Below are 230,686 nucleotides of genomic sequence, written 5' to 3'. Positions count from 1 at the left end.
GCCGAATATCAAAGGCGTGCAGGAGATCTCGCAGAAGCAGTGACCGAGGAGATGGGGGCTCCGCCGGCGTTGGCCGCCGGCCCCCAAGTGCAGCTCGGCCTGGGTCACCTGGTGACCGCCATCGACGTGCTGAAGAACTTTGCGTTCGAGGAACAGCACGGCGCAACCCTGGTGGTCAAGGAGCCGATCGGCGTGTGCGGGCTGATCACCCCGTGGAATTGGCCGCTCAACCAGATCGCGGTGAAGGTCTATCCGGCGCTGGCGACCGGCTGCACAATGATCTTGAAACCGTCTGAAGTGGCGCCCTACTCGGCCTACATTTTCACCGAGATCCTCGATGCCGCGGGCGTGCCGGCCGGGGTGTACAACCTGGTCAACGGTGACGGCGCAGGGGTGGGGGTGGCGCTGTCCAGCCATCCCGGCATCGACATGGTGTCGTTTACCGGTTCGACGCGCGCCGGCACCGACGTGGCGGCGAAGGCCGCGCCGACGGTGAAGCGGGTCACCCAGGAGCTCGGCGGCAAGAGCCCCAACATCGTCCTCGACGACGCGGAATTCGCCAGCAGCGTCCGCGCCGGGGTGGTCAACATGATGCTCAACACCGGCCAGAGCTGCAACGCGCCGTCGCGCATGCTGGTGCCGAAATCCCGCATGGCCGAAGCCGTCGCGGTTGCGCGGGAAACCGCCGAACAGGTGAAGGTCGGTGACCCCGACGACAGCCGCGCCATCGGACCGCTTGCCTCGCGGGCGCAATTCGAGAAAGTGCAGCGCTTGATTCAGACGGGCATCGACGAAGGCGCCACACTGGTCACCGGCGGCCCCGGCCGGCCCGACGGGCTGACCACCGGTTACTACGCCAAGCCCACCGTCTTCGCCGACGTCACCAACGACATGACGATTGCGCGCGAGGAGATCTTCGGGCCGGTGCTGTGCATACTCGGTTACGACAACGTCGAGCAAGCCGTCGAGATCGCCAACGACACCGACTACGGCCTGGCCGGCTATGTGTCGGGAGCCGACCTCGACAAGGCGCGGGCGGTTGCCGGCCGAATTCGCGCCGGCTGGGTAACGATCAACCACGCCTTCGACATGAACGCGCCGTTCGGCGGTTACAAGTGCAGCGGCAACGGCCGCGAGTGGAGCGAGTTCGGCTTCCACGAGTATCTGGAGACCAAGAGCGTGCTCGGATATGCGCCGGACAAGGCTGCCGGGTAGGTCTGTCTCGGAGCTGCCCCGTCGTGTCTTCCACTCATGCTGGGCGGCCACGGCTAAGCTTGCCGTGATTCAACCGGGAGGTGCATCGACGTATCGGCAGCAACCACACCGCCGTCCGGCCGGCCAGCCGGGCCGCGCGGCGAGCGAACCCTGAACCGGCCAGGCGTTATCCTGCGCCGGTTCACTACGTTCGACGGTCCCGATGGGTTGCTCCGGTCCCACAGCTGGCACGTCGCCGACCCGGCCCGGGCATTCCTGCCCTGGACGGGCTTCGCGCCCTCGCGGTCACGTTGGTGCTCGCCGAGCATGGCGGTATTCCCGGCCTCGGCGGAGGCTTCATCGGTGTCGACATCTTCTTTGTCCTCAGCGGATTTCTGATCACGTCGCTGCTGATCGACGAGCTGGCACGTACCGGTCGGATCGAGTTGTCCGGTTTCTGGATTCGCCGTGCCCGGCGGCTGCTGCCCGCACTGGTGCTGATGGTGCTGACGGTGGCCGTCGCACGCGACCTGTTTCCCCGGGAGGCCGTCGGCGAACTACGCGACGACGCCATCGCCGCATTCGTCTGGATGGCGAACTGGAGATTCGTGGCGCAAAAGACGGACTATTTCACCCTGGGCGCCACCCCGTCGCCGCTGCAGCACACCTGGTCGCTGGGAGTCGAGGAACAGTACTACTTCGTCTGGCCGCTGGTGTTGATTGCGGTCGCCGTATTACTGGCGATGTGGGCCAGGCGTTACCGGTTGTGGGCCACGCTCAGCGGCGTTCGCTTGATCGTGTTCGTGCTCGCCGCACTGGGCGCGGTCGGCTCGGCGGCCGCGGCGATCACCTTCTCGTCGGACGCCGCACACGACCGGGTCTACTTCGGCACCGATACCCGCGCCCAGGCACTGCTGGCCGGGGCTGCGGTGTCGGTTTTGCTGGTGCGCGACTGGCCGGCGCTGACCCGTGGCCGGTCTGCTATCCGGACCCGCTGGGCCAGATGGATCGCCCAGGTTCTGCCAGTCGTCGCGCTGGCGGCCTTGGTACTGGCGGCGCACTACGCAACCGGCAGCGCACGCGAATTCCGCACCGGGTTGCTGACCGCGGTGGCGGCGGCCGCTGTCGCTGTGATCGCGCCGGTGGCGCTCGACCAGCGGATAGCGGTAGCCCGGGTGCTGGCGTGGCGCCCGCTGGTGTGGCTGGGCGTCATTTCCTACGGCATCTACCTATGGCATTGGCCAATCTTTTTGGTGCTCAACGGGGAACACACCGGCTGGTCCGGATGGCGGTTGTTCGCCGTCCGGTTCCTCGTCACAGTTATCCTGGCCGCCGCGTCATGGTGGTTGGTCGAACAGCCAATTCGACGGTGGCGCCCGGTGCGCCTACGGTTGTTGCCGCTGGCCGGCGCCACCGTTGGTACCGCTGTCGCGACGACGGTGCTGATTGTTCCGGTCGGAACAACCCCTCATGCGGGGGTTGAGAGCAGCCTCCCACCGGGCGTGTCCGAGGTGGCCGCTGTTTCGCCGTCCCCGCCGGTCGCGGCGGCGCCCGTTCGCCCCGTGGGTAAGCGAAATCCCAACCGGCCGTTTACCGTATCGGTTTTCGGCGACTCGATCGCGTGGACACTGATGCACTACCTTCCGCCGACACCGGGTTTCCACTTCGTCGACCACACCATCATTGGATGTAGCCTGGTGCGTGGCGGGCCGTATCGATATCTCGGCCAGACTCTCGACCAAAAACCGGAATGCGAAACGTGGCCCAGCAGATGGTCCGCACAGGTCGCGGCCGACCAGCCCGATGTCGCGCTGCTGATCATCGGGCGCTGGGAAACGGTCGACCGAGTCAACGAAGGACGGTGGACTCATATCGGCGATCCAGCATTCGACGCATACCTTGCCGGCGAGCTGCAACGAGCGCTGGATATCCTCGGCGCCACCGGGATTCGGGTCGCGATAGCCACCGTGCCCTATAGCCATCGCGGTGAAAAGCCAGATGGAACCCTGTACCCGGAAGACCAGCCCGAGCGGGTGGACCAATGGAACACGTTATTGCGTCGCACAATTGGACAGCGCCCGAACGTGTCGATCCTAGACCTGAATAGGAAGTTGTGTCCCGACGGGGTTTACACGGCTAAGGTCGACGGTATCCAAGTGCGCAGCGACGGGGTGCACCTCACCCCGGAGGGCGTGCAGTGGCTGACGCCGTGGCTTGAAGAATCACTGCGATAACAGGTCACTCGGCAAGAGTCAGACACGACAGCTGATTTCCATGCTGTCGGCTTCCCGGGCGCGGAAGTTGACGCTGACATATCCATTGTCAGTGTTCCGCACATAATCGAGGTAAGGTTGCGTGTCAGCCATTTCGGTATTGTCCGCGACGATCAGTGCACCGGGCGACAGCTGCGATTCGAGCAGCTTGATGACCGGCAGGTACAGCTCCTTCCACCCGTCGAGCAACAGGAAATCGACTGGGCCGTCGACGCTCGTCAAGGTCGACAATGCATCGCCTTCGAGCACGGTGATCAAATCGTCCAACCCGATGTCGGCGAACGTCTTCTTCGCGGCGGCGATCTTGGTGGTGCTGAGTTCGGTGGTGATGACATGGCCGCCGCCGTTGTCACGCACCGCCGACGCCAGGTGGATGGCCGAAATCCCGAAGGACATGCCGAATTCGACAATCGTCGTCGGTCGAGCCGCTCTGACCAGCATGTACAGCAGGCGACCCGCGTCGGGCGTGACCGGGATGTACAAGTCGCTCATCGCGTCGGCGCGTTCCTGCGCGCTCGCCGACGACAGCCGCTGCAGCTCATCACGTCGATCCCGCAGCTGGGCCATCTGCTCTCGGCTCTCGGCGTACATGCGCGCAAGTGCGGTCGCGACTTTGGGGTCCTGCAGTGTGTTGGCCATGACGTCGAGGGTAGGCGTGATCACGCGCGAGCGGGGCCGTCCCGTCGGTCCGCGAACGTGCGGCCGGTGTCAGGCCTGAACGATGATCGGGTCGCCGATGTGCACGGCGTCGAAATACCAGGCGGCGTTGTCCGGGCTGAGGTTGATGCAACCGTGGCTGACGTTGGCATACCCCTGCGAGTCGACCGACCATGGCGCCGAGTGCACGTAGACACCGCTCCAGGTCACCCGCACCGCGTACTGTCCTTGGATCAGGTAGCCCTCGGGCGAACTGAGCGGGATGCCGATGGTGCGGGAATCGAACGTGACCGTCCGCTCTTTCGACAGGGCCGTGAATGAGCCGATCGGTGTCGGACGACTCGGCTTGCCCATCGACGCCGGCATCGTGCGGACCACCTCGTCGTTGATGCTGACGGTGAACGTATGCGCGGAAATGCTGGCAACCGCGCGCACGACGTCACCGGTTTCGAAGCCGGTCGTCAAGCCATGCACCTGCACTTTGACCGTGCTGTGGGGCGGCCAGTAGTGGTCGGGCGTCCACTGCACCGTGTTGTCGTCGACCCAGCTGAATCGCCCGGTCGCCTGGCTCGGGGAAGTGATCTTGATGGTCCGCTCGGCGGAGGCGCGGTCGAGGACGGGCTTGCTGAAGGTGACGATGATCGGATGCGCGACGCCCACCAGCTGACCGTTGGCCGGCTGGATCGACGCGATGCCGGGAGCGGCTTGCGGCGGGGCGCTTGCTGCCAAGCTAGGGTTCGCCGAGACCGCTATGGCCGCTAGCACCGCCCCTGCCACGACGAATGCTTGCCCAAGCGCTCTTCGCATCCTGTCCACCCCTTCGAGCTGGTGCGCTGAATCGCACCACGTTGCTTTCCTTAATACCTACCCTATTTAGCGGTCAGCAAACATCGTTTGGCGCGGAAACAGTCCGGCTTCAACGCGAGGTGGGCGATGAACCGGGTGCTCAGCAAAATCTAAGGCGCCAATACCGTTGGTTCGCGACGGCCTACGGACGGTCTAGGTTGTCGTCTTCGTCGCTGCTGGCGCGCAGTATTTCCTCGGGGCCGGTGGAAGAAGTTGATGCGGGGCCAACCGCGGTCTAGACGCGGTGGTGGTATCCAACCAGGGCCTCTATCGCCTAAAGCGTATTTCGCGCCCACGGGCTTGCGCGCTACGGCCTGACCGTTGGCTTCGGTACCACGCGCGACCGGCAACACTTATCCCCGCGTGAGAGGGTGACCCCGCCACGCCAGGAGGGTTACGCTCCCCGGGGTGGCAGAAATGCTGCGGGTACCCGAAGCGCTACGGGCAGTGGCGTCCCGCTGCGGCGCGCTGGCAAGTGAGGTAGACGCCGGTGAGGCTCCGGTGTCGAGGCCGTCGAGCCAGCCCAGCGCGGCGGCGTGCAGCGCCGGGCACGCCGGTGTGGCGGCTGTCCAGGCGGCGTCGACGGCGCGGATGCAGGCCACCAGCACCGAGCTATCCACGGCCAAGACCGCCTACGACGACAACGAAGATCAGTCAGCCGTCAAGCTGCGCGCTATAGGCGGCCAGGTGGTGTAGATGGCGGGACTAGGAGCACTCCCGGGCCTGTCGGAGCTGCTGTCGTGGGGCACCGATCACCTGACCGAGAGTGCCGACTACTGGGAGAGCTTCGCTGACCGGCTGGAATCGGGATTCGCTGAGGCGCACAACCTGATCCGCACCTCCGGGTGGGAGGGGCAAGCCTACGATAAGTCCGAGAGCCGGGCCGCCGCCGATGAGTATAAAGCCAGCGGCGTCGCCCACCGCTACCGCACAGCCGCGAAGATCGCCCGCGAAGGCGCGTCCAACGAGTCCGCCGCCCAAAGCGCGCTGCGCTACGCGGTCGAGGACGCCTGGGACGCCGGGTTCAACGTCTACGACGACGGCACCGTCCAAGACGCCGGGAGCGCCGCCACCGCCGCAGAGCAGGCCGCCCGGCACGCGCAGGCCGAGGTGCTCGCGGGCAACATCCGCCAGCGGGCGCTGCAACTGTTAAATCTCGATCAGCAGATCGGGTCCAGCATCACCACCGCCCTGGGCGACCTCACCGGCTTCAGCTTCGACGAGGCACCCGTGCCCACCAGCCCCGACGACACCATCGGGGACGGTAACAACAAACGACACGTCAGCCTTGTCGACCACGCGTGGAAGACCGGACCGGACCAGCCGCCGGCACCACCCCCAGGCCCCAGTGCTGCCGACATTCGCCAGGTGCTCGACAAACTGCCTGTAGGCAATAGCCCCGAAGTAAGGGAGGTCCGCTCGCAGCAGGATCTCGACAACCTGTGGAACTGGATGAAACAGAACGGGGTAGACAACCCAAACCGATATGGTGACCCCGGGAAAGGTGAGTGGAAGGACTTGCCTAATGGTGCGGGCGTCGGTCGGCGTCAGGCTGCCGGTTCAACCAACCAGCCTGCCCTTGATGTTCGCCTGCCAGGCAAGGATGGCTACGTGAAGGTGCACATCAACCCTGAACGAGGAGGCGTGCCAGAGATCCCACCCCCAGCTAGGGCCGCACCAGCTGAACCACCGCCGGCCCGGGCGCCGGGCGAGCCGCCACCTGCTGGCCGGCCGCAACCCGCACTCCCAGCCGCCGCGCCACCGGCTGAGCGAGCACCCGTCGAGCGAGCGCCCGTCGAGCCGCCAGCCCCACCGCCCCCCGCCCCGAGAACAGGCGGCTTCGGCGGAGGAAGCATAGGCGGCGGTGGAGGAGGGCCGTTACCCGGACAACATGGCAGTATCTGGGAACCGACTGAATAGGCTTGGGGGAGGTGAAACAATGACTCAACCCGATCAGGTGCGCGGCGCCGAAAACCAGAGCGCACAAGAGCGGCTCCGCAAGGAGTTGCTTATCAGCGGACTCTACGACTGGGTGCCGCTGGTACAGGTCGAATCAGTGATCACGCGCGCTGATTTGGCAGAAACGCTTCCTGCCCAACAAGATTTGGCTTTGCAAACTATTCGATCACTTGTCGAAGACGGGCTCATGGAAATCGGGGATCTGCCCAACCCGGGTGAAAAGTTTCGGGGATGGGATCTCTCGATCGACGCAGCCATGGCTCGCGTGTACGACCGCTTTGTCCAGCATTACGACGATCCAACACTATGGGAATTCACCATCTGGCTTGGTCTCACCGAGACCGGGACACGACTTGCTAGGAAGTTGGAGGATAAAACCGCTACCGCAGAATGAACTTCTGTCCTTCTCCGATCTTTCGCATAACACTAAATTTAGATTCGACGCGGAACTTCGCTATGTCAGCATGAACGATGATTGGTTGGCGACGGCCTACGGACGGTTTAGGCTGTCGTCTTCGTCGCTGCTGGCGCGCAGCATTCCCTCGGGGTGGTGGAAGAAGTTGATGCGGGGCCGGCCGCGGTCTAGATGCGGTGGCGGTATCACCGCCGCCGATGAGGATAACGCCAGCGGCGTCGCCCAACGCTACGGTGTAGCCGCGAAGATCGCCCGCGACGGCGCGTCAAACGAGTCCGCCGCGCAAAGCGCGCTGCGCTATGCGGTGGAGGATGCCAGGAGGCGTGCCGGAGGTCCCACCCCAGCTAGGGCCGCACCACCTGAACCACCGCCGGCCCGGCCGCCGGCCGAACCGCCACCTGCTGGCCAGCCGCGACCCGCGCCCCCAGCCGCCGCGCCGCCCCCGAGCGAGCCCCCGTCGAGCGAGCACCCGTCGAAGCGCCACCCCCACCGCCCCCGGCGCCTAGAACAGGCGGCTTTGGTGGCGGAAGCATGGGCGGCGGTGGAGGAGGGCCATTACCCGGACAACATGGCAGTATCTGGGAGCCGGCGGAGTAAGACGCTTTGGAGTGCGTGAAACAATGACTCAACCCGATCGGATGCGCGGCGCCGAAAACCAGCGCGCACAAGAGCGGCTCTGCAGGGAATTGCTCATCAGCGGACTCTACGATCAGGTGCCGTTGGCCCAGGTCGAGTCGGTGATCACCCGAGACGACCTTGCTCAAACCGTTGCAGCACAACAAGAACTGGCGCTGTCCGCCATACGGTCGCTCGTCGACGCCGGCCTCATGGAGTTTGACGGATGGGAAGACCTTCCGCTGGACGCGGCAATGTCACGGGTATACGACCTGTTCGTTAACCACTACGACGATCCCGGAACGTGGGCATTCTCCGTCTGGCTCAAACTCACCGAAGCCGGCGCGCAGTATGCCAGAGAACTCAAGTCCAAGACTGCTCCTTAAAAGCTGGCAAAAACCGACCTGCACGGGTGGGGCGGAAGGTCAGAGCATGTCGGCCACCAGTGCCCGCGGCAAACAACTGCGCGAATTGATCGCACATGCCAATTGCCCGGAGTAGTGAAGCCGGTTACTCGTTACGCGAACACATGCCCATCGAGTTTCGATCTCCGTAACTCGCTAAAGCTAAAGCCGGCCCTGCGTCTGTTAAACAAGAACCATGAGTAATCGGTACACCCGTCCTCTGCCCGAATCGGCGGCGCTCATCCTCATCGACGTCCAACGCGACTTCTATGCCGACGACGCTCCGCTGCCCGTGGCCGGAACGCACGACGCCATCCCGCAGATAGCAAAGCTAGCAACCGCATTCCGTCACAAAGGCTTACCGATCGTCCACGTGGTAAGGCTCTACCGCCCGGATGGTTCCAATGTGGATCTGGTGCGCCGGCACTCGATCGAGCAGGGCGCACGGATCGCCGTGCCGGGCAGCGCAGGTTCGCAGATAGCGCCCGAGCTGTTGCCGAATCCCGTTGAGCTGGATCACGAATTGCTGCTCGAGGGTGGCTTCCAGCAGATCGGGCCAACCGAGCATGTGATGTACAAGCCGCGGTGGGGCGCCTTCTACCAGACCAGGCTCGAGGAACACCTTGGTGACGCCGGCTGCTACACGCTCGTCTTCGCCGGCTGCAACTTTCCCAATTGCCCGCGCACGTCGATCTACGAGGCGTCCGAACGCGACTTCCGGATTGTGCTTGTCTCCGACGCCATTTCAGGCTTGTACGACCGTGGCGCAGAAGAGTGCCGCGGCATCGGCGTCGACGTCAAAGACCTCGCCGCGACCCTGGACTGGCTGGACCCGTAGCGATCAGTCAGGCTTCTTCACTCGGGCGGCGATCGACTCCGGCATCGGTTCGTAGCGCACGAACGACCGGGTGAACGACGCCGCGCCGTGTGACAGCGACCGCAAGTCGATGGCGTAGCGCGTCAATTCGACTTGCGGCACCTCCGCTTTTACCACCGTGCGCTCGTCGCCGGCCGTGTCGGTGCCCAGCACCCGGCCGCGTCGCCCGGAGAGGTCGCTCATCACCGCGCCGACAAGGTCGTCGGGCACCAGTACCGAAACTTCGTCGATCGGCTCCAGCAAGATCACCTTGGTCGCTGCGGCGGCATCCTTCAGGGCCAGCGCACCGGCCATCTGGAAAGCGAAGTCCGACGAGTCGACACTGTGGGCCTTGCCGTCGAACAAGGTGACCCGGATGTCGACCACCGGATAGCCGGCATGAACACCCTTTTCCATCTGGGCCCGCACGCCCTTCTCCACGCTGGGGATGAACTGCCGAGGCACCGCGCCGCCGACCACCTTGTCGTGGAACTCGAATCCCGAGCCCTCCGGTAGCGGCTCGACCTCGATGTCGCAGACGGCGTACTGCCCGTGTCCACCGGACTGCTTCACGTGGCGGCCATGGCCTTTCGCCTTGCCCGCGAAAGTTTCCCGCAGCGGCACACGCAACTCCACGGTATCCACCGTTACGCCGTAGCGGTTGGCCAGCGCATCGAGGACGACGCTGGCATGGGCCTCACCCATGCACCAGAGCACGATCTGGTGAGTTTCTTGGTTCTGTTCGATGCGCAAAGTCGGATCTTCGGCAGCCAATCGGCCCAACCCGACCGACAGCTTGTCCTCGTCGGTCTTGGCGTGCGCCTGGACCGCGATCGGCAACAGCGACTCGGGTAACGTCCAGGGTTTGAGCACCAGCGGCTCCGACTTATCGGAGAGGGTGTCGCCGGTTTCGGCCTTGCTGAGCCGACCGATCGCACAGATGTCGCCCGCCAGCACGACGGGAGCGGGACGCTGCTGTTTACCCAGCGGGAAGGACAGCGTCCCGATGCGTTCGTCCTCGTCGTGGTCGACGTGGCCGTTGTTTGCGCCGAAGAACGAGCTGAAATGGCCGGACACATGGACGGTCGCGTCGGGCTTGATCGTCCCCGAGAACACTCGCACCAGGCTGAGCCGGCCGACATAGGGGTCGGACGTCGTCTTGATCACCTCGGCGAGCAACGGTGCGTTGGGGTCACAGGTAACGCTATTGCGGGGTGCGCCCTGCGGAGTGAAAACTTCCGGCAGCGAATGTTCCAACGGGGACGGAAACGCCCGGGTGATGATCTCCAGCAACTCCATGGTGCCGACGCCGGTGGTGCTGCACACCGGAATCACCGGGAAGAACGAAGCGCGGGCCACCGCCTTTTCGAGGTCGTCGATGAGCACCGACTCGTCGATTTTCTCGCCGCCGAGGTACCGGTCCATCAGTGACTCGTCCTCGGATTCCTCGATGATTCCCTCGATCAGCACGCCGCGTTGCGCTTCGAGCTGGTCGGCGTACGACGAGTCGGGCGGGCGCGTGGTGCGTTTGCCGCCGCTGTACTCGTACTGCGTTTGTGACAGCAGCCCGATCAGCCCCTTGCCGGCGGGAACATACAGCGGTAAAACCTTGTCGCCGAACGCATTCTGGGCAGCAGCCAAAGCATTCTGATAGTTGGCCCGGGCATGGTCGAGCTTGGTAATTACCACCGCCCGCGGCATCCCGACCTGCTTGCACTCCTGCCAGAGCAACTTGGTGGGCTCGTCGACACCCTCGTTGGCTGCGATCACAAACAACGCGCAGTCGGCGGCTCGCAGCCCGGCGCGCAACTCGCCGACGAAGTCGGCGTAGCCGGGCGTATCGATCAGGTTGACCTTGACGCCGTCGTGCGACAGCGACGCTAAGGCAAGCCCGACCGACCGCTGCTGGCGGATCTCGGCATCGTCATAGTCGCAGACTGTGGTGCCGTCGACGACCGATCCGGGTCGAGACAACACGCCCGCGGCCACGAGCAGCGCCTCGACCAGTGTGGTTTTGCCGCCGCCCGACGGGCCCACCAGCACCACGTTGCGAACGGCGGCCGGACTGTCTACAGCGGGGGCGGCTCCGGCGCCCTGGGCGGTTGCCTTGTCTGCCATGACGCTCTTCTCCTTATCCTCCGGGCCGCTTCATCCGCCCACACATCAAGGTGGCGATACCACCCCGTTGCGGGGGTGTGGCCCAGATCACGGACCTACTAGCCACCTTCCCCTTAACGCCCACCCAGCACAAGACCACGACGGGATCGACTGGCTAACGAAACGCCCCGGGAAGCGACGTGTTGAGAAGCAGAAATGCCGGTGGGACAATCAGACCCATGAACTCCGGCCCGCCGGTCCCACGAGCTGGGCAAAGAACGGGCGCATGGTGATCGCGTTAGACGTCCTCGCCGTGGCGGGTGTTCTTGGGGCGTTGTGGCTGGCGACAAGTGTGCGCGTCATCAAGCAATTCGAACGAGGCGTCGTCTTCCGGTTCGGGCGGGTGCAGCCTCGGGTGCGCGAGCCCGGGCTGACCTGGCTGGTGCCCGTGGCGGATCGCCTGCAAAAAGTGAACATGCAGATCATCACGATGCCGGTGCCCGCCCAGGACGGCATTACTCGCGACAACGTCACCGTCCGGGTGGATGCGGTTATCTACTTCAAGGTGTCCGATCCGGTGCGGGCAGCCGTCGATGTCCAGGACTACATGTCAGCGATCGGGCAGGTCGCCCAGACGTCGCTGCGCTCGATCATCGGCAAGAGCAACCTCGATGACCTGCTGTGCAACCGTGAGGGTCTCAATCAGGGCTTGGAGCTGATGATCGACAGCCCGGCGCTGGGCTGGGGGATCCATATCGACCGGGTCGAGATCAAAGATGTGGTGCTGCCGGACTCGATGAAGAGGTCGATGTCACGGCAGGCTGAGGCCGAACGCGAGCGCCGGGCCCGGGTGATCACCGCCGACGGCGAGCTGCAGGCGTCGCGAAAACTGGCCCAAGCCGCCCAAGTGATGGCCGAGCACCCGGCCGCGTTGGAGCTGCGGCTGCTGGAAACGGTGGTCGAAGTGGCCGCTGAGAAGAACTCCACGTTGGTGCTGCCGTTTCCGGTGGAGCTGCTCCGGTTCCTGGAACGACTGACGCCGGAGCGAGCGCTTACCGACCAGGACAGCGCCGCCGCGCCCGCCGAGCCGGCGTCCAACGGTGTGAATGCGCGAGGCCGCAATGCTTAACGCCGGTTGCGTCGGGCCAGGATTTCTGCGGTCTCGCGGTCGGCCGGCAGAAACGGTCAATATTTACCGCTAAGAGCCGACCAGACCCGCGGTCAGGCGTGCCAGCTGGCCCAACGCTGCACCGCGATGGCAATCACCGGACCATTCAACGAAACCGACTGATACTGAGGGTATTTCGCGTGCAACAACTGGTATCCGATGTCCAGCGTATCCCCGTCGTCATGAATCGACGCCGTACCGTCGGCGCGGACCCACCACAGCCGTGTCCAGTCGTCGTGGTAATCGTCGACGAGCAGGCTCACGTGCGGATTGCTCTCGATGTTGGCCAACCGCTGCAGGCGTCGCGTGGTCTTTCGTTTGGCGTCGACGGCGGTGTAGACGACGTCATCGCGAAGTGCGAACACCACCGGCACCACATGCGGCATGCCGCCGGGCGTCACTGTCGCCAGCCGTGCGACCGATGCTTGCGCGAACCGGTCCCTGGGGTCGAATTCGACCACCGCGCCAGCTTAGGTTGACGGCATGTCAGCCGAGACTCAGATCACCAACCTGTTGTACCGCTATGCCGAGTGCATGGACCGCGGAGACCTCGAGGGAGCGGCGGCTCTGTTCGAGCACGCCCGGTTGCGGGTCGGCAGCGGCGACAAAGGCACGGTTGACGCGGGCGCCATGCTGAGGTTCTGGAAGGCCGCGGTGGTGCTTTACCCGGACGGAACGCCGCGCACCAAGCATGTCATCACCAATCCGATCGTCGACGTCGACGAGCGGTCTGGCACGGCAACCTGTCGCAGCTATTACACGGTGTTGCAGCAGACCGAGGCTTTGCCGCTGCAGGTGATCATCGCCGGTCGCTACCATGACCGGTTCGAACGCGTCGACGGCCAATGGAGGTTCGAGTTCCGTGACTACACCCTCATCGATATGGCGAGGGACCTGAGCCACCACCTGCGCGCGCCGATCGTGCCGGGTCGGTGAAAGCGCCGACAGTTTGCCGAACCCGCGGCGCGGCTACTTTCTTCGTCGTGCTCAAACCGCACGCTACCGCGGGATGCGCACCTGGCCGGCGGGATGCACACTACGGTGAGGACGCCGAGAGGATACTGTTAGGCACAACGGCTGCGACAATCCTTCGGTCTTACGCCTATCGGGAGGTGACGGGATGAGCGGATCGCACCGCCGCATATCACGGTGGTCGTCGTGCCTACTGAGTCTGACGGCTGCGGCCGGTTTCGTCTTTGCCGCGGCACCGGCCCACGCGTCGCCGTCCGTGAACCGGTTCAGCGAAGCGCCGGCACCGCTCGACCCGCTGTCGGTTGTTGCTCAGGTAGGCCCGGAAATCGTCGACATCGACACCAAGATGGGCTACCAGAGCGCCGTGGGCGCCGGGACCGGCATCGTCATCGATCCCGGTGGCGTGGTGCTGACCAACAACCACGTCATCGCCGGCGCGACCGACATCAGCGCGAGGGACATCGGCAACGGTCAGACCTACCCCGTCGAGGTGATCGGCTACGACCGCAGCCATGACGTCGCCGTGCTGCAGCTCGCCGGCGCAAGCGGGCTGCCCACCGCCAATATCGGTGACTCGTCCAGCGTCGCGGTAGGCGATCCGGTCGTCGCGCTGGGTAACGCCGGTGGTGTCGGCGGGGCGCCCAGCGCGGTGCCCGGCCGCGTCATCGCGCTGAACCAAACCGTATCGGCCGCAGACGCCCTGACCGGAAGTTCGGAGACCCTGCACGGTTTGATCCAGGTCAATGCGGCAATACGCCCCGGTGACTCGGGTGGCCCGACGGTCAACAGCGCCAACCAGGTGATCGGCATGAACACCGCCGCCTCCGACAATTACAAGCTCGGGCGCGGCGAAGGGTTCGCGATACCGATCAACCAAGCCATGGCGATCGCCGGGCAGATCCGGGCTGGTGCGGCGTCGTCGACCGTGCACATCGGTCCCACCGGCTTCCTCGGTATCGGAGTTTCCGATGCCAGCAACGGCGCCGGCGCTTTGGTGCAGCGGGTGATTCCTGATGCTCCCGCGGCGGCCGCTGGTGTAACCCCGGGCGCTCGGATCGTGTCGGTCGATAACCAGCCCGTCAACTCGGCCACCGCGCTGACGAACATCCTCGATCAGCGGCACCCCGGCGACACCGTCGTGTTGGGCCTGCTAAACGGCGCGGGCACAGTCCGAAATGTGAATGTGACCCTGGCGCCCGGCCCTCCCGGCTGATTGTCGCCGCGGGATATTCGACGGCAACGCTCAATCCTTCTGCGCCGCAGAAGGTTAGTGAGCTTGTATTTCGGATATCGGTAGACTGGTGAACTTGACCCGAGACCTCGAAAACACCGTTGAGCACGATCCTGCCGAGGGCAGCCACGTAGAAGCGGGGGTTGTCGAGCATCCCACCGCCGACGACTTCGCCGACGCTCATACGCTGCCCGCCGACCGAACCTGGTACAAGCACGCCGTCTTCTATGAAGTGCTGGTGCGGGCGTTCTACGACGCCAACGCGGACGGTTGCGGCGATCTGCGGGGGTTGATCGAGCGCCTCGACTACCTGCAGTGGCTGGGCATCGACTGTATCTGGCTGCCCCCGTTCTACGATTCACCACTGCGCGACGGCGGCTACGACATCCGCGACTTCTACAAGGTGCTGCCCGAATTCGGCACGGTCGACGACTTCGTCGCGTTGCTCGATGCCGCTCACCGCCGCGGCATCCGGGTCATCACCGATCTGGTGATGAACCACACCTCCGATTCGCACCCCTGGTTCCAGGAATCCCGCCGCGACCCCGACGGCCCATACGGCGACTACTACGTCTGGAGCGATACCAGCGACAAGTACGCCGAGGCCCGGGTGATCTTCGTCGACACCGAGGAGTCCAACTGGACGTTCGATCCGGTTCGGCGCCAGTTCTACTGGCACCGCTTCTTTTCACACCAACCGGACTTGAACTATGACAACCCGGCGGTGCAGGAGGCGATGCTCGACGTCATCCGCTTCTGGCTCGGCCTCGGAATCGACGGATTCCGCTTGGACGCCGTTCCGTACCTTTTCGAGCGGGAAGGCACCAACTGCGAGAACCTGCCTGAAACCCACGCGTTCTTAAAACGTGTCCGCAGGATCGTTGACGACGAATTCCCGGGCCGGGTGCTGCTAGCCGAAGCCAACCAATGGCCGACCGATGTGGTCGAGTATTTCGGTGATCCCGACACCGGCGGCGATGAATGCCACATGGCGTTTCACTTTCCGCTCATGCCACGAATCTTCATGGCGGTCCGCCGCGAGTCACGCTTTCCGATCTCGGAGATCCTGGCGCAGACGCCACCCATTCCGAAGCTGGCGCAATGGGGCATCTTTCTGCGCAACCACGACGAGTTGACGCTGGAGATGGTCACCGACGAAGAGCGTGACTACATGTACTCCGAGTACGCCAAAGACCCGCGCATGAAAGCCAACGTCGGTATCCGCCGCCGGCTGGCGTCGTTGCTGGAGAAGGACCGTAACCAGATCGAGTTGTTCACCGCGCTGCTGCTGTCGCTGCCGGGCTCACCCGTCCTTTACTACGGTGACGAGATCGGCATGGGTGATGTCATCTGGCTCGGTGATCGCGATGGCGTGCGCACTCCGATGCAGTGGACACCCGACCGCAACGCCGGCTTCTCCACCGCCAACCCGGGCCGGTTGTATTTGCCGCCCATCCAAGACCCGGTGTACGGCTATCAGGCCGTCAATGTCGAAGCGCAACGCGACACCTCGTCGTCCCTGCTGAACTGGACCCGCACCATGCTGGCGGTCCGACGCCGGCACGAAGCGTTCGCCATCGGCTCGTTCCGCGAACTCGGTGGGTCAAACCCGTCCGTGCTGGCGTATGTCCGGGAAGCCGACGGTGACGTCGTGCTGTGCGTCAACAACCTGTCCCGTTTCCCGCAACCCATCGAGTTGAACCTCCAGCACTGGAACGGCTACACGCCGATCGAGTTGAGCGGACGGGTGGAGTTCCCGCGTATCGGTCAACTGCCGTACTTGCTGACACTGCCGGGACACGGGTTCTACTGGTTCCAGCTGAGCCCATCAGAGGAGACCCAATGAATTCGCCAGCCAATCTGCCGTGGTCAGAGTGGCTTCCGCAGCAACGTTGGTACGCCGGGCGTAACCGCGAGTTGGCATCGGCAAGGGCGGACGCCTCGGTCGCCCTGCGCGAGGACCTTGACCTGGTGTTGGTCGATGTCGCATACACCGACGGGTCCTCGGAACGCTATCAGGTGCTGGTCAGTTGGGACACGGCGCCGCTGTCGGAGTACACCACCGTGGCCACCATCGGCGCGGCAGGCGATCGCACCGGCTATGACGCCCTCTATGACCCGGGGGCAACCCAATTTCTGCTCTCGCTCATCGACTCGTCGGCGGAGCGTGACTTTGCCACCGGTCGATTGGCCTTCACCCGGGAACCGGATGTGTCGCTGCCGGTGCAGGCGTTTCCGCGGGTATCGGAGGCCGAGCAAAGCAACAGCAGCGTGATTTTCGAGGAAGCAGCCATCCTCAAGGTGTTCCGCAGGGTCATCAGTGGCGTCAACCCCGACATTGAGCTGAACCGGGTGCTCGGCCGCGCCGGAAATCCCCATGTCGCCCGCCTCTTGGGCGCCTACGAACTCGCATCGGCCGACGGTGCCCCGTTTCCGCTGGGCATGGTGACCGAGTATGCGGCCAACGCGGCCGAAGGCTGGGCGATGGCCAGCGCGAGCGTGCGCGACCTGTTCGCCGAGGGCGACCTTTACGCCCACGAAGTCGGCGGCGACTTCGCCGCCGAGTCGTACCGCCTCGGAGAAGCCGTGGCGTCGGTGCATGCCACGCTCGCCGCGGAGCTAGGCACATCGGAGGCCACATTTCCGGTCGACACCATGTTGGCCCGGCTGTCCTCGACGGTGGCGGTTGTGCCGGAACTGCAGGAGTACGCCGAGACGATCGAACAGCGCTTCCAAAAACTCGCCCAGGAGACGATCACGGTGCAGCGGGTGCATGGCGACCTGCACCTGGGGCAGGTTTTGCGCACCCCGGACACCTGGCTGTTGATCGACTTCGAGGGCGAGCCGGGCCAGCCGCTCGCGGAGCGGCGGGCTCCGGACTCGCCGTTGCGCGACGTGGCCGGCGTCCTGCGGTCCTACGAATACGCTGCTTATGGACCTCTGGTGGATCTGGCGCCGGACAAACAGCTCGCGGCTCGCGCGCGCGAATGGGTTGAGCGCAACCACACCGCTTTTTGCGACGGTTACACTGCGGCCGCGGGTGTCGACCCGCGCGATGCGGCGCTGGTGCTCACGGCCTACGAGCTGGACAAGGCGGTATACGAGGCTGGCTACGAGTCGCGGCACCGCCCGGGATGGCTGCCGATTCCGTTGCGTGCGATCGCCCGGCTCACGGCGTCCTGACCGGGCCGAGACTGACATCGGCAGCAGCGCGACGGCGCGCTGCTGCCGATGTCCGGGTGTCTCAGGCGGCGTTGGGTGCGGCCGCCAGCGCCCGCTGGATGTCGGGCTTCATGGCCACCAGCTGGTCGTTCCAGTACGGCCAGGAATGCGTGCCGTTGGCCGGGAAATTGAAGACGCCGTTTCTGCCGCCAGCGGCGATGTAGTTGTCCCTGAAGGCTTCGTTCGTGCGCAACGTGAAGCTTTCCAGGAACTTGGCCGGCATATTGTCGCCACCAAGGTCGGTGGGGGTGCCGTTACCGCAGTAGACCCAGATGCGGGTGTTGTTTTGGACCAGCCGCGGGATCTGCAGCATCGGGTCGTTGCGTTTCCACGCCGGGTCGCTGGTCGGACCCCACATGTTGGTGGCGTTGAATCCGCCGGCGTCGTTCATCGCCAGGCCAATCAAGGTCGGCCACCAGCCCTCCGACGGGTTGAGGAAGCCCGACAGGGACGCCGCGTAGGGGAATTGCTGCGGATGGTAGTCGGCGAGGATCAGGGCCGAACCACCCGACATCGACAGGCCCACCACCGCGTTGCCGGTCGGGGAAACACCTTTCTTGGCCTGCAGCCAGGTCGGCATTTCCTGCGTCAGGAACGTCTCCCACTTGTAGGTTTGGCAGCCGGCTGCACCGCAGGCGGGCTGATACCAGTCGGTGTAGAAGCTGGACTGCCCACCCACGGGCATGATCACCGACAACCCCGACTTGTAATACTCCTCGAACGCCGGTGTGTTGATGTCCCAACCGTTGTAGTCGTCCTGCGCGCGCAGCCCGTCGAGCAGATAGACCGCGTGCGGTCCACCGCCCTGGAATTGGACCTTGATGTCACGGCCCATCGACGGCGAGGGCACCTGCAGATACTCGACCGGCAGACCCGGTTTGGAGAATGCCGCCGCGGTCGCTGACCCGCCCACTGCGCCGATCACACCGGGCAATAGGGCAGCCCCTATGGCCGCAATCGTCAGCCGGCGCGACAGACTCACGGCTGCACCACGCAACTGTTCAACGAACTTCATAGCTCCTACCCATCCCAACTTTCATCTGCCGCTAGATGCGGTCGAGTGGCTGTTCCTCGGCAGTGAAACACAGCGGGATGCGGTCTGACATTTGTCGCCGCCGTGGTGGGACGTCGCGGTTGGCTAACGATTATGACTCGGAGCGGACTCGGGCTAGCGAACCAGGCGCGGCAATAGTGCTGAGGCCGTGGCGATGCCGACTGCGGCCGCGACAGCCAATACGGCGATGTCCGCCAGCTTGAACCCGGGACCGATGAGCAGTGCCCGCAGGGCGTCGACCTCATAACTGACCGGGTTGACCGTGCTGAGCAAGCGCAGCCATCTGGGCATCACATCGACCGGGTAAAGCGCGTTCGACGCGAAGAACAGCGGCATGGTGATGGCCTGACCAATGCCCATCAGGCGGTCGCGGTTACGCACCAGGCCAGCCAAAGTCATTGACAGGCAGGCGAAAAACGCCGCACCAAGCACGACGACCGCCATCGCTGCCACCACACGCAGTGGATTAGCGGTCAAACCCACGCCCATCAGATACGCCAAGCCGAGCACTCCGACCACCTGCGCAACCGAGCGCACTCCCGCGGCAAACGACTTACCGGCTACGAGCGCCGACGCCGGCGCCGGCGTCACCAACAATTTGGCGAGCACGCCGGAGTCGCGATCCCAGATGATCTGTATTCCATAGAAAATTGCGATAAACAACGCCGACTGGGCGATGATGCCCGGAGCTAAGAACGCCAGGTAGGACACCGATCCGGTATCGATGACGTGCAATTTGCTAAACGTCGTACCGAAGATCAGTAGCCACAGGGCCGGCTGCACCATCCGCATAACCAGCTCGGTGCGATCGTGCTGCAGTTTCTGAAGTTCGACGATCGCGAAAGCGCTGACACGCGACCACATCCCGCGCAGCCGCTGACAACCACGAGGTGCGCGGACCAACCGATCGCCCGCGGTGCAATCAACCGACACGGCCGGCTACCTTTCTGATGGAGCGGATTTCACGCAGACCCTGTGACGAGGTGTCGCCGTCCAGGCTGGATCCGGCGTAGTGGCGGAACACGTCTTCGAGCGTGGCATCGGCTGACACGCTCGATTTCAACTCGGTCGGCGTCCCGAGTGCGCGCAGCCTCCCCCGGTGCATCAGCGCGACCCGGTCGCACAGCGAGTCGGCCTCCTCCATGTAATGGGTGGTGAGCAGCACGGTCATGCCGTACTCGTCCTGCATGTTTCGCACCTGCGCCCACACGCTGTCACGAGCGATCGGATCCAGTCCGACGGTGGGTTCGTCAAGCATCAGCAACGAGGGCCGGTTGACCAGCGCCTGCGCAAGTTCCAGTCGCCGCACCATGCCACCGGAGTAGGTGGCCGCCAGTCGGTGCGAGACGTCGAGCAACTGCATCGCGGCGAGCGCCTCATCGACGCGTGCGGGGCGTTGGGCGCGCGGCACACCGTACAGCCGCGCGAACCATTCCACGTTCTGCCGGCCTGTCAGCGTCGGCTCAATCGAAAGTTCTTGCGGCACATAGCCGATGTTGCAGCGAATGTCGACAATGTCGGTGCGGGCGTCGAAGCCCAAGATGCGTAGCTCGCCCTGCTGTACCGGGGCCAAGGTGGTAAGCACACGCACCAGCGTTGTCTTTCCGGCACCGTTGGGGCCCAGCAGACCCATGGTCTCGCCGGACCGCAGCTGCAGGGTGAAGTCGTCGACGGCGGTGAACTGCCCGTAGCGGTACGTGAGGTTGCGGCAATCGACGGCGAGCATCGGCGATCCGCTCATGTTGATCTCTCCCGCATCATCTGGGTCATATTCTCGAGAACCTCCAATCCCTCTGTGAGCGCAGCGATCTGGCTCTGGTCAAGCTCGCCGAGCACCTCGGAGAGCACCGCCCGGCGCGCGGCGCGCGACGCATCGACCATCTGCTGCGCCGACTCCGTGAGCCACAACCTGCCGACGCGGCGGTCGGCGGCGTCGACCGTGCGGACCAACAAGCGTTGGGCGACCAGCTTGGACACCAGGGTGGACGCGGTGTTGGCCACCAGCCCGAGCTCTGCGGCGGCGAGGCTGACCGAAATCCCGGGGCGCTGTCCGACCAGCCACAACAACTCCGCCTGCGATTCGGTCAACCGCGCGGACGTGAACCCGTGGCCGGCGGATCGTCGAAGTTGGCGGCGAAACCGCCCGATCACGCGGCATAACTCGGCGTCCAGGTCGGTGCGTGACTTCACTGCAGCCATAATAGCTCTGTTTAGGAGCTATCTATCAGAGGCGGTGGAGCGCCACGCCGGTGAGGACGCCGTCGTCGACCGTGGCGGTCATGTAGCTGCAGTACGGTTGGCGGCGCCGATCGGTGGGCGAGCCCGGATTCAGCAGCCGCAGGCCGGTTCCGGTCGTGGTATTCCATGGGATGTGGCTGTGCCCGAACACGACGACGTCGGTATCGGGGTAGCGACGCGACATTCGCGCCTCGCGACCCTGGGCGCTGCCGGTCTCATGCACGACCGTGAAACGCACACCGCCGAGGATGACGTCTGCTCGCTGCGGCAGCCGCGAGCGCAACACGGCCCCGTCGTTGTTTCCCCAACACGCCACCAGCCGGCGCGCCCGGGCTTCGACTTGGTCGAGGAGTTGCAAGGCTGTCCAGTCCCCGGCGTGCAGCACGACATCGGCCGCCGCGACCTCGTCCCACACCTGTGCGGGCAGGTCACGAGCTCGTTGCGGGATGTGGGTGTCGGCAAGCAGTAAAAGCCTCACCTCCTCATCGTGCGCTGCCCGCGGTTGCTGCGGGGTTGGGCACCGGTTTCGCCGGTATCGAGAAGCCTCACGTCTTCGGATTTCGACGTCTGACCCGCTCTTATGGCCCGTCTTTGAGGCCATGGTTGCGTCCGTCCAATGCCCGGGGATGGCGCTCGCCGTGCCTCGGACCACCCCAACACCGACCGGTGCGAAACAGCGGAAAGATCAGCGGTGGCACGATGCTTACGGCATTGTCGCCGGGCCTAGCAGAGGAGAACACCGTATGCGCACTTTCGAGTCAGTCGCCGAACTTGCCGCGGCCAAGGGCCAGACCATCGGCCAGAGCAGCTGGGTGACCATTACTCAGCAAGAGGTCAACCTGTTCGCCGACGCGACCGGCGACCATCAGTGGATCCATGTAGACCCGGAACGCGCGGCCACCGGGCCGTTCGGCACCACCATCGCGCACGGGTTCATGACGTTGTCGCTTCTTCCGCGCCTGCTGCATGAGATCTACGAGGTCAAGGGCATCAAGCTCGCCATCAACTACGGCCTGAACAAGGTGCGCTTCCCCGCACCGGTGCCGGTGGGCTCGAAGATACGGGCGCAAAGCTCGCTGGTCGACGTCGCCGACGTCGGTGACGGCGCAGTGCAGGCGACGCTGTCGACAACCATCGAGATCGAGGGGGCGGCCAAGCCGGCCTGCGTGGCGGAAAGCATCGTGCGCTACGTTTCCTGAGTGCTGAGAACCCGGCGCCGGCGCGTTCGAGCGTCGAGCCGGTCGGGATGGGAAAGCTGTTGCCGCAGCTGCGTATTCGAGCAGGGCGCGGCGGGCCACCGAGACGTTGCCAGGCATCGCCGACGGAGGCACCGAGTTGCCCGAAGCGGCTCGACTTCGGCGACCATGAATTGTTCGAGCCGCACACGTTAGCCTTGCCGATGTGACGATCGAGACCCGTCCGGCCCGCAAAGCCGATGTCCGCGAGTTGTCGCGCGTATTGGGACGGGCCTTCTACGACGACCCGGTTACCATCTGGATGCTGCCCGACGACAACGCGCGCTGCGCGCGATTGCCCGGGCTGTTTGCCACGCTGACCCGCCACCACCATCTCGCGGGCGGCGGCGTCGAGGTGGCATGCGATGGCCCGGGCATCGGGGCTGCGGCACTGTGGGATCCGCCGGACCGGTGGAAGCAGTCGGCGCGCGAGCAGCTGGCGATGCTGCCCGCGCTGATCCGCACATTCGGCTTGCGGCTATCGGGTGCGCGGGACGCGATGGAACTGATTCAGCGTCACCACCCTGAGGAACCGCACTGGTACCTGGCCATCATCGGAAGCGACACGGCCGTGCGTGGCCGCGGATTCGGGCAGGCCCTGATGCGTTCACGGCTCGACCGTTGCGATGCCGAGCATTCCCCGGCCTATCTCGAGTCGAGCAAACCCGACAACGTGCCTTATTACGAGCGTTTCGGCTTCACGGTCACCGGCGAGATCGTGATACCCGACGGCGGGCCGACGCTTTGGCCGATGTGGCGGGCGCCGAGATAACCGCTGCAATACAGCTAGAGCGAGGCCCTAACCGCGCTACCGTTGCCCCGTGCGATTCCACCGGAAGACCGCCTTTATCACCGGCGGCGCGACGGGGCTGGGCCGAGCGTTCGCCCGCGCGCTAACCGGTGAAGGAGCGAGCGTGGCAATCGCCGATATCGACCGCGCCGCCGCAGATCGCGCCGCCGCCGAACTGACCGCCGAAGGCGCCCGTGCGGTCGCCGTGACGTGTGACGTCGCCAACGAACAGCACGTCGACACGGCTGTCGGTCTGGCGATCGAACAGCTGGGCGGCATCGACATCCTGATCAACAACGCCGGCCGTCACCTGACCAAGTACAACCAGCCGTTTAGCGTGCTTTCCCGCGACGACATCCGTGAGCTGTTCGAGGTGAACGTGATCGGTGTCATCAATTGCACTCTGGCATGCCGAGATTCGATGCGGGAGCGTGGCGGCGGCGTCGTGCTGAACATCTCGTCGATGGCCGGCTTCATGAATGTCAGCCCGTATGGCGTGTCCAAGCTGGCGGTGCGGGGCTTGACCGTCGCCTTTGCTTCCGAGCTGTCGCCTGACCGGATTCGCGTCAACGCGATCGCGCCGGGCCTGACCAACACCGAGAGTGCACTGGCCGAGCTGCCCCACGGGTTGGTCGACGACATCGTTCGCGAGCGTCAGCTCGTGCACCGGCTCGGCACCACGGACGACGTCGTGTCGGCCATGCTGTATTTGTGCTCAGACGATTCCTCCTTCATCACCGGTGAGACGCTGAAGGTCAGTGGCGGTTACCCGCTGAACTTCTAATCCTCCGCCGCAGGCGTGGAGCGAGGCCGGCCGGATCGGGTGATCTGGTCGGCGGCGCCGTGCGACGAGCGGGTGGTGTCGCGAAGCGTCGCCCGAAATTGCATCACTCGATACGGCCAGCCGTGCGCCGTGTTCCACTGCGAGACCGCAAGACCCACGCCGCCGGGCAGGTCGACTCGCGACCCGGGAAGAACGTATCCGCCGTACAGTTGCGCGACCCGGTTGCTGGCGTGGTCCTCGGCCTCCCACGCCGAGCCGACGACCGGCCGCTGGAGCGACACGTCGTGCACCGCGGTGGGGCAGTCGAGCACCCGGTAGCCGAGCGCGTAGTGCGACGAGAGGAATCCGCCGAGGATCCATTTCCCGTCGGGGAGCCGGCGCAAGGACAGTTCACCCCAGGTTTCGCCGTGGGGTGTGATCGGGGTCGGATCTCGACCCCATGACCAGCGACCGTTGGCCACACCCCACCCCGAATACCGGCGCGCATCTGCGATACCGCTCGGGCGGACGCGCCGCACGATGATGCCTTTGTCGCGCTGAAAGCCGGTGGACACGACATATACCCAGCCGTCGTCGGGGTCGTAGTCCCACGACCAGCACTGTGCGTAACCGCGGTGCAGCCGTCCGGGGAATTTCGCGCGATCACCCAAGTGCCGCCACGAGATTCCGCTGTCGTCAGAGCGCCAGATCTCGGTCCAGACGACGTTGCCAAAACCGCGGTTGACCATCGCGTGCAGATAGAGAGACTCGCCCACCCGCAGCAGATCGGAGGGAATCACCGTGCTGATGCCGCGGCGGTTCACACCGATGTCGCAGTGCTCGTAGTGCCACAGTTGGCGCGCGTAGTCGGGATCGTAGCCGCCGGCGCGGTGGTAGCTGATTGGGTGGGTGGCGTCGCCGGTGCCAATCAGGATCACCGGTGAACGCCAGTCGCCGTCACCAACCTTGTCGCCGGAGAAGGTGTCTCCGAACACCGACACCACCATGCCGTTGGACGCGCGCACGGACGCGCCGAGATCGGTGCACGTCACACCCCACCGGTCGGTGATGCCGGGGCCGGTGAGATCGGCCAGCTTGCCGGTTGCGCGCATCCGCTAGCGCGACCACAAGGTAGCCGGACGCTGCCTGCGCTCGCCGTCGACGATGACGTCCACCCGCTCGTCGAAGAAGGCGATCCGGTCGCGCACCGGCTCGGCGTCACGCAGGGGGTGGTGGTAGGTCCAGGCCAGATCGGCCGGGCCGCCGGGCACCGAGTAGTACGACGCGCGGCCCTTGTACGCGCAGTAGGTTACGGTGCCGCTGGGCTCGAGCTCGACTGTCACATCGTCGGGGGGCAGATAGAACCGCACCGGCAGCAGCGTCTCGAACAACAACAACGGCCGTGAGGATTCGGCTAGCAGACGGCCCTCCAGTTCCAGCCGGACGTGGCGGGTGCTCGCCAAGATGTCGATCCGTTTGAACGGGTCGTGCGGGTGGGCCACGATCGGCTCGTCTTCTTCGCGCCACTCGAACGCGCCGAAGTCAAGCACCGCGTAGTGGGCCAGATCCGGATCGTGCGGACGGAACGCCGCGGCCGCGCACCGCGTCTCACCGACCACCACGTCGAACACCTCGCCCGGGCAGCTGTGCGCGGCGAACGGGACGGTGGGATCCAGCACCGGCGGGTCTGCCGGATCCGCCGGGGCTTGGGCATGCTCCAGCCGCGCCGAGAGATCCGAGACCGGCACCGCGTAGGTCGGCACCACCCGTCGCGGCTCCCACACCAGCAGCCCACGGCGGGTGTCGGCGACCAGTTCGCCACCGAGGCGAACACGCAGCCGCTTTTCGGTGGGTTCGTAGCGCAGTGACGCGAGCACGCCGCCGAGCAGGTCCCTCATCTTGGTGCCCATCGCTTCATCATCACCTCGGCGATGGACGGCGGCCACCTCACGGGCTGCTGCGCCAACCGGCCACCCCGATTGCGATCATGCGCAACTGCTTGACCGCGATCCGCTTGATCTCCTCGAGGGCTTCGGCGCTTTGTGCGTCTTCGACGGCCTCCGCGATGACGATCATCGAGTTGACGAACAGCGTGGCCAGCACGTTGAGATCCTCGGTGCTCCAGGCGTTCAAGCCGGGAAAGCGGGCGAGGTCGGTCGCGAGTTCCGAAGTAATGAGCCGGATTTCGGTGCGGATGGCATAGCGCAGGACGGTCATTCCGCTGGAGCGCTCGCGCCCGATGAAGCGCCAGTGCTCGCGTCGCTCGGTGACGCTGGCGAGGAGAATCTCCACCGACGACTCGATGACCCGGTTGGGGTCCAGCCTGCCGGCGCGCGCACCGCGCAGCATGTCGCGCAGGGTACGAAACGACTCGTCGATCAAGACCAGCCCGAGCGCCTCCATCGACTCGAAGTGCCGGTAAAACGCCGCGGGCACGATGCCGGCCTCGCGGGCCACCTCGCGCAAGCTCAAGCTGCCGAAGCTGCGATCGCCAAGCAGCTTGAGCGCCGCGGCGACGATGGCGCGGCGCGTCGCCTCCTTGCGTTCTTCCCGGGAGGCGCGTTCGCGGCTGCGGGCCTGGCCGGGCCGGTGCGGCCGCGTATCAGGCGTACGGCTGTTCACCGTGTGAAACCTAACACAGAGCCGGGTAAATGCTTGACGAAGTCCGCTAGGTCCGTCATACGGTGTACAGATGTTCACTCAAAAACTCGCTCGGAACGTGCAGCAGCGGCTGGCCGGTTCGGGCCTGGTTGACCTGCTCACCGGCCCGCACGGCATCGACCGCTACACGGAGCTGGTGGCACCGGCATGGACGCCGGGCGAGGCGCGCGCCAAGGTCGTCGATGTTCGGCGGAGCACACCGCGCAGCGTCACCCTGACACTGGCTCCCAACGCCGCCTTCACTGCCGAGCTCAAGGCCGGCCAGTCGGTAAACCTCACCGTTGAGATCAACGGCCGCCGCCACACGCGCTGCTATTCGCCGGCCAACGCCGAGGGCGCCCGCCGTCTCGAGCTGACCATCGGGCGCCACGACGGCGGGCTGGTGTCGACCCACCTGTACGAGCGGGCCCGCCCGGGAATGGTGGTCGGTCTCGCCGGCGCCGGCGGCGAGTTTGTGCTGCCGAACCCGCGGCCGCGCCGGATTCTGTTCGTGTCCGGTGGCAGCGGCATCACGCCGGTGATGGCGATGCTGCGCACGCTGCTTGCCGAGGCCCACGACGGCGAGATCGCGTTCGTGCACTACGCGCGCAACCCGGCCGAGGCGTGCTACCGCGACGAGCTCGCCATGATGACCGGGGTGCGCGTGCTGCACGGCTACACCCGATCCGGTGCTGGCCAGCTGCACGGTCGCTTCGGTCCCGAGCACCTGGCCGCCGCCATGTCAACACCGGACGCGGTGTTCGTCTGCGGGCCGCCGGCGTTGGTGGACGCGGTCCGCGGGCTTTGCCCGAGCGCACACACCGAAAACTTCGTGGCGCCGGCATTCGAGCCATCGTCGCCCGCATCGGGTGGACGAATCACCTTCGCCGACAGCGGCATTGACATCATCGGCGATGGACGCCCGATACTCGAGCAGGCCGAAGCTGCTGGACTGTCGCCGGAAAGCGGCTGCCGGATGGGCATCTGCCGTACCTGCACCCGTCGTAAAACCGCCGGAGTGGTGCGCAACCTGACCACCGGCGCGGTGTCGTCCGCCCCCGACGAGGACGTGCAGATCTGTGTGTCCGTCCCCCTCGGCGACGTCGAACTGGTTCTGTAAGCCCGAAGGAGATTCTCAATGAAGTTGTCAAGCCGCCGCGGCGGTAGGTGCGGGCTGGTATGCCGTGCCGTCGCGGAGCATGGCCCATACCACGTTGAGGCGGCGGCGCGCCAAAGCGAGGACGGCTTGGGTGTGGGTTTTGCCTTCGGATCTTTTGCGGTCGTAGTAGGTGCGCGAGGCGGCGTCGGTGCGGATGGCGATTTGGGCGGACAGGTAGCAGGCGCGCAGCAGGCGGCGGTGGTAGCGGCGGGGGCGTTTGAGGTTGCCGCTGATGCGCCCGGAGTCGCGGGGTACCGGGGCCAGTCCGGACACGCCGGCGAGGCGGTCGACGGAGTCGAAGCCGCATATGTCGCCGCCGGTGGCGGCGAGGAACTCGGCGCCGAGCACGACACCGAAGCCGGGCATGCTCAAGATGATTTCAGCGTGGCGGTGGCGGCGAAATCGCTCCTCGATCATCGTCTCGGTGTCGTCGATTTCGATGTCGAGGGCCATCACCTCCTTAGCCAGGCGAGCCACCACGGTGGCAGCCAGGTGTTGTCCGGGCACGATGGTGTGCTGGGCGTTAGCGGCCGCAAGGGCTTTGGACGCGACAGCATCGGCATTGCGGGCCTTACGTTTTCGCAACCAGGCGGCCAGCTCAGCAGCACCGGCGCGGCGCAGCCCGTCAGGCGTTTGATAGCCGGTAAGCAAAATCAACGCGGCCTTGCTGGTGCTGTAGTCAAAGGCGCGTTCCAGGGCGGGGAAGTATTCCAGCAGCTGGGCCCGCAGCCGGTTGATCGCCCGGGTGCGATCGGCCACCAAATCAGCGCGCCGGCTGGTGAGGATGCGCAGTTCCACCGCGATCTCGTCGCCGGGTCGCAACGGCTGCAGGTCGCGGCGCATCCGGGCCTGATCGGCAATGATCGCGGCGTCTTTGGCGTCGGTCTTGCCATCGCCGCGGTAGCCGCCCGAGGCGTGATAGACGGTGCGCCCGGGGATATACAGCAGCCGCTGCCCGGCCCCGACCAGCAGAGCAATCAACACCGCAGCGCCACCACCGTTGAGATCGATCGCCCAGGTGATCTCAGCGCCATCAACCACAGTGCTGACCGTGCTGATCAACTCCAGCAGCGCAGTTTCGTCGTTAGCGACCCGCTGCGCCAGCAGCCGCTGCCCTTCGGCGTCGATGACCACACAGTAGTGATCAGATTTACCGGCGTCGACACCAGCCCACAACTGCTGCCCCACAACCACCTCCGTAATCGCCGTAACAATCGACCCAGCAGACGACCACGCCGACGTGTCCTTACACAGCGATCGAATCGCATCTCTCAATTAGCGGTCGAGTCGTCGCGGGACGCCGGGCGGCCAATCTCCTTCGGCCATCACCGACGGCAAACCCATGAAAGCCATACCCGACGCCCCTGGGCAGTTCGAAGCCTACGGCCAACGGCAACGACCACCCTGCAAGAAAGGTAAGGAAGTCATGTCACAGCCCGCGATTACCCTCACCCCCGACCAGGTCGAGGCGTTGGGTCGCGAACTCGACGCCATCAAGCAACGCGTTATGGCCGACCTCGGTGAACGCGACGCCGCCTACATCCGCCGGGTCATCAAGACCCAACGGGTACTCGAAATAGCCGGCCGTGTCCTGCTGTTCGCCGGGATTGTGCCACCGGCCTGGCTGGCGGGCACCGCGATGCTCGCGGTGTCGAAAATCCTGGACAACATGGAAATCGGGCACAACGTCATGCACGGCCAGTACGACTGGATGCGTGACCCGTCGCTTTGCGGTCGTAGCTTCGAGTGGGACACCGCGTGCCCGGCAGATCAATGGCGGCACTCACATAACTACCTGCACCACACCCACACCAACATCGTCGGCATGGACCGTGACATCGGCTACGGCATCCTGCGAATGAGCGAACGTCAGCGCTGGCATCCCTACTACCTGGGTAACCCCATCTACGCATTCTTGCTGATGGTGCTGTTCCAGTATGGCGTTGCGCTTCATGAACTGGAAACCGAACGCATCCGTGCCGGCGAGATCTCCCTGGCCGACAAGCGCCAAACATTGGAAGCGATCTGGCGCAAGACGCGCCGCCAGCTTTTGCGAGACTACGTCGCTTTCCCGCTGTTGGCCGGACCGTTCGCGCCGCTGGTCTTCGCCGGCAACATGTCGGCCAACCTGATCCGCAACGTCTGGTCGTACATCATCATCTTCTGCGGTCACTTCCCCGACGGGACGCAGGAATTCACCATCGAAGAGACTCAGGACGAGTCCCGCGGCATGTGGTATTTGCGACAGATCCTCGGTTCGGCAAACTTGACCGGCGGTAGGCTCTTTCATCTGTTCTCGGGCAACCTGTCGCACCAGATCGAGCACCATCTCTTTCCGGACATGCCGGCGCGCCGTTACGCAGAGATCGCACCCGAGATACGCCAGATCTGCGCGCGGTGCGGTATCCCGTACAACAGCGGGCCGGTGCTGCGCCAGTTCGCCACCGTGGTGCGCAAGATCGTCAGGCTGGCTCTTCCGCCGAAGAGCGCCCGACCGTGGGCCGTCCGCCACGAGCAGCGGACCGCCGCCTAGCACCGGGGCCCGGATCGAGCTGCCACGACGAATAGGCAAGTGCGGTCAGGGCTTCCGCGGTCCGGTCGCAGAACTTCTCCGCCTCGCGCAGCCCGACCGTCAATGCCCGGATGGCGGTGGACGCCACCAAAAAGGTCGAACACCGCGTCAGCGCGCTGCTGTAGCCCGTCGGCGGCCAACAGCTCGACGAGCTGGGCGCGCACATCCTCTTCGCTGCGCGACACCAGGCGCTCGTAGAGCGTTTCGTCGCGGTGATAGGCCACCAGCAGGCCCGGGATGGCCGCACGGGTGACCGGATCGGCCAACTGGGCCAGGAATGCCTCAACCCATGCCCGCAAGTCGGCGTAGAGATTGCCGGTCGCGGCGGGCAGCGGCGCGGGCTGTGTGTGACCGAACGCGGCGTCCTCGATCAGCGCTTCTCGGCGAGGCCAACGGCGGTAGATCGTCGGCGCTCCGACCCCGGCGCGCCGGGCCACCGCGGCGATCGTCGTTCGCTGATAGCCGACCTCGACCAGGAGTTCTCGGGTGGCGGCCAGCACGTCGCGATCCTTCTGTGGGTCGCGGGGGCGACCGGGGGGACGCGGTCTCAGGTTCCACACCGCAAACCTATCCTAGTTTTATTACGTGGCATGCTATAACGTAATGGCATGTTGACGTCCCATGACGAGCTGCTGTGCCACCAGCTGTCGACCACCTTCGACCACGTCTCGCAGAGCGACCTGCGCTGGACCGAGCGCATCGTGATGTATGGGTTCGACAAATCCGGCGATATCAATGTGATGACGGGCCTGGCCCGCTACCCCAACCGCAACGTCACTGATGCCTACGCGATGGTGACTCGATGCGACGGCCAGGCCACCGTGGTGCGGATGTCGACCGAACTGCGGCCCGACACCGCGGCATTGGGCGCCTACACGGTGGGGCCGTTCACCTACTCGATAGAAGAGCCGCTGCGGTGTGTGCGAGCGGTGTTGGGGCCCAACGACCGTGGGCTGAGCCTGGATTTACGGCTGCGCGGCCGCTTCCCCGTCTACGAGCAGACGCCGGCGTTTCACCGCAGCCGGGGCCGGGTCATCGAAGATGCGCGCCGCTTCTATCAGAGCGGCGAATTGGAAGGCTGGATCGAAGTCGGCGGCGAGCGCATCGATATCGACCCGCGGCGCTGGTGGTTCGGTCGCGACCACTCCTGGGGTGTGCGCCACGGGCCGGGTGGCGGCAGCCTGCCCGAAGGAGCCGAATTGCAGCCCGCCGAGATGCCCGACGGCGTGCTGTATTACATGGGCATTTTCCAATTCGACGATGAGCTGGTCCATTTCGCGCAGCGCGAAACCAGTACCGGCGAACGGTGGCAATTCGAGGGTGAGCTGCTCTATCCAATCGACAGCGGTCGCGAACCCGGCAAGATCATCGACGTCGAGCATGATCTGAAATTCCGCGACGAGCTGCGCGTCATCCGCTCGGGCACCTTCACTATCCACCGGGGCGACCGGACTACCAGCACCATCGATGTCACTCCGCTGTGTGACTTTTGGCCGGGGCTGGCCGGTTACCTGGAAGTCAATGGTTACGCCTCCGGCTACTGGCGGGGACCCGACTTCATCGACGGCTACACCGTCGACACCCGTGATCTCGAGGTGATCCGACCGGTGAGCATGCTCAGCGAAACACTGTGTGAAGTCCGCATGGACGGCAAAGTCGGGCATGGCCTGGTCGAAATGGTGTTCATGGGCGCCTACCCACGCTACGGGTACACGGGCTGGTAATCGTGGCGCGTTTGACCGCCGAAGAACTACCGGCGGCGCTCGAACCCGTTGTCCGAAAGATGATTCCCGGCGCCGACTCGGCACATATCGTCAATTGGCGACGAGCCGGGGGCGGCTATTCCACCGAGACATATCTGTTCGACCTCGTCGAGTTGAGCGGATCGTCGAGTCTTGGCTTGGTATTTCGTCGCCCGCCCGAGGACGCGGTCCTGCCCGACTACGACCTGCGCCGACAGTTTTTGACCATGCAGCGATTGGCCGCCTCACCGGTCCCAGTGCCGACCGTCCGCTGGATCGACGCCGACGGGACCGCGCTGGGCACACCGTATTTCGTGATGGACCGCATCGACGACGTCGTCACCGTCAGCGACGTTCCGCCCTATCAGCAAGCGGGCATCTTCGCCGACGCTGACGAAGCGGGCCGCGCCGCGCTGTGGAACGGGTGCCTGGACATCATCACCAAGGTCCATGCCGTCGACCCGGACCGGTATCGGCTCGGCTTTTTAGGTCTGTCCCGGTTCGGCAGCACACCGCCGCAGCAGCTGGCCAATTTCCTTCGCTATGCGCTGAAGTGGGCCAGTGGGGATGCGCCGCTGCATCCGGTGTTCACCCGGGCACTCGATTGGCTCGACGCGCATCTGTACACCCCGGAGCGGGTCACGTTGTGCTGGGGCGACAGCCGGATGTCCAATGTGCTCTACCGCCGCGACTACACACCGGTCGCCGCGCTCGACTGGGAGATGGCCTATCTGGGTGATCCCGCCGGCGACGTCGCGTGGATGCTCATGACCGATTGGATCTCCAGCCCATTCGAAGGACATGCGCCGGCTTCTGGTACGCCGAGCCGCGAGGAAACCCTCGAGCGCTACCGGCGGCTTACCGGCCACCGGCTGACCAACATGCGGTTCGCCGACGTGACATCGGCGCTGCTGCTGGCCGTGGCGATGATCCGGCTGAACGTCAAGCTTGCGATGGAGGGTGTGGACCTGGCCGAAATCTGCGCGCAGCGTGTCGAGTTCGTGCTCGGCGGGGACTGAATTCGGCTATCGTGTCGCCTCATGGTCAGCTTGCCGGCTTTGGACGGTGTCGAGCACAGGTTCATCAACGTCACTGACGATGTGACGATCCACGTCGCCGATGCCGGTCCCGCCAACGGGCCGGCAGTGATGCTGGTGCACGGCTTCCCGCAGAACTGGTGGCAATGGCACCGCTTGATCGAGCCGTTGGCCGCCGAGGGCTACCGGGTGTTGTGTCCCGACCTGCGCGGCGCGGGATGGAGTTCGGCGCCGCGTTCTCGTTATCTCAAAAACGACATGGCCAACGACCTAGCAGGCGTGATAGACAGGCTCGGCGTAGGGCCCGTGAAGCTGGTCGCCCACGACTGGGGCGGTCCGGTCGCCTTCATCATGATGCTGCGCCATCCGGCGAAAGTCTCCGGATTCTTCGGCCTGAATACCGTCGGGCCGTGGGCAACTCGCGACCTTACGATGATCCGGCACTTATGGCGGTTCTGGTACCAGATTCCCATTGCGCTTCCGGTCATCGGTCCTCGGGTGATCGCGGATCCCAAATCGCGTTATTCCCGCATGCTGGTGTCGTGGGTGGGTGCTGGATTCACATTGCCCGATGACGAGCTCGAGATGTACCGGGAATGCATGCGCCAGCCCGGACACGCGGTGGCAGGGTCGCGGTGGTATCGCACTTTTCAGACCACCGAGGTGGTGCGCTGGTTACGCGGCGAATTCGACGACGCCCGAGTCGATGTGCCGGTTCGATGGCTGCACGGCACCGGCGACCCCGTGATCACGCCGGATCTGCTGCGCGGATACGCCGAGCGGATACCTGATTTCGAACTGGAGTTGGTCGACGGCGTCGGCCATTGGATCGTGGAACAACGCCCCGAATTGGTGCTCGACCGCCTGCACAAGTTCCTCAAAGCTTAACTGCCGCTTTGATGTCCTGGGCCCAGCAATGCGACGGACGCAGCCACTGCGGGTTCGACGATCTGGCGGATGTCGTGACCGTCTTCGACCGCGAGCGCGGTGAGTTCCCGCAGGCCGCCCAGCAAGATCACCGCCAACGGCGGCGTCACCGGCGGCAGGCCGGCCCGGCGAAACCCCGGACTGCCGCTGAGGTCAACTAGCAGGTTGGTCAACAGCTCTATGCCACGTCGCTGCACCGGACGTGCCGCCGCACCCAGTGATGGAAGCTCGCGAATCCAACTCAACGCGATGGCCGGCCGAGATTCAATGCTGCCGACATAGGCGTCGACCGCCTGACGAATCTGGTGATGCCAGTCCGCCTCGGGATCGACCGCGGCCCTGATCTCCGCACTGAGCCGCTCGCTGTCGGCGCGCAGCAACTCCAGGAAGCACTGCTCTTTGCTGACGAACTGGTCATAGAACGTGCGTTTCGACGTGCGCGCATGCCGGACGATGTCTGCCACGGTGGTCGCACGGTATCCCCGCTCGCGGATCGAGGCGGCAAGACCGTCGAGCAGCCGGCGCCGAAACGGGTCGACGTCGATCGGAGCGGTGTCGGCGGCCACGGCTGTCACGCTTGCGCCCCTTTCTGGAACCCGCCCTTGCCACAGATTGGTACCAACGAGTACCGTACCCGATGAAGCGGTGGTACATCGTAGTACCACACGGACGTTGGGAGCACACCGCCATGAGCGACGCAGGCACTGTTGGCACCCATGCGGTAGCAGCACCGCCGGCGGTCAATCTGCCCCCTACCGTCGGAATCCCGAAGGCGGTGTTGGGCCTTGCATTCTCGGCCTCGCGCCGATGGACCATGCAGCAACTGGCGCCGCGATACGGCGATGTATTCACCCTCAACCTGCCGATCTGGGGGCGAACCGTGGTGGTTGCTGACCCGCAGCTGGCCAAGCAGGTGTTCACCACCAGCCCCGAGCAGCTCGGCAATATCCAGCCCAACCTGAGCCGGCTGCTTGGCTCGGGGTCGGTGTTCGCGCTCGACGGCGACGACCACCGACGGCGACGACGTCTGCTGGCTCCCCCGTTTCATGGCAAGAGCGTCAAGAATTTCGAGAGCATCATCGAAGAAGAGACGCTGCGCGAAACCGAGGGCTGGCCTGAATGCCGGGAATTCCCAACGCTGCCCTCGATGATGCGCATCACGCTCAACGCCATCCTGCGAGCGGTATTTGGCGCGGGAGGCACTGAATTCGACGAGCTGCGGCGGTTGATCCCGCCGTGGGTCACGCTGGGCTCTCGACTGGCAGCATTGCCGAAACCGGCTCGGACGTATGGTCGCTACAGTCCCTGGGGGCGGCTGGCCGACCGGCGGCGGAAATACGACCTCGTCATCGACAAACTGATCGAGGCTGAGCGCGCCGACCCGAACTTCGAGGACCGCACCGACATCCTCGCGCTGATGCTTCGCAGCACCTACGAAGACGGTTCGGCTATGTCTCGCAAGGACATTGGCGACGAGCTGTTGACGCTGTTGGCCGCCGGGCACGAAACCACTGCTGCCACGCTGGGCTGGGCATTCGAGCGGTTGAGCCGACATCCCGACGTGCTCGCTCAGCTGGCGGAGGAAGCCGACACCGACAACAACGAGCTGCGCCAGGCGGTGATCCTCGAGGTGCAGCGCAATAGGACCGTCATCGATTTTGCCGGGCGCCGCGTGTACGTACCGGCGTACCAGCTGGGCGAGTGGGTGATTCCCCAGGGTTATTCGATCGTTGTCGCCATCTCGCAGATACACGACGACCCCGACGTGTTCGCCGATCCGGAGCGCTTCGATCCCGCGCGTTACCTCGGCACCAAGCCGCCCACCTTCGCCTGGATCCCGTTCGGCGGCGGCACCCGACGCTGTGTCGGCGCGGCATTCGCCAACATGGAGATGGATGTCGTGCTGCGAACAGTGCTGCGCCACTTCGTGATTGAAACCGCTGACACTCCGGGTGAGAAATGGCACGGGCGCGGCGTCGCCTTTACCCCCAAGCGGGGCGGCCGTATCGTCGTGCATCGCCGCTAGGCCAGGTGGCAGCTGGTTAGGATGGCCGGTTATGAGTGCCGCCGGTGACGCCGCCCACCTCGTCGACACGATGAACGACGCGATGGCCACCACCATCCCGACCGCCCACCAGATGGGTGTGCGAGTCGTCGAGGCGCGCCGCGGGCACGCCGCCGCCACCGTGCCCGCCGAGGGCAACGGCAACCACTTTGGCGTGGTCTATGCCGGTGTGCAGTTCACCGTCGCCGAAATCCTGGGCGGCGTCATCGCGCTGAGCACCTTCGACAGCGCCAAGTACTTTCCGTTGGTCAAGAGCGTCGACATCGAGTTCGTCGGGATGGCGCGCTCGCGGTTGCGCGCCGAAGCCAGCCTCAGCGAGGACACCATCGCCCACGTGGAGGCAGAAGCCGCCGAACGCGGAAAGGCGGACTTCACGCTGCAGGCGGTGGTGACCGACGTCGACGGCAAAACCGTTGCCGCCACGAGAGGTCTGTACCAGCTACGCGCGCACGCCTGGTAGCCGTTGGCGCTCGGCGCCGGCGCGACGCAATTGGGCGCGTCACATCCGGCCGCCAATGGCGGCAGAGGGCAAACAGGCCTACCCGGATGGTTGCGCTTGTCGCGTTCCTGCAGCGCGCGGCATCAACAGTGTGAGGACAACGGCGACAACGAGCAGCGCAGGCACATCGCCGACAAGGTGGCCCCGTTCAGCGGAATCGCCGATCGCCTGCGCCGCCATGATCCCTGCGTGGACGACGCTTGAGACCACGGTGAACCAGATCAGGCTGCGGTGGGCGAAGGGATTGCGAGCCGCGAACAGCAGGAATATACCGAGTGTGGCGTAGATGCCGAGAATCATTGCCAGGTAATGGGATGACCCATGACCCCATCTCCAGCCTGACGGCCATAGCAGCGTCTGAGGGTAGATCCCGAAGATGAAAATTAGGCCGATCACGACGAGCGCGATACGCAGCGGGACCAACGACCGCGTGTTGTTTGTGGCATCCGACATCATGCGTCACTCCCTGACCGAAGCTTAGCGAGGTCGACTGATATCCGGGCCATTTCACGGGAACGTTCCCAAGCCGAGAACTGTGGGTGCCGCTGCTTTCGAACTGTGCGTGGTGTTGCATATCGATTCCTCATGCGGCGGCCTGAGCCGATGGGGCATGCTCGGTGAACTCGGCTGCCGATCGGTGTGCCCGCGCGGGCAGCAGCACTGCGACCACGATCGCCGCGGCCAAAGCGATGGCCGCGCAGGCCAGCGAACCGACCTGCATGCCGTCGAGGAAGGCGTGGTTGACGGCGCCGCGGACGTCGGCAACCCGCCCGGCGGGCAGTTGGCCAATGACCTTGTACGCGGCGGCCATCGAGTGCTGCATCGTGGACCGGACGTTCCCGGGTAGCGCCGCCAGCGCCGACGCGGAGCCGATGCGGCTTGAGTACACGGAGGCGAACACGCTTCCGACGATCGCGACGCCGAGGGTTCCGCCCAGTTCGCGCGTGGTGTCGTTGACGGCCGAGCCCACGCCGGCCTTGTCCGCGGACAGCGAGCCCATGATCGCCTCGGTGGCCGGCGCGGTGGTCAGGCCGAGTCCGCCGCCCAGTAGCAGCATCTGCGCGGCGATCTCGACGTAGCGTGTGGCCGCATCCGCGGTGGACGCCCATGTCAGCCCTGCCGCGAAGACGGCCAGGCCCGCGGCAACCACCGCTGTGGTGCCGATGCGCTCCACCATCCGCGGGCCGGCCACGCTGGCGACCGCGATCGAAATGGCGACCGGCAACAAGCGCACACCGGTTTCAAACGCGCTGTAGCCCTTGATGAATTGGAAGTACTGGGTGATGACGAAGATGAAGCCGAACAGGGTCAGGAATCCCGCCGTCACCGCGAGGCTCCCTCCGGAGAATCGCCGGTTCGCAAACACCGACACCTCCAGCATCGGGTGCGAGCTGCGGCGTTGCCACAAGGCGAAAGCGGCGAGGACAACCGTGGCGATACCGAAGCCCATCGCGGTGCGCGGGCTGGTCCAGCTCCAGTTGGGCGCCTCGATGACGGTGTAGACCAGCGCGGTCACGCCGACGGCGGACAAAACCAACCCGGGCATGTCGACCTTCGGGGCGGCCGGATCGCGTGAAGTCGGAACAACCAGGATGCCCCCGAGAATGGCCGCCGCCGCGACCGGCACGTTCACCAGAAATATTGAGCCCCACCAGAAGTGCTCGAGCAGCCAGCCACCGGTCATCGGCCCGGCGGCGACACCGACGCCGACCATCGCCGCCCACACGCCGATCGCTTTGGCCCGCGGTAGGGGGTCGGTGAAGATGTTCGTGATGAGACCCAGCGTGGTCGGGAAGATCACCGCGGCGCCCACCCCCATCGCGGCGCGCGCCGCGATCAGCGCATCCGCCGAAGTCACCTGCGCGGCCACGGCAGACGTCATCGCGAACACCGCAAGGCCGCCGGTGAGCCAGCCCCGCCGGCCGTAGCGGTCGCTGAGGCTGCCCGCTGAGAGCAGCAGGCCGGCCATGACGAGGGTGTAGGCGTCGACGATCCATTGCAGCTGCGCGGTGTCTGCGTTCAGGTCCCGCGAGAGCGTGGGCAAGGCGACGTTGACGATCGTGGCGTCGACGCTGATGACGAAGACACTCAGGCAGATGACGGCAAGTGCGGCGATGGCATGGCCGCTGAACACGGGTTCACGGAGTTGAGTACGCATGGAAGGACGGTAAATCGATAAGACAAGAAATTCAAGCTATAAGTTGAATATTGTGTTCGAGTGGTAGAGTAGCTGGTGTGGCGGGAAAGAAGAGCTACAACCAGAACTGCCCTATCGCACGTGGCCTGGACATCCTGGGCGAGCGGTGGACGCTGCTGATCCTGCGCGAACTCCTCGGCGGGGCGCGGCGCTACGCCGATCTTCGGGCGGCGCTGCCCGGGATCGCCACCAATCTGCTCGCCGACCGGCTCCGGGAACTGGAGGACGCCGGCCTGATCGCGCGCGCCGAGCTTCCGCCGCCGATCGCCCGCACCGTGTACACCCTCAGCGAGCTGGGCTGGCGCAAGGTGCCGCCGGTAATCCAAGCCATCGCCATCTTCGGGCTGGAGTTGCTTGAACCCGCCGACAGCGCGCTGACGCCGCTGAACGGCTTTCTCGCCGGAATCCTGCTGGGCGCCGACCCTGCACGCATCGCAAACCTATCCGCCTCTTACCGTGTCGAAATCGACGGACGCCGTTTCGATTTCGGGGTATCACGCGGAAGCCTCACCGCTGCGTCAGGCCCACCGGCGGTCACCGTGACGGCAAGCCCGGCAGAGCTGATCACTGCCCGCCTCGGGAGCACATCGGCTGAGCGCAAGGCGGCACTGCGGCGGTGGAAGTTCGACGGCCAGACCGACGCTGTCAAGGCGATGCGCAGCGCGTTCCAACTGACCGGAGATCCCGGGTTGTCGCTCGGTTGACCGCGCCCCGGTTCAGCGCTTACTGCTCGACTTCGGCGCGGCGCGGCAGTTTCCAGTCGGGCCGCACATAGTGGCAGGTGTACCCATTCGGATAGCGCTGCAAGTAGTCCTGATGCTCGGGCTCGGCTTCCCAGAACTCGCGGGCCGGGCTGACCTCGGTCACGACCTTGCCCGGCCACAGGCCGGTTGCGTCGACGTCGGCGATGGTGTCCAGCGCGATCTGCTTCTGCTCGTCGTCGAGGTAAAAGATCGCGGAGCGATAGCTGGTGCCGACGTCGTTGCCCTGCCGGTTCTTGGTCGTCGGGTCGTGAATCTGGAAGAAGAACTCCAGCAGCGTGCGGTAATCGGTGCGTGCCGGGTCGTAGACGATCTCGATCGCCTCGGCGTGGCCGGGATGATTGCGGTAGGTGGGGTGATCGTTCTCGCCGCCGGTGTAGCCGACACGGGTGGAGATCACCCCGGGCTGGTTGCGGAACAGGTCCTGCATACCCCAAAAGCAGCCGCCCGCCAGAATCGCCTTCTTGGTCGTCATGGTTCACCCTCCTTCCTCCGAGCATAGGAAGTGCTCGACAAATCCAGGTAGAACGTGTTCTAGTTTTGACGTGACGACTCCGCCGTTCAGTCGCGCCGAGCTCGTCCGGGCATTCGACGCCTACGAGCAGACGGTGGCCCGCGCCGCCGAAACCCGCGACTGGGAAGCGTGGGTGCAGCAGTACACACCCGACGTCGAGTACGTCGAGCACGCCGCCGGCACCATGCGGGGCCGCGACGAGGTGCTGGCGTGGATCAGCGCGACGATGTCGACGTTCCCGGGCAGCCACATGGTCGCGTTTCCGTCGCTGTGGTCGGTCATCGACGAGCCGACCGGGAGGATCATCTGCGAGCTGGACAACCCGATGGTCGACCCCGGCGACGGCACCGTCATCAGCGCGACCAATATCTCGATCCTTACCTACGCCGGCGACGGCCTGTGGCGTCGTCAAGAAGACATCTACAACCCGCTGCGCTTTATGCGCGCGGCGATGAAGTGGTGCAAGAAGGCGCAAGAGCTCGGAACGCTCGACGAGGACGCCGCACGCTGGATGCAACAGCACGGAGGGCAGGAATGAGCGCACGACCCAAGCTGGTCATCGGCGCCAATGGATTTTTGGGCTCGCATGTCACCCGCCAGCTTGTCGCCGACGGTGCCGACGTCCGGGTGATGGTACGGCCCACAGCCAATACCCGCAGCATCGACGACCTGACGGTCACCCGCTTCGAGGGCGATATCTTCGACAACCCCACGCTGCGTGCGGCCATAAACGGCTGTGACGACGTGTACTACTGCGTCGTCGACACCCGCGCCTGGCTGCGTGATCCCGCGCCGCTGTTTCACACCAACGTGGAAGGCTTGCGTAACGTCCTCGACGTCGCCAAAGACGCGGACCTGCACAGGTTCGTCTTCACCAGCACCTACGCCACCGTGGGCCGGCGTCGCGGCCATGTGGCCACCGAAGCCGATCAGATCCGCCGCCGCGGTCTTACCGCGTATGTCCGATCACGGCTCCAGGCCGAGGATTTGGTGCTGCGCTACGCCTCTGAGCACGCGCTGCCCGCGGTCGCGATGTGCGTGTCGACGACCTACGGCAGCGGTGATTGGGGGCGCACCCCACATGGCGCATTCATCGCCGGTGCGGTGTTCGGCAAGCTGCCCTTCCTCATGGACGGCATCGAGCTGGAAGTGGTCGGCGTCGACGATGCTGCCCGGGCCTTGATATTGGCCGCTGCTCGCGGGCGCAACGGCGAACGATACCTCGTGTCGGACCGGATGATGCCGCTAAAGGACGTCGTGCGGATCGCGGCCGACGAAGCCGGCGTGCCAGCGCCGCGACGGTCGATTCCGGTGCCGGCGCTCTACGCGTTGGGGGCGCTGGGCAGCCTGAAGGCTCGGTTCACCGGAAAAGATGCGGAACTGAGCCTGCAGTCGGTGCGGATGATGCGCGCCGAAGCACCGGTCGACCACAGCAAGGCGGTCCGCGAATTAGGTTGGCAGCCAAGGCCGGTCGAGGAGTCCATCCGCGAAGCCGCCCGGTTCTGGATGGCGCTGCGCGACGCCAAAGGAAAGAGCACAACGGCCACGTGACCGAGAAGGTACGCGTCGATCTGAGCGGCGCACCACAGACCATGCTGGCGACGCTGTATGCCAAAGCGCTGGACGCCGACTTCGCAGAACCGATGCTGGGCGACCGGTACGCCAAGGAGATCGTCGATCGCATCGACTACGACTGGACCAAAACGACGATCAACGCGCGTCGCGCCTACTCGGTGACCACACGGACAGCGCACTTCGACCAGTGGGCCGCCAGTTTCCTTGCCGCGCACCCGGAATCGGTTGTGTTGCATTTGGGATGCGGTCTGGACAGCCGGTTTCTCCGGCTTCAGCCCGGCCCCGGGGTCGAGTGGTACGACGTCGACTATCCCGAGGTGGCGGCGCTACGCGACCAGCTGTACCCGAGCCGGGAGCACTATCACGTCGTGGCTGCCTCGGTCACTGACTCGGCCTGGCTGGCCGACATCCCCACCGGCCGGACCACGCTGATGATCGCCGAGGGATTGACCATGTATCTCACCGAGCAGGACGGCATCGCCCTGCTGCGGCGGTTGGTCGAGCGGTTCGGTTCGGGCGAGCTGCAATTCGACGCATTCAACTGGCTCGGGATCCGCGCGCAGTGGCTCAACACCGTGGTCCGACGGTCGGGATCCACGCTGAGCTGGGCGGTCAACGGCCCCGACGACATCGCCGCGGCGGTACCCGGGCTGCGCCTGGTGGCCTGGGAGCGGTGGTTCGAGTCGGCCACGTTCGCGCAGCTCCCCCGCTCGTCGCGGACGGTCGGCAAGGTGATGTCGCTGGTCCCGGCGGTGGCCAACATGTCGCAATACCATCGCTGGGCATTCTGACCGGGCGGGAATCTTCGCCGTAGCCTGGTGTTGCATCTGCTATCCACACCTGAGGAGATGTCACCATGAACCACCGCCCTGTCCTGGAACCGACCGCCGGGCACCCCATCACGATCGAGCCGACCGCAGGGCGGGTTCGAGTTCGCGTCAACGGGCAAATCGTTGCGGACACGCGCGCCGCGCTGAGCCTACGCGAAGCCACTATCCCTGTGGTGCAATACATTCCGTTCGACGACGTCGTACAAGACGTGTTGACGCCCAGCGACACCAGCACCTATTGCCCATTCAAGGGTGAAGCCAGCTACTTTCATGTGACCACAGCGGCCGGCGACACCGTCGAAGACGTGATCTGGACCTACCGGGAGCCCTACCCCGCAGTGGCGGCGATCGCCGGTCACGTCGCGTTCTACCCCGACAAGGCCGAGATCAGCGTCGACCCCGACTAGGTGTTAGCCGCCACCCGGGTATCGGAGTACTCGCGCAGCGACACGATCTGACCGTCGCGGGTATCGAAAATAAAGACGTACGGGCTGTCGTAGCGCTGTCCCGCGGCGGTGACACCATCGCCCTGCGCCTCGATCACCACACTGTCACCGTCGGTGATGTAGCGGACCAGATCCAGGGTCAGCTCGACGTCCTGCTTGCGCCGCTCGATTTGCCGGCGCAACGCCGCCTTGTCGGCCGGTGCCCGGGTAGCGACGTTCCAGTAGGTGAAGTCATTGCTGAGCAGCGCGAAACACTCGTCGATGTCTCCGCCCTGCAAGCACTGCAAAAACATCCACGCCAGTTCAGCTTGGGGATTGTCGAACGGCGTGATCACACCGCCATCCTGTCTCGCCCTACACCGGCGGTCAATTACAGGTAAACCGGTGCGACCCTATGATCTGTGGGGTTCGGCAGTCACGGCGTTGGAGTACCAGATGCAGGTGAAGCGGGCTCGTCGTACCGTGACGTTCCCGGGCGTGGTCAGCCCAGAAATCACCCTGGCTCCGCTGCGACGCGGCCCCCGCGACCCGTGCTTTCAAGTCAGTGGGGGCGCGATCTGGCGGGCCAGCTTGTTGCCCACCGGGCCGGTGACGGCGCGGATTAGCCGCGCAGCACCAGATGCCGTTGAGGGCCTGGCCTGGGGCAGCGGTGCCGAGGAGTTCCTCGATGCACTGCCGGCGATGCTGGGAGCCGACGACGACGCCTCGGATTTCTCGCCACACGATGCCACCGTCGCCGCCGCACATCGACGGCTGCCGCACCTGCGGCTGGGCCGCACCGGGCGGGTGCTGGAAGCGCTGATTCCGGCGATTCTCGAACAGCGGGTTCCGGGCACCGACGCTTTCCGATCCTGGCGGTTACTGGTCACCAAATTCGGCACACCGGCGCCCGGTCCAGCGCCGGCCGTGATGCGGGTCCCGCCGTCGGCCGAGGCATGGCAAGCCATCCCGCCGTGGGAATTCCATCGCGCCAATGTCGACCCGCGGCGCGCCCGCACCGTCGTCACTTGCGCACAGCGGGCGTCATCGCTGGAACGCCTGGTGGTATGGCCAGCCGAGCGGGCGCGGGAGGCGCTGACGTCTCTGCCCGGCGTGGGCGCGTGGACCGCGGCCGAGACCGCACAACGAGCATTCGGTGACGCCGACGCGTTATCTGTGGGCGACTATCACATCCCCAAGATGATCGGGTGGACGCTGCTGGGCAGGCCGGTCGTCGACGCGGTCATGGTTGAGTTGTTGGAGCCGATGCGGCCGCACCGCCATCGGGTGGTTCGGCTGCTCGAAGCCAGCGGAGTGGCGTACGAACTGCGCCGCGGACCCCGGCTGCCGGTGCAAGACATCCGCGGCATTTGAGGCTGCGGGTATAGCGGCGCAGGTCATTGGGTACTCGTGATCGGACCGTGTGCCGATCACGTGAGGAGAGTTATCGCGATGACGCAGTTCACAATTCCAGGTTTGACCGACAAGCAGGCGACGCGGCTAGTGGAGTTGCTGCAAAAGCAGCTGAGCACCTACAACGATCTGCACCTGACACTGAAGCACATCCACTGGAATGTAGTCGGGCCCAATTTCATTGGTGTGCACGAAATGATCGACCCACAAGTTGAAGCGGTGCGTGGTTACGCCGACGTGCTGGCCGAGCGCATTGCCGCGCTCGGCGCCTCTCCGCAGGGCACCCCGGGCGCGATCGTCAAGGACCGCACGTGGGACGACTATTCGGTGGGCCGCGACACCGTGCAAGCACATCTGGCGGCGCTGGACCTGGTCTACACCGGCGTCATCGAAGACGTCCGGAAGGGCATCGACGAGACCGAGGAGCTTGACCGGGTCACCCAGGACATCTTGATCGACCAGGCCGCCGAGCTTGAGAAGTTCCAGTGGTTCGTGCGCGCTCACTTGGAGAACGCGGGCGGGAAGCTCGCCCACGAAGGCTCCTCGACCGAACGCGACGCCGCGAGCACGGCGCGGCGACAGGGTTCGGCATCGGCCTAGCCATGACTTGTTCGCTGGTGCCCGGGGCGAAAGTGTGATCTGTGGCACAATTTAGGCGTGCCGCGAACCGGGAGCCGGGGACCGGGCCGCCCCCCGGCAGCGAAGGCTGCCGAAACGCGAAAACGCATCTTGCGTGCTGCTCGTGAAGTATTCAGCGAACGCGGTTACGAAGCGGCGACGTTTCAGGCGATCGCGGCCCGAGCCGACCTGACGCGGCCCGCAATCAACCACTATTTCTCCAACAAGCGTGTGCTGTATCTGGAGGTGCTGGAGCAGACACGTGACCTCCTCGCCGCCGGCATCAGACGCGCACAGCGCGAGCCCACGTTGTTGAGACGGCTGTCGGCGTTCATCGCGGCCACGACCGACGCCGATGCGCAGAACCGGCCCGCTGCGGCGTTCCTGATCACCTCGGCGCTGGAGTCGCAGCGGCATCCGGAGCTGGGCGCGGCCGAGAATGACTTGTTGCGCGTTACCCGCGCATTCCTTGAGGATGTGCTCGATGATGCGATCCGCCGCGGCGAGTTGACCACCGAAGCCGACAGCGCGTCGCTGACCGAGATGCTGGTGGCGATGCTCTGCGGGGTGATGTTCTATGCCGGCTTCGTCGGCGGACGACAGGAGCTCGACGCGATCACCCGCGCGCTCGAGCAGCTGATGGATGGCAGGCTCTGGCAGGTGGGGAGCTAGGCGCGGACAGCCGCTGGAGCCGCACGTGGGCGCAGTGAAAGTGAAATAGCGCACACAAGCACATAGTTTACCTAACTTATTCGGTAGCATGACCGGTGGCATGACTGACCTGGATGAGGTGCGCTCGGTTCGGGCCGACGGCGACAGCTGGAGCATCACCGAAAGTGTCGGCGCCACCGCGCTCAGTGTCGCCGCCGCGCGCGCCGTCGAGACCGCTGCTGCCCAACCGCTGATCCGCGACGAGTTCGCTTCCGTGCTGGTCGCCTCGGCCGGGGCGGCGTGGGCCCGGCTGGCCAGCCCCGATCTGGAGTGGATCAGCGACGACGAGCACGGCCGCCGAGCCCATCGGGTGACCTGCGACTACCAGGCCGTGCGCACCCACTTTTTCGACGAGTACTTTCGCGCGGCGATGGCAAGCGGGATTCGTCAGGCGGTGATCCTGGCGGCTGGGCTGGACTCGCGGGCTTATCGCCTGGACTGGCCGGCCGGCACCACCGTCTACGAGATCGACCAGCCCAAGGTGCTCGAGTACAAGAGCCGCACACTGGAAGCGCACCACGCCGTCCCCAAGGCGACCCGGCGAGCGGTCGCGGTGGATCTGCGTGACGACTGGCCCGCGGCGCTGATCGCCGCCGGTTTCCACCCCACCGAGCCCACGGCGTGGCTGGCCGAAGGCCTGCTGCCCTACCTGCCTTCGGACGCGCAGGACCGGCTGTTCGAGAACGTCACCGACCTCAGCGCGCTCGCCAGTCAAATCGCCGTTGAAGCGTTCTCCCTGACCGCGCCCACCAGTGAGCGACGCCGCGCGGCGCGGCGCGCGCGCTGGGCCCGGCTGCGGGAACGGCTGGGCCTAGACATCAACTTCGAAACGCTGGGCTACAACGACAGCCGCCGCGCCGATGCCGTGCAATGGTTGACCGAGCACGGCTGGCAGGTTCACGCGGTCAGCAACGCCGACGAAATGGCCCGTCTGGGCCGGCCGATACCAGACGACCTGGTCGAGGAAACCGTGACCAGCACACTGCTGCGCGCGCGCCGCGTCGCCGCCGAATGACCGGTCAGATCCGTTCGCGAAGGGGGCACGATGAGCACCATGCGCACCGACGATGACACCTGGGACATCACCACCAGCGTGGGCTCCACCGCGGTGATGGTGGCTGCCGCCCGCGCCACCGAAACCGACCGCCGGGATGCGCTGATCAACGATCCCTACGCCAGGCTGCTGGTCACCAATGCCGGCACCGGCATCTGGGAAGCCATGCTCGACGAGTCGGTGGTCGCCAAGCTGGAGGCCGCGGACCCGGAGGTCGCCGCGATCGTCCACCACATGCGTAGCTACCAGGCGGTGCGCACCCACTTCTTCGACGCCTACTTCGCCGAGGCCGTCGGCTCAGGCATCCGGCAAGTGGTGATTTTGGCTTCGGGCCTGGATTCGCGCGCTTACCGATTGGACTGGCCGGCCGGCACCGTCGTCTACGAGATCGACCAGCCCAAGGTGCTGGCCTACAAGTCCGCGACGCTGGCAGAACATGGTGTGATGCCGTCGGCCGACCGTCGCGAGGTGCCCATCGACCTGCGGCAGGACTGGCCGGCCGCGCTGTGCGGGGCGGGTTTCGACCCCGCGGCACCGACCGCCTGGCTGGCCGAAGGCCTGCTGATGTACTTGCCGGGCACCGCGCAGGACCGAATCTTCGAGCAAATCACCGCGCTGAGTGCGCCGGGGAGCCGGGTCGCGGTCGAAACCGCGGCACACCACGCCGATCAGCGACGCGAAGAGATGCGAAAGCGGTTCGAGCGGGTAGCCGACGAGCTTGGCTTCCAGCAAAGGGTCAACGTGCAAGATCTGGTCTACCACGACGAGGACCGCGCCGTCGTGGTGGATTGGCTCAACGGGCACGGCTGGCGGGCCAGCGCACACCACTCACATGACGAGATGCGCCGGTTGGGCCGCTGGGTCGACGGTGTGCCGATGAGTGACGACAAGGATGCGTTCGCCGATTTCGTGACGGCCGAGCGCGCCTAGCCGGGCAGCGGCCTGGTCGAGCGTGTCTGTTACCCAACCCAGTGGTTGATTAGGATTGGGTTTCCGCCGGTCAGGAAGGAGACCGCATGACCACCCACGCCGCCGCTGACAGCACCGCCGCTGACGCCGCAGCGCCGGTCGCCTCAGAGATTCAAAAGACGGTCGACGGCTTGCGAACAACCTTCGCGAGTGGGCGAACTCGCAGTCTGCAGTGGCGGCGCACCCAGTTGCGCGCCCTCGAGAAGATGATGGCCGAGAACGAGGCGAAGATCGCCGAGGCGCTGCGGGCCGATTTGTGCCGCAAACCGTTCGAGGCCTGGCTGGCCGACACCGCGACGACTGCCGCCGAGGCCCGCTACGCGGCCAAGCACGTCAAGAAGTGGATGCGCCGCAAATACCACCTGCTCGAGCCGGTGCAGTTACCGGGTCGCGGCTGGGTGGAATACGAGCCCTACGGCACGGTGCTGATCATCGGCGCCTGGAACTACCCGTTCTACCTGACCCTCGGCCCGGCGGTGGGCGCAATCGCCGCGGGGAACGCGGTGGCGCTCAAGCCTTCCGAGGTCGCGGCGGCGTCGTCGCGGCTGATGGCCGAGCTAGTGCCGCAATACCTCGACCCCGACGCGATCGCGGTGATCGAAGGCGACGCGGCGGTCAGCCAGCAACTGCTCGCGCAAGGATTCGACCGGGTGCTGTTCACCGGCGGCACCGAGACCGGCCGCAAGGTGTATGAAGCGGCGGCGCCACATCTGACGCCGGTGACGCTGGAGCTGGGCGGCAAGAGCCCGGTGATCGTCGCCGCCGACGCCGACGTGGACGTCGCGGCCAAGCGGATCGCCTGGATCAAACTGCTCAACGCCGGCCAGACCTGCGTTGCACCCGACTATGTGTTGGCCGACGCGAAAATTCGCGACGAACTCGTCACCAAGATCGGTGAAGCCGTCACCGCGTTCACGGCCGACGAGCCGACCGGAATGCGCATCGTCAACCAACGCCAATTCGACCGGCTGACCGGTTATCTGTCCAACACCAGGGGCACGGTGGCGATGGGAGGCACATTCGACGCTGCGGATCTACGTATCCAGCCGACGGTGGTGGTCGACCCAGACCCGGACGAACCGCTGATGACCAACGAGATTTTCGGCCCGATCCTGCCGGTAATCACCGTCGAATCCCTCGATGACGCAATACGTTTCGTCAACTCGCGGCCGAAACCGCTGTCGGCATATCTGTTCACCAAGACCCGTGCCGTGCGCGAACGGGTTATCAAGGAGGTGCCCGCGGGCGGCATGCTGGTCAACCATCTGGCGTTTCAGGTGTCGACGGCGAAGCTGCCGTTCGGTGGCGTCGGTGCGTCGGGAATGGGCGCATACCACGGCCGCTGGGGCTTCGAGGAATTCAGCCACCGCAAGTCGGTGCTCACCAAGCCCACCCGACCCGACTTATCGAGCTTCATCTACCCGCCGTATACAGAGAAGGCGTGGAAGTTGGCGCGCAGGCTGTTTTAACGGCGCGCAATCACTCTGAGAAAGGAAGCTCATGCCGGGAGTGCAGGATCGTGTCATCGTCGTTACCGGAGCCGGCGGGGGCCTGGGCCGCGAATACGCCCTGACCCTTGCGCGAGAAGGTGCCAGCGTGGTCGTTAACGACCTGGGCGGGGCGCGCGACGGCACGGGAGCCGGACATTCGATGGCCGACCAGGTCGTGGCAGAAATCAAAGACGCCGGCGGACGTGCGGTCGCCAACTACGACAGCGTCGCCGAGCCGGATGGTGCGGCCAACATCATCAAGACCGCGCTCGACGAGTTCGGCGCTGTGCACGGTGTGGTGAGCAATGCCGGGATTCTGCGGGACGGCACCTTCCACAAGATGTCGTTCGAGAACTGGGACGCCGTGCTCAAGGTGCACTTATACGGTGGCTACAACGTTCTGCGCGCAGCCTGGCCGCACTTCCGCGAGCAAGGTTACGGCCGGGTGGTCGTTGCCACCTCGACCAGCGGACTGTTCGGCAACTTCGGGCAGACCAACTACGGCGCGGCCAAGCTCGGCCTGGTGGGCCTGATCAACACGCTTGCGCTCGAAGGCGCCAAGTACAACATCCACGCCAACGCGATCGCGCCGATCGCGGCCACCAGGATGACCCAGGACATCCTGCCGCCCGAGGTGTTGGAAAAGCTCAAGCCGGAGTTCGTGGCGCCGGTGGTGGCCTATCTGTGCACCGAGGAGTCCAGCGATAACGGATCGGTATTCATTGTCGGCGGCGGCAAGGTGCAGCGGGTCGCGTTGTTCGAAAACGAGGGCGTCAACTTCGACACTTCGCCGTCGGTCGACGAGGTCGCCGCGAAGTGGGCGCAGATCACCGACCTTTCCGGTGCGAAGCAGGCCAGTTTCTCGGTGCGGTAATTCGTGAAAGCCTGTGTAGTTCAAGAACTTTCAGGCCCGTCGGGTATGGTGTACACCGACGTCGACGACGTGCAGGGCGGCGACGACGTGGTGGTCATCGACGTGCGCGCCGCGGGGGTGTGCTTCCCGGACCTGCTGCTGAGCAAAGGCGAGTATCAGCTCAAGCTGCCGCCGCCGTTCATCCCCGGCATGGAAACGGCCGGTGTGGTCCGCTGGGCGCCAGCGGACTCGGGTTTCCAGCCCGGCGACCGGGTGTCGGCGTTCGGGGTGCTCGGCGGCTACGCCGAACAAGTGGCGGCGCCGGTGGCCAACGTCATGCCTAGTCCGGTGCAACTCGACGACGCGCAAGCGGTGTCGCTGCTGGTGAATTACAACACCATGTATTTCGCGCTGGCCCGTCGCGCCGCGATGCGTCCGGGTGACACAGTGCTGGTGCTGGGCTCCGCCGGGGGCGTAGGCACCGCGGCGATCCAGGTGGCCAAGGCGATGGGTGCCGGCCAGGTGGTCGCGATGGTCCACCGCAGCCACGCGATGGAATTCGTCGAATCGCTGGGCGCTGACGTGGTGCTGCCGCTGACCGACGGCTGGGCTCAGCGGGTGCGCGACGTCACCGACGGACACGGCGTGGACATCGTCGTCGACCCCATCGGCGGCCCGGCCTTCGACGACGCCATCCGGGTGCTGGCCGTCGACGGCAAGCTGCTGGTGATTGGGTTCGCTGCGGGCGGAGGCATTCCCACCGTCAAGGTGAACCGGCTGCTGCTGCGCAACGTCAGCGTGGTCGGCGTGGCGTGGGGTGAATATCTCAACAAGGTGCCCGGTTCGGCGCAGTTATTCGCGTGGGGACTCAACCAATTGGTCTCCCTGGGATTGAAACCGCCATCACCGCAACGATATCCGCTGTCACAAGGGCGCGCAGCCCTGCAAAGCCTGGCCGACGGCGGTGTGCTCGGCAAGGTGGTACTCGAGCCGTAATGACCGTCGGCGCCGCGATCCCGGACCGCCGGGCATCCGATGTGCGATTTCTTGCCCTGCGCGGTCCCGGCGCGCCCGTCAGGTCAAAGATGACTCGGGTGTTTCCCACCGCACGCCGTCGAATCGTCCGAAATCGCTGTCGTAACTGACTGTTCGTGCGCGATGCTCAACCGCCAGAGCGGCCAGGTGGGCGTCGTTGACAAGATTTGCTCCCGCCCCGACCTGCGACAGCAGCCCGGCCAGCACGTCGCTGCTCAGCGGCGACGGAAACAATCCATGCCGAGTCGTCAACCGCACAAATGCGAGCAGCGGCACTCGGGCCAGGCCGACGGTGTCGCCGCCGCAGCGCACCGTCGAGCCAGCGGCGAGAGGTCTCGTGGTCTGCGGCGGTGTTGACCGCGTAGAGCAGGACTCTGACCTCGCGCACCGCTCACAGGTGGTCTCGGCACGCCTCGGCACGATCGGTCTCCGCCAAACCGGTGCAGCCGACTTCAGGCCAGCAGCTCGAAGCGGAGCCGGTCAACATCGGCTTCGGTGATGGCCGCATCGCGCAGGTAGGCGTCCAGCGAGCCGTAGGTCTCATCGATGGTCTGCCGGGCGGCGGCCAGGTATTCGGGGCGCACACCGAGGACCTCGTCGGAAAGCCGCGCCTCGGTGAACGTCACCACCTCCGGGGTCAGTTGGGTTTCCGACCGCTGCCGGATCATCTCCATGATCTGGGCTCGAAGTTGTGGCGCGGCGTCGTTGCTGCGCAAGTAATCGGCGAGGATCGCCTCGCGGTCCAGTCCGATCGCTTCGAGCACCACCGCGATGATGAAGCCGGTGCGGTCCTTGCCCGCAAAGCAATGCGCTAACACCGAGCGTCCGGCTGCAAGCAGCGAAACAACCTGTCGCACAGCGCGTTGTGCCCCGGCGTAGGTGGGAAAGCGACGGTACTCGTCGACCATGTAGCGGGCAGCGGCGTCGGCGACCGACTCGGTGCTGGGCTTGTCGGTCATCAGCCGCTGGAACGCATGCTCGTGCGGGGGTTCGCCGTCAGACTCGACTTGGTCGGCGGCAAGGTCGGGGATGGGCAGCAGATGGATGTCGACGCCGTCGGGCACACGCCCGGGCCCGCGGCGCTCGACCTCGCGGCGAGAGCGCAAGTCGGCGACATCGGTGACGCCGAGCCGGCGCAGCGCTGCGCGGCCGTCGTCGTCGAGTCGGCTCAGCTCACCGGAGCGGAACAGCCGGCCGGGCCGCACACCGGCCGAGAGCGCGACATCGCGAAAGTTGACCGCGCCGGGCAGTTCCTGGATCTCGGTGGTCACTTGGTAACCGCCGCGGCGAAAACGCTTTTCTCACGGTTGATTTCGGCGCGGGCAATCGACCGCAAGTGGACCTCGTCCGGTCCATCGAAGATCCGCATGGCCCGATGCCAGCCATAGAGCCGGGCCAGCGGAGTGTCGTCGCAAACTCCTGCCGCGCCGTGCACCTGGATGGCGCGGTCGATCACATCACAGGCCACCTGCGGGGCCACCGCCTTGATCTGTGAGACCAGCAGGTGCGCTGCCTTGTTGCCATGCTGGTCGATGGTCCACGCCGCTTTCTCGCAGAGCAGCCGAGCCTGATCGATCTCATTGCGGGACTTGGCAATTGACTGCTGCACCACTCCATGTTCGGCCAGCGACTTGCCGAACGCCACCCGGCTGCGGGCCCGGTCGACCATCAGGGCCAGCGCGCGTTCGGCCGCGCCCAGGGCACGCATGCAGTGGTGGATGCGGCCCGGCCCCAGCCGGGCCTGGGCGATCGCGAAACCCGCACCCTCCTCGCCGAGCAGATTCGCTGCCGGCACCCGCACGTTGTCGTAGATCACCTCGCAGTGGCCGTGCTGGTCCTGCCAGCCGAACACCGGTGTGGAGCGCACCACCGTGACCCCGGGAGTGTCCATCGGCACCAGGATCATCGACTGCTGCCGGTGGGCCGCGGCGTCGGGGTTGGTGCGGCCCATCACGATGAGGATCTTGCAGCGCGGGTCGGCCGCTCCCGACGTCCACCATTTGCGGCCGTTGATGACGTAGTGGTCGCCGTCCCGCGCGATCGTGGTTTCGATGTTGCGGGCGTCGCTGCTGGCCACCGCAGGCTCGGTCATCGAGAACGCGCTGCGGATCTCGCCGTCGAGCAGCGGCTGCAGCCATTGCCGGCGCTGCTCCTCGGTGGCGAACAGGTGCAAAATCTCCATGTTGCCGGTATCCGGTGCCGCGCAGTTAAGCGCCTCGGGGGCGATCTCCACGCTCCAGCCGGTCAGCTCGGCCAGCGGCGCGTAGTCGACGTTGCTGAGCCCGGATTCGGCGGGCAGGAACAGGTTCCACAGCCCGCGCTCCTTGGCCTTGCGCTTGAGGTCCTCGACGATCGGCGGCACTGTGTGGTCGTGTGGGCCGGCGTCGCGGCGGTAGCGGTCGTATTCGGCCTCGGCGGGAAAGACATACTCGGTCATGAAGTCGGACAGCCGCTTGTGGTAGTCACTGGCCTTGGCCGACATCGCAAAATCCATGCCCGCCACGATAGGCGACCTGCTTGCGCCACGAGCGGACGCATCGATGGGCTGCATCGGCCCGGGGAGGAGCCGGGCCATCGGGTTAGGGTAGCGGAGCATCCAACGGCGCAGGAAAGTAGATGTACGTGCGATGACAGATACGCAGACGACGGTCGGAGTGGTCGCCGAGTCGGCTGAGGACGAGCGGCGGGTAGCACTGGTTCCCAAGGCGGTGGCACCGCTGGCGAAGAGCGGGATCGCGGTAATCGTCGAATCCGGTGCCGGGCAGCGGGCGCTGCTGCCCGACGAGCTGTACACCGGCGCCGGTGCCAGCATCGGCGACGCGTGGACCGCCGATGTCGTGGTCAAGGTGGCGCCGCCGACTCCTGACGAGGTCGCCCGGCTGCACCGCGGGCAGACGCTGATCGGCTTTCTTGCACCGCGCAGCCCCGACAGCCAGGTCGAGGCGCTGCGGGCCGCGGGTGTTCAGGCCTTCGCGTTGGAGGCCATCCCGCGGATTTCGCGGGCACAGTCGATGGACGCGCTGTCCTCACAGGCCAACGTCGCCGGATACAAGGCGGTCCTGGTGGCCGCATCCGAGTCGACCCGGTTTTTTCCCATGCTGACCACGGCGGCGGGCACGGTGAAACCGGCCACGGTGTTGGTGCTCGGCGTCGGGGTGGCGGGCCTGCAGGCGCTGGCGACGGCGAAACGACTGGGCGCGCGCACCACCGGGTACGACGTCCGGCCCGAAGTTGCCGACCAGGTGCGCTCGGTGGGTGCGCAGTGGCTCGACCTCGGGATCGATGCTGCCGGGGAGGGCGGCTATGCGCGCGAACTCACCGACGAGGAACGCGCGCAACAGCAGAAAGCGCTGGAGCAGGCGATCAGTGGGTTCGACGTGGTGATCACCACCGCTTTGGTGCCGGGTCGGCCGGCCCCGCGGCTGGTGACCGCGGCCGCGGTCGAGGGCATGAAGCCCGGCAGCGTCGTGGTGGATTTGGCCGGTGATGCGGGCGGAAACTGTGAATTGACCGAGCCCGGCCGCACCGTCGTCAAGCACGACGTCACCATCACCGCACCGCTGAACCTGCCCGCGACCATGCCCGAACACGCCAGTGAGCTCTACAGCAAAAACATCACCGCGCTGCTGGATCTGTTGATCAAAGACGGGAAGCTGGCGCCCGATTTCGACGACGAGGTCGTCGCGGCGGCATGCGTGACCCGGGGAGAGGACAGCTAGATGTATGACGAACTTCTGGCCAACGTGGCGATCCTGGTCCTAGCCGGGTTCGTCGGCTTCGCGGTGATTTCCAAGGTGCCCAATACGCTGCACACGCCACTGATGTCTGGGACCAACGCCATCCACGGCATCGTCGTCCTGGGAGCTCTGGTGCTGCTGGGGCGTATCGAGCACCCGTCGATCGCGTTGCAGATCATCCTGTTCGTGGCGCTGGTGTTCGGCACGCTCAACGTCATCGGCGGTTTCATCGTCACCGACCGGATGCTGGGCATGTTCAAAAGCAAAAAGGCTGCGCCCGTCAAGGCAGAAACGGATGGGCAAGGTCAATGAGCTACCTGGTCACGATCCTCTACATCATCTCGTTCGCACTGTTCATCTACGGGCTGATGGGTCTGACCGGGCCCAAGACCGCGGTGCGCGGCAATCTGATTGCCGCGGTGGGCATGGCCATCGCTGTCGGGGCCACGCTGATCCTGATCCGGCATACTCAGCAGTGGCCCCTGATCATCGCCGGGCTGGTGCTGGGTGTCGTGCTCGGGGTTCCCCCGGCCCGGTTGACCAAGATGACCGCGATGCCGCAGCTGGTGGCATTCTTCAACGGCGTCGGTGGCGGCACCGTCGCGTTGATCTCGCTGTCGGAATTCATTGAGACCGAGGGCTTTTCCGCGTTCCGCTACGGTGAAGCGCCGACGGTGCACATCGTGGTCGCCTCGCTGTTCGCCGCGATCATCGGGTCGATTTCGTTCTGGGGTTCGATCATCGCGTTCGGCAAGCTCCAGGAGATCATCCCTGGTCGGCCGATCGGCATCGGCACGGCGCAACAGCCGCTGAACGTGCTGCTTCTGGTGGCGGCCGTGGTCTGCGCGGTGGTCATCGGTCTTGGCGCCCGGCCGGGCAGCGGCGGGGTGCCGCTGTGGTGGATGGTCGGCCTGCTGGCCGCCGCGGGCGTGCTGGGTCTCATGGTGGTGCTGCCGATCGGCGGCGCCGACATGCCCGTGGTCATCTCGATGCTCAACGCGATGACCGGCCTGTCCGCCGCCGCCGCCGGTTTGGCGCTGAACAACACCGCGATGATCGTTGCCGGCATGATCGTCGGCGCGTCCGGTTCGATCCTGACCAACCTGATGGCCAAGGCGATGAACCGCTCGATCCCGGCGATCGTGGCGGGTGGGTTTGGTGGAGGTGGCGTGGCTGTCGGCGGCGCCGCCGGCGGCGACAAGCACGTCAAGTCCACGTCGGCCGCCGATGCCGCCATCCAGATGGCCTACGCAAACCAGGTGATCGTGGTGCCCGGCTACGGGATGGCCGTCGCGCAGGCGCAGCACGCGGTCAAGGACATGGCCACCTTGCTGGAGTCCCGTGGTGTCCCGGTGAAATATGCGATCCACCCGGTCGCCGGGCGAATGCCCGGGCACATGAACGTGCTGCTGGCCGAAGCCGAAGTCGACTACGACGCGATGAAGGACATGGACGACATCAACGACGAGTTCGCCCGCACCGATGTCACGCTGGTGATCGGCGCCAACGACGTCACCAACCCGGCCGCGCGCAACGAGCCGAACTCGCCCATCTACGGCATGCCGATTCTCAATGTGGACAAGTCGAAATCGGTGATCGTGCTCAAGCGGTCGATGAATTCCGGCTTCGCGGGCATCGACAACCCGCTGTTCTACGCCGACGGCACCACCATGCTGTTCGGCGACGCGAAGAAGTCGGTGACCGAGGTGACCGAGGAACTCAAGGCCCTGTGACGAGCAGACGCAGAATCGCACGTTCGGGCCCCGAACAGTGCGATTCTGCGTCTGCTCGCGGGCTCAGACCGGCGGGTACGCCGGCGGCGGGTAGCCCTGGCCGTCGGTGACCCCCCGGAAACCCCAGGTGAAGTAGTTGAAGAAGAATTCCAGCTCGTCGGAAAAGTCGTAGCTCGGATCCGGATCCATCCGGTCAGTCTAATCCCCTTCGTCAACCGCTTGAATAGACTGTCCAACTAGTTGATCGACACCGAAAGAGTAACCATGCCATCCGACATCCCTACGCCCAATGGGCTCTCCCGCCGCGAAGAGTTGCTGGCCGTTGCGACCAAGCTGTTCGCCGCGCGCGGTTACCACGGCACCCGGATGGACGACGTCGCCGATGTGGTCGGCTTGAACAAGGCGACGGTGTATCACTATTACGCCAGCAAGTCACTGATCCTGTTCGACATCTACCGCAGGGCCGCCGAGGGCACACTGGCCGCCGTCCACGATGATCCCTCTTTGACCGCCCGCGAGGCGCTCTACCAGTACACGGTCCGGCTGCTTACCGGGATCGCGAGCAATCCCGAACAGGCCGCGGTCTACTTCCAGGAACAGCCCTACATCACCGAGTGGTTCACCGAAGAACAGGTCGCCGAGATCCGCGAAAAGGAAGCTCAGGTCTATCACCACGTCCACGGCCTCATCGACCGCGGTATCGCCAGCGGCGAGTTCTTCGACTGTGACTCGCACGTGCTGGCGCTCGGCTATATCGGAATGACGCTTGGTGCCTACCGCTGGCTGCGCCCGAGCGGACGGCGCACCGCCAAGGAGATCGCCGCCGAATTCAGCACCGCGCTACTGCGGGGCCTCATCCGCGACGAGGCGGTCCGCGCGCAGTGGTCACTCGGCGACGACGTGAAAACGACCGATACCCGTGAGGTTTCGCTGCGTGTTCACAACACTGACGCGCCACCGTGTTGACCGGCGCTGTGCTCACCGACGGCACTGCGGCTTCAAATGCTTGTCGAGAAAGTCCAGTTGGTCGGCGACAACGCGGTCGAAGGCCTCGCCGACGTAGATATCGAAGTGGCCCTCCGGGTAGACCTTGATCTCGCCCCGAGGCGCCTTGGCGGCGTGTCGCACCGTGGTGTCGGCGGGTGCGACGGAGTCGGGTTCGCACACGCAGAACAAGATCGGGCAGGCGACCTTGCCGGCGGCGCGGCCCGGCCGGTAGGCGAGGACCTTGACGCCGAAGCGGGCGGCAACCTCGTTGCGGACCTGCACCCCTTCGGGCACCAGCCGCATGAAGCCCGGGTACGCGTCGGGTGCGGTCATCAGCGCGACCTCGCCCGGGTAGCCGACCACCGGCACCATCACTGGTGGCCTGCCGAGCCGGGCGCCCACGAGATCGCGCACCGCCAGCGCGGTAATGCGTGCGATGAGCAACGGGTTCACCGCACGCGCCGAGGCGATGCCGTCGGTGAAGGGACACTGCGCGACGACGGCCGCGATGCCCGGCAGCCTTGCCGCCGTCGCGATCACGTGCCCGCCGCTAAAAGACGTGCCCCACAAGCCAATTCGGTGACTGTCGAGGTCTGGCAAAGTGCGGGCGTAGGCCACGGCCGCGGCCCAGTCCTGCAATTGCATGCCGATGTCGAGCAGCTGCCGCGGCTCGCCCTCGCTGTCACCGAAGTTGCGGTAGTCGAACACCAGGCAGGCATAGCCGGCGGCGCTGAACCGCTCCGCGTAGGCGTCGAGCCGCATCCTGCGCACACCGCCTAGCCCGTGCGCCATCACCAGCAGCGGCGCGTCGCCGGTTGCTTGCGGTCGGTACAGCCACGCGCTGATCCGCTCACGGCCGGAGTGGAACACTACGTCGTCACGTCGCGCCATGATTCGCATCATTGCGCACCGTGTGATACTTCGACGCCATGACCGCAAGCGTGCTGCAGCAGCTGGTGGGGGTGGTGGGTCGACAGCATGTCAGCGCCGATCCCGACGTACTTGCCACCCGCAGCGTCGACTACACCGGCCGCTACCGCGGCCACGCCAGTGTGCTGGTGCGTCCCGGGTCCATCGACGAGGTGGCCGAGGTGCTGCGGGTGTGCCGCGGCGCCGCGGTCCACGTCACCGTCCAAGGCGGACGCACATCGCTGGTGGCCGGCACGGTTCCCGAGCACGACGACGTGCTGCTGTCCACTGAGCGGCTGGACACCGTCGGTGACGTCGACACCGTCGAGCGCCGCTTGCACGTCGGCGCGGGGGCGACGCTAGCGGCCGTGCAGCGGGCCGCCGGGGCGGCGGGACTGCTGTTCGGCGTCGACTTGGCCGCCCGCGACACCGCGACCGTCGGCGGCATGGCGTCGACGAATGCCGGCGGGCTGCGGACGGTGCGCTACGGCAACATGGGCGAGCAGGTGCTTGGTTTGGACGTTGCGCTGCCCGACGGCTCGGTGCTGCGCCGACGCAGCCGGGTGCGGGCCGACAACACCGGCTACAACCTGCCGGCGCTGTTCGTCGGGGCGGAGGGCACCCTCGGCGTCATCGCCGAACTTGATCTGCGGTTGCACCCCGTCCCGTCGCACCGGGTGACCGCGGTGTGTGGGTTCGCCGACCTGGGAGCGTTGGTCGGGGCCGCCCGGGTGTTTCGCGATCTGGACGGCATCGCGGCCCTGGAACTGATCGACGGCAGGGCCGGCCGCCTGATGGCCGAGCATTTGGGCGTAGCGGCGCCGGTCCGCGCCGAGTGGCTGCTGTTGGTGGAGCTGGCCGGCGATCACGACCAGACCGAACGGCTCGCCGGCGCGCTCAACGGGCTGCAAACATGCGGCGAACCGGCGGTCGGTGCGGATCCTGCTGCGCAGCAGCGGCTGTGGCGGACGCGGGAATCGGTGTCCGACGTGCTCGGCGTGTACGGACCGCCGCTGAAATTCGACGTTTCGCTGCCATTGTCGGCGATCAGCCGGTTCGCCCGCCAGGCGGCCGAACTCGTGCACCGACACGCTCCCGAAGCGCTACCGGTGTTGTTCGGTCACGTCGGCGAGGGCAACCTGCATTTCAACGTGTTGCGCTGCGCGCTGGAGCAGGAACGCCGGCTGTACGCGGCGATGATGGAATTGATCGCCGGCTGTGGTGGCAACGTCAGCTCCGAACACGGCGTCGGTAGCCGCAAGCGCGCGTATGTCACCATGTCACGCGAACCCGCCGATGTCGCGGCGATGCGCACGGTCAAGCACGCATTCGACCCGACCGGCTACCTCAACGCAGCGGTGCTGTTCGACTAGTCCGCGGCTTTGATGCCTACCGCGTGACGCAGCTGCGCCAAGAATTGGTCGGCATCGTCGCTTCTCACCATGTAGTGCGAGATCGCAATGCGAATCGCGGCCGCGGCCTTCACCGCGCCGCCGGGTCCGGGAAGCAGGCGTTGCAGTCCTTCCCGCATCTCGGGAATGACACGTGAGAACTGCGCGATGACATGCTCGGGCTCGATGTCGACCATGCGCACGCCGGAGTAGGAGTATTGGTAGTCGACGATGAAACGCAGCGCGGCGTCGAGCTTGTCGGCACCCTTGAGGCCGGCAGTCGCCCTGGCTAAACCGCTTTCGAACGTTTGCCGTTCGTAGCGTGAAAACGCATCCAGCAACTCCTCTTTGGAGGCAAACCACCGATACAGCGTCGGGCGTGACACGTGCGCTTGAGCGGCGACGTCGGAGAGGCTGAGTTTGCGTTTGCCGTTGCGGCTGATCACCTCGGCAGTGGCCGCAAGGATCCGCTGCCGGGTCGACGTGTCGGCCTCGGTGGTTGACGGGTGGTTCACAGTCGAAACTTTACAAACTGTAGGGGAAGTGTCACGCTGTTTTGGTGCCACTGTCTTGGTCCTTGGCGGGGGCCGTCTCGCCCGCAGATGACATATCCGATCACCAAATCCTAGCCGCTCGCCGTGGCTGAAGGAGGGCCCGCCGGGTGGAGCCAGTCCCAGCGCGCCGTCCTGGTGACCGCGGCATGGTCACCGGTGGGACGGGCAACCGCGGCGCGGTTGGCCCGCTGCGGCGATCTGGTGCTGATGGGCACCCGCCGGCCCGAGCTCTGTGAGCGGCTGGCCAGTCGTCTTCGAGCCCGGGGTGCGACGGCGTTCGCCGGCTACCTCGACCTCGCCGACACTTCGTCGATCGATCGGTTCGTCGAGTCCGCCCGCTATCTCATCGGTGGCGTGGACGTGCTGATCACCGATGCTGGCCTGTCAGCCGTCGACACGCACGTTTTTGGTGCGCAACACCTTGCCGCACAGGTGATTCCACCGATGGTCCGGCGTGGACACGGCGATGTGGTCCTACTCAGCCCGGAGCTTGTCGCCGGCGCAACACCACCGAGCATGGCGGTGTCGGCGACAGGCCGACGGGCGCTCGACTCCTGGGTCTCGGGCCTGGACGCCGAATTCGTCGGGAGCGGTGTGCGGGCGTCGATTGTCCGCTCGGCGCGGCCGGGCAGCGGGGTGGCACCGGGCGATGTGGCATGCATCATCGCGACGATGCTGGCGCCGGGCGAACCCAGCTACCTGCGGTTGGTCGAGGTCATCGCACATCGTGTCGCCTCGGCACCCGTGAAGGAGCGCAAGATTCGATGACCGCCGCCGGCCTGACCCGGGAATACAGCGCATCGGAGATCTCGACCCGCGGGAATCAGCCGTTCGCGGTTCGCGACGAGACCTTCGCCCGACTTCGGGCAACCGATGGCCTGATTGCCTGGGCAATCAACTGGCCAGGACCCAGCTGCGAAACCTCCTCCGCGAGTTGCTGTCTCGGCTAGGCAAGGTCGAATTTGGCGAACCGGAGTTCCTCCACAGCAGTTTCATCCACGGCATCAAGCGGGTCCGGGCGTTCGTCAGGTAGTGGTCAGCTCGAGCGCCGGCGCACCAGCACCGACTGCTGAATGGCGCCTATCGCCGCGCGTTCGTCGAACAGGGTGCCTACCGTAATGCCGATTCCGTCGGGGCCGTAGCTGGTTTCGGCGCGGATGCCGATCCACTCACCCGCGGGGATGCGGTGCACGTGGACCACGAGGTCGTTGTTAAGGAAGGTCCACTTGGTGATGTCAAGTTTGGAGCCGAGGCCGTTGGCGCAGTCGGCGACAGCGAAAAGCCGCTGCAGTGGCGTCATAGTCTCGCCCGTGACGAGGTCCACGGTCGGCCTGATCCACGATTCGCCGGGTCCCTCGTTGAGCGGCGCGGTGAGCCATCGCCAGTCGAGGCTGTGCACGTAGTTGCGGTCGAAGTCCCTTTCCAGGTTGCGGCTGGCGGCGCGGCTGAGCGGACCGATCGGCGGCGCCGACGCCCGCACCACGTCAGTGGTGTCGAGCTGCTGGAGTCGCCACCCGCTGGCGCGGGCGACGGGCCGGGGCTGCCCGTCCGGTCCGGGCCCCAGCATCTCGGCATTCACCAATTCGATCTGTTTGCCGGGTCTTTCGATGCGTGAGCGCACCCAGAACTCGCCCTCGGCCGGAACCGGTCCCAACAGGTCCACCACGACCCTGCTCAGCCGGGTGTCGTCGCGGCGAACACAACCCTCGAGCGACCGCACCAGCAGCGCCGACACCGGCGCCGCGTGCTGGATCGCCGCCGACCAGGTGCTGCGCACCAGATCGGTCGCCGTGAACTTCTCGCCCAGCGGATCGGCCGCGTCGATCAGCTCGTAATACGAATCAGTCATGCTTCGCCTTTCGCCGTCACGGCAGGCCGGCGCCGGGGATGTCGACGGTGACGGTGTCCAGCTGGGACAGACGGGTTCCTTTGAGCCGCTTGGGATACGCGTCGGGGCTCGACAACAAAAACAAGGTGCGACGGCCAAGTCCACCGAGGGTACACGCGATGGCCGCGCGTTCGCCGACGTCGATGCGGTCGGTCACCGCCCCGCCCGCGACGATCCGGTCGAACCGGTGTGCCAATGTCATCGCCGTCCACACACCACCGTCGGAGTCCAGGGCGATACCGTCGGGCGGACCGTCCAAACCCTCGGCGAACACCCGCCGATCGGCGAGGGCACCGTCGTCGGTGATGGTGAAGGTGGTCAGCCGCCGCCCCGTCGACTCCGCGACGATCAGGCTCCGACCGTCCGGCGTGATCACCATCCCGTTGGGGAACTCGAGATCCTCGGCGACGATGGCCACCGAGTTGTCGGGATCGAGGCACACGATGACGCCACCTTCGAAGGCCTGCGATCCGATGTAGGCGCGCCCGGCCGCGTCGACGACCATGTCCCCAAGGTCGGCGGGTACCGCCTCGGCGAGGTCGGCGATCGTCGTCACGGTGTCGCCGTCGTAGCGCAACACGACCCGGTCGTCGGTCGAGGTGATCAGTAGCGAGCCGTCAGGGCGGAATCCCAACCCTGACGGCCTGTGACCCGGCAGCGGCAAGGTCGTCATCGCGCCGCCCAGCGTGACGGTGTGCACCGCTTCGCCAAGCATGTCGGAAAACCACAGCAGCCCCTCAAACCACCGCGGCCCCTCCCCGAAACAGAAGCCGGCGGCCAACGGGGTCACCTGGTCAACGGGCAACGACATCGGCGGCATCCAACTCTCGTGCGACGGCGGTGTGGTAGGCGTCGATGTGGGCGGGGTTGACGATCCGGAAGAAGGTGTCGGGCAGCGGCGCGTGTTTGTAGGCCTCGATCGTCGTGCGGGTGAACAGCGTGACGTCATGGCCGGGTGTGGTGAAGTGATATTGAATCGTCATCCGCCCGTCCAGGCCGCCGTTACCGTCGCGGTCATGACCCAGACGGCCGACCGAATTGAAGACAAAAAGCTTGGGCTGCACGGCAATTGCCAGCTGCCAGGTGAAGATGCGGTTGGCGTCCGGGCCCGTCTCCGCCCAGGTGTCGCCGACCTGCAGCGGCAGCGTGCGGCGCAGGTTGGTGATGTGCGCGCTGCCGGGATAGGTCTTAGTCCAGTTCGCCGGGTTGGTGACGAAGCGGTAGACGGTCTCCGGGGAATGATGGAAGGCCGTCTGGGAGCTCGTGGTCACCATGCCCACCTGGTTGCCTCCCACGCGACGACGCCGGTCAGAGGTTTACAGAATAGCGTACAAGTGTCATGCCGCTTCCGGGGGTAACCTGCCCAGCGTGTACTTCTCGATCACCCACCCGATGCACAGTCACCCCTACCACCCGCAACTGGCATGCGGCGACGGTATTTCCGCGGTTGCGTCGGCGGCGGAAGCGGCTGGGTTCCACGGCTTCGGGTTTACCGATCACCCGGCTCCGACGCAGCGCTGGCTCGACGCCGGCGGTCACGACGCGCTGGACCCGTTCGTTGCGATGGGCTTCGCCGCGGCCCGAACCACGACGTTGCGGCTGATCCCGAACATCGTGGTGCTGCCGTACCGAAACCCGTTCCTGGTGGCCAAGTCCGGGGCGACGCTCGATCTGCTGTCCGGTGGCCGGTTCACACTGGCAGTGGGGGTGGGCTATCTGAAACGGGAGTTCGCCGCCCTCGGCGTCGACTACGACAAACGGGCCGAGCTCTTCGATGAGGCGCTCGAGGTGATCCGTGCGGTGTGGACCACCGACGAGATGTCCTTCGACGGTCGGCACTTCACCGCCCGGGGCATCACCGCGCATCCGCGCCCGGTGAGCCAGCCGCATCCACCGATCTGGATCGGCGGCAACACCGGGGCTGCGCGGCAACGCGTGGTCGAGCACGGTGACGGCTGGTGTCCGTTTCCCGCCCCTGCGACGCTGGCCCAGACCGCCCGCACGGCGACCATCGACTCGATCGAGCGCCTGGCCGCCGGTGTCGAGGATTTGCGTCGCCGCTTGGAAGCGGCCGGCCGGGATTGGACGGCGATCGACGTGGTATTCACCAACATCGACGGCGGCAGCCCGGCAGGCGACGACTTCAATGCCGACGCCTACCTGACCGGCTTGGACAAGCTGGCCGCGCTGGGCGTCACCTGGGTGCAGGTCGGCCTGCCGGGCGACAGCCTGGCGCACGTGCTGGAAACCATCGACCGGTTCCGGGCCCTGGTGATCGACGCGGCCCAGCCGTAAGCCTTTACAACTCTCGACGACAATGTCACGCTCGGCGTGTGACCACGGAATCTGAACAAACACATTGGTCGGTTACCGGCCTGCTGGACTTGTTCGACGTAGCGGCCGGCGAGGCCCACCGCTACACCGGCGACACCGGGATCGCCGGGGCGGACGAGCGGCAGGTGGTGGAGGGCACCCAGGTGCTGGCACAGGCGATCGTGGCGGTGGCCAAACGGTTTCCGGACAAGTCGGTGCGCTCGGCGCACGCGGTGTTCGCCCGGGCCGTCATGGTTGGCCCGCCCGTCGAATTCGACATCGATGTCGTGCACGAGGGCCGATCCACCGCCACGGCCGTCGTCACCGCGCTGCAGAACGGCCGGCGGTGCGTCACGGTGACCGCGCTGGCCGACGTCCCGTCGCCCGACGTCATCCGCCACCAGCTACCCCGTCCCGACGTGGTCCCGCCCGCTGCAGCGAACCCGTCGCCGATGCCGATGGCCGGGCGCGAAGTGCGACTGGTCGACGTCGTCGACGTCAACAGCCCCGACGAGGTGGGGCCGCCGGAGCTGTACGCCTGGGTGCACTACGACCCGATCCCGACCCGGGACGATTTGGCCAAAGCGTTGGTTGCCTATTTCACCGGCCACCTCGGGATCTCGACCACGATGCGCGCTCATGAAGGCATCGGCACCAGCCAGGCGCATCTGACGGTGTCCACCGCGCCGATGACGATCACGGTCAGCTTTCACGAGCCGCTGTCTTGGACCGGCTGGTTGCTGTACACCCACGAGAGCACTCAGGTCGGCGCGGGCATGTCATATGTGCGCGGCACCGTGCACACCGAAGAAGGTGAGCTGATCGCGTCGTTCGCCCAGGAAGCGCTGATCCGGCCGCTGCGGCAGACCGACACCGCGATCAAGGCCCAGGCGCGGCTATAACGGCGGATAAAGCGACAACCACGGAGAAATCCGCCGGCGCTCGCCGCGCTATGACGGCAGCTCCGCGGCGACGTCGGCCCGCGCTGGGTCGAAGCTGAGATAACCCTTGATCGGCAAGCTCTCCGGAGGCGGATCCGGGTAGCTCCACGCCACGTCCTGCACGATCGTGTCGCCGATGACGGCCGCCCAGTACGTCGCGAAACCCTTGTAGTTGCAATAGCTCGACGTATCCGTCGGCCGCAACAGATCCGTGCGCACCAGCGCGGGGTCGACGTAGAGCCGCGGTTCGAGCGCGGTCTCGAAGACGATGACGGTGTCGTCGGTGTCGACCAGCGTCGTGCCGGCGACGTCGACGCGCAGGCGTCGGCGGGTCGGTCGGCAATCGACGCGGTGGTAGGGGTTGGGCGGGTAGTGGACGAGCTTGCGCCCCTCTTCCAGCCAGGTGTCGACCGCATCCCACGGCACATGAACGAAGCCAGGCGCTTCCGGCACCGGCTCACTGGGTAGCTCGCCAACCGCGTCGGCGGGAAACGCATAGCTGAGCGGCGCATTCCGCCGATGCACCAGCACAGCCCGCTCGGTGTCGATGACGATCCGGTCACCGCGAAAACCCTGAACTCGCCGGTGATGTGGTTCGACGTACACCACGTGCTCGGGCAGCGGCGGCGACGACCACCCGGCGGGGTTGCTGCTCAGCGGGCCTCGCCCAGCGACCAGGCTCATCGTTCCTCCACGATTGAAGCTTACAAACCGTGGCGGCCCTGTAAACCACGTCAAGCCGACGGTTCGTGGCATGGTAGGGCCATGCCCGGACCACTGGAAGGCGTCAACATCGTGGAGCTGGGGGTGTGGGTGGCCGGCCCGGCCGCCGGCGGCATCCTCGCCGATTGGGGCGCAGACGTCGTGAAAATTGAACCGCCGACGGGCGACCCGGGGCGCGCGTTCGGCCGGATGCTGGGGCTCGATTTCGACACCAATCCGCCGTTCGAGATGGACAATCGCTCCAAGCGCAGCATCGTCCTCGACCTCACCACCGACGACGATCGCCGAACCGCATTCGAATTGCTCAGCGGGGCGGACGTTTTCGTGACGAACGTCCGCCCCGCCGCATTGCAGCGGCTCGGGTTGGACTACGAATCGGTGGCCGCGGCCTTCCCCCGGCTGGTTTACGGGCTGATCACCGGCTACGGCGACACCGGACCCGACGCCGACCGGGCCGCCTACGACATCGCCGCATTCTGGTCCCGGGCCGGGGTGGCCCATCTGCTCACCCGGCCCGGGGACACCCCGCCGTTTCAGCGCGGTGGCATGGGCGACCACATGGCCGGCATGACGCTGGCGGCCGCGATCTGCGCCGCGTTGCTTGCCCGCGGCCGAACCGGAGCCGGCCAGCTGGTAACCACGTCGCTGTATCGCCAAGGCGCCTACACGGTCAGCTTCGACATCAACACCTACCTGATGACCGGTCAGCCGATCGCCGTCGGGCACCGCGAATCGATGGCCAACCCGTGCATGAACAACTACACCGCCGGTGACGGGCGGCGGTTTTGGATCGTGGGCCTGCAGGGCGACCGGCATTGGCCGGCCCTTTGTCGCGTCGTGGGGCGCACCGACTGGCTGACCGATCCCCGCTTCGCCGACGGCCGGGCGCGCGCCGCCAACGCCGTCGAGCTGATCGCCCAGTTGGATGAGATCTTTGCCACCAAACCGCTTGACGAGTGGGCGCAGATCTTCACCGGCGAGCCGGAGTTCTTCTGGTCGCCGATCAACTCCGTCGAGGACGTCGTCGCCGACCCGCAGTTCCACGCTGCCGGCGGCCTGGTCGAGGTACCGGATCCGGGCGGCGCGGTCCCGATGGTCGCCACCCCGGCGGACTTCCGCGGCACCCCGTGGACGCCACGATCCACCGCGCCGCAGCTCGGTGAACATACCGGGGAAGTGCTCGCCGAGCTCGAAGCGCGCCGCCGTCGCGTATGACCATACTTTACAGATTCAGCTTGAACTGTCACGCTATGTGGGCCGGCTCACGTCTCGGCGTCGGTTGACGGAAAGCCGAAAGGATGCGATGACGACTTCCACCCTGGCGCTGGACCCGCATTCGGCGGAGCGCGTCAGCGATCCGTACGCTGCGGCGCTGAAGTATCGACTCGACGTTGTCGCGCACACGGTCGACGATGTCGTGCTCTCGGCTGGCGGATGGCTATACGACCGGGTGGCGGCCGGCTGGGAGGTGACCGTGCTGTTGCCGCAACACCGCGATATCCGGCCGTTGCAGATACTGGGCGTGCGGGCTGTCGAGCTGGAGTCCTGGTTGGCGGTGGTGCCGAGCACGGCATGGCCCAGCCAGGGATTGGCGGTTAGTGCCGATGTGTTCGCCGCCGATGCACGTGTCCGCGAGGTGGTGTTGGAAGCCCTGGACCGCCACTTCACCGAAGTCACACTGTGGGACGACAATTGGCCGTTGACCGTGGGGCGGCGGACGACCACGGTCCAGCATGTGCTGAGCGGGGCGGCGCGGGCGTTCAAGGCTCATGCGTTGGCAGCCGCCGGGATCTCCGGCCAGCCGGTCGGCCGCACAGAGACGTTGCTAAGCGACATGAAGCCGGGTTTGCCGGTGGAATCCGAGCTGGTCCCGCTGCACTGATGGCGGAGTTCTGCTACGACCCCTTCGACCCGATCGCGCTGCTGCCACGCTGATGTGGCGGTACTACCTGGGCCAAACACAGCCGTCGCCGGATTCGGTGCCTGCTCGATGCCGTCAATTCAGCGGTATGCCAGCGACTTTCATCAGCTGCCCCGAGGTCGACCCACTTCGCGACGAGGCGTTCGACTATCCGCTGCGGCGTCCGCTCGGCCCGCCTAGAAGGTGATCAGCTGCCGGACGGCGGTGCCGTCGGCGAGGCGGTCCATCGCGTCGTTGATCTCGTCGAGAGCGATCGTCGAGGAGACCAGCGACTCCACCGGCAGCCGGCCCGATCGCCAGAGCCGCACGAAACGGGGAATGTCGCGGCTGGGCACCGCGGAACCGAGGTAGCTGCCGATCAGCGTGCGGCCTTCTACGACAAGTCCTAACGGCGACAAGCTAATCCGAGCCTCCGGTGGCGTCAGCCCCACGGTGATTGTCCGCCCGCCCGCGGCGGTTAGCTCGATCGCCGTCTGCAACGCGGCGGCGTGGCCGGCAGCCTCGACCACCACGGCCGCCTTGACGCCGGCCTCAGTGGCCTGCTGCGGGGTGTAGGTCTCGTGGGCGCCGACGGCGCGGGCGGCAGCGAGCTTGTCCGGCAGTGGGTCGACCCCGACCACCCGAACGTCGTTGTGCGCCAGCGCGGTCAGCACGGCAGCCATACCCACGCCGCCGAGCCCGACGACGGCGACCGTCTGGTGCGGTCGCGGTCTACCGACGTTGAGGACAGCGCCGCCACCGGTCAGCACCGCGCAGCCGAGCAGTGCGGCAACGTTGGGCGGAACATCGGGGTCGACCGGCACCGCGCTGGCGCGGTTGACCACGGCCTGTGTTGCAAAGCCAGATACGCCGAGATGGTGGTACACCGGGCGACCTTCGCGGCTCAGCCGCATCGCGCCGCCGAGCAAGGTCCCGGCCGCGTTGGCGGCGCTGCCCGGTTCGCACGGGGTAAGGCCTTCGGTGGCGCAAGCCGGGCAGCGCCCGCAGCGCGGCAAGAACGCCATGACCACCCGCTGCCCCACCGCCACATCGCCAACCCCGTCGCCGACCTGTTCGACGACCCCGGCGGCCTCGTGACCGAGCAGCATGGGCACAGGTCGCACCCGAGTGCCGTCGACCACCGACAAGTCGGAGTGACACACCCCCGCGGCTTCGATGCGGACCCGTAACTCGCCCGCGGCTGGCGGCGCCAAATCCAACTCGGCCACATCGATGGGCTTCGATCGTGCGTAGGGGCGCGGCAGCCCGATGCGCTCCAGCACGGCGCCCCGAATTCGAAACATGTTGGAATACAACCATGACGTCGGTCCCGCCTACACCGGACAACCTCACCAGCCGCGACTTTCCGGTGCACTGGCCGGTGCTCACCCGATGGGCCGACAACGACATGTTCGGCCACCTCAACAACGCCGTCTACTACCAGCTGTTCGACACCGCGATCAACGGCTGGATCAACACGAACATCGAAGTGGATCCGGTCACCATGCCGGCACAGGGCATCGTCGCCGAGTCCGGCTGTCGCTACTTTTCCGAGCTGCACTTCCCGGAGCGGCTCGTCGTCGGGCTGGCGGTAACTCGGCTCGGGCGCACCAGTGTCACCTACCGGCTCGGCCTGTTTCGCGCTGCCGAGGAACTCACCGCCGACGAGCCGCAGACAGTCGCGGCGCTGGGGCACTGGGTGCACGTCTACGTCGATCGGGCCACCCGCAAACCGGTACCGATCCCCGACGCGATTCGAGCGCTGTTGTCGACGGCCTGTGTCAGTTAGTCGCCCAGTGCATCCACGTATGCTCAGCCAATGCCGTTCGTGAGCAAGACAGTCGAAGTTGCCGCCGACGCCGGCTCAATCATGGCCATCGTCGCCGACTTTGAGTCCTACCCACAGTGGAACGAGGAGATCAAAGGCCTCTGGGTGCTGGCCCGCTACGACGACGGGCGGCCCAGCCAGCTGCGCTTGGACATGGCTTGGCAGGGCATCGAAGGCACCTACATCCAGGCCGTCTACTACCCGGGCCCCACGCAGATTCAGACCGTCATGCAACAAGGCGACCATTTCACCAAGCACGAGCAGTTGTTCAGCGTGGTGGAGATGGGTCCGAAGTCGCTGCTGACCGTCGACATGGACGTCGAGACCGAGATGTCGGTGCCCAAGCCGATGGTGAAGAAAATGGTCAACGACGTGCTGGACTATCTGGCGGAAAACCTCAAACGCCGCGCCGAGCAGCTGGCCGCCAGTTCTTGACTACCTCCAGATTCCGGTGCGTTCGAGCTTCTGGATCAGTCGCTCTGCGCCGTCGGTGAACTGCCAGGTGGTGTGCTCGAGCACAGCGGCCTTGTCGCGACTACGCAGCGCGCTGATCAGCTGCCGGTGATTGGCTACCGCGGCAGCACCCCAGTCGGGGTCGGCGGCGTAGACCAATGCCGGCATGTAGCGCGCGGCATGCAGCAGAAAAAACGCCAGCTTGATCCGGCCGCTCGCTTGGTTGAAAACGCGGTGAAAGGCGAACTCCGCTGACGCGATCGCCTCGGTATCACCGGAGCCGACGGCGGCGGCCAGCTCCTCGTTGAGGTGTTCGAGTTCGTCGATTTCGGCGTCGGTGATCAGATCGGTGGCCGTGGCGGCGAGCTCCGTGGCGATCGTTGCTTGCAGCCAGAAAATGTCGTGGATGTCTTGACGGGTCAACGGCAACACGACGTGGCCACGGTGCGGTTCAAGCTGGACCATGCCCTCGCCGCGGAGCTTGAGCAGCGCTTCGCGCACCGGCGTGACGCTGACACCGAGCTGGGCGGCCGTTTCGTCGAGCCGGATGAACGTCCCCGGACGCAGCGTTCCGGACATGATCGCGGCACGTAGATGTCCCGCGACCTCGTCAGACAATTGCGCCCGGCGCACTGGTCGCCAGCTGCGCGGCTGGCGAACACGAGATGCGGCAACAGATGCGGAAAGTGGTGCGTTCACCTGCGTTTCCAGGGCTTGTCTTCGCGACGGTCAGGCCATAATGTGACCCACACAACACCATGTTTGATCAAATATCAACTTGCCGCCAGGGCGCGAACGACGACGAAGGGACACCACTACTTGACCGCGCTGATGACCGGCCAGACCGCCGCCTCCGCTGAGCAGCCTTACCTTTCCCGCCGCCAGAACTGGGTCAACCAACTCGAGCGCCATGCGCTGATGCAGCCGGATGCGCCGGCGCTGAGATTCTTGGGCAAGACGCTGACGTGGCTGGAGCTGCGGGGCCGAGTCGCGGCACTGGCCGGTGCCCTGAGCCGACGCGGGGTCGGGTTCGGCGACCGGGTGATGATCCTGATGCTCAACCGCACCGAGTTCATCGAGGCAGTCCTGGCCGCCAACATGATCGGTGCGATCGCGGTGCCGGTGAACTTTCGGCTCACGCCCGCCGAGCTCGCCTTCCTGGTGGCCGACTGTGAGCCGCGCGTCATGATCACGGAGCCCGTGCTGGCGACGGTGGCCAGCGCTGTCCGCGACAAGGAGCCCAGGCTGGGCATGATCGTCGTCGCCGGTGGTGCCACCGAAGACGGCCTGCTGGGCTACGAAGACCTGGTGAACGAGATGACCGGCGATCCACACCAACCCGTCGACATCCCCAACGACGCGCCGGCGTTGATCATGTACACCTCGGGAACGACCGGCCGACCCAAGGGCGCGGTGCTGACCCACACCAACCTGACCGGGCAGACGATGACCGCGCTCTACACCCACGGCGTCGACCTCAACAACGACGTCGGTTTCATCGGCGTGCCGCTGTTCCACATCGCCGGGCTCGGCAACATGCTGACGCCGATGTTGCTCGGGATCCCCACGGTGATCCATCCCCTCGGGGCGTTCGACCCCGGACAGCTGCTGGATGTGCTGGCGGCGGAAAAAGTCACCGGCATCTTCCTGGTGCCCGCACAGTGGCAGGCGGTGTGCGCCGAACAGCAGGCCAATCCGCGTGAGCTTCGGTTGCGGGTGATCTCCTGGGGAGCGGCACCGGCGTCGGACACGTTGTTGCGGCAGATGTCAGAAACCTTCCCCGGCGCCCAAATCCTCGCGGCATTCGGTCAGACCGAAATGTCGCCGGTCACCTGCATGCTGCTCGGTGAGGACGCCATCAGAAAACGTGGATCGGTCGGCAGGGTCATCCCGACGGTCGCCGCCCGGGTAGTTGACGACGACATGAACGACGTCCCGGTCGGTGAGGTCGGCGAAATCGTTTATCGCGCACCAACATTGATGAGCGGCTACTGGAACAATCCGGAAGCGACCGCGGAAGCGTTCGCGGGTGGCTGGTTTCATTCCGGTGACCTGGTGCGAATGGACGACGAGGGCTACGTCTGGGTCGTCGACCGTAAGAAGGACATGATCATCTCCGGCGGAGAAAACATCTACTGCGCAGAGGTGGAAAACGTCCTGGCCAGTCATCCCGCCATCGTCGAAGTTGCCGTTATCGGCCGAGCTGACGAGAGGTGGGGCGAAGTTCCCGTCGCGGTCGCAGCCGTCAATCGAGACGACCTGCGGCTCGAAGACATTGACGAATTCCTCGACGGTCGGCTGGCGCGCTACAAGCACCCGAAGGGTCTGGAAATCGTGGATGCACTGCCGCGTAACCCGGCCGGAAAGGTGCTCAAGACCGAATTGCGCAGACGGTACGGCGCCGCGACGAAGCCCGACCCGGACGCCGAAAAGAGCTGTCCTACAGCCAGAACAGGAAATTGACGATGATGGCAATTTCACTATGGCGGCGACGGAGGGTCAATTGTGCGGATTGCGGTGTACGCGCCGCGGGCCATCGGGTACAGTCCTGTGGTCTCTCTTACTACCTGTGAGTAGGGAGGCGGCGGTCACACACCGAGGGTCGGGGCAAGGAGGAGGCGTGCGACATCAACCGCCGCTACACCTGGGAGCTCGCGGTTTGATGGTGAGGGGGCAGCAGTGACGACGACGCAGCCGCGGCTCACCGACTATGTCCGCGATCAACTGGGTCCGCCGATCACCCTCGTCGGTGGCTTTTTCCGGATGTGTGTGCTGACCGGCAAGGCGTTATTTCGCGTCCCGTTCCAGTGGCGCGAGTTCATCCTGCAGTGCTGGTTCATCATGCGGGTCGGCATCTTGCCGACGATCGCGGTGTCGATCCCGCTCACCGTGCTCCTCACCTTCACGCTCAACGTTCTATTGGCTCAGGCCGGGGCCGCCGACATCTCCGGGGCCGGTGCGGCGATCGGTGCGGTCACCCAACTGGGTCCGCTCACCACGGTGTTGGTGGTGGCCGGTGCGGGTTCGACCGCGATCTGCGCTGACTTGGGCGCGCGGACCATCCGCGAAGAGATCGACGCGATGGAGGTGCTCGGCATCGACCCGATCCACCGACTGGTGGTGCCTCGCGTGCTGGCGGCCACCGTGGTCGCCACCCTGCTCAACGGCCTGGTGGTCATGGTGGGTCTGGTCGGCGGCTACATCTTTGGTGTCTACTTGCAGAACGTGTCGGGTGGCGCCTACCTCACCTCGCTGACTTTGATCACCGGCTTGCCAGAGGTGGTCATCGCGACCGTCAAGGCCGCCGTGTTCGGACTGATCGCCGGGCTGGTCGGCTGCTACCGGGGCCTGACCGTGCGGGGTGGCTCCAAGGGACTGGGCACCGCGGTCAACGAGACCGTGGTGCTGTGTGTGGTCGCACTGTATGCGGTCAACGTCATCCTGACCACCATCGGTGTCCGTTTCGGAACGGGGCGCTGACATGTCGACGATCCAGGTGCTGCGCGCGCGCTTCCCGCGAGCAACTGCCAACCTCAGCCGCTACGGCGGTGCCGCGGGTCGCGAACTGAGCCGGGTCGGACAGATGGCCTGGTTTGCGGTGGAAGGCGCGACGGGGTTTGCCTGGGCGCTGCGGCATTACCGCCGGGAGGTGCTGCGGCTGATCGCCGAGATCGGGATGGGCACCGGCGCGATGGCGGTCGTCGGCGGAACGGTCGCGATTGTTGCCTTCGTGACCCTGTCCGGTAGTTCGCTGGTCGCCATCCAAGGCTATGCGTCGCTCGGTTACATCGGTTTCGACGTGTTCACGGGTTTTTTCGCCGCGTTGATCAACGTGCGCATCGCCGCGCCGGTGGTGACCGGCGTAGCGCTCGCGGCCACTGTCGGCGCCGGCGCGACGGCCGAGTTGGGCGCGATGCGGATCAGTGAGGAGATTGACGCGCTGGAGGTGATGGGCATCAAGTCGATCGCGTATCTGGTGTCTACCCGCGCGTTGGCTGGCCTGATCGTGATCATTCCCCTGTATGCGGCGGCGATGCTGATGTCGTTCATCTCCCCGCAGCTCGTCACCACCGTGTTGTACGGCCAACCCTCGGGCACTTACGACCACTATTTCCGGTCATTCCTGCGTCCCGAGGACGTCCTGTGGTCGTTCGTGGAGGCAGTCATCATCGCCGGGCTGGTCATGCTCACCCACTGCTACTACGGCTACACGGCCAGCGGCGGCCCGGTCGGCGTGGGTGAGGCAGTCGGGCGGTCGATGCGGTTCTCGCTGGTCTCTGTCCAGGTCGTTGCCCTCTTTGCTGCGTTGGCGCTCTACGGCGTCAACCCGAACTTCAACCTGACGATGTAGCTGCCATGACGACACCGCGAGGCAAAATCAACCCGATGCGTACCCCGCCGTACAAGACGGCGGGGGTGGTGGCATTGGCACTCGGCGTGTTGATCACTGCACTGGTGTACTGGCAGTTTCGGGGCAATTTCACCCCAAAGACACCACTGACAATGCTGTCGGCGCGCGCCGGTCTGGTGATGGATCCCGGGGCGCCGGTCACTTATAACGGTGTCCAGATCGGGCGGGTGGGCAGCATTTCCGAAGTCAAGCATGACGGCAAGCCGGCAGCGAAGTTTATCCTCGACGTTAATCCCAAGTACATCAAGCTGATTCCGGCCAACGTGGACGCGAATATCAAAGCGACCACGGTGTTCGGCAATAAATATGTGGCACTGACGTCACCGAAAAACCCCAGCCCGCAACGGATCACGCCACATGATGTCATCGACGCGACGTCGGTGACGACGGAGATCAACACGTTGTTCCAGACGATTACGTCGATCGCCGAGAAAGTGGATCCGGTCAAGGTCAACCTGACACTGAGCGGAGCCGCGGAAGCGCTGAACGGGTTGGGCGAGAAGTTCGGCCAGTCCTTGGTCAAGGCGAACGCCGTCCTCGACGACGTGAACCCGCAGCAGCCGCAGGTCCGCCACGACATACAACAATTGGCCGCCCTCGGTGACGTGTACGCCAACGCGGCGCCGGATCTGTTCGACTTCCTTAACAATGCGGTGATCACGGCGCGCACGCTGCACCGTCAGGAAAAGGATCTGGATGCGGCGTTGCTGGCTGCGACCGGATTCGGCAACACCACGGAAGACGTCTTCCGCAGGGGCGGGCCGTACCTGGAGCGGGGAGCAGCCGACCTGGTTCCCACCGCCAAGCTACTCGACACCTACAGCCCGGAGCTGTACTGCACCATCCGCAACTACCACGATGTGGAACACAAGGTCTATTTAGGGACCGGCGGCCGTGGCGGCTACGCACTGCGAATGGAAACGGAAGCGCTGTCCGGGTTGGGATTCGTCCTGACTCCCGCGGGATTGACCGCCACCGTGCTAACCCAGGGATTAGCGGGGCTGGCCGGGCTGGTTGGTGGCGCGCCGAATCCCTATATCTACCCGGAGAATCTGCCGCGCGTGAATGCTCACGGCGGACCGGGTGGTGCGCCGGGCTGCTGGCAGACCATTACCCGTGATTTCTGGCCAGCGCCCATGTTGGTGATGGACACCGGCAACAGCGTTGCACCGTATAACCACATCGACACGGGCTCGCCATATGCCATCGAGTACGTCTGGGGCCGTCAAGTAGGAGACAACACGATCAACCCATGAAAATCACCGGTACCGCTGTCAGGCTCGGCATCATCGCGGTGGTGCTGCTGCTGTTCACCGCGCTGATCGTCGTGGTGTTCGGTCAGATGCGCTTCGACCGGACCTATAGCTATTCCGCGGAGTTCAGCAATGCCAGCGGGCTGCGCAACGGCCAATTCGTCCGGGCCTCCGGAGTGGAGGTCGGCAAGGTCAAAAACGTCCAGCTGATCAACGGTGGCCGGCGGGTACGGGTGGACTTCACGGTCGAGCGGGACTTGCCGCTGTACCAGTCAACGACAGCACAGATCCGCTATCAGGATCTGATCGGCAACCGCTATGTGGAGCTCAAGCGCGGTCAGGGCGAAGGGTCCGACCGGGTTCTGCCGCCGGGCGGATTTATCCCGCTGTCGCGCACCTCCCCAGCCCTGGATCTCGACGCGCTGATCGGTGGGTTCAGACCGCTGTTTCGGGCGCTCGATCCGGAAAAGGTGAACACCATCGCATCGGCCATCATCACCGTGTTCCAGGGTCAAGGCGGGACCATCAACGACATCCTTGACCAGACCGCACAATTGACGTCCCATATCGCCGAGCGCGATCAGGCGATCGGCGAGGTGATCAAGAACTTGAACAGTGTCCTGGACTCCACGGCGAAGCATCGTCGGGAGTTCGACCAAACCCTCGACAACTTCGAGAAACTGATCAGCGGGCTGAAAAACCATGCCGATCCATTGGCTGCCGGGACCGCCAATATCAGCAACGCCGCCGGAACGGTCGCCGACCTGCTGGCCGACAATCGCGCTCTGCTGCACAAGGAGCTGAACTACCTGCAGGCCGTTCAGCAACCGATCATCGATGAACGCGATCAGTACGACGACCAGATCCGCAGGACACCGATCGCGTTGAACCAAATCGGGCGCGCCATCGGCCTTTACGGAGACTGGGTGAACTTCTACGCCTGCGACATCACGATCAAGTGGAATGGGCTCCAGCCCGGCGGCCCGGTGCGCACGGTCCGCATTTGGCAGCAGCCGACGGGCAGGTGCACGCCGCAATGAGAACGCTCGAACCCCCCAACCGGCTGCGCATCGGGCTCATGGGCCTGGTGGTGGTGCTGATGATCGTGGCCTTCGGTCAAACCATGACCAGCGTGCCCATGCTGTTCGCCCAGCCGAGCTACTACGGGCAGTTTGCCGACACCGGCCAACTGAACAAGGGTGACAAAGTACGCATCGCCGGCGTCAACGTCGGTGTTGTGCAGGGGCTCAAGATCGACGGCGATCATGTCGTGATCAAGTTCTCGACCGGAAGCAACACCATCGGCACCGAAAGCCGGCTGGCCATCAAGACCGACACCATCCTCGGCAAGAAGGTCCTCGAAATCGAGCCGCGCGGCACTCAGTCGCTGCGGCCAAACGGGGTGTTGCCACTGGGCCAAAGCACGACCCCGTATCAGATTTACGACGCTTTCTTCGACGTGACGAGGGCGGCAGCCGGATGGGACATCGATACCGTCAAGCGGTCGCTGAACGTGTTGTCGCAAACGATCGACCAGACCTACCCCCACCTGAGTCCCCTGCTTGACGGCGTCGCCAAACTCTCCGACACCGTCGGCAAGCGCGACGAGGAGGTCAAACACCTTCTCGCGCAAGCCAACAAGGTGGCCAGCGTGCTGGGCGACCGCAGCCAACAGGTCGATCGGCTGCTGGTCAACGCAAAGGCTCTGCTTGTTGCGTTCAACGAGCGCAGCCGGGCTATTAGCGCACTGCTGGGCAATGTGTCGTATTTCTCGCTTCAGGTGAAGGGGCTCATCAACGACAACCCGAACCTGAACCACGTCTTGGAGCAGTTGCGCATTGTCAGCGACTTGCTGGTCGCCCGCAAAGATGACCTGGCGCAAGCACTTTCGACGATCGGCAAGTTCGTCGCGTCTATTAACGAGTCCATCGCGTCCGGACCCTACTTCAAGGTGATCCTGGCCAACTTGCTGCCGTACTGGATTCTGCAGCCCTGGGTCGATGCCGCGTTCAAGAAACGCGGCATCGACCCCGAGGAGTTCTGGCGCAATGCCGGGCTGCCCGCATTCCGCTTCCCCGATCCGAACGGCACCCGTTTGCCCAACGGCGCTCCGCCGCCCGCGCCGCCGGTATTGGAGGGCACACCCGACCATCCGGGACCGGCCGTTCCACCCGGATCGCCGTGTTCATACACGCCGACTCCCGATCTCCTGCCGCGGCCGTGGAACCCGTTGCCGTGTGCGGGCATTAACCAAAACCAAGGCCCGTTCGGCCCGCTGGGGGGTCCGGAGTTGGCCCCGCCCGACGTGATGTCGTCGCCGCCGAACCCGAATGGGCTACCGCCGACACCGGGCATCCCGATCGCCGGACGGCCCGGGGAGGTGCCTCCTGACGTACCAGGCACCGCGGTGCCGCTGCCGCCGAATGCGCCGCCGGGAGCGCGTAGCGAGCCGCCCAACGCACCTGTGGCGGGCCCGGCTCCGGCCAATCCCGCGGCGGCACCGCCGCCAGCGCCACTGGCTCCCGGGCCGCCGGCGCCGCCCGGACCCGGACAGCAGCTGCCCGCACCTTTCATCCCGCCCGGCGTTCTGGGAAGCCAGCCCGGTGGCGGCGGAGGAAGCTTGGGAGGTAGCCAAAGTTGAGCTCGATCTTCGATATCCGCAACCTGCGACTGCCCAGATTGTCGCGGGCATCGGTGATCATCGGGTCGCTGGTGGTGGTGCTGGCTCTGGTCGCTTTCTTCGTCGGCCGGGAGCTCTACCAGAAGCTGACCAACAACACCGTGGTGGCCTACTTCACCGAGACGAATGGTCTTTATTCCGGGGACAAGGTCCAGATCATGGGTGTGCGGGTGGGTTCGATCGACAAGATCGAACCTGCCGGTGACAAGATGAAGGTGACTTTTCACTACAGCAACAAGTACAAGGTGCCCGCGAACGCGCAGGCGGTGATCCTTAACCCGACCCTGGTGGCGGCCCGGAATATCCAGTTGACTCCGCCGTACCGAGGCGGTCCGGTGCTGCCCGATGGTGCGGTGATCCCGATCGAGCGCACCCAGGTGCCAACCGAGTGGGACCAGCTGCGTAACAGTGTCACCAACATCATTTCCAAACTCGGTCCCACGAAAGAGCAGCCGAAAGGGCCTTTCGGCGATGTCATCGAATCGTTCGCCGACGGGCTGGCCGGCAAGGGCAAGCAGATCAACACCACATTCGACAGCCTGTCGCGAGCGTTGACCGCGCTGAACGAAGGTCGTGGTGACTTCTTCGCGGTTTTGCGCAGTCTGGCGCTTTTCGTCAACGCCCTGCACCAGGACGACCAGCAGTTCGTGGCGTTGAACAAGAATCTGGCCCAGTTCACCAACAACTTGGTCGGCTCCGATCGAGACCTGGCCAACGCGATTCAGCAGTTCGACAGCCTGCTTGCGACTTTGCGGCCGTTCTTAGAGAAGAACCGCGAGGTGTTGACACACGATGTCAACAACCTCGCGACCGCCACCACCACGCTGGTGCAGCCCGACCCGCTGAATGGGTTGGAGAGCGGCCTGCATGTTTTGCCGACGGCGGCCGCCAACATCAACCAGATCTACCACCCGGCGCACGGCGCTGTGGTCGCCGTCTCGGCGATCCAAAACTTCGCTAACCCAATGCAGTTCATCTGCAGCGCGATTCAGGCCGGCAGCCGAGCCGGCTATCAGGAGTCCGCCGAGCTGTGTGCGCAGTACTTGGCGCCGATTCTCGATGCAATCAAGTTCAACTACCTGCCCTTTGGCCTGAACCTCTTCAGCACCGCAGCGACATTGCCCAAGGAGGTGGCCTACTCCGAGCCGCGGCTTCAGCCCCCGAACGGCTACAAGGACACCACGGTCCCGGGTATCTGGGTGCCGGACACGCCATTATCACACCGAAATACCCAGCAGGGCTGGGTCGTCGCGCCCGGCATGCAAGGCGCCCAGGTGGGACCGATCACCGCGGGCCTGATGACTCCGGAGTCACTGGCCGAACTTATGGGAGGACCCGACATCGCACCTCCACAATCCGGGCTGCAGACACCGCCTGGGCCGCCGAACGCGTATGACGAGTACCCGGTGTTGCCGCCCATCGGGGTGCAGGCGCCGCAAGTGCCGATCCCGCCACCGGCGCCGGGACCGGGTGTGGTCCCTGGCCCCGTGCCACCGACACCTGCGCCGGTGTCGGCACCCGCGCCGGGCGGTCCGCCGCTGCCCGCTGAGGCAGGAGCGGGCCAGTGAGCGCGGCCCGCGCGGTGGGCTGGGTCCGGCACCGGCTGTGGCAGGCGCTAGCGGTGCTGATGGTCACATTGCTGCTGAGCTCCTGTGGCTGGCGCGGAATCGCGAATGTGGCGATACCCGGCGGCCCCGGCACCGGCCCCGGCTCCTACACGATTTATGTGCAAATGCCAGAAACCCTGGCGCTCAATAACAACAGCCGCGTATTGGTGGCCGACGTATTTGTCGGGTCGGTGCGGGCGATCAAGTTGAAAAACTGGGTCGCTACGCTGACGCTGAGTCTGGACAAGGGCATCAAACTACCAAAAAACGCGACCGCGAAGATTGGGCAGACCAGCCTGCTGGGCTCTCAGCATGTGGAGCTGGCATCACCGCCCAACCCGTCGCCAGAACTGCTCCAGAACGGCGACACCATTCCCTTGAAGAATTCGTCGGCGTACCCCACGATTGAGCAAACTCTGGCCAGCCTGGCCCTAATTCTGCGTGGTGGCGGTGTCCCCAACCTCGAGGTGCTGCAGAACGAGATTTACAACATCGTCCACGGGCGGGCCGACCAGATCCGTGGTCTGCTCGGCAAGCTCGACACCTTCACCCGCCAGGTCAACGAGCAGCGCTATGACATCACCCACGCGATCGATTCCACCAACCGGCTGCTGGCCTACGTGGGTCCACGCTCAGATGTGGTCGATCGGGTGCTGACCGAATTCCCGCCGCTGATCAAGCATTTCAACGAAAAACAAGAGTTGCTCATCAACGCGACCGACGCGGTTGGTCGGCTCAGCCGCGAAGCAGACAGGTACCTATCCGGCACCCGGCCCAATCTGCATCAGGATCTGCAGTCGCTGCAATGCCCGTTGCGGGAACTCGCTCGTGCCGCACCGGATCTGCGCGGAGCGCTCAAGCTGATCCTTACCCAACCCTTCGACATCGACAGCGTGCCGAAGTTGCTGCGAGGCGACTACATGAACGTGTCGCTGGAGTTGGACCTGACCCTTTCCGCCGTCGACAACGCGTTTCTCACCGGCACGGGGTTCTCCGGTGCGCTGCGTGCACTCGAGCAATCGTATGGCCGCGATCCCGAAACGATGATCCCGGACGTGCGGTACACGCCGAACCCGAATGACGCGCCCGGCGGGCCGCTGGTCGAAAGGGCGGATAGGCAATGCTGACGCAATTCCTCAGACGGCAGCTGATCCTGTTCGGTGTTCTGACGGTGATCGCGATTGTCGCGCTGGGCTGGTATTACCTGCGTCTTCCCAGTGTGGCAGGTATCGGTCAGTACACCTTGAAGGCGGATCTGCCTTCGTCCGGCGGTCTGTACCGGACCTCCAATGTCACCTATCGCGGTATCACCATCGGCAAGGTCACCGATGTGCAGCCCACCGAAACCGGTGCCCAGGCAACGATGAGCATCGACAGCCGTTACAAAATACCGATCGACGCGACAGCCAACGTGCATTCGGTATCGGCCGTTGGTGAGCAGTATCTGGACCTGGTGTCTGCCGGCAACCCGGGCAAGTACTTCTCGCCCGGACAAACCATTACCAAGGGCACCGTGCCCAGCGAGATCGGGCCGGCGCTTGACACCGCCAACCGCGGACTGGCGGTCCTGCCGAAGGACAAGATCAGTTCGTTACTCGACGAAACAGCGCAAGCAGTCGGCGGATTGGGTCCAGCGCTGCAACGGCTGACTGACGCAACTCAGGCGATTACCAGCGACTTCAACACCAATATCCGCGACGTCAACGACATCATCCAACACTCCGGGCCGATCCTGGAAAGTCAGGTGAACTCTGGTAATGCCATCGAGCGCTGGGCCCGCAACCTGAACAACCTGGGTGCGCAGGCCGCGGCAAACGACCAGCACCTGCAAAGCATCCTGAACCAGGGAGCGCCGACCGCCGATCTGGTTACCGCGGTGTTCAGCGATGTCCGCGAGTCGTTACCGCAAACGCTGGCGAATCTGGAAATCGTGCTGGAGATGCTCAAGCGCTACAACAAGGGCGTCGAGCAGTTGGTCGTGTTCCTGCCGCAGGGCGCCTCGATTGCGCAGGCGGTCGCCGCCCCCTACGAGCGCGACGGGCGTCTCGCTCTCGACCTGGCATTGTCGATCAACCAACCGCCGCCGTGTCTGACCGGGTTCCTTCCGGCATCGGAATGGCGGTCGCCCGCGGACACCAGCCTGCTGCCATTGCCGGCGGGCACATACTGCAAGATTCCGAAAGAAACCCCGGCCAACGTGGTGCGCGGGTCTCGCAATATTCCATGTGTCGACGTGCCGGGGAAGCGCGCGGCAACACCACGGGACTGCCGTGACCCCAAGCCCTACGTGCCGCTGGGGACCAACCCGTGGTACGGCGACCCGAACCAGATCAAGAACTGCCCCGCACCCGGTGCTCGGTGCGACCAGCCGATCAACCCGGGCCAGGTGATACCCGCGCCGACCATCAACACCGGTCTCAATCCGGCACCCGCCGACCGTGTGGCGGGGACACCGCCGCCGATCAGCGATCCACTGCAACGGCCCGGATCGGGTACGGTGCAATGCAACGGACAGCAACCCAACCCCTGCGTCTACACTCCCAGCGGGCCTCCCACGGCAATCTACAGTCCGCAAAGCGGTGAACTGGTAGGGCCCGATGGTGTCAAATACGCCGTCGAAAACTCGAGCAAAACAGGAGACGACGGATGGAAGGAGATGCTGGCGCCAGCCGGCTGAACCCCGCCGATGCGGACGACTCGTCGTTTTCGGAGGTGACGGCCGAGGATTCGGCAGAATCCGAGGTCGGAGCCGACCAGGCTGATCGCGAGGTGACGGCCGAGGATTCGGCAGAATCCGAGGTCGGAGCCGACCAGGCTGATCGCGAGGTGACGGCCGAGGATTCGGCAGAATCCGAGGTCGGAGCCGACCAGGCTGATCGCGAGGTGACGGCCGAGGATTCGGAGGCCAAGCCCGATGGCGAGGCGCATTGGCGGGGCGCAGAGCCAAGCCCGTCGCGTTTGGATCGCCGTTGGTTTATCGGCATCGCCGCAGCGCTTCTGCTGCTGGCCGGCGGAGTCGGCACCGGTGGCTATTTCGCGCTGCGTGCGCATCAGCACAGTCGTAACCTCGCCCGCGACGACGCTGCGGCCATTCAGGCTGCGAAGGAATGTGTTTCGGCGACGCAGGCACCGGATACCGCTGCGATGGCCGAGAGTGCGCGGAAGATCATCGAGTGCTCCACCGGTGATTTCGGCGCGCAAGCGGCGTTGTACAGCGGCCTGCTCGTCGATGCGTATCAGGCCGCAAATGCCCGCGTCCAGGTTTCGGACATGCGCGCGGCGGTGGAACGCAACAACAACGACGGTTCGATCGATGTGTTGGTGGCGCTGCGCGTCAAGGTGACCAACGCTGAAGCCAAAGGGCAGGAAAGTGGTTATCGCCTGCGGGTCAAGATGGCATCCGATGAGGGGCGGTACAAGATTTCCAAACTCGAACAGGTGACCAAGTGACCGCAGTCGCCGACGCCACGGCGACCACCCTGGCCATCGACGTCGATCCACGGGATCGCCTGGCGCCGTGGCACCTTCGCGCTGCTGCGTTTGCGGTGGACGTAATGCCGGGTGTGGCGGTCTTGGTCACCATGGCGTTGGTCGCGCTGAGTGTGCCGCTGCGCAGCACCCCTTGGTGGATGTGTGTTTCGGTCATCGGCCTCGTCTTCATGCTCATGGCGGTCAATCGGTCATTGCTGCCGACGGTCACCGGTTGGAGCTTAGGCCGTGCACTGTGTGGTATTGCAGTGGTGCGAAACGACGGCGCAGCCGTCGGGCCGTGGCGGCTGCTGCTCAGAGATCTGGCGCACCTGCTGGACACCGGGTCGGTGTTGGTGGGTTGGCTTTGGCCACTGTGGGATCCGCGACGGCGTACGTTCGCAGACCTGCTGGTGCGCACGGAAGTGCGGGGGGTCGATCCGGAGCGGCGGCCTGGCAAGATCAGGCAGCTGACCGGGGTCGCGGTGTTGATTGCGGCGCTGCTGTGCCTGGTGGGCACTGTGGTGGACTACTGGGTGGTGTACCGCGACGACCACACGCTTGACCAGGTCCGCAAGCAGGTTGCGCTGCAAGGACCGAAGATGGTCGCGGAGATGCTGACCTACGATCCCAAAACCCTGCAAAGTGACTTCGAGCATGCCCGGTCGTTGACGACCGATAAATACCGCGAACAACTCGCCACCCAGCAGCAAGCGGTGCAGAAGGGCAAACCGGTCACCAACCAGTACTGGGTCGCCAACAGCTCGATACGATCGGTTTCTCCTGACCATGCAACGATGCTGTTGTTTATGCAGGGGCAGCGCGGTGTGCCACCTGGTGAGCGGTACATCAGCGCGACCGTCCGGGTGACTTTCGCGAAGGGCTCCGACGCCCGTTGGCGCGTCGACGACCTGACAGTGCTGACCAAACCCGCGCCGGTGGGTCGCGGAAAATGAGCCCGCGCCGCAAGTTTGGTCCCGATGACCGACCACTGCTGGTCGCGCCTATTGCGAAGCGGCCGCGGCGGTTGGCGTCGCGGCTTAGGCCGCGGGTGCTGGTAGCGGAGTTCCGAGCGGGTTTGCGGTCACGGCGATGGGGATTGGCACTTGCTACAACGGTGGCCGTCGTGACCATGGTGACCGCGATTTCGGCATGCGCTCTCATGCTTGTCTCGCACGAATCTCAGCGGCGAATCGCGACCAAAGAAGCGGCGGTGCTAACGTACGTCAGTTCGTTTATGACGCAGTTCACGTCCGTTGATCCATTCCACGCCAATGACTATGTCGATCGCGTGTTAGCCCAAGCCACAGGAGATTTCGCAAAGCAATACCAAGACAAGGAGAACGAGGTCCTCGTCCAGGTCGCCCGAGGTGAACCGACCAAAGGCACGGTGCTCGACGCCGGCGTCGAAAGGTGGACCGACGATGGCAGCGCCACTGTGCTGGTTGCCGTCGATGTCACCTCGAAGTCCCCGGACGGCAAACAGGTGTTCGAGAACGCTACACGGTGGGTGGCGACGGCGAGGCAGGAAGGGAACCAGTGGAAGATCAGCAACCTCGTGCAGGTGATGTGACGGGGCATAAGCCGTCACATCGCATGCCCCGGCGCTGGGGGCGTTGGCGCCGGGCCCGAATGGCGGCCGACGCAGTGAGACCCGGCGGCATCGACGAAAATTCGGCGACAGGTACCGTCACCGAGGGCGAGGTTGAACCCGAGCCTGTCGAGACCGATGCTCCGAACCTCGAAGCTGCCACCGGGAAATCCGACGCCGGTGTCACCGAGAGCTCCGAAACTGGCAGCGCGGCAACCGATTCTGCTGGAAGCGGCGGTGGCGAGGAACCGAACGCAGACGCCGACGCCAACGACGCAGCCGACACTTCCGACGAGCGTGACGCCCGCGCCGGGCGTCCGGCCGGCAGGAGACTCGTCATCGCGGTCGGTGTGGCGGCCGCGTTGTTCGTGGGCTCCGCGGCGTTCGCCGGGGCTACTGTGCAGCCTTATCTCGCCGATCGGGCCAATGTCGCCACCAAGCTCAAGATCGCGCGCACCGCAGCAGATGCCATCACGACGCTGTGGACTTACACCCCGGACAACATGGACACGTTGGCTGATCGGGCGGCGAACTACCTCAGCGGTGATTTCGAGGCGCAGTACCGCAAATTCGTCGACGGGATTGCTCCGACCAACAAGCAGGCAAAGGTAACCAACAACACCCAGGTGACCGGGGTAGCCGTGGAATCGCTTGCGGGGCCCGAAGCCATCGCGATCGTGTACACCAACACAACCTCGACCAGCCCCCTGACCAAAGGTGTTCCGTCACTGAAGTACCTGTCCTACCGGCTGTTCATGAAGCGCGCGCAGGGACGCTGGCTGGTGAACCGGATGACGACAATCACCTCGCTGGACTTGACACCACGGCTGTAACGCTTGGACGCCATGGCCGTTGCCTCGCCGGTATCCGATCGGTTGACGGTTGCCGCGCTGCTGCTGTTGACGTTTGCAACCGGAATTGTCGACGCGATCAGTGTCCTGGTTCTCGGCCATGTGTTCGTCGCCAATATGACCGGGAACGTGATTTTCCTGGGATTTTGGTTCGTTCCTTCCGGCGTCGACCTGACCGCGGCGGTGGTGGCCTTCGGCGGATTTCTGGCCGGCGCCGTTATCGGCGGCCGACTGGCGCGACACCTCGGTCGGCAGGCGCGGCTATGGCTGGCCACGGCTCTGGGCACCGAAGTCGCGACGCTGGCAGTGCTGTCGATTCTGGCCGGGGCGGGGGCGTTGGACTATCGCAACAACACCAAGCTCATCCTGATCGCCGGGCTGGGCCTGACGTTCGGTGTGCAAAACGCTACAGCCCGCCAATTCGGCATTCAGGAGCTCACCACCACTGTGCTCACCTCGACGATCGTCGGCCTCGGTTTCGACAGCAGGCTGGCCGGCGGAACCGGACATCGTGAAAAGCTACGATACAGCGTCGTTTTCACGATGTGCGCCGGCGCGGTGCTCGGTGCGACGCTATCGCGAATCACCGTGGCGCCGGTGATTGCCGTGGCCGCCCTGGCGGTGCTAGCCAGCCTGCTGATGTTCGGCTTAGGGCCGACACCAGACAGCTGAGAGATGCTTGTGCGCGTTCGATTGCCCGCTCCGGGCCGAACCGCATGCGATGCATGGCGCCACCAGGCTTCTTGCCATCCCGGCGGGTCCGGGACGGTCGTCATGTAGTAGTTAGCTGGTAGCGACCCACCGAAAACTCACAGGAACCAGAATTCGGCCGGTTATCGAGCCGGTTCGATACCGCCGGCTTAAGGCTGATTCCAGGCAGTGTGTCCTTAGACTTTTAGCTATGACGTCTGTGCCTAATACCGAATCCGGCGATCCCAGGACTTCGTTGCGGCCCGAGGATTACCTGGACGCCAATGGTGACATCGCGTTGCCCGCTGGCGTCAACCTGATGTCTCTTCTCGAACGCAATATCGCCGAGTTCGGTGATTTCGTCGCCTACCGGTACCTGGACTACGCCCATTCGGTTGAGGGGCAGGCCGTTGAGTTGACCTGGGCCCAACTCGGCATCCGGGTGCAGGCCGTCAGCGCGCGCCTGCGGCAGGTGACAGCGCCTGGTGACCGGGTGGCGGTCCTGGCCCCGCAGGGGCTCGACTACATCGCCGGATTCTTCGCGGCGATCAGGGCGGGGAATATCGCGGTGCCGTTGTTCGCACCGGAGCTGCCCGGCCACGCCGAACGTCTCGATGCGGTGCTCGGCGATGCGCAGCCCACCGTCGTGTTGACGACCGCCTCGGCGAGCGAAGCTGTTCACGCTTTTTTGCGGAAGCTCGCGCCCGCCGACAGACCGCGGGTAATCGCGATCGATCACCTACCCGACGCGGTGGGCGAGGCGTCGGTTCCCGCCCCGTTCGACACCGACGATGTGGCCTACTTGCAGTACACGTCGGGCTCGACGCGCACCCCGACCGGGGTGGAGATAACCCATCGCGCTGCCGGGACCAACCTGCTGCAGATGATCCTGTCGCTCGGTCTTGACCCCGAGACCCGCGGGGTCAGCTGGTTGCCTCTCTACCACGACATGGGCCTGATGATGATCGGCTTTCCGGTACTTTACGGCGGGCATGTCACGCTCATGTCGCCAATGGCGTTTATCCGTCGGCCGTTGCGGTGGATGCGCGCATTAGCGGCCGAGTCGCGGCAGTGCCGGGTGGTGACAGCCGCCCCGAACTTCGCGTTCGAATTGGTGGCGCAGCGTGGTCTTCCTGCGATGGATGAGCGACTCGATCTGAGCAACGTCGTTCTGATCAACGGCTCCGAACCGGTCAGCATGGACTCGATGAGGAAGTTCACCAAGGCGTTCGAGCCCTACGGATTGGCAACAAGCGCGATCAAACCGTCGTATGGGATGGCCGAGGCGACCCTGTTCGTCTCGACCATCGGCCCCGGCGTCGAACCAACGGCCACCTACCTCGACCGTGAGCAATTGGCGGCCGGCCACGCGGTGCGTGTCCCCGCGGATGACCCGCATGCGATGCCGCTCGTCTCGTGCGGGCGAATTTCCCGCAGCCAGTGGGGTGTCATCGTCAATCCCGACACCGGCGAGGAACTGCCCGACGGTGAGGTCGGCGAGATCTGGCTTCACGGCGACAATATCGGCCGCGGCTACTGGGCGCGTCCGCAAGAAACCAGGCTGGCGTTCGCCAACACGCTGCGCTCCCGACTCCCGGAGGGCAGCCACGCCGACGGCGCGCCGCTCGACGCCAGCTGGCTGCGGACCGGTGATCTGGGCGTTTACCTCGACGGTGAGCTCTATATCACGGGACGCATCAAGGATCTGGTGATCATCGACGGTCGCAATCACTATCCGCAGGACATCGAGGCCACCGCCGTTGAGGCGTCACCGGCGGTGCGACCGGGCCATGTCGCGGCATTTTCGGTGTCTGTTGACGAATTGCCGGCGGCAGCGCACGCCCACGGCAGCGGCGAAGCGCTGGTGATTGTTGCTGAACGCGCCGCGGGCGCAGGCCGGGCCGATCCGCAGCCGGTGATCGACGCGATCCGGGCGGCGGTGTCTCGCCGACACGGCTTACCGGTAGCCGATGTGAAATTGGTCGCGGCGGGCGTCATCCCGCGCACCACCAGCGGCAAGTTGGCTCGCCGGGAATGCCGTGCGCAATACCTGAGCGGGCGTTTGGGCGGGTCGCCGACGTCGAGCTCATAGACCGGGCTGCGGTCGGTTTGGTGCGACCGACTGCGGACAGCACCTCGTACCGCGGTATTTGGGGTCGCTGCGCCGAGACGATGAGTCGGCGGTGCTCAGTTGAACGCCAGCCAGCTCGGCAGCGCCCGCTCGTGGGAGTCGCACAGAACCTGACGGGTGTCGCAGTTCCCCCTGGGCGATCCGGCGCCGGCCCACATGCCTCCGGTGTCGCGGCGCAGCACGATCGCCGACGACCCGCCACCGTCGAGCAGCACCGCAGTATCGCTACCCAGGCCGCGGAACAGGTCCTGGATGTTGTCCGGTGTGTAATTGCCGCCTTGGAACACGTACATCTCGTCCTTTTGCCGGGAGTACGCGATCGCCGTTCGGGCGGCGCTGGGACCGCCGTCGTTGAGCTGGCCGGTGTCACCCGGCGACAACAGCCCGATTCCGCTGACCGCGACGAACCGGGATCCCCGATCGACGAGGTTTTGGATGACCGGGGCGGCGGCGTCGTAATCGTTGCTGCTTTTGGGCCGGATCACCGACGGCGCGCCTTCGGTTGGCAGGATCATCGTCGTCAACGCCGACCAGTGGTCGTCGCCGCCGGAAAGACCCTGCTTGCCCGCATAGGCGATGGTGCCGGTCACCGCCTGGTTGGCGCGGCCCTGGCCGCGGGTGTTGTCGACGAATGCGCCCAGCGGTGAGCTACAGCCGGTCGATTTCCACGACCCGCCCCGTTGTGCGCGGATATCGAAGAAGTTGGCATTGATGGCGATCGTCGGCTGGCCCAACACTTGCCAAGCCTGCAGCGGCGGGTAGATTTCCGACGCTTGCAACAACCCTTCGCTGGTGCGCGCACCGGGGTTGCGTTCGCAACGGGCCTGATAACCGGTGTGGCTGTCCACCAGCAGATGCGGTGAAAGTCGTTGCGAGGCAGCCTTGATGATCATCAGATGGCCGCCGCTGTTGCCGTCATACCAGTTACCGGCGGCGTTGAGCATGGGCGCGGGATGGCCAGCACCGAAGTTGTACACCAGATACGAGCCCCTGGTGTTGGCAATGGCGCTGGCCAGCAGGTCGCGGGCCTCGGCGTGGGCGACCGGTTGCCCGGTGCTCAGCGCAAGCGCCGCAGACAACGCCGCCGCGGCGCAGCTGGCTGCCATCCGCCGGGAAACGGCCGCGAGAGTCGGCACAGGTCGCCCTTTCGCGCGAGGTCAGTACAACAAGCACAACATTAACCACAGTGATAACACTGTCAACTTATGTCACAGTCCCGTGACGCTTTGGCCGCAGTCGAATTACGTTCCGCCGCTTGAATTTTGCCGTCGGACCGACTCCTCCTTTCGTCGGGCCCACCCTATGCCCCCGGGCGGCGCTCCCGGTGGCGTTAGCCACCGAGCCTGGCGTGCATTTCCCACACCAGGATTTCGGCGGGCTCGGTGGCGGTAATCCGATGGCCGTCGGATGCGGTGAACCGGACGGCGTCGCCCTCGTAGAGGTCGCCGATGCCCTCGAGCACGATTTGGCCGCGTGTAACGTACAGGTGCAGGTAGGGGGCCGGCGGAAGGTCGACGCCGTGGCTCGGTCCCAGCCGAGCTGCGTGCAACGCGGCGTTGCGGTTGTGGAGGGTGATGGCGGCGTCGTGGCCCGACATACCTGAGACGATGGGGGTCAGGCTGCCGGTCAGCGCCTCGTCGTCGATCTCGTGTTGCTGGTAGCCGGGGGCGATCCCGGTTTCGTCGGGTAGGACCCACATTTGGATGAAACGCACCGGCGCGGTGGGGGAATCGTTTTTCTCCGAGTGCAGGATCCCGCTGCCGGCGGACATGCGTTGGGCCAGCCCCGGGTAGATCACACCGTGATTTCCGGTGGAGTCTCGATGGGCCAGCGCCCCGTGCAACACCCATGTCACGATCTCCATGTCGCGGTGGGGGTGGGTGTCGAACCCGGCGGCCGGTGCGACGATGTCGTCGTTGTTGACCAGCAGCAGCCCGTGATGAGTGTTGGCCGGGTCGTAGTGGTCGGCGAACGAAAAGGAATGCCTGGAGGTCAGCCAGGAAGTCTTGGTGACAAACCGATCGGCCGCACGCCGGATCTCCGTGGTGGCAGGCATAGCCACAGGGTAGTCCGTCGGGGATTCCCGAGCGGCTTGGAGCGGATGACCCCGCGAATGTTCTTGCCGTCCAGCATGTCTTGATAGCAGTCGTTGATGACTTCCGGTCTCGGCGTTTCGACATGCGAGCTACCGCCCCTGAAGATGTTGCCGTTCAACGATTTTGCAACATCGAAAACAAGAGCAGGTCGAGTTTGATATCGACGTCGGTCAGCGCGCCCATGCCGGTGACGGCGCAGGTTCGGGTATCAGGTCCAACATGGTCGTGTGTCGTCCTGCTCGACCGGTGGTCAACCGACGCCTGCGGTCAGCATCGTTCGTGCCCGCGCGAGTGCCGCGTCGAGCTCGGGAAGCGTCAGCGCCGGGTTGCGGCCCAGGTGGATCTCGATTTGGTACCGCGGCTGGCCGTTGTCACCGAAAATCGGGAGCACGACGAATTCCGTTGCAGCCAATTCTGTTCCGAGGGCGTGTGTCACTGATCTCAGGGTCACCATCGTCATCAGCGTGCTGAGCTCGCGAGCCACCTTGGCCGTCGGCTCCAACGAACTCAAGACCGCGGCGAGGCGGTCGTGCAGTGCGGCGTGGGCGTCGTCGAAGCGCCAGGCGCCATAACCGCGGGCGCGGATGTCGGCGAGCACGCCGCGATACGTGGCGATGTCGGTGCGCGTCAGCCGTGGCGTGACACGACGTAGCCACTCCTCGACGGCGGCGTGGTCGCGCCAGGCCATCGCCACCAAGCCGAACGGCGGATCAATCGGGAAGCGCTGGCCGACGGCGTGTTCGGCGCCCGTGGCGTGGCCGACCGCGTCCACAGTGGTCAGATACCGGTCGCCGATTTTCGACATCGAGCAGCCCGCACCGAGTGTCTCGGACAGGTAGGTGAGCGCCGCACGGCCCCGATCTAGCAACGGGAACTGTGCCCGTAAGCCATGCACGATCCCGAAGAGGCCGCTGCCGAGCGCATAGCGGCGGTCCTCGCGCCGCGTCACCCAGGCTGCCCGTTCCAGCTCGGCGAGCACCAGCGCACACGTCGAGCTGCTCATGCCGCAGCGTTTGGCGAGCTCGGCCGACGTCTTGCCCTCCCCGGATTCCGCCAGCGCGGCAAGGAGATCCATGACGCGACGGGTGGGCGGGGATTTGGCGCGCCCCGACGTCGCTGTTGACGCAGTCATCGCCGCCCCCTAACATCCGTCCAGATACTAACAAATTGATTCCTAATATTAGGAGATGTCGATGTGGAAGGTGGGCGTCTGGGGTCCGGGCTCGATGGGGTTGATCGCCCTGCGCGCCGTGATCGACCATCCGCGGCTGGAATTGGTCGACCTCGTCGTCCACAGCGATGCCAAGGCGGGTGTTGACGCCGGGCGGCTTTGCGGGATCGACCCAGTGGGCGTGGTGGCGACCCGGGATCCCGATCCCATGCTCGCCGGCGACGCGGACGCCGTGGTGTATGCCGCTGCGGCCAACCTGCGGCCGCTGGAGGCGGTCAGGGATATGGCGTCGATCTTGCGGGCCGGCAAAAACGTGGTGTCGTGCTCGGTGGTGCCGCTCGTCTTTCCCGACGCCGTCGACCGTGCGTTCACCGACCCGCTGCGGGAGGCGGCGCTTGCCGGCGAAGCGTCGTTTTTCACCACCGGTATCGACACCGGCTTTGCCAATGATGTGTTGCCATTGGCACTTTCGGGGATCTCACGGGTGATTGAAAGCGTCCGGGTGACGGAGATCTTCAACTACGCCACCTATCCCGACAGATCGGCGGTGTACGAGATCCTCGGCTTCGGCAAGCCGCCGGAGGCCACCGCGCTTGCCGCCACACCGGGGGTGTTCACGTTCGGCTGGGGCCCGGTGCTGCACCAGCTTGCCGCCGGTCTTGACGTGCGCATAGATCGTGTCGAGGAAAGTGTCGAGCGGGTGGCCGCTGAGAACTCCTTCGACACTCCCACCGGCCACATCGCCGCGGGGACGATCGCGGCGATGCGTTCGACGCTGACCGGATACGTCGGCGACAGACCGACTTTCGTCGTCGACCATGTGACCCGCATGCACGACGACATCGCCCCGGACTGGCCGCAGCCACGGATCGGGATTTCGCCACGCGACCTCGGCTACGGTGCGGCCTCGGGCCGCGGGGTCTACCGCGTGGAGATCGAGGGCTCGCCGAGCATGCGCTGTGAGCTGGAGTTGGCCGATGACCATGACCACGACCTGGGTGCCCGCATCGCCGGCGCGTCCCGGATGGTCAACGCCATCCCGGCGGTGTGCGCAGCGCAACCCGGCCTGCTATCGGCGCAGGACCTGCCGCTGATCACCGGCACCGGTCTGGTGCGGCCGGTAACCGGGCCGCCGCCGGATTCGCGCCGAGTGTGGACTTGATGCCCTAGAGCCAGGTGGGTAGACCGAATTTGGTGAACAGCGTGGTGTCGAGGAAGGCGACCACACGGCTGACACCGGCCGCGGTGATGTCGAGCACCTGCAGCTGGAACGGCTGATGACGGTCACCGTCGCGCATGTACATCGCGGCCGCCGGCTGCCCATTGGCCAGCAGCGGGATCAGTCGCATGTCCCCGGCCGCCTGTGCGGGGCATCGCCGGCGGATCAGGGTGGCGATCGCTTGTGGACCTTGGTACCAGCCGGCATACGGCGGCATCTCCCAGACCGCCTCCCTGGTGAATAACTCCACCAACCGGTCCACGTCGTAGGCCTCGAACGCCGCGATGTAGCGGGCCAACCGATCCTGGGAGTCCGCCGAGTCCGGCGCTGCCAATCGATCGTCGGGGCTGGGGCCGACGGTCTCCAACTGGGCGCGGGCCCGCTGCAGCAGGCTGTTGACGGCGGCGGTGCTGGTGCCGATCGCCTCGGCCACCTCGGCGGCCTTCCACTGCAGCACGTCACGCAGCAGCAGCACCGCCCGCTGCCGGGGCGACAGATGCTGCAGCGCCGCGATGAACGCCAACCGCACCGACTCGCGTGCTCCCACAATGTCCGACGGATCGGCGGCGGATTCCGGCAACGGCTCCAGCCACGCGATCTCGGTCCGCTCCACCAGTTCGGCGGTGGGATCGGAGCTGGGCGCGCCCAGCCCGCTCGGCAACGGCCGGCGCTGCCGGCCCTCCAGCGCGGTCAGACAGGTATTGGTGGCGATGCGGTGCAGCCAGGTCCGCACCGATGACTTGCCTTCGAAGCGGTCATAGGCCTGCCAGGCCCGCAGATAGGTTTCCTGCACCAGATCTTCGGCGTCGTGCAGCGACCCCGTCATCCGGTAACAATGAGCAAGCAGTTCCCGCCGGTAGGGCTCAGCCTGGGCGGAGAAATCGCCGTCGCGGCTTTCGGTGAGCAGGCTCACGCGGATAAAGCTTACGCAGACGATCTGACATCTGCTGGCTACGCTGCCTCTGATGCCTACCACCCGCACTGAACGGAACTTCGACGGCGTCGGCGGTGTCCGCATTGTCTACGACGTCTGGGTGCCAGACATCGCACCGCGCGCGGTGGTGGTCCTCTCGCACGGACTCGGCGAGCATGCTCGTCGCTACGACCACGTAGCGGAGCGGTTCGCTGACGACGGCCTCGTGACCTACGCACTCGACCACCGCGGACACGGCCGTTCCGGCGGCAAACGGGTACGGCTCAGGGACATTTCCGAGTACACCGGCGACTTCGACAGACTGGTGGGCATCGCCACCAAGGCGCATCCCGGGTGTAAATGCATCGTGGTGGGACACAGCATGGGCGGTGCCATCGTGTTTGCCTATGGTGTCGAGCGCCCCGACAACTACGACCTGATGGTGCTGTCGGGTCCGGCCGTGGCAGCGCATACGGCGGTGTCGCCGGTGTTGGCACGCGCCGCCAAGATTCTGGGCGCGATCGTCCCGGGGCTGCCGGTGCAGGAACTCGACGTCAACGCGATTTCGCGGGACCCGGCTGTGGTGAGTGCCTATAACAGCGATCCGCTGGTGCACCACGGCAAGGTGCCGGCCGGCATAGCCCGCGCCCTGCTGCTGGTCGGCGAAACCATGCCGCACCGCGCCGCGGCGTTGACTGCGCCGCTGCTGGTCGTGCACGGCTCGGAGGACCGGCTGATCGACGTCGGGGGCAGTCGACAGCTCGTCGAGTGCGTGGGCAGCGCCGACGTCGAGCTGAAGGTGTATCCGGGTCTTTACCACGAGGTGTTCAACGAGCCGGAGCGGAACCAGGTCCTCGACGACGTGGTCTCGTGGATCAACGCCAGACTGTGAGTCGCAGAGCCGGAATGTCAGAGCCATCCCGTAGTTTGGCGCCAGTCATCGGAGCCGACGACGATGCGAAGCGACGCGATGGAAAGGAGCGGCGGATATGACCGACGACAAGATGCTGGCGCGAATCGCCGCCCTGCTGCGACAGGCCGAGGGCACCGACAACCCGCATGAGGCCGAGGCGTTCATGGCCGCAGCACAACGTCTGGCCACGGCGACGTCCATCGACTTGGCGGTGGCCCGTTCGCATGCCGATAAGCGCACCCGCGCGCAGACACCGATCCAACGCACGATCACTATCGGAACGGCGGGTACCAAGGGGCTGCGGACATATGTGCACCTGTTCGTGGTGATCGCCCACGCCAACGACGTGCGCTGTGACGTCGCGTCGAACTCCACGTTTGTCTACGCTTACGGGTTCGCCGAGGACATCGATGCCACCCACACCCTCTACGCCAGCCTGGTGGTCCAGATGGTGCGGGCCTCGGACGCCTATATCGCCTCCGGTGCGCACCGTCCGACGCCGACCATCACGGCTCGGCTCAACTTCCAGCTCGCATTCGGCACGCGGGTGGGTCAACGGCTGGCTGAGGCCCGTCGGCTGGCACGCCAGGAAGCCGAACAAGACCCTTTGCGTTTACCCGGTACCGCGATCGCTCTGCGCGACAAGGAGGTTGAACTACGCGACTACTATCGCAGGGCATCGAGGGCGCGCGGCACCTGGCAGGCCTACCGGGCATCGGCGGGGTATTCGTCGGCCGCACAGCGGGCGGGGGACCGGGCTGGCCGGCGCGCGCGGCTCGGCAGCACCCCGGAGTTGTCGGCGGCCCGGGCTGCGTTGGACCGCTGATCCGGAAGGAGGCCGCCACGCGGGATACGCAGCGCTCCAAGGTCTACGCCGCCGAGGACTTCGTCCGGACGTTGTTCGACCGGGCGGCCGAGCATGGATCGCGGGTTGTCGAGTTCTTCGGCACCCAGCTGACGCTGCCGCCGGAAGGGCGGTTCGGGTCGGTTGCGGCGGTGCAGCGCTACGTCGATGACGTGCTGGCCCTGCCAGGCGTGCAACACCGGTGGCCAGTGCTGCCGCCGCTGAAGGTCCGGACCCGGCGTGCCGCTTCCGCCGCGCACTATGAAAACCATGACGGCGCTGGCGTTATCGCAGTGCCCAGCCATGACACCGCCGACTGGGCGATGCGTGAGCTAGTGGTCTTGCATGAAATAGCACACCATCTCTGCCAGGCGCAGCCGCCTCATGGCCCGGACTTCGTCGACACCATGTGCGCCCTGTCCGAACTGGTGATGGGACCGGAGCTTGGGCATGTGCTGCGGGTGGTGTACGCGAAAGCAGGTGTGCGGTGACCGACCCTGACACCCGCGCACGCGAGATCGAGGCGGAAATGACCGACGACGAGCGGTTTTCGTTGCTGGCAAGCGTGATGGGCGCCAACGAGTTACTGCCCGTGCGCGACGAGCGCATCCCGGCCGACGTTCCAATGAGCGCCGGATACGTACCCGGCATCGCGCGACTTGGTGTGCCAGCGCTGCTGATGACCGATGCCAGCCTCGGCGTCACCAATCCCGGGTACCGTCCGGGCGACACCGCGACTGCGCTGCCGGCCGGCCTGGCATTGGCCGCCAGCTTCAACCCCACACTGGCGCGCGCCTCAGGCGGGGCGATAGCCCGCGAGGCCCGCAGTCGCGGATTCAACGTGCTCCTGGCGGGCGGCATCAATCTCGCCCGCGACCCACGCAACGGCCGCAACTTCGAATACCTTTCTGAGGACCCGTTTCTGAGCGCCGTGATCGCTGCCGAGTCGATCAACGGCATCCAGCAGCAGGGGGTCGTCTCGACGATCAAGCATTACTCGCTGAACTGTAACGAGGCCAACCGCCATTGGCTGGACGCTGTCATCGACGCCGACGCCCACCGCGAATCCGACCTGCTGGCCTTCGAGATCGCCATCGGGCGATCGCAACCCGGCGCGGTGATGGCCGCATACAACAAGGTCAACGGCGACTACGCGGGCGGAAACGACGTTTTGCTCAACGACATACTGAAAGTCGCTTGGGGCTACCGGGGTTGGGTGATGTCGGACTGGGGTGCTACCCCTAGCTGGGAGTTTGCGCTCAAGGGCCTGGACCAGGAATCAGGCGCACAAATTGACCGATTACTCTGGGGCGCAGAGGCATTCACCGGCCAGCTCAGAGCCGCCTATTCCGAAGGCAAAGTGCCCAAACAACGCCTCTCCGATATGGTGCGCCGGATTCTGCGTTCGATATTTGCGGTCGGCGCCGATCAATGGGCAGCTATGCCGCCACCAGATATGGCCGCCCACAATATGATTGCGCTTGACATCGCTCGACAAGGAATCGTGCTGCTGCAAAACCGCGGCCTGCTCCCCATCGAACCGGAGTCGGCGGGACGTATCGCTGTCATCGGTGGTTACGCGCAGATCGGCGTGCCGGCCGGCTGTGGTTCGAGCGCCGTCGTCCCGCCCGGCGGCTACGCCGCCGTCATCCCGATCGGTGGCCCGGGGCTGATGGGTAGCGCCCGCAATCTCTATCTGCTGCCCTCCAGTCCGCTGACTGAACTACGAAAACTGCTGCCGCACACGATCATTGAGTTTGACCCGGGGCTCAGCCCAGCCGAAGCTGTGCTGACGGCCCGGCGGGCAGACATCGCCGTGGTGTTCGCGGTGCGCGTCGAGGGAGAAGGCTTCGACAATGCCGATCTTTTCTTGCCGTGGGGGCAGGACGCAGTGATTGAAGCCGTCGCCGAGGCTCAGCCCAACACGGTGGTGGTGCTCGAAACCGGCAACCCGACGGCCATGCCCTGGCGTGGGAAAGTGAATGCGATTCTGCAAGCGTGGTACCCGGGGCAGGCCGGGGGGCAGGCGATCGCCGAGATACTGGTCGGCGCCGCTAATCCGTCCGGGCGGCTGCCCGTCACATTTCCGCGTGATCTCAGCCAGACGCCGCGCCCGCAGTTGCCCGGCCTGGGCGCTCCGTGGGGGACACCGACCACAATTCACTACAGTGAGGGAGCCGAGGTCGGGTACCGGTGGTACGCGAAGCAGGGTCATAGCCCGATGTTCGCGTTCGGTCATGGCCTGTCCTACACCAGATTCGAGCACCGCGACTTGGCAGTGACCGGCGGCGACACCGTCACGGCCAGTTTCACCGTCGTCAACGCCGGCGGGCGCGCCGGCGCCGACGTCCCGCAGCTCTACTTGACCGCAGCGCCCGATGGGCAGCGGGTGCGGTTGCTGGGATTCGAGCGTGTCGAGCTCATGCCCGGCGAGTCACGCCGGGTCACCATCGAAGCCGATCCGCGAGTCCTCGCCCGCTACGACGGCAGGGCCGGCAGCTGGCGCATCGACGAGGGCAGCTACGCCGTGGCCGTAGGTGCTTCGGCGGCGGAGCCGGAGCTTAGGGCCACCGTCGGCCTTCCCGGGCGCACGTTCGGACGTTGATCGACCAAAGCCCCGGCCCCCACCGCAGCGGGCGCTATCCGACGGCGACCAGTTCGTCGCCGCATGTGCAGCGGTACGCCTCGCCGGCCTCAGCGCAGTGGCATGCGACCTCGATGCGAACGCGGCACCCACAGCCCTCGTGGCCACAGGTCAGTACGGTGCCTTCCTCATAGCTCGCCATTGGCATCACCCCTATTCGTCGTGGGATTCCCGCGAAAGGCAAGAATCCAGCGGTGGTTCCGCTAGGGCGGAGTATATACCCCATACGGGTATATAGTAAAGAGTGGGCGAATCCAGTATGTTGGCGGTCATGGGACAAGAGCCGAGTCCGCACGACGTCGACGAGTTCTTGAACGGCGCACTGATCGGTGACGATCCGGCGCTGTGGGCGGCCCTGGAAGCGAGCAATGCTGCCGGGTTGCCGCCCATCGCGGTATCGGCGCAGCAGGGCAAGTTTTTGTTCTTGCTGGCCAGCGCGATGCGGGCGCGCAGGATTCTCGAGATCGGCACGCTGGGCGGCTTCAGCACCATCTGGCTAGCGCGCGGCGCAGGTCGGGAAGGTCGGGTGGTAACGCTGGAATACGAGCCGAAGCACGCCGAGGTGGCCCGAAGCAACCTAGAGCGCGCCGGTGTTGCAGATCGAGTGGAGGTGATCGTCGGCGCCGCACTGGACACTCTGCCCACCCTGACCGGCGGACCGTTCGATTTGGTATTCATCGACGCAGACAAGGAAAACAATGTCGCATACCTCGAATGGGCGGTAAGACTGACCCGACCCGGCTCACTCATCGTGGTGGACAACGTCATTCGCGCCGGTCAGGTCGTGACGCCAGCGCCAGGGGACCGTCAGATGCAGGCGGTGCGCCAGACCATTGAGCTGATGGGCAAGCACCCACAACTGGATGCCGCGGCGCTGCAAACGGTCGGGGCCAAGGATTGGGACGGCTTCGCGATGGCGTTGGTCAGCTAGTCGTCACGGCGTCAGCTCTGCCAGAGCCTGCGCTGCCGAGGTTATTTTGGTTATCCGCAGCGCCGTCTCACCGGCGTAGAGCGCTGCCCAGTCGACCCAGGAATCGGGCATTCCCGCCAGCGGCGCCAGCGGCGTGAACCACGGACGCCGCGCTGACTGCCATCGCAGCAACGCGCCGGCGTCGAGGTAGCCCAGCACTGCAAGCGCGCGACTGCATGTGTTGAGGGCGGCTGGAAGCGCCTTGGCGGTCCCGTCGCTGCGGCACCACCGGCGGGTGGCGGCATTGGGCGCGACCCGGTGCCGCAACGGCCAACTCAGGCCGAACAGCGTGGTTTCGACGGTCCGGTCCGCATCGAGGATTCGGCGCTGGTACTCCGGGTGGGCGTTGGACTCGTGCGTCAGCAAAAACCTGGTTCCGGCGATGACACCGCTGGCGCCACCCGCGAGCGCGGCGCGGGCGTCGGTGCCGGTGGCGATCCCGCCGGCGAGGAACACCGGACGCTGCCCGGCCACCGACAGCGCCTGCCGCAGGAAGTCCAGCGCCGGCAGGGTGCCGACCAGGTGGCCGCCGGCCTCGCGTCCTTGGGCAATCAGACCGTCAGCGCCCCATGCGATGGCTTGTCGCGCTTGGCTTTCGGTGCCGACCATGACAAAGACGAAGATCCCCGTGTCGTGTAGATGCTCGACCAGGCTGCGGTCGCCGCCGAAGGCCAGCACCGCGACATCGATGCGGGCTTCGACGCAGACGCGCACATGGCGGCGACGGGTGAAGGGCCACAAGAGGTTTACCGCGACGGCGCGTCCCGGGGCTTCGTCGCGCACCTGATCAATGGACCTGCGCAACTCGGTGGGTGTCGTAAGCCCCAGTGTTCCCAGGCCACCGGCCTTGGCGACCGCGGCCGCTAGCGGCGCGCCCGCCAGGCCACCGCCCATCCCTGCTTGGCCCACCGGAACGTCGAGCTTGAGCCGATCCGCGACATCCATGTCTCACCTCGCTGCTCCTTGACGCTACGGGGTGGGCCGGCGCACGTCGAGGGGGTGGTGACCACGGGTCACTTTTCGTTGCTGGCGTTACACCGACGGGCGTAATCTTGGGGCAGATGGATGGGTTGCGGTAAGCCCAAAAGGCTTGCCGCATAACAGAAAGGTCACAAAATGAGTACGGTGCATCCATCAATCGAACAACACCCGGATCTGTTGGCTCTGCGCGCCAACTATGAGCGGGCCGCGGAGTCAATGACCGCGCAGTTCACCTTCGGTTTGGCGCTGCTGACCGGGATCTACGCGGCCGTGTCGCCATGGGTTGTCGGGTTCGCCGGGACGAGAGCGCTGGCCCGCAACGACCTGATCTGCGGGATCGCCGTCGCCGTGCTGGCGTTTTGCTTTGCGTCGGCGCTAGACCGCACCCACGGCATGACCTGGACGCTGCCGGTGTTCGGTGTGTGGCTGATCGTCGCGCCGTGGGTTTTGCACGGTGTGTCGCCGACGGCCGGCATGATCTGGTCGAATGTGGTTGCCGGTGCGGTGATAACCGTCCTGGGCCTGACCGCCGTGTACTTCGGCATGCGCGCACGCAGCTACGAAGCAAAGCACGCGTAACTAGGTCAGGCGCCGATTCGCCACCCGGCCGGGTTCAGCCGGCCGGGTAAGGCGCGGCGCGGCCTAACCGCAGACCGCTCCGGTTGCCGCCGAGCCGACCAGTTTGACGTACTTGGCTAGCACCCCGCTGGTGTAGCGCGGCGGTAGTGGAGTAAAACCGGAACGGCGCGAGGCAAACTCATCGGCATCGACCAACACGTCCAGGGTTGCCCGCGCGACGTCGAGCCGGATCCGATCGCCGTCCGCAAGGAAAGCGATCGGCCCGCCGTCGACCGCTTCCGGGGCGATGTGCCCGACGCACAGGCCCGTGGTGCCGCCGGAGAATCGGCCGTCGGTCAACAACAGCACGTCCTTACCCAAGCCAGCGCCCTTGATGGCGCCGGTGATAGCAAGCATTTCGCGCATCCCGGGACCGCCTTTGGGCCCCTCGTAGCGGATCACCACGGCGTCGCCAGCCTTGATGGTTCCGGCCTCCAGGGCATCCAATGCGGCCCGCTCACCGTCGAAAACCCTTGCGGCACCTTCGAATACCTCGGTGTCGAAGCCTGCCGTCTTGACCACCGCACCCTCGGGCGCCAACGATCCGTACAGGATCGTGATTCCGCCGGTCGGATGGATGGGCGTGTCCAGTGCCCTCAGCACCTTGCCGTCCGGGTCCGGCGGAACGATGCGCGCGAGGTTTTCCGCCACCGTCCGGCCGGTCACCGTCAGGCAGTCGCCGTGCAGCAGGCCGGCATCCAGCAGTGCTTTCATCACCACCGGCACCCCGCCGATCCGGTCGACGTCTGCCATCACATGTCGCCCGAAGGGCTTGACATCGGCCAAGTGCGGCACCCGCGCCCCGATGCGGCTGAAATCGTCCAGCGACAGCTTGACGTTGGCCTCGTTGGCGATCGCGAGCAGGTGTAGCACGGCGTTGGTCGAGCCACCGAACGCCATCACCACCGCGATCGCGTTCTCGAACGCCTCCTTGGTCAGGATGTCGCGCGCGGTGATACCGCGCCGCAGCAATTCGACAACGGCCTCCCCGCTGCGGCGCGCGAACCCGTCGCGGCGGCGATCGGTCGCCGGCGGCGCCGCGCTGCCCGGCAGCGACATCCCCAGCGCCTCGGCGGCACTGGCCATCGTGTTGGCGGTGTACATGCCTGCGCATGCCCCTTCGCCCGGGCAGATGGCGCGTTCGATGGCGTCGACGTCTTCGCGCGGCATCAGGCCGCGAACGCACGCGCCGACCGCTTCGAACGCGTCGATGATCGTGACCTCGCGCTCGCTGCCGTCGGAGAGTTTGGTTCGCCCGGGCAAGATCGTGCCCGCGTAGAGGAAAACCGCGGCCAAATCCAGGCGGGCGGCGGCCATCAGCATCCCGGGCAGCGACTTGTCGCAGCCGGCCAGCAGCGCCACGCCGTCGAAGCGTTCCGCCTGCATCACGGTTTCGACGCTGTCGGCGATCAGCTCGCGGGACACCAACGAGAAGTGCATGCCCTCGTGGCCCATCGAAATGCCGTCGGACACCGAGATCGTGCAAAACTCAAGCGGATAACCGCCGGCAGCGAACACCCCGTCTTTGGCCGCCTTGGCCAGCCGGTCCAGTGACAGGTTGCACGGCGTGATCTCGTTCCACGACGACGCGACGCCGATCTGCGGCTTGGCGAAGTCGTCGTCGCCCATGCCCACTGCCCGTAACATGCCACGAGCGGCGGCTCTTTCCAGACCGTCGGTGACATCACGGCTGCGAGGTTTGATGTCGATGGATGGTGGCTCCGACTCGGTGGTGTGTGCCATCGTCCAAGTATGCGGGAGACGGCTCAGGGCCCCAAACGGGTCACATACCCCGCTGGGGTATCGAGTAAGGTTGGTCGTAGGGCAGCTCCTTGCAGGCGCAGCGTCACCACACCACAGGCTCACACCACGATGCTGGGAGGTTAGATGGCATCGACCCGCGGCTATTCGTCGCAAAAGGACAACTACGCTAAACGGTTGCGCCGCATTGAAGGACAGGTGCGCGGGATCGCGAAGATGATCGAAGAGGACAAGTACTGCATCGACGTCCTCACCCAGATCAGCGCCGCCAACAGCGCCCTGCGGTCGGTGGCGCTGAGCCTTCTTGACGAACACCTCAGCCATTGCGTCAGCCGTGCGATCGCCGGCGGTGATGACGAAGCCGACGCGAAAATCGCGGAAGCGTCGGCCGCGATCGCCCGACTCGTTCGTTCGTGAGGGTTAACGCCCGGGGCAAACCCATGGTTGAGTAGTGGCCGTGGGGGCAACGCATACCGGGCGAGCAGCGCGATTGCGCCAGCGCCGGCTCGATGCTGCAACCCACATGCGCGGCGCGGACCACGCGCCGGCCCGCGCCGGGCCCTGGACGCCCCGGATCGCGGCGCAATTGACGGTGCTGGCGGCCGCGGCCTTCATTTACGTCACCGCCGAGATCCTGCCGGTCGGCGCGCTGCCCGCGATCGCGCGTGATCTGCACGTCAGCGTGCCCCTGGTCGGCACGCTGCTGGCCTGGTATGCGCTGGTTGCCGCGGTGACGACGATTCCGCTGGTCCGCTGGACAGCGCACTGGCCGCGGCGGCGGACGCTGCTGCTGACTTTGCTGTGTCTGACCGCCTCACAGGCCATCTCGGCGGTGGCGCCCACCTTTTCGATGCTGGCGGTCGGTCGGGTGCTGTGCGCGATCACCCACGGCCTGATGCTGTCGGTGCTGGCCCCGATCGCGACGCGGTTGGTCCCGGCCAGCCATGCCGGACGCGCCACGACGATGGTCTACGTCGGCATCAGCCTCGCGGTCGTAGTCGGCAGCCCGCTGACCGCGGCGATGAGCTTGCTGTGGGGCTGGCGGCTGGCGGTCGCGTGCATCACCGTCGCCGCGGCCGCCGTCACGCTGGCGGCCTGGGCGGTACTGCCCGCGCTGGCGCTCACCGACGACCAACTCGCTACCGTGGGCCCCCGGGCCCGCCACCACCGCAACCGGCGGCTGTTGCGGGTGAGCCTGCTCACCCTGGTCGCTGTCACCGGCCACTACATCTCCTACACGTACATCGTGGTGATCATCCGTGACGTCGTTGGCGTGCACGGCCCGAACCTGGCCTGGTTGCTGGCCGCCTACGGGATTGCCGGCCTGGTGGCGATGCCGGTGGTGGCCCGGCCGTCGGACCGTCGACCCAAGGCCGCCGTGATCAGCTGCATGGGCGCACTGTGGGCGGCGCTGTTCCTGCTGACCGCATTGGCATTCGGCTCGCCGAGCGCGGTGACCGCGGTGATCGGCACCGGTGCAATCGCGCTGTGGGGCGCGGCCGCCAACGCCGTGTCGCCGATGATGCAGGCTGCTGCGATGCGGGCCGGCGCCGACGATCCCGACGGCGCGTCGGGGTTGTACATGGCGGCCTTCCAGATCGGGATCACCGCCGGGTCACTGGCCGGCGGTCTGCTCTACGAGCGCAGCGTGCCGGTGATGCTGGCCGCCTCGGCGCTGCTGATGGGCGCCGCGCTGAGCGGCATGGCGGCCAGCCGGCAGCTGTTCGCGGTGCCTGCGCTGGCCGAACAGCCGTAACGTCCGTGCCGTTGCGTCGATTAACAGCGCAGCTCAGGACGCCAATTGTGGCAGTTGCGCGACCGGTCGACGCTCGCCGAGCCGAAAACCCCTCGCCGTGCTATGCCACACTGGGCTACAGACTGTGACTGGAGGTATGCATATGTCGCGATCGACGAGAGGCACGCTTCTCGCCGTTCTCAGCACGGCGGGACTGGCCGCCGTGCTGGCCTGGGGTCCCGGCCCGGCCCTGGCCGACCCCGACCAGCCGCCCGGCGATCCGACCGTGGTCGATCCCGGCCCAGGTGACGCACCGCCACCGCCGCCGATCGGGCCGCCAGCGCCCGCCGCGGGCGATCCGGTGGCGGCGCCGCCTCCCGCGGACCCTGCGGCCCCCCCGTCGGCACCGATCGCGGCCGCTGCCGCACCGGCCGGTCCCGTCGCCGGCCAGGACCCGACACCGTTTGTCGGCGAGCCGCCGTTCCTGCCGCCATCGTTCAATCCGGTCAACGGCGCGACGGTCGGAGTGGCCAAGCCGATCGTCATCAATTTCCAGCGGCCGATCGCCGACCAGGCGATGGCCGAAAAAGCGATCCACATTTCGTCGGAGCCCCCGGTGCCCGGCAAGTTTTACTGGATGAGCCCAACCCAGGTGCGGTGGCGTCCATTGAGCTTCTGGCCGGCCCACACCATCGTCAATATCGATGCGGCCGGCACCAAGTCGAGCTTTCAGACCGGTGACGCGCTGGTGGCTACCGCCGACGACGCCACCCACATGATGACCGTCACCCGCAACGGGAAGGTGGAGAAGACCATCCCGATGTCGATGGGGATGTCGGCGGGCGGGCACCAGACCCCCAACGGGACGTACTACGTGCTCGACAAGAAGGCCACCGTGGTGATGGACTCGTCGACCTACGGGGTGCCGGTCAACTCGACGTACGGTTACAAAGTCACGGTTCAGGACGCCGTGCAGTTCGACAACAGCGGCGATTTCGTGCACAGCGCGCCCTGGTCGGTGGCCGACCAGGGTGTGCGCGACGTCAGCCACGGGTGCATCAACATCAGCCCGGCCAATGCCAGGTGGTTCTTCGACAACTTCGGCGCCGGCGATCCCATCGTCGTCAAGAACTCGGTGGGAACCTACAGCAAAAACGACGGCTCCAACGACTGGCAGATTTAACCGCCGAGCAGACGCAGAATCGCAGCGTCAACGCAATTTTCGTGCGATTCTGCGTCTGCTCGCCATCAATTCCAGATGCGCACCCGCTGCTGGGGCTTCAGGTAGAGGGCGTCGGATTCGGTCACACCGAACGCGTCGTAGAAGGCGTCGATGTTGCGAATCACGCCGTTGCACCGAAACTCTGGCGGTGAATGCGGGTCGATCGCCAGCCGCCGGATCGCCTCGGCGTCGCGCGACTTGGCCCGCCATACCTGCGCCCACCCGAAGAACACCCGCTGCACGCCGGTGAGACCGTCGATGACAGGAGGCTGCCGGCCGTTCAGCGACAGCTGATAGGCCAGCAGCGCGATCGACAGCCCGCCCAAATCGCCGATGTTCTCGCCGACGGTCAACGCTCCGTTGACCCGGTGACCGTCGCCGAGCGCTCTTGGCGTGTAGTCGCCGTATTGTTCGATCAACGCCCTGGTGCGGGCGGCGAACTCGTTGCGGTCCTCGTCGGTCCACCAGTCGACCAGATTGCCGTCACCGTCGTATTTGGCGCCCTGGTCGTCGAATCCGTGCCCGATCTCGTGTCCGATCACCGCCCCGATGCCACCGTAGTTGGCGGCGTCGTCGGCGTCGGCGTCGAAAAACGGGGGTTGCAGAATCGCTGCCGGGAAGACGATTTCGTTCATCCCCGGGTTGTAGTAGGCGTTGACCGTTTGCGGCGTCATAAACCACTCGTCGCGGTCGACCGGTCCACCGAGCTTGGCCAATTCGCGCTCGTAGTTGACTGCGCAGCCGCGCCGGTAGTTGCCGTACAGGTCGGCGCGGTCGATCACCAGTCCGGAGTAGTCGCGCCACTTGTTCGGGTAGCCGACTTTGGCCGTGAACTTGTCCAGCTTGGCCAGCGCGCGCTCGCGGGTCTGCGGGGTCATCCAGTCCAGGCCCTCGATGCTGATCCGATACGCTTCGCGCAGGTTGTCCACCAGGGCGTCGATGCGCGCCTTCGCCTGCGGCGGGAAATGCCGCTGCACGTAAAGCTTCCCAACGGCGTCGCCCATCAGGGTTTGCACCAGGGCAACGCCGCGCTTCCAGCGGTCCCGGATCCGCTCGGCGCCGGTCAATATGCGCCCGTAGAAGGCGAAGTCTTCGCGCACCAGCGCATCGGTGAGCATCCCCGCCCGCGAGTGGATCACCCGCCAGCGCGCCCAGTGCTTCCAGTCGTCCAGATCCTCGCTGGCCCACAGCCGTGCGAACGCGGTCAGGTAATCTGGTTGGCGCACAACGAGTTCCGCCACCGCCTCCGGTGTGCTGCCTAGCATGCTGATCCAACGGGTCCAGTTGAACGCGGCTGCCTCGGCTTGCACCTCGGTGAAGGTGCGCAGGTTGTAGGTGAGCTCGGCATCGCGGCGTTTGACCACGTCCCAGTGCGCCGCGGCCAGCTTGGTCTCCAGTGCCACAATGCGGTCCGCGGTTCGGGCATGGTCGCTGGCCTCACCGCCGTACACCAGCGCAAACATCCGGGCGATGTGCCCGGGGTAGGCGGCCAGAATCTCGGCGTGCCGCTCGTCGCGGTAGTAGGACTCGTCGGGCAACCCGATACCCGATTGCGTCACATGCATCAGGTAGCGGTCCGAGTTTTTGGCGTCGGTGTCCACGTACGCCCCGACGCCGCCGCCCACCCCGGTGCGTTGCAGGGCGCCGAGCGTTCCCGCCAATGCGTCGGGATCGGCGGCCTCGTCGATTGCCGCCAGTTCCTCCAGCAGTGGTTGCACTCCGCGCTGTTCGACGGTGTCCTCGTCGAGGAAGCTGGCGTAAAGGTCGCCGATGCGTTGTTCGTCGGTGCCCGGATCGGCTGCGGTGTGCGCCGCGTCGGTGATCAGGTCACGCACCTGGGCCTCGGCGCGGTCGAACAGCTGCCGGAATGCCCCGTCGCTTGCGCGGTCGGGCGGCATCTGATACTCGGCCAGCCAGCGACCGTTGACGTGGCCGAACAAGTCGTCTTGGGGTCGGATACCGGTGTCGAGAAAGCTCAGGTCCAGGCCCGAGCGCAGCGCTTCTACCGTCACCCCGCCATCCTTCCATCCCCGCCGGGTAGCCTCTCGGCCATGCCTGACGACGGCGAAGCAACCGCGCCACCCGCCGACGGGCGCATCTTCTCGGCCTACGGTGTCGCGTCGGCCGCGCTGGGGGCGCTGTGCATCGCGGCCGTCGCGTTGGGTGCCGCGATCTGGTCGGCGCACCGCGACGAGGTTGCAGAACGCTCCTACCAGAGCAGAGTCCTGCAAACCGCGGCCGACTGGACCGGTGTGCTGATCAACATGACCAGCGACAACGTCGACGCCAGCTTGCAGCGGCTGCATGACGGGACGGTCGGTGAGCTCAACGCGGACTTCGACGCCGCTGTGCGCCCGTATCGCGAAGTGGTGCAGCGGCTGAAGTCTCGCAGCACCGGTCGGATCGAGGCGGTCGCGATCGAGTCGGTGCATCACGATCCCGACGCCCAGCCACGTGCTCGGCCGTCCGCTTCGGAGCTGCCGCCGGTGGCCCGGCGCACCGACACCGTCATGGTGGTCGCGACGTCGGTCGCGGAGAACGTCGGCGGCAAACCGCAGACGGTGCATTGGAATCTGCGCCTGGATGTCTCGGATGTGGACGGCAAGCTGCTGATCTCGCAGTTGGGATCGATCCGATGAGAAACCTCTGGCGGGTGCTGGTGTTCGACGTCGCAGCGCCGCTCGGCACGATCGGCGCGCTGGCGATGATCGGGATCATCCTGGCGTGGCCGCTGTGGTGGGTGGCGCTGTGCTCGGTGCTGATGCTGCTCATCGTCGAAGGGGTGGTGATCAATTTCGTTCTGGCGCACCGTGATTCGGTAACAGTCGGAACCGATGACGACGCGCCCGCGCTGCGACTGGCTTTAGTCGCGGTCTGCGCGGCGGCCCTGGTGGCGGCCGTGCTGACCGGCTTCGCTCGCTGGACGATGCCCGATCGCGACTTCAACCGCGACGCTCGAGACGTGGTTCGGATCGCCTCAAGCATGGCGGAGGCGACGGCGACGTACTCCCCGCAGGATCCGACGGGATCGGTCGACCGGGCCGCGGCGATGATGGTGCCGGAGCGGGCGACGGCGTTCAAGGACCAATTCGCCAAGTCCACCGCCGATTTGGCGCAGCGCCAGGTCACCGCGCAGGCTTCGACGTTGTCCGCCGGAGTGGAGGCGTTGGGGCCGTCGGCGGCCAGTGTGGCGGTGGTCGTGCGTGCGACCCAGAACACCCCGGGTCAGCAGCCGAGCCGTACCGTGCTGGCGCTGCGGGTGACGCTGACCAAGAACAGCGGTCACTGGCTGGTGTTCGACGTGTTGCCGATCCACTCGCGATGACCCGCGCCAACCGCTCGCGTCAGCTGTCCGGCCTGGCTTTGGCGAACCGGTCGGATAGTCGGCGCATGCGGATCATCAGCGACGCCGAAGGGCTCACCTTCGCGTCGAGGTAGGTGGCGAGCTGCTCGGCGGTGACCCCGATGCGCGAGGCGAATTCCTGCTCGCGCAACCCCGACCGGTCGATCAGCAACCGCACGTGGCGGGCAACCTCGGCGCGTTCGTCTGCTTCCAGGTGTGCCCGGGCGCGCTCGAGCACCTCGGCCATCGCCTTGGAGATGCCGTAGGGCCGCGAACCCGCGAGCACCTCTTCGACCTGGCGTGCGGTGCGTCCGTACGGGTCACGCTTGAGCGCAACGGCGATTTGCTTCCAGGTGCCGATGTCCCCGCCCTCCAGCGCGGAGCGGATCGCGGCGGTGGGCCAGAATTCGACGGGCTGGTCGGCGTACCGCGGCCGGGGAGCGGGCCGATGCGGCACCGGTCCAGGGCGTCGGTCCGCGGTCAACGTCACCTCGCCTCCTCCAGCATTGCCACAGCTACCGACAGGCAGCGTTGCCTGACGTCTTCCCACTCGGCCCGCGCATCCGGGTCGGACCAATGGTCGTCGTCAAGGTCAGACGGATGTGGGTCCGCGAGCCGACGGACCAACTGGCTGGCGACCCATTCTCGCCTAGGTTGTCGACAACAGTAGTACCTGTCCATCCCAGCCAGGATCATCGCAGCGGTTTCCGGTTCCATCGTGGCGACGAGCTCAGCAAACTCGGCGTAGTCGCGGCTGCTGTTGCGGCACATGATCAGGTAGCCCTTCAGCCGCAGCGTTTCCGCGCCGGTCGGGATCTGCAGCCGGTCGCCGGTGGGCAATTGGACGTTGGTGGTCTCCACCGGGCTGCGCCGCTCGACGGCCGGCTCGACCGCGTCGGCCTGGGTCTCCAGCGCATCGAGGGCCACCGAAAGTCGGCCGCGCCAGACGGTGACGGGATGTACCGGGCGCGACGTGCCCCGGCTGACGCCGTTGCGGGACGGCAAGCCGCCGACGAACTTGCGGGCCAGCGCCGGCGTGTTGGCCGTGACGTTGGTAGCGGTCAGGGCGGTGTCCTCGGCGCCGCCGTTGTCGCAGCCGCAACCGGTGAAGGCCAGCGGGTCGGTTACCGAGATCGCGTCGGGAACCAGCCGCTTGAGCCGTGCCGCCGACTTGATCACCGTTCGCAGGTCCGCGCTGGGCACCGCCGGGGCGGGGATGTCGTCGGGAATCATCACGACGTCGCCGAGGTCGACCTCGGGCAGCGGCTTTTCGACGTCGACCGAGGGCAGGATGCGTGACAGCCAGCCGGGCAACCACCAGTTCCACTGGTCGAACATCGCCATCAGCGCCGGCACCAGCACCAGCCGCACGACGGTGGCGTCCACAGCGATCGCGACCGCGCATGCCACGCCGATCTCGGCGACCAGTGGCATGCCGGCGAACGCGAAGCCGATGAACACCGCAATCATGATCAGCGCCGCGCTGGTGATGGTCCGGGCGCTGGTGCTCACCCCGTAGGCGACGGCGTCGTGGGTGTGTCCGGACTGCAGGAAGCGTTCCCGGATACGGGTCAACAGGAAGATCTCGTAGTCCATCGACAGCCCGAAGGTCATTGCCAGCACAAGCGGCGGAACGGTGCTGTCGATGGAGCTGATCCGCTCGAAACCGAGCTTTTCCAGCCAGCCCCATTGGAACACCATCACCAGGCTGCCGTAGGCGGCGGCGACCGACAGCACCGTCATCAGCACGCCTTTGAACGCCAAGAACACCGATTGGATCGAGATCAGCAGCATCACAAAGGCGATCAGCGCGACGAAAACCAGTACCAGCGGCTCGGTTTGGGCCACCCGGTCGTCGAAGTCTTTGATCAGCGCGGTGGGTCCGCCGACGTCGACCCGCAGCGCGCCGGCACCTTCGGGTAGGTGAGTGCGAATCCAGTCGACGGTATGGCGCGCACTGATGTCTTCGGGATCAACCGACAGCACCGCGCTCAGCAGCGCGCTGCTGTTGTCGTCAGCGAATACCGGCGGTGTCACCGAAACGATGTCGGGAGCGTGGGCCAGCTCGCGACCGATCGCGGCCAGTGTCTCCTGGTGTGCGGGCGACGACGCGTGCCCGTCCGGGAAGCTCACCAGCACCTGCACCGGGCCCAGCGCCCCGGGCCCGAGCGCCTGGGCGGCCGACGCGACGCCGGCGCGGATCTCATGGGTGGAGTCGAATTGGCGCAACAGGCTATTGCCCAGCACCATCGACAGAGACGGTGCGGCCATCGCGAGAAGCACCGCCGCGGCGGCGAGGGCCGATGCCCACGGGCGGCGCATGACCCAACCGATCCAGCGGGCCCAGAACCGCGACTGGGTGGACTCGGGCCGGCGCGACCAGTGCAGCAGCGCCGACCGCTTGGCGACGGCGCGGCCAAACGTCGCCAGCACCGCCGGTGTCAGGGTGGCCGACGTCAGCATCGCGACCGCGACCGCGAGAATCGCGCCGGTGGCCATCGATGCCAGCGCCGGGGTATCGATCAGGTAGATCCCGGTCAGCGAGGCGACGACGGTCATGCCGGACAGCACCACCGCCAGCCCCGAAGTGCCCATCGCCGCGTCAATCGCCTCCTGCGGCTGGCGGCCGGCGCGCAGCTCCTCGCGGAAGCGCATCAGGATGAACAGGGAGTAGTCGACGGCCAGCGCGATACCGAACATCGACACCGTCGAGGTGACGAACACCGACATCGTGGTGTAGGTCGACAACAGATAGACCAAGCCCATGGTGATCGCGACGGTGCAGATGCCCAGCGCCAGCGGGATGGCGGCCGCGGCCAACGAACCGAACACCGCGAGCAAGACAATCAAAATGATCGGAAGGTTCCACCGCTCTGCCGCGGCGATGTCGTGTTTGGTGTTTCCCGCCGCGGCGGTGCTCAGCGCGCCCTGCCCGATGACATACAACCGGACCCGGCCATTGTCGATCTTGCCTGGTTGGTCACCGTTGACGCCCACTTTGTCCCGCAGTTTTCTGGCGACGTCGCTGGCGCCGGTGTTGTTGAAGTCCAGCCGCAGCGACACCACGTACGGCCGGTCGGGCTGCGGGGCCGGCTGGCGCGAGTCGGCAACCACCGACACGCTGGGCACCTCGCCGGCGACCCGCTTGAGCAGGGCGACGGCGTCGTTCATGTCGGCGTAAGTGGCGTCGGCGCGCGGCGCGGCCACCAGGGCGAGCGGGGACGCACCCTGGTCCGGGTAGTGGTCCTCGAGTTGGTCGTGAACAAACAGCGACTGGGACCCGGCTACCTCAAAGCCGCCACCGGTGAGGTGACCTGACTGGGTCGTCGTCAAATAGATCGCGGGCACCAGTGCGAGCAACCAACCTGCGAACACCAGCCAGCGGTATCTGCGCAGGTTGCTGCTCAGACGCATCATGAACTGCTGGATTTCGCTCTCCCCGCCTTCTCCCGCGTTGCGTGGCCGTGAGCCTACCGCAGATGGGCGTAAAGTAACTCTACTTATCGGCTCTGAGCTGCGGTGACTGTCGAATTGTGATGGTATTGATGCCGCGATCCGGCACAGCGTTCCAAAGCAGATTCTCAGCCGCGCCGATTGGCGGTGTCGCCGGACCGGATGGCACGATGTCAGGGGCCGAAGCGGGCCACATGCCGTCGAACACAGCCGGTTGCGGGACGGGAGGGCGTTCGCAAGCCGTGAGGAGTTGTCCATGAAGATGACCGCTGCAACGTTGCGTCACGGGCTTTTCGGCGTGTTGGCCGCCGCCGCGGTAGGCGGTACGGCCGCGGCCGTGCTGGTCGTGCCGTCGGCCAGCGGGGCGCAGGATCCGTGCGCCGCCAGCGAGATGGCAAGGACGGTCGGCTCGGTGGCCAAGTCGGCGGGCGACTACCTCGACTCGCACCCTGAGACCAATCAGGCGATGACCACGATCCTGCAGCAGCCCGCCGGACCTCAGTCGGTGACGTCGCTGAAGAGTTACTTCGAAGCCAACCCCAAGGTGGCCAGCGACCTGCAGACGATCTCGCAGCCGCTGACCGGCCTGGGAGCAAAGTGCAAGTTGCCGATCACGATTCCGCAGGTGCTCGGGCTGATGCAGGGCGCGCAAAACGGTCTGCCGGGCGGCTTGCCCGGCGCTGGCGTGCAGCCGGTTGCCGGAATGCCCGGCGGCGCACCGGCCGCACCGGCGGCCCCGCCACCGGGAACCGGGCCGCTGCCGGGTCCGGCCGGCATGTCGCCGATCACCGCCGTCAGGTAGGCGTTAACTGGCCGGCGAGCTGCGTCGGTCGCCGGGCGCACGGTCTGGATTAGCCGGGGGTTGTGCACCCGGCAGGGCCGCGTCGGCCGGATCCGGTTCGGGCCGCGGCGGGTTGTCGTTGCTGCTCGACCCGTCGACGCCGGCGTCAATCGTGTCGGGGTCGGCTTCGTTTTCGGTGCGGAACATGACGAAGAACACCGCCCAGCCGATGGCGGCGATGAGCAACCAGCTGATCACCCGGTAGACCAACATCGCCGAGATGGCGTCCGGCAGCGACATGCCGCTGGATACCAAGCCGGGCACCAGCACCGCTTCGACGACCAGCAAGCCGCCGGGCATCAGCGGGATCGTGCCGACCGCGCGGGCGGCGGCGTAGGCGACTGTCAAGCCGGCCAGCGACGCCTTGTCGCCGGCCGCGTAGGCGGCGAAGCCGAGGCAGGCGACGTCGGCGATCCAGTTGAAAAGCGACCAGCTGAACGCCACGCCGAGATCGCGCCGGCTCAGGCTGACCGCCTCAAGCTGCGTCAACGTCTCGCGCCACTTCTCCAGACCGGTGTCAGCGGGCTTGCCGCGCACCGAATTGACCCACGAGAGCACACGAGCTCCGATGCCGTCGATCAACTCCGGCCGCGACGCCACCGCCTGACCGAGCAGCAGTAACGCGACGAAACCACCGACGGTGAACAGCAGCGAGAACGGGTTGTTCTTCGCGCCCAGGAAAAATGCACCTCCCAGGCCAAGCAGGGCCAGCCCGCCCGCCTGCAACACCCCCGACATCACCAGCTGCCATGACGCCACCAGCGTCGAGGCACCCCAAATCCGTTGTTGCCGAAGGAGAAATGTCGCAGACAGGACGGGACCGCCGGGAAGCGTGGTGCTCAGCGCGTTGGCGGCGTAGTAGGCGGCCTCCGATCGCCATTGCTTGACCCGCACGCCGGCCGATTTCAGCAAGGTGCGCTGAATCTGGGCGAAGCTGTGCATCGACGCTCCGGCTGCCAGCACCGCGGCGACCAGCCACCACCACTTGGCTGACAGCAGGCTTCTCCAGGCCTTGGCCAACTGATCCCAGACCAGCGCCACCTCGATCGCGAGCACGATCGCCACGATCGCGAGAATGACCCACCGGATCCACCAGTACTTGCCGCGGACAGGCTCTTGCTGCTGGCGAAGGTTGCCGGCCGGCGCGTCACCCGACACGTGCTTTAGGGTAGCGGTGCAGATCGCGCCGTCAGCGGTGCTTGGCTTCGCCGCCGTGTCGTTGCCGGCGCAGATCGTCGCCGTTTGAGTCCCGGTGAGGCGGATACGCTACCGGAATGCCGGTCCCGGAAGACGAATCCGTTCACCCGCTTGTGCGCAAGGCCGCGGCATGGTCGTGGCGACTCCTGGTGCTGTTGGCGGCCCTGGTGGCAGTGCTGTGGTTGATCAAGCGGCTGGAGTTGATCTCCGTTCCGCTGGCATTGGCGCTGATCCTGTCGGCACTGCTGTTGCCCGGGGTCGACTGGCTGGACCGCCACGGCGTCCACCGCGGGCTCGCGGTGTTCCTGCTGTTGCTGACCGGGTTCGCCGCGATCGGCGGGGTCCTGGCGTTCGTCGTCAGCCAGTTCATCGACGGGTTGCCGGGGCTGGTCAACCAGGTGACGCGCCTGATCGACTCGACCCGTAAGTGGCTGGTCGAAGGTCCGGTGCATCTGAGCCGGGATCAGGTCAACAACCTCGGCAACACGATGACCGACGTGCTGCAAAAGAATCAGGCCAAGCTGACCAGCGGGGCGCTGTCGACGGCCACGACCGTCACCGAGATCGTCACGGGCGCGTTCGTGGTGCTGTTCACGCTGATCTTCTTTCTGTACGGCGGCCGCAACATCTGGCAGTTCGTGGTCAAGATCTTCCCCGGCGAGGTGCGCGACAAGGTCCACCAAGCCGGCATCGCCGGGTTCCAGTCGCTGATCGGTTATGTGCGGGCGACATTCCTGGTGGCGCTGGTCGACGCGGCCGGTGTCGGCACCGGTCTGGCGATCATGAGCGTGCCGCTGGCCTTGCCGCTGGCCTCGCTGGTCTTCCTCGGCGCGTTCATTCCGCTGGTCGGCGCAGTGGTCAGCGGGTTTTTGGCCGTGGTCGTCGCGCTGATCGCAAAGGGCTGGGTTTACGCGTTGATCACGCTGGGGGTGATCATCGCGGTAAACCAGTTGGAAAGCCACGTGTTGCAACCGCTAGTCATGGGGCGCGCGGTGTCGATCCACCCGCTGGCGGTGGTGGTGGGCATATCGACGGGCGGAATACTGGCGGGCATCGTCGGCGCGCTGCTGGCCGTGCCGACCATTGCGTTCATTGACCGCGCGGTCCGGGTGCTGCTCGCATCGACGCCCGCGCCCGAGGCATCAGCCGGGCCAGCCGACGGCGGCAGCACGCTTGTGCACGCCGAACCGGATAGCGTCGACGCGCGGCCGGCACCCGCTGGGGGCGACGCCACGGAGCGTGGCGCAGACCGGAGTTAGAACCGGCCTTCGCGGCGCAGCAGTTCCTGTGCGCTGACGCTGCCGCTGCGACGCTGGCGGGCCTGCTCGGCGCTGTTGCCGCTTTGGCCGCGGGAGTTCAGCTTCTCGGTGGCCACATCGGAGTCGTCGTCTGGCGGCGGGGTAGGGATGGCAGTGGTGGGATCACCTGCATCGCTTGGTGTTTGGCTGCCGGTCTGGTTTGCGGGGATGGGCATCGCGCGGGTCTGCTCGGCCGACGGCTTGGGTGTTGGGTCGGCGCCCGCCTGGTACCGGTCGGCGGGACGGCCACCGGCGCGATCCCCGTCGCGGGGGCGTGGCGGTGGTGACGGCACGTCGCCGTGGTGCGGCGACCGGTCCTGGGGGAGGTCCAAGCCGTCGCGCAATTCGCTTAACCACGACTCGATTTCGCGGTCGCGCGGCGGTGGGGATGCCTTGGGCCGCCGGTTGGCGGGCGCCGCGTGCTGGACGGCGCTTTTGGGCGTCGACAAGCGGGTGGTCGGCGGTTCGGTTGGCTCGCCACCGCCGGCGGGCATCCGGGTGGTGTCACCACCGGGCGGTCGGGTTTGCGCCACCGGCCCGGGTGCGGGCCGACCGGCTGCGCGCGGACGTGATGTCCCTTCCGCGCCGGGATGGGTGGGGTCGTGCGGCGGACGCGGTGAGCGGGCAGGGGCGGCCGGAGGCCGCCCGGCGACAGGATGCCCTGCTCTGCGCGGCGCCGGTAGCTTGCGCTCGTCGGGCAGGTGAATTTCGCCCAGCCCGATGCGGTTCTGCAGGCGTTTCATCCACAGCGGAGCCCACCAGCAGTCGTCGCCGAGCAGCTTCATCACCGACGGCACCAGGAACATCCGGATGACGGTGGCGTCCAGCAGCAGCGCCGCCATCAAACCGAACGCCAGGTACTTCATCATCACCAAGTCGGAGAGCACGAACGAGCCGGCGACCACCGCAAGCACGGTCGCGGCGGCGGTGATGATGCGACCGGTGGTCGCCGTGCCGATCCGGATCGCTTCCGCGGTCGACATGCCGCGTTCTCGTGCCTCGACCATCCGGGAGACCAGAAACACCTCGTAGTCGGTCGACAGACCGAAGACCACCGCGATGATCAGGCCGATGACCGGCGCGGTCAGCGGCGTCGGGGTGAAATTCAGCCACTTCGACAGGTGCCCGTCGACGAAAATCCACGTCAAGATGCCCATCGTGGATCCGAGGGTCAGCGCGCTCATCACCGTCGCTTTGAGCGGCAGCACCAACGAGCCAAACGCCAGGAACATCAACAACGTGGTGGTGGTCAACAGGATCACCAACATCAGCGGCAACTTGGCGAAGATGCCGTGAATACTGTCCTGCACCAGGGCCTGGGTACCGCCGACCATGATGTTGAGCCCCTTGGGCACCGTGATGGCCCGCACCTCGGCGATCTTCTTCGCCGCGTCGTTGGGATTCACCAGGCCGTTCTGGATCACCCGGACCGAGTCGTCCTTGGGGTGAGTCGTGCCGTTGGGTCCGGCGACACACGGATTGCCCGCAATGTTGGGGCAGGGACGTTCCTCCCACTGCTTGGAGGTGAATCCGTTCAGCGGTGCCTTGCTGCGGATGTCGGCGACCTGCTGATCGGTGACCTTGCTGTGATTGGTGCTCTGGATCACCAGGGTCAGCTGCTCGGTGCGGTAGCCGGGGAAGAGCTTGTCGAAATGCTCCTGCGCCTGGCGCACCGGGTTGCTGGGCGGCAGGTACTTTTCGCTGAAGCCACCGAGGGACAGGTTGAACAGCGGAATGATCAGCAAAATCATCGCGACCACGATCGGAATGGCGAACAGCAGCGGTCGCTTCATCACCCGGTTGACCAGCTTGCCCCAGAACTCTTGCTCGACCTCTTCGCGGGTCTTCGTCTTTTGCAACAGGTCGGCGAGCCAGTTCAGATATGCCCGCGACACCTTCCAGTTCGCCAGGAAGGGCACCCGGAACAGCGTGCGCACGCCCAGCGCGTCGACGTGACGGCCCAAGATGCCAAGCACGGCCGGCAGGATCGTGATCGACAAAATCGCCGAGAGCATTACCGCCGCAATGGTGGCGTAGGTCAACGACTTTAAGAATCCTTGCGGGAACACCAGCATGCTGGCCGCCGACACGGCGATCAGCACGGCCGAAAACGTCACGGTGCGCCCGGCCGTCATCATGGTGCGGCGCACCGCGACCTCGCTGTCGTAGCCTTCGGCGATCTCCTCGCGGAACCGGCTCACCACGAATAACCCGTAGTCGACCGCGATGCCCAGGCCGATCATGGTCACGACTGGTTGGGCGAAGAAGTGCACCGGCCCGAAGACCGCGATGAAACGCATGATGCCCAGCGCCCCGGCGATGGCCAGACCGCCGACGATCGCGGGCAGGCAGGCGGCGACCACCCCACCGAACACCAGGAACAGGACCACCGCCACCAATGGCAGCGCCAGGACTTCCATCCGTCGCTGGTCGGTTTCGATGGTGCCGGTCAAAGCGTTGGCCACCGGTTCGAGGCCGGCGAGTTCGACCTTGCCGCCGTCGAGCTTCTGCAGGGCCGGTGCGATCGCCTTGTAGTTGTTGAGGATGGTGTCGTCGTCGTCGCCCTTGAGCGGGATCGACACGAAAGTGTGCTTCTTGTCTTCGGTCGCCATGCCCTTGACCACCGGGTCGGTGGTTTTCGGGGCTGCCAGATACCCGACCCAGCCGAGCACCTGGTCGGGGTGATCCGCTTTGAATTTGTTGAGCTGGTCCTTGATCTGCTTCGACCATGCCGGGTCGTCGACGGTCTTGCCCGGTGGGGCGGTGAACGTCGCCACGATGTGGCTGGTGCGGTCACGGCCGTAAACCCGGTCGCCCAGGACCGACGCCTTCACCGACTGACTGCCGTCGTCATAGAAACCGCTCTGCGTGACATGCTTGCCCAGGGTCAGCCCGAAGATGCCGCCGCCAAGGCAAAGCGCCACCATGACCCCGATTACGACGAACCGGTAGCGGTACACAGTTCGGCCCCACCAGGCGAACACGCAATCTCCTTACTGGATCTGTGGCGACCGTCGCATTGGTCTTGAGTTGTCACTCACGCGAGGTCAGTAGCGCGGACAGCGGTCGGAACGGCTGCAGCCACGCTCCTTGTTCGGGCAGCGAATCCAGGCCGATTCGCGGCAGCGGCTCCCGGAATACGCCTGCAATGTCCTCCAGGTCGACGAACTCCAAGGTATCCGACGCTAGCGCCCAACTCGCGTGTTCGCGAAATCCGAGCACCTGAACCGGGATCCCACCGCGGGCGATGTCCTCCAGCGGTTGCCGGAAGGCCTGGCCGTCGGCGGAGGCCACCACCAGCGCCGCGAGCCCCTCTTGGGACCGTAGCGCGATGTGCGCAAGCATGTCGGTGTCGACGTCGCTGTCGTCGTCGATCTTGGGTTTGGCGAAGACGGCGAAACCCACGTTGCGCAGTGCGTCCACCCAGGGACGAACCACGTCGGCGCTGCCCGCGGCGATGTTGGTGAAGACGGTGGCCTCCGGCTCGACCGACACGTCGGGACGGCTTGCCGCCAGCTCGGCGGTGCGGGCGAGAAGCCAGCGGCCCAGCGCGTCAAAGCGCGGGCGTTCCAGCGCTGTGGGGCGGCGACCCAGGATTGAGCCCAGGCCCATGTCGAGGTTTGGGGCGTCCCACACCAGCAGCACCCGCCGAATCCGGGGCGCGAATCCGTCCACGCCGTTGCCGCCCGGCTCGGCCGACGGCACGGGCGGCGGGATCGGTTCGGGTGCTTGTGTGCCCGCTTCTTGCGTCAGGCTCATGGTCAGCATCTTTCCCAGACCAAGTCGATGACGGTACTGCCGGCATGCCGGGCCTTGGTTTCGTATTTGGTGGTCGGGCGGTCGACCGAGATCGCCAGCGGCCGGGCGTGGAGGCCGACCCGAGCCAGCCGCGGCTCGCCGTCACCGGCCCCGGCGATCTGCGCGGCGTAACCGGCGTGGTCGGTCGCCACGTGCAGCACACCACCGCGTCGCAGCCGGTCGGCGATCATGGCAACCGTGGCAGGCTGCAGCAGCCGGCGCTTGTGGTGGCGAGCCTTGGGCCACGGGTCGGGGAAGAACACCCGAACCCCGGTCAGCGAAGCCGGTGCGATCAGGTGTTCGAGGACGTCGACCGCGTCGCCACGGATCAGCCGGATGTTCCCGACGCCCTCACGTGCAATGGCGCTGAGCAGCTGCGCCAGCCCCCGGCGGTACACGTCCACTGCGATGACGTCGACATCGGGCTCGGCCCTCGCCATCTCAAGCGTCGAAGTTCCTGCGCCGCAACCGATTTCCAGCACCACCGGCGCGTCACGCCCGAACCAGGCACGGGTATCCAGCGGCCGTGGTTCGGCATCCTCGCCGGTCGAGTGCGCCTGGCTGTAGCGGGGGGCGTCACGCCCGTACACCGGCCACAGCCGCTCCCACGTCTGCTGCTGGGCGCCCGACAGCGCCGATCGGCGTGACCGGAAGCTGGTGACGCGCACATAGCGCTGCGCAGGCACGTCTGTATCGGGCAGCTTCGGCGACGTCGCCGCTGCCCCGTGCTGCGCATGCATTCGTCCATGGTGGCCCATGAACCCATGGTGCAGCCGCCTGGTGGTCCAGATTGATACCCAACAGTTGCCTTCGGCTGGTAGCGCGTGGCTCGCGTCGCCGCGGCGCAGATGCCACCATTCGAGGGCATGAACGCCCAGGGACACCGAATCTTCGCCGATGAGCTGGCGCGATTCGCCGGCGAGGCAGACCAGCCGCGGCTGTCCGCGATCGCGCAGCGAATCGCGGCGCCGCTGCGCGTGGCCGTCCACGGTCGCCGCGGGGTCGGCCGCAGCACCGTCGCGCGTGCCTTGGCCGGCGCCGGAATCGAGCTCGCCGGCTCTGCAGCCGCCGACGTGTGCGTCCACGTCATCGCCGAGGTGGTCAAGCCGGAGGACCGAGACGCCATCGCAGCGACGCCACATCAGGTACTGGTGGTGCTCAACAAGGCGGATCTCACCGGCTCGGCGGGCGGCGGACCGCTCGCGGCGGCCCGCACCCACTGCGCACGTCTGTCCGAGCTCACCGGAGCAACGGTGGAGCCGATGGTCGGGCTACTGGCCCTCGCAGTGCTCGACGGTTCGGTGCTGGACAGCCTGTGGGCCGCGGTCCGGCAACTCGCCGCCCATCCCGCCGACCTGAGTTCGGCGGACGCCTTTGTCGCCGCAGCCCATCCGGTGCCGCGCGCCGCACGCCAGCGGCTGGTGGGCACCCTCGACATGTTCGGCGTCACGCTGGCCGTCGCCGCGGCGCGCCGGGGCTGCGCCCTGCCGCAGGTGCGTGCCCTGTTGCGCCGCGCCAGCGGCGTCGACACCGTCGTCGAGCGCATCGGCGCGACCGGCGCGCAGGTGCGCTACCGGCGCGTCGTGGACGCGTTCGATGAACTGCAGGCGATGGCGGTCAGCGACCAGCGGATCAACGACTTCCTGCGCCGCGACGCCACGGTGCTGGCCCGGATGGCGGCCGCGATCGACGTCATCGAAGCCGCCGGGCTGCGCGTCGAGTCGGGCGACGACCGGGCTGCCCAGCTGCGGCGGGCCGTGACATGGCAGCGCCATGGCCGCCGACCGGGCCCGGGCCTGCACCGCCGCTGCGCCGCGGACATCACCAGGGGATCGCTGCGGTTGTGGTCGCAGGCCGGGGATGCGCCGTGACCGAGACGGCGCACGAGGATCCGGTCGCCAGGGTCGACGCGCTGGTCGCCGCGATCGGGCCCCGGCTGGCGGCGCCGAGGGTGCAGCGCCGCGATGTGGTGCTTGTCACCGGTCCCTGGCTGGCGGGCGTCAGCGGTGTGGCGGCGGCGCTGCGCGAACGGCTGCCCGAGCACACGTTCGTCGAATCGGCGGATTTGGTGGCCGGCGAGGTCCCGCTGGCGGTGGTGTTCGTGGTCTCCGCGGCTGCCGCGCTGACCCCATCCGACTGTGCGCTGCTCGATGCCGCGGCCGCCGACACCGACCTGGTGATCGGGGCGGTGTCCAAGATCGACGTGCACCACAAGTGGCGCGACATGCTCACGATCGACCGCGACGTGCTGACCACGCACGCACCGCGCTACCGCAACGTGCCGTGGGTGGGGGTGGCCGCCGCGCCCCAAGCCGGCGAACCACGCGTCGACGACTTGGTCGCCGAGGTCCAAAAACAGCTCGCCGACACGGACTTGGTACGACGAAACCGATTGCGCGCCTGGGAATCTCGACTGCAAATGATTGCCAGCCGGTATGAGCGTGACGCCGAGGGGGTGGGTCGGCAGGCCCGGATTGCCGCGCTGCGCGACGAGCGCAGCGCGGTCCTCAGGCAGCGACGGCTGGCGAAATCCGAGCGCACCATCGCGCTGCGCAGCCAAATCCAGCAGGCCCGCGTCCAGCTGTCCTACTTCGCACGCAACCGCTGCACCTCGGTGCGCAGCGAGCTGCAGGAGGACGCGGCCACTCTGACCCGCCGCACGCTGCCGAAGTTCGAAAGCTACGCCCGCGACCGGTTCAGCGAGGTGGTTGCCCAGGTGAACGACGGCGCTAGCCGGCACCTGAGCGACATGGCCGCGGTGTCAGGCCTTACCGTGCAACTGCCCGCCGCCCCGGAGCCGCCCCCGGTCGAGGTGGCGCCGCCGCCGCTGCAGTCCCGGCGGCTGGAGACCCGGCTGATGAGGCTGCTGGGCGCCGGTTTCGGGTTGGGGGTGGCGCTGACGCTCAGCCGGCTTCTTGCCAACCTGGCGCCCGGGCTGACGGCGGTCGGCGCCGTGGCGTGCGTGGCGATCGGGCTTGCGGTCACCGCGTGGGTGGTGGGCACGCGAGGATTGCTGCACGACCGCGCGGTGCTCGACCGCTGGGTGGGGGAGGCGACCGCATCGCTGCGTTCGGTGGTCGAACAGCTGGTCGCCACCCGGGTGCTGGCCGCGGAAAGCGCGCTTTTCGCCGCGCTGGGCGAACAGGACGAGCTTGACAACGCCCGCGTCGTCACCCGGCTGAAAGCGCTCGACACCGAACTGCGTGAGCACGCCGTGGCCGCGGCGCGGGCCAGCGCATTACGTGACCGCGAGATGCCGACGCTGCTGGCCGCCCTGGATGCAGTGCGACGCGAGCTGGGCGAATCGAGCCGGTCGACGCCGCGGTCGGACCCGAGCGAGCAACCCCACCCGAGCGCGAGTGAGGCTCATCTGAATCGTTCCCGTGAGTGAGCTGATACCTGCCCAGGCCATCCTGGATAAGTCGCCCGCGATAGCCTGTATTTACAGCCACAGCGAGTGCCAGGGACGAAATACGTCCGCGACGACATGTGAGCAGGAGTTTTTCTTATGACCTCAGCGACCATTCCCGGTCTGGATACCGCACCGACAAATCATCAGGGCCTGTTGGCCTGGGTGGAGGAGGTCGCCGAGCTGACCCAGCCGGACCGGGTGGTCTTTGCTGACGGCTCCGATGAAGAATGGCAGCGGCTCTGTGATCACCTCGTCGGGGTGGGCACGTTCAAGCGGCTCAACCCGGCCAAGCACCCCAACTCCTATCTTGCGTTGTCCGATCCGTCGGATGTGGCCCGGGTGGAGTCGCGCACCTTCATCTGCTCGGAGCGCGAGATCGACGCCGGGCCGACCAACAACTGGATGGACCCGGTCAAAATGCGGTCGACGATGACCGACCTGTACCGGGGCTGTATGCGGGGACGAACCATGTGGGTGGTCCCTTTCTGTATGGGCCCGCTGGGCGCCGAGGACCCCAAGCTCGGGGTGGAGATCACCGACTCCGAATATGTCGTCGTCTCGATGAAGGTGATGACGCGGATGGGCACGGCGGCGCTGGAAAAGCTCGGCGATGACGGCTTTTTCGTGAAGTGCCTGCATTCGGTCGGCGCCCCGCTGGAGCCGGGCCAAAAAGACGTGCCGTGGCCGTGCAACGACACCAAATACATCACCCACTTCCCTGAAACCCGTGAGATCTGGAGCTACGGCTCGGGTTACGGCGGCAACGCGCTGTTGGGTAAGAAGTGCTATTCGCTGCGCATCGCGTCGGTGATGGCCCGCGACGAGGGCTGGCTGGCCGAGCACATGCTGATCCTCAAGCTGATTTCCCCGGAGAACAAGGCGTACTACATCGCGGCGGCGTTCCCCTCGGCGTGCGGCAAAACCAACCTCGCGATGCTGCAGCCGACCATCCCGGGCTGGCGCGCGGAAACGCTGGGCGACGACATCGCCTGGATGCGGTTCGGCAAGGACGGCCGGCTGTACGCGGTCAACCCGGAAGCCGGCTTCTTCGGGGTGGCGCCGGGCACCAGCCGCAAGTCGAACCCGAACGCGATGAAGACCCTCGAGGCCGGCAACACGATCTATACCAACGTGGCGCTCACCGATGACGGCGACGTGTGGTGGGAGGGCATCGACGGCCCCACCCCCGATCACCTCACCGATTGGAAGGGCAACGACTGGTACTTCCGTGAGACGGAAACCCTTGCTGCGCATCCCAATTCGCGGTACTGCACACCGATGTCGCAATGCCCGATCCTGGCGCCCGAATGGGACGACCCGCAGGGTGTTCCGATCTCGGCCATCTTGTTCGGCGCCCGTCGCAAGACCACGGTGCCGCTGGTCACGCAGGCCCGGGACTGGCAGCACGGCGTGTTCATGGGCGCGACCATGGGCAGCGAGCAGACCGCCGCAGCGGAGGGCAAAGTGGGCACCGTGCGCCGCGACCCGATGGCGATGCTGCCGTTCTGCGGCTACCACGTCGGCGACTACTTCCAGCACTGGATCAACATCGGCAAGAACCATGACGAGTCCAAGCTGCCAAAGGTGTTCTTCGTCAACTGGTTCCGCCGCGGCGGTGACGGCAAGTTCTTGTGGCCGGGTTTCGGGGAGAACAGCCGCGTGCTCAAGTGGATCATCGACCGCATCGAGGGCAGGGCAGGTGGCCGCTCGACACCGATCGGCACTGTGCCGGCGGTTGAGGACTTGGACTTGCAAGGACTCGACGTCGACGCCGACGACGTGGCCGCGGCGCTGGCTGTCGACCCCGGCGAATGGCGCAGGGAACTTTCGATGATCGAGGAGTGGTTCGAATTCGTCGGTGAGAAACTGCCCACCGGCGTCAAAGACGAGTTCGAGGCGCTCAAGCAGCGACTCGCCGAGTAAGCGCGAGCAGACGTAAAAGCGCCCAGTTGACCGGCTTTTACGTCTGCTCGCGCACCGCCGGGCGGCGCAACGACTTCGGCAGGTAGACCGCTCCCGGCCCGCCGGTCGCCGCGGAGTCGGCCGGGTTGGAGATCGTGCATCGCCTCAGCGACAGACAACCGCAACCGATGCACGAGTCCAAGTTGTCGCGAAGCGCGACCAGCCCGGCGATCTGGTCGTCGAGGCGGGCCCGCCAATCCCTGGACAAGCGGTTCCAGTCAGCCCGCGTCGGGGTGCGACCATCGGGCAGCTTCGCCAGCGCGGCCGCCACCTCCTCAAGGCTAAGTCCGACATTCCGTGCAGCACGGATGAACGCTAAGCGCCGCAACATGTTTCGTTCGAAACGGCGTTGTCCGCCGGAAGTGCGTGACGCGGTGATCAGCCCGACGTTTTCATAGAAGCGGATCGCCGACGCCGCGAATCCGCTGCGCCGAGCCATCTCGCCGACGGTGAGCAAATCCCGGGTGTCCATGTGACCTGTCTCACTCGTAGTTGACTTAAAGTTAACTTTAACTACCAGTATGCCGGTATGACACAAACCCACAACGCCCGCCCGGTCGCGATCGTCACCGGCGCCGCTCGCGGCTTCGGCCGAGCCCTGACCGCGGCTCTGCTGGACCGCGGCTGGACCGTCGTCGGCGACGCCCGTCGCGGCGGCGAGCTGAACGCGACGGCCCGGGCACTGAACTGCACGCAGTTCATCCCCTTGGTCGGGGACGTGGTCGACGCCGCGCATCGCGACCAGCTGGTGGCTGCCGCGGTCGGCGCCGGACCACTCACGCTGCTGGTGAACAACGCCAGCCGGCTCGGACCCAGCCCCCAACCTGCGCTGGCCGACTACCCGCTGGCCGAACTGCGAGCCGTCTACGACACCAACGTCGTCGCCCCGCTCGCGCTGATCCAGGCGGCGCTGCCGGCGCTGGCCGCCAACCGCGGCGTCATCGTCAACCTGACCTCCGACGCGGCGGTCGAGCCGTACCCGGGCTGGGGTGGATACGGGTCGTCGAAGGCCGCGCTCGACCAGCTTTCGGCGATCCTTGCCGCCGAGGTTCCCGCCGTGCCGGTCTACGCGTTCGACCCCGGGGATATGCGCACCGAGATGCATCAGGCCGCCTTCCCGGGCGAGGACATCTCCGACCGCGCCGAGCCGCGGTCGGTGGTGCCGGCGCTGCTGCGCCTGCTCGACACCCGGCCCGCCGCCGACCGGTACCGCGCCGCCGAGCTGACGGTGAGCGGGGCGCCCTGATGAGCCGCGCCGCGCCGCGCACCCAGTTTCAGCGCCCGCCGGGCTCGGATGCCACCGAGCCGCCCGAGGCCCGCGGGCTGCCCCGTGACGCGGTCAAGCTGCTCGTCGCGCAGCCGAGCGGCATCAGCCACGTACGCTTCGCCGACCTGGGCAACTATCTGCGCGCCGGTGACCTGCTGGTGGTGAACAACTCGGCGACGCTGCCCGCCGCCGTCGACGCTCGGCGCGGCGGCCGCCCCATCACCGTCCACTTCTCCACGGCGCGTACGGCCGACGTGTGGGTGGTCGAATTGCGGCCGGCGGGCACCGCGACCGGCCATCTGAAAGACATCCGGCCCGGCGAGCGTATCGAACTGCCCGCCGGTGCAGCACTGGTCATCGGCGCCTCTTACCCGGTGGCGGGCGTGGACGGGGCCCGACTGTGGACGGCCAGGGTGGTCGTCGAAGGCGACGACGGGCGCGTCGCGGCCTACCTGGCCTTATACGGTCGGCCGATTCGGTATGCGTACGTGCAGCGGCACTGGCCGCTGGAGCACTATCAGACCGTGTTCGCCCGTCATCCGGGTAGCGCCGAAATGCCCAGTGCGGCGCGGCCTTTCAGCACCACACTGGTCACGGCGCTGGTGGCCGCCGGCGTGGTCATCGCGCCGGTCACCCTGCATGCCGGAGTGTCCTCGGCCGAGGCGGGCGAGCCGCCTGCGCCCGAGTGGTTCGAGGTATTGCCCAGCACCGCGCATCTGGTGAACCTGGCGCACGCCGCCGGCGGGCGGGTGATCGCGGTGGGCACCACGGTGGCCCGGGCGCTGGAGTCGGCGGCGGGCACCGACGGCATCGTGCGGCCGGCCCGCGGTTGGACCGATCTCGTGCTGGGCCCCGATCATCGGGCCCGCGTGGTCGACGGCCTGATCACCGGATGGCACGAGGCCGGCGCCTCCCACCTGTTCCTGCTGGAGGCGGTCGCGGGCGCCGAGCTGGTCGCGGCGGCCTACCGGGAAGCCGCGGAGCACGGGTATCTGTGGCACGAGTTCGGCGACAGCGCGCTCTTGCTGCCCGAACCAACCACTTGACATCCGTCAACTTTCCCGGCGGTACAGTCTGCGCATGCAGATCCGCGAATACCTCGGCGCCGACAAGCCGGCCGTCATCCTGCATCCGTCAGGCACCGTCGTCACCTTCGACGATTTGGAAGCTCGCGCCAACCGGCTGGCGCACTACTTCCGGCGCGCCGGTCTGCGGGAAGGCGACACGGTCGCGATCCTGATGGAGAACAACGAACACATCCACGCGGTGATGTGGGCGGCGCGGCGCAGCGGACTGTACTACGTGCCGATCAACACCCACCTCACCGCCGGCGAGGCCGCCTACATCGTCGACAACAGCAGCGCCCAGGCGATCATCGGCTCGGCGGCGCTGCGCAAGACGTGCGAGAACCTCGGCGAGCACCTGCCCCACGGCCTGCCGCACCTGCTGATGATCGCCGACGATGACTTGCCGGGTTGGCTTCGTTATCCCGAATGCGTTGCCGACCAACCGGATACGCCGATCGACGACGAGCTCGAAGGCGACCTGCTGCAGTACTCGTCGGGCACCACGGGCCGGCCCAAGGGGATCAAACGGCAGCTGCCGCACGTCTCGCCGGCCGAGGCGCCGGGCATGATGTCGGCCTTATTGGGATTCTGGATAGACCCCGACGCGGTCTACCTGAGCCCCGCTCCGCTGTACCACACCGCGCCCTCGGTGTGGTCGATGAGCGTGCAGGCCGGGGGGATAACGACCGTGGTCATGGAGAAATTCGACCCCGAAGGCTGCCTGGACGCCATTCAGCGCTACCGCGTCACACACGCGCAGTTCGTGCCGGCCATGTTCACCCGCATGTTGAAACTTCCTGAACCCGTCCGCAATTCGTACGACGTGTCCAGCCTGAAGCGGGTCATACATGCGGCGGCGCCCTGCCCGGTGGAGATCAAGAAACAGATGATGGACTGGTGGGGGCCGATCATCGACGAGTACTACGCCTCCTCGGAGGCGATCGGCTCGACACTGATCACCGCCGAGGAGTGGCTCGAGCATCCCGGGTCCGTCGGCAAGCCCATGCTGGGAGTGGTGCACATCCTCGACGAGAACGGCGACGAACTACCGCCCGGACAAGCCGGTGAGATCTACTTCGAGGGCGGCTACGCCTTCGAATATCTCAACGACCCCGAGAAGACCGCCGCGTCGAAAGACAAACACGGCTGGGTGACCGTCGGCGACGTCGGCTATCTCGACGACGAGGGATACCTCTATCTGACCGACCGGCGTCATCACATGATCATCTCCGGCGGGGTGAACATCTATCCGCAGGAAACCGAGAACATGCTGGTGACCCACCCGAAGGTGCTCGACGCGGCGGTGTTCGGTATCCCCGACGAGGAGATGGGGCAAAGCGTCAAGGCGGTGGTGCAGACCGTCGACCCAGCCGATGCCACCGACCAGTTCGCCGACGAGTTGCTGGCTTGGCTGCGGGATCGGTTGGCCCACTACAAATGTCCGCGCTCGATCTCGTTTGAGGCGCAGCTGCCGCGCACCGAGACCGGCAAGCTGTTCAAGCGCGAACTGGTCGAGAAGTACTCGGTGTGAACCATGCTTCGGGTGGTCGACCTGTCGGCGCCGCCGGACGCCGACGTCGCGCCGCCGCCCGGGGTGATCGTCGCGTTCGGTTCAGCGACCGATCTCGCCAACCGCGACGCTCAAACATGGCTTACCACCGCCACTTTCACGATTACTGAAGACGCTGGTGCCGACCGGCGGGTAATCACCGTCGACTCGGTGCCCGAGACCCTGGCCGAGCTCCGCCAACGCTGCGCACGCTGGCCGCACGCCAGCGCCGTCTGCGACGACGTCCTGCGCAGCATCGACCCGGACCGGCCCGCGCTGGCCGGGGTGGTGACCGAGTCGCTGGCCTACTCCACGTTGCAGGCCGGGCCGGAATTCGCCCGTTGGCTCGCCGAGCGCGGACCCGCCCGCATGCCCGACATTCCCGACCCGGTGCTGACCGAACGCGACGGCACGACGCTGTGGATCAGCTTCAACCGGCCGCGGCGCCATAACGCGTTCTCCACCGACGCGCGCGCGGCGCTGCTTGAGGCGTTGGCGGTCGCGCAGCTCGACCCGTCGGTGCAGGAGGTGGTGTTACGCGGCAACGGACCGTCGTTCTGCAGCGGTGGTGACCTGGCGGAATTCGGCACGTTCGCCGATCCGGCCAGCGCGCACCTGGCCCGCACCAGACACAGCCCGGCGTTGGCGCTCGATGCGCTCACCGCCCGGCTCGGCCCGGCCTGCCGCGCCGAGGTGCACGGCCAGGTACTGGGCAGTGGGCTGGAGATGGCGGCGTTTTGCGGACGGGTGGTGTGCCGCCCCGGCGCGGTTCTCGGGTTGCCGGAGCTGAGTCTGGGACTGATTCCCGGTGCGGGCGGCACCGTCAGCATCGCCCGACGGATCGGGCGTTGGCGCACCGCGTATCTGGTGCTCTCAGGGCGGACCATCGATCCGGAGACCGCCCTGGCCTGGGGGCTGATCGACGCGATCGGCTAGCCGGTGAGCACGCCGTGTTCTCGAAAAAAGCGAACGATCGCGTCGATCATCAACGGACCGTCGAGCAGCTGCGGGCTATTGTGGTCCGCACCCGGTACTGACACGAATCGCTTTGGCTTGCAGCCCATTTCATAAAGGCGGTAACTGAGCTCAGCGGGCACCAGCACGTCACGGTCGCCGGCGACGACCAACACCGGCGCCGCCACCCCGGCGATGCGGTCGATGGACGGGTAGCGATCGGTCAGCACTGCCCTGACCGGCAGCCACGGGTAATGCAACCGCCCGACATCGGTCAGCGACGTGAATGGCGAGCGCAACACCAGCGCCGCCGGTGGCGACCCGCGGGCGAGCCGGACCGCGACCGCGGCGCCCAGCGACTCGCCGAAGTAGGCAATCCGCTCCGGATCGACTTCCGGGCGGGCGAGCAAGAATGCTCGCGCGGCCCGGGCGTCGGCGGCCAGGCCGTCCTCGCAGGGCCGTCCGGGGTTGCCGCCGTAGCCGCGGTAGTCGAACAGCAGCACCGACAACCCCGCTCGCAACAATGCGGCGGCAAGCGGCGCGCGCAACGTGCGGTCGCCCGCGTTGCCATTGCAGACCAGCACCGCGGCCCCGCGCCGGGCGGCGGGCACGAACCAGGCGCCGAGCCTCAGGCCGTCCTCGGTGTCCAGCACGACGTCCTTGCCACCGGGCAGCAACGTGTCGGCGGGCGGCACCGGCCCGGGTGATGGGAAGTAGATCAGCCGCCGTTGCAGCGGCGCAAGCAGCGGGACACCTATGCGAAGCCGCTCGGCAGCCTAGGCGAGAAGCTCACCGGCGCACGCTCAGCCGAGCTTTGCCGGCGCGCGCAAGCCATCGACGCACCCATGCCGGCGTCAGGTGCCGCCGAGTCGCGTGGGCCGGGCCGGACTCGATTGCGATCTTGTGTGGCTTGGTCGCGTGATGCATCGGGATGGTTAGCCGCAGAACGCCATTGGTGTAGTCGGCACTGATCCGGTCGACGTCTGGCCGCTCGTTGAGGAATAGCTGGCGAACGAACACACCATGCGGACGCTCGGCGTTGAGCCAGGTGCGGTCCCCGTCGCCGGGCTCGCGGCGCTCGGCGCGCACCGTCAGCACGCCGCCCTCGACGGTGACGTCAAGTGAATCGGGTTTGATGCCGGGTAGGTCGAGTTCGGCAACGAAGGTGTCGCGGTCACGCCAGGCATCCATCCGCATCAGTGCCGGATGCGCGGGGGTACCGACGATCCTCGTCAGCCCGTCGAGGTCACCGGCGAGTGATTGCAGCAGGCTGGGCATGCATGTCACCTCCTTTGGACCGCCCGATCGCGGCGGGTAGCCGACGGCCGCCCGGCGCATGACTTCGCGGGGCGGCCGTCGTCCGGCTGATCGGGCACCTTAGGCGTTGATGGCTTTCTGGTTGCCGGTTCCGACGGCGATCTTGCGCGGCCGCGCCGCCTCGGCCACCGGAATGGTTAGCCGCAACACGCCATCGGTGTAGTTGGCGCTGATCTTGTCGGCATCAAGGCCACTACCCAGGAATAGCTGCCGGCTGAACACGCCGTGCGGCCGTTCGGCGACCACCCAGTCACGGTCTTCCGTGACGGCGGGACGTTCGGCCCGTACCGTGACCGCTTCGTGTTCGACGCTGACATCGACGGAGTCGGGCTTGACCCCTGGCAGGTCCAGCTCGACGACATAGTCGTCCCCTTCGCGCCAGGCGTCGATCGGCATCACCGCCGGACGGCTCGTGGTACCCAGCGTGGTGCCCAGCAGTTGCTGGGTGAGTCGATCGAAGTCACGCAGGAATGGGTCAAACGCCAGCATCGTCATCACCCCTTCAGCGACATCGATTCTGTTCGTACCAGCACAGATAACCTCTAGTGCCTGCAACATATTCCGCGGGCATGGCCGCGCGCCGGATCGTGGGCGATGCGGGTAATCAGATCCCGCCGCGGGCGACCAGCTGGGCGGTGATGACGTTGCGCTGGATCTCGTTGGTGCCTTCGCCGACGATCATCAGCGGGGCGTCGCGGAAGTAGCGTTCGACGTCGTATTCGCATGAGTAGCCGTAGCCGCCGTGGATGCGCACGGCGTTCAACGCGATCTCCATCGCCACCTCGGAGGCGAACAGTTTGGCCATGCCGGCCTCCATGTCGCACCGCTCGCCGCTGTCGTGACGCTCGGCGGCGTAGCGGGTGAGCTGACGCGCCGCGGTCAGCTTGGTCGCCATGTCGGCAAGGTAGTTGCCGACAGCCTGGTGCTGCCAAATCGGCTTGCCGAAGCTTTCCCGCTGCCGGGCATACGCCAGCGCGTCCTCCAACGCCGCGGTGGCCACCCCCAGCGCGCGAGCGGCCACCTGAATACGGCCCGTCTCAAGGCCTTTCATCATCTGGGCGAACCCCTTGCCCGGCACCCCACCCAGAATCGCCGCCGCCGGGACCCGACAGCCGTCGAAGGACAGCTCGCAGGCTTCCACGCCCTTGTAGCCCAGCTTGGGCAGATCCCGCGACAGCGCAAGGCCCGCACTCGGATTGTCCACCAGCACCACCGAAATCCCCCGGTGCCGTGGGACGGCGTTCGGGTCGGTCTTGCACAACAACGCGATCAGCCCGGAGTGGCGGGCGTTGGAGATCCACGTCTTGGCGCCGTTGATGACTAGCTCGTCGCCGTCGCACAGGGCGGTCGTGGACATGTTCTGCAGATCGCTGCCGCCTGCCGGCTCGGTCAGCGCCATGGTGGCCCGCAGCTCGCCGGTGGCCATCGGCGGCAGATAGCGGCGTTTTTGTTCCTCGGTGCCGAACAGCGACAGCAGCTTGGCGACCACGGTGTGGCCGCCCATCGCGCCGGCGAGGCTCATCCAGCCCCGGGCCAGTTCCTGGGTGATGAGCACATAGCACGGCATCGAAACCGGGGAGCCGCCGTACTCCTCGGAAATGGCCAAGCCGTAGACGCCGAGGCGCTTCATCTGCTCGATCCACGCCTCGGGGTAGGTGTTGGCGTGCTCCACCTCGCGCACGGCGGGCTTCACGTCACGGTCGATGAACGCCCGCACCGTGGCGACCAGCATGGCTTCTTCGTCGTCGAGTCCGGTGCCCATCGCTCACCTCGTTGCGTATGCCAGGATCTGTACCGCCATACTGACGCACGGGAGGCGCGATGAGTGGGGGGCCCTACTTCGACGAACTCGCGGTGGGCCAGGTGTTTGACTCGGCGCCGTCGGTGACGCTGACGGCCGGGATGGCCGCGGTTCATCAGGCTATCGTCGGAGACCGGCTGCGACTGGCGCTGGACGCGGATCTGTCCGCCGCCGTCACCGGCGCGCCCGCCGCACTGGCGCATCCGGGACTGGTGTGCGATGTGGCGATCGGGCAGAGCACGCTGGCCACCCAGCGGGTCAAAGCCAACCTGTTCTACCGCGGTCTGGTATTTCACCGCTTTCCGGTCATCGGCGACACCCTCTACACCCGCACCGAAGTGGTGGGACTGCGCGCGAACACGCCAAAACCGGGCCGCGCGCCCACCGGGCTGGCGGCGCTGCGGATGACCACCGTCGACCAGGCCGACCGGTTGGTGCTGGACTTCTACCGCTGCGCCATGCTGCCCGCCAGCCCGGGGTGGCAGCCCGACGCGGAGCGGGCCGGTGACGACCTGTCCGGCGTCGGCGCCGACGCGGCGCCGCCGGCCCATGACCCGACCGCCAACTGGGACGCCGAGGTGTTTCGCCGACGAGTGCCCGGGCGGCATTTCGACGCCGGTTTGGCAGGCACGGTGTTGCACAGCAGCGCCGACGTGGTCAGCAGCGCACCCGAGTTGGCCCGCCTTACCCTCAATATTGCTGCCACACACCATGATTCACGTGTCAGCGGGCGCCGGTTGGTGTACGGCGGACATACCATCGGGCTGGCGCTCGCCCAGGCCACCCGGATGCTGCCCAACTTGGTGACGGTGCTGGGCTGGCAGTCCTGCGATCACACCGGACCGGTGTACGAGGGCGACACGCTCTACAGCGCGCTGCACATCGAATCGGCCCGGCCGGTCGACAACGGCGGAGCGCTGGGCTTGCGATCAGTGGTCTACGCGGTCAACGACTCCGAGCCCGACCGGCAGGTGCTGGATTGGCGGTTTACCGCGCTGCAGTTTTAGGTCGCCCCGCGCGCACAATGGTGGGCGTGGACTCGGCCGCGGCTGACTGGGCTGAAAGCGGCCTGGCCTATCTGACCGGGCCGGCCGACGGGCCGCCGGATTTCTCGCGCGCCGCTGTGCTGGCCGAAGCGCGGCGGGTAACCGCCGACATCGCCCGGCTGCTCGGTGTCGACACCGATGCCGCCACGATACTGGCCGGTCGCGCCGCGCTGCTCGGCCTGACGCGGCAGGGCCGCGTCTCGGCCGGTGGAGCGACGCGGCTCGTGGCCAGTGCCGACGGATGGTGCGCGATCGCGCTGGCGCGTCCCGACGACGTCGCCGCGCTGCCCGCACTGCTACAAGTCGACGCCGTCCCGGCAAACCCATGGCCGATGCTGGCGGCATGGGCCGCAACACATTCCAGCGACACTATCGTCGCCCGCGCCCAACTGCTCGACATCGCCGCCGCGGCACTAGGCGAAACGGCCGCAGCACCACCGGCGGTGCGACGCGACGGGAACGCTGCCGCGCCGCGACAACTTGGCGACCTCTTGGTGGCAGACCTGTCGTCGCTGTGGGCGGGACCGTTGTGCGCGCAGTTGCTCGCCCGGGCCGGCGCGGTCGTGGTCAAGGTGGAAAGCCCGGCGCGGCCCGACGGCACCCGACGCGGCGAGCCGGCCTTCTTCGACTGGATGAACTTCGGGAAGCTTTCCTACGCAGTCGATTTCGATAAGCAGCCCGAGGCAATCCGGCAGCTGCTGTCTGCGGCCGACGTGGTCATCGAGGGATCGCGCCCGGCTGCGCTGCGGCGCCGGCAGTTGAGCGCCGACGACGTGCCGGCACGATCGGGACGAGTTTGGTTGCGCATCAACGGCTATGGTGATCAGCCCGACCGGGCGGCATTTGGTGACGACGCCGCGGTGGCAGGCGGGCTCGTCGGCGCAGACGCTGGCGGACCTGTTTTTGCGCTGACGCCATCGCCGACCCGCTGACCGGCCTGGAAGCGACGCGGGCAGTCGCGCAGTCGCTGCACCGCGGCGGCGGCGAACTGATCGAGTTATCGCTGGCGGCGGTAGCCGCGACCTATGCCGCGCTGCCGCCCGAATCGTCGACCTCGACCGCACCGGTCGTTCCCCCGCGGCCCCCGCCACCGAGCCCCACCGCGTCACCGCTGGGCGCTGACAATGCCGCGGTGCGCCACATTGTCGCCGAAAGACTTTGCGCTCCATGCTGATCCAGCGCGCTACCACACTCGACGGCACGTCGGTCGACGTTCGGGTGGGGGCGCAGATCGAGGAGGTCGCCGGCCAGCTCGCGCCGCGGCGCGGCGAGGAGACGTTTGACGCCGCCGGTGGAACCGTGCTGCCCGGACTGCACGACCATCACGTCCACCTGTACTCGGCGGCGGCCGCGGAGGACTCGGTGCGGGCCGGACCCCCGCAGGTGCGCGACCGCGACGGCCTGGCCCACGCTTTGGCCAGTGCCGAAGTCGGAAGCGACGGCTGGATCCGCGCGGTCGGATACCACGAATCGGTGGCCGGCCCGCTGGACCGAACGCTGCTCGACGCCATCTCGCCGCCGGTGCCGGTGCGAGTACAGCACCGCAGCGGAGTGCTGTGGATCCTCAATTCCGCGGGCCTGAGCCGGGTGGGGCTGGCAGATCACCCCGACGGCCGGCTGCGCAGCGCCGACCCGAGCTGGTCGGATGCGCTGGGGCACCGCGGCACCAACCTGGCCGCGCTGAGCGGCCGACTCGCCCGATACGGCGTCACCGGCGTCACCGACGCCACACCGGACCTCGACGTCGCCGACATCGTGACGTTGACCGAACTGCACCGGCGCGGGGAATTGCGCCAGCACGTGCGCTGCCTGTCGCCGGGCAAACGCATCCTGTACGACGACGATCTCGACCTTGATGCGCTGGCCGACTGGATCGCCGAACGCCACCGTGCCGGCGGTTCGGTCGCTGTCCACTGTGTCACCGCCGCGCAGCTGCTGGTGACCGTCGCGGCGCTGCGCCAAGCCGGCGCGTGCCCGGGGGACCGGGTCGAGCATGCCGCTGTGGCGCCCGCCGATTCGTTGGCCGACCTCGCCGAACTGGGCGTCACCGTGGTGACCCAACCCAACTTCGTCGCCGAGCGCGGCGATGAGTACCTGGCCGAGGTGCCCGCGGAGGAGCACGCCCAGCTTTGGCGGGTCGCATCGTTGCTGCGCGCCGGCGTCGCGGTGGCACTGTCCACCGATATGCCGTTCGGCCGCGACGATCCCTGGGCGGCCATGCGCGCCGCAGTGCACCGGACCACGCCCAGCGGAAACGTCCTCAACCCGAGTGAATGTATAACGGCGCGTAGAGCTTTGACGATGTTCCTGGGTCAAGCCGACAAGCCGGCCCGACCGCGCGCGGTCGAGCCGGGACACCCCGGGGATCTGTGCGTGCTCAGCGTTTCGCCGCAAACGATGCTGGCGGAACTCGACGCCGACATGGTGGCCGCGACCGTGGTCGGCGGGCAGCTGACATACGCAGCCGGTTAACCCGTCGGCGTGAACGCCTTTTGCAAACACCCACATTGACTGGCGAAGAAATCCCGCGACACTTGGGCTTTGGGCACCAACAGGTCGAAGCCGTGGAACGCGCCGGGCACGACCTCGACATGACATGGCACCCCGGCGCGAGCGAGGCGCTCAGCGTAGGCCAGGTCCTCGTCATGAAACAAATCATGGGTGCCGACCCCAATCCACGCGGGCGGCAAGCCGGTTAGATCCTCGCGACGGGCCGGTACCGCCAGCTGGGGGTCCGCGCCACCGAGATAGGCCGCCCAGCCGAACCGATTGCTGGCCGGACTCCATAGCCGGTAGTTGGGATCCTTCGGTGCTGCTGCGCTGCGATCGTCGAGCATGGGGTAGGCCAGCAGCTGCAGGCATGGGGTGATCTCGCCGCGATCGCGGGCCAACAATGCCAGCGCCGCGGCCAGGCCGCCCCCGGCGCTGGCACCGCCGATCGCCACCCGTGCGGGATCCACCGCCGGCAACCCGGCCAGCCAGGTCAACGCCGAATAGCAGTCCTCCAGCGGCGCGGGATAGGGGTGCTCGGGCGCGAGCCGGTAATCCACTGCCGCCACCGTGATGCCCAGCGCCCGGGCGAAGCGCCGGCAGAGGCGGTCGTCCTGTCTGGCGGTGCCCAAGACGTATCCGCCGCCGTGAATCCACAGCAGCGCCGGCGCGGGTTCGGTGACACCGGCCGGCCGGTGCAGCCGTACCCCGGCTCCCGACTCCACGGTGAGCACGTCGACATCGCGGGCGCGACCGAGACCCTGCAGCCGCATCAACGTCCGGATCAGCGGCAGTGTTCGCGGACCCACCAACGTTCGGGGCGCGACACGGGCGATGGTCCGCAGGTCAGGGTGAAAATCGGTGCTCGGCATTGGCTCAGTATTGCGTGTCTTCGGTCACGCGGCGGGCCGGATCGTGGGATCGCCGCTAGGTCATTGGCCCCCGAGGGCAAGCAGCTGGCCACGCGGCGAGTTCGCGCCCGAGCCCGCCGGGGTATTCGGCGACCGCGAACTCGTCAGCGTATGCTACGGCGCACTCGGGAGAGGGGATGCGGGTGCGAGCTCCGAGCCGCTTACGGTGGCGCAGCCCGCTGCGCGGCCCGTGGTTGACATCGGTGTTCGGGCTGGTGCTGCTGGCGACGCTGCCGATCGTCATCCTCACCGGACTGCTGTCCTACCTCGCTTACGCACCGCAGCTCGGTCAGGCAATTCCCGCCGACGTGGGCTGGCTGCGGCTGCCCGCCTTCGACTGGCCGACCCGCCCATCGTGGCTATACCGGTTGACCCAGGGATTGCACGTCGGGCTGGGCCTCGTGCTCATCCCGGTGGTGCTGGCCAAGCTGTGGTCGGTGATGCCGCGGCTGTTCGTGTGGCCGCCCGCCCGGTCGATCGCCCAACTGCTGGAGCGGATCTCGCTGGCGATGCTGGTCGGCGGAATACTGTTCGAGATCGTCACCGGAGTGCTGAACATCCAGTACGACTACGTCTTCGGGTTCAGCTTTTACACCGGGCACTACTTTGCGGCATGGGTTTTCATCGCCGGCTTCGCCATGCACGTTGCGGTCAAGTTTCCCCGCATGCTCACCGGTCTGCGATCACGGCAGCTACGAAAAGTGTTGTGCACCAAGCTTATCGACACCAGAACGGAGCCGCCGGACCGCGATGGGCTGGTGCCCGCCCATCCGGCTGACCCGACGATGAGCAGACGTGGAGCCCTGGCGCTGGTTGGTTCGGGCGCGCTACTGATGGCTGTGCTGACCGTCGGCCAGACGCTGGGCGGGATCACCCGCGGCGCCGCTTTGCTGCTGCCCCGCGGACGCAGCCGCGGACCGCACGACTTTCAAGTCAACCGGACCGCGGCCGCGGCCGGAATCGACCCGCGGCGCACCGGCGCGCAGTGGCGGCTCACGCTGACGGGTGGCCCGTCGACGGTGGTCGTGGACCGGGTCACGCTGGCCGGGATGGCGCAACGCAGCGCGCGACTTCCGATCGCCTGCGTCGAAGGATGGTCGACCACCCAAACCTGGAGCGGAGTGCCGCTGGCCGAGCTGGCCCGCCTCGCGGGCGTACCCTCCCCGCGTTCAGCACGGGTGATGTCGCTGGAGCGCGGCGGCGCGTTCGCGCAGGCGAGCTTGCAGGCCAACCAAATCCGCGATCCTGATTCACTATTGGCGCTGCGGGTCAACGGTGCCGACCTGTCACTCGACCACGGGTATCCCGCGCGGGTCATCGTGCCGGCGCTGCCCGGGGTGCACAACACCAAATGGGTGAGCTCGATCAGTTTCGAGGCGGGCTGATCGTGTCTGCTTTGGGCAGGGTGTACTGGTCGCGTGGATTCCACCTGGTGGTGATGACGTCGGGCTTAGCGCTGGCCACCTACACCGTGGCCGTCGCCGGGCCGGCGAGTCTGTGGAATCCGGGGAGCTGGTGGCAGTCGATCGCGGCCTGGTTTGCTGCCGCCATCGTTGCGCACGACCTGGTGCTGTTCCCGATCTACGCCTTGGCCGACCGGATCCTGTGGAGCGGGCGCGACCAGCGCCGGACACGGGTGTCGGCCCGCAACCACCTGCGGATACCGGCGCTGGGGTCCGGACTGACGCTGCTGGTTTTCCTTCCCGGCATCCTCGAGCAGGGCGCACCGACCTATTCGGCGGCCACCGGACAGACCCAGCAACCGTTCCTCGGCAGGTGGCTGGCGCTTACCGCCGCCATGTTCGCCGCCAGCGCCGTCGTCTACGCAGTTCGGCTGGCCCGGGCACACCGGGCACCCCCGGGGTCCGCGCCCGGCCCGCCGCTGAGGCTATGACCTGCGGGCATAATGCCGCAGCCGGGGGTTAACCTGTCCCGTTCACCGATTGCCACGAAAGCGGCCGGTACGCTCCGGGCATGGCGCGCGCAGCGACCCGCTATCCCGGCCCTGGCATCGCCGGCCGTGCCCGGTGGCTGCTGCGAGCACGCCCCGCCGACTGCCTGCTGGCGGTTAGTGTCGCGTCGGCTTCGCTGCCGGTGATCGGCAAGCACTTGGAGCCGCTGGGTGGCGTGACCGCGATGGGGGTCTGGGGCTGCCGGGTGTTGCCGGACTTCGCCTCGACGACCGCCAGGGCGTGGCTGACCCCGGGCATGAGCGAAATCCGCCGCCGCGACCGCGATAACACTCAGGCCGTCTCCGCAGCGGCGCTGCGCGGCATCGTGCCCGCCCGCGACCTCGATATCGAGTGGCCCGCGCCGGAGCGGACCCCGCCGATGTGGAATGCCCGGCGCCACCGCCGCTACCTGTACCGCACGTCGGTGCGCTACGGCGGCGACCCGGCCCACCTGCTCGACGTGTGGCGCCGCAAGGAGCTGGCGGCGATGCCCGCACCCGTGCTGATCTTTGTGCCGGGTGGCGCATGGGTGCAGGGCAGCCGCGCCCTGCAGGGTTATGCGCTGATGTCGCACCTGGCCGAGCGGGGCTGGGTATGCCTGTCCGTCGGCTACCGGGTGGCGCCGCACCACCGCTGGCCGGCACACATCAGCGACGTCAAGACCGCCATCGGGTGGGCACGCGCGAATGTCGACAAATTCGGTGGTGATCGCAATTTCATTGCGCTGGCGGGCTGTTCGGCTGGTGGGCATCTTGCCGCGCTGGCCGGACTGACCGGCAACGACCCCGAGTTGCAGGCCGAGCTGCCTGCGGGCTCGGACACCTCGGTCGACGCCGTGGTCGGGATCTACGGTCGCTACGACTGGGAAGATCGCTCGACGGCCGAGCGGGTGCGCTTCGTGGATTTCCTGGAACGCGTGGTGGTCCACCAGCGCCTCGCGCGCCACCCCGAGGTGTTCCGCAAGGCCTCACCGATCGCTCGGGTGCATCCGAAAGCGCCGCCGTTCTTGGTGATTCACGGCAGCAGGGACACGGTGATCCCGGTCGAGCAGGCCCGCAGCTTCGTCGAGCGGCTGCGGTCGGTCTCGCGTTCGGTGGTCAGCTATATCGAGCTTCCGGGTGCCGGACACGGCTTCGACCTGACCGACGGTGCCCGCACCGGTGCGGTGGTTACCGCCGTCGGACTTTTTCTCAATGCGGTTCACCGCAGCCGCACGCCGATTGGGGCTAAACGGGTTATTTGAGCGCCGACCGAATGTAAGGTCCGTGCATGGGGAAGGCGCAACCGTGAAACGGCTCAGCGGGTGGGACGCGGTACTGCTGTACAGCGAGACGCCGAACGTGCACATGCACACCCTGAAGGTGGGCGTGATCGAACTGGACCCCGACCGGCGGGACTTCGGCATCGACGAGTTCCGGCGGGTCATCCACGGCCGGCTCTACAAGCTCGAGCCGTTCCGCTACCAGTTGGTGGAGATTCCGTTCAAATTGCACCACCCCATGTGGCGGGAGAACTGCGAAGTCGACCTGACCTACCACATTCGCCCATGGCGGCTCCCGGCCCCGGGTGGTCGGCGCGAACTCGACGAGGCGATCGGACGGATCGCGAGCACCCCGCTGGACCGCAGCCGCCCGCTGTGGGAGATGTACTTCATCGAGGGCCTGGCCGACCACCGGATCGCGGTGGTCGGCAAGATCCACCACGCGCTGGCCGATGGCGTGGCCTCCGCCAACCTGTTGGCCCGCGGGATGGACCTGCAGCCGGGTCTGGAGCCTGCGCGCGGCTCGTATGCGCCCGACCCCGCCCCCACCAGCGCACAGCTGCTGCGCTCAGCCTTCGGCGATCACCTGCGCCACATCGGCCGGATTCCGCGCACGATCGGTTACACCGCGCAGGGTCTGCGCCGGGTGCGCCGCAGCGCCCGCAAGCTTTCACCCGAGTTGACAAGACCGTTCACCCCGCCGCCGACGTTCATCAATCACATGCTCACCCCCGAGCGCCGCTTTGCCACCGCGACGTTGGCGTTGGCGGATGTCAAGGAGACCGGCAAGCACCTGGGGAGCACGGTCAACGACATGGTGCTGGCCATGTCGGCCGGTGCATTGCGCATCCTGCTGCTCCGCTATGACGGTAAGGCCGACCATCCGCTGCTGGCGTCGGTGCCGGTGAGCTTCGATTTTTCTCCGGAACGAATCTCCGGCAACTACTTCACCGGCATGCTGGTGGCGCTTCCCGTCGACGTCGACGACCCGCTGGAGCGGACACGTCTGTGCCATGAGAACGCCGTCGCCGCCAAGGAGAGTCACCAGCTTCTGGGACCGGAGTTGGTCAGCCGGTGGGCGGCGTACTTCCCGCCGGCGCCCACCGAGGCGCTGTTTCGGTGGCTGGCCGGCCGTGACGGGCAGAACAAGGTGCTGAACCTGAATATCTCCAACGTTCCGGGCCCCCGCGAGCGCGGTCGGGTCGGCGGTGCGCTGGTCACCGAAATCTATTCGGTCGGACCGCTGACGGCCGGCAGCGGCCTCAACATCACGGTGTGGAGCTACGTCGACCAACTCAACATCTCCGTGCTGACCGACGGCGCCACCGTCGAGGATCCGCATGAGGTGAGCGACGCCATGATCAACACGTTTGCCGAAATACGCCGCGCGGCAGGGCTTTCCGAAAAGCTGACCGTCGTCGAGACGGCGATGGCCCAAGCCTGACAGCGAAAGCGCACCTAACCGAGCCGAGCCCGCAGCTCGCCGCGCAGGATCTTGCCGGTGCTGCTGCGGGGCAGCTGGTCCACCACGACGATCTCGCGGGGCACTTTGTAGTTGGCGAGGTTGTCGCGCACATGCTGTTTGAGCGACTCAGGATCCGCGGCGGCGCCGGGAGTCAGTACCACGAACGCGGCCAGTCGTTGACCGTACTGCTCGTCGTCGACACCGATGACGCTCGCCTCCTCCACCGCGGGGTGCGCGGTGAGCGTCTTTTCGACCTCGATCGGGTAGACGTTCTCCCCGCCGGAGACGATCATCTCGTCGTCGCGGCCTACCACGTAGAGCCGCCCGGCCTCATCGAGCCGGCCGACGTCGCCGGAGGCCATGAAGCCCTCGTGAAAGTCCTTGGTGGAGCCGGACGTATAGCCGTCGAACAGGCTGGTGTTGCGCACGAAGATCTGACCGACCTCCCCGGTGGGCACCGGCCTCAACTCGGAATCGAGGATCCGAATCTCGGTGCCCGGCGCGGGTTTTCCGGCAGTATCGGGTGCCGCGCGCAAGTCCTCGGGGGTCGCGGTGGCGATCATCCCGGCCTCGGTGGCGTTGTAGTTGTTGTAGATGATGTCGCCGAACTCATCCATAAACCGCGTCACGACGTCGGGACGCATCCGCGAACCCGACGCGGTCGCGAACCGAAGCGAGCGGCAATTGTATTTGCGGCGCACGTCCTCGGGCAGTGCCATGATCCGGTCGAACATCACCGGCACCACACACAGGCCGGTGGCCTGATAACGGTCGATCAGCGCAAGCGTGGCCTCCGGGTCGAACTTGCGTCGGGTCACCACGGTGCAGCCCAGCGATACCGCGAACGCCAGCTGCGAAAACCCCCAAGCATGAAACATCGGGGCCGCCACCACCGTCGTCTCCTCGGCGCGCCACGGAACCCGCTCCAAGATCGCCTTGAGTTCACTGGCACCACCGCCAGAACGCCTGGCACCCTTGGGAGTTCCGGTGGTTCCCGACGTCAGCAGGATCAGCCTGCCTTTCCGCGGCAGTCTGGCGGGCCGCTGACCCGCATGCGCGGCGACGAGCTTGTCGACGGTAAGGCCGTGGCTCTCCGGGTGGTCGGTCCAGGCGACGACACGTGTGGTGTGCGACCGACCGGCCAGCGCCCGGTCCACCGCGCCGGTGAACTCCTCGTCATAGATGATCGCGTCGGCGCCTTCGCGGGCGACGACTTCCGCCAGCGCCGGACCGGCGAATGAGGTGTTGAGCAACAGGATGTCGGCGCCGATCCGGTTGGCGGCCACCAGTGCTTCGACAAACCCGCGGTGATTGCGGCACATGATCGCGACAATCCCCGGGCTGCCACCGGGCAATGCCTGCAATCCCGCTGCCAACCCGTCGCAGCGTCGGTCGAGCTGACGGTAGCTGAGCGCGCCGAGCTCGTCGACCAGCGCCGGTCGGTCGGGGCAGCGCTGCGCTGACATCGCGACTCCGCTTGTCATCGACAGGCGTTCGCGGCGCGCGGCCGCGGCGATCCGCACATACTTGTCGGGCCGCAGGGGTGCGATGATGCCCGCCCGAACCATGGTGGTAAGCAGGCCAGCGACCTCCGCGAACCGGTTCGGCACCGGGCCGGTCATCACCTCAACCGATCACCGGCAGGCGGCGCTCTTTGGCCAGCCTGTCCAGCGCCGTTTGCATGACCCGCCGCACATGCGCGTCGACCGCGTCGATATCGGGATCCTCGCCGAACTCGGCGGTCACGTCGATCGGCTCGAGCACCTGCATGACGATCTTGGTGGGGAGCGGAATGTTGACCGGCAGCACTGCGGAAAGCCCGAACGGGAAGCCGATCGAGATCGGCAAGATCTTGACCCGCATCAGTTTGTCGAGCCGCAACAGATGCGCCAGCCCCATGCCGCGCGACAGGTACAACTGGTTTTCCTGACCGCCGATCGCCACCGCCGGCACGATCGGCACCCCGGCATTCAACGCCGCGCGCACGTAACCCGTACGGCCGTCGAAATCAATCTTGTTCTCCGACAACGTCGGCCGGTACACGTCGTAGTCGCCGCCGGGGAACACCACGACCACCCCACCAGAGCGCAGCGCTTCGTCGGCGTTTTCGTGGCTGGCGCGGATGAACCCGGTGCGCACGAAGAACTCGGCGATCGGTCCGCTGAACAACACGTCGTGGCTCAACGTGTAGACCGGGCGCTCGTAGCCGAACTTCTCGTAGAACCCGGTCGCGAAGACCGGAACGTCCATCGGGAAGAGCCCACCGGAGTGGTTGGACACCACCAGCGCACCGCCCGGGGGAAACGAATCAAGGCCGCGCACCTCGGCGCGGTGATAGCCCTTGATCAGCGGCCGGATCAGGGCGATGACGCGTTCGGTCAGGCCCGGATCCCACTTGGAGATCTCCGTGGGCTCGATATCGGTGGCGGTCAACGCGTCCCCCTGGGCTCGGCGCGGATTTTGCTGTGATGCTAGTCGCGGAACCTTGCGGGCTGGACAGCAGCCCGCAGAGCACCGGCGGATACCATCGCCTCGTCACCTGTCCCCCGATATCGAACGGAGCGTCACAGCGTCGTGAGCGAAGAAGCCAACACCCAACCTGTCGTCCTGACCGAACAGCGCGAGCGGATCTTGATCATCACGATCAATCGGCCCGAGGCGAAGAACGCGGTCAACGCCGCTGTCAGTCAGGGCCTCGCCGATGCCATGGACCGACTCGACGGCGACACCGGGCTGTCGGTGGCGATCCTGACTGGGGCGGGTGGCTCGTTCTGCGCGGGCATGGATCTCAAGGCGTTTGCCCGGGGTGAAAACGTTGTCGTCGAGGGTCGCGGTATGGGCTTCACCGAACGTCCACCCGCCAAGCCGGTGATCGCCGCGGTCGAGGGCTATGCGCTGGCCGGTGGCACCGAGCTGGCCCTGGCGTGTGACCTGATTGTGGCGTCGAAGGAGTCGGCGTTCGGAATCCCGGAAGTCAAACGCGGCCTGGTGGCCGGCGGCGGGGGCCTGCTGCGGCTTCCGCAGCGCATCCCCTATGGGATCGCCATGGAGCTGGCGCTCACCGGTGACAACCTGCTTGCGGAACGGGCACATGCGCTTGGGCTGGTCAACGTGTTGGCCGAGCCGGGCAAGGCGCTCGACGAAGCGATCAAGCTTGCCGAGAAGATCACCGCCAACGGCCCGCTGGCGGTGGCCGCCACCAAGCGAATCATCGTGGAGTCCCGGGGCTGGAGCCCGGACACCATGTTCGCCGAGCAGCTGAAGATCTTGATGCCGGTGTTCGCCTCCAACGACGCCAAGGAAGGCGCGGTCGCGTTCGCCGAGAAGCGCGCCCCGCGCTGGACCGGTACCTGACCACCTCAGCCGGCAAGGCCCGGGTTCGAGCCGGTGAGATAGCGCTGCACGGTCGGCCCGATCCAGCCGACCAAGTCCTCGACGGCAGCCGAGGCGATCGGCTCGATGCGCAGCTGGTAACGCGCGAACGCCAACCCCGCCAGGTGGCTGGCCACCAGCTCGACGCGCAACTCGGCATCCGCCACGCCGAATTCGGCCGCGACCCGCTGGGCGATCGGACCGGCAAGGCTGTCGTGCAGCACCTTTCGCGCCAGTGGCTGCATGGCCGATCGCCACAGCGTCAGTAGCGGCTCGAAGGTATCGCCTTCGTCCCAGTGCTCGAGGAAGCGGCGCACCAGCCTCGGGCCGATCTGGCCCGTGCCCTCGTCGAGCAGCGTGGCCAGCTGATGCAGCGGGTGCTGGGGACCGGTCAGCGCCGACGCGGTGAACAGCCCCTCCTTGTTGCCGAAAAAGTAATAGACCATCGCGACGTCCACGCCGGCATCGGCGGCAATCGCACGGACGGTGGCCCGCTCATACCCGTCGCGCATGAAACGTTCGCGCGCCGCGTCGATGATGCGCTGCTTGCTTTGTCGACCGGTGCGCCACCGGCCGGTGCGCCGGGCTTGGGTCATGCCCGGCAGCATACTTCAACGCGTGTTGACGTATGCGGCATGAGGGCGTAGGTTGATTGTTCAGCAAGCGTTGAAGTATCCGCTTGAAGCAAGGAGACCGTGATGGTGGCGGACACGCGTGAACGACGGCTTTGGTGGCGGCAGCTGATTTCGATCCTGGTTTTCCCGGTGACGATGACGCTCGTCATACCCACGCTGATCGGGAATGCGGCCGGCCTGCGGGCACCGGAACTCGGTGCTGCGCCGACGTTCGGATTGGTGACGGTCGGCGGCTTGCTGATCGCCGGTGGGTTGGGTCTGTGGACCTGGACGGTGGTGCTGTTCCACCGAGTGGGCAAGGGCACGCTCGGGGTGGGCGACGTGATGGGCGAGCCGGTCAACCTCGTCGTACGCGGGCCGTACCGGCACGTGCGCAACCCGATGATCACCGGGGTGCTGTGCATCCTGCTCGGGGAGGCGGCCCTCACCGCGTCCGGCTGGCTGCTGCTCTGGTTCGCGATCTTCTTAACGTTCCAGGCGATCGCCATCCGGTTCTGGGAAGAGCCCCATCTCATCCGGCGCTACGGCAGTGAATACCTCGATTACCGCCGGCACGTGCCCCGCTGGATCCCACGGCTGTCGGCGTGGGCGCCAACCGAATAGCAGCTCACGTGGTGGTCGGTTTGGCGCCGAGCACGCGTTGCAGGTCAGGCTTCATCTGCTGCAGCTGTTGGCCCCAGTGGTTCCAGGTGTGGATTCCGGGCAAGAAATTGAACACGCCGTTCTTGCCGCCGTTGGCGACATAGGCATCTTCGAAGGCCCGGTTGCTGTCGATCGCCAACCCCTCGAGCGTGCCCAGGCCGCCGACGTTGGCGGTGCTGGCATCAATGTCCGTCGGGTTGCCGTTGCCGCAGTAAACCCAGATCCGGGTGTTGTTGGCGACCAGCCGTGCGACGTTGACCGTCGGATCGTTGCGCGCCCAGGCCGGGTCGCTGGCCGGCCCCCACATGGCGTCCGAGCTGAACCCGCCGTCGTAGTGCATCGCGATGTTCACCAAGCCCGGCCACTTGCCGTTGGACAGATTCAAAAAGCCCGACATCGAGCCGGCGTAGGCGAACTGTTGTGGGTGATAGGCCGCCAGTATCAGCGCCGACGAGCCGCCCATCGATGCCCCGACCACGGCGTTGCCGTTCGGCGCGACGTTTCTGTTGGCCGCCAGCCACGGCGGAAGTTCTTGAGTCAGGAAGGTTTCCCACTTATAGGTGTGGGTCCCGCCGTTGCCCACCGCGGGCTGATACCAGTCGCTGTAGAAACTGGACATGCCGCCCACCGGCATGACAACCGACAGCCCCGATCCCTGGTACCAGTCGAACGCCGCGGTGTCGCGGTCCCAGCCGTTGACGTCGTCGGCGGCCTCCATGGTGTCGAGCAGGTAGAGCGCATGCGACCCGGGAGCGCCGCTTTCGAACTCGACCGGGATGTCACGGCCCATCGCCTGCGAGGGCACCCGCAGTTGTTCGACCGGGACGCCGGAGAATGCCCGGACCGGTGGTGCACCGGCCGCGATCGCGACAAGCCCGGGCAGCGCCGCGGCCGCCGTGACAGCGACCGTTAGTCGATACAGGGTGGTCTTGAAGGTCGTGCCCGTGAACGCTATCTCTTCCCCCGATCCGCGTGCCGGGTAGCGTAGCTAAACCACACGGGCTTCAGCGGTCAATTCGACGACAAGACCGCCGCGGCGCTTCAGGCGGCACCGCGAGGGCGTATCGGTTAGATAGTCTACAATACGGTTCCGGAAATGGATGTCACGTCCGATCGGTGGACCGGTCCTGAAAAGGGTTGAGGCGCAGAGAGATTCGAGGATGAGTATTTCCTTACTACTCGAAATGGCGGCGTCGGGCAACCCGGATCGAACGGCGGTGGTCTGCGGCGACGTCCGGTTGACCACCCAGCAGCTCAGCGATCTGGCCGACGGTGGCGCCGGGGTCGTCGCCGGGTCGAATGCGCGCCATGTCGCCTACGTCGGCACCGGCGGTGTGATGCTGCCGCTGCTGATCTTCGCCTCGGCCCGCGCCGGGTTGGCCTTCACGCCCATCAACTACCGGCTTTCGGGCGAAGGCATCCAGACCCTGATCCGGCGTTTGCCCGAACCGCTGGTGGTCAGCGACGCGCGCTATCGGGACATGGTCGGTGACGCGGGCCGGCGAACGATGCTCTCCGACGAGTTCCTGGCTGCGTCCCGCACCGCCACGCCGGCCGCGGAATTCCCCGATCCCGACGACGTCGCGATCGTGTTGTTCACGTCAGGCACCACGTCGGTGCCCAAGGCCGTCGAACTGTCCCACAACAACCTGACCACCTATGTCACCGGCACGGTGGAATTCGGCTCGGCCGGGCCTGACGACGCCGCGCTGATCTGTGTGCCGCCCTACCACATCGCCGGGGTCAGTGCCGCGTTGTCGAACCTCTACGCGGGCCGCAAGATGGTTTATCTGCCCGACTTCGATGCCGAGGAGTGGGTGCGGCTGATCACCGCCGAGCATGTCACCACCGCGACCGTGGTGCCCACGATGCTCGATCGCATCGTCAGGGTGCTCGAGCAAGGCGGCCACCGGCTGCCGTCGCTGCGCAATTTGGCGTATGGCGGTTCCAAGGTGGGGCTGCCGCTGATACGCCGGGCCCTCGAGCTGTTGCCCGACGTGGGTTTCGTCAACGCCTACGGGCTGACCGAAACCAGTTCGACGATCGCCGTCCTCACGCCGGAGGATCACCGGCGGGCGCTGGCGGCCTCCGATGCCGCCGTCGCCAAGCGGTTGGGGTCGGTCGGTCAGGCGGTGCCCGGCATCGAGCTGCAGATCCGCGACGAGAACGGCACAGTTCTCGGACCCGGGGAGACGGGGGAATTGTTCGTGCGCGGCGCGCAGGTGTCTGGCCGCTACACCGGAATCGGCTCGGTGCTCGACGAGGACGGCTGGTTTCCGACCAAAGACATCGCCATGCTGGACGAGGACGGGTACCTATTCATCAGCGGACGTAGCGACGACACCATTATCCGCGGCGGCGAGAACATCGCGCCGGCCGAGTTGGAGGACGTCTTGATCGAGCATCCCGAGGTGCGTGAGGTAGCCGTGGTCGGTGTCGACGACCCGCAGTGGGGCCAGGCGATCGTCGCGGTGGTCGTGCCCGCGGAGGGCGCTGCCCCTGACCCAGAGCAGCTGCGCGCGTACGTGCGCAAGAGCCTGCGCGGGTCACGGACGCCCGACCGGGTAGTGTTTCGTGATGAACTGCCCACCAATGCCACCGGCAAGCTACTGCGCCGCGAGCTGGTCGAACAACTTCGTGCCGCCCCGGCCGAGCAGTGAGTGATCGAGGGACGCAATCATGATCAAAAACGGAACCCGCCTCGCCAGCCAAGTGTGCGACACCCAAGTCATCGTGGTGCGTACCGCCGACAGCCTCGACGACCTGCGCTGCGGCGGCGCCCCGATGGTGCCGATCGGCGCAGAGCGTTCCGGCGAGCTGGATCCGGCATTCGCCGACGGCAACGTCATGGGCAAGCGCTATGTCGATGACAACGGCGCCGAAGTGCTGGTGACCAAGGCCGGTGCCGGGACGCTCACGATCGGTGAGACCCCGCTACATCTCAAAGAGGCCAAGCCGCTACCCGCCAGCGACTAACGGCCGGGGACTCCGTTGCGGCAGACGAATTCCCTTGCTTTGATGAGGAATTCGAGCTGCTCGGCAACCTCTTGCAGCGGGGTGGCGCTGCGTGTCGAGCGGCACAGCACCACGGCGCCTTCCAGCGCGGCGATTGACGTCACCGCGAGCGACTCCGCATCGGACTGGCCGAAGCCGTCGGCGACGAAGGCCCGGCTCAGCGCTGCGCGCCATCGGTCGAAGATCTCTCCGGCCTCGGTCGTCAGCCGCGGTTCGTCGTCGGCCGAGCCGATCGCCGCGGCCACGACAGGACAGCCGGCATTGAAGTCGCTCTCGGCCAACAGGTGCTGCCACAACTCGACGAAGCGGCGCACCAGTGCCATCGCGCCTTGGTCGGCGGCGGCATCGATCGCCGCGGTGATCGCCTCACCGGAGTAGCGCAGCGCCTCGGTCAGGATCTGATTGCGACCGTTGGGAAAGTGGTAGTACACCGAACCGCGGGGCGCGCCGCTGCGGGTAAGTACCTCGTCGATGGTCACCCCGGCCGCGCCGCGCTCGCGCAACACCTCAGCCGCGGTGACAAGCATGTTGGTGCGCGTATCGCCACGCTTCTTGCGCGCCGCCTCTACTGCCGTCGACATCGCCGTCGTCCCCCGGGCAGCCAGACGATTATGCGGCGTGCGCGCGACGTGCCTGCGGGACCGGCCAGTGCAGGCTGCGTCGGCTGAACCGGACACCACGCAGGTGCTGGCGCCGTACGTCGGAAACCGCACGGGTGAACCGATGACCTGCAACGTTGAGCTCGATGACCCACATCGCAATCTCCTGCCTCGCGGGTCGGATACGCCAACCCATGACTATGCACTATAGCATACTACCTCCAGGCGAACTCCCGACCTGCACACCAGGTGCCCAGCAAGTCCGTCGATACCTGTGGTCAACCCGTCCATCATCACGCTCGGATTATGCAGTACTACATAATCGCGTTGGGTCTAGCGGCTCGAGGCCAGGTCTTGTCCGGCATGTAACCGAACACGGCCCGACGAGCGGGTTAACCACAAATGAACGGATGGTAAACTGCCGGTGGCTTTGGTGCTGACTGCCACGCAGCACAACCGACCGAAAAGGTGGGGTCAATGCCGGACTTGCCGCCCATCACCCTGGATAGCGATGTCGATGCCGCCGACCGGACAAGCGCAATCGACTTCATCAACCGTGTCAACTTGCTCTTCGACGCCTGGGATATCGACGCGATGGTCGAGGCCTTCCTCCCGGACAGCGTCACGTACCACACTCACGGCGTCAATCGGGGCCGGGCGGAAATGCGAAGCTTCTTCCAGCGGGCATACCCATACAGCGTCCCGGGCGTCAGCAGGCTGGCGACCAATCCGATCGTCGATCGTGACGGCGAGGGTGTCATCGTTCGCTACCACAACCTTCTCGTGCGCTATGCGCCCCCGGACGCCGTGCCCGGCATGATCACCGCCGAGGTGGTTGGGAGCCCCGATGAACTGCCCGCGATCTGGGTGTACTCCGCCATGACGGACCGGCTGCGCCGGACCGATCGGGGATGGCGCATCTTCGAACGTTACGTGGGGCCGACCACCATGAATGACCGGTTGCGCCCGATCACTTGCGACCCTGCCTATTTCGACCCGTGCCTCCCCAGGGCGGTAGCACGGTGATGCTCGCCGCAGCGGGCGGCACGCACCGTGTCAGTCGCGGATGAAACCCTTATTGCGCATCAGAAAGTCCGCCAGGAACCCGTCGTGCGGGATTTCGGGTGCCTCGTAGGAGGTGGGATGGCGGCCCCAGTAAACGTTGGCGATGGTCGGCTCGGCCAGCAGCTCGTCGACCAGGGCTTCGTCGCTGGTGATGGCGGTGACGACCAGTGAGCGCCGCAGTGCTGCCATATCGTCGCGGCGCGACCACGGCGACACCCACACGCACGGGAACGGCAGTTCGGTGTTGAGCGTGTCGACATCGGGCGCGGCCATCAGGTGCACGGCGGGGCGCAACGCGGCGCGGCCATTGCCCAGCGGGGCGACCACCTGGTCGGCGCCGAGCACCGGGATCGTTCCAGCGGCCTTGGCCGCCAGAAAGTCCGCCAGTTGGCCGGCCTTGTCGATGCTCCGGGTGGGCAGAAGCGCCCGCTCGTCCTCGGTCGGTAGCGGTTCGATCGTCGACAAACGATCGGCGATCGCGCCCGCCAGTGCAGTGGGATCGCCTTCATAGAGCACGGCGGTGGTGTTGACGCACGCCATCCCGCCCTGGTTGGCGATCGAGTCGACCACGACGTCGAGGTAATCGCGCCAATCTTGCTCGGCGGTGATCAACATCTTGCTGCGACCCGGCCCGTTGACAAACACCGTGGGGTCGGTCGCGTATTTGTCGACAACGTGCTGATCGCCGTAGACCATCGCCAGGTCGGCCGACCGGATGATCTCGTCGGCTCCCCCATGCTCGGTCGGCAGATACGTCGCATCTTCGGGCCGAAATCCGCTGGTGCGCAGGGCATGGACGAGCCTATGCGCGGTGAACGGCTCACGGCGCGACGGGCGGACCGCCACCCGGTATCCCAGCGCGAGCGCCTGGGGCCACGAGGCGTGGATGCCGGGGCCGTTTCCTGAGGCGTGCACGGCGAAGACGTCGCCGCGCCGGGTCCAGACGGCGCCGCCGTGACGGATGCGGGGCTCGCGCCAGTCCAGTGCTGCCCCGGTGGGGCATGCCGGCCGCACGGCATCGATTGCCGACGTGACGACGTGGGCGACCCGGTGCGCACCGGCACGGGTCACCGCGATCGGCAGCCCCGAAACAGCGCTGGCACGTTCGACATAGGTGTCGAAATCCAGTCCGGCGATCACGGCGCAGCGGAATGCGTCGGCGGCGTCAGCAAGGGCGGTGCGACGCTGCCTGACAGGCAGCGGCTGCGTTTTGCGCTGTGCTCCAATGCTGCGCGAAACATAGAGCGGTGGAGCAATACTCAGCTCGGCAACTGGCACACCGGCTGTGCTGGTGATGGTCTGGCGGTTCCGCGTCCGGTACGGGCCGTTCGGTCCGAGTGCGTCTAGGTATACCAGATCTGTTGCTCGACTTGCGTATTCGCCGGCCACTGACGTCATGGTCAGTACACACCCTCGATGACGTCTCGACCCTCGAATATGGTTACCGGCTGCACCTCGCTGAGCGAATCGCCGATCTGACCCGGGGGTCCTGGGAGTCGGACCGCGCTGTCACGTTCCAGGTTGTTCGGTATAAACATTCCTTTGCTGAGATGATTCATCACGACTTGGCCGCGTTGCCCATACGGCACGTGATCGCCGGTGTCGGGATCCAGCACCCAAAACACGACATACGGTGTGCGCGGGTCGAATACGAACGAGCCGCAATCGCCGCCGGTGCGGGTGATGGCCTGCGAGAGGATCATCGTGCTGCCGAAAACCATGGTGATCGCGGTATCCGGGAAGATCTCCCGAAACAGATCCAGCGTGTCGGCGTCGACATGGGCGCCGCTGAGCAACACATAGCGGATCTTCTCGTTCACCAAGTGCACCGTGTGATCGTCGCGGGCGAGGGCCTCGAGCAGCGGCGGAGTGGTGTGCAGATTCGCGACGTTTTGGGTACGCAGAACGTGACGGGCCTGCTCGATTACGTGTTCGACGTAGGCCAGCACGTCGGACGCGGCGTTGCGGGCAGCAATCCTTTTAACCCAGCGCGGATCCAGATCGATCGAGTGGAAGATGGAGCCGAGCCTCGCGGAGACCAGACGGGAAAAGTAGCCCACCCCGTGCGGTCCGCTGGGCATTAGGCATAGGAAGCCGCGGCCCGGCAGGAATCCACCGGCGGTGAAGTCCTCGGTCTGCCACCGGACGACCTGTTCGATCCAATCCGGCATTTGCACAGTTCGTTTGGGAGCCCCGGTGGTGCCGCCGGACTCGAAGATCTGCGGCAGCGGCGGCGACGACCCGTACCCGCGTGGAATCAGGTCCTCCACGGGCGCGCTGCGCAGTTCGTTGACGAGGTTGGGAAACAAGCGCAGATCCGCGAAGGTGTTGATGTCGGTCAGCGGGTCGAAGTTCAGCGTGGCGGCAATGCGCAACCAAAATGGCGACCCGGTGTCCTCGCTGAAGTGCCAGGCGACCGCCGCGCGAAGGTAAGCTTCGGGATCCTCGACCGGCTCTGAACGCGGCACCTCCAACAACGACACATCGACACGCGCCACGCCAACGATCCTGTCGCACCGCCGACCACCCGGCAATTGCAAGCACCGCTGCGGGCGGTCACCTGGCCCGGCCACGAGCCGACACAATAAGACGGTGAGCACACATACCGTCCGGTCCGACAATGCGGAACCCCTCGTGGTGGTCGGTGCCGGGGTGAGCGGATTGACCACCGCGATCTGTCTGGCTGAGGCAGGCTCGCCGGTACGGGTGTGGGCGGCGGAGCCGCCCGCACAAACCACGTCCATCGTCGCGGGAGCCCTCTGGGGCCCCGCGTTTCAGGAACCGGCCTCCCAGACGCTGGCGTGGATGGCGCAGTCGTTGCGTGATTTCCAGGAGCTAGCCAGGGTAGCGGGCACCGGGGTGCGGCTGGCGCCGGTGCTCGCAGTGGGCGAGCTGGCGAACGTCGACGAGCTGCCGCCGCAGGCGGACCTGGTTCCCGGTCTTCGCCGCTGTGCTCCCTCGCAGCTTCCGCCGGGATTCACCCACGGGTTTCGAGCCACCATGCCGCTGATCGACATGCCGCGCTACCTGGAGTACCTGCTTAACCGGCTGTCGGCCGCCGGCGGCGAGATCGAGATCCGCCCGGTGGAGTCGTTAACCGAGGCCGCAGAGGTTGCGCCGATCGTCGTCAACTGCACCGGTCTGGGCGCCCGCGAACTCGTTGGCGACGACACCCTGCAACCGATGTTCGGCCAGCATGTCGTGCTGAGTAATCCCGGGTTGGACCAGGTGTTCGTCGAGGTCACCGAGGCCGAAGAGTGGACGTGCTTTTTTTCCGCATCCCCAGCGGGTGGTCTGCGGTGGCATCCGGGTGCCGGGCCGCTGGGACCGCACACCCGACCCGGATGTGACCGAGCGGATTCTGCAGCGATGCCTGACGATCGAGCCGCGTCTTGCCGACGCCGAGGTCCTCGAGACCGTCACCGGCCTGCGCCCCGGCCGCCCCGCGGTGCGGCTCGAGGCCGAGCCCCTGGGCCGGGCACGCTGCGTGCATAACTATGGCCACGGCAGCAACGGGGTGACGCTGTCCTGGGGCTGTGCCCGCCAAGCCGCAAGACTGGCGCTCGCGTCAACAGCATCAAGCGATGAATTTGACCGAAAACCCGAGGCGCACAAGTAAAAACTGCAAATTCGCTCTTTCGGCGTAGCGTTGATGCGGTGCCGAATATCGAACGGCGGACATTGCTGTGCGCCATTGCCGCTGCTTTTGTCGCGGCCGCGGGCCGGGCGGCTGCGGCAGGCGCCGAGCCGGTGCGGTGGAAGATCCCGCTGGCGCCGCTGCCGACGGTGGCCGGCGTGCTCACTCGGCTGCCCGGCAGCGGAAATAAATTGGCGCTCACCGTCGATGACGGCGCCAGCGTCCCTGTCGTCGGTGCGTTCGCCCAGTTCTGCCGCGACAGCGGCACCCGGCTGACTTTTTTTCGTCACCGGTATTCACCCGTCGTGGTCGGTCAACGCACCCGCGCTGCGGCCACTGGTTGACTCCGGGCAAGTCCAGGTGGCCAACCACACCTGGTCGCACCCCTACCTCACCCGCATCGGGCTGAACGCGGTGGCCGACCAGATTCGCCGCAACGCCGACTTCCTGAGATGCACCTACGGCGTGGACGGCACCCCTTACTTCCGGCCACCCTACGGTGTGCACAACGCTGACATCGACCGGGTCGCCGCCGACCACGGCTACACGACGATCACGCTGTGGAGCTCCAGCCTCGGCGACTCCGCTCCTGAGACCGAAGCCAGCCTCATAGCCAACGCCGGCAAGGCTTTTCAGCCACAGCAGATCGTGCTGGCGCACGCCAACCTACCCACTATCACGCACTGTTACCCGCAGCTGCTGGATCTCATCCACAGCCGCAATCTGCAGACGGTGACCCTCAACGATGTCGCCGCCTGAGGGGCCGATCAGCCGTCGATCGTGTAGCCCATCGGCAGCAGCACACTCTTGAGCTGGCAGAAGTGCTCGACGCCTTCGGGCCCGTTTTCGCGCCCAATGCCGGAGTTTTTGTAACCACCGAACGGTGAGCCGGGGTCGAACGCGTACCAGTTGATGCCATAGGTACCGGTGCGGATCTTCTGGGAGATCTCAATGCCTTTCGGCACATCGGTGGTCCAGACGCTGCCGGCCAGGCCGTACACCGAATCGTTGGCGATGGCGATCGCATCCTCCTCGGTCTCATACGGGATGATGCACAGCACGGGTCCGAAGATTTCCTCCTGGGCGATCGTCATCTTGTTGTCGACATCGGCGAACACCGTGGGCTGCACAAAGTAGCCGCTGTCGAGCCCCTCCGGTCGGCCGCCGCCGCAAACCAGCCGCGCCCCTTCTTCGATGCCCTTGGCGATGTAGCCCTCGACTCGGCTGCGCTGCTTCTCCGAAATCAACGGCCCGATCTGGGCGGCGGGGTCCGAGGGGAGCCCCACCGGCAGCGATTGCACGAAATTGCTTACCGCTTCCACGATTTCGTCGTACCGGGAGCGCGGCGCCAGAATGCGGGTCTGGTTGACACAGCCTTGGCCCGTGTTCATCACGCCCGAGAACACCAGCATTGGCACCGCGGCGGTCAGGTCAACGTCCTCGAGAATGATGGCCGCCGACTTGCCGCCGAGTTCGAGCGTGCACGGCTTGAGCATGTCGGCCGCGCGCTTGCCGACTTCCCGGCCCACCGCCGAGCTCCCGGTGAAGGTGAACATGTCGACGCCCGGGTTGGACGTAAGGGATTGGCCGGTGTCTGCCCCACCGGGCACCACCGACAGCACCCCTTCAGACAGGCCGGCTTCAACGAGGACCTCGGCCAATGCGTTGGCCGATAGCGGAGTTTCGGCGGCCGGTTTGAGCACGACGGTGCAGCCGGCGAGCAATGCGGGTCCGAGCTTGTTGACCGCCAAGAACAACGGCACGTTCCATGCGACGATCGCGCCGACCACACCCATCGGCTCGCGGCTCACGATGGTTTGCCCGTAGGCACCGTTGCGGGTCTCGGTCCACTTGACCTTGTCCGCCGCGCCGGCGAAGAAGGTCAGCGACCCCATGGATCCGGCCCAGTGCATGGTTTCGATGATCGTCGGCGGCTGGCCGGTCTCGGCGGCGAGCAGCCCGGTGAACAGTTCCTTGCGGTCTTCCATCAGCTTGACCGCGGCCGCGAGCACGGCGGCGCGCTGTGCCGGCGGGGTGGACGGCCACGGGCCGGTGTCGAACGCCTTGCGGGCAGCGGCGACGGCGGCGTCGACGTCCGCGGCGGCGGCCAGCGGCACCTTGCCGACGTACTCTCCGGTGGCCGGGCAGCGCACCTCGATAACGTCTGGAGTCGACGGCTGGGTCCACGTGCCGCCGATGAACAGCTTGTCGTATTCGGTCTTCAGGCTGTCGGTCATGGCGCCAACCCTACCCAGCCGGAACCCAAACGAGAACAGGTTTCAGTCAAGTGGAATTGCGGTGCGACTAGGGTTGCAGCACCAGCACCAAGTTGCTCACCAGAAACTCTCGTAGCACCGGCACGGACGTCGTCCACCATGCCCATCGCGGGTGGTAACGGGGAAAAGCCGCCACCAGCGCGCCGGTACTGGCCGCCCAGTCCAGGCCGTCGGCCGCCGACACCGCGAAAAGCGACGACCCATAGTTGTTCTTGGCCGGATGGCCGTGTTTGCGGGCGTAGCGGGCCGCGGCGCGGGCCCCGCCGAGATAATGCGTCCAGCCCATTTCATGGCCGCCGAACGGCCCCAGCCACACCGTGTAGGACAACACCGTCATACCGCCCGGTTTGGTGACGCGCAGCATCTCGTTGCCGAGCTGCCAGGGCCGGGGCACGTGTTCGGCGACGTTCGACGACAGGCAGATGTCGACACTGTCGTCGGCGAATGGCAACGCCATCCCGGAGGCCCGCACGAACCTACCCGGCCGTTCGTCGGGCGCCGGTCCGGGCGCGTGCATCTCGTCGGGGTTGGGTTCGACACCGAGGTAGTCGACACCGACCGCGGCGAAGGCTGCCGCGAAATATCCCGGCCCGCCGCCGACGTCGAGCAGTCGGCGGCCCGCCGGGGCGCGCCGTGCATGGCCCGCCACAGGTCGGCGACCATTGTCGCGGTGTCGGCGGCCAGCGCGCCGTAGAAGCGGGCCGGCTGCGACTGCTCGTAGCGGAACTCCCACAGCAACCGCAACGAGCGGGACAGTGTCGCCCGCCGAGCAACGAGGTCGGTGACGGCCACCGGACCCACGTTAGGCTGTCACCCGATGTCTGCCGCGCACAGTGAGCCCTCGGGCCACAAATCCCGGGGTGTCAGCGCGGTATTGCTGCTGTGCTGGCGCGACACCGGTCATCCGCAAGGGGGTGGCAGCGAAGCCTATCTGCAGCGCATCGGCGCGCAACTCGCCGCGACCGGTGTGGACGTCACCCTGCGTACCGCGCACTACCCCGGCGCGCCGCGACGCGAGGTGGTCGACGGCGTGCGGGTCACCCGCGCCGGCGGACGGTATTCGGTGTACCCCCGGGCGCTGCTGGCGATGGCGGCGGCACGATTGGGGTTGGGCCCGTTGGCGCGGGTGCGTCCCGACGTGGTGGTCGACACGCAAAACGGCTTGCCGTTTCTGGCGCGACTGCTGTATGGGCGGCGGGTGGCCGTGCTGGTGCATCACTGTCACCGCGAACAGTGGCCGGTGGCCGGGCCGGTGCTCGGCCGGCTCGGCTGGTATGTCGAGTCGAGGTTGTCGCCGCGGCTGCACCGTCGCAATCAGTACGTGACGGTGTCGTTGCCGTCGGCCCGCGATCTTGTCGAACTCGGCGTGGGCAGCGATCGAATCGCGGTGGTGCGCAACGGTCTTGACAAGGCGCCCGCACAGACCCTGTGCGGACCGCGCGCGGCGTCGCCGCGGGTGGTGGTGTTGTCGCGGCTTGTTCCGCACAAGCAGATCGAGCATGCGCTGGACGCTGTCGCGGCGTTGCGGCCGCGGATACCAGATCTGCATCTTGACATCGTCGGCGGCGGGTGGTGGCGGCAGCGCCTGGTCGACCATGCCAACCGGCTCGGCGTCACCGACGCGGTGACATTTCACGGCCATGTCGACGACATCACCAAACACTATGTGGTGCAACGTTCTTGGGTACATGTGTTGCCGTCCCGCAAAGAAGGGTGGGGTCTGGCCGTGGTGGAGGCGGCCCAGCACGCTGTGCCCACGATCGGCTACCGATCCTCTGGCGGGCTGTGCGACTCCATCGTCGACGGAGTGACCGGAATACTGGTGGACGACCGCGAGGAGCTGGTGAACCGGCTCGAACAACTGTTGGCCGATCCGGTGATGCGTGCCGAACTCGGCGGCAAGGCGCAGACCCGATGCGCTGAATTCTCATGGCGCCAAAGCGCCGAGGCGATGCGCGGTGTGCTAGAGGCAGTGCACGCCGGCCACCGTGTCAGCGGTGTGGTGTAACGCCGGCGGTCTGCGGCGAAGTCGCTGGCCGTTGACGGTCGTTGGCGTTTTTCACGGTTCGCGTCACGGTCAAAACGCGCAGTGGCCGCCCCAATCATCTCGATTGAGGCGGCCACATTGGTGCGCTGTTAGCGGTCATCCGGCATCAGAAGCCCGGCGGCGGTGGACCTAAGGGTCCGGGAGGCGGTGGACCTAAGGGTCCGGGCGGAGGTGGCCCACCCGGGCCGGGTCCCAGCGGTCCGGGTGGTGGCGGCGGTCCCGGCTGCGCAGGTCCCGGAGGAGGCGGCGGTGGCGGCTCTGCATTCGCCACGGCAACACCGAGGCCCGCAAGGGGCGCCCCCAGGGCACTGGCGAGCAGTGAGCCGGCGAGCAGTTGCCTGAATTTCATGACTGTGTCCCTCCCAATCGGTGATCGGATCGGTTATCTACGCGGTGGGCGCTGCTGCGCCACGTCATCGGTTTGGTGCTGGGGGCTGCCCGGGTGAGGTCGCCGGAGCACCCGGGGTCAACCGCGGGCCTGGCATTCCTGGCGGGGGTGGCCCCCAGGCTCCCGGCGGCGGGCCTGGCAGTCCTGGCGGCGGGGCCCAGGCTCCCGGTGGCGGTGGCGGGGCCCAGGGGCCAAATGGCGGTGGACCAAATTGGACGGGCGGTGGCGGCGGTACAACCGCCCAGCCCGGTGGCGCAGCCGGCGGGGCAAACAGTGGCATGAAGATGGCTGTCGCGATGGCCCCGAGGACGAGTCCGACCACTCCGCTGCCGACCGCGACACCGGCGGGGTGCCGGTGTATCAGCGACGGCCTCGGCGCGGTGGCTGGACTAGCCGAGGTTGGAGCAGCATGAGCGTCCCGGCTTGCGTGTTCGGCGCGAGGATTGCCGGAGGCTTCGTCGGCTGAGCTGTGGGTTGGTCGTTCGTCGGTCATCGTGCCTCCTCGGTGCCGAAGTTCGGCGATGCCCGCGACGGTAGAAGGCCAATCTGAAGCCAGGCTGAAGAATGCCGCCCGAGCCCAAGTTGTCGTCGCGACCGCTTCAGACGGGAGTGCGGCGGGCATTCAGGCGGTGTGCACGCCGACGATCAGCACGACAAGGACCAAACCCTAGTTGGTGAGGACGTCTCCGTCGGATCGTTGCGCTTGACCACGACCCCGATGCCGTCTGCCCACCGCCATACCGACGGCGCCGCTGACAAACGTCGCCAGCCAGGTCACGTGCGCGGCCAGCACCGCCAGCCGCCGACGCGTCGGCGTTGCGGCACCGTGGCCACCGATCCGGAACAGTGCCAGATCCGCGTCACGATGCACCGGCGGCAGCGGGTCCAGGGTGCGGGCGGCCGCGCCCATGTCCCCCGCGGTTCCCGACTCGACCACCAGCCAGGCCACGCCCGCTTCGCGTAGATGAGCAGAATCAACCCCGGTCAGCAGCAAGCTCTGCACCGCGCGGGCGTGGGCACCTTCGCCCGGCACGGTAATCCCGGAAACCGTCAGGTCGCCGGTGCTCAGCACGTCGGCGCGTAACCAGCGCGGCAGCGGGTCGAGCACCGGCGCCGCACCCGCCCAGCTGAACCGCCGCATGGTGCCCGCGGGCAACACCGCGACCGGGCCGGGATGCTCGTTGATCGCCGCCGCAACGGCGGCCCAGCCGGCGGGGTAGCGCACGGGCCCGACTTTGCCCGCGACCCCCCAAGCCAGATCAGGCAGGCCCGCGATCAGCGCCAGGCAGCACGCCGCCGCCGTCGCCGTCGGTCTCAGCCACCGTCGCAGCGTCACCACCGCGGCGGCGCCGGCGAGTGCATATCCGGGCATCGCCAACGCCACCCACTTTTGTCCGTCGCGCACCACCGCAAGTCCCGGAGCGGCGTCGACCAGCCCCTGCAACATCGCCAGCCCGGGCCCAGTGGCCAACACCGCGGGCAGCACCACGGCAACCACCGCCAGCACCAGCAGCGGGATGGCAACCGCGCGACGTACCAGCACCGGCAGGCCGGTCGCCACCACGCCAAGCAGCGCCGCGGTGGCCAGCGCCGCCAGCGGCGTTGTCCGGGAGGTGGGGACGGCCTCGCCATTCCAGATTCCGCCCAAGCCGGCCAGGCCGCCCAGCGTGCCCAAACCGGGCTCGGCCCGCGCGGCGAACACCGCGACCGCGGGAGTTTGTGCCCATGCGCCTGACGACGGACTCAGCGCCGCCGCTGTCAACCAGGGCAGCGCCGCCAGCATCGCGGCCCCCAGCGCCCCAGCCGTGCATAACCAGCGCGGAGATCCCGGTCCGGGCGTGACCGCGCACACCAGCGCCACTGCCGCGGCCAGCATCAGCCCCGTCGGTGTCAAACCGGCCAGCGCGACCCAAAACGCCAGCGCAAAGAACCCTCGCCGGCGTGTCCCGAGCCGCAGATCCAGCATGCTGGTCGCGACCCAGGGCAGGCAGCCGTAGCCGACCAGCAAACTCCAATGCCCCTGCAACAGCCGCTCCGCGACATAGGGGTTCCAGATCGCCAGCGTCGTCGCGACCAGCTGGCCCGGCCTGCCGGCTTCGGGCAGCACACGTGTCAGCAGCCGGGCTGCGCCCCAGCCGGCCGACCACAGCCCGAGCACAAGCAGCCCCTTGACCACCACGCCGCCGTCGAGCACGTGTGAGGCCAGCGCCACCGCGAAGTCCTGCGGGCTAGCCCGCGGCGCCGATTCGCCCAATCCGAGCGCGGCATCCGACAGATACGACCGTGGCGTGGACACCGCGTCGCGCAGCAACAAATAGCCGGGGCCCAACAGCGGCGCGACCACCAGCAGCGCCACTGTCAGGGCATAAGCCGGCACCGACCACTGCAGAGCCCGGTGGCTGACCCGGGTCACGGTCGGCTAGGGGCGGTCCGGTGGACCCGAATCACGCGGACGTGGCTCCGGCGCACCCGGTGCGCGGGCGTCGTCGTGCAGGTCAGGGCGCGTCGGCAGTATCTCGGTTTCGGCTTCCGCCCCGGATACCGGTTCACCCGCCGTCTCATCGCGGCCGAAGAAACCGTGGTCGGCTCGATCCAGGCCGGGATCGATCAAAGCCGCCCCGGTGCGCAGGCTGAACCAGCCGAGCACCACACCGCCGACCAGCGCGATCAGGCCCGCCGCGGTGAACGTGGTCGGCAAAACCCGTGACCACAGCGCCAATCGGTCCCGCTCGTCGCGGGCCGCGTTGACTTGCGCCTCAATGGTTTCCTCGGTGGAGGTGACTTTGTAGTCGGCGAGCGTCACCTCAGCCTTGAGCGGGTCGCGCGCGAAGTAGTGGTTGGCATGCTCCTGTGTTTTGACGATCGTGCCGGTCACCGGGTCAACCCAGAACGTCCGCTGCGCGGCGTAGTAGCGGGTCATGGTGATTTTCTCGTCGGGATTGTCGCCCGGCAGGCCCCACTTCGCGGCCGTAGCGGTGACTTTGCCGTCGTCGTCGTTGGCATACAGCGAGGGGTATTTGACCGGGTCGACGAGCTTGCCATCGGCGTCGTAGCCGACGTTCTGGGTGAACTTGTAGGTGGTCAGGCCGTTGACGTCTTCTTGCCCCTGGTAGTTGGCGTCATACGCCTTCTGGGCGATCGGGTCGAAGTACGGGTAGGTCATCTTCTCGGTGTGAAAAGGAAACCGGTAGGCCAACCCGTCGTGGGGCAGCGCGATATTGGTGGGCGGGCTCTCGTCGTTGATGCTGCGCGGTTTCTGCACCGAGCCGCCGGGATGGGTTTCGTCGGAGACGGCCATCGCGGTTTTGCGGTTGAGGGTGACGGTATCGACGATGGCCAGCAGCAGGCCAGTGTCCTTTTGTTTGTCGCTGCGCCGCACGGTGCTGCCGACTTGCAGTGTGACCACGTCGGCGTTGGCGGGTGACTCGACGCTGATCTGTTGCTGGGATACCAGCGGTACGTTCTGGTCGACGACGTAGTGGTCACCGGACAGCGACGCGGGGTCGAGCGCGGTTCCGTTGCCGTCGTTGATCAGCGTGGTGTCGAGGTCGAGCGGAATCTTGGTGATCCTGCTGGTGGTGTAGGTCCACAGCAGCAGCGCGGCGATCAGCAGAGCGGCCCCGAGACCCAGGATTCCGCACGCGGCGATCCGCAACATGACTGCTCGGTTCACGCTGCCATGACCTCCTTCTGGTCCCAGATCGCCGCCCGCAGCTTGCGACCAGGCAGCGGGGCAAACCCGTTCGACCCTAACAGCAGAATTTAAGGTGCTGGCTAATGTCCCGGTGTTGGCTGCAGGCAATTGCGGTGTACCCGGGTTCGTCGGCCGGACACATCGGCGGCAGACTGGGCCGGTGACTGAAACGCCGCGGGTCGGCGGGACCCGCAGCTTTTTGCCTGCCGTCGAGGGCATGCGCGCCTGCGCGGCGATCGGAGTGGTGGTCACCCACGTTGCGTTCCAGACTGGGCACTCCAGTGGTGTGGACGGCCGGTTGTTCGGCCGCTTCGACTTCGCGGTGGCGGTGTTCTTCGCGCTGTCGGGGTTTTTGCTGTGGCGCGGCCATGCGGCGGCGGCACGTGGCCTCGGCGCGCCGCCGGCGACGGGCCGCTACCTGCGGTCCCGGGTGGTGCGAATCATGCCCGGCTACGTGGTGGCTGTCATGGTGATCCTGTGCCTGCTGCCCGACGCCGACCACGCCAGCATGACCGTGTGGCTGGCGAACCTGTCGCTCACCCAGATCTATGTTCCGCTCACGCTGACCGCGGGGCTGACCCAGATGTGGAGCCTGTCGGTTGAGGTGAGCTTCTATCTGGCGTTGCCTGTCGTGGCGCTGCTGGCCCGCCGCATCCCGGTGCGGCTGCGGGTGCCGGTGATCGCCGCGGTCGCGCTCGCCAGTTGGGCGTGGGGCGCGATTCCGTTCGGGGCGACACCCGGACTCAACCCACTGAACTGGCCCCCGGCGTTTTGCTCCTGGTTCGCCGCGGGAATGCTGCTGGCCGAATGGCTCTACACCCCGCTGGGCTTGCCGCACCGGCTGGCGCGCCGCAGGGTGCTGATGGCCGTCGTGGCAACAGTGGCCTACCTGGTGGGCGCGTCCCCGCTGGCCGGGCCGGCCGGGTTGACGCCAAGCACCGCAGGGCAATTCGCGGTCAAGACGGCGATGGGCGCGGTTCTGGCCTTCGCTCTGGTGGCGCCGCTGGTGCTGGACCGGCCGGACACTCCGCACCGGTTTTTGGCGACACCGGGCATGGTGACGCTGGGCCGTTGGTCGTACGGGATTTTCGTGTGGCATCTAGCCGCGCTGGCCATGGTGTTTCCGGTGATCGGCGAATTCGCGTTCACCGGGTCGATGCCCGTGGTCCTGGTGTTGACCCTGATCTTCGCTATCGCGATCGCGGCGGTGAGCTTCGCGCTCGTCGAGTCACCGTGCCGAGAAGCATTGCGCCGCTGGGAACATCGCAGCAGCCAGCCGGGCCAAGACCCCCGCGACGTGCCGGGGCTCGAGCCGGTCAGCAGCGCTGCCGCGCCTGCAACCGCATCATGACCTCGTCGCGCACCGCCGAGCGGCGCGCCTTGCCCGCGTCGTCGCGCAGCGGGGGTGTCCACGAACTCGACCGCGCGCGGCACCTTGTATGCTGCGATACGCTCGCACAAAAATGTTTGCACCGCTTGCTCATTCAGCGTTGACCGGTCGGCGGCCTGGACCAGGGCGTAGGGCACCTGGCCCAGATCCTCGTCTGGGACTCCGACGACCAGACACGACAGCACGTCGGGGTGCGCGGACAGCGCGTTCTCGATCTCGGCGGGGTAGACGTTGCGCCCGCCGACGGTGAACATGTCGACCCGCCGGTCCGGCAGATAGAGGTAGCCGTCGTCGTCGAAGTAGCCGAGATCACCCAGCGAGTCCCAGCCGTCGCGGGTCTTGGCCGAAACTCCGACATAGCGGTAGGTCGGGGGGAGTGCCGGGGCTGGGCCGCATGTAGATCTCGCCGACCACACCGGGCGGGCATTCGCGGCCGTTGTCGTCGAGCACCTTCATCTCACCGGCCACGACGACGCCTACCGACCCGGGGTGGGTCAGCCACTGCTCGCCGGAGATGAATGTCAACGCCTGAAGTTCGGTGCCGCCGTACAGTTCCCAGATCTTCTCGGGGCCGAGCAAGTCGATCCAGGCCTGTTTGATTGCGGGTGGGCACGGCGCGCCGAGGTGCCAAAACCGCCGGATCGAGGACAGATCGTAGGCATCGGGGTTGGCGCGGTACACCGGCAGTAGTCGCTGCATGATCGTGGGCACCGTGGTCAAGAACGTGACGCGATGCTCGGTGATCAGCCGCAGAAACTCGTGCGGATCGAACCGGCGCATCAACACCAGGTGATGACGCATCAGCAATGCGATTACCGCCGTGGTGATACCGGTGTTGTGGGTCAGCGGCACCGAGACCAGGGTGGTGTCGCCCTTCTGCGCGCCCAGCGGATAGCCGATGGCCGGTGGTATGCGGCTGTCGCCGCCGGCTTCGATGAGCTTGGGCCGGCCGGTGCTGCCGCCGGACGCCATCGACTTCCAGCACGGCGAAACCGCTTCCGGCAGCCGGTCATCCGATTCTTCTGATACGAAACCTGCTGGTATGCTATGGATTTGGCCTCGCGGATGGGCTCTTCCCACCAGCAGCGCCCGGGGTTTCAGCTCCAGCAGGCTCGCGAATTCCGGTTCGGGCAGCCGTGGGGACAGTGGCTGGGGCACCGCGCCGATTTTCCAGCACGCCACCGCAGCCTGTATCCACTCGATCGAGTTGGGCAGCACGATCGTCACGTAGTCGCCGACGCCGACGCCACGTCGGGCGTAGGCGCGGGCCAAGCGGTTGGTTGAGGCGTCCAGCTCGCCGCGGGTGATGGTGCGCCCGTCGCAGGTGACTGCTGGTTCGTCGGGAGCGAGTTCGGCCAGCCGTGAGACCTGGGTGCCGATCGGCGGGACCGGCTCGGGATGTGTCATTGATAGGCGCCTTGGCGTTCGAAGATGCGGCGCGGGTTGTCCACGAGCATGGTGTGCAGTTGTTCGTCGGTGACTCCGTGCTCCTTCAGCGCGGGGATTACGTCGTTGTGGATGTGCAGGTAGTGCCAATTCGGTGCGGCGACCGGCAGCAGGTCTTCGGGCAGCGCGTCGAAGTAGCAGTTGGCGTCGTGCGAGAGCACCATCTTGTCGGCGTGCCCGCGCTCGCACATGCGGGCCACCGTGGCCACCCGGTCTTCGAACGGCAGGATCACGTCGATGCCGAAGCGGTCCATACCGATGTAGGAGCCGTTGTTGACGAGCTCTTCCAGGTAGTCGAGGTCGGTGGTGTCGCCGGAGTGGCCGATGATCACCCGGGACAGGTCCACGCCTTCCTCGGCGAAGATCCGTTGCTGCTCGAGCCCGCGCCGGGTGCGCGCGTGGGTGTGGGTGGAGATCGGCACACCGGTGCGCTTGTGGGCCTGAGCGACGGCTCGCAGCACCCGTTCAACGCCCGGGGTGATGCCGGGTTCGTCGGTGGCGCACTTGAGGATCGCCGCCTTGATTCCGGTGTCGGCGATACCCTGTTCGATGTCGCGGACGAACAAGTCGGTCATGATCTCCGGACCGTCCAGCGGCGCTCCCGGGCCCAGATAGTGGAAGCAGAACGGCACGTCGTTGTAGGTGTACAAGCCGGTGGCGACGACGATGTTGAGCTCGGTTTGGGCCGCGATCCGCGCAATGCGCGGAATGTAGCGGCCCAGCCCGATCACGGTGAGGTCGACGATGGTGTCGACTCCGCGGGCCTTCAGCTCGTTGAGGCGGTGGACCGCGTCCGCTTCGCGTTTGGACTCGTCACCCCAGCCTTCCGGGTAGTTCTGCACGACCTCGGTGGTCATCACGAACACGTGCTCGTGCATGAGCGTGACGCCGAGATCAGCGGTATCGATCGGGCCCCGTGCGGTATTCATTTGCGGCACGCAGCCGATGCTAGGGCGACTCGGGCCCGGGTTCCTACAGATTGAACGGAAGACGAAGGGCTTCGTCACAGCTGCCACTCGGGTCGCCGGGTGGAGGGTTAGCGCCACCGACCTTGAGGAGTGAGCTGCATCACACTAGGATGACCACTGGTCATCGGCGCTAGGAGTCTTCGATGCCAACGGTCACCTGGGCCCGTGTGGATCCGGCCCGTCGCGCGGCGGTGGTCGAAGCCGCCGAGGCAGAGTTTGGCGCGCACGGCTTCTCCCGCGGCAGCCTGAACGTCATCGCTCGGCGCGCCGGTGTCGCCAAGGGCAGCCTGTTCCAATACTTCGCAGACAAGCGCGACCTCTACGCGTTCATCGCCGACGTCGGCAGCCAGCGTGTGCGGGCCTACATGGAGGACCGCATCCGCGAACTCGACCCGAGCAGACCATTTTTCGAATTCCTCACCGACCTGCTCGACGCGTGGGTCGCCTACTTCGCCGACCATCCACGGGAACGGTCGCTTCACGCCGCGGCCAGTTTCGAGGTCGACACCGACGCCCGCATCAGCGTGCGGTCGGTAATCCACCGTCACTACTTGGAGGTTCTGCGGCCGTTGGTGCGTGACGCGCAGGCGCGCGGCGACCTGCGGGCCGACGCGGATACCGACGCGTTGTTGTCGTTGCTGCTCATGATCTTTCCGCATCTGGCGTTGGCACCGTACGTGCGCGGGGTGGATCCAGTTCTCGGGCTCGACGACCCCACGCCAGAGCAACCGGCCCTAGCCGTGCGCCGGCTGGTCGCCGTGCTGGCAGCCGCCTTCTGCAGCACGGCAACGAAGCCAACAACCAAGGAGGTCATATGACACGCACACGGTACGGCTCACTGGTCGCCGGTGGGCTGAACTGGGATAGCCTGCCGCTCAAGTTGTTTGCCGGCGGCAATGCGAAGTTCTGGGATCCCGCTGATATCGACTTCTCCCGCGACCGCGACGATTGGGAGGCGCTTACCGAGCGCGAGCGCCACTACGCCACCCGGCTGTGCGCGGAATTCATCGCCGGCGAGGAGGCGGTCACCAAGGATATCCAGCCGTTCATGGCCGCAATGCGCGCGGAAGGGCGTCTCGGCGACGAAATGTACTTGACCCAGTTCGCGTTCGAGGAGGCCAAGCACACCCAGGTGTTCCGGCTGTGGCTGGACGCCGTTGGCGTCGCCGGCGATCTGCACGGTTACCTCGACGACTTGCCGGCATACCGGCAGATGTTCAACGAAGAACTCCCGGAGTCCCTGAACGCCTTGTCGATTGACCCTTCGCCGGCAGCACAGGTTCGCGCGTCGGTGACCTACAACCACATCGTCGAAGGCATGTTGGCGCTGACGGGCTACTACGCCTGGCACAAAATCTGCGTCGAGCGCGGCATCCTGCCCGGCATGCAGCAGTTGGTTCAGCGCATCAGTGACGACGAGCGACGTCATATGGCGTGGGGAACTTTCACTTGCCGGCGCCACGTCGCCGCCGACGACGCCAACTGGACGGTGTTCGAACGCCGCATGAACGAGCTGATGCCGCTGGCGCTGCGGCTGACCGAGGAGGGCTTTGCGCTGTATGCCCCCGACATTCCGTTCGGCCTGTCCGAGGACGAGTTCTTGCAGTATGCCAGCGATAAGGGCATGCGCCGCTTCGGCACGATCAGCAGCGCTCGCGGGCGTCCGGTCGCAGAGATCGACCTCGACTACTCGCCACTGCGGTTAGAGGACACTTTCGCCGACGAGGACCAGAAGGCGCTAGCTGCTTCGGCATAGACGCTGAGCAGACGCAGAATCGCACAATTCTGTGGCCAAACGTGCGATTCTGCGTCTGCTCGGCGGCGTCACTCGGCCTTCTCGCCGCTACCGCAGTCGCCAGTCTCAGGTGAGCCGATCCAGACCGTTTTGGTGTTGCAGAACTCCCGGATTCCGTGCCCGGCCAGCTCGCGGCCGTAGCCGGAACGCTTGATACCGCCGAACGGCAGCTCAGGGTAGGACACCACCATCCCGTTGATGAAGACCTGACCGGCTTCGATGTCGTCGATGAAGCGCTGCTGCTCGGACTCCTCGCGGGTCCAGGCGTTGGAGCCCAGCCCGAACGTGGTGGAGTTGGCGATCTCGATCGCCTCGTCGATGTCGGCGGCGCGATACACCGACGCCACCGGGCCGAACACCTCTTCGCAAAAGATCGGCATGTCGCGGCGGATGTTCGTGATGACCGTGGGCGGGTAGAACCACCCAGGCCGGTCGAGACGCTTTCCACCGCAACGGATCACGGCACCAGCGGCGACGGCTTCGTCGACAAGCTTTTCCACGTCGGCGCGGCCCTGCTCGGTGGCCAGCGGGCCGACGTCGGTGTCGGGGTCGGTCGGGTCGCCGACCCGCAGCGCCGCCATCTGCTCGACGAACTTTTCTACGAAAGCGTCGTAGACATCGGTATGGATGATGAATCGTTTCGCCGCGATGCAGGACTGCCCGTTGTTTTGCACCCGCGCGGTGACCGCGGTGCTAACCGCCGCGTCGAGATCGGCCGACGGCATGACGATGAACGGATCGCTGCCGCCGAGTTCGAGTACGGTGGGCTTGATCTCGTCGCCGGCGACGGCGGCCACCGATCGTCCTGCCGGTTCGCTGCCGGTCAGGGTCGCCGCAGCCACCCGGGGATCACGCAGGATGGGCTCGACGGCGCTGGAAGGTACCAGCAGCGTCTGGAAGCAGCCGTCCGGAAAGCCGCCGCGGGCGATAACGTCGGCGAGATAGAGCGCGGTCTGCGGCACGTTGGAGGCGTGCTTGAGGATACCCACGTTGCCGGCCATCAGCGCGGGTGCAGCGAATCGCACTGCCTGCCAGAGCGGGAAATTCCACGGCATGACGGCCAGCACCACCCCCAGCGGTTGATACCGGGTGTAGGCCTTGGCCGCGCCCACCGCGGCGGCGTCGGCCGGCTCGTCAGCGAGCAGCTGTTCGGCATTGTCGGCGTAGTAACGAAATCCCTTGGCGCACTTAAGAACTTCTGCCCTTGCCGCCACCAGCGTCTTGCCCATCTCCAGTGTCATCATCGCCGCGGTCTGGTCGGCCTCGGCTTCGAGCAGCTCGGCGGTGGCCCGCGCCCACTTCGCACGCTCCGCGAAGGTAGTCCGGCGATACTCGGCGAAGCGGGCATGTGCCCGCCCGATCGCTGTGTCGATTTCCTCGGGCGTGGCCGGAGTAAAGGTTCGGACCGTCTCTCCAGTTGCCGGGTTGATGGTGGCGATGGGCATGCTGACATCCCTTCGGCTGGTCGTCTGCTAAACCGCCCTCCAGCCTGCCACTATCGTGGCTTGGGTGAGTACCGCCGCCCAGCTGATGGTCAAATGCCTCGAAAACGAGGGCGTGTCCGTCGTCTTCGGAATACCGGGCGAAGAGAACATCCGGTTTGTTCAGGCGCTGGCCGCATCGGAGATCCGCTATGTGCTCACCCGCCATGAGCAGGGGGCGGCGTTCATGGCCGAGATGTATGGCCGCGTCACGGGACGCGCGGCCGTGGTGTCGAGCACCTTGGGCCCAGGTGCGATCAACATGCAGCTCGGCGTCGCCGACGCCACCACCAACAGCACCCCGATGGTCGCGATCTCCGCCCAGGTCGGCCGCGACCGTGAATACAAGGAGTCGCACCAATACGTCGACCTGGTATCGATGTTCGCCCCGGTCACCCGCTGGGCCGACGGCGTTCCCACCGCGCGGGCGATTCCGGAAATGTTCCGCAAGGCGTTCAAGGTGGCCGAGACGGAACGTCCGGCTGCGGTTTACCTGGCCGTGCCCGAGGATATCGATGCCGACACCACCGACTATTCAGATCTCACCCCGCTACCCCGCAACGTCGTCCGCGCCGAGGCCCCGGCGGCGGGTCAGGTCCAGCGGGCCGTCGCGATCCTACGTCAGGCACAGCGCCCGGTGGTGCTGGCCGGGCATGGTGCTGCCCGCAATGACGCCAGCGCGGCCCTGATCCGGTTCTCGGACGAGCTAGGGATCCCGGTCGCCAACACCTTCCACGGCAAAGGCGTGATGCCCGACGACCATTCGAACAGCATCGGCACCATCGGGTTCATGCGCCATGACTACGTCAATTTCGGCTTCGACAACGCCGATGTCGTCATCGCGGTCGGATATGAACTGCAGGAGTTTGACCCGGTCCAGATCAACCCGACTGCCGACAAGAAGATCATCCACATCCACCGCTTTCCCGCCGAAGTGGATATGCACTACCCGGTCGCCGTCGGTATCATCGGAGACATCAGTGCGTCATTGAACGCGCTGACCGATGCCTTAGCGGGGCACCGCTTCCCCAGTGCCGCCACGGCACCAGCCTGTGATCTGCTGGCTGAGGAATTCGCTCGTGGACAACAGGATTCGCGATTTCCGCTGGCGCCGCAGCGGGTGGTCGCCGATACCCGCGCCGCGCTGGGCCGCAACGACATCGTGCTAGTCGACACCGGCGCGACGAAGATGTGGATGGCCCGGCTATATCCCACATATGAGCGCAACACATGTTTGATCTCAAACGGATTGTCCACCATGTCTTTTGCATTACCGGGAGCGCTCGGGGTCAAGCTAGCGTGCCCGGACTGCAAGGTATTGGCCGCTGTGGGCGACGGGGCTTTCATGATGAACTCGCAAGAAATCGAGACCGCCGTCCGGGAGCGCATACCGCTGGTCGTGCTGATCTGGGAGGATGGCGGATACGGCCTCATCGAATGGAAGATGGACCTTGAACTCGGCGACCACCACTATGTGAGGTTCGGCAATCCCGACGTGGTGAAATACGCGGAAAGCTTCGGCGCCAGGGGATATCGCATCGGCAACGCCCAAGAGCTGCTCCCGACGCTGAAGAGCGCGCTCGACGACGACGGTGTGTCGGTGATCTCTTGTCCAGTGGACTATTCCGAGAACCTGCGGCTGACGAATCGGCTCGGCCAGCTGGACGCGACGTTGTAAACGGTTTACCCCGGTAAAGCGGCGCCGACCGGGCCCGCCGCCTGCTCTGGTGGACTCAATCGCTGCGCGCGCGGCCGAGGGTAGACGCGGAGGCCCGCTTCTACTACTCTATGTCGTAGACAGCTTTCTGCGTCGGGTGGAGCGCTGATGGATTTGGTCGACATTTCCCGATGGCAGTTCGGGATCACAACGGTCTACCACTTTATTTTTGTACCGTTGACAATCGGCCTGGCACCGCTAATCGCAGCAATGCAGACGATTTGGGTGGCCACGAACAACGCCGCCTGGTATCGGCTCACGAAATTCTTCGGCAAGCTGTTTTTAATCAATTTCGCAATAGGGGTTGCCACCGGGCTGGTGCAGGAGTTCCAGTTCGGAATGAACTGGAGTGAATATTCACGGTTCGTCGGCGATGTATTCGGCGCGCCGTTGGCGATGGAGGGTTTAGCTGCGTTTTTCTTCGAGTCTGTCTTCATCGGCTTGTGGATCTTCGGCTGGAGCCGACTGCCTCGGCTGGTTCATCTGGGATGCATCTGGGTGGTCGCGATCGCGGTGAATCTATCTGCGTTCTTTATCATTTCGGCGAACTCGTTCATGCAACATCCGGTCGGAGCGCACTACAACCCGACGACGAGGCGCGCTGAGCTGGATAGCATCGTCGCGCTGCTCACCAACAACACCGCAATATGGGCGTTTGCGCATGCGGTCGTCGGTAGTCTGCTGACCGCCGGCGTGTTCGTGTCCGGCGTCAGTGCATGGTGGATGGTCCGCAAACCTCGCGCTGACGAGGCGCACACCATGTACCGGCCAGCAGCCATCCTCGGTTGCCTGGTTGTCCTAGCCGCTGCGGTGGGGTTGTTCTTCACCGGAGATACGCAGGGCAAGCTGATGTTCCGACAGCAGCCCATGAAGATGGCTTCGGCGGAATCGTTGTGCCACACCGAATCCGACCCGTACTTCTCGATTCTCACCATCGGCACCCATAACAATTGCGACAGCATCACACGGGTGATCGAAGCTCAATACGTGCTTCCCTTCCTGGCGGAAGGGAAGTTCAGCGGCGTCACACTGGAAGGTGTCAAAGATATTCAGCAGCGCTACGAAAAGCAGTTCGGACCGGGAGACTACCGGCCGAACCTGTTCGTGACGTACTGGTCATTTCGGGCCATGGTGGGGCTGCTTGTCATGCCGGTGCTGTTTTCCCTTCTTGCGCTGTGGATGACACGACGTAAGCGGGTTCCGGACCGGCGGTGGTTTTCAGGGCTAGCGCTGCTTACTATTCCCGCGCCGTTCTTGGCAAACATCGCCGGTTGGGTGTTCACTGAGATGGGTCGACAACCGTGGGTCGTGGTGCCCAATCCAGACGGGGATCAGTCGGTCCGAATCACCGTGGAGCAAGCGGCTTCTGATCACACACCGGCGACGGTGATGTTCTCATTGACGATCCTTACCCTGGTCTACGCCGCGCTCGCTGTGATTTGGTTCTGGCTACTGCGCCGCTATGTGGCGGCGGGGCCGCAGGAGCACGACGCTGAACCTGTGCCGCCCCCGTCACCCGATCAAGAAGACGTCGCGCCGCTGTCATTTGCTTACTGAGCCATCAAGGGAGAGGAGCTGATTCACGGTGGGCCTACAGCAGCTGTGGTGCGTCATCCTCGCCGTGCTCTTCCTCGGATTTTTCATTCTAGAAGGTTTCGACTTCGGCGTCGGTATGTTGATGGCGCCGCTGGGTCGGATCGCGAAAGGCGACCGTGAGGCGCATCGACGCGCCGTCCTCAACACGATCGGGCCGGTCTGGGATGGCAATGAGGTATGGCTGATCACCGCGGGCGCATCGATGTTTGCCGCGTTCCCGAACTGGTATGCCACCGTGTTCAGCGCGCTCTATCTGCCTTTGTTGGCGATCTTATTCGGCATGATCGTTCGGGCGGTAGCCATCGAATGGCGCGGCAAGATCGACGACATGAAGTGGCGCGCCTGGGCGGACGCCGGGATTGCGGCGGGATCGTGGCTGCCTGGAATTCTGTGGGGGGTGGCCTTCGCCGGCTTGGTTCGTGGATTGCCCGTCGATGCGCACCACCACGTGCACCTGTCGTTTGGCGATGTCATCAACGCCTATACCGTCCTTGGTGGAATCACGACCGGTGCGCTATTTCTTTTCCACGGCGCGGTATTTCTCGTCCTCAAGACTGACCAGGCAGTGCATAAGGACGCGCAGCGCTTCGCAACCGCGTTGTCGTTGCCGGCGACTGTGGTACTGGGTGCGTTCGGGCTGTGGACTCAGCTGGCTCATGGAAAAGTCTGGACTTGGTGGGTCCTGGCGGCTGCCGTGGCAGCTCAGTTGACTGCGGTAGGGCTGGTGTGGTGGCGGTGGATGGGACGCAAAGCGACGGCAGCTAACTCCGGCGAGGGTTGGGCGTTCGTGTGTACGACGCTAGTCGTTACCGCGCTGGTGGTTTTGCTGTTTGGCGCCTTGTACCCCGACCTGGTTCCATCGACACTGAATCCGAATTGGAGCATTACCGTCTACAACGGGTCGTCAAGCCCGTACACGCTGCGGTTCATGTCGTGGACAGCATTGATCTTCGCACCACTTGTCATGGTGTACCAGGGTTGGACGTATTGGGTTTTTCGCCAACGGATCTCCGCCGAGCGGATACCAGCATCGATAGGCCTGCCGAGGGCGGCGGTGTGATTGAGGCGGCGGGCAGCCGGCGCGAAAAGACACAATGACACCCAATTGGACGCGAAACGGGTCCGCAGCGTCTGTGCGCCGAAGCATGTTCGACCGGCCGCCAGGGATTTCGGCCGGACCAAGCCCGCCGGTCTGAAACGATACGCCACGTGGGCCCGCAGACCTATGCTCGTCGCAAACTACTTGTGAGATGGAGGACTGTGATGCGCCTGTCTACCCGAAACCAGCTCAAAGGGACCATTGCCGACGTCGCGCTGGGCAACGTCATGGCGATCGTCAAAGTGCGGCTCGACGGCGGCGACCAGGTTATCACCTCGTCGATTACCAAAGATGCCGCACAAGAGCTGAGCCTCAAGACCGGTCAACCCGCGACGGTGTTTATCAAGTCGACGGAAGTGACGATCGGCGTCGATTAACCCGTGCACAGGTTTCTTTTTCTCTGGCTTATCGCGTCTCAGCCGGAACGACTCACCACGAGAGCCAGTCGCCGGAGGCGGGAGATGTCTTCGCCTTGCCGAGCGTGACCGGACCGACGTACTCACCGACTGGGGTGCGATGCCACCAGGCTCGTTCGCGCAGCAACTCCCGTAATGTGGTGTAGCGGTACTGGTAGAGCTGCACTCGCACATACCGTGGCGGGGAACCGGGGAATGGATTACGCCGCAGCAAGCGCAGTGTCGCCCGGTCATTTTGCAGTAGCCGCACCAGGAACGGGCCCAGCCATCGCTCGGCGTAGAGCGGCGAGATAGCGGCGAACCACATGAGCCAGTCCAGACGCAGATGGTACGGCGCCCATTGCCGCGGCAGCCGACGGACCGCGCCGGGTTTACCTTTGAATTCGTATTCCTTCCACCGCGTTTGCTCGGTAAGGGTGGCCTCGTCGGTGCCCTCGACGACCAGCTCGTTACGAATCCGTCCGATGCTCCCGAACGCCCCGTAGGTGTTGACAAGGTGAAACGGGTTGAACGACATGTTCATGCGCTGATGGCGCGACATCATGTTGCGCATCGGCCAGTAGCTCAAAAACAGCGACAGCACCGTGAAGGCGAGAACCAGTCCGGCGAACCAGAGTGGCGGCTCGGTAAACGCGGCCGGCTTCGGCACCGGCAGGACCGTGGACCACGATGCGTCATCGATCACGCTGCAGCCCAGCAAGATCGTCAGCCAATTGAGCCAGGCGAAGTTGCCGGAAATCACCAGCCACAGTTGAGTGATGACGACGACCGCTCCGGCCATGCTGGCTACCGGCTGCGGCGCGAACAACCCGAACGGGACCACGAGTTGGGCGAAATGGTTGACCGCGACTTCGACTCGGTGAAGCGGCTTGGGGAGGTGATGAAAGAACCAACTCAGCGGCCCAGGCATGGGCTGGGTCTCGTGGTGGTAGTACAGGCAGGTCAGGTTCCGCCAGCACGGGTCACCGCGCAATTTGATCAAGCCGGCACCGAACTCCAGCCGGAATAACAGGAGCCGCGCCAGCCACATGGTCAGCAGCGGCGGGCCGACGCGGTCGTTACCCAGGAAGATCGCGAGAAACCCGGTCTCCAGCAGCAGCGACTCCCAGCCGAACGAATACCACGTCTGGCCGACGTTGACGATCGACAGATAGAGCACCCATAGCACCAGCCACATCAGCATCGCCGCCCACAACGGCACGAGGTCGGCGAGGCCGGCGACAATCGCCGCTGAGAGCGCCGCACCGAACCAGGAGATGCCCGAGAAAAACCGGTCCGAATAGTGGAAATGAAAAAGGCTCGGCGCCTGCCAAAAACTCTGCCGAGCGAGATAACGCGGTATTGGCAGCATGCCGTGCTCCCCGAGAAGCGCACGGAATTGGCACGCTGCCGCGAGGAATGCGATCAGATAGACAGCCGCGACACCGCGCTCGAGTACCAGTCTGCCCAGCCAATATTCGGGTGCCGTAAACCATCCCATGTCCGCAACTCCCGGGACTGTGGACGTTGACAACCGCCTGCCTAGGCTTCCAGCCTAGAACGCAATTTCGATCGCGCAGAAAATCTGCCCATCATCGTCCGCGCGGCTCCTCCTCGGGCCGATAAGCGGCCCGCATCGTCGCCGCTGGGCCTAGTTGCGCGGCTCCTCCTCGGGCCGATAAGCGGCCCGCATCGTCGCCGCTGGGCCTAGTTGCGCGGCTCCTCCTCGGGCCGATAAGCGGCCCGCATCGTCGCCGCTGAGGCGAGCATTGCGAGCGAGATCAGCGCCAGCAGCTGCACCCCCGGCGAATGGCCGGCGTAGCCGTCGACCGACCGCCAGGGATGCCGCGACAGCAGTGCACCGGCCACGATGAGCCCGCCGGCGCTCAACCCGACGGTGACCGCCTCGCACATCCGCTGCCGGTCGCGCAGCGCGTACCGTAACGCCAGGGCCGCGCCGAACGTGACGAACCCGGCGGCGCCGGCGATCAGCGTCCCTACTGCCAACACCGCGACCGCGCCCCAGTGCCGCGGCGCCCATGGCCGCGCGGGCTCGTCGTCGGCACGTCGCCGCCGCGCCGGCCACCATGCGAGCAGAGCCAGCAGAGGCAGCATGGTCAGACCGCCCAGCAGCCCGGCGCGGTAAAGCGAGTTGGAAACAAAAGTCAGCGTGATCGTGCCCGCGGTGCCTGCGGGCACGATCCAGCCCTGCTGCCAGCCATTCACCGCGATGGGTGTCAGCCTGGTGCCGTCGCTGGTGCGCGCCACCCAGCCGGGGTTGATGCTTTCCGGCACCACAAGCACCCGCGGGGCGTTGGCCGTCGGTGCCCTGACCTCGCGGCGCGCCGGCCCCCAGGCACCGGTCTCAGCGAGAACCTTGGTGGCGTTGGGTAATTCAGCTACGGCGGGATCCGTCAGCTCGGCTCCGTCGACCGCGAACGCGTCGCCGGGGCTGATCACCAGCTCCTGCTGCCCGGTCGGCAGCGCGATGGGCTCCCGCTCGCATGGTTGGGCCGCCACCGGTTCGCCGTCGAGCAATGCGCCCGCCGTGGTGCGGATCGAGGTGTGCACGAAGCGGCCCGCGATCGCGATGACCGGGCCGTGACCGCAGTCGACGGTGATCTCCCGCGACCGGTTGCGTTGAGCATCGGCGCCCGCCACCGGTCGGTCCTCGCTGCCGAGTACTGCCACCTCCGCCAGCCCCGGCGGCTTGAGCTGGTCGAAACCCAGCGCCGTACGGTCGATGACGTCGTTCCAGTTCAGCAAGCTGATCGTGATGGTGTCGGTGGTCCGGGATTTCAGCCGGATTGTCTGCGGTCCGGCCGCGTCGCTCGATTTCAGTTCGCGGACCTGTGGGCCGTCGCCGAGGTCGACGGCGACCATCGTAGGGTGGGCCGGCACCGCGGACCGGCTCGCGGTCAACCGCAACCCGGTCACCTCCGTGGGCCGCGGCAAAGTGAGGGTGAGCGTCGGCGGCGTCTTGTATTGGACGACGTGCTGCGGTGCCGTCCACGCGGTAGCCGGATCCCCGTCGGCGGCGGCGTATGCCGAGCCGAGCACGTCGACGAGGTCGGAGTCGCCGTGGGCCCGCACGGTGCCCGGCTCGGCGACCAGGTCGGCCAGCTGAGGCCCTTGCCGCGGCCGCACCCACACCCTCGGCGTCACCGACATCGGCCGCGGCACCGTCAGCGTTCGGCTGAAACCGACCTGTTCTTCCGGAGTCAGGGCCATCGACGCCGCACAGTGCACGCCGTCGGGCCCTTCGGCGCAACCCGGTCGGCCCAGCGGCTCCGAACCCAGATTCCATTGTGTGACAATCGAATCCGGTGGTGGACCTGGAACAAGCACGGTGTGCCGCAGCGCGACCGGGTGGGCAAAGCCCGACGCGTCGTACTGGGTAACCGACAGGTCGGTGATGGCGAATTGCACACCGGCGGACCCGTCGTCGGTGCCGATGGCGGTGATTCGCACCCATGGTGTTTCGCCGTAAGGTAGCGCCGCGGTGAGCGGTTTGCCGGGCTCGTCGAACCGCAGCGTCGTGGTGCCGTTGACGGTAGCGATCTGGATGCGACGGATCTGGGCGCCGACGGCGGTCGCGCTGGGCGTCAGGGTGATGACGCCGTTGGTCACCGGGTGGTCGAAATCGACCTGCAGCCATTGACCGACCGCGGCTTGCAGTGCATTGGACACCCACGCGGTCGCCGGGTCGCCGTCGACGGCCGCGGCTGGCGACGTGGCGGGCGCGACATCGGGCAGCGCGGTGGCGTCCGACGACGAACTCGACGCGGTGACCCGGCCACCGGTCCAACCGCCGAACACCGTGTCGGCACCCGGAACCGGATAGTCGGGCACCCGGTTGTAGGTGTGCCGAGCGTCGCCCGGCGCGCGGATCGCTGACGAGTGCAGGTCCACCCGGCCATAGTCGGTCTCCCGCGCCAACGGGGTGTCGGTGACGGTGACGAGGGGCGCCGGCAGGCCGGCGCCCCGGGCGTCGGCACTCATCAGCACCGGACCCAGCGGCGAGTTGTTTAGCAGACGCCGGCGTTCGTCGAGGCGCAGCAGCACCTCCGGGCCGCCGTCGATGCGGGCCAGTCGGTCAATGTCGGCGAAGTACGGCGCTGCCGGATTACCGGCAGCGGTGGTGACCCGGTAGATCTCGACCGCGGGATACGGCGGCCGCAACCCACTGTCGGTGACGAAACCCGACACGACCCCGGCGCCGACCTGCGCCCCGAATTGCGCCACCTTCTGCAGCCGCGGCGACCCGGCGATGGCGCGGTGAACCAGAATCGGGCGTGCGGAACGCGACGTTTCAGGGTCCAGATCGTTGCGCACTACCACATACGAAATGCCTTGGCGGGAAAGGGTATCGGCTAGCCCCGCCGACGGCCGGCCAGCGGCGAACAGACGCTGCACCGAGTCCAGCGCCCGGATGGTTTGGGGCGGGGTCAACGGGATGGAGTCACGCACGCCCCACGGGCTGCTGCCGAGGACCTGCAGCGGCTCGTCGTGACTGGTCCCCCAGACCTGGGTGGCGAAGGGGGCGCCGGGAACCACCAGCACCCGTCCGGGCATCGGCGCGCCAGTGTTGTGCTCGGCGAGCCAGGCGGCGGCATCGCGCCAGTATTGAGGTATCGCACGGAAGGTGCCCGGCGGCGTGAGCCGGCCGGTCCAGGCCAGCGAGGTGCTGACCATCAGTGCGACCATCACCACGATTCCGACCGCAACCCGCTTGTCGCGTTCGGGATGGGCGAATGCGGCTACCCAGTCGCGGACCGGCGCGCTGCCGGGCAGCGGTATCCGGCCCAGCAGCTGCGCCAGGCCCAGCACGAGCGGGATCCGGATCAGCGATTCCAGCTTGTGCACGTTGCGCAGCGGTGCGCCGCCGGCATCAAGAAAAGCCTGCACGTGGTGGGCCAGCGGCGAACCCAGTCCACCGGAGTAGCCGGCTGCCAGCAGCACCACGCCGCTCAGCAGCATCGTCACCAGCCGCCCGCTTGCGGGCGCGCCGCGGCCGGCCAACCCAGCCAGGCCCGCCAGGCCACCGGCCGCGACCAGGCAGGTGGCCAAGATGGCCACCGAGCCGGTGACGAGCGGCGCGCCCGCGGTCGCGTTGGGCGCCACGAATGGAGTCCAGCTGGCCGTACCGCGCAGCACCTCGACCAGCGACGACCACTGGGTGGTCACGCCTGAGGACTCGATGAAGTCCAGGAACGGCGGGCTGATCCGGGCCAGCAGAATCAGCGCTACCAGCCACCACAGCATCGCCAACGCCAGTGCCAGCAGCCACCACCGGGTGTACCGCCACCACACCCGGCAGGGGCGATGACACGCCCACCAGACGACGGCGGGCAAGCAACCCGCCAACGTGGCGATCGCGTTTACTGCGCCCATCAGTGCGACCGCCAGCCCGGCCTGTCCGGCCAGCCGGCGCACCGACCTGCCGGGTTCGGCCCGCAGCGCCACAATGGTCGGCAGCAGCACCCACGGCGCCAACATGATCGGCAGGGTTTCCGAGGAGATCGACCCGACCGTGGTCAACACCCGCGGCGACAGCGCAAACGCCGCGGCGGCGATGACCCGTGACGTCGGACTGCCGATCGTCAGCACTTCAGCGACCCGCAACAACCCCCAAAACCCGGCGGTGAGCAGCAAGGCCCACCACAGCCGCTGGGTGATCCAACCCGGCAGCCCGAGCAGATGCCCGGCCAGGAAGAACGTGCCGTGCGGAAACAGGTAGCCATAGGCCTGGTTTTGCGCTTGGCCGAACGGCAGTTCGCTGTTCCACAGGTTGGTCGCTCGGGCGAGAAAGCGCAGCGGGTTGGCGGTCAGGTCGAGTTTGGTGTCGGGCGAAATCTGTCCCGGCGACTGGGCGAAGCTTAACCCCAGTGCAATTGCTCCAACCACCCACAACCATGACCGTGATAGCCGCGCCGCTGGGAGCCGCGAACCCTGCGCCGGGTCGGCCGCGACGGGCGTGCCCACACCAGATCCGGATTGCCCGGCGCTTCCCCCGGGCCGCGCCGGCCCGCATCGCCAAGTCAGGTGCGGTTGCCGTACTCGACCCGGTTGAGCACCGACGACTGCGGATCGCCACCGGGCAGCGGAGGTTTTGTGTCCTGTTGCACCATCAGTGTGATGCCGAAGATTGCGGCCGCACCAAGCAACAGACCGACCACGACGCTGGCCGCTGCGGGTGCGACGAACCGGTTCATCGGTGGCTCCTCGAAAATGCGATCGTGGGTTGCCGCCAACCTAGCAGAAACGCAACTGGCGGCCCGCGGCGTGGTTTTCGGCACCAGGTGGCCCACGTCCGCTGCGGGTCGTCGACGTGACAGCATGGGCTGGTGTTTGTCGTCCGCATGGTCGCCGTGCTGGCCGCTGCGTCGATTCTGGTGACGGCATGCGGCCGCAGTGCCGAGCACCCACCCAGGTCTCCGCGGCCCGGTGCGGGCGCCCCAGCCAAGCCGGTCCCTCCGGCATGCGGTGACGGGACTGCGATGTTGGCGGCGATGTCGACCCGTGACAAGCTTGCGCAGCTGCTGATGGTCGGCGTGCGCAATGCCGGTGATGCCAAGGCCGTCGTCGCCAACCACCACGTCGGCGGAATCTTCGTCGGCAGCTGGACGGACCTGTCGATGTTGACCGACGGCTCGCTGACCGCTATCGCGCGCAGCGCGGCCCCGTTGCCGCTGGCCGTGGGTGTCGACGAGGAAGGCGGCCGGGTGTCGCGGCTGTCCCCCCCTGATTGGGGCCGCTCCGCCGGCCCGGGTGCTGGCGCAGACGAAAACCCCCGACGAGGTGTACACCGTGGCCGTGGACCGGGGCCGCAAGATGCGCACTCTGGGCATCACCATCGACTTCGCCCCGGTGGTCGACGTCAGCGACGCCCCGGCCGACACGGTCATCGGCGACCGATCGTTCGGGTCCGATCCGGCCGTCGTCACCGCCTACGCCGGCGCCTACGCGCGCGGCCTGCGAGACGCCGGGTTGCTGCCGGTGCTCAAGCATTTTCCGGGGCACGGGCATGGTTCCGGTGACTCGCACACCGGCGCCGTCACCACCCCGCCGCTGAGCGAGCTGCAACGCGACGACCTGGTGCCGTATCGGACGCTGGTCACCGCGGGCCCGGTCGGGGTCATGATCGGCCACATGCAGGTTCCCGGGCTGACCGGTGACCAGCCGGCGAGCCTGAGCCCGGCCGCGGTGCAGTTGCTGCGCACCGGTTCCGGCTACGGTGCTCCGCCGTTCGACGGCCCGGTATTCAGCGACGACCTGTCCAGCATGGCCGCGATCTCCGACCGTTTCGGCGTGGCGGAGGCGGTGTTGCGCACCCTGCAAGCGGGCACCGACACCGCGCTGTGGGTCACTACCGATGAGGTGCCCGCGGTACTGGACCGGCTGGAAAAAGCGCTGGCCGCGGGGGAGTTGACCATGCCCGCGGTCGACAAATCGGTGTTGCGAATGGCCGAGGTGAAGGGACCCAATCCGGCGTGTGGCCGGTAGCGCATGTGGGCGAGAAGCTTGGTGCTTACCCTGGAGTCATATGCGCCGCAATTAGCCAGATCACGAAGGACAGTGCATGGCCGGTGGTACCAAACGCTTGCCGCGTGCTGTCCGCGAGCAACAGATGCTCGATGCTGCCGTCCAGATGTTCTCGGTCAACGGCTACCACGAGACCTCGATGGACGCGATCGCTGCCAAGGCCGAGATCTCCAAGCCGATGCTTTACCTGTACTACGGGTCCAAGGAGGAGCTTTTCGGCGCCTGCCTGAACCGCGAGCTGACGCGGTTCATCGACGGTGTGCGCGAAGAGATCGACCCGGAGCAGAGCCCGAAGGACTTGCTGCGCAACACTATTGTGTCGTTCCTGCGCTACATCGACGCCAACCGGGCGTCGTGGATCGTCATGTACACCCAGGCCACCAGCTCGCAGGCATTCGCCCAGACCGTGCGCGAGGGCCGCGAGCGGATCATCGAATTGGTCGCCGACCTGCTGCGGGCGGGCACTCGCAACCCTGACCCCGATACCGACTTCGAGATGATGGCCGTGGCGCTGGTCGGGGCCGGTGAGGCCGTGGCCACCCGGCTCAGCACCGGGGACACCGACGTCGAGGAAGCCGCCGAACTGATGATCAACCTGTTCTGGCGTGGCCTCAAGGGTGGGCCGACCGACCGGGACGGCGACACCGCGTCTAAGCTTGCCGCCGGCTCCGGTTAGAGCGGGCGGACGGTGCCGGTGAGATACGGGTAGCGCTTGGTGAGGTTGCGCAGCGCAAGCTCCCAGCCGTCGTCGACGCGGTCGACGAACAGGCCTGCCCGGGCGGGCAGCACCATCGGTTTGCCGAACCGCACCGAATAGCTCAAAGCGTCTGGAAGGCGGCCCTCGATGTTCGCCAATGCCGCTGCGGCACTGAACATTCCGTGGGCTATGACGGTTGGAAAGCCAAACAGCTTGGCAGCGATCGGGTTGGTGTGAATCGGATTGTGATCGCCGCCGACCGCCGCATAGCGGCGAATCTGTCTGGGGGTTATGCGCAGCACCGCATTTGGGGGCGGCAGCTTCGGCTGCTTCTGCGGCGGCGGTTTGGGCTCGTCGGACAAACTCGTGCGCTGCTGATGCAGGAAGGTTGTCACTTGATGCCACGCGGTTTCGGTGCCGACGCTGACGTCGGTCACCAGGTCGACCAGCAAACCCTTGCGGTGTTCGCGCAGGTTCTCGGCATGCACCTTGACGCCGACGCTGTCGGTCACCGCGATCGGCCGGTATTGGGTGATGTGATTTTCGGTGTGGATGGCTCCTATTGCGGCAAAAGGAAAGTCGAACGACGTCACCAGGGACATCACTGCGGGGAAGGCCAATACGAACGGATAGGTCAGCGGCACCGTGTCGCCATAGCGTAAGCCGGTGACTGCGGCGTAGGCAGCAACATGTGCGCGGTCGATCCGCACATCGTTGACGCTGATTGTTCGGTCGGGCAGTCGGTCGTCGCGGGGGACCAGCGGCAGCGCTCCCGCCGCTGCGCGCAGCATGTTTTTAAGCCCACTGGGTTGGGTCATCGTGGCTCCGTCCACTTTCCGGCTGATCCTTGGCTCATTGCCCTCCGCGTCGTCGCCGGACTCAGGCACCCATCAATGCTTGGCCACAGACGCGAATGACGTTGCCGGTTACGGCATTTGACGCCGGGTTGGCGAAATAGGCGATGGTTTCGGCGACGTCGACCGGCTGTCCACCCTGCAGCAGCGAATTCAGGCGCCGGCCCACCTCGCGGGTGGCCAGTGGGATCGCCGCGGTCATCTGCGTTTCGATGAATCCTGGCGCGACGGCGTTGATCGTGATGCCCTTCTCGGCGAGCGTCGGCGCCAGCGCTTGGGTGATGCCGATCATGCCGGCCTTGCTGGTGGCGTAATTCGTCTGCCCGCGGTTGCCGGCAATACCGGCCACCGAGGACAGACCGATCACCCGACCGCCCTCACCGATACAGCCGTTGTCCACCAGCCCCTCGGTAAGACGAAGCGGCGCAAGCAAATTCACGGCTATAACCGCGTCCCAACGGTCGCCGTCCATGTTGACCAGCAGCTTGTCGCGGGTGATGCCGGCATTGTTGACCAGAATGTCGGTCCGCCCGTTGTGATGGTCGCGTAGATGCTGGGTGATCTGGTCGACGGCATCGGCGGCGGTGACGTCGAGGGTGAGCGCCGTGCCCCCCACCCGGCTCGCGGTCTCGGTGAGCGCGTCGGCCGCGGCGTCGACGTCGATCGCGACCACCCGGGCCCCGTCGCGGGCCAACACCTCGGCGATCGTCGCGCCGATGCCACGGGCAGCGCCGGTCACCACCGCGACTTTGCCGTCGAGCGGACGGTCCCAGTCGGCCGGGGGCGTGGCATCGGTTGCTCCGACGTGAAACACTTGGCCGTCAACGTATGCCGATTTGGCCGACAAGATGAACCGCATCGTCGATTCCAGGCCGGTAGCCGCCGGTTTGGCCTCGGGAGAAAGATAGACCAACTGAACGGTGGCCCCCCGCCGTAGCTCCTTACCCAGCGAGCGGGTGAAACCCTCCAGCGCACGCTGCGCGATCCGCTCGTCGGTGCTGGCGATGGCCTCAGGAGTGGTGCCGACGACGACGACGCGGCCGCAGGCGCTCAGGTTACGCAACAGCGGGGCGAAAAACTCGTGCAGCCCCTTCAACCCGGCCGGCGCGGTGATCCCGGTGGCGTCGAAAACGAGCCCGCCGAACGAGTCGGCCCAACGACCGCCGAGGTTGGCACCCACCACCTCGTAGTCTCTGTCCAGTGCGCTGCGCAGCGGCTCGACCACCCGGCCTTGCCCACCGATCAGCAAAGACCCCTCCAGCGGCGGATCGCCTACCCGGTAGCGACGCAGCGGCGGCGGTTGTGGAATTCCGAGCTGCTTGGCCAGAAACGACCCGGGACCAGAGTTGACGACCTGGGAGAATAGGTCGGATGAAAGTTTAGGGGCCACTGAGCTGCCTTCCGTTGTGGACGTATCTCGTAACCAACGACGAACTTACTCCAGAGTAAGAACGGCGGGTAGTATGGCCCTCATCGGCGGACCAATCCCCAATTGATGACACGGAGACGAACGTGGCCCCTGCAAGCACTTCGACAAGTTCTCAGACGACTAACCAGCCTGCCAACAAAAGTATGCCGTCACGGCGGCGCGTTGCCGTGCTCGGTGGCAATCGTATTCCGTTCGCACGGTCCGACGGCGCGTACGCCGACGCGTCGAACCAAGACATGTTCACTGCCGCGCTGAGCGGGCTGGTGGATCGTTTTGATCTCGCCGGTGAACAACTCGGCGCGGTGATCGGCGGCGCGGTGCTCAAGCACAGTCGCGACTTCAACCTGATGCGGGAATGCGTACTGGGATCGGCTCTCTCGCCGCACACGCCGGCCATCGACATGCAGCAGGCCTGCGGGACCGGGCTGCAGGCTGCGATCGCCGCGGCCGATGGCATCGCCGCCGGCCGCTACGAGGTGGCCGCCGCGGGCGGCGTCGACACCACGTCGGATCCGCCGATCGGCTTGGGCGACAACCTGCGTCGCACACTGCTGAAGCTGCGCCGGTCCAAGTCCAACCTCGAGCGGCTCCGGCTGGTGGGCACGCTGCCCGCGACCGTCGGTGTGGAGATTCCGGTGAACGCCGAACCCCGCACCGGGTTGTCGATGGGTGAACACCAGGCCATCACCACCAAGCAGATGGGCATCAAACGGGTCGACCAAGACGAACTCGCCGTCGCCAGCCACCGCAACATGGCCGCCGCTTACGACCGCGGCTTCTTCGACGACCTCGTCACCCCGTTTTTGGGGCTGTACCGCGACGACAACATGCGCCCCGACGCATCGCTGGAGAAGCTGGCCCAGCTCAAGCCGGTGTTCGGGGTGAAGTCCGGCGATGCGACGATGACGGCGGGCAATTCCACGCCGCTGACCGACGGTGCCTCGGTCACGCTGCTTGCCAGCGAGGAGTGGGCCGCCCAGCATTCCTTGACCCCGCTGGCCTATTTCGTCGATGCCGAGACCGCCGCCGTGGACTACGTCAGCGGCAACGACGGACTGCTGATGGCACCCACCTACGCCATCCCCCGGCTGCTGGCGCGGAACGGACTGAGCCTGCAGGACTTCGACTTCTACGAGTTCCACGAGGCGTTCGCGTCGGTGGTGCTGGCGCATTTGCAAGCGCTGGAGTCCGAGGAGTACTGCAAGCAGCGGCTGGGCTTGGACGCGGCGCTGGGATCCATCGACCGGTCCAAGCTCAACGTCAATGGTTCCTCACTGGCGGCCGGTCACCCGTTCGCCGCCACCGGCGGGCGTATCCTCGCGCAGACCGCCAAGCTGCTGGCGGAAAAGAAGGCCGAGCGGAGGGGAGCAGCCGACACGCCGCTGCGCGCGCTGATTTCGATCTGCGCGGCCGGTGGTCAGGGCGTGGCCGCCATTTTGGAGGCTTGAACTACCGGGCGCCGAATTTCGTGGGGACGTTTAGTAACGCCTGGCCGCGGGTATGCGAAATACGGATAGCTCCGTGTTGTCGTCCGACCCCCGACCCGATGGCAACGCGGGGCATCCCTGGGTAAAGAGGCCGCCGCTGGACTGAGGGGATCCAGCGGCGGCCTCTGCAGGTCATCGCCGTCTTTGTCTGCCAGGCTTAGAACGCCGCTTCGTCGAGCTCCATGACCTCGGTGTCGATCGACTCGATCACCTGACGGGTGCTGCTGAGCAGCGGCAGGAAGTTCTTCGCGAAGAACGATGCCACCGCGATCTTGCCCTGGTAGAAGGCCCGGTCGGCGTCGCTGGCGCCGCGGTCGAGGGCCGCCATGGCCACGGCGGCCTGACGCTGCAGCAGCCAGCCGATCAGCAGATCGCCGACAGCCATCAGGAACCGCACCGAACCCAGGCCCACCTTGTAGACGCTGGAGATGTCCTCCTGGGCGGCCATCAGGTAGCCGGTCAGCGCGGCGGCCATGGCCTGCACATCGGCCAACGCGGTGGCCAACAGCTCGCGTTCGGCCTTCAGCCGGCCATTGCCGGACTCGTTCTTGACGAACTCCTCGATCTGGCTGGCCACGTAGGCCAGCGCCACACCCTTGTCGCGGACGATCTTGCGGAAGAAGAAGTCCTGCGCCTGGATGGCCGTGGTGCCCTCATAGAGCGAGTCGATCTTCGAGTCGCGGATGTACTGCTCGATCGGGTAGTCCTGCAGGAAGCCGGAGCCGCCCAGCGTTTGCAGGCTCTCGGTGAGCTTGGCGTACGCCTGCTCAGAGCCGACGCCCTTGACCACCGGCAGCAGCAGGTCATTGACCTTGACGGCCAGCTCGGCGTCCACACCGTGCACGGCCTTCGCCACCGCGGCGTCCTGGTAGGTCGCCGCGTAGGTGTAGAGCGCGCGCAGGCCTTCGGCGTAGGCCTTCTGGGTCATCAGCGACCGGCGCACATCCGGGTGGTGGGTGATCGTCACTCGCGGTGCGGTTTTGTCGGTCATCTGGGTCATGTCGGCACCCTGCACGCGCGACTTGGCGTATTCCAGCGCGTTCAGATAGCCGGTGGACAGCGTCGCGATGGCTTTGGTGCCCACCATCATCCGCGCCTGCTCGATGACGTCGAACATCTGCGCGATGCCGTTGTGCACCTCGCCGACTAGCCAGCCCTTAGCCGGCACGCCGTGCTGGCCGAATGCCAGCTCGCAGGTGGCCGACACCTTCAGGCCCATCTTGTGCTCGACGTTGGTGACGAACACGCCGTTGCGCTCACCCGGCTCACCGGTTTCCGGGTCGAACAGGAACTTGGGGACGAAGAACAGCGACAGGCCCTTGGTGCCCGGGCCGGCGCCTTCCGGGCGGGCCAGCACCAGGTGGAAGATGTTCTCGAACAGGTCACCGGAATCGGCCGACGTGATGAACCGCTTTACGCCGTCGATGTGCCAGGATCCGTCGTCCTGCTTGATCGCCTTGGTACGGGCCGCACCCACGTCGGAACCGGCGTCCGGCTCCGTCAAGACCATCGTGGCGCCCCAGTTGCGCTCGGCGGCCAGCACGGCCCACTTCTTTTGCTCTTCGGTGCCGAGCTTGTAGAGGATGTTGGCGAATCCGGCGCCGCCGCCGTACATCCACACCGCCGGGTTGGCGCCGAGGATGTGCTCATGCAGCGCCCAGACCAGTGCTTTGGGCATGGGCGTGCCACCGAGAGCCTCTTCGATACCGATCTTGTCCCAACCAGCTTCCAGCGTCGCCTGCACCGACTTCTTGAACCGCTCGGGCAGCGTCACGGAGTGGGTTTCCGGGTCGAAAACCGGCGGGTTACGGTCGCCTTCGGCGAATGACTCCGCGATCGGGCCCTCCGCCAGCCGGCTCATCTCCGCCAGCATCTCGCGGGCAGTGTCCACGTCCAGGTCGCTGTAGGGGCCTGCGCCGAATACCTTGTCGACGCCGAAGACCTCGAACAGGTTGAACTCCTGGTCGCGGACATTGCTCTTGTAGTGGCTCACGTTTCCTCCTCGATGAGAACGCCACTTCGCGGTTGGGTACTAGGACTAAGTTACCCACCGGTAACAGGGCCAACTTAACGGGTCAGTAACTTCAACGCAAGCCAATGTGAGCTACATTCCAATGGCTAATTAACCAACCGGTTGGGCAGAGCCGGATTGTGGCCCGGGTATGCCCCTTGAGCTGCGCAAACGATCAGCCCAACGCCGGTGTGTCAAGCGCCACAGCCCGCCTTGTGATGCGTCTCGGCGACGTCTCGGCGTGTCGTGCAATCCCGCAGTGTGCGCCCTTACCAGGCCGGACGAGGTTGGCGCGCCCGCGCGATCGCGGCAGCCCGTCGGGACCGCGGGCATGCGCCGTTACGGCCGTCGGCTAAGCGCTTCGTGCTTTGATGGCCGCTCGGCACACTAGCGGCGAAACAGCTTGTTGCCCAGCCACACCACCGGGTCGTAGCGACGGCCGGCGACGCGCTCTTTCATCGGGATGATCGCGTTGTCGGTGATCTTGATCCCCTCGGGGCATACCTCGGTGCAGCATTTGGTGATATTGCAGAAGCCGAGACCGGCCTCGTCCTGGGCGAGGTCTCGCCGGTCCGCCGTGTCGAGCGGATGCATCTCCAGTTCGGCGATGCGGATGAAGAACCGAGGACCCGCGAACGCTTCCTTGTTCTCCTCGTGGTCACGGATCACGTGGCAGACGTTTTGGCACAGGAAGCATTCGATGCACTTGCGAAACTCCTGTGAGCGCTGCACGTCGACCTGCGCCATCCGGTACTCACCGGGTTGCAGATCCTTGGGCGGCGTGAAGGACGGGATCTCGCGGGCCTTTTCGTAGTTGAACGACACATCGGTGACCAAATCACGAATAACCGGGAACGTCCGCAGCGGTGTGACCGTGACCGCCTCGTCCTCGGCGAACGTCGACATCCGGGTCATGCACATCAACCGCGGTCTGCCATTGATCTCCGCCGAACACGACCCGCACTTGCCCGCTTTGCAGTTCCACCGCACCGCGAGGTCGGGTGTCTGAGTCTGTTGCAGACGGTGGATGACGTCGAGCACCACCTCACCCTCGTTGACCTCGACGGTGAAGTCCTGCAGCGCGCCGTTGGCGTCGTCGCCGCGCCACACCCGCAAGCGTGCGTTGTAACTCATTTACTTCTCCGTCCTGGGTGGGCTGCCAGCTCTTCCTCGGTGTAGTACTTCTCCAGTTCGGAGAGCTCGAAGAGCTCCAGCAGGTCGGGCCGCATCGGCGGTTGCTCCTCGCGGGTGACATCGACGTGGGGCAGGTTTACGTCGTCGCCCTGCGTGCGGCACACCAGCAAGACTTTGCGCCAGTTGGCGTCCATGGCGGGATGGTCGTCACGGGTGTGCCCGCCGCGGCTCTCGGTGCGCTGTAAAGCCGCCTTGGCCACGCATTCGCTGACCAGCAGCATGTTGCGCAGGTCGATGGCCAGATGCCAGCCCGGGTTGTATTGCCGATGCCCTTCGACCTGCAGGTTGGCGAATCGGGCCCGCAGCTCCTCCAGCCGGCCGAGCGCCTGCGTGATCTCCTCGCCGGTGCGGATGATGCCGACCAGCTCGTTCATGCAGTCCTGCAGATCAATCTGCAGCTTGTACGGATTTTCCGCCGGTGAGCCATCTTTCGGCCCTTCGAACGGCGACAGCGCAAGCTTGGCGGCAGCCTCCACGGCCTGCTCGGAGACCTGCGGCCGGCTGCGCAGGGCGCGCACATAGTCGGCGGCGCCCAGGCCGGCGCGCCGGCCGAACACCAGCAGGTCCGACAGCGAATTGCCGCCCAGCCGGTTGGAGCCGTGCATCCCACCGGAGCACTCGCCGGCGGCGAACAGCCCGGGCACGATGGCCGCACCGGTGTCCGGGTCGACCTCGACGCCGCCCATTACGTAGTGACAGGTCGGCCCGACTTCCATCGGCTCCTTGGTGATATCGACCCCGGCCAGCTCCATGAACTGGTGATACATCGACGGCAGTCGCCGCTTGATCTCCGCCGGGGTCAGCCGCGATGCGATATCGAGGTAGACCCCGCCGTGGGGCGAGCCGCGGCCGGCTTTGACTTCGGCGTTGATTGCGCGCGCGACTTCGTCACGAGGCAGCAGGTCGGGGGTGCGACGCGCCGAGTCGTTGTCTTTGAGCCACTGGTCGGCCTCTTGCTCGGTCTCGGCGTACTGTCCTTTGAACACCGCCGGGATGTAGTCGAACATGAACCGCTTACCGTCGGCGTTCTTCAGCACGCCGCCGTCGCCGCGAACACCTTCGGTAACGAGAATTCCTTTGACGCTGGGCGGCCACACCATGCCGGTCGGGTGAAATTGGACGAACTCCATGTTGATCAGCGTCGCCCCGGCCCGCAGCGCCAGGGCATGCCCGTCGCCGGTGTACTCCCAGGAGTTCGATGTCACCTTGAACGACTTGCCGATCCCCCCGGTGGCCAGCACGACCGCCGGGGCCTCGAACAAGACGAACCGGCCGGTCTCGCGCCAGTACCCGAACGCGCCGGCGATGCGGTCCCCGTCCTTGAGCAACTCGGTGATCGTGCACTCGGCGAACACCTTGATCCGCGCCTCATAGTCACCGAGTTCGGCATGGTCCTCCTGCTGCAGGGAGACGATCTTCTGCTGCAGCGTTCGGATCAGCTCGAGACCGGTGCGGTCACCCACGTGGGCCAGCCGCGCATAGGTGTGTCCGCCGAAGTTGCGTTGGCTGATCCGGCCGTCCTTGGTGCGGTCGAACAGCGCGCCGTAGGTCTCCAGCTCCCAGATCCGGTCCGGGGCTTCCTTGGCGTGCAGCTCGGCCATCCGCCAGTTGTTCAGGAACTTCCCGCCGCGCATGGTGTCGCCGAAGTGCGTCTGCCAGTTATCTTTCGGGTTGGCGTTACCCATTGCCGCCGCAGCACCGCCCTCGGCCATGACGGTATGCGCCTTGCCGAACAACGACTTACACACCACCGCGACCTTAAGGCCGCGTTCTCGCGCCTCGATCACAGCGCGCAGCCCGGCGCCGCCGGCACCGATCACGACGACGTCGTAGGAGTGCCGTTCGACCTCAGCCATGAAAACCCTCGCTCAACTAAACCTGATAGTTCTTGTCAGCCAATGAATCTCAAGTCGTGAATCCAGCCGCTAGCCACCAGGGCGACGTAGCCGTCGGTGAGCATCAGGGTGCCCAACGTGATCCACGCCCACTGCATGTGCTTGGTGTTGATCAAGCTGACCTGTGTCCAGAGCCAGTAGCGCACCGGATGCTTCGAGAAATGCTTGAGCCGGCCGCCGGTGACATGCCGGCAGGAGTGACAGGACAAGGTGTAGATCCACAGCAGGATCACATTGACCGTAAGGATGACGTTGCCCAGTCCAATGCCGAAACCGCTCGGCGAATGGAATGACTTGACGACGTCGTAGGTGTTGACGAGCGAAACGATGCACGCTACATAGAAGAAGTAGCGGTGCACGTTTTGCAGTATGAGTGGAAGCTGTGTCTCGCCGGTGTATACCGAATGTGGTTCTGCCACAGCGCATGCCGGCGGAGACTGCCACACCGTACGGTAGTACGCCTTACGATAGTAGTAACACGTCAACCGGAACGCCAGCAGGAACGGCAGCGATAGGAACGCCATCGGGATGAACCATGGCAGTTCACCGACCCAGGTGCCGAAGTGCCGGGCTCCTTCTACGCACGACGCGCTTACGCACGGCGAGTAGAACGGCGTCAGGTAGTGGTAGTCCTCGACGTAATAGGCACTGCCCCAGAACGCCCGGATCGTCGCGTAGATGACAAACGCCGACAAGCCCAGGTCTGTCCAAAGGATTGGCAGCCACCACCGGTCGGTGCGTAGGGTGCGCCGGTCTAACTGGGCCCGGGCAGGTGAGAAGACGCCGGTGGCAGGACGGTTCGCCGTGGGTGCGCTCATCTGGTGATCCTCTTCTGGTTGCCTCGTCGGAGCGTACTCAGAAGTGATCAACCGCTGTCGCGGGGGGTCGGTCAGGACCTGCTGCTGTGACCGCCGACACCCTCGTCGTCAGCATCTCGCCACAACCCGGTGTCGTAGTCGGCGTCGGGAGCTTCTCACCCGAGTCCTGCCCTGTGCGCCAGAGCTAATTCAGTCGCGTCGATATCGAGTAACTCGATGGCAGCTGGGATCCGGTCTGCGTCGATGACGGCGCCGATCAGATCATGAAGCTCGGCCAGTTCAGGAGTGCCGGACAACAGATCTCCCATGGCTGACGTGTCACGGATCACAGTACGACACCGAATACTATCCAGCGCGCAGGGCCCGCGTGAGATGAGTCACCGCGCCGGAGAAGCCCTGGAGGTCGGGCGCTGGTCCCCAACGCATCCGGCCGCCGTCGGCCGGATAGGTTGCGGCGCTTGGCAGCTGCGTCAGCTGTGCGTATCCACCAGACGCGCCAGGGCCCCCGGCCCACGGGGGCCCTGGCGTCGGCTCGCGCAAGGTTATTGCTTGGTAATCGCGATGCGCTTGGCCTGGCTTCCGGCGTAGGCGCCGGTAACCCGAACCGTCAGCACGCCAGCGTCATACGACGCCGAGACGGCCTCGCTCGTGACATGCGCCGGCAGCTGGAACGATCGCCGGAACGACCCGTAGCGGACTTCGCGCAGCACTCGGCCGTTCTTTTCCTCGGCACGCTCGTCGCGACGCTGTCCGTGGATCACCAGGCGATCCTGCCGGAGCTCGACCTCGACGTCCTTGTCCACGTCGACGCCGGGAAGCTCCACACGGATAACCGCGTCGTCGCCGTCCTTGACGATCTCGGCGGCCGGAGTGAATTCACCGGTCGACGGCCGCAGCCAATCGGTCGTGGCCGCGGGCCCGAAGAAGTCGCGCAGCCAACGGTCGGTGTCCCAGATGGGTCGTGACCACAGCGTCAGGTTGCTCATCGAATGTCTCCTCATGTGATCTTGATCTCGGCCGGTGTCCACCGGCCCGCCATGCCGTACAACATGAGTCGACTACGCTAAAGTTCCACCTGCGTGTTCGCTTGCGGCGAACCACGACGCCGGCAGCCGCGTCCAACCCCGTGTGAACGGTTTCAACATCACGTGACCAGGCGAGTGAGGGCACCGTCATGTCGGTGTCACATTAGGCGACATTGCGGCAATATCGCCTTCCTAGCCTCGGATCCATGGCTGCAGTGGCACACCCGCCGGCGACCCGCGACGTCGTCGTAGTCGGGCACGGCATGGTGGGCCACCGTCTCGTCGAAGCGCTGCGTGCACGTGACGGCGAGGGGCGCTGGCGGATCACCGTGCTGGCCGAGGAGTCCGACGCGGCCTACGACCGGGTCGGGCTGACCGGCTACACCGAGCACTGGGACCGGGGCCTGCTGGCGCTGCCGGGCAACGATTACACCGGCGACCAGCGCGTCCGGTTGCTGCTACGCAGCCGCGTGGCGGAGATCGACCGTGCCACCAAATCGGTGCTGACCGCCGACGGCCGGCGGTACCGATATGACGTACTGGTGCTGGCCACCGGGTCGTATCCGTTCGTGCCGCCGGTGCCGGGCCACGACCTGCCGCTCTGCCACGTCTACCGCACCCTCGACGACCTTGACGCCATCCGAGCCGACGCCCAGCGTGCGCTGCAGGCAGGTCACGCCCGTGCCGGTGTGGTGATCGGCGGCGGCTTGCTGGGGCTCGAGGCCGCCAACGCGCTGCGCCAGTTCGGGCTGCACACCCACGTCGTCGAGATGATGCCGCGACTGATGGCCCAGCAGGTCGACGAGGCCGGCGGCGCCCTGCTGGCCCGGATGATCACCGAGCTGGGGATCGCGGTGCATCTCGAGGCGAAAACCGAGTCAATTGAACCCATGACGCACTCCGACGGTTCGACGTCGGTGCGGGTGCGGCTGTCCGACGGAGAGACCATCGAGGCCGGGGTAGTGATTTTCGCTGCCGGTATCCGGCCCCGTGACGAGCTGGCCGCCGCCGCGGGGCTAGCGATCGCCGACCGCGGCGGCGTGCTCACCGACTTATCCTGCCGGACAAGCGATCCCGATATCTACGCGGTCGGCGAGGTGGCTGCGATCGAAGGCCGTTGCTACGGCTTGGTGGGGCCCGGCTACACCAGCGCTGAGGTCGTGGTGGATCAGCTGCTCGGCGGAGCAGCCGAGTTCGGGGAAGCTGACATGTCCACCAAGCTCAAACTGCTCGGCGTCGACGTTGCCAGCTTCGGTGACGCGATGGCCACCACGCCGAACTGCTTAGAGGTCGTGGTCAACGACGCGGTGAATCAGACCTACGCCAAGCTGGTGCTCTCCGACGATGCCAAGACGCTCCTCGGCGGCATCCTGGTGGGGGATGCGTCCGCCTACGGCGTACTGCGGCCCATGGTCGGTTCCGAGCTGCCGGGCGACCCGTTGGCGTTGATTGCACCCGCCCAAAGTGGCGGTGCAGCAGGGAATTTGGGAGTCAGCGCGCTGCCCGACGGCGCCCAGATCTGCTCTTGCAACAATGTCACCAAAGGTGATTTGACCGCGGCCATTGCCAACGGTTGTGCTGACGTGGCTGCGCTCAAATCGTGTACTTCAGCCGGCACCTCGTGCGGTTCCTGCGTGCCGATGCTCAAGCAACTGCTGCAAGCCGAGGGTGTCCAACAGTCCAAGGCGCTGTGCGAACACTTCAGCCAATCGCGTCAAGAACTATTCGAGATCATCATGGCCACCGGCATTCGCACCTTTTCCGGTCTGCTGGATCGTTTCGGCACCGGAAAGGGTTGCGACATCTGCAAGCCAGCCGTTGCCTCGATCCTTGCGTCCACCGGCTCGGAGCACATCCTCGACGGCGAACAGGCGTCTCTGCAGGACTCCAATGATCACTTCTTGGCCAACATTCAGAGGAATGGCAGCTACTCGGTGGTGCCGCGGGTGCCAGGCGGCGATATCAAACCCGAGCATCTAATCCTTATCGGTCAGATAGCACAGGAATTCGGCCTCTACACCAAGATTACCGGCGGTCAGCGCATCGACATGTTCGGCGCGCGAGTCGACCAGCTACCGGCGATCTGGAAACGGCTTGTCGACGCCGGCATGGAATCAGGGCACGCGTACGGGAAAGCGGTGCGCACCGTGAAGAGTTGCGTCGGCAACGATTGGTGCCGCTATGGCCAACAGGATTCAGTGCAGCTGGCGATCGATTTGGAGCTGCGATATCGGGGGTTGCGTGCACCGCACAAGATCAAGATGGGCGTCTCGGGGTGTGCCCGCGAATGCGCCGAAGCGCGGGCCAAGGATGTTGGCGTCATCGCCACCGAAAAGGGCTGGAATCTCTATGTCGGCGGCAACGGCGGGTTTACCCCCAGGCACGCGCAGTTGCTGGCCAGTGACCTTGACGAACAGACGCTGATCCGCTACATCGACCGATTCCTGATGTTCTACATCCGTACCGCAGATCGGTTGCAACGCACCGCGTCGTGGATCGAATCACTTGAGGGTGGACTCGATCACGTGCGCGACGTGGTATGCAACGACTCACTCGGCCTGGCCGAGGAGTTCGAGGCGGCGATCGCACGGCATGTCGCGAACTACAAGTGCGAATGGAAAGGCGTGCTGGAGGACCCAGAGAAGCTTTCCCGGTTTGTTTCCTTCGTCAACGCGCCCGACGCCCCCGATCCCACTGTGACGTTCACCGAATACAACGGACGCAAAAGACCGGCGCCGCCCAACGACGGACAGGCTGATCCGGTGCTGATGGGTATGCCGCGAGTGCGGGCATAAAGGCCAAATGCAGGAGATCTCATGACGCTGCTTGATGACACCACCGAACTGTTATCCGTCTCTGTCGAAACCTGGACGGCCGCTTGCTCATACGACTACTTGATTCCCAACCGGGGGGTGGGAGTGCTCCTGGCGGACGGCTCTCAGGCGGCATTGTTCCGGCTAGACGACGGGTCGTTGCACGCGATCGGAAACATCGACCCGTTTTCCGGTGCGGCGGTGCTGTCACGCGGCATCGTCGGGGACCGAGCCGGTCGGCCCATGGTTCAATCACCCATCGGCAAGCAGGCATTCGCTCTCGATGACGGCCGCTGCTTCGACGATCCGGCGGTGGCGGTGCCGGTGTATCGGACCCGGCTGGTTAACGGAATGGTCGAGGTCGGCCGCTAGGTCCCTCACGCTGCCAGCGGCGCGCGAGCGCGGTGGAAGCGGTTGGCAATCAGCCTCGCCAGCCGCGGATGGGTGCCCAGCGGGTCGGCCACCACGTCCGCGCCGGAGTTTCGCAACTGGTGGGCAAATATGCCGTCGGCCAGCAGATAGCTAGCCACCGCGACCGGTCGGCCAGACCGACGTCGCGCGTTCGCGACCGCCTCGGCCACGGTGGGATTACCGGTGGCCGCGAACGCCAACTCCACCCGTGACCCGGTCAGCGCTGAGACCAGCGTCGCTGTGGTGTGCAGGTCGGTGCGAGCCACCGGATCGGATGTGCCGGCCGCAGCCAGGATTACCGAATCACCGGGACGCCAGCCAGCTTTGAGCAGCTGTTCGCCGACCAGCCGCGCGATCTGGTGGCTTGGCCCGAGCGCCGGGGTGACGGTGACGCGGGGATGTCCGCTGGCTGCCACGTGTGCGGGCAGGTCGGTGCGAACGTGATAGCCGCGGGACAGGAACGCCGGCACCACGGTGGTGGGCTGGTGAGCCACCGCGCCGCTGGAAAGCACTTCGCTTGGCGTGGGTCCTAGCACGTCGACGAATGCGACGTGCACCGTGCGATCCAGTAGCCGGCTGACGTTTTCGGCAAGGTCGCCGATCATAGCGAGGCCGGCCGGTCGGCGCGTGCCGTGAGCGACCAGGACGAGGTTCACGCCGCACCGGTTTGTTCGTCGATCGCCAACCGATAGCCACGCTTGACCACTGTAACGACGATTCCCTTGTCTCCTAAGGCAGCTCGCAGTCGCAGCACCGCGGTATCCACGGCATGGGTGTCGGTGCCGCTGCCTGGCAGCGCGCGCAGCAGATCGCTGCGGGAAACCACCGCGCCCGGACGTTGGGCCAGCGCACGCAGTATCGCCATTCCGGCCCGCGACAGTGGCCTGACTTCGCCGTCGACGACGACGCAGGTGCCGCGGATTTCGATCACATGGCCAGCGGCATGTACCGTGCGGGAACGCAGGAGCGGCAGCTCATCTGCGATGTGGCGAGCCAACGCGCCCAACCGCATCCGGTCCGGCGACGAGGTCGGAATTCCCAGCCGCGTAAGCGGTTGCGCGGTGACCGGCCCGACACACATCGCGCGCACGACGGTGCGCAGCGCGTCCAGGAACTGGCCTTGAACCCCTAGTTCCTCGGCACGCATCAAGGTCGCCGCGACCGCGGGCGCCGAGGTGAAGCTGACCGCGTCGACCTGGCGTTGGGTGATCTGGATGACCAGCTGGTCGAACTCGCCGCCGCGCGGCACCGGCCGCCACCGGTACACCCGTATCGGCACCACTTCGGCACCGGCGACCCGCAGCTCGTCAGCGAACTCCGGAAACGGGTCCCATTCGTCGGTGGCGCCGTGCAGTTGAAGAGCGATCCGGCGACCGCTAATGCCGGATTTGAGCAGAAACCGCAGAACATCGCGAGACGATTCGGATTCCGGTGACCATGCCTCGCGCAAGCCGGCTGCGCGTAGCGCACCGGTCGCTTTCGGGCCGCGGGCCACGACCTGCGCACTCGACAGCGCAGCGATCAGCTGGCTCGCCAGTCCCCACCCGTCGGCGGCAGCAATCCATCCGCGAAACCCGATTCCGGTGGTGGCGATCAGAATATCCGGCGGGTTGGCGATCAAAGCCTCGGTGTGACGGTGCAATTCGTCGTCGTCGGGCAGAGCTACCATGCTGATCGCCGGGGCGCTGCAGACCGTGGCGCCGTGACGACGTAGCAACGCGCACAGCTCGTCTGCGCGGCGCGCTGCCGTCACGGCGACCCGATAGCCGGTGAGCGGCGCCGCGACTGGCTCACTCATATCACGTGTGTAAGGCTCGTACATTTCGACCGCGTTACCGCGTAATTGCCGCAGCGTTGCCCCGTCGTGCGGCTTCGGTCACAGCCGCGCCGGCGTCGGCTCGGAGGCTCTGCCCGCCGTACGCGGAGCCGAGACCGGCACCCGCACGTACATCGCCCAGGTCAGGAACGAGGCGACGACATAGAACGCCAAGAACATCCAAAACGCCGAGGTCTCCTCGCCGGTGCTGAGATATGACTGTCGCAGTGTCAGGTTGATTGCCACGCCGCCGAGCGCGCCGACCGCGCCGGCGAAGCCGATCAGCGCACCGGACATGGCCCGTGACCAGTGACGGCGTTCGGCTTCGCTGACGTTCAATTCGCGGCTGCGCGCCTCGAAGATCGACGGGATCATCTTGAACACTGAAGCATTGCCGATTCCGGACAAAATGAACAGGGCGATAAAGCCCACGGCGTAGCCAACCATTGCCACAGCGCTTGTCGCAGGACCGGTGCCCTCGTCGTATCGGCTGACCCCGACCAGAAGCCCGGCTGCCAGGATCATGCCGACAAACACCGCCAAGGTGATGCGGCTCCCGCCGATGCGATCGGCCAGCCTGCCGCCATAGATCCGCGACAGCGACCCCAAAAGCGGTCCCAGGAAGGCGATTTGGGCGACGTGCAGCGACGCCTGGGCGGGGGTCTGCCCGCTGTCGATGAAATTGATGTAGAGCACCCGGCCGAACGCGAACGAGAACCCGATGAACGACCCGAAGGTGCCGATGTAGAGCAGTGAGATCACCCAGGTATGGCGAACGAACAGAATGGCCTTCAAGTTGCCCACCTCGATGGCGTGGTCCAAGTTGTCCATGAACAGTGCGGCCGCGACTCCGGCGATCGCGAGCAGCACCAGATAGATTGCGCACACCCAGTACGGCTGCCGGTTGCCGGCGAATGCCAACACCAACAGCCCGACCACCTGGACGACCGCCACGCCGAGGTTGCCGCCGCCCGCGTTGACGGCCAGCGCCCAGCCCTTGAGCCGCTGCGGATAGAACGCGTTGACGTTGGCCAGCGACGCGGAATAGTTGCCGCCGCCCAACCCGGTCAGCGCCGCGCACAGCAGGTACGGCCACAGCGGTAGCCCGGGGTTGGCCAGCAGCACGATGGTGCCGACAGTCGGGATCAGCAGCACCAGGGTCGAAAACATCGTCCAGTTACGGCCGCCGAACTTCGCGATGCCCAGGGTGTAGGGGATGCGGGCGCAGCCGCCGACCAATGTGGCCACCGCACCCAGCACGAACTTGTCGGCGGCGGAGAATCCGTACACGGTCTGCGGCATGAACAGCACCATCACCGACCACAACGACCAGATCGAAAAGGCGACATGGTCGCAGACCACCGTGCAGATCAAGTTGCGGCGGGCGATGGCCTGGTTACCCGCTTCCCATGCTGCGGTGTCTTCCGGGATTCCAATCCGCAATGCGATGCGAATGGCCTCTCAAGTCTCCTCCTCAACGATGCCGCGCGGTCACGGTAGGCACGCAGTGTTACCGGAACACTGCCGACAATGACCGCGGCGTGAATTTACGGTCACAGCCTGGGAGGTGACAGTGCGAATGCTGGGAGTCGGCAGTGATGCTGCCGACTCCCAGTGGCCTGTGCCACAGCGCACGATAGCCGCGCGGCGGTCATGCCGCCATTCACCGACAGGGCGCTAGGTTGATGCCGGCGCCAACGCGTCCGGCACCGCATGCGGGAGACCGGACAGTGTCGGGCGGCGCACGTACCTGAGCCAGGTCAGCGTGGCTGCACCGAGGTAGCAGGAGACGAACACCCAGAACGCCGCCGTGGCCGAGCCGCTGGTCAGATATGACTGTCGCAGCGCCAGGTTGATGCCGACACCGCCGAGGGCCCCCGATAGCGCCGGCGAAGCCGATGAGCGCTCCCGCCATGGCGCGGGACCATTGCTGGCGCGCTGGCTCGCTGAGATTCAGGGAGCGGCTGCGCGCTTCAAAGATTGACGGAATCATCTTGTACACCGACCCATTTCCGATGCCCGACAACACGAACAGCGCGACGAAACCGACGACGTAGCCGACCATTGTGGTGGCGGTCGCCGGACCGGCCCGATGATCATCGAGGGTGCTGACGCCGATGAGCAGGCTGGCGGCCAGGATCATCCCGGCGAAGGTGTACAGGGTGATCCGGCCGCCGCCGACGCGGTCAGCGAGTTTCCCACCGTAGACGCGCGAAACCGATCCCAGCAGCGGGCCGATGAACGCGATCTGAGCGGAGTGCAGCGCGGCTTGTGCGGTGGTTTGGCCGCTGGCGGTGAAGTTGATCTGCAGGATCTGTCCGAACGCGAACGAGAACCCGATGAACGACCCGAAGGTGCCGATGTAGAGCAGCGCGACGACCCAGGTGTCGCGCTCGGTGAGGATGTCACGCATCGCGGTCAGGTCGATCTTGTGCTGTTCGAGGTTGTTCATGAACAGCGCGGCGCCCACGCCGGCGACGGCCAGCAGCACCAGATAGACAGCGCAAACCCAGTAGGGCGAACGGTTGCCGGCCGTGGCGATCACCAGCAGGCCGACCACTTGGATCACGGGCACCCCGATGTTGCCGCCGCCCGCGTTGACGCCCAGCGCCCACCCTTTCAGCCGCTGGGGGTAAAAGGCATTGATATTGGTCATCGATGAAGCGAAGTTTCCGCCGCCGAATCCGGCCAGCGCCGCGCACATCAGGTACATCCACAGTGGTAGGCCGGGGTGGGCGAGCAGCCACAGTGTGCCAAGCGTGGGGATGAGCAACACGAACGCCGAAAACGTCGTCCAGTTGCGGCCGCCGAACGTCGCCGTCGCCAAGGTGTACGGGATACGCAGGCACGCACCGACCAGGGTTGCGGTCGCGCCCAGCAGGAACTTGTCGGCGGCGGTGAAACCGTAGACGGCCTGCGGCATGAACAGCACCATCACCGACCAGATCGACCAGATCGAAAAGCCGAGATGCTCGGTGACCACCGACCAGATCAGGTTGCGACGGGCGATGTTCTTGTTACCGGCCTCCCAGGCCACTTTGTCCTCGGGATCCCAGTCGGTTATCAGATGTGAACGTGGCATGCGGCCACGCTAAAAACCCTGTGTTGCCTCAATGCGCTGTGGTGTGACCCGGGCGTGAACTTCACATCACAGTGCGACCCGCGCCATGTGACGTGTCGGAAGTGCAGCCGTAAATCAACAGGGTTGCACCCGGTACGGTGAATGAAAAGCCTTGTGGCAAAGTAATTCTCATCGCCAAGTGGCGCGGGGATGCTTCTACCTCCGGTCGAATTGGAAGTTGGCTCAGACGATTTGGGTGCCAAGGACGGTGCGTTGCTGCGCTTGTGACGCTGGCGGTGCCGGGATTTACCAGCAGCGGTCATACCTCGGGGGTTCGGTGCGCCCACGGTTTGGCGGCTTCGAGTTGGCCGGCCACCTGCAGCAAGACATCCTCGCGTCCATAGGCCGCCACGAGCTGCACGCCGACTGGTAGCCCAGCGTCGGTCCACTCGACCGGCACGTTGATCGCTGGCTGACCGCTCATGTTGAACGGCGGGGTGAAGGGGCAGAACTGTCCGGCCCGGTCAATAGCGTCCATCGGACGGTCCGGGTTGTTGGTGATCGTTCCCAGCGGCAGCGGAAGCTCGGCCACGGTAGGCGTGAGCAAAAGATCCCAGCCCTCGGCCCACCAGGCCTGCACCGAACGGCGGAACTGGGCGGTGGCCGACAGTGCGAGCGCGTAGTCGATCGAGCTGAATCGGGCTGCGAATTCAGCCTGGACGCGGTTCATGGGTTCGAATTCGTCCTCGGCGAGGGGTCGTCCGAGTTGCTCTTCGAACCGCCGGAGGCTGACGCCCATGTTCGTGCTCCACAGAGCAGCGAAACGTGAACTGAGCGTGGTGTCTTCCAGCGCTGTAGGCCATGCTTGCTCGACCACGTGGCCAAGGGACTCAAGCAATGCGGCGACCGACCGCGCGGCGGCCGTGCACTCGGGTGCGACCGCTCCGCCTTGCGGGTGGTGGTCGAGCAGGCCGATGCGCAACCGGCCTGGCTCGGCGCCGACCTCGTCGATATAGGGTCGTGTCGGCGGCGGCGCTATCACCGTGTCGCCGATGCCGGGTCCTCGAACAGCGTCGAGCAGGGCCGCGGTGTCGCGCACTGTGCGGCTGACACAATTTTCGACGCCCAGCGCAGTTTCGTCGCGGATCGGGCCCAGCGTTGTTCGGCCCTGGCTTGGCTTCAGACCGACCAGTCCACAACACGATGCGGGAATGCGAATGGACCCGCCGCCGTCGCTGGCGTGCGCGAACGGCACCATGCCACTGGCCACCGCGGCGGCCGCGCCGCCGCTGGATCCGCCGGGTGACCGACTGGTGTCCCAGGGGTTGCGGGTGGGGCCCCATGCGACCGGCTCGGTGGTCGGCACGCTGCCGAGCTCGGGGGTGTTGGTCCGGCCGGCGATCACTAAGCCCGCCGCGCGGTAACGGCTCACCAACGTGGTGTCCGCATCGGAGATCACGTTCTCGTTCTTGAACGCGAGGTTGCCGTTGCTGATGCGCTGACCGGCGTACCCGGCGAACAAGTCTTTGATGAGGAACGGCACGCCGCGAAACGGCCCCTCCGGAAGATCACCGCGGGCGACGTCGCGGGCGTGATCGAACCAGCGGATCACGACCGCGTTGAGCTTGGAATCGATGCGCTCAATGCGTTCGATCGCCGCTTCGAGCAGCTCGAGCGGTCTCACCTCGCCCTTCTTGACGAGGGCGGCTTGGTCGACCGCATCCATCCACCGGGTGTCATCGGCAAGTGAACTCACGCGGCCTGTTTAGCACGAGTTGGCAGGCATCATCGACACTCGAACCGTTGCTTCCGGTTGATGGCCACCGCCCACGGTGGTCAGGTCGTCAGATCGAGCGCCACCGAAATGCTGGGGGGTGTGATCAATCCCCCAGGGGTATGACGCCGGTCGATCCCGGTGAACATCTCTTGCGCGACTTCGGTGCCAGTTCAGGTGGTCGGTCATCGCGCGCAATTCGGAAGTGGCCAAGGTTATTTCCGCGCTGGAGGGGTCCGGCGTGATGACGATCATCGGGGTAGCAGGCGTGGGCAAGGCCCGCCATGGCGCTGCAGGCGGCCCGCTCGGGCCAACGTCGGCCCGAGCGGGCCGTGTCGTCTTGGCCTCACACCTTGATCACGGATAGGGCGGGGCACGCCAGCGCAATCTGGTCGAAGTCATCATCTTGTGTGACGACTGGAAGTTGGTGCTCGATCGCGGTTGCTGCAATGAGAGTGTCGGTGAGCTTCACCGCCCGTTGCAGGCCGGCGTCTCGGCAGTCCACGATGAGCCTGGCCCACGAAACCATCACCGCTTCACTGATTGGGATGGGATCGGCCGCACGTGCCAATGCAAGGGTGTCAGCGCGTCGTGAGCGGGTAATCGGATCACGCGCACTGAGCACACCCAGTTGCAGTTCGCCGATCGTGATGACAGAAAGTGCCACGCGTTTAGGTAGTTTGGCGATGGCTCTGCCGCTTTCACGCGCGATGAAAATCGAGGTGTCCAGGAGACCTACTTCGGCCTGAACCTCGGTCACAGGTTGTCGAGGGTTTGACCGACAAGGTCATCGAGTTCCTCGGCTAGCTGCGTGTCAGCCGCACGCTCAGCAAGCTCAGTGCGCAGAAAGTCCCCCGACAGCCAACGGACCCGGCGCCGATGCGGGACGATGTCGGCGACCGGTTCGCCGTGCACCGTGAGCGTTACCTGCTGGCCGGCCTTGACGGCGTCGATCACCTGACTGGTGCGATTCCGCAGATCCCGCACACCGACTTCCATGTGCGACAGCGTAGCACCGGCTGCTGGCCCCCACGACGCGTCTGGCATGGATCACTTGCCCAAATTCCTCGCGATCGGTGCGCAAATTGACCTTAAATTGACCCGCCGCCCATGCGGTTTGCGCTGGCCGTCCTGCTACCAAACTTCGCCGTCGCGCCAATCGCACATCAAGCCTGCGGAGGTATCCAGACGGATGCCGATCGGCAACACGAATACCGTTCCGTCGGCCTCGGGTGTGCGGGTCGGCCCGGTCGGTGCCAGCACCGAAGTCGGGCCGCGCCATGGCAGCCAACCGCGCAATGCGAACATGTGGCGGGCGCGGTCGGAGGCCTTGATCGCGCCGACCTGGTAGGCACCCCGCATCACCTGCTCGGCCGCGTCCAGCAGGGCGATCGCCAATCCCTGACCGCGCCAATCCTCGCGCACCGCCACGGCTTCGACGTAGCCACAGCGCAGCGCGGCGCCGCGGTAGATCAGCCGACGTTGCACGACGGCGGCATGCGCGATGATCGCGCCGCGATGCCAGACCAGGGCATGCATCCCGCCCAGCGCATGCTCCCAGTCGGTGTCGCTGAATTCACCGCCGAACGCCGCGCTGACCATGTCGCGGGCGCTGCGATACGTCTCGGTGTCGAGGTCGGCCGTATGGACCAGGCGGGCGGTGTGTACCTGGGTGCGCACACTGCCCGGTTTACCAGGTTGACGCGCCGACGGCAGCGGAAGTCAGTTCAGGACCGCGTGGCGAGCGCGGCCGCGACCAATGCAGCCGCACGTACTGCCCTGGGCGGATCTGGGCAACCTTGTCGATGTCGTCCGCGGCGACCACCCCGGCCACCGGATAGCCGCCGGTGACCGGATGGTCGGGCCCGAGGATGACCGGTAAGCCATTGGGCGGCACCTGGATTGCGCCGCGGGTGACGCCTTCGCTGGGCAGCTGACGATCCGGCCAGCGGTGCCGCAGGGGGCGTCCCTCCAACCGCATTCCGACTCGGTCGCTGCGGTCGGAAGCCATCCAGATCGTGCGGACCAGGGCGTCGGGGTCGAACAGCCAGTCATCGCGCGGCCCGGGCACCACCAGAAGTTCGACCAGATGCTGCTGGATCGCCGCGACCGGGGCCTGCTCGAGTGCGGGGTAGTCGTCGGTGTGTCCGCCGATGGGCAGCACGTCTCCAGGCCGCAGCGGCGACGGTCCGATACCGGACATCACGTCGTAGCTGCGTGACCCCAGCACCGGTGTCACGTCCAGCCCACCGCGGACCGCCAGATACGTGCGCACCCCGGAATTCGGGATACCCATCGAGATAACTTCCCCGTCACGGACATGCTGAATACTGTTGGTGCCGAAAGCAATTCCGTTAACAGCCGGGGTGGTGTCAGCTCCGGTCACCGCGATGTCGACGCCACCGCCGCAGACACGCGCAGCGAATCCACCGAAGGTGACCTCTATGGTGGCCCGGTCGTCGGGGTTTGCCACCAGGCGGTTGGCCAGCCTGTGCGCGCGGCGGTCGGCGGCCCCGGAACGGGTGACACCGAGGTGAGCCAGACCGACCCGCCCGAGATCTTGGACGAGGGCCAGCGGTCCGGTGCGCAAAATTTCCAGGGTGGTCACGGCTGCTCTCCTATGCGGCTCGGAACTGGACCCACATGCCCGGTGTCAATAGCGCCGGGTTGGGGCGGTCGATATCCCACAGCACCGCGTCGGTGTGGCCGATCAGCTGCCATCCGCCCGGTGCTCGGCGGGGGTAAATGCCGCTGAATTCGCCGGCCAGGCCCACCGATCCGGCGGGCACCGAGGTCCGCGGCTCCGACCGTCGGGGCACGTTGAGCCGCGGATCGCCGCCGACCAGGTAGGCAAACCCCGGCATGAAGCCGGCGAAACCCACCAGCCAGGGTGTCGCGGTGTGTGCGTTGATGACCTGGGCGGTGGTGAGCCCGGTGCGCTCGGCAACCTCGGCGAGGTCGACGCCGTCGTAGACGACATCTATCACCGTGTCGATACGACCATCGGGCGGGGCGGTCTCGATCGCGCGGGCATTGATCTGCAATCTGCGCAGCCGGTGGCGAGTGACCCCCTGGTAGCGATGTCCGTCGAGCTTGACCAACACCGTGCGGGCCGCCGGAACGATGTCGAGCACACCGGGCAGCGCGGCTTGGCGCAGCGCGGCCGTGGCCGCTAGGACCTCGGCGCTGCTGTCGAACTGCCACAGCAGCGCTTGGTCGCCGTAGTCGAGTACGGTGTCGGCCACGATCAGGTCTGTTACCACGCTCATTACTCGACGGTAACCCCAGGTTGGACGCCCGACGAGAAATTTTCGAGCACTGCCAGAGGTGCCTTACCGAACACTCAGACGACCGCTCGGCGGCTCCGCGGAAAGCGCTAAGCGGCCACGATTTTGGCGATCAGCGGGGGCAACTGGTCGGCCACCAGAGGGTAGCTGAGCGGCGAGGCGAAGGCGATCGCACCGGCCTGATCCTTGGTGGTGAAGACGCTGCGCGCACGCTGGGCCGCTATATCACCGTTGGCCAGCAGCGCCTGCTGGTCGTCCGGGCTCTCGGTGGTCCAGATCAGCACGTCGGCGGATTCGAGGACGGACCTGACCCGGTCGGGCGGAATGAACGCGCGCTGCTGATCGACCGCGAACGGCGTGACGCTGTCGGCGACGACAAGACCCATCAGGGTCAAAAACTCGGTTCGCCAGCCGGGCAGCATCGCCACCGGGCTGTCCTGGTGGAGCGTGCCTTGCAGCAAGAGCACCTTCTTGCCGCGGAATTGCGGGTTCTGTTCGGCGACGCCGCGGAACTTGGCGTCGACCCCGTCGATCAACGCCCTCATCTGCTCGGCTTGAAACACCGCTTGGCCAATCGCAGCGGCCTGCTCCTTCCACGGCTCAAAGAATGCGTCGCCGTCGGATTGCGGGACCGTGGGCGCGATCACCGAGAGCTTCTGGTAGGTGTCGGCGTCCACGCCAGCGTTGGCCGCCACGATCAAGTCGGGTTTCAGGCCGGCAATGCGGTCAAGCTGTATTCCGTTGTCCAGGTTCAACACAACCGGCTGGGCGCCGCCGAGCTTGGACTGGGCCCAGGGCCACACCGCGAATGGTTGGTCGCCAAACCAGTTGGTCACCGCGATCGGCACCACGCCCACCGCGAGTAGGTCGTCTTGCTCGGTATATCCGGCGCTGACCACCCGTTTGGGCGGGGCCGGGATGGTGGTCTTCCCGAAGACGTGGCTGATCGTGACGGGCTTACTCCCGGCTCCCGGGGCGGATTGGCGCGACGAACAGGCCGCTGCGCCGCCGGCCGCCAGCAGACCCGCGGCACCGAGGAATGCGCGCCGACTCATTTGGGTTGCCATCGCTACCTCAGCGGCATGCCGGCTTCGAGGAAGTCCATGACTCGGAAGGCCAGTTCGGGCGTGACCGGGCCACGATCGGAAGCGGCCATCATCGCACCGGTCGCAGCGCCAGCCAGGACGCGGATGTCGAAATCGCTTGGGTCGCGGCCGATTCGGCGGCTGACCGCTTCGGCGATGACGGTGACGGTGCGCAAATACTCGTCGTAGAGCGCGGCCTTGAGTTCAGGTAGCGAGAAGATGAGCCGCTGGCGCCTGGTTTCGAATTCCCGTTGCTCCGCGGACATGTTGGCCATGACCGCCCGGTAAGCGCCACGAAAAGCCTGGATGGGCGAAAGCTCGGGCGGCTGTTGGGCGAAGGCTTCCAGAATCAGCGGATCGAGGTCGTCGGCGAGGAGCACGGATTCCTTCGACGGGAAATACCGGAAGAAGGTGCTAGGCGACACCTCGGCGGCCTCGGCGATCTGCTCGACAGTCGTGGCGGCGTAGCCGTTTTCCTCGATCAGCCGGATTGCCTCCCGCCTGATCGCTTGGCGAGTCTTGAGCTTCTTGCGTTCCCGCAGACCCAGAGCCTGCCCAGTCGCCTGCATTCCGCAATTGTCGCGCATGGCAGGTTCAGCGGCGCCACTGCGCGCCGGTGTATCCGTCCCACGGGCTGTAGTCGGCGATCAGGTCCTCCTGCGGGGGACGCTGATCAGGCGGCACATGCTGGAGGTTGATCCGAATCCGGTACCAGATCGAGCTGGGCCCGCGCATACCGTCGACCAGCACGTCAGCAGGCTGCAGCCGGTCGGCTGCCGCTGGATATCGCTGGCGCCAGGTGTCCAGCGCGGCCATCGCCTCGTCTTTGGTTTTGGTGCGGGCGATCTCGATGAGGGGCATGGTCGGCACGCGGCGTCCGTCCGCGCTGCGGCGGGCTGGTTTCGGCGGCTTCTCGGCAGGCCCCAACTTCTCGGCCAGGGCAAGCAGCGCATCGAGCCCGCCGGCCGCGTCGTCCATGCCCGCCCACGGGTCGCCGATGTCGGCGACCCGCTTCGGCACCGTCGTCATCGTGAACGCGTCGGGGCGACAGCCGGCCACCTCATCCCAGCGCAGCGGCGTCGACACCCGGGCATCGGGGGTGGCGCGCACGGAATAGGCCGACGCGACAGTGCGGTCTTTGGCGTTCTGGTTGAAGTCGACAAACACGCCCTGGCGTTCTTCCTTCCACCAACGAGCGGTGGCCAGATCGGGCGCGCGCCGCTCCACCTCGCGGGCCACCGCTTGGGCGGCCAAGCGTACCTGGCGAAACGACCAGCGCGGCGCGATGCGCGCATAGATGTGGAAGCCCCGCGATCCCGAGGTCTTCGGCCAGGCTGTCAACCCGTGCTCGTGGAGCACGTCGCGGGCGACCGCTGCGACATCGAGGATCTGCGGCCACTCCACGCCCGGCATCGGGTCGAGGTCGACGCGCAGCTCGTCGGGGTGGTCGAGATCCTCGGCGAGCACCGGATGCGGGTTGAGGTCGATGCAGCCCAGATTGATCACCCACGCCAGCCCGGCGGCGTCGCGGATGACCGCTTCGTTGGCCGAGGTGCCCGACGCGTAGCGCAGTTCAGCGACGTCCACCCAATCCGGGCGTTTGGCCGGCGCGCGCTTCTGGAAGATCGCTTCGTGGTCGATTCCCTTGACGAATCGTTTGAGGATCATCGGACGCCCGGCCACCCCCCGCAATGCGCCCTCGGCCACGCTCAGGTAGTAGCGGATCAGATCGAGCTTGGTGTGCTCAAGCCCCGGAAACACCACCTTGTCCGGATGGGTCACGGTGACCCGGCGTCCGTTCACCTCCAGCGACACCGGCCCGGCCATGCCGCTCATGGTAATTTCCGCGCCTCATTGAGACCCCGGTCACATATTGTGGGCGTATGCCTAAGCTCGCTGACCTGCTGCCCTGGAATGCCGCGGCCAAGGCCAGGCAGTACGCCGATCGTGGCTTGGCCGAACTGCACTACCTCCGCAAAATCATCGAATCCGGAGCGTTGCGGCTAGAACCGCCACTGAACTACGCGGCGATGGCCGCCGACATCCGGCGCTGGGGCGAGCTCGGCATGTTGCCGTCCGTCAACGCCCGGCGCACGCCCAACCGGGCAGCGATCGTCGACGACGAGGGCACGCTGACCTACAAAGAACTCGACGAGGCGGCCAACGCGGTCGCTCACGGCCTGCTCGGCAAGGGCGTGCGCGGCGGCGACGGGGTCGCGATCCTGGCCCGCAATCATCGATGGTTTTCCATTGCGGAGTACGGGTGCGCGCGGGTCGGGGCCCGCATCATCTTGCTCAACAGCTCGTTCTCCGGCCCGCAGATCAAGGAGGTAACCGAGCGCGAAGGCGCCAAACTGCTCATCTACGACGACGAATACACCAACGATGTCAGCAAAGTTGACCCTCCGCTCGGCAAGCTGCGGGCACTGGGCAGCAACCCCGACTCCAATGAACCCTCGGTCAGCACCGACGAAACGTTGGCCGAGCTGATCGCGCGCAGCAGCAAGGAGCAGGCGCCCAAGGCCACCAAGCACTCGTCGATCATCATCTTGACCAGCGGCACCACCGGCACCCCGAAGGGGGCCACCCGCAGCCCACCCTGGCGCCAATCGGCGGCATCTTGTCGCACGTGCCGTTCAAGGCCGGTGAGGTGACGTCGCTGCCGGCACCGATGTTTCACGCCCTGGGCTTTTTGCACGCCACCATCGGGATGTTCCTGGGCTCGACGTTGATCCTGCACCGCAAGTTCAAGCCCGCCGTGGTGCTCGAGGACATCGAAAAGCACAAGGTGACCGCCGTCGTCGTCGTTCCGGTGATGCTCTCGAGGATGCTCGACGCACTGGAAAAGCTGGAGAGCAGGCCCGACCTGGCGAGTTTGCGGATCGTGTTCGTCTCCGGCTCAGCGCTGGGCGCCGACCTGGCCGAGCGCGCGCTCAAGGAACTCGGCCCCGTCGTCTACAACATGTACGGCTCGACCGAGGTCGCGTTCGCCACGATCGCCGAGCCCAAGCATCTGCAGTTCAATTCGTCAACCGCCGGACCGGTCGTCAAAGGGGTCAAGGTCAAGATCTTCGACGACAACGGCAACGAGCTGCCGCGCGGCGAGGTCGGGCGGATCTTCGTGGGAACCAGCTTCCCGTTCGAGGGCTACACCGGCGGCGGCGGCAAGCAGATCATCGACGGCCTGCTGTCTTCCGGCGACGTGGGCTACTTCGACGAGCACGGCCTGCTGTACATCAGCGGTCGCGACGACGAAATGATCGTCTCCGGCGGTGAAAACGTCTTCCCGGCCGAAGTCGAGGACCTGATCAGCAGCCACCCTGACGTCGCGGAGGCCACCGCGATCGGGGTCGACGATAAGGAGTGGGGCCAGCGGCTCCGTGCCTTCGTGGTCAAGAAGCAAGGCTCCGACATCGACGAGGACACCATCAAGCGCTACGTGCGTGATCATCTGGCCAAGTACAAGGTGCCGCGGGAAGTGATCTTCCTCGACGAGTTGCCGCGCAACCCCACCGGCAAGATCCTCAAGCGTGAGCTGCGTGAGATGCAGGTCTGATCCGCGCCCGGTCTAGGGATCGCGGGGGAGGCCGAGCAGCCGCTCGGCGATGATGTTGAGCTGCACCTCCGATGTGCCGCCGTAAATCGTGGTGGCCCGGCTGGCCAGCAGGTATTGGCCCCACTTGCCGGCCAGCTCCTCGGGGTCGCCGATCGCGGCATCGGTGCCGAAAGTCGACACGGCGAACTCGGCATAACCCTGAGCGGTGCGCATCGACAACAGTTTGGAGATCGCGGCCGAGGGCATCGCATCCCCGCCGGCCAGCGTCAATAGCGTCGAGCGCATGTTGAGCACCTTGGCGGCATGCCCCTCGGCGATCAGCTGCCCGCCGCGGTTCTGCGCGACCTGGTCGAACTGGCCGTCGCGGAGGAAGCCGACGAACTCGTCAAGGTTGGCCAAAAACGGTGCCTCGCTGCTGCCGATCGACACCCGCTCGGCGGTCAACGTGTTGCGGCTGACCTCCCACCCCCTATTGACCTCACCGAGTACGCAGTCGTCGGGCACGAAGACGTCATCGATGAAGACGGTGTTGAACATTGCGCCACCGGTCAGCTCACGCAGCGGGTTTACCTGCACCCCTTCACTTTTCATGTCCAGCAGGAAGTAGGTGATCCCGTTGTGTTTCGGCGCGCTGGGGTCTGTCCTGGCCAGCAGCGCCCCCCAGTCGGAGAACTGCGCGGCGGTGGTCCAGATCTTCTGCCCGGTGATGCGCCAGCCGCCCTCGGTACGCGTCGCCTTGGTGGCCAGCCCGGCCAGATCAGACCCGGCACCCGGTTCGGAAAACAGTTGGCACCACGTCATTTCGCCTCGGAAGGTTGGCGGAATGAACCGCTGTTTTTGCTCCTCGGTGCCAAATGCCACGATCGACGGGACGATCCACGACGCGATCCCGATCTGCGGGCGCTTGACCCGCCCGGCGCTGAACTCCTGCTCGATGATGATCTGCTCGACCGGGGCGGCGGCGCGGCCCCACGGCCTGGGCAGATACGGCAACACCCACCCGCCCTCGGCGATCGCCGCCTTGCGTTCTTCGCGCGGCATCGCCTTGAGCGCGGCGACCTCGGCGCGGATCTCGGTGCGCAGCTTCTCGGTCTGCGGATCCAGGTCGATGTTGAGCTTGCGCATCCCGGTGCTGGTCGCGGTGTCGACCACCCGCTGCGGGTAATCCGTGCGACGACCGAAGGACGCGGCCAGTATCAGCGCCCGCCGGTAGTAGACGTTCGTGTCGTGTTCCCAGGTGAAGCCGATGCCGCCGTGCACCTGGATGCAGTCCTGCGTGCAGCGCTGCGCGGCTGCCGGGGCCAGGGTCGCGGCCACCGCTGCGGCGAATTCGACCGCGGAACTCGCAGTGTCCCAGTTATTTTCGCGTGCCTCATCGATCGCGCGGGCAGCGTCCCACACCGCGGCGGTGGCCCGCTCGGTATCGGCGATCATCTCGGCGCACTTGTGCTTGACGGCCTGGAATTGGCCGATCGGCCGACCGAATTGTTCGCGGATCTTGGCGTATTGCGACGCGGTGTCGGTGGCCCACCGCGCCACCCCGATGGCCTCCGCGGACAGCAGCGTCGAAATCAATGCATACGCAGCGGTCATGCTCAGGTTGCTCAGCAGCGCGTCGTCGCCGACCTCGACCGCATTGGCGCGCACGTGGGCGGTCGGGCGCAGCGGGTCGATGCTCTTGACCGGGACGATCTCCAGCTGCTCGGCGTGCAGGACGATCCACTCTTCGCCGCTGTCGATCGCCACCGGCAGCACCAGCACAGCGGCTTCGGCTGCGGCGGGGACGGCGCGCACCTCCCCGCGAATCACCAGCCGGTCGCCGTGCCGGGTAGCCGTGAGCCCAGGGCCCAGCGCGTATGCGGCGATCGCCGCGCCGGAGCTCAGCTCGGCGAGCACCGTGGCCTGCGGGTCATGCGCGGAGATCAACGCGCTGGCGATCGCCGAGGGCACGAACGGGCCGGGCACCGCCCCGTAGCCGAATTCAGCCAGCACGATCGCCAACTCCAGGATCCCAAAACCCTGACCGCCCACCGATTCCGGCAGGTGGACACCCTGCAGCCCCTGCTCGGCGGCGGCCCGCCAGTACGGCGGGGGATTGTCGATCGGGGTCTCCATGGCGGCATGCAGCACTTCCGACGGCGCCACCCGTGCGACTAGGGAGCGCACGGAGTCGGCCAGGTCTTGATGCTCAGGACTGATCGCGATCGGCATTGTTCGCCTTCCCTCGGTGACCTCCCCTCAATCTAATAACCGGTCGGTTGGTTCACCACGGGGGCCGCCGGCTTCAGGGGGTACCTGCGCCGGCGAGGTCAGCGCCACCGCTTGGCGATCCACTTGGCGATGGTGTCGGCCTGCTCGCTGCGCGCCCCGGGAGTGGTGAAGTAGTGGTCGGTGTCGATCGAGACCTGGGTCTTGTCGGTGCTGCCCAGCCCGTCGTAGATGCGTTGGGCGTCCGAGGGGAACACACCGGTGTCGGCCTCAGCGTTGATCACCAGCGCCGGGCAGGTGATGCGTGCCAGGTGCGGCTGGGCCCGGGTCTGCGCGGTTCGCAGGCTCCACATGCCAAGCCAGTTGCGCAGGGTGCACTCCGCCGCGATCCCATGCGCGGAGCGGTTGGCCTTGACCGGGACACCGGCATAGCACATGTTCGGCTGACGCTTGGTGGGCTCGATGGTCGGATCGACCATGCGCGGATCGGCCCAGGTCCGCATCACCGTGAACGGCCGATCGGAAAATCCTGCCGCGCGAATCCTTTTCAGCTCCTTTTCGGCCCAGTCGGTGATGGCATGGTTGCGGGCTACCTGCGCCGCCCGGTAGCGACTGAGGAATTCCGGCGAGTATGGCGGGCCGTTGCGGTCGTTGAACAGATCCAGTTCGGGATCGGTGGCAACCGGGTCGTTCTCGTCGACGACGGCCGCGTCCATCCACGCCGTCAGCACATCGGGGCGCCCGGGATGCGCGGCGCTGGCAACATAGCCGTCGGCGGGAAGCAGGTCGTTGAGCCCGGCCGCAGCCCGCATACCCGGCAACGGGGTCACGTTCGGCTCCACCACCTGCGACTGGTAGGCGGCCATCAGTGACCCGCCACCCGAATTACCCAGCAGCACAACGGTTTCTATGCCCTGTACCTCACGCAGCCAGCGCACACCCACACCGATGTCGACCAGTGCGTGGTCGAGCAGGAAACTGCTCTCAAAACCGCGAAACCGCGTGTTCCACCCCAGGAATCCGATGCCGCGGGTGGCCATGTAGTCGGCCAGATAGTGCTCGGAGAAGTCGATTTGGTAGTGCGTTGCGATCATGGCCACCTTCGGCTTGCGACCTACCCCGCGGTGATACAGCCCCTGGCATGGGTGCCCGCCGGCGCCAGCGCGCCGGGCGGTGGGGGAAGGCAGCCCGATGAACTCCCGGATTACCCCCGGCGTCCGCGCTGCTTGAGTCATCTCAGCCCACCTCCTTGCGATGGATGGCCCGATGGGAAGGCGGGAATCGCACAGACGTCGGTCCCGTGCTGCGCGGGCCTCGCGGTGGCGTCAACGAGCACGGACACTTAGCCGACAGCGTGGACACCGTGGACATTCCGCGCCTCCTCTCGTGGCGTTCCACGGATTATCGCGGCCTCGAGCAGGTTACGGCACCGAAATCCGGCGAAGCCGGTGGTAACTTGGGCCCACGGTCTTAGCAAGTCCGGCCTTGTGCCTCGGGAGCCGACGGGAGCCGCGATGATCAAGCCGCACAACACCAACACCGAATTCGAGTTGAGTGGGATCAACCATGTCGCGCTGGTGTGTTCGGACATGGCCCGCACGGTCGACTTCTACAGCAATATCCTGGGCATGCCGTTGATCAAATCGCTGGACCTGCCGGGCGGCCGGGGGCAGCACTTCTTCTTCGACGCCGGCAACGGCGACTGCGTGGCGTTCTTCTGGTTCGCCGACGCCCCGGATCGGGTGCCCGGCATCTCCTCGCCGGCGGCCATTCCGGGGATCGGGGATATCACCAGCGCGGTCAGCACCATGAACCACTTGGCATTTCATGTTCCGGCCGAGAAATTCGACGCCTACCGTCAGCGGCTCAAGGAGAAGGGGGTACGCGTCGGCCCGGTGCTCAACCACGACGAAAGCGAGATGCAGGTTTCGCCGACGGTGCACCCCGGAGTTTATGTGCGCTCGTTCTATTTCCAGGACCCCGACGGAATTACGCTTGAGTTCGCTTGTTGGACAAAGGAGTTCACCGAAAGCGATGCACAAGCGGTGCCGAAAACCGCGGCTGACCGGCGGGTTCCCGCCGCGCCGTAGCAACAGCTAGTTGCGGTACAGGCTGGGGTCGGCGAGCTCATTGAGCAGCGAGGCCAGGTGGTCGACGAGCTCTTCTTCGCTGAGGCCTATCTGGCCGGCCAGCCACGCGCTGAGGGTTTGACCGACCCCACCGACGACGAAATGCGCGGCGGCCCTAATGCGGTCGTTTTCCGGCATCCGCAACGCGCTGCCGACGTGTTGCCCAGACAACATCACGAACAGCGCGCTGGACTCGACACGTTTGCGCACCAGCACCCCGTTGGCCAGGTGCACGCTGAACAGCAACCGCCCGACCCGGGGATCACCGGCAATGGTCCGCACGATGTTAGCCATGCCCGCGCGGGTCTGTTCACGGGGTGGGACGGCCGCGACCGCCGCCTGGGTGGTGGTGGCCAGATCGGCGACTACCCAATCGAAGACCGCGCCGACGAACTCGTCTTTGTCGGCAAAGCTTTCGTAGAAGTAGCGGGCGGCCAGGCCGGCGCTACGGCAGATTCCGCGGACGGTCAATTCGTACGCATGGTCGGAACCCAGGAGATCCAGGCCAGCGGAGAGCAGCCGTCGCCGGCGTTGAGCGAGCCGAGCGGCGGCGTCCACGCCGCGGTATGGCCGCCGTTGCGTGGATTCGGCTAATCCGGGTCTGGCGGCCATGGGCACCATCTTGACATCGGGGCTCGGCGCGCGGCAATATCAGGAAACAAGCGTTCTCACATTTTGCGAGCAGGTGGGCAATGTCGGTCAGCGAATCCATCCAGCACGTCGAGCGCGCGATCGCCGACCCGCCCGTCGGGAGGCTGCCGCGTCGAAATGCGCGGCGCTCCGGTTTCGACGACGGCTTGATGGGAGTGGCGCTGCTGGCCGGGCCCGCCAACGTGGTCATGCAGTTGGCGCGTCCCGGTGTGGGGTACGGCGTGATGGAAAGCCGGGTCGAAAGCGGCCGGGTGGACCTGCATCCGATCAAACGTGCTCGTACCACGTTCACCTATCTTGCCGTGGCCACCGCCGGCACCGAGGCGCAGAAGGCGGCATTCCGCCGCGCGGTCAACCGCGCGCACGCCCAGGTGTACTCGACACCCGAGAGTCCGGTCCCCTACAACGCGTTTGACCCCGAGTTGCAACTTTGGGTGGGGGCATGCCTGTACAAGGGCGCCGTTGACGTGCACCGCATCTTTGTTGGCGAGATGGACGACGAGGAGGCCGAGCGCCACTATCGCGAGGGGATGGCGTTGGGCACCACATTGCAGGTGCCACCGGAGATGTGGCCGCCGGACCGTGAGGCCTTTGACAAGTACTGGCGGGAGTCCCTCGACAAGGTGCACATCGATGATGCTGTGCGGGATTATCTGTATCCGATTGCGGCGGGACGGATGCCCGGCGTGACCTTGCCCGGTCCGCTGCAGCGCTGGTCGGACAGTTTGGCGCTGTTGATTACGACCGGCTTTCTGCCGCAACGGTTCCGCGATGAGATGCGGTTGCCCTGGGATGCCGCCAAGCAGCGGCGTTTCGATCGGCTGATGGCCGTGCTGCGCACGGTAAACCGCCTCATGCCCCGCTTTGTGCGGCAGTTCCCGTTCAACGTGTTGCTGTGGGACCTGGACCGGCGGATCAAGATGGGTCGCCCGCTGGTCTGATGCGGTGAGTAGTCGCCCGGACCGTTGGCTGGCGGGCATTGTCGTTGGCGCCGGCGAGCTCGCGGCGAACGCGTCCTCGATCACCGAGCCGGGGGACGGACCCCGCTCGCGGCCGGCGCCTGGCCCGCGCGGTTCGTCGGCGATTGACACAGTTGGTGACGCGCATCGGCATCACACGCCGGCCGGGATCGGAAGCCCTGCTAACCACTACGGCGTAAGGTCGATCGCGTGCGTAGCGACAGAGACACCTGGGACATCACCACAAGCGTTGGTTCGACCGCGTTATTCGTGGCAACCGCAAGAGCATTGGAGGCGCAAAAGCCTGACCCGTTGGCGGTCGACCCGTTTGCCGAGGTGTTCTGCCGAGCGGTGGGCGGCGACGCGGCCGGCGTGCTCGACGGCGAGGTGCCCGAACATCCACTGAAAACGACCGATTTCGGCGAACATTTCGTCAACTTCCAAGGGGCCCGCACCAAATACTTCGACAACTACTTCGGCCGCGCCGCCCAAGCCGGCGTGCGGCAGATCGTGATCTTGGCCGCCGGCCTGGACTCGCGCGCCTACCGGCTGACCTGGCCTGACGGAACGACCATCTTCGAGTTGGACCAGCCACAGGTCCTGGAATTCAAGCGCGAGGTGCTGAGCGCCCATGGTGCCACGCCCCAAGCCGAGCGTCGTGAGGTCGCCGTCGACCTGCGCGACGACTGGCCCCAAGCGCTGTGCGACAACGGGTTCGATCGCACTAAGCCTTCGGCGTGGATCGCCGAAGGCCTGTTGATCTACCTGCCGGCCAGCGCACAGCGGCAGCTGTTCACCGGGATCGACACGCTTGCCGCCCCCGGCAGCCATGCCGCGGTCGAAGACGGTGCGCCGCTACCGCCCGCCGAGTTTGCGGCCAAGCTCGAAGAAGAACGCGCGGCTGTCGCTCGCGGCGAGCAGCGTCTGTTTTTCCAGTTGGTCTACAACGAGCAGTTCGCTCCGGCCGACCGGTGGTTAGGAGAGCGTGGCTGGACCACCGTTGCCACCCCGCTGGCCGACTATCTGCGCGAAGTGGGCCGACCGGTGCCGGGACCAGAGACCGAGGCCGGACCCATGATCGCCCGCAATACGCTGGTCAGCGCGGTCAAAAACTAAGCCCGTGCCCACGGCAGGCGGCCGGACTTACTGGGCTGCCTTTAGGGTGTCGACGTGCACCTTTTGTTCGCCTACGGTACGTTGCGCGATCCCGATGTTCAGCGCGCGCTTTTCGGCCGCCTCGTCGCGTGCGAAAACGACTCGCTGGCCGGCTTCGCGGTCGACCACGTCGAGATCACCGACCCGTCGGTCGTCGCCACCAGCGGCTCCGACAGGCATCCAATTCTGCGACCCGGCACGCCGGACGACGTCGTCGCGGGATCGTGTCTGCGGCTCACCGCCGACGAACTCGACGCCGTCGACCGCTACGAAGTCGGCGACTACCGGCGCGTTTTGGTCACCTTGACCTCGGGCCGACCGGCATGGGTCTACGTGTCCGCTGATCATGCCCACACGTTGGACTGAGCCCACCCACTGGGGCCGGCGCAGGACACCTGCCTGGATGAGCCCCGCGGTGTCAATCGGGAGCCGGCGTTGACCTGGCTCCTACAGCTGTGCCCAGACGATCTTGGTCTGCAAGTAGGTCTCCAGGCCCGCTCTTCCGGACTCGTAACCCCACCCCGACTGCTTGTAGCCGCCGAACGGCATGGAATGGTCGAACTGCATCTGACAGTTCAGCCCGACAGTGCCGGCCTGCAGTCGCTTTGCCAGGCGGTGGGCGCGGCCGAGGTCTCGAGTCCAGGCGGTGGCGGCCAATCCGTACGTGCTGTCGTTGGCCAGCGCGACCGCTTCGTCCTCGTCGTCGAACGGCAGGATCGCGACCACCGGCCCGAAGATCTCTTCCTGGAACAGCCGGCTCGTAGTGGCCACGTTGGTGAGCACCGTGGGACGGACGAAGTATCCCTTTCGGTCGAGCCGGTGCCCACCGGTGACGACCTCGACGCCGTCGGACTTGCCTTGGTCGAGGTAGCCCATCACGCGGGTGAGCTGTTTTTGGCTGATCAGCGGGCCGATCATGGCGCCCTCGTCCTTGGGTCCGCCCAGCTGAAGGGTATCGGCAATCTTGGCGATGCCTTCGACCACTTGCTGGTAAACACCGCGCTGGGCGAAGATGCGCGAGCCGCAGACACAGGCTTGCCCGGAGTGGATGAAGGTGCCGAAAGCCGCCATGGGGATGGCCGCCTCCAGGTTCGCGTCGTCGAAAATCAGCACCGGCGATTTTCCGCCGAGTTCCAGCGTCACTTTCTTGAGGTTGCTTGCTCCGGCGGCATGCACGATCTCCCGACCGACTTCGGTCGAGCCGGTGAAGGCGACCTTCTCGACGTCAGGGTGTGCGGTTATCGCCGCGCCTGCGGTGTGACCGTAGCCGATCAGCACGTTTGCCACTCCGTCGGGTACGCCAGCTTCGGCCAGGATCCTTTCCAGGATGACCGCGGTGAGCGGGGTCTCTTCGGCCGGCTTGACGACGCTGCTGCAGCCGGCCGCCAGCGACGGGGCAACTTTGCAACAGAAATTGAAGATCGGTCCGTTCCACGGGAAGATCAGGCCCACAACCCCGTAGGGCTCTTTGAGGGTATAGACGTGCTGGCGCACGTCGATGCCGGTGAGACCACCGGTGTGCACGTCGGCTGCGATGCCCTCGATTTTGGTGCACCAGCCGGCGTAGTAGCGGAAAAATTCGGCGCCGACGGCCACGGTTCCCTGCGCTTGCAACGGCGTCATGCCGGCGTTAAGCGATTCGAGCTCGGCCAGTTCGGCGGCGTGCTGATCGATCAATTCACCAACGCGCCACAGCACCTTGGCTCGTTCGCTGCCCGGCAAGTCCCGCCACACGCCTGACTCGAAGGATGCCTTCGCGCGGGCAACCGCATCGTCGACCGCTTCCGGGCCACAGTCTTTGACCTCCGTCAGCTGTTCTTCGGTGGCCGGATCGATGACGGGAATAACCTCGCCGGTGCCGGGTCGTTCACGAATTTCGTCCAGTACAGCGTGCACCTTCATCGGTATCCCTTCTCGCGTCTCTGCGGCGTTCACGTCGGGAAGTGATCCGCAGATGCGGAATCGCCGCCGCGTAGGTTATGCGCATAACCATCCGGTGTCCAGACCTGTCGGTGTCGACCTCCTGGCTAATGTGGCCGGTCACGTCGAGGCTCGCACGATCAGGCGTGCGATGTCGATGGGCTGCGGGGGTGGCGGGGCCGGGTAGCCGAGCTCGGTGAGGACGGCGGTCACGGCAGCATCGGCCACCGCACGGGGGTTGAACTGCACGGTAGTCAACGGCGGTGAACTGATCGCTCCCATCGGGTCGGCGTCGACACCGATCACCGCGAGATCGTCCGGGCAGCGTAGGCCCGCTTCGCGGATACCGTAGAGAACCAGGCACGCGACCTCGTCGCTTTGCGCGCACACCGCGGTCACACCGCTGCTCACCCACGCGGTGACGACGTCTGCGGCATTGTCCGCGGTGACCTCGTCCACGCTTACCCGGTCAAGGCCGTGAGCGTGCGCCGCCCGGGTCACTCCGCCGAGCCAATAGTCGCCCAGGGCACGCCATTTCGCGATCCCGGTGTAGGCGAACGCGATGCTTCGGTAACCCCGCGACACGAGGTGATCGACACGCAGCGCACCCACCGACATCGGGGGATCTCCCAGCGCGGGCAGCGTACCGATTTCGATATAGGGCACATCCGCGGCGGTTACCGCGCTGTGGGCCGCCCTGCTCAACGGAAACAGGCTGGTGACGGCGACGGGATCCAGATGCTCGATCGCGTCGATCACATGCTGGTCGTCGTCGGTTTCGAAAATCTGCACGGCCAGCAAACCACGATGGGCAAGCTCAGTGGTCATCCGGCTGCCGGCTTGCATCGGCATTTCGCCGACCGCCACCCGCGGCACGATGTACAAGACCACACCGCTCTTGCCGCGTGCGAGGTTCCGCGCGGCCACATTGGGCCGATAACCCAACTGTTCGGCGGCACGGTAGACCGCCTCCCGGGTACCGGTGGAGATCCTTTTGCCCTGAGCACCGTTCAAAACGTAGCTGACCGTCGCGGTCGACACCCGCGCCAGACGGGCGACATCGGCGTGGGTGGGCCGGGAAACTTTGCCCACACCCGACGCGTCACGGCGCGTACTGGCCATGCCCCATGGTGGCATGACTTCATCGTCAGCTTCCGGCAGCACCCGCGTTCCGCGTAATCGGCCGTGACCGCGCCATTGCGGCAAGTGGGCGTTTCCCTTAGTGAAAACTGGGAGTCTCCCTAAGGTTTCGTAACACCGACCAAACGGTTCGGCACTACAGGCGGACTGTGGCTAGCGTGGTTTGAGCTTCGTTGGTCACCGACGACCACTGACCGGCCAGGCGAGCCCAAGTTTCGGGTGGCGCACTACGGATCAGATTGCGCTGCAACGATTCCGTAAACCGCTCGCAACATGGGTAACCGATGCCGAAACATCGTCGCCGCACGATCGGGCATGAATTTGGCGCGCACATCGGAGGGAGAAAACGCGTGGTTGCTGGACCCGGCATGGACACCGGACCGGGGCCGGTCAAGACTCTTTGCGCTTATTGCGGTGTCGGTTGCGGCATGGTCTTGGAGCTCGGCAAGGATCCGGCGACCGGGCGCAACCAGGTCACCAAGTCGACAGGGCACAAGGCCCATCCGGCTAACTTCGGCAGGTTGTGTACAAAAGGCGCTACCACGGCTGACATGCTTGCTGCACCGGGCCGCATGGAATCGGCGTATCTACGCGCCGACCGCGGCGAACCGGCCCGCGCGATCAATGTCGATGCCGCAATCACACACTGCGCCAAGCGGTTACGGGCAATCATCGACCAACACGGGCCGGACTCAGTGGCCCTGTATGTGTCCGGGCAAATGTCGCTCGAGGCACAGTACCTGGCCAACAAGCTCGCCAAAGGCTTTATCGGAACCAACCAGATCGAGTCGAACTCACGACTGTGCATGGCCAGCGCCGGCAGCGGCTACAAGCAATCCCTCGGTGCCGACGGTCCGCCCGGCTCATACCAGGACTTCGATCAGGCTGATGTTTTCTTCGTCATCGGCGCCAACATGGCCGACTGCCATCCAATCCTGTTCTTGCGCATGATGGATCGCGTCAAAGCCGGCGCCAAGCTGATTGTCGTCGACCCGCGCCGCACTGCGACCGCCGACAAAGCCGACCTGTTCTTGCAACTCGCACCGGGCACCGATCTCGCACTCCTTAACGGCCTGTTGCACCTCATCGTCGAGAATCAGCAAACAGACCGCGATTTCATTGCCGAGTTCACTGAGGGCTGGGAGGTGATGCCGAGCTTCCTGCAGCAATTCCCGCCCGCGAAGGTCAGCGAAATCACCGGTATCCCGGAGCACCACATCCGGACAGCGGCTCAATGGATCGGCGAAGCAGAAAACTGGATGAGCTGCTGGACGATGGGACTCAACCAGAGCACCCACGGCACGTGGAATACCAACGCGATCTGCAACCTGCATCTGGCCACTGGCGCGATCTGCAAGCCGGGAAGCGGCCCGTTTTCGCTGACCGGACAGCCCAACGCGATGGGCGGGCGGGAGGTGGGTTACATGGGTCCGGGTTTGCCGGGGCAGCGGTCGGTGACCTGCGACGACGACCGGGCGTTTGTCGAGGACCGGTGGGGAATTCCGCGCGGCTCGCTGCGCAAGGATGTCGGTGGCGGCACCATCGAGATGTTTTCCCGTATGGCCGAAGGGCATATCAAGGCGTGTTGGATTATCTGCACCAATCCCGTTGCGAGCGTGGCTAACCGGAAAACTGTGCTTGCCGGTTTGGAACGGGCGGAGTTAGTGATCGCCCAAGACGCGTTCCTCGACACCGAAACAAACGAATACGCAGACGTGCTGCTGCCGGCGGCGCTGTGGACGGAATCCGAAGGGGTGATGGTCAACTCTGAACGCAACGTCACCCTTTTCCAGCAAGCTGTGGATCCGCCCGGACAAGCGCTGCCCGATTGGCGGATCATCGCCCGAATCGCCGGTGAGATGGGCTATGCCCACGCGTTCAGCTACGACTGCGCGGAGGACGTATTCAACGAAATCAAGCAGTTCTATAACCCTGCCACCGGGTACGACCTACGCGGCATTACCTACGAGCGGCTCCGCCGCACGCCAATCCAATGGCCGTGTGCACCCGACAGCAAGGCCGATCGCAACCCCATCCGCTACCTCAACAACGGTGTGAGCCAAACACGGTTTGTCCGCGATGACGGCAGCGTGCCACGGCTGGCGTTTCCGACGCCGAGTGGACGCGCCCTGTTTTTCGCCCGGCCACACCTGTTGCCGGCTGAGATGCCTGACGATGAGTACCCGTTCCTGCTCAACACCGGGCGCCTGCCGCACCAGTGGCACACGATGACCAAGACCGGCAAAGTTGACAAGCTCAATAAGCTCAATCCCGGCCCGTTCGTGGAGATTCACCCCGACGATGCTGCCCGGTTGCAGATCGCTGACGACGACTCCGTCGAGATTGCCTCCCGCCGTGGGCGCGCCGTGCTGCCCGCCGTGGTCACCGACCGCGTGCGCCCGGGCAACTGTTTCGCACCGTTTCACTGGAACGACGCGTTCGGTGAGTACCTGTCCATTAATGCCGTCACCAACGACGCGGTCGATCCGGTGTCGCAGCAACCGGAATACAAGGCTTGCGCAGTCACTTTGACCAAGGTCTCCGTCGCGACGGGGGAATTTGGCCCGGGTGCAAACCAGCCGGATCAACCCCTCACGGTGGAAATCAGCTTGTCGCAGCTCGACGCACTCGCCGAGATACTTGGGGTAACCGACGATCTACGACCACAGTTCACCTCGCTGGAGCGCTTGTATCTTGCGGGAATGCTGAGCGGCTTGCGTTCCGACGTCGGCCGACGAACACCCGGGGTACCGAGCCTGCCCGCCGACGCGCCGTTGCAGCCCAGCGTGCGGATGTGGGTGGATGGCGTGCTGGCCGGCCTATTTTCGCGCAGTCCGCTGCCAGCCGCGGTTGCGATGCCCGGCGCAGGCGGCACAATACCCGAGAGCCCGGTTGCCGATTTCCACACGGCGCCGCAGCGAGCGCCGATTGCGGTGCTGTGGGCGTCGCAAACCGGGAATGCTGAAGCGCTTGCCGCGGATATCGCCGCGCAGCTCACCGAAGCCGGCCTACCGGTCGCGTTGCGGGCGATGGACGAGTGTGCTGTCGATGACCTGCCGGCCACTCGGGAGCTGCTGCTGATCACCAGCACGACGGGAGATGGCGAGCCACCGGACAACGGCACCGCGTTCTGGGAGGCGTTATCAGCACCGGACGCACCCGCGCTTACCGATACCCGTTATGCGGTGCTGGCGCTGGGTGATTCCAGCTACGACGACTTCTGCGGCCACGGACGCAAACTCGACGAGCGCCTCGCCGAGCTCGGCGCGAGCCGCCTGATCGACCGCGTCGACTGTGAACCCGACTACGAAGACACCGCTGCCCGGTGGCTCGGCGACGCGCTGCGGGAACTCACCCGCCAACCCGTCCCGGTCGGGGGCGGCGCCGCTCAGCCCGTCGTACCCGCTCGCCCCACGGTCGCATCCCCGCCAGAGCCGCACACGTACGACAAGAAAACCCCCCTGATCACCTGTCTGGCACAGAATATCCGACTCAGCGGCCCGGGGTCAGCAAAAGACGTGCGGCAGTTCGTTTTTCGTGTTCCCGATGAGGCTTTCTGTTACCAGGCCGGTGACGCGCTCGGTGTGTGGCCGCGCAATCACCGGGAACTTGTCGACGAATGGCTGTCAGTCACCGGATTGGATGGCGAGACGGTGGTGGACGTCGGAGATTGCGGGGCGATGCCATTGCGGGTTGCATTGGCCGAACGATTGGCGATCGCGAACCTGACACCAGACCTGCTGCGGTTTGTGGCGCAGCGCAGTGGCGACCCCGACCTCGCTGAGCTGCTGAAGCCGGAGAACAAGGCCGCGCTGGCCGACTGGGTTTGGGGCCGTCAGCAAGTGGACTTGCTGGCGGAGGTGCCGGTCGCCGCGTCGGTGGACGAGTGGATGAGAGTGCTCAAACCCCTTCAGCCGCGGCTATATTCGATCTCATCGAGCCCGACGGTACACGAAGGCGAGGTACACCTGACCGTCTCGGCGGTGCGTTATCGCTTTCAAGGCAGGATTCGCCGCGGAGTGTGCTCGACCTACCTCGCCGACAATACCAGCGGCGACATTGGCATCTACGTTCACAAATCTCCTCATTTTCGACTGCCGGCCGACCCGGACGCGGCGATCATCATGATCGGGCCCGGCACGGGTATCGCACCGTTTCGCGGCTTTTTGCATGAACGTCGCGCGCTCGCCCACCCCGGGCCCAATTGGCTGTTCTTCGGCGAACAACACGCCGCCACGGACTTTTACTACGGCGACGAAATCCGGCAGATGTACGCCGATGGGTTTCTGACCGAACTTGACCTGGCATTCTCGCGCGACCAACCTGACAAGATCTATGTGCAAGATTTGATGCGCAAACGCGGTGCAAAGCTTTGGCGATGGTTACAGGACGGTGCCCACGTCTACGTCTGCGGCAACGCTGCACGCATGGCCAAAGCGGTCGATCAGGCGTTGCGGGAGATCGTGGAACGACACGGTCACCTTGATGCCCACGCGGCGAAAGCCTACGTGAGGAAGCTGTCCGCGGCGAATCGCTATCAACGCGACGTCTACTGACGACAACGTGCACCGCGGTGCGTGTGTACCAACTCAGGTTTCCCGCAACGGGGCCTCGGCTTCGCCGGTATTCGACGGCCAGCTTCCCGGCACCATCGGCGCGGTCGGACCGTCAGCTAACCCAGCCCCGGCCAGCCTGGTCAACCCGATCGGCCGCTGCGTGCTTGATGTGGCCGTGGTGCCGGCGAAGCCCAACCGGCCGGCTCCCCGATCGGAGGTCACCGCCGAGGTCGCATGCCCATCGCCGTTCGACGCCGCCGCGGGTACTGAGTCCGTATCCGATTCGATGTCCAAAAACTCGTAGCGATGGCCCCGATCTATGCGTTTCGGTGCCGCGCGGCGACGCCGTCGCCTCGCAGCCTGCTTCGCCGCCGAAACTGCCGCCGGCGCCGGGGTCGTGGCTTTATCCGGTGCGGGCCTGTGGGCTTTGCCGGGCATAGTCGCCGCCGATCCCGCGCCCAGATCACCGACCAGGTATGGGTAAGCGACGCTTTGTGCGCCCACGGCGCTTTGCGCACCCAGGGCACCCTCGGCCCCCACCACCGGCGCGGGTGGCGGCGCGCCGGGCGCCGGCGGGGCGGCGGATGGCGGCGTCGACGCGGGTACGGGGCCGGTCGACGGGGTGGAACTCACGATGGAGGCGGGGCCTACGGCCGGCGCATTGGGCACCGCCGCCGGAATGGGTGTGGCAGCAACCGGCATGAGTGACCCTGCCGCCGCAACTGGTGCCGCCCCGGCAGCGCTGGTCAGCGCCGCGACGCTACCAGCCACCCCGGCGCCCGCCGCCAGTGGCGCAGTCGCCACGGGCGTGACCAAGCCCGCGGAGTAGATCGGGTTGGCGGCCACGAATGCCGGCAGCAAGGCCGGATTGTTGAGAATGATCCAGGTGAGGTACAAGGTCCGGTGAACGACGAATTGGGTTGCCAGAAGTAGCACCGCCTCGGCGAACTGAACGGGGTTATTCGCGTAGTTGGCGAGCATCGCTTCAGCGCGCGGGATGAACGTCGCCAAACTCGGCTGCATCGATTGAAACGAGTTGGGCGAGAACGGGTTGAACTGCGGAGGGAATATCGCTTGCAGCCACTGCTCGGGCGTGGTCGGCAGTGTGGTTCCCATGCCCGGCATGTTTCCCATACCGCCACCCATGCCCCCCGAATTGCCCATACCGGAGCCGGAACCCATACCCCCGGAGTTGCCCATACCGGAGCCGTCGTCCATCTCCGCTTTCATGATCTGTGGGGCCGGCGGGGTGCGTGGCGCGGCGGCCAGTGCTGCCGTGGAAGTCGCCTGATAGGTCGTCATCGTGGTGGCGGCCTGGACCCACATCCGCACGTAGTCGGCTTCGTTCAAGGCGATCGGGATGGTGTTGATTCCGAAGAAGTTGGTGGCCACCAGCACGGCATGGGTGGCGTGGTTGGCGGCCAATTCGGCCAATGTCGGCATTGCGGCCAGGGCAGCGGTATAAGCCGCAGCCGCGGTTTCATGTGCGGCGGCCATCGCTGCGCTGTTGGCCGCAGCCTGTAATAGCCATGCGATGTAGGGCGCATGCGCCGCCATGTATTGCTCAGCGGTCGGGCCCTGCCAGGCCCCTGCCCGCACTGCGCCCAGCAGCGCGGTGAGCTCGTCGGCCACCGCGATGTACTCGGTGCTCAGGGAATTCCACGCGCCGGCCGAGGCAACCAGGGAACCGGGCCCGGGGCCGCTGGATAGCAGCGCGGAATGGAGCTCCGGCGGGAAAGCCATCCAGATCGGCGCAGTCATTGTGGTCCCCGCGAGGGTGGACGCCTTGACGCCGACACACCTCCCGGCTTCGTCAGGCGCTTCGGCGCTGGTGGAACCGGGCTTTGTCGACCGCCACCCACCTGCAACGCGTGCTCCTTTTGATCAGACCGCCGTTGCAATTCTAGCCGTATAACCGTAGCTACGGAAAAATAAGTCCTATATAACCGTATCTACGGTTTTAGGTCAGCCCCTGAATAGCTGCGACCAGTGATGACAGCGACGACCTTGTTGACTAAGGGAACTAATGCGCGCGGATCGGCGACTACCTGAGCGGTGCCAGGACCGAGTCCGAGATAGTGCCCGGCCAGGCCTCATAGGGGGTGCTTGATGCAAGCGACGCAAACCGGTCACCGCCCAGCAATGGCAATCACTGGTCTTTCTGCCAATGAGGCCGGTGAGGTAGGGTCCCTGCGACGGTGTTGAAAATCATTTCCAATATGACTGTTGCCGCACCGGTGCCGGAGAAGGAGGTGAGCGGTGGTGACTGGCAGGGGCAGCCAACCATCGTTCAGCGCATGGCTGCGGCCCGGCGTCGGGCGAAGCCGTACATCTCGACACTTAGCTTATGCAATGCTAACTTCACCGAAGTTAGGTAGCACTAACAAACCCAGGGAGGGTATGGGCCGTGGACGGCGGTGACATCGGGACGCTGGTGGCCGGTCCCGTTGCAGCTCGAATTGACGGTGACGTCGTCAGCCGGTTCGCCACGTGTTGCCGGGCCCTGGGCCTGACGGTGTATGACCGCCGCCGTCCCGCCGACCTTGCCGCCGCTCGTTCTGGGTTTGCCGCGCTGACCCGGATCGCCCACGACCAGTGCGACGCGTGGACAGGGCTTGCCGCCGCCGGCGACGTTTCCACCTCAGTGCTCGAATCGATATCGCGCACCGTTTCGACCGCCGGGCTGCTGCAACGCCAGATCGAACTGGAACCGGGCACCTTGGGTTTTCAATATGACACCGGGTTGTATCTGCGGTTTCGCGCCACCGGACCCGACGACTTCCACCTGGCCCACGCCGCGGCGCTGGCAGCGGACGGACGGTACGCCGACGCCCACCAGCTGGTCGCCGGCATTCTCCGACGACGGCCGAATTGGCACGACGCCCGCTGGGTGTCGGCCGCCATCCACTACCGCGCCCAGCGCTGGTCGGACGTCGTCAAGCTGCTCACCCCGATCGTCAATGACACCGACCTCGACGAGGTTTTCGCCCACGGCGCCAAGATCACCCTGGGGATCGCGCTGGCCAGGCTGGGCATGTTCGCCCCGGCCCTGTCCTACCTCGAGGAACCCGAGGGCCCCATCGCCGTCGCCGCGGTCGACGGTGCGCTGGCCAAAGCGCTGGTGCTGCGCGCGCACGTCGACGAGGAGAGCGCCAGCGAAGTTCTGCAGGACCTGTACGCAGCCAACCCCGAGAACGAGGAAATCGAGCACGCCCTATCCGATCCCAGCTTCGGGATCGTCACCACCACCGCGGCACGCATCGAGGCCCGCACCGACCCGTGGGATCCTGAAACCGAGCCCAGCCCAGGCGATTTCATTGACCCCGAAGCCAAAGAGCGCAAGCGGGTGCTGCTCGCCGAGGCCGAAC

203 protein-coding genes and 12 pseudogenes (2 of these 215 only partly in view) are annotated in these 230,686 nt (G+C 66.1%); 119 read left to right on the top strand and 96 right to left on the bottom strand.

All coding sequences use genetic code 11. The features are described 5' to 3' along the window. Both MHEC_RS23440 and MHEC_RS23435 read left to right on the top strand, forming a co-directional pair. A protein-coding gene (locus tag MHEC_RS23440) for an aldehyde dehydrogenase family protein (RefSeq protein ID WP_048891327.1) crosses the window boundary here: on the top strand, window positions 1-1,215 show its 3' portion. 222 nt of this gene lie to the left of the window's left edge; 1,215 of the gene's 1,437 nt are visible here — the last part of the coding sequence; its start codon lies beyond the left edge, outside the window; it ends in the stop codon at window positions 1,213-1,215. 224 nt (window positions 1,216-1,439) lie between these two features. Continuing rightward, the gene (locus MHEC_RS23435; protein WP_048891404.1) at window positions 1,440-3,428 is read left to right on the top strand and encodes an acyltransferase family protein; all 1,989 of its coding nucleotides are present in this window, start codon (window positions 1,440-1,442) and stop codon (window positions 3,426-3,428) included. A gap of 18 nt (window positions 3,429-3,446) precedes the next feature. Here the strand turns inward: MHEC_RS23435 and MHEC_RS23430 are convergent, their stop codons facing one another. Both MHEC_RS23430 and MHEC_RS23425 read right to left on the bottom strand, forming a co-directional pair. Continuing rightward, window positions 3,447-4,106, bottom strand: a complete 660-nt coding sequence (locus MHEC_RS23430) for an O-methyltransferase (protein ID WP_048891403.1) — start codon at window positions 4,104-4,106, stop codon at window positions 3,447-3,449. Window positions 4,107-4,175: 69 nt separating this feature from the next. Beyond that, window positions 4,176-4,931: a L,D-transpeptidase gene (locus MHEC_RS23425; protein WP_048891402.1), complete on the bottom strand. Its 756-nt coding sequence runs from the start codon at window positions 4,929-4,931 to the stop codon at window positions 4,176-4,178. A 447-nt stretch (window positions 4,932-5,378) separates the two neighbouring features. On the opposite strand from MHEC_RS23425, the gene MHEC_RS23420 reads away from it, so the two are divergent. From MHEC_RS23420 to MHEC_RS23400, 5 genes are all read left to right on the top strand, one after another. Next, entirely contained in the window at window positions 5,379-5,666 is a 288-nt protein-coding gene (locus tag MHEC_RS23420) for a hypothetical protein (RefSeq protein ID WP_142358676.1), read from the top strand. Further along, entirely contained in the window at window positions 5,667-6,890 is a 1,224-nt protein-coding gene (locus MHEC_RS23415) for a hypothetical protein (protein ID WP_048891325.1), read from the top strand. Window positions 6,891-6,909: 19 nt separating this feature from the next. Next, on the top strand, window positions 6,910-7,323 hold the full coding sequence (locus MHEC_RS23410; RefSeq protein WP_048891324.1) for a hypothetical protein: 414 nt from the start codon (window positions 6,910-6,912) through the stop codon (window positions 7,321-7,323). Window positions 7,324-7,964: 641 nt separating this feature from the next. Next, window positions 7,965-8,345, top strand: coding sequence for a hypothetical protein (locus MHEC_RS23405; protein WP_142358654.1), 381 nt, complete (start codon window positions 7,965-7,967; stop codon window positions 8,343-8,345). Window positions 8,346-8,559: 214 nt separating this feature from the next. Continuing rightward, window positions 8,560-9,201: a cysteine hydrolase family protein gene (locus MHEC_RS23400; protein ID WP_048893414.1), complete on the top strand. Its 642-nt coding sequence runs from the start codon at window positions 8,560-8,562 to the stop codon at window positions 9,199-9,201. Between the two features lie 3 nt (window positions 9,202-9,204). On the opposite strand, the gene MHEC_RS23395 is transcribed toward MHEC_RS23400, so the two are convergent. Next, window positions 9,205-11,337 carry an elongation factor G-like protein EF-G2 gene (locus MHEC_RS23395; RefSeq protein ID WP_048893415.1) on the bottom strand — a complete coding sequence of 711 codons (2,133 nt, stop codon included), beginning with the start codon at window positions 11,335-11,337 and terminating at the stop codon, window positions 9,205-9,207. Window positions 11,338-11,602: 265 nt separating this feature from the next. Here MHEC_RS23395 and MHEC_RS23390 point away from each other — a divergent pair, with 265 nt between their 5' ends. Next, the gene (locus tag MHEC_RS23390; protein WP_048893416.1) at window positions 11,603-12,445 is read left to right on the top strand and encodes an SPFH domain-containing protein; all 843 of its coding nucleotides are present in this window, start codon (window positions 11,603-11,605) and stop codon (window positions 12,443-12,445) included. A gap of 92 nt (window positions 12,446-12,537) precedes the next feature. On the opposite strand, the gene MHEC_RS23385 is transcribed toward MHEC_RS23390, so the two are convergent. Then, window positions 12,538-12,945: a TIGR03668 family PPOX class F420-dependent oxidoreductase gene (locus MHEC_RS23385; RefSeq protein ID WP_048893417.1), complete on the bottom strand. Its 408-nt coding sequence runs from the start codon at window positions 12,943-12,945 to the stop codon at window positions 12,538-12,540. 22 nt (window positions 12,946-12,967) lie between these two features. Here MHEC_RS23385 and MHEC_RS23380 point away from each other — a divergent pair, with 22 nt between their 5' ends. From MHEC_RS23380 to MHEC_RS23365, 4 genes are all read left to right on the top strand, one after another. Beyond that, entirely contained in the window at window positions 12,968-13,420 is a 453-nt protein-coding gene (locus MHEC_RS23380; RefSeq protein WP_048893418.1) for a nuclear transport factor 2 family protein, read from the top strand. A gap of 184 nt (window positions 13,421-13,604) precedes the next feature. Further along, complete coding sequence (locus tag MHEC_RS23375; protein WP_048893419.1) at window positions 13,605-14,669, top strand: S1C family serine protease; 1,065 nt, start codon at window positions 13,605-13,607, stop codon at window positions 14,667-14,669. Window positions 14,670-14,763: 94 nt separating this feature from the next. Next, a complete protein-coding gene (gene treS, locus MHEC_RS23370) occupies window positions 14,764-16,533 on the top strand; it encodes a maltose alpha-D-glucosyltransferase (RefSeq protein WP_099869049.1) in 1,770 nt (589 codons plus the stop codon). Then, window positions 16,530-17,870: a maltokinase N-terminal cap-like domain-containing protein gene (locus MHEC_RS23365; protein WP_048893421.1), complete on the top strand. Its 1,341-nt coding sequence runs from the start codon at window positions 16,530-16,532 to the stop codon at window positions 17,868-17,870. Before treS ends, MHEC_RS23365 begins: the two co-directional genes overlap by 4 nt. Before the next feature lie 61 nt (window positions 17,871-17,931). On the opposite strand, the gene ag85C is transcribed toward MHEC_RS23365, so the two are convergent. From ag85C to MHEC_RS23340, 5 genes are all read right to left on the bottom strand, one after another. Next, window positions 17,932-18,924: a diacylglycerol acyltransferase/mycolyltransferase Ag85C gene (gene ag85C / locus MHEC_RS23360; RefSeq protein WP_048893422.1), complete on the bottom strand. Its 993-nt coding sequence runs from the start codon at window positions 18,922-18,924 to the stop codon at window positions 17,932-17,934. Between the two features lie 153 nt (window positions 18,925-19,077). Continuing rightward, complete coding sequence (locus MHEC_RS23355) at window positions 19,078-19,896, bottom strand: ABC transporter permease (protein WP_048893423.1); 819 nt, start codon at window positions 19,894-19,896, stop codon at window positions 19,078-19,080. Next, window positions 19,886-20,704, bottom strand: a complete 819-nt coding sequence (locus tag MHEC_RS23350; RefSeq protein WP_048893424.1) for an ATP-binding cassette domain-containing protein — start codon at window positions 20,702-20,704, stop codon at window positions 19,886-19,888. The genes MHEC_RS23355 and MHEC_RS23350 overlap by 11 nt, the downstream gene beginning before the upstream one ends. Continuing rightward, on the bottom strand, window positions 20,701-21,162 hold the full coding sequence (locus MHEC_RS23345) for a MarR family winged helix-turn-helix transcriptional regulator (protein WP_048893425.1): 462 nt from the start codon (window positions 21,160-21,162) through the stop codon (window positions 20,701-20,703). The genes MHEC_RS23350 and MHEC_RS23345 overlap by 4 nt, the downstream gene beginning before the upstream one ends. Before the next feature lie 25 nt (window positions 21,163-21,187). Continuing rightward, the gene (locus tag MHEC_RS23340; RefSeq protein WP_048893426.1) at window positions 21,188-21,679 is read right to left on the bottom strand and encodes a metallophosphoesterase family protein; all 492 of its coding nucleotides are present in this window, start codon (window positions 21,677-21,679) and stop codon (window positions 21,188-21,190) included. Window positions 21,680-21,944: 265 nt separating this feature from the next. On the opposite strand from MHEC_RS23340, the gene MHEC_RS23335 reads away from it, so the two are divergent. The 3 genes from MHEC_RS23335 (at window position 21,945) to MHEC_RS23325 (ending at window position 24,010) form a co-directional block, all read left to right on the top strand. Further along, on the top strand, window positions 21,945-22,400 hold the full coding sequence (locus MHEC_RS23335) for a MaoC family dehydratase (RefSeq protein ID WP_048893427.1): 456 nt from the start codon (window positions 21,945-21,947) through the stop codon (window positions 22,398-22,400). 202 nt (window positions 22,401-22,602) lie between these two features. Continuing rightward, window positions 22,603-23,208 (top strand): GNAT family N-acetyltransferase, encoded by a 606-nt coding sequence (locus tag MHEC_RS23330; protein WP_048893428.1) that lies wholly within the window; start codon window positions 22,603-22,605, stop codon window positions 23,206-23,208. Window positions 23,209-23,257: 49 nt separating this feature from the next. Further along, window positions 23,258-24,010, top strand: a complete 753-nt coding sequence (locus tag MHEC_RS23325) for an SDR family NAD(P)-dependent oxidoreductase (RefSeq protein ID WP_048893429.1) — start codon at window positions 23,258-23,260, stop codon at window positions 24,008-24,010. Here MHEC_RS23325 and MHEC_RS23320 read toward each other — a convergent pair. From MHEC_RS23320 to MHEC_RS23310, 3 genes are read right to left on the bottom strand one after another with little or no spacing between them, the layout of a single operon-like run. Beyond that, the gene (locus MHEC_RS23320) at window positions 24,007-25,101 is read right to left on the bottom strand and encodes a DUF4185 domain-containing protein (protein ID WP_048893430.1); all 1,095 of its coding nucleotides are present in this window, start codon (window positions 25,099-25,101) and stop codon (window positions 24,007-24,009) included. The two genes, MHEC_RS23325 and MHEC_RS23320, sit on opposite strands and share 4 nt — an antisense overlap. A 3-nt stretch (window positions 25,102-25,104) precedes the next feature. Next, window positions 25,105-25,899: a DUF427 domain-containing protein gene (locus tag MHEC_RS23315; RefSeq protein WP_048893433.1), complete on the bottom strand. Its 795-nt coding sequence runs from the start codon at window positions 25,897-25,899 to the stop codon at window positions 25,105-25,107. Window positions 25,900-25,936: 37 nt separating this feature from the next. Further along, window positions 25,937-26,611: a TetR family transcriptional regulator gene (locus MHEC_RS23310; RefSeq protein WP_048893431.1), complete on the bottom strand. Its 675-nt coding sequence runs from the start codon at window positions 26,609-26,611 to the stop codon at window positions 25,937-25,939. A 70-nt stretch (window positions 26,612-26,681) separates the two neighbouring features. Here MHEC_RS23310 and MHEC_RS23305 point away from each other — a divergent pair, with 70 nt between their 5' ends. Beyond that, entirely contained in the window at window positions 26,682-27,749 is a 1,068-nt protein-coding gene (locus MHEC_RS23305) for a ferredoxin reductase (protein ID WP_048893432.1), read from the top strand. A 27-nt stretch (window positions 27,750-27,776) separates the two neighbouring features. Here the strand turns inward: MHEC_RS23305 and MHEC_RS23300 are convergent, their stop codons facing one another. Continuing rightward, window positions 27,777-28,976 (bottom strand): IS110 family RNA-guided transposase, encoded by a 1,200-nt coding sequence (locus MHEC_RS23300; protein ID WP_142358634.1) that lies wholly within the window; start codon window positions 28,974-28,976, stop codon window positions 27,777-27,779. Window positions 28,977-29,214: 238 nt separating this feature from the next. Here MHEC_RS23300 and MHEC_RS23295 point away from each other — a divergent pair, with 238 nt between their 5' ends. Continuing rightward, a complete protein-coding gene (locus tag MHEC_RS23295) occupies window positions 29,215-30,321 on the top strand; it encodes a fatty acid desaturase family protein (RefSeq protein ID WP_048890534.1) in 1,107 nt (368 codons plus the stop codon). Here MHEC_RS23295 and MHEC_RS23290 read toward each other — a convergent pair. Beyond that, a complete protein-coding gene (locus MHEC_RS23290; RefSeq protein WP_236591518.1) occupies window positions 30,318-30,860 on the bottom strand; it encodes a TetR/AcrR family transcriptional regulator in 543 nt (180 codons plus the stop codon). The genes MHEC_RS23295 and MHEC_RS23290 overlap by 4 nt on opposite strands. A 108-nt stretch (window positions 30,861-30,968) precedes the next feature. On the opposite strand from MHEC_RS23290, the gene MHEC_RS23285 reads away from it, so the two are divergent. The 3 genes from MHEC_RS23285 to MHEC_RS23275 are packed head-to-tail and all read left to right on the top strand — an operon-like array spanning window position 30,969 to window position 34,027. Then, complete coding sequence (locus tag MHEC_RS23285; protein WP_048890389.1) at window positions 30,969-32,084, top strand: hypothetical protein; 1,116 nt, start codon at window positions 30,969-30,971, stop codon at window positions 32,082-32,084. A 2-nt stretch (window positions 32,085-32,086) separates the two neighbouring features. Then, window positions 32,087-33,121, top strand: coding sequence for a phosphotransferase family protein (locus MHEC_RS23280; RefSeq protein ID WP_048890390.1), 1,035 nt, complete (start codon window positions 32,087-32,089; stop codon window positions 33,119-33,121). A 21-nt stretch (window positions 33,122-33,142) separates the two neighbouring features. Then, window positions 33,143-34,027, top strand: a complete 885-nt coding sequence (locus MHEC_RS23275) for an alpha/beta fold hydrolase (RefSeq protein WP_048890391.1) — start codon at window positions 33,143-33,145, stop codon at window positions 34,025-34,027. Here the strand turns inward: MHEC_RS23275 and MHEC_RS23270 are convergent. Further along, the gene (locus MHEC_RS23270) at window positions 34,024-34,641 is read right to left on the bottom strand and encodes a TetR/AcrR family transcriptional regulator (protein WP_048890392.1); all 618 of its coding nucleotides are present in this window, start codon (window positions 34,639-34,641) and stop codon (window positions 34,024-34,026) included. The genes MHEC_RS23275 and MHEC_RS23270 overlap by 4 nt on opposite strands. Before the next feature lie 113 nt (window positions 34,642-34,754). Between MHEC_RS23270 and MHEC_RS23265 the strand changes: the two genes are divergently transcribed. Then, window positions 34,755-36,092 (top strand): cytochrome P450, encoded by a 1,338-nt coding sequence (locus tag MHEC_RS23265; protein ID WP_048890393.1) that lies wholly within the window; start codon window positions 34,755-34,757, stop codon window positions 36,090-36,092. A gap of 31 nt (window positions 36,093-36,123) precedes the next feature. Further along, window positions 36,124-36,591, top strand: coding sequence for a PaaI family thioesterase (locus tag MHEC_RS23260; RefSeq protein ID WP_082169630.1), 468 nt, complete (start codon window positions 36,124-36,126; stop codon window positions 36,589-36,591). 78 nt (window positions 36,592-36,669) lie between these two features. Here MHEC_RS23260 and MHEC_RS23255 read toward each other — a convergent pair whose 3' ends face one another. Together MHEC_RS23255 and MHEC_RS23250 are read right to left on the bottom strand one after the other, a co-directional pair. Then, window positions 36,670-37,086, bottom strand: coding sequence for a DUF6632 domain-containing protein (locus MHEC_RS23255; RefSeq protein WP_372507323.1), 417 nt, complete (start codon window positions 37,084-37,086; stop codon window positions 36,670-36,672). A 127-nt stretch (window positions 37,087-37,213) separates the two neighbouring features. Continuing rightward, window positions 37,214-38,788, bottom strand: a complete 1,575-nt coding sequence (locus tag MHEC_RS23250) for a DHA2 family efflux MFS transporter permease subunit (protein WP_048890394.1) — start codon at window positions 38,786-38,788, stop codon at window positions 37,214-37,216. 77 nt (window positions 38,789-38,865) lie between these two features. Here MHEC_RS23250 and MHEC_RS23245 point away from each other — a divergent pair, with 77 nt between their 5' ends. Next, complete coding sequence (locus tag MHEC_RS23245; RefSeq protein WP_048890395.1) at window positions 38,866-39,531, top strand: winged helix-turn-helix transcriptional regulator; 666 nt, start codon at window positions 38,866-38,868, stop codon at window positions 39,529-39,531. A 19-nt stretch (window positions 39,532-39,550) separates the two neighbouring features. Here the strand turns inward: MHEC_RS23245 and msrA are convergent, their stop codons facing one another. Then, entirely contained in the window at window positions 39,551-40,063 is a 513-nt protein-coding gene (gene msrA / locus MHEC_RS23240; RefSeq protein WP_048890396.1) for a peptide-methionine (S)-S-oxide reductase MsrA, read from the bottom strand. Window positions 40,064-40,133: 70 nt separating this feature from the next. Between msrA and MHEC_RS23235 the strand changes: the two genes are divergently transcribed. The 4 genes from MHEC_RS23235 to MHEC_RS23220 all read left to right on the top strand — a co-directional run bounded on the left by MHEC_RS23235 (window position 40,134) and on the right by MHEC_RS23220 (window position 42,914). Further along, window positions 40,134-40,640: a nuclear transport factor 2 family protein gene (locus MHEC_RS23235; RefSeq protein ID WP_048890397.1), complete on the top strand. Its 507-nt coding sequence runs from the start codon at window positions 40,134-40,136 to the stop codon at window positions 40,638-40,640. After that, window positions 40,637-41,653 carry an NAD-dependent epimerase/dehydratase family protein gene (locus MHEC_RS23230; RefSeq protein ID WP_048890398.1) on the top strand — a complete coding sequence of 339 codons (1,017 nt, stop codon included), beginning with the start codon at window positions 40,637-40,639 and terminating at the stop codon, window positions 41,651-41,653. The genes MHEC_RS23235 and MHEC_RS23230 overlap by 4 nt, the downstream gene beginning before the upstream one ends. A gap of 41 nt (window positions 41,654-41,694) precedes the next feature. Next, the gene (locus MHEC_RS23225; RefSeq protein ID WP_048890538.1) at window positions 41,695-42,468 is read left to right on the top strand and encodes a class I SAM-dependent methyltransferase; all 774 of its coding nucleotides are present in this window, start codon (window positions 41,695-41,697) and stop codon (window positions 42,466-42,468) included. A gap of 65 nt (window positions 42,469-42,533) precedes the next feature. After that, window positions 42,534-42,914, top strand: coding sequence for a DUF427 domain-containing protein (locus MHEC_RS23220; RefSeq protein ID WP_048890399.1), 381 nt, complete (start codon window positions 42,534-42,536; stop codon window positions 42,912-42,914). Here the strand turns inward: MHEC_RS23220 and MHEC_RS23215 are convergent. Continuing rightward, the gene (locus MHEC_RS23215) at window positions 42,911-43,285 is read right to left on the bottom strand and encodes a nuclear transport factor 2 family protein (protein ID WP_162838780.1); all 375 of its coding nucleotides are present in this window, start codon (window positions 43,283-43,285) and stop codon (window positions 42,911-42,913) included. The genes MHEC_RS23220 and MHEC_RS23215 overlap by 4 nt on opposite strands. 103 nt (window positions 43,286-43,388) lie before the next feature. On the opposite strand from MHEC_RS23215, the gene MHEC_RS23210 reads away from it, so the two are divergent. From MHEC_RS23210 to MHEC_RS23175, 8 genes are all read left to right on the top strand, one after another. After that, window positions 43,389-44,306, top strand: a complete 918-nt coding sequence (locus MHEC_RS23210; protein WP_048890539.1) for a DNA-3-methyladenine glycosylase family protein — start codon at window positions 43,389-43,391, stop codon at window positions 44,304-44,306. A gap of 78 nt (window positions 44,307-44,384) precedes the next feature. Beyond that, the gene (dps, locus tag MHEC_RS23205; protein ID WP_048890401.1) at window positions 44,385-44,945 is read left to right on the top strand and encodes a DNA starvation/stationary phase protection protein Dps; all 561 of its coding nucleotides are present in this window, start codon (window positions 44,385-44,387) and stop codon (window positions 44,943-44,945) included. Between the two features lie 57 nt (window positions 44,946-45,002). Further along, entirely contained in the window at window positions 45,003-45,635 is a 633-nt protein-coding gene (locus tag MHEC_RS23200; protein ID WP_048890402.1) for a TetR/AcrR family transcriptional regulator, read from the top strand. Window positions 45,636-45,735: 100 nt separating this feature from the next. Then, a complete protein-coding gene (locus tag MHEC_RS23195; RefSeq protein ID WP_048890403.1) occupies window positions 45,736-46,689 on the top strand; it encodes an SAM-dependent methyltransferase in 954 nt (317 codons plus the stop codon). 39 nt (window positions 46,690-46,728) lie between these two features. After that, window positions 46,729-47,658, top strand: a complete 930-nt coding sequence (locus MHEC_RS23190) for a class I SAM-dependent methyltransferase (protein WP_082169678.1) — start codon at window positions 46,729-46,731, stop codon at window positions 47,656-47,658. 86 nt (window positions 47,659-47,744) lie between these two features. Next, the gene (locus tag MHEC_RS23185) at window positions 47,745-49,166 is read left to right on the top strand and encodes an aldehyde dehydrogenase family protein (RefSeq protein ID WP_048890405.1); all 1,422 of its coding nucleotides are present in this window, start codon (window positions 47,745-47,747) and stop codon (window positions 49,164-49,166) included. A gap of 31 nt (window positions 49,167-49,197) precedes the next feature. Continuing rightward, a complete protein-coding gene (locus MHEC_RS23180; protein ID WP_048890406.1) occupies window positions 49,198-50,061 on the top strand; it encodes an SDR family oxidoreductase in 864 nt (287 codons plus the stop codon). A gap of 3 nt (window positions 50,062-50,064) precedes the next feature. Further along, a complete protein-coding gene (locus MHEC_RS23175; RefSeq protein WP_048890407.1) occupies window positions 50,065-51,036 on the top strand; it encodes an NADPH:quinone oxidoreductase family protein in 972 nt (323 codons plus the stop codon). A gap of 78 nt (window positions 51,037-51,114) precedes the next feature. On the opposite strand, the pseudogene MHEC_RS23170 reads toward MHEC_RS23175, so the two are convergent. From MHEC_RS23170 to MHEC_RS23160, 3 genes and pseudogenes are all read right to left on the bottom strand, one after another. Continuing rightward, window positions 51,115-51,463: pseudogene (locus MHEC_RS23170) on the bottom strand (PIN domain-containing protein). A gap of 64 nt (window positions 51,464-51,527) precedes the next feature. Continuing rightward, window positions 51,528-52,346, bottom strand: a complete 819-nt coding sequence (locus MHEC_RS23165) for a tyrosine-protein phosphatase (RefSeq protein WP_048890408.1) — start codon at window positions 52,344-52,346, stop codon at window positions 51,528-51,530. After that, window positions 52,343-53,557: an acyl-CoA dehydrogenase family protein gene (locus tag MHEC_RS23160; protein WP_048890540.1), complete on the bottom strand. Its 1,215-nt coding sequence runs from the start codon at window positions 53,555-53,557 to the stop codon at window positions 52,343-52,345. Before MHEC_RS23160 ends, MHEC_RS23165 begins: the two co-directional genes overlap by 4 nt. A 145-nt stretch (window positions 53,558-53,702) precedes the next feature. Between MHEC_RS23160 and MHEC_RS23155 the strand changes: the two genes are divergently transcribed. From MHEC_RS23155 to MHEC_RS23145, 3 genes are read left to right on the top strand one after another with little or no spacing between them, the layout of a single operon-like run. Next, the gene (locus MHEC_RS23155) at window positions 53,703-54,794 is read left to right on the top strand and encodes a Re/Si-specific NAD(P)(+) transhydrogenase subunit alpha (protein ID WP_048890409.1); all 1,092 of its coding nucleotides are present in this window, start codon (window positions 53,703-53,705) and stop codon (window positions 54,792-54,794) included. Further along, entirely contained in the window at window positions 54,795-55,124 is a 330-nt protein-coding gene (locus tag MHEC_RS23150) for an NAD(P) transhydrogenase subunit alpha part 2 (protein ID WP_048890410.1), read from the top strand. Then, window positions 55,121-56,545: an NAD(P)(+) transhydrogenase (Re/Si-specific) subunit beta gene (locus tag MHEC_RS23145; protein ID WP_048890411.1), complete on the top strand. Its 1,425-nt coding sequence runs from the start codon at window positions 55,121-55,123 to the stop codon at window positions 56,543-56,545. Before MHEC_RS23150 ends, MHEC_RS23145 begins: the two co-directional genes overlap by 4 nt. Window positions 56,546-56,608: 63 nt before the next feature. Here the strand turns inward: MHEC_RS23145 and MHEC_RS23140 are convergent, their stop codons facing one another. Next, the gene (locus MHEC_RS23140) at window positions 56,609-56,734 is read right to left on the bottom strand and encodes a hypothetical protein (RefSeq protein WP_152967018.1); all 126 of its coding nucleotides are present in this window, start codon (window positions 56,732-56,734) and stop codon (window positions 56,609-56,611) included. 75 nt (window positions 56,735-56,809) lie between these two features. Between MHEC_RS23140 and MHEC_RS23135 the strand changes: the two genes are divergently transcribed. Continuing rightward, window positions 56,810-57,511, top strand: coding sequence for a TetR/AcrR family transcriptional regulator (locus MHEC_RS23135; protein WP_048890412.1), 702 nt, complete (start codon window positions 56,810-56,812; stop codon window positions 57,509-57,511). Window positions 57,512-57,523: 12 nt separating this feature from the next. On the opposite strand, the gene MHEC_RS23130 is transcribed toward MHEC_RS23135, so the two are convergent. Continuing rightward, window positions 57,524-58,423 (bottom strand): alpha/beta hydrolase, encoded by a 900-nt coding sequence (locus MHEC_RS23130; protein WP_048890541.1) that lies wholly within the window; start codon window positions 58,421-58,423, stop codon window positions 57,524-57,526. A 50-nt stretch (window positions 58,424-58,473) separates the two neighbouring features. On the opposite strand from MHEC_RS23130, the gene MHEC_RS23125 reads away from it, so the two are divergent. Next, a complete protein-coding gene (locus tag MHEC_RS23125; RefSeq protein ID WP_048890542.1) occupies window positions 58,474-59,814 on the top strand; it encodes an FAD-binding oxidoreductase in 1,341 nt (446 codons plus the stop codon). On the opposite strand, the gene MHEC_RS23120 is transcribed toward MHEC_RS23125, so the two are convergent. Next, complete coding sequence (locus MHEC_RS23120) at window positions 59,811-60,347, bottom strand: TetR/AcrR family transcriptional regulator (protein WP_048890413.1); 537 nt, start codon at window positions 60,345-60,347, stop codon at window positions 59,811-59,813. The two genes, MHEC_RS23125 and MHEC_RS23120, sit on opposite strands and share 4 nt — an antisense overlap. Window positions 60,348-60,470: 123 nt before the next feature. Here MHEC_RS23120 and MHEC_RS23115 point away from each other — a divergent pair, with 123 nt between their 5' ends. Then, window positions 60,471-61,154: an SDR family NAD(P)-dependent oxidoreductase gene (locus MHEC_RS23115; protein ID WP_082169634.1), complete on the top strand. Its 684-nt coding sequence runs from the start codon at window positions 60,471-60,473 to the stop codon at window positions 61,152-61,154. Between the two features lie 115 nt (window positions 61,155-61,269). After that, window positions 61,270-61,419 (top strand): annotated as a pseudogene (locus MHEC_RS24610) (cytochrome P450); the annotation flags it as partial. A gap of 3 nt (window positions 61,420-61,422) precedes the next feature. On the opposite strand, the gene MHEC_RS23110 reads toward MHEC_RS24610, so the two are convergent. Genes MHEC_RS23110 through MHEC_RS23100 form a run of 3 tightly spaced genes read right to left on the bottom strand, consistent with a single transcriptional unit; the run spans window position 61,423 to window position 63,554 of the window. Beyond that, window positions 61,423-62,235 (bottom strand): thioesterase family protein, encoded by an 813-nt coding sequence (locus tag MHEC_RS23110; RefSeq protein WP_048890416.1) that lies wholly within the window; start codon window positions 62,233-62,235, stop codon window positions 61,423-61,425. Window positions 62,236-62,251: 16 nt separating this feature from the next. Further along, window positions 62,252-63,085 carry an SMP-30/gluconolactonase/LRE family protein gene (locus MHEC_RS23105; protein ID WP_048890543.1) on the bottom strand — a complete coding sequence of 278 codons (834 nt, stop codon included), beginning with the start codon at window positions 63,083-63,085 and terminating at the stop codon, window positions 62,252-62,254. Further along, window positions 63,069-63,554, bottom strand: a complete 486-nt coding sequence (locus MHEC_RS23100) for a polyketide cyclase (protein ID WP_048890544.1) — start codon at window positions 63,552-63,554, stop codon at window positions 63,069-63,071. Before MHEC_RS23100 ends, MHEC_RS23105 begins: the two co-directional genes overlap by 17 nt. Window positions 63,555-63,642: 88 nt before the next feature. Between MHEC_RS23100 and MHEC_RS23095 the strand changes: the two genes are divergently transcribed. Then, window positions 63,643-64,569, top strand: a complete 927-nt coding sequence (locus MHEC_RS23095; protein ID WP_048890417.1) for an LLM class F420-dependent oxidoreductase — start codon at window positions 63,643-63,645, stop codon at window positions 64,567-64,569. Window positions 64,570-64,607: 38 nt separating this feature from the next. Further along, window positions 64,608-65,489, top strand: a complete 882-nt coding sequence (locus tag MHEC_RS23090) for an acyl-CoA thioesterase (RefSeq protein WP_048890418.1) — start codon at window positions 64,608-64,610, stop codon at window positions 65,487-65,489. A 48-nt stretch (window positions 65,490-65,537) separates the two neighbouring features. Here MHEC_RS23090 and MHEC_RS23085 read toward each other — a convergent pair whose 3' ends face one another. Then, a complete protein-coding gene (locus MHEC_RS23085; protein WP_048890419.1) occupies window positions 65,538-66,212 on the bottom strand; it encodes a DUF427 domain-containing protein in 675 nt (224 codons plus the stop codon). Window positions 66,213-66,293: 81 nt separating this feature from the next. Between MHEC_RS23085 and MHEC_RS23080 the strand changes: the two genes are divergently transcribed. Both MHEC_RS23080 and MHEC_RS23075 read left to right on the top strand, forming a co-directional pair. Further along, window positions 66,294-67,466: a CaiB/BaiF CoA transferase family protein gene (locus tag MHEC_RS23080; protein WP_048890420.1), complete on the top strand. Its 1,173-nt coding sequence runs from the start codon at window positions 66,294-66,296 to the stop codon at window positions 67,464-67,466. 88 nt (window positions 67,467-67,554) lie between these two features. Beyond that, entirely contained in the window at window positions 67,555-68,133 is a 579-nt protein-coding gene (locus MHEC_RS23075; RefSeq protein ID WP_082169635.1) for a hypothetical protein, read from the top strand. Between the two features lie 215 nt (window positions 68,134-68,348). Here the strand turns inward: MHEC_RS23075 and MHEC_RS23065 are convergent, their stop codons facing one another. Next, complete coding sequence (locus MHEC_RS23065) at window positions 68,349-69,455, bottom strand: alcohol dehydrogenase catalytic domain-containing protein (protein ID WP_201399646.1); 1,107 nt, start codon at window positions 69,453-69,455, stop codon at window positions 68,349-68,351. Between the two features lie 14 nt (window positions 69,456-69,469). Here MHEC_RS23065 and MHEC_RS23060 point away from each other — a divergent pair, with 14 nt between their 5' ends. Then, window positions 69,470-69,940 (top strand): acyl-CoA thioesterase, encoded by a 471-nt coding sequence (locus MHEC_RS23060; protein ID WP_004571634.1) that lies wholly within the window; start codon window positions 69,470-69,472, stop codon window positions 69,938-69,940. Between the two features lie 30 nt (window positions 69,941-69,970). After that, window positions 69,971-70,414: an SRPBCC family protein gene (locus tag MHEC_RS23055; protein ID WP_004571635.1), complete on the top strand. Its 444-nt coding sequence runs from the start codon at window positions 69,971-69,973 to the stop codon at window positions 70,412-70,414. On the opposite strand, the gene MHEC_RS23050 is transcribed toward MHEC_RS23055, so the two are convergent. Beyond that, a complete protein-coding gene (locus tag MHEC_RS23050) occupies window positions 70,415-71,131 on the bottom strand; it encodes a GntR family transcriptional regulator (protein WP_039890417.1) in 717 nt (238 codons plus the stop codon). Window positions 71,132-71,263: 132 nt separating this feature from the next. Here MHEC_RS23050 and fadD5 point away from each other — a divergent pair, with 132 nt between their 5' ends. The 15 genes from fadD5 to MHEC_RS22975 all read left to right on the top strand — a co-directional run bounded on the left by fadD5 (window position 71,264) and on the right by MHEC_RS22975 (window position 89,075). Beyond that, on the top strand, window positions 71,264-72,895 hold the full coding sequence (gene fadD5, locus MHEC_RS23045) for a fatty-acid--CoA ligase FadD5 (protein ID WP_201399667.1): 1,632 nt from the start codon (window positions 71,264-71,266) through the stop codon (window positions 72,893-72,895). A gap of 300 nt (window positions 72,896-73,195) precedes the next feature. Then, window positions 73,196-73,912, top strand: a complete 717-nt coding sequence (locus MHEC_RS23040; RefSeq protein ID WP_372507325.1) for an MlaE family ABC transporter permease — start codon at window positions 73,196-73,198, stop codon at window positions 73,910-73,912. A 1-nt stretch (window position 73,913) separates the two neighbouring features. Then, entirely contained in the window at window positions 73,914-74,783 is an 870-nt protein-coding gene (locus tag MHEC_RS23035; protein ID WP_004571639.1) for an MlaE family ABC transporter permease, read from the top strand. 5 nt (window positions 74,784-74,788) lie between these two features. Beyond that, window positions 74,789-76,099: an MCE family protein gene (locus MHEC_RS23030; protein WP_071700172.1), complete on the top strand. Its 1,311-nt coding sequence runs from the start codon at window positions 74,789-74,791 to the stop codon at window positions 76,097-76,099. Next, the gene (locus MHEC_RS23025) at window positions 76,096-77,136 is read left to right on the top strand and encodes a virulence factor Mce family protein (protein WP_201399645.1); all 1,041 of its coding nucleotides are present in this window, start codon (window positions 76,096-76,098) and stop codon (window positions 77,134-77,136) included. The genes MHEC_RS23030 and MHEC_RS23025 overlap by 4 nt, the downstream gene beginning before the upstream one ends. Then, entirely contained in the window at window positions 77,133-78,737 is a 1,605-nt protein-coding gene (locus tag MHEC_RS23020) for a virulence factor Mce family protein (protein WP_201399644.1), read from the top strand. Before MHEC_RS23025 ends, MHEC_RS23020 begins: the two co-directional genes overlap by 4 nt. After that, on the top strand, window positions 78,734-80,344 hold the full coding sequence (locus MHEC_RS23015; protein ID WP_201399643.1) for a virulence factor Mce family protein: 1,611 nt from the start codon (window positions 78,734-78,736) through the stop codon (window positions 80,342-80,344). The genes MHEC_RS23020 and MHEC_RS23015 overlap by 4 nt, the downstream gene beginning before the upstream one ends. 59 nt (window positions 80,345-80,403) lie before the next feature. Further along, window positions 80,404-81,510: a virulence factor Mce family protein gene (locus tag MHEC_RS23010; RefSeq protein ID WP_236591544.1), complete on the top strand. Its 1,107-nt coding sequence runs from the start codon at window positions 80,404-80,406 to the stop codon at window positions 81,508-81,510. Continuing rightward, window positions 81,504-83,060: a virulence factor Mce family protein gene (locus tag MHEC_RS23005; protein ID WP_201399642.1), complete on the top strand. Its 1,557-nt coding sequence runs from the start codon at window positions 81,504-81,506 to the stop codon at window positions 83,058-83,060. Before MHEC_RS23010 ends, MHEC_RS23005 begins: the two co-directional genes overlap by 7 nt. Next, complete coding sequence (locus MHEC_RS23000; RefSeq protein ID WP_201399641.1) at window positions 83,030-83,833, top strand: prolipoprotein diacylglyceryl transferase; 804 nt, start codon at window positions 83,030-83,032, stop codon at window positions 83,831-83,833. The genes MHEC_RS23005 and MHEC_RS23000 overlap by 31 nt, the downstream gene beginning before the upstream one ends. Then, window positions 83,830-84,807, top strand: coding sequence for an RDD family protein (locus tag MHEC_RS22995; protein ID WP_201399640.1), 978 nt, complete (start codon window positions 83,830-83,832; stop codon window positions 84,805-84,807). Before MHEC_RS23000 ends, MHEC_RS22995 begins: the two co-directional genes overlap by 4 nt. Next, the gene (locus tag MHEC_RS22990) at window positions 84,804-85,424 is read left to right on the top strand and encodes a mammalian cell entry protein (RefSeq protein WP_201399639.1); all 621 of its coding nucleotides are present in this window, start codon (window positions 84,804-84,806) and stop codon (window positions 85,422-85,424) included. Before MHEC_RS22995 ends, MHEC_RS22990 begins: the two co-directional genes overlap by 4 nt. A gap of 59 nt (window positions 85,425-85,483) precedes the next feature. Next, window positions 85,484-86,275, top strand: coding sequence for a mammalian cell entry protein (locus tag MHEC_RS22985; RefSeq protein ID WP_236591542.1), 792 nt, complete (start codon window positions 85,484-85,486; stop codon window positions 86,273-86,275). Between the two features lie 12 nt (window positions 86,276-86,287). Then, window positions 86,288-86,965: a YoaK family protein gene (locus tag MHEC_RS22980; RefSeq protein ID WP_201399637.1), complete on the top strand. Its 678-nt coding sequence runs from the start codon at window positions 86,288-86,290 to the stop codon at window positions 86,963-86,965. Between the two features lie 229 nt (window positions 86,966-87,194). Continuing rightward, entirely contained in the window at window positions 87,195-89,075 is a 1,881-nt protein-coding gene (locus tag MHEC_RS22975) for a fatty acyl-AMP ligase (RefSeq protein ID WP_236591517.1), read from the top strand. 95 nt (window positions 89,076-89,170) lie between these two features. On the opposite strand, the gene MHEC_RS22970 is transcribed toward MHEC_RS22975, so the two are convergent. The 4 genes and pseudogenes from MHEC_RS22970 to MHEC_RS22960 all read right to left on the bottom strand — a co-directional run bounded on the left by MHEC_RS22970 (window position 89,171) and on the right by MHEC_RS22960 (window position 92,342). After that, window positions 89,171-90,220, bottom strand: coding sequence for a phosphodiester glycosidase family protein (locus MHEC_RS22970; protein WP_048890434.1), 1,050 nt, complete (start codon window positions 90,218-90,220; stop codon window positions 89,171-89,173). Window positions 90,221-90,444: 224 nt separating this feature from the next. Further along, on the bottom strand, window positions 90,445-91,170 hold the full coding sequence (locus MHEC_RS22965; RefSeq protein ID WP_048890435.1) for a pirin family protein: 726 nt from the start codon (window positions 91,168-91,170) through the stop codon (window positions 90,445-90,447). Beyond that, window positions 91,107-91,417, bottom strand: a pseudogene (locus MHEC_RS24605) (hypothetical protein); the annotation flags it as partial. The gene MHEC_RS22965 and the pseudogene MHEC_RS24605, both read right to left, overlap by 64 nt. Window positions 91,418-91,460: 43 nt before the next feature. Next, a complete protein-coding gene (locus MHEC_RS22960) occupies window positions 91,461-92,342 on the bottom strand; it encodes a MarR family transcriptional regulator (protein ID WP_048890436.1) in 882 nt (293 codons plus the stop codon). 61 nt (window positions 92,343-92,403) lie between these two features. On the opposite strand from MHEC_RS22960, the gene MHEC_RS22955 reads away from it, so the two are divergent. Next, complete coding sequence (locus tag MHEC_RS22955) at window positions 92,404-93,543, top strand: NAD(P)H-dependent amine dehydrogenase family protein (RefSeq protein WP_201399664.1); 1,140 nt, start codon at window positions 92,404-92,406, stop codon at window positions 93,541-93,543. A gap of 4 nt (window positions 93,544-93,547) precedes the next feature. On the opposite strand, the gene MHEC_RS22950 is transcribed toward MHEC_RS22955, so the two are convergent. Further along, window positions 93,548-94,618, bottom strand: a complete 1,071-nt coding sequence (locus tag MHEC_RS22950; RefSeq protein ID WP_152967020.1) for a sigma-70 family RNA polymerase sigma factor — start codon at window positions 94,616-94,618, stop codon at window positions 93,548-93,550. Here MHEC_RS22950 and MHEC_RS22945 point away from each other — a divergent pair. The 4 genes from MHEC_RS22945 (at window position 94,566) to MHEC_RS22930 (ending at window position 98,875) form a co-directional block, all read left to right on the top strand. Then, complete coding sequence (locus MHEC_RS22945) at window positions 94,566-95,405, top strand: alpha/beta hydrolase (RefSeq protein WP_048890551.1); 840 nt, start codon at window positions 94,566-94,568, stop codon at window positions 95,403-95,405. The genes MHEC_RS22950 and MHEC_RS22945 overlap by 53 nt on opposite strands. Before the next feature lie 97 nt (window positions 95,406-95,502). Next, on the top strand, window positions 95,503-96,252 hold the full coding sequence (locus tag MHEC_RS22940; RefSeq protein WP_048890438.1) for a DUF2786 domain-containing protein: 750 nt from the start codon (window positions 95,503-95,505) through the stop codon (window positions 96,250-96,252). Then, window positions 96,252-96,761, top strand: coding sequence for a TIGR04338 family metallohydrolase (locus MHEC_RS22935; RefSeq protein WP_048890439.1), 510 nt, complete (start codon window positions 96,252-96,254; stop codon window positions 96,759-96,761). The genes MHEC_RS22940 and MHEC_RS22935 overlap by 1 nt, the downstream gene beginning before the upstream one ends. Then, on the top strand, window positions 96,758-98,875 hold the full coding sequence (locus MHEC_RS22930) for a beta-glucosidase (RefSeq protein WP_200902166.1): 2,118 nt from the start codon (window positions 96,758-96,760) through the stop codon (window positions 98,873-98,875). Before MHEC_RS22935 ends, MHEC_RS22930 begins: the two co-directional genes overlap by 4 nt. 34 nt (window positions 98,876-98,909) lie before the next feature. On the opposite strand, the gene mymT is transcribed toward MHEC_RS22930, so the two are convergent. Then, window positions 98,910-99,056 carry a copper-binding metallothionein MymT gene (mymT, locus tag MHEC_RS22925; RefSeq protein WP_048890440.1) on the bottom strand — a complete coding sequence of 49 codons (147 nt, stop codon included), beginning with the start codon at window positions 99,054-99,056 and terminating at the stop codon, window positions 98,910-98,912. 129 nt (window positions 99,057-99,185) lie between these two features. Here mymT and MHEC_RS22920 point away from each other — a divergent pair, with 129 nt between their 5' ends. Further along, entirely contained in the window at window positions 99,186-99,845 is a 660-nt protein-coding gene (locus MHEC_RS22920; protein ID WP_048890553.1) for an O-methyltransferase, read from the top strand. Between the two features lie 3 nt (window positions 99,846-99,848). On the opposite strand, the gene MHEC_RS22915 is transcribed toward MHEC_RS22920, so the two are convergent. Further along, a complete protein-coding gene (locus MHEC_RS22915) occupies window positions 99,849-100,829 on the bottom strand; it encodes an NAD(P)H-dependent flavin oxidoreductase (RefSeq protein WP_048890441.1) in 981 nt (326 codons plus the stop codon). Window positions 100,830-101,000: 171 nt separating this feature from the next. Here MHEC_RS22915 and MHEC_RS22910 point away from each other — a divergent pair, with 171 nt between their 5' ends. After that, window positions 101,001-101,444 (top strand): SPW repeat protein, encoded by a 444-nt coding sequence (locus MHEC_RS22910; protein ID WP_048890442.1) that lies wholly within the window; start codon window positions 101,001-101,003, stop codon window positions 101,442-101,444. A gap of 63 nt (window positions 101,445-101,507) precedes the next feature. Here the strand turns inward: MHEC_RS22910 and ilvD are convergent, their stop codons facing one another. Further along, on the bottom strand, window positions 101,508-103,226 hold the full coding sequence (gene ilvD, locus MHEC_RS22905; protein ID WP_048890443.1) for a dihydroxy-acid dehydratase: 1,719 nt from the start codon (window positions 103,224-103,226) through the stop codon (window positions 101,508-101,510). Between the two features lie 144 nt (window positions 103,227-103,370). Between ilvD and ricR the strand changes: the two genes are divergently transcribed. From ricR to MHEC_RS22890, 3 genes are all read left to right on the top strand, one after another. Then, the gene (gene ricR, locus MHEC_RS22900) at window positions 103,371-103,661 is read left to right on the top strand and encodes a copper-sensing transcriptional repressor RicR (RefSeq protein ID WP_048890444.1); all 291 of its coding nucleotides are present in this window, start codon (window positions 103,371-103,373) and stop codon (window positions 103,659-103,661) included. A gap of 106 nt (window positions 103,662-103,767) precedes the next feature. Beyond that, on the top strand, window positions 103,768-105,000 hold the full coding sequence (locus tag MHEC_RS22895; protein WP_048890445.1) for an MFS transporter: 1,233 nt from the start codon (window positions 103,768-103,770) through the stop codon (window positions 104,998-105,000). Between the two features lie 142 nt (window positions 105,001-105,142). Next, window positions 105,143-106,162 (top strand): L,D-transpeptidase, encoded by a 1,020-nt coding sequence (locus tag MHEC_RS22890; protein ID WP_048890446.1) that lies wholly within the window; start codon window positions 105,143-105,145, stop codon window positions 106,160-106,162. A gap of 65 nt (window positions 106,163-106,227) precedes the next feature. On the opposite strand, the gene MHEC_RS22885 is transcribed toward MHEC_RS22890, so the two are convergent. Beyond that, window positions 106,228-108,213: a M13 family metallopeptidase gene (locus tag MHEC_RS22885; RefSeq protein WP_048890447.1), complete on the bottom strand. Its 1,986-nt coding sequence runs from the start codon at window positions 108,211-108,213 to the stop codon at window positions 106,228-106,230. Between the two features lie 39 nt (window positions 108,214-108,252). Between MHEC_RS22885 and MHEC_RS22880 the strand changes: the two genes are divergently transcribed. Both MHEC_RS22880 and MHEC_RS22875 read left to right on the top strand, forming a co-directional pair. Continuing rightward, entirely contained in the window at window positions 108,253-108,840 is a 588-nt protein-coding gene (locus MHEC_RS22880; RefSeq protein ID WP_053093978.1) for a hypothetical protein, read from the top strand. Then, entirely contained in the window at window positions 108,837-109,526 is a 690-nt protein-coding gene (locus MHEC_RS22875; RefSeq protein ID WP_048890448.1) for a hypothetical protein, read from the top strand. Before MHEC_RS22880 ends, MHEC_RS22875 begins: the two co-directional genes overlap by 4 nt. A 19-nt stretch (window positions 109,527-109,545) precedes the next feature. On the opposite strand, the gene MHEC_RS22870 is transcribed toward MHEC_RS22875, so the two are convergent. Further along, window positions 109,546-110,034, bottom strand: a complete 489-nt coding sequence (locus tag MHEC_RS22870; RefSeq protein ID WP_048890449.1) for a hypothetical protein — start codon at window positions 110,032-110,034, stop codon at window positions 109,546-109,548. After that, the gene (locus MHEC_RS22865; protein ID WP_048890450.1) at window positions 110,031-112,961 is read right to left on the bottom strand and encodes an MMPL family transporter; all 2,931 of its coding nucleotides are present in this window, start codon (window positions 112,959-112,961) and stop codon (window positions 110,031-110,033) included. Before MHEC_RS22865 ends, MHEC_RS22870 begins: the two co-directional genes overlap by 4 nt. A 292-nt stretch (window positions 112,962-113,253) precedes the next feature. Here MHEC_RS22865 and MHEC_RS22860 point away from each other — a divergent pair, with 292 nt between their 5' ends. Continuing rightward, on the top strand, window positions 113,254-113,799 hold the full coding sequence (locus MHEC_RS22860) for a hemophore (RefSeq protein ID WP_048890451.1): 546 nt from the start codon (window positions 113,254-113,256) through the stop codon (window positions 113,797-113,799). Window positions 113,800-113,802: 3 nt separating this feature from the next. Here MHEC_RS22860 and MHEC_RS22855 read toward each other — a convergent pair whose 3' ends face one another. After that, a complete protein-coding gene (locus MHEC_RS22855; RefSeq protein WP_048890452.1) occupies window positions 113,803-114,996 on the bottom strand; it encodes a lysylphosphatidylglycerol synthase transmembrane domain-containing protein in 1,194 nt (397 codons plus the stop codon). 116 nt (window positions 114,997-115,112) lie between these two features. On the opposite strand from MHEC_RS22855, the gene MHEC_RS22850 reads away from it, so the two are divergent. After that, a complete protein-coding gene (locus MHEC_RS22850; protein ID WP_048890453.1) occupies window positions 115,113-116,294 on the top strand; it encodes an AI-2E family transporter in 1,182 nt (393 codons plus the stop codon). Here MHEC_RS22850 and mmpL3 read toward each other — a convergent pair. From mmpL3 to trmB, 3 genes are read right to left on the bottom strand one after another with little or no spacing between them, the layout of a single operon-like run. Continuing rightward, window positions 116,291-119,317 carry a trehalose monomycolate exporter MmpL3 gene (mmpL3, locus tag MHEC_RS22845; protein WP_071700510.1) on the bottom strand — a complete coding sequence of 1,009 codons (3,027 nt, stop codon included), beginning with the start codon at window positions 119,315-119,317 and terminating at the stop codon, window positions 116,291-116,293. The two genes, MHEC_RS22850 and mmpL3, sit on opposite strands and share 4 nt — an antisense overlap. Before the next feature lie 49 nt (window positions 119,318-119,366). Beyond that, entirely contained in the window at window positions 119,367-120,092 is a 726-nt protein-coding gene (locus tag MHEC_RS22840; RefSeq protein ID WP_048890555.1) for an NYN domain-containing protein, read from the bottom strand. A 2-nt stretch (window positions 120,093-120,094) separates the two neighbouring features. Beyond that, complete coding sequence (trmB, locus tag MHEC_RS22835; protein ID WP_172442124.1) at window positions 120,095-120,889, bottom strand: tRNA (guanosine(46)-N7)-methyltransferase TrmB; 795 nt, start codon at window positions 120,887-120,889, stop codon at window positions 120,095-120,097. A 108-nt stretch (window positions 120,890-120,997) separates the two neighbouring features. On the opposite strand from trmB, the gene MHEC_RS22830 reads away from it, so the two are divergent. The 3 genes from MHEC_RS22830 to MHEC_RS22820 all read left to right on the top strand — a co-directional run bounded on the left by MHEC_RS22830 (window position 120,998) and on the right by MHEC_RS22820 (window position 125,466). Further along, entirely contained in the window at window positions 120,998-122,002 is a 1,005-nt protein-coding gene (locus MHEC_RS22830; RefSeq protein ID WP_048890557.1) for a P-loop NTPase family protein, read from the top strand. Beyond that, entirely contained in the window at window positions 121,999-123,522 is a 1,524-nt protein-coding gene (locus tag MHEC_RS22825; protein WP_235434749.1) for a hypothetical protein, read from the top strand. Before MHEC_RS22830 ends, MHEC_RS22825 begins: the two co-directional genes overlap by 4 nt. Window positions 123,523-123,639: 117 nt before the next feature. Beyond that, window positions 123,640-125,466, top strand: coding sequence for a phosphoenolpyruvate carboxykinase (GTP) (locus tag MHEC_RS22820; RefSeq protein ID WP_048890456.1), 1,827 nt, complete (start codon window positions 123,640-123,642; stop codon window positions 125,464-125,466). Between the two features lie 37 nt (window positions 125,467-125,503). On the opposite strand, the gene soxR is transcribed toward MHEC_RS22820, so the two are convergent. Continuing rightward, window positions 125,504-125,977, bottom strand: coding sequence for a redox-sensitive transcriptional activator SoxR (soxR, locus tag MHEC_RS22815; protein WP_048890457.1), 474 nt, complete (start codon window positions 125,975-125,977; stop codon window positions 125,504-125,506). 57 nt (window positions 125,978-126,034) lie between these two features. On the opposite strand from soxR, the gene MHEC_RS22810 reads away from it, so the two are divergent. From MHEC_RS22810 to MHEC_RS22795, 4 genes are read left to right on the top strand one after another with little or no spacing between them, the layout of a single operon-like run. Then, window positions 126,035-126,751, top strand: coding sequence for an SDR family oxidoreductase (locus tag MHEC_RS22810; RefSeq protein ID WP_048890458.1), 717 nt, complete (start codon window positions 126,035-126,037; stop codon window positions 126,749-126,751). Next, complete coding sequence (locus MHEC_RS22805) at window positions 126,751-127,818, top strand: S-adenosylmethionine:tRNA ribosyltransferase-isomerase (RefSeq protein ID WP_048890459.1); 1,068 nt, start codon at window positions 126,751-126,753, stop codon at window positions 127,816-127,818. Before MHEC_RS22810 ends, MHEC_RS22805 begins: the two co-directional genes overlap by 1 nt. A 34-nt stretch (window positions 127,819-127,852) precedes the next feature. Beyond that, window positions 127,853-129,370, top strand: a complete 1,518-nt coding sequence (gene fadD4 / locus MHEC_RS22800) for a fatty-acid--CoA ligase FadD4 (RefSeq protein ID WP_071700511.1) — start codon at window positions 127,853-127,855, stop codon at window positions 129,368-129,370. A gap of 3 nt (window positions 129,371-129,373) precedes the next feature. Continuing rightward, window positions 129,374-130,324, top strand: coding sequence for an enoyl-CoA hydratase/isomerase family protein (locus tag MHEC_RS22795; protein WP_048890461.1), 951 nt, complete (start codon window positions 129,374-129,376; stop codon window positions 130,322-130,324). On the opposite strand, the gene MHEC_RS22790 is transcribed toward MHEC_RS22795, so the two are convergent. The 4 genes from MHEC_RS22790 to MHEC_RS22775 all read right to left on the bottom strand — a co-directional run bounded on the left by MHEC_RS22790 (window position 130,321) and on the right by MHEC_RS22775 (window position 133,421). After that, complete coding sequence (locus MHEC_RS22790) at window positions 130,321-131,100, bottom strand: alpha/beta hydrolase (protein ID WP_048890462.1); 780 nt, start codon at window positions 131,098-131,100, stop codon at window positions 130,321-130,323. The genes MHEC_RS22795 and MHEC_RS22790 overlap by 4 nt on opposite strands. A gap of 31 nt (window positions 131,101-131,131) precedes the next feature. After that, entirely contained in the window at window positions 131,132-131,620 is a 489-nt protein-coding gene (locus MHEC_RS22785; protein ID WP_048890558.1) for an Hsp20/alpha crystallin family protein, read from the bottom strand. A 99-nt stretch (window positions 131,621-131,719) separates the two neighbouring features. Further along, on the bottom strand, window positions 131,720-132,154 hold the full coding sequence (locus MHEC_RS22780; RefSeq protein ID WP_048890463.1) for an Hsp20/alpha crystallin family protein: 435 nt from the start codon (window positions 132,152-132,154) through the stop codon (window positions 131,720-131,722). 109 nt (window positions 132,155-132,263) lie between these two features. Further along, window positions 132,264-133,421, bottom strand: coding sequence for an acyl-CoA dehydrogenase family protein (locus MHEC_RS22775; RefSeq protein WP_048890464.1), 1,158 nt, complete (start codon window positions 133,419-133,421; stop codon window positions 132,264-132,266). A 59-nt stretch (window positions 133,422-133,480) separates the two neighbouring features. Here MHEC_RS22775 and MHEC_RS22770 point away from each other — a divergent pair, with 59 nt between their 5' ends. The 3 genes and pseudogenes from MHEC_RS22770 (at window position 133,481) to MHEC_RS22760 (ending at window position 136,978) form a co-directional block, all read left to right on the top strand. Continuing rightward, a complete protein-coding gene (locus tag MHEC_RS22770; RefSeq protein WP_048890465.1) occupies window positions 133,481-134,467 on the top strand; it encodes a MaoC family dehydratase in 987 nt (328 codons plus the stop codon). Window positions 134,468-134,484: 17 nt separating this feature from the next. Next, a pseudogene (locus MHEC_RS22765) lies at window positions 134,485-135,680 on the top strand (CoA transferase). Beyond that, the gene (locus tag MHEC_RS22760; protein WP_048890467.1) at window positions 135,674-136,978 is read left to right on the top strand and encodes an amidohydrolase family protein; all 1,305 of its coding nucleotides are present in this window, start codon (window positions 135,674-135,676) and stop codon (window positions 136,976-136,978) included. Before MHEC_RS22765 ends, MHEC_RS22760 begins: the two are co-directional and overlap by 7 nt. Here MHEC_RS22760 and MHEC_RS22755 read toward each other — a convergent pair. Next, the gene (locus MHEC_RS22755) at window positions 136,975-137,868 is read right to left on the bottom strand and encodes an alpha/beta hydrolase (protein ID WP_048890468.1); all 894 of its coding nucleotides are present in this window, start codon (window positions 137,866-137,868) and stop codon (window positions 136,975-136,977) included. The genes MHEC_RS22760 and MHEC_RS22755 overlap by 4 nt on opposite strands. A 176-nt stretch (window positions 137,869-138,044) precedes the next feature. Here MHEC_RS22755 and MHEC_RS22750 point away from each other — a divergent pair, with 176 nt between their 5' ends. The 4 genes from MHEC_RS22750 to MHEC_RS22735 all read left to right on the top strand — a co-directional run bounded on the left by MHEC_RS22750 (window position 138,045) and on the right by MHEC_RS22735 (window position 142,564). After that, entirely contained in the window at window positions 138,045-139,292 is a 1,248-nt protein-coding gene (locus MHEC_RS22750) for a molybdopterin-dependent oxidoreductase (RefSeq protein ID WP_048890469.1), read from the top strand. After that, the gene (locus MHEC_RS22745; RefSeq protein ID WP_053093979.1) at window positions 139,259-139,801 is read left to right on the top strand and encodes a hypothetical protein; all 543 of its coding nucleotides are present in this window, start codon (window positions 139,259-139,261) and stop codon (window positions 139,799-139,801) included. Before MHEC_RS22750 ends, MHEC_RS22745 begins: the two co-directional genes overlap by 34 nt. A gap of 80 nt (window positions 139,802-139,881) precedes the next feature. Continuing rightward, window positions 139,882-141,102: an alpha/beta hydrolase gene (locus tag MHEC_RS22740; RefSeq protein WP_048890470.1), complete on the top strand. Its 1,221-nt coding sequence runs from the start codon at window positions 139,882-139,884 to the stop codon at window positions 141,100-141,102. A gap of 43 nt (window positions 141,103-141,145) precedes the next feature. Continuing rightward, window positions 141,146-142,564 carry a WS/DGAT/MGAT family O-acyltransferase gene (locus MHEC_RS22735; protein ID WP_048890471.1) on the top strand — a complete coding sequence of 473 codons (1,419 nt, stop codon included), beginning with the start codon at window positions 141,146-141,148 and terminating at the stop codon, window positions 142,562-142,564. 14 nt (window positions 142,565-142,578) lie between these two features. Here the strand turns inward: MHEC_RS22735 and fadD12 are convergent, their stop codons facing one another. Both fadD12 and MHEC_RS22725 read right to left on the bottom strand, forming a co-directional pair. Beyond that, on the bottom strand, window positions 142,579-144,207 hold the full coding sequence (gene fadD12 / locus MHEC_RS22730; protein WP_048890560.1) for an acyl-CoA ligase FadD12: 1,629 nt from the start codon (window positions 144,205-144,207) through the stop codon (window positions 142,579-142,581). A 4-nt stretch (window positions 144,208-144,211) separates the two neighbouring features. Continuing rightward, window positions 144,212-145,018, bottom strand: a complete 807-nt coding sequence (locus MHEC_RS22725; RefSeq protein ID WP_048890472.1) for a 1-acyl-sn-glycerol-3-phosphate acyltransferase — start codon at window positions 145,016-145,018, stop codon at window positions 144,212-144,214. A 141-nt stretch (window positions 145,019-145,159) separates the two neighbouring features. Here MHEC_RS22725 and MHEC_RS22720 point away from each other — a divergent pair, with 141 nt between their 5' ends. Next, the gene (locus MHEC_RS22720; protein WP_048890473.1) at window positions 145,160-145,939 is read left to right on the top strand and encodes a crotonase/enoyl-CoA hydratase family protein; all 780 of its coding nucleotides are present in this window, start codon (window positions 145,160-145,162) and stop codon (window positions 145,937-145,939) included. A gap of 5 nt (window positions 145,940-145,944) precedes the next feature. Here the strand turns inward: MHEC_RS22720 and MHEC_RS22715 are convergent, their stop codons facing one another. Continuing rightward, the gene (locus MHEC_RS22715) at window positions 145,945-146,553 is read right to left on the bottom strand and encodes a TetR/AcrR family transcriptional regulator (protein ID WP_048890561.1); all 609 of its coding nucleotides are present in this window, start codon (window positions 146,551-146,553) and stop codon (window positions 145,945-145,947) included. Window positions 146,554-146,655: 102 nt separating this feature from the next. Here MHEC_RS22715 and MHEC_RS22710 point away from each other — a divergent pair, with 102 nt between their 5' ends. After that, window positions 146,656-147,195: a methyltransferase family protein gene (locus tag MHEC_RS22710; protein ID WP_048890474.1), complete on the top strand. Its 540-nt coding sequence runs from the start codon at window positions 146,656-146,658 to the stop codon at window positions 147,193-147,195. A gap of 4 nt (window positions 147,196-147,199) precedes the next feature. Here MHEC_RS22710 and MHEC_RS22705 read toward each other — a convergent pair whose 3' ends face one another. Further along, window positions 147,200-148,189: an esterase family protein gene (locus MHEC_RS22705; protein ID WP_048890475.1), complete on the bottom strand. Its 990-nt coding sequence runs from the start codon at window positions 148,187-148,189 to the stop codon at window positions 147,200-147,202. 205 nt (window positions 148,190-148,394) lie between these two features. Here MHEC_RS22705 and MHEC_RS22700 point away from each other — a divergent pair, with 205 nt between their 5' ends. Both MHEC_RS22700 and MHEC_RS22695 read left to right on the top strand, forming a co-directional pair. Further along, window positions 148,395-149,894 carry a class I adenylate-forming enzyme family protein gene (locus MHEC_RS22700; RefSeq protein WP_048890476.1) on the top strand — a complete coding sequence of 500 codons (1,500 nt, stop codon included), beginning with the start codon at window positions 148,395-148,397 and terminating at the stop codon, window positions 149,892-149,894. A gap of 19 nt (window positions 149,895-149,913) precedes the next feature. After that, window positions 149,914-150,210: a hypothetical protein gene (locus MHEC_RS22695; protein WP_048890477.1), complete on the top strand. Its 297-nt coding sequence runs from the start codon at window positions 149,914-149,916 to the stop codon at window positions 150,208-150,210. Here MHEC_RS22695 and MHEC_RS22690 read toward each other — a convergent pair. Then, on the bottom strand, window positions 150,207-150,830 hold the full coding sequence (locus MHEC_RS22690; protein WP_048890478.1) for a TetR/AcrR family transcriptional regulator: 624 nt from the start codon (window positions 150,828-150,830) through the stop codon (window positions 150,207-150,209). The two genes, MHEC_RS22695 and MHEC_RS22690, sit on opposite strands and share 4 nt — an antisense overlap. A 495-nt stretch (window positions 150,831-151,325) precedes the next feature. On the opposite strand from MHEC_RS22690, the gene MHEC_RS22685 reads away from it, so the two are divergent. Continuing rightward, window positions 151,326-151,874 (top strand): nuclear transport factor 2 family protein, encoded by a 549-nt coding sequence (locus MHEC_RS22685; RefSeq protein ID WP_048890479.1) that lies wholly within the window; start codon window positions 151,326-151,328, stop codon window positions 151,872-151,874. 30 nt (window positions 151,875-151,904) lie between these two features. Here the strand turns inward: MHEC_RS22685 and MHEC_RS22680 are convergent, their stop codons facing one another. Both MHEC_RS22680 and MHEC_RS22675 read right to left on the bottom strand, forming a co-directional pair. Then, on the bottom strand, window positions 151,905-153,269 hold the full coding sequence (locus tag MHEC_RS22680) for an aldehyde dehydrogenase family protein (RefSeq protein WP_048890562.1): 1,365 nt from the start codon (window positions 153,267-153,269) through the stop codon (window positions 151,905-151,907). A gap of 44 nt (window positions 153,270-153,313) precedes the next feature. Continuing rightward, window positions 153,314-154,411 carry an AMP-binding protein gene (locus MHEC_RS22675; RefSeq protein ID WP_048890480.1) on the bottom strand — a complete coding sequence of 366 codons (1,098 nt, stop codon included), beginning with the start codon at window positions 154,409-154,411 and terminating at the stop codon, window positions 153,314-153,316. 94 nt (window positions 154,412-154,505) lie between these two features. Between MHEC_RS22675 and MHEC_RS22670 the strand changes: the two are divergent. The 3 genes and pseudogenes from MHEC_RS22670 to MHEC_RS24595 all read left to right on the top strand — a co-directional run. Then, window positions 154,506-155,412 (top strand): annotated as a pseudogene (locus tag MHEC_RS22670) (FAD-dependent oxidoreductase); the annotation flags it as partial. Window positions 155,413-155,570: 158 nt separating this feature from the next. Continuing rightward, entirely contained in the window at window positions 155,571-155,894 is a 324-nt protein-coding gene (locus MHEC_RS24600) for a hypothetical protein (RefSeq protein WP_236591516.1), read from the top strand. Beyond that, a complete protein-coding gene (locus tag MHEC_RS24595) occupies window positions 155,845-156,309 on the top strand; it encodes a polysaccharide deacetylase family protein (protein WP_330849098.1) in 465 nt (154 codons plus the stop codon). The genes MHEC_RS24600 and MHEC_RS24595 overlap by 50 nt, the downstream gene beginning before the upstream one ends. 8 nt (window positions 156,310-156,317) lie before the next feature. Here the strand turns inward: MHEC_RS24595 and MHEC_RS22660 are convergent, their stop codons facing one another. Further along, window positions 156,318-157,787, bottom strand: coding sequence for an aldehyde dehydrogenase (locus tag MHEC_RS22660; protein ID WP_048890483.1), 1,470 nt, complete (start codon window positions 157,785-157,787; stop codon window positions 156,318-156,320). A gap of 67 nt (window positions 157,788-157,854) precedes the next feature. Continuing rightward, window positions 157,855-158,618, bottom strand: a pseudogene (locus MHEC_RS22655) (class I SAM-dependent methyltransferase). Between the two features lie 25 nt (window positions 158,619-158,643). Here MHEC_RS22655 and MHEC_RS22650 point away from each other — a divergent pair. After that, the gene (locus tag MHEC_RS22650; RefSeq protein WP_048890484.1) at window positions 158,644-159,834 is read left to right on the top strand and encodes a glycosyltransferase family 4 protein; all 1,191 of its coding nucleotides are present in this window, start codon (window positions 158,644-158,646) and stop codon (window positions 159,832-159,834) included. A 1,094-nt stretch (window positions 159,835-160,928) separates the two neighbouring features. Here the strand turns inward: MHEC_RS22650 and MHEC_RS22645 are convergent. Together MHEC_RS22645 and MHEC_RS22640 are read right to left on the bottom strand one after the other, a co-directional pair. Further along, complete coding sequence (locus MHEC_RS22645; RefSeq protein ID WP_048890564.1) at window positions 160,929-162,650, bottom strand: hypothetical protein; 1,722 nt, start codon at window positions 162,648-162,650, stop codon at window positions 160,929-160,931. Window positions 162,651-162,680: 30 nt separating this feature from the next. Then, entirely contained in the window at window positions 162,681-163,934 is a 1,254-nt protein-coding gene (locus tag MHEC_RS22640; protein ID WP_099869023.1) for a PorA family protein, read from the bottom strand. A 238-nt stretch (window positions 163,935-164,172) separates the two neighbouring features. Between MHEC_RS22640 and MHEC_RS22635 the strand changes: the two genes are divergently transcribed. Continuing rightward, window positions 164,173-165,306, top strand: a complete 1,134-nt coding sequence (locus MHEC_RS22635; protein WP_082169680.1) for an acyltransferase family protein — start codon at window positions 164,173-164,175, stop codon at window positions 165,304-165,306. Here MHEC_RS22635 and MHEC_RS22630 read toward each other — a convergent pair. Further along, window positions 165,272-166,752: pseudogene (locus tag MHEC_RS22630) on the bottom strand (AMP-binding protein). The gene MHEC_RS22635 and the pseudogene MHEC_RS22630 overlap by 35 nt on opposite strands. Then, window positions 166,749-167,729 (bottom strand): phosphotriesterase family protein, encoded by a 981-nt coding sequence (locus MHEC_RS22625; protein WP_048890488.1) that lies wholly within the window; start codon window positions 167,727-167,729, stop codon window positions 166,749-166,751. The pseudogene MHEC_RS22630 and the gene MHEC_RS22625 overlap by 4 nt, the downstream one beginning before the upstream one ends. A 173-nt stretch (window positions 167,730-167,902) precedes the next feature. Here MHEC_RS22625 and MHEC_RS22620 point away from each other — a divergent pair, with 173 nt between their 5' ends. Beyond that, window positions 167,903-168,577 (top strand): TetR/AcrR family transcriptional regulator, encoded by a 675-nt coding sequence (locus MHEC_RS22620; RefSeq protein WP_048890489.1) that lies wholly within the window; start codon window positions 167,903-167,905, stop codon window positions 168,575-168,577. Next, the gene (locus MHEC_RS22615; RefSeq protein WP_048890490.1) at window positions 168,574-169,515 is read left to right on the top strand and encodes a R2-like ligand-binding oxidase; all 942 of its coding nucleotides are present in this window, start codon (window positions 168,574-168,576) and stop codon (window positions 169,513-169,515) included. The genes MHEC_RS22620 and MHEC_RS22615 overlap by 4 nt, the downstream gene beginning before the upstream one ends. Window positions 169,516-169,583: 68 nt before the next feature. Here the strand turns inward: MHEC_RS22615 and MHEC_RS22610 are convergent, their stop codons facing one another. Continuing rightward, complete coding sequence (locus MHEC_RS22610; RefSeq protein WP_048890491.1) at window positions 169,584-170,999, bottom strand: NADP-dependent succinic semialdehyde dehydrogenase; 1,416 nt, start codon at window positions 170,997-170,999, stop codon at window positions 169,584-169,586. Window positions 171,000-171,063: 64 nt separating this feature from the next. On the opposite strand from MHEC_RS22610, the gene MHEC_RS22605 reads away from it, so the two are divergent. The 4 genes from MHEC_RS22605 to MHEC_RS22590 all read left to right on the top strand — a co-directional run bounded on the left by MHEC_RS22605 (window position 171,064) and on the right by MHEC_RS22590 (window position 175,824). Further along, the gene (locus tag MHEC_RS22605; protein ID WP_048890492.1) at window positions 171,064-172,713 is read left to right on the top strand and encodes an acetolactate synthase large subunit; all 1,650 of its coding nucleotides are present in this window, start codon (window positions 171,064-171,066) and stop codon (window positions 172,711-172,713) included. A 147-nt stretch (window positions 172,714-172,860) separates the two neighbouring features. Beyond that, window positions 172,861-174,309, top strand: coding sequence for a cytochrome ubiquinol oxidase subunit I (locus MHEC_RS22600; RefSeq protein ID WP_048890493.1), 1,449 nt, complete (start codon window positions 172,861-172,863; stop codon window positions 174,307-174,309). A gap of 28 nt (window positions 174,310-174,337) precedes the next feature. Then, a complete protein-coding gene (gene cydB / locus MHEC_RS22595) occupies window positions 174,338-175,408 on the top strand; it encodes a cytochrome d ubiquinol oxidase subunit II (protein WP_048890494.1) in 1,071 nt (356 codons plus the stop codon). Between the two features lie 203 nt (window positions 175,409-175,611). Further along, the gene (locus MHEC_RS22590; protein WP_048890495.1) at window positions 175,612-175,824 is read left to right on the top strand and encodes a TOBE domain-containing protein; all 213 of its coding nucleotides are present in this window, start codon (window positions 175,612-175,614) and stop codon (window positions 175,822-175,824) included. Between the two features lie 52 nt (window positions 175,825-175,876). Here the strand turns inward: MHEC_RS22590 and MHEC_RS22585 are convergent, their stop codons facing one another. From MHEC_RS22585 to MHEC_RS22575, 3 genes are all read right to left on the bottom strand, one after another. Further along, window positions 175,877-177,343 (bottom strand): lipase maturation factor family protein, encoded by a 1,467-nt coding sequence (locus MHEC_RS22585; protein ID WP_048890496.1) that lies wholly within the window; start codon window positions 177,341-177,343, stop codon window positions 175,877-175,879. Window positions 177,344-177,549: 206 nt separating this feature from the next. Further along, a complete protein-coding gene (locus MHEC_RS22580) occupies window positions 177,550-181,827 on the bottom strand; it encodes an alpha-(1->3)-arabinofuranosyltransferase (RefSeq protein ID WP_099869039.1) in 4,278 nt (1,425 codons plus the stop codon). A 56-nt stretch (window positions 181,828-181,883) separates the two neighbouring features. Then, complete coding sequence (locus MHEC_RS22575; protein ID WP_071700116.1) at window positions 181,884-182,057, bottom strand: DUF2613 domain-containing protein; 174 nt, start codon at window positions 182,055-182,057, stop codon at window positions 181,884-181,886. 147 nt (window positions 182,058-182,204) lie between these two features. On the opposite strand from MHEC_RS22575, the pseudogene MHEC_RS22570 reads away from it, so the two are divergent. Both MHEC_RS22570 and MHEC_RS22565 read left to right on the top strand, forming a co-directional pair. Continuing rightward, window positions 182,205-183,348 (top strand): annotated as a pseudogene (locus MHEC_RS22570) (glycoside hydrolase family 3 N-terminal domain-containing protein). A gap of 76 nt (window positions 183,349-183,424) precedes the next feature. Continuing rightward, window positions 183,425-184,063: a TetR/AcrR family transcriptional regulator gene (locus MHEC_RS22565; protein ID WP_048890498.1), complete on the top strand. Its 639-nt coding sequence runs from the start codon at window positions 183,425-183,427 to the stop codon at window positions 184,061-184,063. Here MHEC_RS22565 and MHEC_RS22560 read toward each other — a convergent pair. After that, entirely contained in the window at window positions 184,060-184,902 is an 843-nt protein-coding gene (locus MHEC_RS22560) for a MaoC/PaaZ C-terminal domain-containing protein (RefSeq protein ID WP_048890568.1), read from the bottom strand. The genes MHEC_RS22565 and MHEC_RS22560 overlap by 4 nt on opposite strands. Window positions 184,903-184,963: 61 nt before the next feature. Continuing rightward, window positions 184,964-186,328: a 3-oxoacyl-ACP reductase gene (locus tag MHEC_RS22555; protein ID WP_048890499.1), complete on the bottom strand. Its 1,365-nt coding sequence runs from the start codon at window positions 186,326-186,328 to the stop codon at window positions 184,964-184,966. A gap of 122 nt (window positions 186,329-186,450) precedes the next feature. Between MHEC_RS22555 and MHEC_RS22550 the strand changes: the two genes are divergently transcribed. Next, a complete protein-coding gene (locus MHEC_RS22550) occupies window positions 186,451-187,815 on the top strand; it encodes an acetyl-CoA C-acetyltransferase (protein WP_372507322.1) in 1,365 nt (454 codons plus the stop codon). Window positions 187,816-188,011: 196 nt separating this feature from the next. On the opposite strand, the gene MHEC_RS22545 is transcribed toward MHEC_RS22550, so the two are convergent. From MHEC_RS22545 to MHEC_RS22520, 6 genes are all read right to left on the bottom strand, one after another. Beyond that, window positions 188,012-189,847 carry an acyl-CoA dehydrogenase gene (locus MHEC_RS22545; RefSeq protein ID WP_048890501.1) on the bottom strand — a complete coding sequence of 612 codons (1,836 nt, stop codon included), beginning with the start codon at window positions 189,845-189,847 and terminating at the stop codon, window positions 188,012-188,014. A 405-nt stretch (window positions 189,848-190,252) separates the two neighbouring features. Continuing rightward, on the bottom strand, window positions 190,253-190,999 hold the full coding sequence (locus MHEC_RS22540) for a succinate dehydrogenase/fumarate reductase iron-sulfur subunit (RefSeq protein ID WP_048890502.1): 747 nt from the start codon (window positions 190,997-190,999) through the stop codon (window positions 190,253-190,255). Beyond that, a complete protein-coding gene (locus MHEC_RS22535) occupies window positions 190,996-192,915 on the bottom strand; it encodes a fumarate reductase/succinate dehydrogenase flavoprotein subunit (protein ID WP_048890503.1) in 1,920 nt (639 codons plus the stop codon). Before MHEC_RS22535 ends, MHEC_RS22540 begins: the two co-directional genes overlap by 4 nt. 35 nt (window positions 192,916-192,950) lie before the next feature. Then, the gene (locus MHEC_RS22530; RefSeq protein ID WP_048890504.1) at window positions 192,951-193,772 is read right to left on the bottom strand and encodes a hypothetical protein; all 822 of its coding nucleotides are present in this window, start codon (window positions 193,770-193,772) and stop codon (window positions 192,951-192,953) included. A gap of 155 nt (window positions 193,773-193,927) precedes the next feature. Next, window positions 193,928-194,080 (bottom strand): hypothetical protein, encoded by a 153-nt coding sequence (locus MHEC_RS25170; RefSeq protein ID WP_372507321.1) that lies wholly within the window; start codon window positions 194,078-194,080, stop codon window positions 193,928-193,930. A 234-nt stretch (window positions 194,081-194,314) separates the two neighbouring features. Further along, window positions 194,315-194,758, bottom strand: a complete 444-nt coding sequence (locus MHEC_RS22520) for an Hsp20/alpha crystallin family protein (RefSeq protein WP_048890505.1) — start codon at window positions 194,756-194,758, stop codon at window positions 194,315-194,317. A 245-nt stretch (window positions 194,759-195,003) separates the two neighbouring features. Between MHEC_RS22520 and nirB the strand changes: the two genes are divergently transcribed. Both nirB and nirD read left to right on the top strand, forming a co-directional pair. After that, window positions 195,004-197,592 carry a nitrite reductase large subunit NirB gene (gene nirB, locus MHEC_RS22515; protein WP_071700111.1) on the top strand — a complete coding sequence of 863 codons (2,589 nt, stop codon included), beginning with the start codon at window positions 195,004-195,006 and terminating at the stop codon, window positions 197,590-197,592. 21 nt (window positions 197,593-197,613) lie between these two features. Beyond that, a complete protein-coding gene (gene nirD, locus MHEC_RS22510; RefSeq protein WP_048890506.1) occupies window positions 197,614-197,982 on the top strand; it encodes a nitrite reductase small subunit NirD in 369 nt (122 codons plus the stop codon). A 5-nt stretch (window positions 197,983-197,987) separates the two neighbouring features. On the opposite strand, the gene MHEC_RS22505 is transcribed toward nirD, so the two are convergent. From MHEC_RS22505 to MHEC_RS22445, 13 genes and pseudogenes are all read right to left on the bottom strand, one after another. Then, window positions 197,988-198,677: a sirohydrochlorin chelatase gene (locus MHEC_RS22505; RefSeq protein ID WP_048890507.1), complete on the bottom strand. Its 690-nt coding sequence runs from the start codon at window positions 198,675-198,677 to the stop codon at window positions 197,988-197,990. Continuing rightward, complete coding sequence (locus MHEC_RS22500) at window positions 198,674-199,819, bottom strand: uroporphyrinogen-III synthase (RefSeq protein WP_048890508.1); 1,146 nt, start codon at window positions 199,817-199,819, stop codon at window positions 198,674-198,676. The genes MHEC_RS22505 and MHEC_RS22500 overlap by 4 nt, the downstream gene beginning before the upstream one ends. Before the next feature lie 78 nt (window positions 199,820-199,897). Continuing rightward, window positions 199,898-201,302 (bottom strand): annotated as a pseudogene (locus tag MHEC_RS22495) (nitrate/nitrite transporter). Window positions 201,303-201,514: 212 nt separating this feature from the next. Further along, window positions 201,515-202,919 (bottom strand): annotated as a pseudogene (locus tag MHEC_RS22490) (nitrate/nitrite transporter). Between the two features lie 298 nt (window positions 202,920-203,217). After that, window positions 203,218-204,654, bottom strand: a complete 1,437-nt coding sequence (locus MHEC_RS22485) for an amidase (RefSeq protein ID WP_048890511.1) — start codon at window positions 204,652-204,654, stop codon at window positions 203,218-203,220. A 454-nt stretch (window positions 204,655-205,108) separates the two neighbouring features. Beyond that, window positions 205,109-205,432, bottom strand: a pseudogene (locus tag MHEC_RS22480) (PIN domain-containing protein); the annotation flags it as partial. Beyond that, on the bottom strand, window positions 205,429-205,671 hold the full coding sequence (locus MHEC_RS22475; RefSeq protein ID WP_048890513.1) for a type II toxin-antitoxin system Phd/YefM family antitoxin: 243 nt from the start codon (window positions 205,669-205,671) through the stop codon (window positions 205,429-205,431). The gene MHEC_RS22475 and the pseudogene MHEC_RS22480, both read right to left, overlap by 4 nt. 135 nt (window positions 205,672-205,806) lie before the next feature. Beyond that, entirely contained in the window at window positions 205,807-206,352 is a 546-nt protein-coding gene (locus tag MHEC_RS22470) for a GNAT family N-acetyltransferase (protein WP_048890514.1), read from the bottom strand. A gap of 10 nt (window positions 206,353-206,362) precedes the next feature. Further along, on the bottom strand, window positions 206,363-207,280 hold the full coding sequence (locus MHEC_RS22465) for a 5-oxoprolinase/urea amidolyase family protein (protein WP_048890515.1): 918 nt from the start codon (window positions 207,278-207,280) through the stop codon (window positions 206,363-206,365). Window positions 207,281-207,290: 10 nt separating this feature from the next. Continuing rightward, on the bottom strand, window positions 207,291-207,941 hold the full coding sequence (locus MHEC_RS22460; RefSeq protein WP_048890516.1) for a 5-oxoprolinase subunit B family protein: 651 nt from the start codon (window positions 207,939-207,941) through the stop codon (window positions 207,291-207,293). A gap of 107 nt (window positions 207,942-208,048) precedes the next feature. Then, a complete protein-coding gene (locus MHEC_RS22455) occupies window positions 208,049-209,026 on the bottom strand; it encodes an ABC transporter substrate-binding protein (RefSeq protein WP_048890517.1) in 978 nt (325 codons plus the stop codon). A gap of 2 nt (window positions 209,027-209,028) precedes the next feature. After that, window positions 209,029-209,613: an acyl-CoA-like ligand-binding transcription factor gene (locus MHEC_RS22450; RefSeq protein ID WP_048890570.1), complete on the bottom strand. Its 585-nt coding sequence runs from the start codon at window positions 209,611-209,613 to the stop codon at window positions 209,029-209,031. Window positions 209,614-209,638: 25 nt separating this feature from the next. Next, the gene (locus MHEC_RS22445) at window positions 209,639-210,880 is read right to left on the bottom strand and encodes a DNA polymerase domain-containing protein (RefSeq protein ID WP_048890518.1); all 1,242 of its coding nucleotides are present in this window, start codon (window positions 210,878-210,880) and stop codon (window positions 209,639-209,641) included. Between the two features lie 47 nt (window positions 210,881-210,927). On the opposite strand from MHEC_RS22445, the pseudogene fadD2 reads away from it, so the two are divergent. Then, window positions 210,928-212,600: pseudogene (fadD2, locus tag MHEC_RS22440) on the top strand (long-chain-fatty-acid--CoA ligase FadD2). Between the two features lie 12 nt (window positions 212,601-212,612). Here the strand turns inward: fadD2 and MHEC_RS22435 are convergent. Then, entirely contained in the window at window positions 212,613-214,811 is a 2,199-nt protein-coding gene (locus MHEC_RS22435; RefSeq protein ID WP_048890520.1) for an acyl-CoA dehydrogenase, read from the bottom strand. Window positions 214,812-214,909: 98 nt separating this feature from the next. Next, the gene (locus MHEC_RS22430) at window positions 214,910-216,043 is read right to left on the bottom strand and encodes an alpha/beta hydrolase (RefSeq protein WP_048890521.1); all 1,134 of its coding nucleotides are present in this window, start codon (window positions 216,041-216,043) and stop codon (window positions 214,910-214,912) included. A gap of 279 nt (window positions 216,044-216,322) precedes the next feature. Here MHEC_RS22430 and MHEC_RS22425 point away from each other — a divergent pair, with 279 nt between their 5' ends. Further along, complete coding sequence (locus MHEC_RS22425; RefSeq protein WP_048890522.1) at window positions 216,323-216,898, top strand: VOC family protein; 576 nt, start codon at window positions 216,323-216,325, stop codon at window positions 216,896-216,898. A 6-nt stretch (window positions 216,899-216,904) separates the two neighbouring features. Here MHEC_RS22425 and MHEC_RS22420 read toward each other — a convergent pair whose 3' ends face one another. Further along, window positions 216,905-217,549 carry a TetR/AcrR family transcriptional regulator gene (locus MHEC_RS22420; RefSeq protein ID WP_048890571.1) on the bottom strand — a complete coding sequence of 215 codons (645 nt, stop codon included), beginning with the start codon at window positions 217,547-217,549 and terminating at the stop codon, window positions 216,905-216,907. Window positions 217,550-217,629: 80 nt separating this feature from the next. Here MHEC_RS22420 and MHEC_RS22415 point away from each other — a divergent pair, with 80 nt between their 5' ends. From MHEC_RS22415 to MHEC_RS22405, 3 genes are all read left to right on the top strand, one after another. Next, complete coding sequence (locus MHEC_RS22415; protein ID WP_048890523.1) at window positions 217,630-218,529, top strand: oxygenase MpaB family protein; 900 nt, start codon at window positions 217,630-217,632, stop codon at window positions 218,527-218,529. A 228-nt stretch (window positions 218,530-218,757) separates the two neighbouring features. Beyond that, the gene (locus tag MHEC_RS22410) at window positions 218,758-219,663 is read left to right on the top strand and encodes a class I SAM-dependent methyltransferase (RefSeq protein ID WP_048890524.1); all 906 of its coding nucleotides are present in this window, start codon (window positions 218,758-218,760) and stop codon (window positions 219,661-219,663) included. A gap of 54 nt (window positions 219,664-219,717) precedes the next feature. Continuing rightward, the gene (locus MHEC_RS22405) at window positions 219,718-220,068 is read left to right on the top strand and encodes a gamma-glutamylcyclotransferase family protein (RefSeq protein ID WP_048890525.1); all 351 of its coding nucleotides are present in this window, start codon (window positions 219,718-219,720) and stop codon (window positions 220,066-220,068) included. 81 nt (window positions 220,069-220,149) lie between these two features. Here the strand turns inward: MHEC_RS22405 and MHEC_RS22400 are convergent, their stop codons facing one another. Both MHEC_RS22400 and MHEC_RS22395 read right to left on the bottom strand, forming a co-directional pair. Then, window positions 220,150-221,604: an aldehyde dehydrogenase family protein gene (locus MHEC_RS22400; protein ID WP_048890526.1), complete on the bottom strand. Its 1,455-nt coding sequence runs from the start codon at window positions 221,602-221,604 to the stop codon at window positions 220,150-220,152. A gap of 138 nt (window positions 221,605-221,742) precedes the next feature. Further along, window positions 221,743-222,759 carry a LacI family DNA-binding transcriptional regulator gene (locus MHEC_RS22395; RefSeq protein WP_235434750.1) on the bottom strand — a complete coding sequence of 339 codons (1,017 nt, stop codon included), beginning with the start codon at window positions 222,757-222,759 and terminating at the stop codon, window positions 221,743-221,745. Window positions 222,760-223,130: 371 nt separating this feature from the next. Here MHEC_RS22395 and MHEC_RS22390 point away from each other — a divergent pair, with 371 nt between their 5' ends. Next, on the top strand, window positions 223,131-227,318 hold the full coding sequence (locus MHEC_RS22390) for a bifunctional nitrate reductase/sulfite reductase flavoprotein subunit alpha (RefSeq protein ID WP_048890527.1): 4,188 nt from the start codon (window positions 223,131-223,133) through the stop codon (window positions 227,316-227,318). A gap of 33 nt (window positions 227,319-227,351) precedes the next feature. Here the strand turns inward: MHEC_RS22390 and MHEC_RS22385 are convergent, their stop codons facing one another. Next, on the bottom strand, window positions 227,352-229,079 hold the full coding sequence (locus tag MHEC_RS22385) for a PPE family protein (RefSeq protein ID WP_048890528.1): 1,728 nt from the start codon (window positions 229,077-229,079) through the stop codon (window positions 227,352-227,354). Window positions 229,080-229,725: 646 nt separating this feature from the next. Here MHEC_RS22385 and eccA point away from each other — a divergent pair. After that, window positions 229,726-230,686, top strand: the 5' portion of a protein-coding gene (eccA, locus tag MHEC_RS22380) for a type VII secretion AAA-ATPase EccA (RefSeq protein WP_048890529.1). Its footprint extends 881 nt past the window's final position; the window shows 961 of its 1,842 coding nt (coding positions 1-961); the start codon lies at window positions 229,726-229,728; the stop codon falls past the right edge of the window.

This window comes from Mycobacterium heckeshornense (assembly GCF_016592155.1).
Lineage (GTDB): Bacteria > Actinomycetota > Actinomycetes > Mycobacteriales > Mycobacteriaceae > Mycobacterium > Mycobacterium heckeshornense.
Note: the sequence above shows the minus strand (reverse complement) of the source record. Positions and strands in the feature narration are given on the sequence as shown.

Coding starts and splice junctions, on each gene's coding strand:
- MHEC_RS22860 (WP_048890451.1), top strand. CDS start 113,254: ATGAAGATGACCGCTGCAACGTTGCGTCACGGGCTTTTCGGCGTGTTG.
- MHEC_RS22585 (WP_048890496.1), bottom strand. CDS start 177,343: ATGGGATGGTTTACGGCACCCGAATATTGGCTGGGCAGACTGGTACTC.
- MHEC_RS22810 (WP_048890458.1), top strand. CDS start 126,035: ATGACACAAACCCACAACGCCCGCCCGGTCGCGATCGTCACCGGCGCC.
- MHEC_RS22975 (WP_236591517.1), top strand. CDS start 87,195: ATGACGTCTGTGCCTAATACCGAATCCGGCGATCCCAGGACTTCGTTG.
- nirD (WP_048890506.1), top strand. CDS start 197,614: ATGACGCTGCTTGATGACACCACCGAACTGTTATCCGTCTCTGTCGAA.
- MHEC_RS22920 (WP_048890553.1), top strand. CDS start 99,186: ATGGGACAAGAGCCGAGTCCGCACGACGTCGACGAGTTCTTGAACGGC.
- MHEC_RS22435 (WP_048890520.1), bottom strand. CDS start 214,811: ATGCCGATCGCGATCAGTCCTGAGCATCAAGACCTGGCCGACTCCGTG.
- MHEC_RS22785 (WP_048890558.1), bottom strand. CDS start 131,620: ATGCCCAGCCTGCTGCAATCACTCGCCGGTGACCTCGACGGGCTGACG.
- MHEC_RS23410 (WP_048891324.1), top strand. CDS start 6,910: ATGACTCAACCCGATCAGGTGCGCGGCGCCGAAAACCAGAGCGCACAA.
- MHEC_RS23060 (WP_004571634.1), top strand. CDS start 69,470: ATGACGTCGGTCCCGCCTACACCGGACAACCTCACCAGCCGCGACTTT.
- MHEC_RS22520 (WP_048890505.1), bottom strand. CDS start 194,758: ATGAGCAACCTGACGCTGTGGTCACGACCCATCTGGGACACCGACCGT.
- MHEC_RS23315 (WP_048893433.1), bottom strand. CDS start 25,899: ATGGGCACCAAGATGAGGGACCTGCTCGGCGGCGTGCTCGCGTCACTG.
- MHEC_RS22955 (WP_201399664.1), top strand. CDS start 92,404: ATGTGGAAGGTGGGCGTCTGGGGTCCGGGCTCGATGGGGTTGATCGCC.
- fadD4 (WP_071700511.1), top strand. CDS start 127,853: ATGCAGATCCGCGAATACCTCGGCGCCGACAAGCCGGCCGTCATCCTG.
- MHEC_RS23255 (WP_372507323.1), bottom strand. CDS start 37,086: ATGATGTCGGATGCCACAAACAACACGCGGTCGTTGGTCCCGCTGCGT.
- MHEC_RS22780 (WP_048890463.1), bottom strand. CDS start 132,154: ATGACGATGCTGGCGTTTGACCCATTCCTGCGTGACTTCGATCGACTC.
- MHEC_RS22430 (WP_048890521.1), bottom strand. CDS start 216,043: ATGACTCAAGCAGCGCGGACGCCGGGGGTAATCCGGGAGTTCATCGGG.
- MHEC_RS23230 (WP_048890398.1), top strand. CDS start 40,637: ATGAGCGCACGACCCAAGCTGGTCATCGGCGCCAATGGATTTTTGGGC.
- MHEC_RS22750 (WP_048890469.1), top strand. CDS start 138,045: ATGCGGGTGCGAGCTCCGAGCCGCTTACGGTGGCGCAGCCCGCTGCGC.
- MHEC_RS23000 (WP_201399641.1), top strand. CDS start 83,030: ATGGAAGGAGATGCTGGCGCCAGCCGGCTGAACCCCGCCGATGCGGAC.
- MHEC_RS23285 (WP_048890389.1), top strand. CDS start 30,969: ATGTTGACGTCCCATGACGAGCTGCTGTGCCACCAGCTGTCGACCACC.
- MHEC_RS22890 (WP_048890446.1), top strand. CDS start 105,143: ATGTCGCGATCGACGAGAGGCACGCTTCTCGCCGTTCTCAGCACGGCG.
- MHEC_RS22695 (WP_048890477.1), top strand. CDS start 149,914: ATGATCAAAAACGGAACCCGCCTCGCCAGCCAAGTGTGCGACACCCAA.
- nirB (WP_071700111.1), top strand. CDS start 195,004: ATGGCTGCAGTGGCACACCCGCCGGCGACCCGCGACGTCGTCGTAGTC.
- MHEC_RS23250 (WP_048890394.1), bottom strand. CDS start 38,788: ATGCGTACTCAACTCCGTGAACCCGTGTTCAGCGGCCATGCCATCGCC.
- MHEC_RS23080 (WP_048890420.1), top strand. CDS start 66,294: ATGCCCGGACCACTGGAAGGCGTCAACATCGTGGAGCTGGGGGTGTGG.
- MHEC_RS23425 (WP_048891402.1), bottom strand. CDS start 4,931: ATGCGAAGAGCGCTTGGGCAAGCATTCGTCGTGGCAGGGGCGGTGCTA.
- MHEC_RS22945 (WP_048890551.1), top strand. CDS start 94,566: ATGCCTACCACCCGCACTGAACGGAACTTCGACGGCGTCGGCGGTGTC.
- MHEC_RS23430 (WP_048891403.1), bottom strand. CDS start 4,106: ATGGCCAACACACTGCAGGACCCCAAAGTCGCGACCGCACTTGCGCGC.
- MHEC_RS22960 (WP_048890436.1), bottom strand. CDS start 92,342: ATGACTGCGTCAACAGCGACGTCGGGGCGCGCCAAATCCCCGCCCACC.
- MHEC_RS22530 (WP_048890504.1), bottom strand. CDS start 193,772: ATGAGCGCACCCACGGCGAACCGTCCTGCCACCGGCGTCTTCTCACCT.
- MHEC_RS22615 (WP_048890490.1), top strand. CDS start 168,574: ATGACACGCACACGGTACGGCTCACTGGTCGCCGGTGGGCTGAACTGG.
- MHEC_RS23345 (WP_048893425.1), bottom strand. CDS start 21,162: ATGGCTGCAGTGAAGTCACGCACCGACCTGGACGCCGAGTTATGCCGC.
- MHEC_RS22390 (WP_048890527.1), top strand. CDS start 223,131: ATGGACACCGGACCGGGGCCGGTCAAGACTCTTTGCGCTTATTGCGGT.
- MHEC_RS23010 (WP_236591544.1), top strand. CDS start 80,404: ATGGTCACATTGCTGCTGAGCTCCTGTGGCTGGCGCGGAATCGCGAAT.
- MHEC_RS22990 (WP_201399639.1), top strand. CDS start 84,804: ATGAGCCCGCGCCGCAAGTTTGGTCCCGATGACCGACCACTGCTGGTC.
- MHEC_RS22710 (WP_048890474.1), top strand. CDS start 146,656: ATGGTGGCGGACACGCGTGAACGACGGCTTTGGTGGCGGCAGCTGATT.
- MHEC_RS23055 (WP_004571635.1), top strand. CDS start 69,971: ATGCCGTTCGTGAGCAAGACAGTCGAAGTTGCCGCCGACGCCGGCTCA.
- MHEC_RS22830 (WP_048890557.1), top strand. CDS start 120,998: ATGAACGCCCAGGGACACCGAATCTTCGCCGATGAGCTGGCGCGATTC.
- MHEC_RS22805 (WP_048890459.1), top strand. CDS start 126,751: ATGAGCCGCGCCGCGCCGCGCACCCAGTTTCAGCGCCCGCCGGGCTCG.
- MHEC_RS22715 (WP_048890561.1), bottom strand. CDS start 146,553: ATGACCCAAGCCCGGCGCACCGGCCGGTGGCGCACCGGTCGACAAAGC.
- MHEC_RS22985 (WP_236591542.1), top strand. CDS start 85,484: ATGGCGGCCGACGCAGTGAGACCCGGCGGCATCGACGAAAATTCGGCG.
- MHEC_RS22895 (WP_048890445.1), top strand. CDS start 103,768: ATGCGCGGCGCGGACCACGCGCCGGCCCGCGCCGGGCCCTGGACGCCC.
- soxR (WP_048890457.1), bottom strand. CDS start 125,977: ATGGACACCCGGGATTTGCTCACCGTCGGCGAGATGGCTCGGCGCAGC.
- MHEC_RS23145 (WP_048890411.1), top strand. CDS start 55,121: ATGAGCTACCTGGTCACGATCCTCTACATCATCTCGTTCGCACTGTTC.
- MHEC_RS23190 (WP_082169678.1), top strand. CDS start 46,729: ATGCGCACCGACGATGACACCTGGGACATCACCACCAGCGTGGGCTCC.
- MHEC_RS22540 (WP_048890502.1), bottom strand. CDS start 190,999: ATGAGTTACAACGCACGCTTGCGGGTGTGGCGCGGCGACGACGCCAAC.
- MHEC_RS23035 (WP_004571639.1), top strand. CDS start 73,914: ATGTCGACGATCCAGGTGCTGCGCGCGCGCTTCCCGCGAGCAACTGCC.
- MHEC_RS23005 (WP_201399642.1), top strand. CDS start 81,504: ATGCTGACGCAATTCCTCAGACGGCAGCTGATCCTGTTCGGTGTTCTG.
- MHEC_RS22865 (WP_048890450.1), bottom strand. CDS start 112,961: ATGATGCGTCTGAGCAGCAACCTGCGCAGATACCGCTGGCTGGTGTTC.
- ilvD (WP_048890443.1), bottom strand. CDS start 103,226: ATGGCACACACCACCGAGTCGGAGCCACCATCCATCGACATCAAACCT.
- MHEC_RS23320 (WP_048893430.1), bottom strand. CDS start 25,101: ATGCGCGCAACCGGCAAGCTGGCCGATCTCACCGGCCCCGGCATCACC.
- MHEC_RS23130 (WP_048890541.1), bottom strand. CDS start 58,423: ATGGCGCGACGTGACGACGTAGTGTTCCACTCCGGCCGTGAGCGGATC.
- mymT (WP_048890440.1), bottom strand. CDS start 99,056: ATGGCGAGCTATGAGGAAGGCACCGTACTGACCTGTGGCCACGAGGGC.
- MHEC_RS23395 (WP_048893415.1), bottom strand. CDS start 11,337: ATGGCAGACAAGGCAACCGCCCAGGGCGCCGGAGCCGCCCCCGCTGTA.
- MHEC_RS22620 (WP_048890489.1), top strand. CDS start 167,903: ATGCCAACGGTCACCTGGGCCCGTGTGGATCCGGCCCGTCGCGCGGCG.
- MHEC_RS23260 (WP_082169630.1), top strand. CDS start 36,124: ATGAGTGCCGCCGGTGACGCCGCCCACCTCGTCGACACGATGAACGAC.
- MHEC_RS23400 (WP_048893414.1), top strand. CDS start 8,560: ATGAGTAATCGGTACACCCGTCCTCTGCCCGAATCGGCGGCGCTCATC.
- MHEC_RS22385 (WP_048890528.1), bottom strand. CDS start 229,079: ATGACTGCGCCGATCTGGATGGCTTTCCCGCCGGAGCTCCATTCCGCG.
- MHEC_RS22970 (WP_048890434.1), bottom strand. CDS start 90,220: ATGGCAGCCAGCTGCGCCGCGGCGGCGTTGTCTGCGGCGCTTGCGCTG.
- MHEC_RS23150 (WP_048890410.1), top strand. CDS start 54,795: ATGTATGACGAACTTCTGGCCAACGTGGCGATCCTGGTCCTAGCCGGG.
- MHEC_RS22475 (WP_048890513.1), bottom strand. CDS start 205,671: ATGGAAGTCGGTGTGCGGGATCTGCGGAATCGCACCAGTCAGGTGATC.
- MHEC_RS22565 (WP_048890498.1), top strand. CDS start 183,425: ATGGCCGGTGGTACCAAACGCTTGCCGCGTGCTGTCCGCGAGCAACAG.
- MHEC_RS22880 (WP_053093978.1), top strand. CDS start 108,253: ATGCCTGACGACGGCGAAGCAACCGCGCCACCCGCCGACGGGCGCATC.
- MHEC_RS22445 (WP_048890518.1), bottom strand. CDS start 210,880: ATGAGCGGCATGGCCGGGCCGGTGTCGCTGGAGGTGAACGGACGCCGG.
- MHEC_RS22460 (WP_048890516.1), bottom strand. CDS start 207,941: ATGAGCGTGGTAACAGACCTGATCGTGGCCGACACCGTACTCGACTAC.
- MHEC_RS23225 (WP_048890538.1), top strand. CDS start 41,695: ATGCTGGCGACGCTGTATGCCAAAGCGCTGGACGCCGACTTCGCAGAA.
- MHEC_RS23265 (WP_048890393.1), top strand. CDS start 34,755: ATGAGCGACGCAGGCACTGTTGGCACCCATGCGGTAGCAGCACCGCCG.
- MHEC_RS23020 (WP_201399644.1), top strand. CDS start 77,133: ATGAGAACGCTCGAACCCCCCAACCGGCTGCGCATCGGGCTCATGGGC.
- MHEC_RS23105 (WP_048890543.1), bottom strand. CDS start 63,085: ATGTCGTTGCCCGTTGACCAGGTGACCCCGTTGGCCGCCGGCTTCTGT.
- MHEC_RS23180 (WP_048890406.1), top strand. CDS start 49,198: ATGCCGGGAGTGCAGGATCGTGTCATCGTCGTTACCGGAGCCGGCGGG.
- MHEC_RS22940 (WP_048890438.1), top strand. CDS start 95,503: ATGACCGACGACAAGATGCTGGCGCGAATCGCCGCCCTGCTGCGACAG.
- MHEC_RS23405 (WP_142358654.1), top strand. CDS start 7,965: ATGACTCAACCCGATCGGATGCGCGGCGCCGAAAACCAGCGCGCACAA.
- fadD5 (WP_201399667.1), top strand. CDS start 71,264: ATGACCGGCCAGACCGCCGCCTCCGCTGAGCAGCCTTACCTTTCCCGC.
- MHEC_RS23185 (WP_048890405.1), top strand. CDS start 47,745: ATGACCACCCACGCCGCCGCTGACAGCACCGCCGCTGACGCCGCAGCG.
- MHEC_RS23210 (WP_048890539.1), top strand. CDS start 43,389: ATGCAGGTGAAGCGGGCTCGTCGTACCGTGACGTTCCCGGGCGTGGTC.
- MHEC_RS22760 (WP_048890467.1), top strand. CDS start 135,674: ATGCTGATCCAGCGCGCTACCACACTCGACGGCACGTCGGTCGACGTT.
- MHEC_RS23030 (WP_071700172.1), top strand. CDS start 74,789: ATGACGACACCGCGAGGCAAAATCAACCCGATGCGTACCCCGCCGTAC.
- MHEC_RS23110 (WP_048890416.1), bottom strand. CDS start 62,235: ATGACTGATTCGTATTACGAGCTGATCGACGCGGCCGATCCGCTGGGC.
- MHEC_RS22455 (WP_048890517.1), bottom strand. CDS start 209,026: ATGGCAACCCAAATGAGTCGGCGCGCATTCCTCGGTGCCGCGGGTCTG.
- MHEC_RS22980 (WP_201399637.1), top strand. CDS start 86,288: ATGGCCGTTGCCTCGCCGGTATCCGATCGGTTGACGGTTGCCGCGCTG.
- MHEC_RS22795 (WP_048890461.1), top strand. CDS start 129,374: ATGCTTCGGGTGGTCGACCTGTCGGCGCCGCCGGACGCCGACGTCGCG.
- MHEC_RS22915 (WP_048890441.1), bottom strand. CDS start 100,829: ATGGATGTCGCGGATCGGCTCAAGCTCGACGTTCCGGTGGGCCAAGCA.
- MHEC_RS22400 (WP_048890526.1), bottom strand. CDS start 221,604: ATGAAGGTGCACGCTGTACTGGACGAAATTCGTGAACGACCCGGCACC.
- MHEC_RS22755 (WP_048890468.1), bottom strand. CDS start 137,868: ATGCCGAGCACCGATTTTCACCCTGACCTGCGGACCATCGCCCGTGTC.
- MHEC_RS23160 (WP_048890540.1), bottom strand. CDS start 53,557: ATGTCGGCCAAGGCCAGTGACTACCACAAGCGGCTGTCCGACTTCATG.
- MHEC_RS23350 (WP_048893424.1), bottom strand. CDS start 20,704: ATGAGCGGATCGCCGATGCTCGCCGTCGATTGCCGCAACCTCACGTAC.
- MHEC_RS23085 (WP_048890419.1), bottom strand. CDS start 66,212: ATGAGCCTGGTCGCTGGGCGAGGCCCGCTGAGCAGCAACCCCGCCGGG.
- MHEC_RS23025 (WP_201399645.1), top strand. CDS start 76,096: ATGAAAATCACCGGTACCGCTGTCAGGCTCGGCATCATCGCGGTGGTG.
- MHEC_RS22770 (WP_048890465.1), top strand. CDS start 133,481: ATGAGTGGGGGGCCCTACTTCGACGAACTCGCGGTGGGCCAGGTGTTT.
- MHEC_RS23040 (WP_372507325.1), top strand. CDS start 73,196: ATGTGTGTGCTGACCGGCAAGGCGTTATTTCGCGTCCCGTTCCAGTGG.
- MHEC_RS23335 (WP_048893427.1), top strand. CDS start 21,945: ATGCGCACTTTCGAGTCAGTCGCCGAACTTGCCGCGGCCAAGGGCCAG.
- ricR (WP_048890444.1), top strand. CDS start 103,371: ATGGCATCGACCCGCGGCTATTCGTCGCAAAAGGACAACTACGCTAAA.
- MHEC_RS23375 (WP_048893419.1), top strand. CDS start 13,605: ATGAGCGGATCGCACCGCCGCATATCACGGTGGTCGTCGTGCCTACTG.
- MHEC_RS22820 (WP_048890456.1), top strand. CDS start 123,640: ATGACCTCAGCGACCATTCCCGGTCTGGATACCGCACCGACAAATCAT.
- MHEC_RS23380 (WP_048893418.1), top strand. CDS start 12,968: ATGTCAGCCGAGACTCAGATCACCAACCTGTTGTACCGCTATGCCGAG.
- MHEC_RS22590 (WP_048890495.1), top strand. CDS start 175,612: ATGCGCCTGTCTACCCGAAACCAGCTCAAAGGGACCATTGCCGACGTC.
- MHEC_RS22420 (WP_048890571.1), bottom strand. CDS start 217,549: ATGGCCGCCAGACCCGGATTAGCCGAATCCACGCAACGGCGGCCATAC.
- MHEC_RS22610 (WP_048890491.1), bottom strand. CDS start 170,999: ATGCCCATCGCCACCATCAACCCGGCAACTGGAGAGACGGTCCGAACC.
- MHEC_RS22635 (WP_082169680.1), top strand. CDS start 164,173: ATGCGCGCCTGCGCGGCGATCGGAGTGGTGGTCACCCACGTTGCGTTC.
- MHEC_RS23415 (WP_048891325.1), top strand. CDS start 5,667: ATGGCGGGACTAGGAGCACTCCCGGGCCTGTCGGAGCTGCTGTCGTGG.
- MHEC_RS22690 (WP_048890478.1), bottom strand. CDS start 150,830: ATGTCGACGGCAGTAGAGGCGGCGCGCAAGAAGCGTGGCGATACGCGC.
- MHEC_RS22875 (WP_048890448.1), top strand. CDS start 108,837: ATGAGAAACCTCTGGCGGGTGCTGGTGTTCGACGTCGCAGCGCCGCTC.
- MHEC_RS23305 (WP_048893432.1), top strand. CDS start 26,682: ATGTTCACTCAAAAACTCGCTCGGAACGTGCAGCAGCGGCTGGCCGGT.
- MHEC_RS22840 (WP_048890555.1), bottom strand. CDS start 120,092: ATGAGCCTGACGCAAGAAGCGGGCACACAAGCACCCGAACCGATCCCG.
- MHEC_RS23140 (WP_152967018.1), bottom strand. CDS start 56,734: ATGGATCCGGATCCGAGCTACGACTTTTCCGACGAGCTGGAATTCTTC.
- ag85C (WP_048893422.1), bottom strand. CDS start 18,924: ATGAAGTTCGTTGAACAGTTGCGTGGTGCAGCCGTGAGTCTGTCGCGC.
- MHEC_RS23220 (WP_048890399.1), top strand. CDS start 42,534: ATGAACCACCGCCCTGTCCTGGAACCGACCGCCGGGCACCCCATCACG.
- fadD12 (WP_048890560.1), bottom strand. CDS start 144,207: ATGACCGGCCCGGTGCCGAACCGGTTCGCGGAGGTCGCTGGCCTGCTT.
- msrA (WP_048890396.1), bottom strand. CDS start 40,063: ATGACGACCAAGAAGGCGATTCTGGCGGGCGGCTGCTTTTGGGGTATG.
- MHEC_RS22850 (WP_048890453.1), top strand. CDS start 115,113: ATGCCGGTCCCGGAAGACGAATCCGTTCACCCGCTTGTGCGCAAGGCC.
- MHEC_RS23365 (WP_048893421.1), top strand. CDS start 16,530: ATGAATTCGCCAGCCAATCTGCCGTGGTCAGAGTGGCTTCCGCAGCAA.
- MHEC_RS23155 (WP_048890409.1), top strand. CDS start 53,703: ATGACAGATACGCAGACGACGGTCGGAGTGGTCGCCGAGTCGGCTGAG.
- trmB (WP_172442124.1), bottom strand. CDS start 120,889: ATGGGCCACCATGGACGAATGCATGCGCAGCACGGGGCAGCGGCGACG.
- MHEC_RS22425 (WP_048890522.1), top strand. CDS start 216,323: ATGATCAAGCCGCACAACACCAACACCGAATTCGAGTTGAGTGGGATC.
- MHEC_RS22600 (WP_048890493.1), top strand. CDS start 172,861: ATGGATTTGGTCGACATTTCCCGATGGCAGTTCGGGATCACAACGGTC.
- MHEC_RS23065 (WP_201399646.1), bottom strand. CDS start 69,455: ATGTTTCGAATTCGGGGCGCCGTGCTGGAGCGCATCGGGCTGCCGCGC.
- MHEC_RS22395 (WP_235434750.1), bottom strand. CDS start 222,759: ATGCCACCATGGGGCATGGCCAGTACGCGCCGTGACGCGTCGGGTGTG.
- MHEC_RS22560 (WP_048890568.1), bottom strand. CDS start 184,902: ATGACCCAACCCAGTGGGCTTAAAAACATGCTGCGCGCAGCGGCGGGA.
- MHEC_RS22500 (WP_048890508.1), bottom strand. CDS start 199,819: ATGAGTGAGCCAGTCGCGGCGCCGCTCACCGGCTATCGGGTCGCCGTG.
- MHEC_RS23390 (WP_048893416.1), top strand. CDS start 11,603: ATGGTGATCGCGTTAGACGTCCTCGCCGTGGCGGGTGTTCTTGGGGCG.
- MHEC_RS22910 (WP_048890442.1), top strand. CDS start 101,001: ATGAGTACGGTGCATCCATCAATCGAACAACACCCGGATCTGTTGGCT.
- MHEC_RS22745 (WP_053093979.1), top strand. CDS start 139,259: ATGGGTGAGCTCGATCAGTTTCGAGGCGGGCTGATCGTGTCTGCTTTG.
- MHEC_RS22535 (WP_048890503.1), bottom strand. CDS start 192,915: ATGGCTGAGGTCGAACGGCACTCCTACGACGTCGTCGTGATCGGTGCC.
- MHEC_RS23195 (WP_048890403.1), top strand. CDS start 45,736: ATGACTGACCTGGATGAGGTGCGCTCGGTTCGGGCCGACGGCGACAGC.
- MHEC_RS22415 (WP_048890523.1), top strand. CDS start 217,630: ATGTCGGTCAGCGAATCCATCCAGCACGTCGAGCGCGCGATCGCCGAC.
- MHEC_RS22650 (WP_048890484.1), top strand. CDS start 158,644: ATGTCTGCCGCGCACAGTGAGCCCTCGGGCCACAAATCCCGGGGTGTC.
- MHEC_RS23075 (WP_082169635.1), top strand. CDS start 67,555: ATGACGACTTCCACCCTGGCGCTGGACCCGCATTCGGCGGAGCGCGTC.
- MHEC_RS22950 (WP_152967020.1), bottom strand. CDS start 94,618: ATGCGGACACCGCCGACGCCGTCGAAGTTCCGTTCAGTGCGGGTGGTA.
- MHEC_RS23135 (WP_048890412.1), top strand. CDS start 56,810: ATGCCATCCGACATCCCTACGCCCAATGGGCTCTCCCGCCGCGAAGAG.
- dps (WP_048890401.1), top strand. CDS start 44,385: ATGACGCAGTTCACAATTCCAGGTTTGACCGACAAGCAGGCGACGCGG.
- MHEC_RS22575 (WP_071700116.1), bottom strand. CDS start 182,057: ATGAACCGGTTCGTCGCACCCGCAGCGGCCAGCGTCGTGGTCGGTCTG.
- MHEC_RS22685 (WP_048890479.1), top strand. CDS start 151,326: ATGCCGGACTTGCCGCCCATCACCCTGGATAGCGATGTCGATGCCGCC.
- MHEC_RS23275 (WP_048890391.1), top strand. CDS start 33,143: ATGGTCAGCTTGCCGGCTTTGGACGGTGTCGAGCACAGGTTCATCAAC.
- MHEC_RS22775 (WP_048890464.1), bottom strand. CDS start 133,421: ATGGGCACCGGACTCGACGACGAAGAAGCCATGCTGGTCGCCACGGTG.
- MHEC_RS23295 (WP_048890534.1), top strand. CDS start 29,215: ATGTCACAGCCCGCGATTACCCTCACCCCCGACCAGGTCGAGGCGTTG.
- MHEC_RS25170 (WP_372507321.1), bottom strand. CDS start 194,080: ATGGGAGATCTGTTGTCCGGCACTCCTGAACTGGCCGAGCTTCATGAT.
- MHEC_RS22660 (WP_048890483.1), bottom strand. CDS start 157,787: ATGACCGACAGCCTGAAGACCGAATACGACAAGCTGTTCATCGGCGGC.
- MHEC_RS22965 (WP_048890435.1), bottom strand. CDS start 91,170: ATGCCTGCCACCACGGAGATCCGGCGTGCGGCCGATCGGTTTGTCACC.
- MHEC_RS22700 (WP_048890476.1), top strand. CDS start 148,395: ATGAGTATTTCCTTACTACTCGAAATGGCGGCGTCGGGCAACCCGGAT.
- MHEC_RS22740 (WP_048890470.1), top strand. CDS start 139,882: ATGGCGCGCGCAGCGACCCGCTATCCCGGCCCTGGCATCGCCGGCCGT.
- MHEC_RS22450 (WP_048890570.1), bottom strand. CDS start 209,613: ATGCAGGCGACTGGGCAGGCTCTGGGTCTGCGGGAACGCAAGAAGCTC.